This window comes from Marisediminitalea lipolytica, from assembly GCF_001758465.1.
In the GTDB taxonomy this organism is placed as follows: Bacteria; Pseudomonadota; Gammaproteobacteria; order Enterobacterales; family Alteromonadaceae; genus Alteromonas; species Alteromonas lipolytica.
In genome coordinates this window covers 57672-288357 of record NZ_MJIC01000014.1, presented here as the reverse complement: position 1 = coordinate 288357, position 230686 = coordinate 57672, and the positions used below count along the sequence as shown (strand labels likewise).

The 230686-nt window shown below is 49.0% G+C and carries 207 protein-coding genes, 1 other RNA gene and 1 riboswitch (1 of these 209 running past the window's edge); of the genes, 76 read left to right on the top strand and 132 right to left on the bottom strand.

The genetic code is table 11. The features are described from left to right. From BFC17_RS12335 to BFC17_RS12325, 5 genes are all read right to left on the bottom strand, one after another. Entirely contained in the window at positions 1-1404 is a 1404-nt protein-coding gene (locus BFC17_RS12335; protein WP_083271708.1) for an undecaprenyl-phosphate glucose phosphotransferase, read from the bottom strand. 739 nt (positions 1405-2143) lie between these two features. Continuing rightward, positions 2144-3115, bottom strand: coding sequence for a hypothetical protein (locus BFC17_RS12330; RefSeq protein WP_070176783.1), 972 nt, complete (start codon positions 3113-3115; stop codon positions 2144-2146). Positions 3116-3234: 119 nt separating this feature from the next. Next, positions 3235-3384, bottom strand: coding sequence for a lasso RiPP family leader peptide-containing protein (locus BFC17_RS22415; RefSeq protein ID WP_244887050.1), 150 nt, complete (start codon positions 3382-3384; stop codon positions 3235-3237). A gap of 519 nt (positions 3385-3903) precedes the next feature. Further along, on the bottom strand, positions 3904-4053 hold the full coding sequence (locus tag BFC17_RS22410) for a lasso RiPP family leader peptide-containing protein (protein WP_139142068.1): 150 nt from the start codon (positions 4051-4053) through the stop codon (positions 3904-3906). 18 nt (positions 4054-4071) lie between these two features. Beyond that, positions 4072-4683 carry a hypothetical protein gene (locus BFC17_RS12325; protein WP_070176782.1) on the bottom strand — a complete coding sequence of 204 codons (612 nt, stop codon included), beginning with the start codon at positions 4681-4683 and terminating at the stop codon, positions 4072-4074. 1134 nt (positions 4684-5817) lie between these two features. On the opposite strand from BFC17_RS12325, the gene BFC17_RS12320 reads away from it, so the two are divergent. Together BFC17_RS12320 and BFC17_RS22550 are read left to right on the top strand one after the other, a co-directional pair. Further along, positions 5818-7596, top strand: a complete 1779-nt coding sequence (locus BFC17_RS12320; protein ID WP_083271707.1) for a lasso peptide isopeptide bond-forming cyclase — start codon at positions 5818-5820, stop codon at positions 7594-7596. 756 nt (positions 7597-8352) lie between these two features. Then, on the top strand, positions 8353-8508 hold the full coding sequence (locus tag BFC17_RS22550; protein ID WP_175439564.1) for a hypothetical protein: 156 nt from the start codon (positions 8353-8355) through the stop codon (positions 8506-8508). Here the strand turns inward: BFC17_RS22550 and BFC17_RS12315 are convergent. From BFC17_RS12315 to BFC17_RS12305, 3 genes are read right to left on the bottom strand one after another with little or no spacing between them, the layout of a single operon-like run. Further along, positions 8489-8950, bottom strand: coding sequence for a lasso peptide biosynthesis B2 protein (locus tag BFC17_RS12315; RefSeq protein ID WP_070176780.1), 462 nt, complete (start codon positions 8948-8950; stop codon positions 8489-8491). The two genes, BFC17_RS22550 and BFC17_RS12315, sit on opposite strands and share 20 nt — an antisense overlap. After that, on the bottom strand, positions 8943-9212 hold the full coding sequence (locus tag BFC17_RS12310) for a PqqD family protein (protein ID WP_070176779.1): 270 nt from the start codon (positions 9210-9212) through the stop codon (positions 8943-8945). The genes BFC17_RS12315 and BFC17_RS12310 overlap by 8 nt, the downstream gene beginning before the upstream one ends. Before the next feature lie 26 nt (positions 9213-9238). Continuing rightward, the gene (locus tag BFC17_RS12305; protein WP_070176778.1) at positions 9239-10906 is read right to left on the bottom strand and encodes an ABC transporter ATP-binding protein; all 1668 of its coding nucleotides are present in this window, start codon (positions 10904-10906) and stop codon (positions 9239-9241) included. A gap of 1111 nt (positions 10907-12017) precedes the next feature. On the opposite strand from BFC17_RS12305, the gene BFC17_RS12295 reads away from it, so the two are divergent. The 5 genes from BFC17_RS12295 (at position 12018) to BFC17_RS22920 (ending at position 15891) form a co-directional block, all read left to right on the top strand. Then, positions 12018-12926, top strand: coding sequence for a hydrogen peroxide-inducible genes activator (locus BFC17_RS12295; RefSeq protein WP_070176776.1), 909 nt, complete (start codon positions 12018-12020; stop codon positions 12924-12926). Positions 12927-13001: 75 nt separating this feature from the next. Beyond that, positions 13002-13544, top strand: a complete 543-nt coding sequence (locus BFC17_RS12290; protein WP_070176775.1) for an RNA polymerase sigma factor — start codon at positions 13002-13004, stop codon at positions 13542-13544. Further along, positions 13537-14199, top strand: a complete 663-nt coding sequence (locus BFC17_RS12285; RefSeq protein WP_070176774.1) for a hypothetical protein — start codon at positions 13537-13539, stop codon at positions 14197-14199. The genes BFC17_RS12290 and BFC17_RS12285 overlap by 8 nt, the downstream gene beginning before the upstream one ends. A 20-nt stretch (positions 14200-14219) precedes the next feature. Beyond that, positions 14220-15158 carry a hypothetical protein gene (locus BFC17_RS12280; RefSeq protein WP_070176773.1) on the top strand — a complete coding sequence of 313 codons (939 nt, stop codon included), beginning with the start codon at positions 14220-14222 and terminating at the stop codon, positions 15156-15158. 190 nt (positions 15159-15348) lie between these two features. Continuing rightward, a complete protein-coding gene (locus tag BFC17_RS22920) occupies positions 15349-15891 on the top strand; it encodes a type II secretion system protein (RefSeq protein ID WP_083271706.1) in 543 nt (180 codons plus the stop codon). A 1042-nt stretch (positions 15892-16933) separates the two neighbouring features. Here BFC17_RS22920 and BFC17_RS12265 read toward each other — a convergent pair. From BFC17_RS12265 to BFC17_RS12235, 7 genes are all read right to left on the bottom strand, one after another. Next, positions 16934-17230: a GIY-YIG nuclease family protein gene (locus BFC17_RS12265; protein ID WP_070176770.1), complete on the bottom strand. Its 297-nt coding sequence runs from the start codon at positions 17228-17230 to the stop codon at positions 16934-16936. Positions 17231-17293: 63 nt separating this feature from the next. Next, on the bottom strand, positions 17294-18274 hold the full coding sequence (locus BFC17_RS12260) for a universal stress protein (protein WP_070176769.1): 981 nt from the start codon (positions 18272-18274) through the stop codon (positions 17294-17296). Positions 18275-18804: 530 nt separating this feature from the next. After that, entirely contained in the window at positions 18805-20070 is a 1266-nt protein-coding gene (locus BFC17_RS12255; protein ID WP_070176768.1) for an inorganic phosphate transporter, read from the bottom strand. Between the two features lie 305 nt (positions 20071-20375). Next, entirely contained in the window at positions 20376-21098 is a 723-nt protein-coding gene (gene phoU, locus BFC17_RS12250) for a phosphate signaling complex protein PhoU (RefSeq protein ID WP_070176767.1), read from the bottom strand. A 35-nt stretch (positions 21099-21133) separates the two neighbouring features. Beyond that, on the bottom strand, positions 21134-21940 hold the full coding sequence (gene pstB, locus BFC17_RS12245) for a phosphate ABC transporter ATP-binding protein PstB (RefSeq protein WP_070176766.1): 807 nt from the start codon (positions 21938-21940) through the stop codon (positions 21134-21136). 10 nt (positions 21941-21950) lie between these two features. After that, positions 21951-23540: a phosphate ABC transporter permease PstA gene (pstA, locus tag BFC17_RS12240; RefSeq protein WP_083271705.1), complete on the bottom strand. Its 1590-nt coding sequence runs from the start codon at positions 23538-23540 to the stop codon at positions 21951-21953. Continuing rightward, the gene (locus tag BFC17_RS12235) at positions 23533-25683 is read right to left on the bottom strand and encodes an ABC transporter permease subunit (protein ID WP_070176765.1); all 2151 of its coding nucleotides are present in this window, start codon (positions 25681-25683) and stop codon (positions 23533-23535) included. The genes pstA and BFC17_RS12235 overlap by 8 nt, the downstream gene beginning before the upstream one ends. 324 nt (positions 25684-26007) lie before the next feature. On the opposite strand from BFC17_RS12235, the gene BFC17_RS12230 reads away from it, so the two are divergent. The 3 genes from BFC17_RS12230 (at position 26008) to ppx (ending at position 30216) form a co-directional block, all read left to right on the top strand. Beyond that, complete coding sequence (locus BFC17_RS12230) at positions 26008-26514, top strand: glycine cleavage system transcriptional repressor (RefSeq protein WP_070176764.1); 507 nt, start codon at positions 26008-26010, stop codon at positions 26512-26514. A 97-nt stretch (positions 26515-26611) separates the two neighbouring features. Then, positions 26612-28684 carry a polyphosphate kinase 1 gene (ppk1, locus tag BFC17_RS12225; protein ID WP_070176763.1) on the top strand — a complete coding sequence of 691 codons (2073 nt, stop codon included), beginning with the start codon at positions 26612-26614 and terminating at the stop codon, positions 28682-28684. Further along, positions 28681-30216, top strand: a complete 1536-nt coding sequence (gene ppx / locus BFC17_RS12220) for an exopolyphosphatase (RefSeq protein ID WP_070176762.1) — start codon at positions 28681-28683, stop codon at positions 30214-30216. Before ppk1 ends, ppx begins: the two co-directional genes overlap by 4 nt. 1 nt (position 30217) lies before the next feature. Here ppx and BFC17_RS12215 read toward each other — a convergent pair whose 3' ends face one another. The 6 genes from BFC17_RS12215 to BFC17_RS12190 all read right to left on the bottom strand — a co-directional run bounded on the left by BFC17_RS12215 (position 30218) and on the right by BFC17_RS12190 (position 38379). Beyond that, a complete protein-coding gene (locus BFC17_RS12215) occupies positions 30218-31369 on the bottom strand; it encodes a GGDEF domain-containing protein (RefSeq protein WP_070176761.1) in 1152 nt (383 codons plus the stop codon). 1369 nt (positions 31370-32738) lie between these two features. Then, a complete protein-coding gene (locus tag BFC17_RS12210; RefSeq protein ID WP_070176760.1) occupies positions 32739-33635 on the bottom strand; it encodes a fructose bisphosphate aldolase in 897 nt (298 codons plus the stop codon). A gap of 176 nt (positions 33636-33811) precedes the next feature. Continuing rightward, positions 33812-34987 (bottom strand): phosphoglycerate kinase, encoded by a 1176-nt coding sequence (locus BFC17_RS12205; RefSeq protein WP_070176759.1) that lies wholly within the window; start codon positions 34985-34987, stop codon positions 33812-33814. A 36-nt stretch (positions 34988-35023) separates the two neighbouring features. Further along, positions 35024-36040 (bottom strand): erythrose-4-phosphate dehydrogenase, encoded by a 1017-nt coding sequence (gene epd / locus BFC17_RS12200; RefSeq protein ID WP_070176758.1) that lies wholly within the window; start codon positions 36038-36040, stop codon positions 35024-35026. Between the two features lie 30 nt (positions 36041-36070). Then, complete coding sequence (tkt, locus tag BFC17_RS12195; RefSeq protein WP_070176757.1) at positions 36071-38062, bottom strand: transketolase; 1992 nt, start codon at positions 38060-38062, stop codon at positions 36071-36073. A 119-nt stretch (positions 38063-38181) separates the two neighbouring features. Then, positions 38182-38379, bottom strand: coding sequence for a hypothetical protein (locus tag BFC17_RS12190; protein WP_139142067.1), 198 nt, complete (start codon positions 38377-38379; stop codon positions 38182-38184). 242 nt (positions 38380-38621) lie between these two features. On the opposite strand from BFC17_RS12190, the gene metK reads away from it, so the two are divergent. Beyond that, positions 38622-39767, top strand: coding sequence for a methionine adenosyltransferase (gene metK / locus BFC17_RS12185; protein WP_070176755.1), 1146 nt, complete (start codon positions 38622-38624; stop codon positions 39765-39767). Positions 39768-39828: 61 nt separating this feature from the next. Here metK and BFC17_RS12180 read toward each other — a convergent pair whose 3' ends face one another. After that, the gene (locus tag BFC17_RS12180) at positions 39829-40326 is read right to left on the bottom strand and encodes a CYTH domain-containing protein (RefSeq protein ID WP_070176754.1); all 498 of its coding nucleotides are present in this window, start codon (positions 40324-40326) and stop codon (positions 39829-39831) included. 351 nt (positions 40327-40677) lie between these two features. Here BFC17_RS12180 and BFC17_RS12175 point away from each other — a divergent pair, with 351 nt between their 5' ends. Further along, entirely contained in the window at positions 40678-41190 is a 513-nt protein-coding gene (locus tag BFC17_RS12175; protein ID WP_070176753.1) for a hypothetical protein, read from the top strand. 9 nt (positions 41191-41199) lie between these two features. Here BFC17_RS12175 and BFC17_RS12170 read toward each other — a convergent pair whose 3' ends face one another. Together BFC17_RS12170 and BFC17_RS12165 are read right to left on the bottom strand one after the other, a co-directional pair. Beyond that, on the bottom strand, positions 41200-41892 hold the full coding sequence (locus BFC17_RS12170) for an aspartate/glutamate racemase family protein (protein WP_070176752.1): 693 nt from the start codon (positions 41890-41892) through the stop codon (positions 41200-41202). A gap of 50 nt (positions 41893-41942) precedes the next feature. Continuing rightward, on the bottom strand, positions 41943-42467 hold the full coding sequence (locus BFC17_RS12165) for a 3'-5' exonuclease (protein ID WP_070176751.1): 525 nt from the start codon (positions 42465-42467) through the stop codon (positions 41943-41945). Positions 42468-42801: 334 nt separating this feature from the next. On the opposite strand from BFC17_RS12165, the gene BFC17_RS12160 reads away from it, so the two are divergent. Next, positions 42802-43533: a queuosine precursor transporter gene (locus tag BFC17_RS12160; RefSeq protein WP_070176750.1), complete on the top strand. Its 732-nt coding sequence runs from the start codon at positions 42802-42804 to the stop codon at positions 43531-43533. 9 nt (positions 43534-43542) lie between these two features. Here BFC17_RS12160 and BFC17_RS12155 read toward each other — a convergent pair whose 3' ends face one another. From BFC17_RS12155 to BFC17_RS12145, 3 genes are all read right to left on the bottom strand, one after another. Then, the gene (locus BFC17_RS12155; RefSeq protein WP_083271704.1) at positions 43543-45180 is read right to left on the bottom strand and encodes a methyl-accepting chemotaxis protein; all 1638 of its coding nucleotides are present in this window, start codon (positions 45178-45180) and stop codon (positions 43543-43545) included. A gap of 401 nt (positions 45181-45581) precedes the next feature. Next, entirely contained in the window at positions 45582-47927 is a 2346-nt protein-coding gene (locus tag BFC17_RS12150; RefSeq protein ID WP_070176748.1) for a TonB-dependent receptor, read from the bottom strand. Between the two features lie 203 nt (positions 47928-48130). After that, positions 48131-49429 carry an aminotransferase class V-fold PLP-dependent enzyme gene (locus tag BFC17_RS12145; RefSeq protein WP_070176747.1) on the bottom strand — a complete coding sequence of 433 codons (1299 nt, stop codon included), beginning with the start codon at positions 49427-49429 and terminating at the stop codon, positions 48131-48133. 220 nt (positions 49430-49649) lie between these two features. Here BFC17_RS12145 and BFC17_RS12140 point away from each other — a divergent pair, with 220 nt between their 5' ends. After that, on the top strand, positions 49650-50771 hold the full coding sequence (locus BFC17_RS12140; protein WP_229680944.1) for an HD-GYP domain-containing protein: 1122 nt from the start codon (positions 49650-49652) through the stop codon (positions 50769-50771). A 99-nt stretch (positions 50772-50870) separates the two neighbouring features. Beyond that, positions 50871-51614 carry a sulfite exporter TauE/SafE family protein gene (locus BFC17_RS12135; protein ID WP_268235991.1) on the top strand — a complete coding sequence of 248 codons (744 nt, stop codon included), beginning with the start codon at positions 50871-50873 and terminating at the stop codon, positions 51612-51614. A gap of 78 nt (positions 51615-51692) precedes the next feature. Here BFC17_RS12135 and BFC17_RS12130 read toward each other — a convergent pair whose 3' ends face one another. Next, positions 51693-52655, bottom strand: coding sequence for a Kelch repeat-containing protein (locus BFC17_RS12130; RefSeq protein ID WP_070176744.1), 963 nt, complete (start codon positions 52653-52655; stop codon positions 51693-51695). Positions 52656-52961: 306 nt separating this feature from the next. Here BFC17_RS12130 and BFC17_RS12125 point away from each other — a divergent pair, with 306 nt between their 5' ends. After that, positions 52962-53867, top strand: a complete 906-nt coding sequence (locus BFC17_RS12125) for a hypothetical protein (protein ID WP_070176743.1) — start codon at positions 52962-52964, stop codon at positions 53865-53867. An 8-nt stretch (positions 53868-53875) separates the two neighbouring features. On the opposite strand, the gene BFC17_RS12120 is transcribed toward BFC17_RS12125, so the two are convergent. The 3 genes from BFC17_RS12120 to BFC17_RS22810 all read right to left on the bottom strand — a co-directional run bounded on the left by BFC17_RS12120 (position 53876) and on the right by BFC17_RS22810 (position 57369). Further along, positions 53876-56017 (bottom strand): hypothetical protein, encoded by a 2142-nt coding sequence (locus tag BFC17_RS12120; protein ID WP_070176742.1) that lies wholly within the window; start codon positions 56015-56017, stop codon positions 53876-53878. 248 nt (positions 56018-56265) lie between these two features. Then, positions 56266-56624, bottom strand: an RNA gene (gene rnpB / locus BFC17_RS12115) — RNase P RNA component class A. 40 nt (positions 56625-56664) lie between these two features. Beyond that, a complete protein-coding gene (locus BFC17_RS22810; protein WP_083271703.1) occupies positions 56665-57369 on the bottom strand; it encodes a pirin family protein in 705 nt (234 codons plus the stop codon). A 109-nt stretch (positions 57370-57478) separates the two neighbouring features. On the opposite strand from BFC17_RS22810, the gene BFC17_RS12105 reads away from it, so the two are divergent. Further along, positions 57479-58384 (top strand): LysR family transcriptional regulator, encoded by a 906-nt coding sequence (locus BFC17_RS12105; RefSeq protein ID WP_070176740.1) that lies wholly within the window; start codon positions 57479-57481, stop codon positions 58382-58384. A gap of 56 nt (positions 58385-58440) precedes the next feature. Here the strand turns inward: BFC17_RS12105 and BFC17_RS12100 are convergent, their stop codons facing one another. Together BFC17_RS12100 and zapE are read right to left on the bottom strand one after the other, a co-directional pair. Continuing rightward, positions 58441-59163 carry a YebC/PmpR family DNA-binding transcriptional regulator gene (locus BFC17_RS12100; RefSeq protein WP_070176739.1) on the bottom strand — a complete coding sequence of 241 codons (723 nt, stop codon included), beginning with the start codon at positions 59161-59163 and terminating at the stop codon, positions 58441-58443. Between the two features lie 113 nt (positions 59164-59276). Further along, entirely contained in the window at positions 59277-60377 is a 1101-nt protein-coding gene (gene zapE, locus BFC17_RS12095; protein WP_070176738.1) for a cell division protein ZapE, read from the bottom strand. A 425-nt stretch (positions 60378-60802) separates the two neighbouring features. On the opposite strand from zapE, the gene BFC17_RS12090 reads away from it, so the two are divergent. The 4 genes from BFC17_RS12090 (at position 60803) to BFC17_RS12075 (ending at position 65474) form a co-directional block, all read left to right on the top strand. Beyond that, positions 60803-61243: a ZapG family protein gene (locus BFC17_RS12090; RefSeq protein WP_070176737.1), complete on the top strand. Its 441-nt coding sequence runs from the start codon at positions 60803-60805 to the stop codon at positions 61241-61243. 80 nt (positions 61244-61323) lie between these two features. Further along, positions 61324-62691 (top strand): DegQ family serine endoprotease, encoded by a 1368-nt coding sequence (locus BFC17_RS12085; protein WP_070176736.1) that lies wholly within the window; start codon positions 61324-61326, stop codon positions 62689-62691. A 1159-nt stretch (positions 62692-63850) separates the two neighbouring features. Beyond that, positions 63851-64921 (top strand): trypsin-like peptidase domain-containing protein, encoded by a 1071-nt coding sequence (locus BFC17_RS12080; protein ID WP_070176735.1) that lies wholly within the window; start codon positions 63851-63853, stop codon positions 64919-64921. 79 nt (positions 64922-65000) lie between these two features. Then, positions 65001-65474, top strand: a complete 474-nt coding sequence (locus BFC17_RS12075; RefSeq protein ID WP_070176734.1) for a hypothetical protein — start codon at positions 65001-65003, stop codon at positions 65472-65474. 7 nt (positions 65475-65481) lie between these two features. Here BFC17_RS12075 and murA read toward each other — a convergent pair whose 3' ends face one another. The 7 genes from murA to mlaF all read right to left on the bottom strand — a co-directional run bounded on the left by murA (position 65482) and on the right by mlaF (position 70138). Next, entirely contained in the window at positions 65482-66744 is a 1263-nt protein-coding gene (murA, locus tag BFC17_RS12070) for a UDP-N-acetylglucosamine 1-carboxyvinyltransferase (protein WP_070176733.1), read from the bottom strand. 18 nt (positions 66745-66762) lie between these two features. Continuing rightward, positions 66763-67020, bottom strand: coding sequence for a BolA family protein (locus BFC17_RS12065; RefSeq protein WP_070176732.1), 258 nt, complete (start codon positions 67018-67020; stop codon positions 66763-66765). 21 nt (positions 67021-67041) lie between these two features. Continuing rightward, entirely contained in the window at positions 67042-67335 is a 294-nt protein-coding gene (locus tag BFC17_RS12060) for an STAS domain-containing protein (RefSeq protein WP_070176731.1), read from the bottom strand. After that, positions 67332-68018 (bottom strand): MlaC/ttg2D family ABC transporter substrate-binding protein, encoded by a 687-nt coding sequence (locus tag BFC17_RS12055; protein ID WP_229680945.1) that lies wholly within the window; start codon positions 68016-68018, stop codon positions 67332-67334. Before BFC17_RS12055 ends, BFC17_RS12060 begins: the two co-directional genes overlap by 4 nt. Positions 68019-68080: 62 nt before the next feature. After that, on the bottom strand, positions 68081-68551 hold the full coding sequence (gene mlaD, locus BFC17_RS12050) for an outer membrane lipid asymmetry maintenance protein MlaD (RefSeq protein WP_070176730.1): 471 nt from the start codon (positions 68549-68551) through the stop codon (positions 68081-68083). Positions 68552-68564: 13 nt separating this feature from the next. Next, on the bottom strand, positions 68565-69341 hold the full coding sequence (gene mlaE, locus BFC17_RS12045; RefSeq protein ID WP_070176729.1) for a lipid asymmetry maintenance ABC transporter permease subunit MlaE: 777 nt from the start codon (positions 69339-69341) through the stop codon (positions 68565-68567). Further along, complete coding sequence (gene mlaF, locus BFC17_RS12040) at positions 69338-70138, bottom strand: phospholipid ABC transporter ATP-binding protein MlaF (protein ID WP_070176728.1); 801 nt, start codon at positions 70136-70138, stop codon at positions 69338-69340. Before mlaF ends, mlaE begins: the two co-directional genes overlap by 4 nt. A gap of 616 nt (positions 70139-70754) precedes the next feature. On the opposite strand from mlaF, the gene BFC17_RS12035 reads away from it, so the two are divergent. The 11 genes from BFC17_RS12035 to BFC17_RS11985 all read left to right on the top strand — a co-directional run bounded on the left by BFC17_RS12035 (position 70755) and on the right by BFC17_RS11985 (position 78533). Further along, positions 70755-71711: a calcium/sodium antiporter gene (locus BFC17_RS12035; protein WP_070177183.1), complete on the top strand. Its 957-nt coding sequence runs from the start codon at positions 70755-70757 to the stop codon at positions 71709-71711. Then, a complete protein-coding gene (locus BFC17_RS12030; RefSeq protein WP_070176727.1) occupies positions 71711-72697 on the top strand; it encodes a KpsF/GutQ family sugar-phosphate isomerase in 987 nt (328 codons plus the stop codon). The genes BFC17_RS12035 and BFC17_RS12030 overlap by 1 nt, the downstream gene beginning before the upstream one ends. Before the next feature lie 5 nt (positions 72698-72702). Then, positions 72703-73251 carry a 3-deoxy-manno-octulosonate-8-phosphatase KdsC gene (gene kdsC, locus BFC17_RS12025; RefSeq protein ID WP_083271751.1) on the top strand — a complete coding sequence of 183 codons (549 nt, stop codon included), beginning with the start codon at positions 72703-72705 and terminating at the stop codon, positions 73249-73251. Beyond that, complete coding sequence (gene lptC / locus BFC17_RS12020) at positions 73248-73811, top strand: LPS export ABC transporter periplasmic protein LptC (protein ID WP_070176725.1); 564 nt, start codon at positions 73248-73250, stop codon at positions 73809-73811. The genes kdsC and lptC overlap by 4 nt, the downstream gene beginning before the upstream one ends. Beyond that, positions 73780-74340 (top strand): lipopolysaccharide transport periplasmic protein LptA, encoded by a 561-nt coding sequence (gene lptA, locus BFC17_RS12015; protein WP_070176724.1) that lies wholly within the window; start codon positions 73780-73782, stop codon positions 74338-74340. The genes lptC and lptA overlap by 32 nt, the downstream gene beginning before the upstream one ends. After that, positions 74337-75062, top strand: coding sequence for an LPS export ABC transporter ATP-binding protein (gene lptB / locus BFC17_RS12010; protein ID WP_070176723.1), 726 nt, complete (start codon positions 74337-74339; stop codon positions 75060-75062). The genes lptA and lptB overlap by 4 nt, the downstream gene beginning before the upstream one ends. Positions 75063-75129: 67 nt before the next feature. Beyond that, positions 75130-76608: an RNA polymerase factor sigma-54 gene (locus BFC17_RS12005; protein WP_070176722.1), complete on the top strand. Its 1479-nt coding sequence runs from the start codon at positions 75130-75132 to the stop codon at positions 76606-76608. 24 nt (positions 76609-76632) lie between these two features. Next, entirely contained in the window at positions 76633-76920 is a 288-nt protein-coding gene (hpf, locus tag BFC17_RS12000; protein WP_070176721.1) for a ribosome hibernation promoting factor, read from the top strand. A 13-nt stretch (positions 76921-76933) separates the two neighbouring features. After that, positions 76934-77392 (top strand): PTS IIA-like nitrogen regulatory protein PtsN, encoded by a 459-nt coding sequence (ptsN, locus tag BFC17_RS11995; RefSeq protein ID WP_070176720.1) that lies wholly within the window; start codon positions 76934-76936, stop codon positions 77390-77392. Positions 77393-77415: 23 nt separating this feature from the next. Then, positions 77416-78261: an RNase adapter RapZ gene (rapZ, locus tag BFC17_RS11990; protein WP_070176719.1), complete on the top strand. Its 846-nt coding sequence runs from the start codon at positions 77416-77418 to the stop codon at positions 78259-78261. Continuing rightward, the gene (locus BFC17_RS11985) at positions 78261-78533 is read left to right on the top strand and encodes an HPr family phosphocarrier protein (protein WP_070176718.1); all 273 of its coding nucleotides are present in this window, start codon (positions 78261-78263) and stop codon (positions 78531-78533) included. Before rapZ ends, BFC17_RS11985 begins: the two co-directional genes overlap by 1 nt. Positions 78534-78535: 2 nt before the next feature. Here BFC17_RS11985 and BFC17_RS11980 read toward each other — a convergent pair whose 3' ends face one another. The 5 genes from BFC17_RS11980 to BFC17_RS11960 all read right to left on the bottom strand — a co-directional run bounded on the left by BFC17_RS11980 (position 78536) and on the right by BFC17_RS11960 (position 81832). Continuing rightward, positions 78536-79576, bottom strand: coding sequence for a mechanosensitive ion channel family protein (locus tag BFC17_RS11980; RefSeq protein ID WP_229680946.1), 1041 nt, complete (start codon positions 79574-79576; stop codon positions 78536-78538). A gap of 93 nt (positions 79577-79669) precedes the next feature. Next, positions 79670-80122 (bottom strand): hypothetical protein, encoded by a 453-nt coding sequence (locus tag BFC17_RS11975; RefSeq protein ID WP_070176716.1) that lies wholly within the window; start codon positions 80120-80122, stop codon positions 79670-79672. A gap of 74 nt (positions 80123-80196) precedes the next feature. Continuing rightward, complete coding sequence (gene yiaA, locus BFC17_RS11970) at positions 80197-80658, bottom strand: inner membrane protein YiaA (RefSeq protein ID WP_070176715.1); 462 nt, start codon at positions 80656-80658, stop codon at positions 80197-80199. Between the two features lie 14 nt (positions 80659-80672). After that, entirely contained in the window at positions 80673-81464 is a 792-nt protein-coding gene (locus BFC17_RS11965; protein ID WP_070176714.1) for a DUF2145 domain-containing protein, read from the bottom strand. Positions 81465-81490: 26 nt separating this feature from the next. Next, positions 81491-81832, bottom strand: a complete 342-nt coding sequence (locus BFC17_RS11960) for a hypothetical protein (RefSeq protein WP_070176713.1) — start codon at positions 81830-81832, stop codon at positions 81491-81493. Between the two features lie 115 nt (positions 81833-81947). Here BFC17_RS11960 and BFC17_RS11955 point away from each other — a divergent pair, with 115 nt between their 5' ends. Then, positions 81948-82700 carry a helix-turn-helix domain-containing protein gene (locus BFC17_RS11955; RefSeq protein WP_070176712.1) on the top strand — a complete coding sequence of 251 codons (753 nt, stop codon included), beginning with the start codon at positions 81948-81950 and terminating at the stop codon, positions 82698-82700. Here BFC17_RS11955 and BFC17_RS11950 read toward each other — a convergent pair. Then, on the bottom strand, positions 82666-84654 hold the full coding sequence (locus tag BFC17_RS11950) for a cache domain-containing protein (protein WP_070176711.1): 1989 nt from the start codon (positions 84652-84654) through the stop codon (positions 82666-82668). The genes BFC17_RS11955 and BFC17_RS11950 overlap by 35 nt on opposite strands. A 243-nt stretch (positions 84655-84897) precedes the next feature. Between BFC17_RS11950 and mgtE the strand changes: the two genes are divergently transcribed. Both mgtE and BFC17_RS11940 read left to right on the top strand, forming a co-directional pair. Next, positions 84898-86256: a magnesium transporter gene (gene mgtE / locus BFC17_RS11945; RefSeq protein ID WP_070176710.1), complete on the top strand. Its 1359-nt coding sequence runs from the start codon at positions 84898-84900 to the stop codon at positions 86254-86256. A gap of 6 nt (positions 86257-86262) precedes the next feature. Continuing rightward, entirely contained in the window at positions 86263-86565 is a 303-nt protein-coding gene (locus BFC17_RS11940) for a hypothetical protein (RefSeq protein ID WP_070176709.1), read from the top strand. Between the two features lie 159 nt (positions 86566-86724). Here the strand turns inward: BFC17_RS11940 and BFC17_RS11935 are convergent, their stop codons facing one another. From BFC17_RS11935 to BFC17_RS11925, 3 genes are all read right to left on the bottom strand, one after another. After that, positions 86725-87438: a response regulator transcription factor gene (locus BFC17_RS11935; protein WP_070176708.1), complete on the bottom strand. Its 714-nt coding sequence runs from the start codon at positions 87436-87438 to the stop codon at positions 86725-86727. A gap of 96 nt (positions 87439-87534) precedes the next feature. Beyond that, on the bottom strand, positions 87535-88242 hold the full coding sequence (locus tag BFC17_RS11930) for a spondin domain-containing protein (RefSeq protein ID WP_070176707.1): 708 nt from the start codon (positions 88240-88242) through the stop codon (positions 87535-87537). An 8-nt stretch (positions 88243-88250) separates the two neighbouring features. Then, entirely contained in the window at positions 88251-88964 is a 714-nt protein-coding gene (locus BFC17_RS11925) for a spondin domain-containing protein (protein ID WP_070176706.1), read from the bottom strand. A 125-nt stretch (positions 88965-89089) separates the two neighbouring features. Here BFC17_RS11925 and BFC17_RS22545 point away from each other — a divergent pair, with 125 nt between their 5' ends. Further along, entirely contained in the window at positions 89090-89242 is a 153-nt protein-coding gene (locus BFC17_RS22545; protein ID WP_175439563.1) for a hypothetical protein, read from the top strand. Positions 89243-89272: 30 nt separating this feature from the next. Here BFC17_RS22545 and BFC17_RS11920 read toward each other — a convergent pair whose 3' ends face one another. The 8 genes from BFC17_RS11920 to rplM form a co-directional block, all read right to left on the bottom strand. Then, positions 89273-90037, bottom strand: a complete 765-nt coding sequence (locus BFC17_RS11920; RefSeq protein ID WP_070176705.1) for a hypothetical protein — start codon at positions 90035-90037, stop codon at positions 89273-89275. Between the two features lie 223 nt (positions 90038-90260). After that, positions 90261-90704, bottom strand: a complete 444-nt coding sequence (locus BFC17_RS11915) for a ClpXP protease specificity-enhancing factor (protein WP_083271702.1) — start codon at positions 90702-90704, stop codon at positions 90261-90263. Then, on the bottom strand, positions 90701-91333 hold the full coding sequence (gene sspA, locus BFC17_RS11910) for a stringent starvation protein SspA (RefSeq protein ID WP_070176704.1): 633 nt from the start codon (positions 91331-91333) through the stop codon (positions 90701-90703). Before sspA ends, BFC17_RS11915 begins: the two co-directional genes overlap by 4 nt. A gap of 119 nt (positions 91334-91452) precedes the next feature. After that, positions 91453-92187 carry a cytochrome c1 gene (locus BFC17_RS11905; protein WP_070176703.1) on the bottom strand — a complete coding sequence of 245 codons (735 nt, stop codon included), beginning with the start codon at positions 92185-92187 and terminating at the stop codon, positions 91453-91455. After that, on the bottom strand, positions 92184-93449 hold the full coding sequence (locus BFC17_RS11900) for a cytochrome b (RefSeq protein WP_070176702.1): 1266 nt from the start codon (positions 93447-93449) through the stop codon (positions 92184-92186). Before BFC17_RS11900 ends, BFC17_RS11905 begins: the two co-directional genes overlap by 4 nt. Before the next feature lies 1 nt (position 93450). Beyond that, complete coding sequence (gene petA, locus BFC17_RS11895; RefSeq protein ID WP_070176701.1) at positions 93451-94083, bottom strand: ubiquinol-cytochrome c reductase iron-sulfur subunit; 633 nt, start codon at positions 94081-94083, stop codon at positions 93451-93453. 412 nt (positions 94084-94495) lie between these two features. Further along, positions 94496-94888 (bottom strand): 30S ribosomal protein S9, encoded by a 393-nt coding sequence (rpsI, locus tag BFC17_RS11890; RefSeq protein WP_070176700.1) that lies wholly within the window; start codon positions 94886-94888, stop codon positions 94496-94498. 12 nt (positions 94889-94900) lie between these two features. Beyond that, complete coding sequence (gene rplM, locus BFC17_RS11885; RefSeq protein WP_070176699.1) at positions 94901-95329, bottom strand: 50S ribosomal protein L13; 429 nt, start codon at positions 95327-95329, stop codon at positions 94901-94903. 211 nt (positions 95330-95540) lie between these two features. Between rplM and BFC17_RS11880 the strand changes: the two genes are divergently transcribed. Beyond that, the gene (locus tag BFC17_RS11880; protein WP_139142066.1) at positions 95541-96515 is read left to right on the top strand and encodes a type 2 periplasmic-binding domain-containing protein; all 975 of its coding nucleotides are present in this window, start codon (positions 95541-95543) and stop codon (positions 96513-96515) included. Here the strand turns inward: BFC17_RS11880 and mazG are convergent. The 11 genes from mazG to djlA all read right to left on the bottom strand — a co-directional run bounded on the left by mazG (position 96499) and on the right by djlA (position 107473). Further along, positions 96499-97302: a nucleoside triphosphate pyrophosphohydrolase gene (gene mazG, locus BFC17_RS11875; protein ID WP_070176697.1), complete on the bottom strand. Its 804-nt coding sequence runs from the start codon at positions 97300-97302 to the stop codon at positions 96499-96501. The genes BFC17_RS11880 and mazG overlap by 17 nt on opposite strands. Further along, positions 97280-99457, bottom strand: coding sequence for a GTP diphosphokinase (gene relA, locus BFC17_RS11870; protein ID WP_070176696.1), 2178 nt, complete (start codon positions 99455-99457; stop codon positions 97280-97282). Before relA ends, mazG begins: the two co-directional genes overlap by 23 nt. Before the next feature lie 9 nt (positions 99458-99466). Continuing rightward, positions 99467-100825: a 23S rRNA (uracil(1939)-C(5))-methyltransferase RlmD gene (gene rlmD, locus BFC17_RS11865; RefSeq protein WP_083271701.1), complete on the bottom strand. Its 1359-nt coding sequence runs from the start codon at positions 100823-100825 to the stop codon at positions 99467-99469. A gap of 9 nt (positions 100826-100834) precedes the next feature. Next, on the bottom strand, positions 100835-101215 hold the full coding sequence (gene acpS, locus BFC17_RS11860; RefSeq protein ID WP_070176695.1) for a holo-ACP synthase: 381 nt from the start codon (positions 101213-101215) through the stop codon (positions 100835-100837). Positions 101216-101229: 14 nt separating this feature from the next. Continuing rightward, the gene (gene pdxJ / locus BFC17_RS11855; RefSeq protein WP_070176694.1) at positions 101230-101979 is read right to left on the bottom strand and encodes a pyridoxine 5'-phosphate synthase; all 750 of its coding nucleotides are present in this window, start codon (positions 101977-101979) and stop codon (positions 101230-101232) included. A 55-nt stretch (positions 101980-102034) separates the two neighbouring features. Continuing rightward, positions 102035-102733, bottom strand: coding sequence for a DNA repair protein RecO (recO, locus tag BFC17_RS11850; RefSeq protein ID WP_070176693.1), 699 nt, complete (start codon positions 102731-102733; stop codon positions 102035-102037). 8 nt (positions 102734-102741) lie between these two features. After that, on the bottom strand, positions 102742-103011 hold the full coding sequence (locus BFC17_RS11845) for a hypothetical protein (protein ID WP_070176692.1): 270 nt from the start codon (positions 103009-103011) through the stop codon (positions 102742-102744). A 17-nt stretch (positions 103012-103028) separates the two neighbouring features. Continuing rightward, complete coding sequence (gene recJ / locus BFC17_RS11840; protein ID WP_070176691.1) at positions 103029-104753, bottom strand: single-stranded-DNA-specific exonuclease RecJ; 1725 nt, start codon at positions 104751-104753, stop codon at positions 103029-103031. A 90-nt stretch (positions 104754-104843) separates the two neighbouring features. Next, complete coding sequence (dsbC, locus tag BFC17_RS11835) at positions 104844-105575, bottom strand: bifunctional protein-disulfide isomerase/oxidoreductase DsbC (protein ID WP_070176690.1); 732 nt, start codon at positions 105573-105575, stop codon at positions 104844-104846. A gap of 150 nt (positions 105576-105725) precedes the next feature. Further along, positions 105726-106640, bottom strand: a complete 915-nt coding sequence (xerD, locus tag BFC17_RS11830) for a site-specific tyrosine recombinase XerD (RefSeq protein WP_268235992.1) — start codon at positions 106638-106640, stop codon at positions 105726-105728. After that, positions 106637-107473, bottom strand: a complete 837-nt coding sequence (gene djlA / locus BFC17_RS11825) for a co-chaperone DjlA (RefSeq protein WP_083271700.1) — start codon at positions 107471-107473, stop codon at positions 106637-106639. Before djlA ends, xerD begins: the two co-directional genes overlap by 4 nt. A 387-nt stretch (positions 107474-107860) precedes the next feature. Here djlA and BFC17_RS11820 point away from each other — a divergent pair, with 387 nt between their 5' ends. Genes BFC17_RS11820 through BFC17_RS11795 form a run of 6 tightly spaced genes read left to right on the top strand, consistent with a single transcriptional unit; the run spans position 107861 to position 114405 of the window. After that, a complete protein-coding gene (locus BFC17_RS11820; RefSeq protein ID WP_373287164.1) occupies positions 107861-110080 on the top strand; it encodes an LPS-assembly protein LptD in 2220 nt (739 codons plus the stop codon). Positions 110081-110124: 44 nt separating this feature from the next. Continuing rightward, a complete protein-coding gene (gene surA, locus BFC17_RS11815; RefSeq protein WP_070176689.1) occupies positions 110125-111408 on the top strand; it encodes a peptidylprolyl isomerase SurA in 1284 nt (427 codons plus the stop codon). A 16-nt stretch (positions 111409-111424) separates the two neighbouring features. Beyond that, positions 111425-112408, top strand: a complete 984-nt coding sequence (gene pdxA, locus BFC17_RS11810; protein ID WP_070176688.1) for a 4-hydroxythreonine-4-phosphate dehydrogenase PdxA — start codon at positions 111425-111427, stop codon at positions 112406-112408. Beyond that, a complete protein-coding gene (rsmA, locus tag BFC17_RS11805; RefSeq protein WP_070176687.1) occupies positions 112405-113217 on the top strand; it encodes a 16S rRNA (adenine(1518)-N(6)/adenine(1519)-N(6))-dimethyltransferase RsmA in 813 nt (270 codons plus the stop codon). The genes pdxA and rsmA overlap by 4 nt, the downstream gene beginning before the upstream one ends. Next, on the top strand, positions 113198-113596 hold the full coding sequence (gene apaG / locus BFC17_RS11800; RefSeq protein WP_070176686.1) for a Co2+/Mg2+ efflux protein ApaG: 399 nt from the start codon (positions 113198-113200) through the stop codon (positions 113594-113596). The genes rsmA and apaG overlap by 20 nt, the downstream gene beginning before the upstream one ends. 2 nt (positions 113597-113598) lie before the next feature. Further along, a complete protein-coding gene (locus tag BFC17_RS11795) occupies positions 113599-114405 on the top strand; it encodes a symmetrical bis(5'-nucleosyl)-tetraphosphatase (RefSeq protein ID WP_070176685.1) in 807 nt (268 codons plus the stop codon). A gap of 16 nt (positions 114406-114421) precedes the next feature. Here BFC17_RS11795 and BFC17_RS11790 read toward each other — a convergent pair whose 3' ends face one another. Next, complete coding sequence (locus BFC17_RS11790; RefSeq protein WP_070176684.1) at positions 114422-115699, bottom strand: serine hydrolase domain-containing protein; 1278 nt, start codon at positions 115697-115699, stop codon at positions 114422-114424. Between the two features lie 77 nt (positions 115700-115776). Continuing rightward, the gene (locus tag BFC17_RS11785) at positions 115777-116859 is read right to left on the bottom strand and encodes an AraC family transcriptional regulator (protein WP_070176683.1); all 1083 of its coding nucleotides are present in this window, start codon (positions 116857-116859) and stop codon (positions 115777-115779) included. A gap of 394 nt (positions 116860-117253) precedes the next feature. Here BFC17_RS11785 and BFC17_RS11780 point away from each other — a divergent pair, with 394 nt between their 5' ends. Both BFC17_RS11780 and BFC17_RS11775 read left to right on the top strand, forming a co-directional pair. Beyond that, positions 117254-119278 (top strand): HAMP domain-containing methyl-accepting chemotaxis protein, encoded by a 2025-nt coding sequence (locus BFC17_RS11780; RefSeq protein WP_070176682.1) that lies wholly within the window; start codon positions 117254-117256, stop codon positions 119276-119278. A gap of 2304 nt (positions 119279-121582) precedes the next feature. Further along, positions 121583-124009, top strand: coding sequence for a TonB-dependent receptor domain-containing protein (locus BFC17_RS11775; RefSeq protein WP_070176681.1), 2427 nt, complete (start codon positions 121583-121585; stop codon positions 124007-124009). Positions 124010-124038: 29 nt separating this feature from the next. Here the strand turns inward: BFC17_RS11775 and arfB are convergent, their stop codons facing one another. After that, positions 124039-124452: an alternative ribosome rescue aminoacyl-tRNA hydrolase ArfB gene (gene arfB, locus BFC17_RS11770; RefSeq protein WP_070176680.1), complete on the bottom strand. Its 414-nt coding sequence runs from the start codon at positions 124450-124452 to the stop codon at positions 124039-124041. Positions 124453-124675: 223 nt separating this feature from the next. Between arfB and BFC17_RS11765 the strand changes: the two genes are divergently transcribed. Beyond that, positions 124676-126118 (top strand): bifunctional metallophosphatase/5'-nucleotidase, encoded by a 1443-nt coding sequence (locus BFC17_RS11765; RefSeq protein WP_139142064.1) that lies wholly within the window; start codon positions 124676-124678, stop codon positions 126116-126118. A 1-nt stretch (position 126119) separates the two neighbouring features. After that, a complete protein-coding gene (locus BFC17_RS11760; protein WP_070176679.1) occupies positions 126120-127805 on the top strand; it encodes a diguanylate cyclase in 1686 nt (561 codons plus the stop codon). 91 nt (positions 127806-127896) lie between these two features. Here the strand turns inward: BFC17_RS11760 and lysC are convergent, their stop codons facing one another. From lysC to BFC17_RS11740, 4 genes are all read right to left on the bottom strand, one after another. Further along, positions 127897-129246, bottom strand: coding sequence for a lysine-sensitive aspartokinase 3 (gene lysC / locus BFC17_RS11755; protein WP_070176678.1), 1350 nt, complete (start codon positions 129244-129246; stop codon positions 127897-127899). A gap of 33 nt (positions 129247-129279) precedes the next feature. Further along, positions 129280-129732: a DUF192 domain-containing protein gene (locus BFC17_RS11750; RefSeq protein WP_070176677.1), complete on the bottom strand. Its 453-nt coding sequence runs from the start codon at positions 129730-129732 to the stop codon at positions 129280-129282. 84 nt (positions 129733-129816) lie between these two features. Next, complete coding sequence (acnB, locus tag BFC17_RS11745; RefSeq protein ID WP_070176676.1) at positions 129817-132429, bottom strand: bifunctional aconitate hydratase 2/2-methylisocitrate dehydratase; 2613 nt, start codon at positions 132427-132429, stop codon at positions 129817-129819. A gap of 209 nt (positions 132430-132638) precedes the next feature. Continuing rightward, the gene (locus BFC17_RS11740; RefSeq protein ID WP_070176675.1) at positions 132639-133820 is read right to left on the bottom strand and encodes a PQQ-dependent sugar dehydrogenase; all 1182 of its coding nucleotides are present in this window, start codon (positions 133818-133820) and stop codon (positions 132639-132641) included. Between the two features lie 134 nt (positions 133821-133954). Between BFC17_RS11740 and BFC17_RS11735 the strand changes: the two genes are divergently transcribed. Continuing rightward, complete coding sequence (locus BFC17_RS11735) at positions 133955-134470, top strand: hypothetical protein (RefSeq protein WP_070176674.1); 516 nt, start codon at positions 133955-133957, stop codon at positions 134468-134470. A gap of 3 nt (positions 134471-134473) precedes the next feature. Here the strand turns inward: BFC17_RS11735 and BFC17_RS11730 are convergent, their stop codons facing one another. The 4 genes from BFC17_RS11730 to BFC17_RS11715 form a co-directional block, all read right to left on the bottom strand. Further along, a complete protein-coding gene (locus BFC17_RS11730) occupies positions 134474-136123 on the bottom strand; it encodes an alkaline phosphatase D family protein (protein WP_070176673.1) in 1650 nt (549 codons plus the stop codon). 71 nt (positions 136124-136194) lie between these two features. Further along, entirely contained in the window at positions 136195-136992 is a 798-nt protein-coding gene (locus BFC17_RS11725; RefSeq protein WP_070176672.1) for a hypothetical protein, read from the bottom strand. 6 nt (positions 136993-136998) lie between these two features. Next, the gene (locus tag BFC17_RS11720; protein ID WP_070176671.1) at positions 136999-137313 is read right to left on the bottom strand and encodes a hypothetical protein; all 315 of its coding nucleotides are present in this window, start codon (positions 137311-137313) and stop codon (positions 136999-137001) included. Next, the gene (locus BFC17_RS11715; RefSeq protein WP_070176670.1) at positions 137314-138312 is read right to left on the bottom strand and encodes a hypothetical protein; all 999 of its coding nucleotides are present in this window, start codon (positions 138310-138312) and stop codon (positions 137314-137316) included. A 199-nt stretch (positions 138313-138511) separates the two neighbouring features. On the opposite strand from BFC17_RS11715, the gene BFC17_RS11710 reads away from it, so the two are divergent. Next, positions 138512-139834, top strand: a complete 1323-nt coding sequence (locus tag BFC17_RS11710) for a DUF2254 domain-containing protein (RefSeq protein ID WP_070176669.1) — start codon at positions 138512-138514, stop codon at positions 139832-139834. Between the two features lie 72 nt (positions 139835-139906). Here the strand turns inward: BFC17_RS11710 and BFC17_RS11705 are convergent, their stop codons facing one another. The 11 genes from BFC17_RS11705 to phoB form a co-directional block, all read right to left on the bottom strand. After that, positions 139907-141220: a tetratricopeptide repeat protein gene (locus BFC17_RS11705; RefSeq protein WP_070176668.1), complete on the bottom strand. Its 1314-nt coding sequence runs from the start codon at positions 141218-141220 to the stop codon at positions 139907-139909. A 7-nt stretch (positions 141221-141227) separates the two neighbouring features. Then, positions 141228-141839, bottom strand: a complete 612-nt coding sequence (locus BFC17_RS11700; protein WP_070176667.1) for an energy transducer TonB — start codon at positions 141837-141839, stop codon at positions 141228-141230. A 13-nt stretch (positions 141840-141852) separates the two neighbouring features. Further along, a complete protein-coding gene (locus BFC17_RS11695) occupies positions 141853-142260 on the bottom strand; it encodes an ExbD/TolR family protein (protein ID WP_070176666.1) in 408 nt (135 codons plus the stop codon). Between the two features lie 57 nt (positions 142261-142317). After that, a complete protein-coding gene (locus BFC17_RS11690; protein WP_070176665.1) occupies positions 142318-142833 on the bottom strand; it encodes a MotA/TolQ/ExbB proton channel family protein in 516 nt (171 codons plus the stop codon). A gap of 5 nt (positions 142834-142838) precedes the next feature. Continuing rightward, a complete protein-coding gene (locus tag BFC17_RS11685; protein WP_070176664.1) occupies positions 142839-144203 on the bottom strand; it encodes a MotA/TolQ/ExbB proton channel family protein in 1365 nt (454 codons plus the stop codon). Between the two features lie 13 nt (positions 144204-144216). Continuing rightward, positions 144217-144972: a DUF3450 domain-containing protein gene (locus BFC17_RS11680; RefSeq protein ID WP_070176663.1), complete on the bottom strand. Its 756-nt coding sequence runs from the start codon at positions 144970-144972 to the stop codon at positions 144217-144219. A 171-nt stretch (positions 144973-145143) separates the two neighbouring features. Then, entirely contained in the window at positions 145144-147789 is a 2646-nt protein-coding gene (locus BFC17_RS11675; RefSeq protein ID WP_070176662.1) for a TonB-dependent receptor domain-containing protein, read from the bottom strand. A gap of 133 nt (positions 147790-147922) precedes the next feature. Then, positions 147923-150703: a hypothetical protein gene (locus BFC17_RS11670; protein ID WP_070176661.1), complete on the bottom strand. Its 2781-nt coding sequence runs from the start codon at positions 150701-150703 to the stop codon at positions 147923-147925. Positions 150704-150851: 148 nt separating this feature from the next. Further along, the gene (locus tag BFC17_RS11665; RefSeq protein ID WP_070176660.1) at positions 150852-151808 is read right to left on the bottom strand and encodes a PstS family phosphate ABC transporter substrate-binding protein; all 957 of its coding nucleotides are present in this window, start codon (positions 151806-151808) and stop codon (positions 150852-150854) included. A 1-nt stretch (position 151809) separates the two neighbouring features. Further along, positions 151810-153114, bottom strand: coding sequence for a phosphate regulon sensor histidine kinase PhoR (gene phoR / locus BFC17_RS11660; RefSeq protein ID WP_070176659.1), 1305 nt, complete (start codon positions 153112-153114; stop codon positions 151810-151812). A gap of 68 nt (positions 153115-153182) precedes the next feature. Continuing rightward, positions 153183-153872, bottom strand: a complete 690-nt coding sequence (gene phoB, locus BFC17_RS11655; protein WP_070176658.1) for a phosphate regulon transcriptional regulator PhoB — start codon at positions 153870-153872, stop codon at positions 153183-153185. Between the two features lie 319 nt (positions 153873-154191). Between phoB and BFC17_RS11650 the strand changes: the two genes are divergently transcribed. Next, positions 154192-155919 (top strand): sensor histidine kinase, encoded by a 1728-nt coding sequence (locus tag BFC17_RS11650; protein ID WP_070176657.1) that lies wholly within the window; start codon positions 154192-154194, stop codon positions 155917-155919. A gap of 73 nt (positions 155920-155992) precedes the next feature. After that, positions 155993-156901 carry a recombination-associated protein RdgC gene (gene rdgC / locus BFC17_RS11645; RefSeq protein ID WP_070176656.1) on the top strand — a complete coding sequence of 303 codons (909 nt, stop codon included), beginning with the start codon at positions 155993-155995 and terminating at the stop codon, positions 156899-156901. A gap of 78 nt (positions 156902-156979) precedes the next feature. Here rdgC and BFC17_RS11640 read toward each other — a convergent pair whose 3' ends face one another. Next, positions 156980-157534, bottom strand: coding sequence for a helix-turn-helix domain-containing protein (locus tag BFC17_RS11640; RefSeq protein ID WP_070176655.1), 555 nt, complete (start codon positions 157532-157534; stop codon positions 156980-156982). Positions 157535-157670: 136 nt separating this feature from the next. Here BFC17_RS11640 and BFC17_RS11635 point away from each other — a divergent pair, with 136 nt between their 5' ends. Then, positions 157671-158852 carry a benzoate/H(+) symporter BenE family transporter gene (locus tag BFC17_RS11635; protein WP_070177176.1) on the top strand — a complete coding sequence of 394 codons (1182 nt, stop codon included), beginning with the start codon at positions 157671-157673 and terminating at the stop codon, positions 158850-158852. A gap of 44 nt (positions 158853-158896) precedes the next feature. On the opposite strand, the gene BFC17_RS11630 is transcribed toward BFC17_RS11635, so the two are convergent. Further along, a complete protein-coding gene (locus BFC17_RS11630) occupies positions 158897-159733 on the bottom strand; it encodes an HDOD domain-containing protein (protein WP_070176654.1) in 837 nt (278 codons plus the stop codon). Positions 159734-160105: 372 nt separating this feature from the next. Between BFC17_RS11630 and BFC17_RS11625 the strand changes: the two genes are divergently transcribed. After that, entirely contained in the window at positions 160106-161776 is a 1671-nt protein-coding gene (locus BFC17_RS11625) for a dipeptidyl-peptidase 3 family protein (protein WP_070176653.1), read from the top strand. Between the two features lie 1143 nt (positions 161777-162919). Here the strand turns inward: BFC17_RS11625 and BFC17_RS11620 are convergent. The 4 genes from BFC17_RS11620 to folB are packed head-to-tail and all read right to left on the bottom strand — an operon-like array spanning position 162920 to position 164964. Further along, complete coding sequence (locus BFC17_RS11620) at positions 162920-163288, bottom strand: histidine triad nucleotide-binding protein (RefSeq protein ID WP_070176652.1); 369 nt, start codon at positions 163286-163288, stop codon at positions 162920-162922. 21 nt (positions 163289-163309) lie between these two features. Further along, positions 163310-164110, bottom strand: coding sequence for an undecaprenyl-diphosphate phosphatase (locus tag BFC17_RS11615; RefSeq protein ID WP_070176651.1), 801 nt, complete (start codon positions 164108-164110; stop codon positions 163310-163312). Beyond that, positions 164107-164607 carry a 2-amino-4-hydroxy-6-hydroxymethyldihydropteridine diphosphokinase gene (folK, locus tag BFC17_RS11610; protein ID WP_070176650.1) on the bottom strand — a complete coding sequence of 167 codons (501 nt, stop codon included), beginning with the start codon at positions 164605-164607 and terminating at the stop codon, positions 164107-164109. The genes BFC17_RS11615 and folK overlap by 4 nt, the downstream gene beginning before the upstream one ends. Beyond that, positions 164608-164964: a dihydroneopterin aldolase gene (gene folB / locus BFC17_RS11605; protein WP_070177175.1), complete on the bottom strand. Its 357-nt coding sequence runs from the start codon at positions 164962-164964 to the stop codon at positions 164608-164610. Between the two features lie 188 nt (positions 164965-165152). Between folB and plsY the strand changes: the two genes are divergently transcribed. Next, positions 165153-165755, top strand: a complete 603-nt coding sequence (gene plsY, locus BFC17_RS11600) for a glycerol-3-phosphate 1-O-acyltransferase PlsY (RefSeq protein ID WP_070176649.1) — start codon at positions 165153-165155, stop codon at positions 165753-165755. A 17-nt stretch (positions 165756-165772) separates the two neighbouring features. On the opposite strand, the gene BFC17_RS11595 is transcribed toward plsY, so the two are convergent. The 4 genes from BFC17_RS11595 to tsaD are packed head-to-tail and all read right to left on the bottom strand — an operon-like array spanning position 165773 to position 169258. Beyond that, complete coding sequence (locus tag BFC17_RS11595; protein WP_070176648.1) at positions 165773-166582, bottom strand: TlpA disulfide reductase family protein; 810 nt, start codon at positions 166580-166582, stop codon at positions 165773-165775. A 24-nt stretch (positions 166583-166606) separates the two neighbouring features. Then, positions 166607-166960, bottom strand: a complete 354-nt coding sequence (locus BFC17_RS11590) for a carboxymuconolactone decarboxylase family protein (protein ID WP_425304325.1) — start codon at positions 166958-166960, stop codon at positions 166607-166609. Positions 166961-166980: 20 nt separating this feature from the next. After that, positions 166981-168195 carry an alkaline phosphatase family protein gene (locus BFC17_RS11585; RefSeq protein ID WP_070176646.1) on the bottom strand — a complete coding sequence of 405 codons (1215 nt, stop codon included), beginning with the start codon at positions 168193-168195 and terminating at the stop codon, positions 166981-166983. Positions 168196-168244: 49 nt separating this feature from the next. Then, positions 168245-169258 (bottom strand): tRNA (adenosine(37)-N6)-threonylcarbamoyltransferase complex transferase subunit TsaD, encoded by a 1014-nt coding sequence (tsaD, locus tag BFC17_RS11580; RefSeq protein WP_070176645.1) that lies wholly within the window; start codon positions 169256-169258, stop codon positions 168245-168247. A 247-nt stretch (positions 169259-169505) separates the two neighbouring features. On the opposite strand from tsaD, the gene rpsU reads away from it, so the two are divergent. The 4 genes from rpsU (at position 169506) to rpoD (ending at position 174326) form a co-directional block, all read left to right on the top strand. Beyond that, positions 169506-169721 carry a 30S ribosomal protein S21 gene (gene rpsU / locus BFC17_RS11575; RefSeq protein ID WP_012517258.1) on the top strand — a complete coding sequence of 72 codons (216 nt, stop codon included), beginning with the start codon at positions 169506-169508 and terminating at the stop codon, positions 169719-169721. Between the two features lie 78 nt (positions 169722-169799). After that, positions 169800-170243 carry a GatB/YqeY domain-containing protein gene (locus BFC17_RS11570; protein ID WP_070176644.1) on the top strand — a complete coding sequence of 148 codons (444 nt, stop codon included), beginning with the start codon at positions 169800-169802 and terminating at the stop codon, positions 170241-170243. Positions 170244-170352: 109 nt separating this feature from the next. Continuing rightward, a complete protein-coding gene (gene dnaG / locus BFC17_RS11565) occupies positions 170353-172146 on the top strand; it encodes a DNA primase (protein ID WP_070176643.1) in 1794 nt (597 codons plus the stop codon). Between the two features lie 344 nt (positions 172147-172490). Next, the gene (rpoD, locus tag BFC17_RS11560; protein ID WP_070176642.1) at positions 172491-174326 is read left to right on the top strand and encodes an RNA polymerase sigma factor RpoD; all 1836 of its coding nucleotides are present in this window, start codon (positions 172491-172493) and stop codon (positions 174324-174326) included. A gap of 51 nt (positions 174327-174377) precedes the next feature. Here rpoD and BFC17_RS11555 read toward each other — a convergent pair whose 3' ends face one another. Together BFC17_RS11555 and BFC17_RS11550 are read right to left on the bottom strand one after the other, a co-directional pair. Continuing rightward, positions 174378-175205 (bottom strand): aspartyl protease family protein, encoded by an 828-nt coding sequence (locus BFC17_RS11555; RefSeq protein ID WP_070176641.1) that lies wholly within the window; start codon positions 175203-175205, stop codon positions 174378-174380. A 73-nt stretch (positions 175206-175278) separates the two neighbouring features. Beyond that, complete coding sequence (locus BFC17_RS11550) at positions 175279-175812, bottom strand: DUF3750 domain-containing protein (protein WP_070176640.1); 534 nt, start codon at positions 175810-175812, stop codon at positions 175279-175281. 175 nt (positions 175813-175987) lie between these two features. Between BFC17_RS11550 and BFC17_RS11545 the strand changes: the two genes are divergently transcribed. Continuing rightward, entirely contained in the window at positions 175988-177550 is a 1563-nt protein-coding gene (locus BFC17_RS11545; RefSeq protein ID WP_070176639.1) for a sodium:solute symporter family transporter, read from the top strand. A 44-nt stretch (positions 177551-177594) separates the two neighbouring features. On the opposite strand, the gene BFC17_RS11540 is transcribed toward BFC17_RS11545, so the two are convergent. From BFC17_RS11540 to BFC17_RS11530, 3 genes are all read right to left on the bottom strand, one after another. Continuing rightward, positions 177595-179619 (bottom strand): hypothetical protein, encoded by a 2025-nt coding sequence (locus BFC17_RS11540; RefSeq protein ID WP_070176638.1) that lies wholly within the window; start codon positions 179617-179619, stop codon positions 177595-177597. Between the two features lie 200 nt (positions 179620-179819). Further along, positions 179820-182921 carry an efflux RND transporter permease subunit gene (locus tag BFC17_RS11535; protein WP_070176637.1) on the bottom strand — a complete coding sequence of 1034 codons (3102 nt, stop codon included), beginning with the start codon at positions 182919-182921 and terminating at the stop codon, positions 179820-179822. A gap of 3 nt (positions 182922-182924) precedes the next feature. Beyond that, entirely contained in the window at positions 182925-183992 is a 1068-nt protein-coding gene (locus BFC17_RS11530; protein ID WP_070176636.1) for an efflux RND transporter periplasmic adaptor subunit, read from the bottom strand. A 259-nt stretch (positions 183993-184251) separates the two neighbouring features. On the opposite strand from BFC17_RS11530, the gene BFC17_RS11525 reads away from it, so the two are divergent. Both BFC17_RS11525 and BFC17_RS11520 read left to right on the top strand, forming a co-directional pair. Continuing rightward, the gene (locus BFC17_RS11525; RefSeq protein ID WP_229680947.1) at positions 184252-184632 is read left to right on the top strand and encodes an NUDIX hydrolase; all 381 of its coding nucleotides are present in this window, start codon (positions 184252-184254) and stop codon (positions 184630-184632) included. Positions 184633-184757: 125 nt separating this feature from the next. Beyond that, positions 184758-186518 (top strand): acyl-CoA dehydrogenase family protein, encoded by a 1761-nt coding sequence (locus BFC17_RS11520; RefSeq protein WP_070176635.1) that lies wholly within the window; start codon positions 184758-184760, stop codon positions 186516-186518. A 60-nt stretch (positions 186519-186578) separates the two neighbouring features. On the opposite strand, the gene BFC17_RS11515 is transcribed toward BFC17_RS11520, so the two are convergent. Together BFC17_RS11515 and BFC17_RS11510 are read right to left on the bottom strand one after the other, a co-directional pair. Continuing rightward, entirely contained in the window at positions 186579-187133 is a 555-nt protein-coding gene (locus BFC17_RS11515; RefSeq protein WP_083271696.1) for a DUF3016 domain-containing protein, read from the bottom strand. A 160-nt stretch (positions 187134-187293) separates the two neighbouring features. Continuing rightward, positions 187294-187668: a hypothetical protein gene (locus tag BFC17_RS11510; protein WP_070176634.1), complete on the bottom strand. Its 375-nt coding sequence runs from the start codon at positions 187666-187668 to the stop codon at positions 187294-187296. A gap of 282 nt (positions 187669-187950) precedes the next feature. Here BFC17_RS11510 and ccoG point away from each other — a divergent pair, with 282 nt between their 5' ends. The 4 genes from ccoG (at position 187951) to BFC17_RS11490 (ending at position 193690) form a co-directional block, all read left to right on the top strand. Then, positions 187951-189384, top strand: a complete 1434-nt coding sequence (gene ccoG / locus BFC17_RS11505; protein ID WP_070176633.1) for a cytochrome c oxidase accessory protein CcoG — start codon at positions 187951-187953, stop codon at positions 189382-189384. Between the two features lie 12 nt (positions 189385-189396). Continuing rightward, positions 189397-190371 carry a serine/threonine protein kinase gene (locus BFC17_RS11500; RefSeq protein ID WP_070176632.1) on the top strand — a complete coding sequence of 325 codons (975 nt, stop codon included), beginning with the start codon at positions 189397-189399 and terminating at the stop codon, positions 190369-190371. Positions 190372-190787: 416 nt separating this feature from the next. Next, a riboswitch (cobalamin riboswitch) is annotated at positions 190788-190987 on the top strand. A 75-nt stretch (positions 190988-191062) separates the two neighbouring features. After that, positions 191063-192961, top strand: a complete 1899-nt coding sequence (locus tag BFC17_RS11495; protein WP_070176631.1) for a TonB-dependent receptor plug domain-containing protein — start codon at positions 191063-191065, stop codon at positions 192959-192961. A gap of 102 nt (positions 192962-193063) precedes the next feature. Then, entirely contained in the window at positions 193064-193690 is a 627-nt protein-coding gene (locus BFC17_RS11490; protein WP_070176630.1) for a thiol:disulfide interchange protein DsbA/DsbL, read from the top strand. A gap of 69 nt (positions 193691-193759) precedes the next feature. On the opposite strand, the gene BFC17_RS11485 is transcribed toward BFC17_RS11490, so the two are convergent. After that, entirely contained in the window at positions 193760-195325 is a 1566-nt protein-coding gene (locus tag BFC17_RS11485) for a SulP family inorganic anion transporter (protein WP_070176629.1), read from the bottom strand. A gap of 191 nt (positions 195326-195516) precedes the next feature. Here BFC17_RS11485 and BFC17_RS11480 point away from each other — a divergent pair, with 191 nt between their 5' ends. The 3 genes from BFC17_RS11480 to BFC17_RS11470 all read left to right on the top strand — a co-directional run bounded on the left by BFC17_RS11480 (position 195517) and on the right by BFC17_RS11470 (position 197581). Next, positions 195517-196146, top strand: coding sequence for a TetR/AcrR family transcriptional regulator (locus BFC17_RS11480; RefSeq protein WP_070176628.1), 630 nt, complete (start codon positions 195517-195519; stop codon positions 196144-196146). A gap of 63 nt (positions 196147-196209) precedes the next feature. Then, positions 196210-196527, top strand: coding sequence for a MerC domain-containing protein (locus BFC17_RS11475; protein ID WP_070176627.1), 318 nt, complete (start codon positions 196210-196212; stop codon positions 196525-196527). Between the two features lie 67 nt (positions 196528-196594). Further along, on the top strand, positions 196595-197581 hold the full coding sequence (locus tag BFC17_RS11470) for an AEC family transporter (protein ID WP_373287162.1): 987 nt from the start codon (positions 196595-196597) through the stop codon (positions 197579-197581). 10 nt (positions 197582-197591) lie between these two features. Here the strand turns inward: BFC17_RS11470 and BFC17_RS11465 are convergent, their stop codons facing one another. Together BFC17_RS11465 and BFC17_RS11460 are read right to left on the bottom strand one after the other, a co-directional pair. Next, positions 197592-197909, bottom strand: coding sequence for a BolA family protein (locus tag BFC17_RS11465; protein ID WP_070176626.1), 318 nt, complete (start codon positions 197907-197909; stop codon positions 197592-197594). Beyond that, the gene (locus BFC17_RS11460; RefSeq protein ID WP_070176625.1) at positions 197909-198553 is read right to left on the bottom strand and encodes an alpha-ketoglutarate-dependent dioxygenase AlkB family protein; all 645 of its coding nucleotides are present in this window, start codon (positions 198551-198553) and stop codon (positions 197909-197911) included. The genes BFC17_RS11465 and BFC17_RS11460 overlap by 1 nt, the downstream gene beginning before the upstream one ends. A 30-nt stretch (positions 198554-198583) precedes the next feature. On the opposite strand from BFC17_RS11460, the gene BFC17_RS11455 reads away from it, so the two are divergent. Further along, positions 198584-199750, top strand: coding sequence for a methyltransferase (locus tag BFC17_RS11455; protein WP_070176624.1), 1167 nt, complete (start codon positions 198584-198586; stop codon positions 199748-199750). 9 nt (positions 199751-199759) lie between these two features. Further along, positions 199760-200362: a peptidylprolyl isomerase gene (locus BFC17_RS11450; protein ID WP_070176623.1), complete on the top strand. Its 603-nt coding sequence runs from the start codon at positions 199760-199762 to the stop codon at positions 200360-200362. Here the strand turns inward: BFC17_RS11450 and BFC17_RS11445 are convergent. The 7 genes from BFC17_RS11445 to BFC17_RS11415 form a co-directional block, all read right to left on the bottom strand. Then, positions 200359-201894: a diguanylate cyclase domain-containing protein gene (locus BFC17_RS11445; protein WP_070176622.1), complete on the bottom strand. Its 1536-nt coding sequence runs from the start codon at positions 201892-201894 to the stop codon at positions 200359-200361. The two genes, BFC17_RS11450 and BFC17_RS11445, sit on opposite strands and share 4 nt — an antisense overlap. Positions 201895-201984: 90 nt before the next feature. Next, positions 201985-202503, bottom strand: coding sequence for a GNAT family N-acetyltransferase (locus BFC17_RS11440; protein WP_083271695.1), 519 nt, complete (start codon positions 202501-202503; stop codon positions 201985-201987). Beyond that, on the bottom strand, positions 202503-203132 hold the full coding sequence (locus BFC17_RS11435) for a gamma-glutamylcyclotransferase (protein WP_070176620.1): 630 nt from the start codon (positions 203130-203132) through the stop codon (positions 202503-202505). Before BFC17_RS11435 ends, BFC17_RS11440 begins: the two co-directional genes overlap by 1 nt. A 9-nt stretch (positions 203133-203141) precedes the next feature. Beyond that, the gene (gene rlmB / locus BFC17_RS11430; RefSeq protein WP_070176619.1) at positions 203142-203882 is read right to left on the bottom strand and encodes a 23S rRNA (guanosine(2251)-2'-O)-methyltransferase RlmB; all 741 of its coding nucleotides are present in this window, start codon (positions 203880-203882) and stop codon (positions 203142-203144) included. Then, positions 203882-206278 (bottom strand): ribonuclease R, encoded by a 2397-nt coding sequence (rnr, locus tag BFC17_RS11425; protein WP_070176618.1) that lies wholly within the window; start codon positions 206276-206278, stop codon positions 203882-203884. The genes rlmB and rnr overlap by 1 nt, the downstream gene beginning before the upstream one ends. Positions 206279-206436: 158 nt before the next feature. Further along, entirely contained in the window at positions 206437-209307 is a 2871-nt protein-coding gene (locus BFC17_RS11420; RefSeq protein WP_070176617.1) for an insulinase family protein, read from the bottom strand. A 203-nt stretch (positions 209308-209510) separates the two neighbouring features. Beyond that, positions 209511-209888 (bottom strand): VOC family protein, encoded by a 378-nt coding sequence (locus BFC17_RS11415; RefSeq protein WP_070176616.1) that lies wholly within the window; start codon positions 209886-209888, stop codon positions 209511-209513. Between the two features lie 143 nt (positions 209889-210031). On the opposite strand from BFC17_RS11415, the gene BFC17_RS11410 reads away from it, so the two are divergent. Continuing rightward, the gene (locus BFC17_RS11410; RefSeq protein WP_070176615.1) at positions 210032-211711 is read left to right on the top strand and encodes an alkaline phosphatase D family protein; all 1680 of its coding nucleotides are present in this window, start codon (positions 210032-210034) and stop codon (positions 211709-211711) included. A 54-nt stretch (positions 211712-211765) separates the two neighbouring features. On the opposite strand, the gene BFC17_RS11405 is transcribed toward BFC17_RS11410, so the two are convergent. The 3 genes from BFC17_RS11405 to BFC17_RS11395 all read right to left on the bottom strand — a co-directional run bounded on the left by BFC17_RS11405 (position 211766) and on the right by BFC17_RS11395 (position 213956). Further along, positions 211766-212836: a hypothetical protein gene (locus tag BFC17_RS11405; RefSeq protein ID WP_139142063.1), complete on the bottom strand. Its 1071-nt coding sequence runs from the start codon at positions 212834-212836 to the stop codon at positions 211766-211768. Positions 212837-213022: 186 nt separating this feature from the next. Then, on the bottom strand, positions 213023-213589 hold the full coding sequence (locus tag BFC17_RS11400) for a tetratricopeptide repeat protein (protein ID WP_229680955.1): 567 nt from the start codon (positions 213587-213589) through the stop codon (positions 213023-213025). Positions 213590-213713: 124 nt separating this feature from the next. Next, entirely contained in the window at positions 213714-213956 is a 243-nt protein-coding gene (locus tag BFC17_RS11395) for a TIGR02647 family protein (RefSeq protein WP_070176612.1), read from the bottom strand. A gap of 266 nt (positions 213957-214222) precedes the next feature. Between BFC17_RS11395 and ubiD the strand changes: the two genes are divergently transcribed. The 4 genes from ubiD to BFC17_RS11375 are packed head-to-tail and all read left to right on the top strand — an operon-like array spanning position 214223 to position 218856. Next, complete coding sequence (ubiD, locus tag BFC17_RS11390) at positions 214223-215710, top strand: 4-hydroxy-3-polyprenylbenzoate decarboxylase (RefSeq protein ID WP_070176611.1); 1488 nt, start codon at positions 214223-214225, stop codon at positions 215708-215710. 32 nt (positions 215711-215742) lie between these two features. After that, positions 215743-216438: an NAD(P)H-flavin reductase gene (gene fre, locus BFC17_RS11385; RefSeq protein ID WP_070176610.1), complete on the top strand. Its 696-nt coding sequence runs from the start codon at positions 215743-215745 to the stop codon at positions 216436-216438. 24 nt (positions 216439-216462) lie between these two features. Next, positions 216463-217833: a M28 family metallopeptidase gene (locus tag BFC17_RS11380; protein WP_070176609.1), complete on the top strand. Its 1371-nt coding sequence runs from the start codon at positions 216463-216465 to the stop codon at positions 217831-217833. An 18-nt stretch (positions 217834-217851) separates the two neighbouring features. Continuing rightward, complete coding sequence (locus tag BFC17_RS11375; protein WP_070176608.1) at positions 217852-218856, top strand: substrate-binding periplasmic protein; 1005 nt, start codon at positions 217852-217854, stop codon at positions 218854-218856. A gap of 18 nt (positions 218857-218874) precedes the next feature. On the opposite strand, the gene BFC17_RS11370 is transcribed toward BFC17_RS11375, so the two are convergent. Then, positions 218875-220053, bottom strand: a complete 1179-nt coding sequence (locus BFC17_RS11370) for an acyl-CoA dehydrogenase (protein WP_070176607.1) — start codon at positions 220051-220053, stop codon at positions 218875-218877. Positions 220054-220131: 78 nt separating this feature from the next. Further along, positions 220132-220590: an Lrp/AsnC family transcriptional regulator gene (locus tag BFC17_RS11365; RefSeq protein ID WP_070176606.1), complete on the bottom strand. Its 459-nt coding sequence runs from the start codon at positions 220588-220590 to the stop codon at positions 220132-220134. A gap of 138 nt (positions 220591-220728) precedes the next feature. On the opposite strand from BFC17_RS11365, the gene BFC17_RS11360 reads away from it, so the two are divergent. Continuing rightward, a complete protein-coding gene (locus BFC17_RS11360; RefSeq protein WP_070176605.1) occupies positions 220729-221688 on the top strand; it encodes a PLP-dependent cysteine synthase family protein in 960 nt (319 codons plus the stop codon). Between the two features lie 20 nt (positions 221689-221708). On the opposite strand, the gene BFC17_RS11355 is transcribed toward BFC17_RS11360, so the two are convergent. From BFC17_RS11355 to BFC17_RS11310, 10 genes are all read right to left on the bottom strand, one after another. Further along, on the bottom strand, positions 221709-222314 hold the full coding sequence (locus tag BFC17_RS11355) for a hypothetical protein (protein WP_139142062.1): 606 nt from the start codon (positions 222312-222314) through the stop codon (positions 221709-221711). A 137-nt stretch (positions 222315-222451) separates the two neighbouring features. Then, entirely contained in the window at positions 222452-222661 is a 210-nt protein-coding gene (gene cspE / locus BFC17_RS11350; protein WP_070176603.1) for a transcription antiterminator/RNA stability regulator CspE, read from the bottom strand. Positions 222662-222975: 314 nt separating this feature from the next. Beyond that, positions 222976-224607 carry a ubiquinone biosynthesis regulatory protein kinase UbiB gene (ubiB, locus tag BFC17_RS11345; protein WP_070176602.1) on the bottom strand — a complete coding sequence of 544 codons (1632 nt, stop codon included), beginning with the start codon at positions 224605-224607 and terminating at the stop codon, positions 222976-222978. 6 nt (positions 224608-224613) lie between these two features. Then, positions 224614-225237 carry a ubiquinone biosynthesis accessory factor UbiJ gene (locus BFC17_RS11340; protein ID WP_070176601.1) on the bottom strand — a complete coding sequence of 208 codons (624 nt, stop codon included), beginning with the start codon at positions 225235-225237 and terminating at the stop codon, positions 224614-224616. Then, on the bottom strand, positions 225237-226022 hold the full coding sequence (gene ubiE, locus BFC17_RS11335) for a bifunctional demethylmenaquinone methyltransferase/2-methoxy-6-polyprenyl-1,4-benzoquinol methylase UbiE (RefSeq protein WP_070176600.1): 786 nt from the start codon (positions 226020-226022) through the stop codon (positions 225237-225239). Before ubiE ends, BFC17_RS11340 begins: the two co-directional genes overlap by 1 nt. Positions 226023-226162: 140 nt before the next feature. Then, positions 226163-226843, bottom strand: a complete 681-nt coding sequence (locus BFC17_RS11330; protein WP_070176599.1) for a phosphoglycolate phosphatase — start codon at positions 226841-226843, stop codon at positions 226163-226165. Between the two features lie 18 nt (positions 226844-226861). Continuing rightward, on the bottom strand, positions 226862-227548 hold the full coding sequence (locus BFC17_RS11325) for a DNA-3-methyladenine glycosylase I (protein ID WP_070176598.1): 687 nt from the start codon (positions 227546-227548) through the stop codon (positions 226862-226864). Beyond that, complete coding sequence (gene prlC / locus BFC17_RS11320) at positions 227548-229593, bottom strand: oligopeptidase A (RefSeq protein WP_070176597.1); 2046 nt, start codon at positions 229591-229593, stop codon at positions 227548-227550. The genes BFC17_RS11325 and prlC overlap by 1 nt, the downstream gene beginning before the upstream one ends. Before the next feature lie 214 nt (positions 229594-229807). Further along, the gene (locus BFC17_RS11315) at positions 229808-230269 is read right to left on the bottom strand and encodes an Hsp20/alpha crystallin family protein (protein ID WP_070176596.1); all 462 of its coding nucleotides are present in this window, start codon (positions 230267-230269) and stop codon (positions 229808-229810) included. A gap of 179 nt (positions 230270-230448) precedes the next feature. Further along, positions 230449-230686, bottom strand: the final stretch of a protein-coding gene (locus BFC17_RS11310; RefSeq protein WP_070176595.1) for an EAL domain-containing protein. Its footprint extends 1442 nt past the window's final position; only the last 238 of its 1680 coding nucleotides appear in the window; the start codon falls outside the window, past its right edge; its stop codon occupies positions 230449-230451.

Here is a 230686-nt window from a genome sequence, read left to right as displayed (position 1 = left end):
TTAATAAACATTCTTACCCACAAACCCTTTAAATATCGTAAAAATCACAATCTTAAAATCCATCCAGATACTCCAGTTGCGGATATACTCCAGATCGTACTTAATGCGCATTTCCATTTTTTCCACGGTATCAGTTTCGCCGCGCCAACCATTTACTTGTGCCCAGCCTGTTATGCCTGGCTTCATTTTGTGGCGTAGCATGTAATAGGCGACCTTCTTTCTGTATTCTTCGTTGTGGCTTACTGCGTGTGGCCGTGGGCCAACAACTGACATGGTGCCCTGGAGCACGTTAAAGAACTGGGGCAGCTCGTCCAGGCTGGTTTTGCGTAAGAATGCGCCAAAGGGCGTAATTCTTGGATCGCCCTTGGTGGCTTGTTTTACTACTGCCCCGTTATCCATTACTTTCATGGAGCGGAACTTCCACACTTTTATCTTTTTGCCGTCCATACCGTAGCGGTCTTGCTTAAACAGTACCGGGCCTGGTGAGGTAAGTTTTATTCCCAGTGCAATTATTGTCATAGGAATAGCAATTACGGTAAGAATGCTTAGCGCTAAGAATACGTCTTCCATGCGTTTCATAATGGAATAACCACCGCGCATGGGGCTGTCGTAAATACTGATGGTTTGTACTTCGCCTACGTGGCCCATTCTTGAGTGCAGCAGGTTAAAGGTAAATACATCGGGCACTATATGTACATCTACTGTGGTATCGCCCAGGGCTTTCAGAATATTCTCTATGCGTTCTTTATTGGTAAGCGGTAAGGCAATAAACAGGATTTCCAGTTCGCCTTCCTGCGCCATTTTAACGCCCTCGGCAATACCACCAGCCAGTTTAGCCATGTATTTATGATCGAGGCGTTCTGGCGCGCGTTCGTCGAACACGGCTCTTAACTTGTAACCGCTTTCGGGATAAGTGGTAATCTCATGCGCTAAGTCCAGGCCACGCTTAGTTAAGCCAATAATGCCTACCGAACGGGTGTTATAGCCTTTACGGCGAATAGAGATTAAGAACTGGCGGAACAAGGCACGCCAGGCGCACAGCATAATTGCGGTGCTAACCATCCACAGGCCCAACACTACGCGCGAGAAGTATTCGGTTTGTTTGGTGAAGAAGAGAAATACAAACAGAGGAAACAGTGTTAGTGCCCAGCTGCACACCGTGTAAAACACCATTTCTTTATAGGAGCCGTTACGCCAGGAGCGATAGAGCACAAAGAGTTCGGCGAAGAACAAATACGCCATATTGGAGATTAAGCCAAATACGAAGTACTTAAGATCGAATTTGCCCAGATAAGAATATGAGGCAACGATTAGGCAAATTTGAATAATGAAAATATCAATCAGTCGATAAATAAACGCAAACTGATTAAGATTGTTACGGATAAATCCGCCACTTTCGCTCATTGAATCCCATCCTTTGGCAATGACCAATTACTACTAATTTTACTCTGATGAGACTCGATTGTATTTGAATAAAATGACACTTCGGTTACTCACCATAGTGGTGCAACTGCACCAATGATTTACTATACCTAATTTTTTTATAAATCCTAGCTATGTTATTGCTTAACCATGATTTATTAAGGTATCGGCTTTATTTTTAAACACTTTTTTTGATGTGTTGAATTAGTAGAGTACTGCTTTTTATTGTTTGGTTTTAGTGGAGCAAGGCGGGTGCCAGTTTATGTTACATAATTGTAAAGTTTGAACTTTTGTTTAAGCCGGTAAGTTTTGCCTATTTTGCTGAGTAACTGTGGTTTGGTTTTGGTTGTAGTTTGGGTTAGTTATTTTGTTTGGGAGGTCCCGGCTCAAGGCCGGGAAGACGAGATTTGGACGACGGTATTCGTTGTTTTGGGTTAGTTATTCTGTTTTGGAGGTCCCGGCTCGGAGGCCGGGAAGACGAAGAAAATAGGCCGGGACTACGAGATTTGGACGACGGTATTCGTTGTTTTGGGTTAGTTATTCTGTTTTGGGGGTCCCGGCTCAAGGCCGGGAAGACGAGATAAATGGGCCGGGGCGACGAGATTTGGACGACGGTATTCGTTGTTTTGGGTTAGTTATTCTGTTTTGGAGGTCCCGGCTCGGGGGCCGGGACGACGAGATAAATGGGCCGGGATGACGGTGTAGCGTCGGCGTTTTATTTCTAGCTAATCAGGGTATCGATTTGTTTGGCGATGTCGGGTAGCTGTTCCAGGCCGCTTGGGTAGGTTACTTTGTAAAAGGGTACGTTTTGTAATAGTTGCGCCAGCGCGGTTATGCGTTGTTTTTCTATGCCCAGGCTGCGGTAGGCATCGCCCAGCATACTGTTTTGCATCAGGATGATCAGGGCGGCACTGGGGGCTATGGGTGTAATGGTTACGTCTTGTGTTGGCTGATTGTTTGGTTGTTCAACCCTGTTCAGGTAGTACATGGCTTTTACCGGAGTGGCGGTATGGCTGTTTTGTGGCGCAAAGCTTATTTCCTGTTTGGCAAAACGCTGGTGCACTTTTTTTTGTTGTACCGGCTGGGTGGTGAGTTGTGCTTTAAGTAATTGCGCGCTATCTGGCCACAGGCGCACTTTGGCCCAGCTTGGGTACACCTGATATTGGGTTGGCGTTTGCGGGTTTTGGTACAACGCGGCCATATCGTCGGTGGTTAACTGGTAACCCAGTGTGGTTAGTAATGCCGTTAGGGTGGATTTGCCGGTGCGGCTGGGCGCTAAAAACAGGTGAGCCTGATTGTTTTTTACCAGGGTGTTGGCGTGTAAACACAGGTGGCCTTTAAGTTCCAGGTACAGCGATATCCCCATGGTTTGCAGATAATGCGCCGGGCCGGTGCCGCCGGGCTGCCAGTTAATGGTGAGTGTATCCTGATTTAACTCAAAAATGCCCTGCCCTTCGCAGTCTACCGATAACTGCCAGCCTGTTGGTAAGGTGTTTAAGCTTATAACGGAATGATAGCGTTCGCCCTTGTCGGTTAACTGCCAGACCGGTTGATTTTGGGTTGGTGTTACCGCACCAAAGTCTGCATTTAGTTGATAAGGCGTGGTGGCTTGTGTTGGCGTAAAACTCAGCGTTACACCATGCAGTGGTGCGGCGCTTAAAGTGATGAGTTCCTGTTGGGGATCCGTTTCCATGTGCGGGAGATAACTGCCTGTTCAGATAACCTAAGCATGCTTGAGAACACCCGGAGTGTAAAGCGCAGATAAAAAAAAGCCCCGAAAACGGGGCAACAACATACACATGGAGTTACTCTTTAGCCTTGAAACGGATTTCGTTTGGTTTGCCCGCCCTGTTCGTCGGGCACGCTACCAGCAAAGCCCTGGGTTAATACTGCCAGGCTACCTGCGTGCACTAGCTCTGGTTTTTCGTATTGCTTTACTGATTTTGCTGTTTGTTTAGTCATTTTCAACATGGCTCTGCTTGGTTGGTAGAGTAATAGTACATTTATCCGCCGGAGTGTTGGTTATTATGGGCCGCTGCTGCGTATTGGGATAAATACCTTTTATCTGGCTGTATAGTAAGTATGCGGTACCGTTACCCGGCAAAAGCACCTTAGCTTAAAGGTGTTGCGGCCAGGCTGGGGTTTTCTTCTGTTGCCCTGTCGGTTATGTAAATTTGACCGGTACTAGCTGGTTTTTCATTAATTTTGAAACACAGCGCTTTTGTTTAGCGGTAATCCCTGTTTTGTACCGGCCTTATCTCTTTGTGCCTGTCTGGATTTGCAGATAACCAGCAAACATAAGAATTGATTAATGTATACAGTATATTTAACTGTAAAAAATGTTGACGGTGCAAACTAAATCGAAGGGTAATCAGAAGGTTGCGCTTAAAAGCTTAGTGTTATTGCTTTTGTCGGAAGCAGCCGGACATAAAAAAGCCCGGTACAAGCCGGGCTTTTTGGGGGATTTTCTCGAAGGCGCTATTAGCCTTGGAAAGGGTTACGCTTAGTTTGGCCACCCTGTTCGTCTGGTACACTACCAGCGAAACCTTGAGTAAGTTCTGCAAGGCTGCCTGCCTTTTCAAGAACTGGCGCAGCGTATTGCTTTTTGCTTTGCTGTGTATTGGTGTTCATTAATTCGTTCCTTCTCAATTATTTACGACGAGCTAAACGCATGGCTACAAGGCCAAGACCCAGCAGAGCCAAACCAGTTGGCGCTGGTACTTCAGAAGCCATTGCATCGATGTCAGTCAGAAAACCGTATTCTACTAGCGCTAAAAAGTCGCCGGTAATGGTTACTGTTTGAAACAGTTCGTCTTCAACACCGTTGTCGTAAGCTACGTTGTAGTTTACGTTTTGTGGGAAATCAACAACCAACGCACGGCCGGGACCAGAACCATTTCCCGATACATCGAAGAATTCGCTGTCGAATACTAAGTCAGAACCCAGCATGTCCAGTTTGATAGACACTACATCAAACGCAAAAGAGACAAACGTAAACAAACCATAGTAAGTACCGGTAGCCGAATCGTAATCACCAAAAGTGTCACCGTCTTCCACTACAAACCAGTCAGAATCACCCCAAGCACCACCACCAGTGGCAGATGTTGCTTCCCATGTTGCTGATTCGATACCACCGTTCTCAAACTCTACGGTTACCTGGATACCGTCTAATTCAGCACCAGTTACTCCCTGGATGTATGACGCGTTAGCAGAGAAACTTGCTGCCACCGCCATAGCCATTGCTAATAAATATTTCTTCATTTGGAAAATCCCTTGAAGTTATTGAACCATTAAACTGCTACTACGCCCGGTAATATGCAACCTGTATGCCTAAAATAGCAAAGGGTATTAAACCACTGTTTTTATTAGGTATTTAATTTTCACGAAAAATGACGATCGCTTTGATCATTTCTAGTTGTAAAAAATCGCGACACTTAAACTAAAGTTTAATGCCAACGAACATAGCGCTGGTAAACATGTTAGCCTGACATTTTTTGTATATTTTTCAAGCAATAACGCTTCAGCACGGCGCAAAATAGCCAAAGTTAAGTACCCAACGTAAAACAAGCTTTCACTTGTTCATTTTTGGTTGCGTTAGTGCTGTACCTGCAAAAGCACGTTTAAAGGATATCAGATAGTAAATCTATATAAAACAGTAAATTAAACAACAAGCAGTCTTGTTTACACGGCCAAAAAGCGCCGTTATTGCTTGCCTGGTTGGCGTTTTTAACAAGGTTTAAAGCCTGGCTGATTTAAGTTAGCTCCCCGTACTTTAATGTAATCCGTTACATTTTTAGTATCTTATCGCTACCTTCTCGCATAAATAGATCATTAGGCGCAAACCTGATCCAAAGTGCTGGAATTATGCGATCGCATATCGACACTTTGCCAACCTTTGGTTAATTTGGGTGGAGCAACATCTGCACCATTTAAAACATATCACTTCTAAATCAACAATTTACAGATTAACACACTAGATCTGCATGGTTTGGGGTGCGATAAAGTTAAAACCTGTAAAATTATCTGACAAACGCAATAAATCAGGCCTGGATCTTATAATTTGAATGTACAAAACGATTAATTAGCACTGAGATCGCACTTTAATTGTGTGGTATTTGGCTTGTGTTGTTGCTTACACTCACCTGATACGCCATTTTGTATCTAATACCTTGTTTAATATGAATAAATTTTCCATAAGGGTAATATCAACAGTTGCTTCACCTTATTTGTGCAGATCCGCTCCAATGCGGATCATCCCTGCTTATGCTAAAGCCCGGGCAAACTCGCATTGTACGTTGGGCCGTACGTAGCAAATCCCTTGTGCTGACTTGCCTGTAATACCTTTAAAAGGCATAGTGAATAGCATAAATGATGGAATAGAATAGCCGTAAAAATATGACAGCGATGTTTGCCATGGTGGCGTCAGACCACCACTCATTAAGGGAAGTGTTTGAGAAAGCCAGCAAGTTAGTACCACTAAACTTGTTATGGCAACATTCTCGCTGTGTGGTTGGCTGTTATGGTAATAAGGCGCCTGGCGCGGCCCGTGATGTGAGTCAGTTTAGTTTTGCCGCGGCCAATGTGGTAATTAGCAGTTGCCAGCCCCCTGAAAATGCCGCGCTTAGCCAGCAAATCAGCGATAACCCTGCCGCTTTATCCCGCTGTATCAAAGGCGCACATAGCGCGTTTTGCTGGGTAGAAACTACCGGGCAGCTTATTGCCAGTCGCGATCCACTTAACCAGCACTGTTTATATTACGCTACAATTAGCGGTGTTTCGGTAATTAGCTCTGAGGCCAGTTTTATCGCCCGTTTAATGCCGGTACAACCCGAGCTAAACCCGGCGGCGCTTGCATGTTGGCTGGCTGGTACACCAAATCCGGCACTGAGTTTATATCAGCAGATCCAAACCTTACCCCTTGGCTGTTCGCTTACCGTTGAGAGTAATGGTGATACCCGGCTCACTTCGTTTTGGGATATTGATCCCGGCTTTGAGATATCGCTTAACACCGACAATGACTATCGCGAGCAGTTTGCCGAGCTGCTAAACGAAGCGGTAGCCTCGCATATTGCCCCTACCGATGAGGTAGTGGTTAGCCAGATGAGTGGGGGCATGGACTCAACTTCGGTTACGGCACTGGCCCACCGAATGTTAAGCCCTGAGCGCAAGGTTCGGGCGTTATCGCATCTGTACAGTCATTCGGCCAGTTGTGATGAGTCTGACAATATTAAAGCCATGTACCAACACCTTAATTTACCGGATCCTATCCAGGTAACGGTGGATGCCGGCGCTCATCGCGACTTTTTATCGCTGTACCCTACGGATTTTGATTCGCCCGGTACGGTGCTTTCCCCCCGGTATCATCAGGAATGCGAAATGATCCAGGCCGCCGGCAGCCATCGGTTATTAACCGGTAACGGCGGTGACGAGATGTGTTGGGGCCATGCGAGTGCTTACACGCAGCGTTTAAAGCAGGGCGAACTGGCGGTGGTGGCAGAAGTACTAAAAGCCTGTAAGCAAACGCAAATGAAACACTGGCCGGTACTGCGCTCATTGTTTTTAAAGCCGCTGATGCCACAGTGGCTAATTAATTTAGGGCGGCAACTAAAGGGTCACAAACTGGGTGATGAGCCGCATTGGCTGACTGCTCAGGCTACCGAGCTTTGCCGCGCAACCGGTGTGGTAGAAAACCCTTTTCATCCGCGCAGGCAACCGGTTGGCCATGCCCGCTACCAGGCGCTTAAAACTACGTCTACGTTTAATTCGTTGCGCTCTTATCAAAAGGTGGCGTGGCAGTATGGTATTGAAGTGGCTCACCCGTTTTTTGATCACCGTATTGCCGAGTTTAGTTTTGCGATCCCGCCTAAGCAGCTGATCAGGGGCGCTTATCCTAAGTGGCTGTTGCGCAGCGCTATGGACAAGATTTTACCCGACAGTGTGTGCTGGGACGTGCAAAAAGTGATATTTGATAATCACTTTGGCCAACTGGTTAAAGATAATGCCAAGCCCTTACGCGAATTGCTCTGCGATACGCGCCTGCAAGAGATGGGCTTGCTTGATAACGCTAAATTGCTCGACGCTTTTGATAAAACGGTAAGTGGTAGTGTGGCCCATGTGCATGTGGATCTGCTGTACGCCATTCTTACCCAGCGCTGGATCCAGCAACATCATTGAGGTGTTTTGATGTTGTCAGTTTGTTTGGGAGGTCCCGGCTCAAGGCCGGGACGACGGAAGAAATCAGCCTCCTAACTTACCGTCATGCCGGAAGCCGCTTGCGGCTATCCGGTATCTCCTTGGGTTAACTGCTTTGGCTAAATCGCCGTAGTTTTAACGCAGTCAGTCTGTTCAGGAGATACCGGCTCGGAGGCCGGTATGACGGGAAAAAAGTTGTTTAAGAGTAGTCAGCCTGTTTAGGAGGTCCCGGCTCAAGGCCGGGACGACGAGATAAAAGCCAGGATCACCTGGCCAGTACAGCAAACCTAAAACGTCCCCGTCATGCCGGAAGCCGCTTGCGGCTATCCGGTATCTCCTTGGGTTAACTGCTTTGGCTAAATCGCCGTGGTTTTAACGCAGTCAGACTGTTTGGGAGATACCGGCTCGGAGGCCGGTATGACGGAAATAAATGGGCCGGAATGACGGGAAAAAAGTTGTTTAAGAGTAGTCAGCCTGTTTAGGAGGTCCCGGCTCAAGGCCGGGACGACGAGATAAAAGCCAGGATCACCTGGCCAGTACAGCAAACCTAAAACGTCCCCGTCATGCCGGAAGCCGCTTGCGGCTATCCGGTATCTCCTTGGGTTAACTGCTTTGGCTAAATCGCCGTGGTTTTAACGCAGTCAGACTGTTTGGGAGATACCGGCTCGGAGGCCGGTATGACTGAAATAAATGGGCCGGTATGACTGAAATAAATGGGCCGGTATGAAGGGAAAATAGTTGTTTAAGAGTAGTCAGCCTGTTTGGGAGGTCCCGGCTCAAGGCCGGGACGACGAGAATGTGGGCCGGGACGACGAGGGTGTGGGCCGGGACGACGAGAGTGTGGGCCGGGACGAAAATGTGGGTCGGGATTTGGTTACTTTAGCGCGCCGATAATTTGCCTGGTTTGTTGTTCTGCCATGGTGAGTTCAGTGTAGGTAGAGACAACGTCTTCGCTGTCGTTGATTAGCGCGCCGTTATGGGTTAACCAGCAGTGGGCTTTTAATTTGTTGTGCTCTTTGGCTACCCCAAAATGCAGCTGTAATTTAAAGCCATATTGACTGAGGAGTTGTTGTTGTACCAGGCAGCGGCGTAAGCAGTTAATTTTAAAAATGTGATTGCGAGCGGCCATTTCGCTGAGTTGTATGGCTCTGGCAATGCTCAAAGTTAGCGATCGCTCACTTTCTTTATTATCACCACCAAATATATCTTCTTTCCATTTTTGGTAAGGCTGAAAGCGGATTTTTAAATGCCATTTGGCAAACAGCCACCAGCACCGCCAAAACCAGCGTTTTTCGGCTTTGGTTAGGGCGGCAAACTGTTTTAGTGGCTTAATCACTTACCTGTTCGGCCAGGTTGGCCTTAACCAGCTGTTGTAGTAAGTCGTTAAAATCGGTAGCAACCTGCTCGGCGGTTACATCGTAATCTTCGGCAATCTGAGTGGCAATTTCTGCGCCTGATTTACCTTGTTGCATTAGCTCCAGCATGTCAGCGCCAACGCTGTTAAGGGTAAAATATTCACCGGATTCTGGCTCCAGCAACACCATTTCGTCTGCGACTTTTTGCAATAGCAAATCGGGTTTAAGCTGATAATCAGCCATGTATTACTCCTTTTATCTACGGGCCATTATTGCTGGCGCTGTAGTGTACCGTTTTCCAGTTTGTAAACCACATCTGCCACGTCTGAGAGAGTGGGATCGTGCGAGATCATGATAACGGTAAACCGGGCAAACAATCCATGAAATTCCTCTTTAAAGCTCAGCCGCCCCTGATCATCCAGCATCGAGGTTGGCTCATCCAGCAGCAGAATTTTCGGCTCCAGCAAGAGTGCGCGGGCCAGGGCAATACGCTGGCGCTGTCCACCAGAAAGCCTTATCCCGCCCTCGCCTACCTGGGTTTCGTAGCCATTCGGCAAACGCATTATTATGCTGTCCAGCCCTGCCTGGCTGGCGGCTTTATACACTTCGTCGGCTACCGGGTTTACCAGTCCGTAAGTGAGGTTATCGAAAATGCTGCCGTTTAACAGCAGTACATCCTGCGAAACCAACCCGATAGCACCGCGTAATGAGCGGGTTGTAGCCTGTTTTACGTTGTATCCGTCTATTAGAATTTCGCCACCGGCTGGCTCGTAAAAACGCATCAGTAAGTGTAACAACGTGGTTTTACCGCCGCCGTTCTGGCCGTAAATCAGCATGTTCTGACCGGGTTTTAAGTGAAAGCTGATGTCCTGCAAAATAGTGCCGCGCTGAGCAAAACCAAAGGTGACGTTGTTAAACACAATATCACCCTGGCTGATGTGCACAGCTTCGCCGCCGTTATCCCGCGGTTCACTTTCTAAATGATATACGTGCAACAGGCGGGCGGAGGCACCAATCACCTGTTGTAATTGCCCGTATAGGCCGGCCAGCGAGCCCAGCGGCCGGGTAAACACAATGCCATACAGCAACAACGTAATGAGGTCCGGAATACTTAACGAGCCCGCGTTAAATTTAAGCACACTCATAATAACCACCGCCATAATGCACAACGAGGCCAGAAACTGAATAAGCGGCGAAAGCAGCGCCTGTAATTTAAACTGCTTAGCTCTTAAGGCCAGCACTTCGTTAGTGCGATTACGAAACTTGGTCGACTCGTCATCTTCTTTGTTAAAAGCTTTAATGAGCGAGATAGCCCCTATGTTCTCGCTGGCCTGAGCTAAGGTATCGGCCTGGCGCTGCATCAGTTGGCGGGAAATTGGCTGCATACCACGGCTAACCACTTTTAGAATGACGTAAATCAGCGGCACTAAAAAGCAGATCAACAGGGCAATGGTGGGCTCTATCAGGTACATGAGTACCGATGCACCAATTAGCACCAATACGTTAGGGATTAAATTAGTAAGCACGCTGGAAACAAAAAAGCTCACAACCGCCAGGTCGTTAGTGAGCATAGACAGCACGTCACCGCGTTTGTTTTCCTGAAAGTACTGAATAGGCAGTACCTGGATATGATCGTACAGACGGCAGCTAAAATCGGCCATAAGCCGGGCGCCCACCAGGTTAACATTGTAACTGGATAAAAAACGTAACACGGCCTGAGCGGCAAACAGGCCTACCCAAAGGTACAGGTATTTCAGGTGACTGCTGTTGAGGTTGGTGACTTCCTGTAAGAATGCCTGGGATTGCTGACCAATTAAATACGGTAAACTTAAGCCTACTGCGGTTTCGGCCAGCATCAGTGATACCACCAACACAAACGACCACCGGTAAAACTCAAATACTTTTAAACCGTAGTAAAAGCGCAGATTGTTGAACATTCATGCTTCCGCTGTTATTGCCCTTAAATTAAGGCATCGTCCTGTTTTTGTTAACAATGGATACTGTACAACATTACCGGTTAAGACGGTATGGGTAATTGGGTGTCACGCCGCCTGTGCTGTTTGGCCTTCCGTCATGCGGCTATGCGGTATTTCCGCCACCTAAAACACTCAATACAACCCGTCTTCCCGGAATTTGCATAGCAAATATCCGGGATCTCCTTGGATGTACGCCTTAGTTAAAAGGTCCTATTGCCGCAGCCATGTTGTTTAGGAGATACCGGCTCGAGGGCCGGTATGACGGAAGTTTTTGATGCAGCCAGCCTGTTTGGGAGGTCCCGGCTCAAGGCCGGGACGACGAGAATGTGGGCCGGTATGACGGAAGTTTTGATGCAGTCAGCCTGTTTAGGAGGTCCCGGCTCAAGGCCGGGAAGACGTGAGTGTGGGCTGGGACGACGGGATATGGCTACCCGGTATCGCTTTGCCAGTGCAACAAACCTAAAACATCCCCGTCGTACCGGAAGCCGCTTGCGGCTATCCGGTATCTCCTTGGGTTACTTTCTCTGGCTAAATCACCGTGGTTTTAACGTAATCAGTCTATTCAGGAGATACCGGCTCGGAGGCCGGTATGACGGGAAAAAAGTTGTTTAAGAGTAGTCAGCCTGTTTGGGAGGTCCCGGCTCAAGGCCGGGACGACGTGAGTGTGGGCTGGGACGACGGGATATAGCTACCCAGTATCGCTTTGCCAGTGCAACAAACCTAAAACATCCCCGTCGTACCGGAAGCCGCTTGCGGCTATCCGGTATCTCCTTGGGTTACTTTCTCTGGCTAAATCACCGTGGTTTTAACGTAATCAGTCTATTCAGGAGATACCGGCTCGGAGGCCGGTATGACGGGAAAAAAGTTGTTTAAGAGTAGTCAGCCTGTTTGGGAGGTCCCGGCTCAAGGCCGGGACGACGAGAATATGGACCGGGAAGACGAGAGTATGGGCCGGGACGACGTGAACATATCGGGCATGGGCGACGCACAAAAAACTGTACGCATAAAGCTGCAATTTCTCTTTTTATCTATATACTAGATTAAAAACTAAAACAGTAATCGAGTATTCGCTATGAAATGGCCCAACCTGAAACACCTTCATTATTTAGTGACCCTTCATCAGGAACAACATTTTCATCGGGCGGCGCAGCGTTGTAACGTGAGCCAGTCTACGTTAAGTACCGCTATTCAAAACCTGGAAGAGCACTTTGGTAGTCAGTTACTGGAGCGGGAGCACAAAACCTTTGTGTTTACCTCGCTGGGGCTGGACGTGGTTGAGCGCGCCAAAGTTATTTTGCAGGAAGCGGGCGAACTGGTGGAATACGCGCAAAATGCGGGGAACTGGCAACGGGGTAAAGTAAAATTAGGGGTTATTCCCACTATTGCGCCATTTTTATTTGAAGCCATGTTGGGCGCTTTTAATGCATTTTTACCCGAAATTCAGCTGGAACTGCAGGAAGATACCACCGCTAACCTGTTACAACAGTTAACCGACGGTAGCCTGGATTTGCTGGTACTGGCACTGCCTATGGATACGCCGGGATGCAAGCAAATGGTACTGGGTCACGATCCGTTTCATTTAATTGCGCACAAAGAGCTGGCCAGCAAACTGCCTAAACCGCTGGATATTACTAATCTACCGAAAAAGAGCATTTTTTTATTGCAGCAGGAACACTGCATGACAGGCCATGCGGTAAGTGCCTGTAATTTGCAGCACAGTGATCAAATCAGTTCGCTGGCGGCCAGTTCGCTGTATACCCTGGTGCAACTGGCTAACAGCAAGCTGGGTTATACCTTTTTGCCGGAGCTGGCGCTTAATCAGAATCTGCTAAACAATACCAATCTGGTGTCTTTTCCCTCGGAAGATAATGCCTATCGTGAAATCGGTCTGGTGTGGCGCTCTGGCACTACCCGTATGCGCCTGTTCCGCCGGATTGGTGAAATCCTTTCACCGCTGTTACCGGTGCCCACGCTAAATTAATTTTAAAACAGGGCAAACTTTTTTGCCCTGCCCCCCGACTATACCCACAACACAATTTTAAAATGGGAATATCCGGTGTTTGAAAAGCGTGACGAACAACTCATAGAACAGGCTTTAAAAGGCAATAAAAAAGCCTGGTTCGCGCTGATCAAACGCTACGAAACCGGTATTTACCAGTATGGCATCCGCATGACGGGTTCGACTCACGATGCCGCCGATTTAATGCAGGATATTTTTATTGCGGTATTTAAAAGCCTGTCGAACTTTCGTGGTGACGGCAGCTTTAAGGCCTGGCTTTATCGCATTGCGCATTTCAGGTGTATTGAGTTTTACCGGCGCAAGCGGCCAGACACGAATCTGGATGAAGATCAGGAGCTAAGTTGCGAACGGCCCGGGCCAGAGCATACGTTAATTACCGACATAACCAGTCAGTCATTAACCCATGCCATGCAACGTTTGCCCCTCACCCAGCGGGCGGTGATCGAACTGAAATTTTTTGGCCAGTTTACCTTTGATGAAATTGCCGAGCAGCTGGGAATCTCCAGCAATACGGTTAAATCGCGACTGTACAGCGCGCTGTCAAAGCTAAAACTGGATTTGGAGGTAGAACATGGTTAATCAATCCCCTGAATATTTATTAGCGCAGTGGCTCGACAATGCCCTGAGCAATGAAGAGCGCCGAGCCTTTGAGGCCCTGTGCGTAAGCGATGCCGACTTTGCTGCTACGGTGCAAAACGCTACGCAGCTTAATGTGGCGGCCGAACAGTTTAGCGCGCCGCCGATGCCCGCCTGGAACAAAAACGCCAGCTTTATTGCGCCGGATAAACCCAGATGGTGGCAATGGCAGGGCTTACCCGCTGTATCTATGGCCATGTCAGTGGTGGCAATGGTGATGGTGATCAGTGGGTTTTCGGTTCAGGTGGCCGATGGCCGCGTAACGCTGGGATTTGGTTCTGCCGCGCCTGAAGGGCTTTCTGAAACCCAGGTTGCAGCGCTGGTAAACCAACGGATCAGCGATTATCAGCAGTCTAATCAGGCCATGTTTACCCAGTACGTTAATGCGCTTAAGCAACAGCAGCAGGAAAACAGTACGCAACTGGCGCAGTACCTATTAACCTCCAGCCGCCAGGAGCGCCGGGAAGACTTTGCCGAGCTGGTGCAGTTTATTAATCAGCAGCGTGATGACGATCAGCGCTACTACGCGCGCCAGCTTACTCATTTGCAGCGCGAAATTAACGCCATCGACGACGGTTATTCCGCCGTTACCGAATAATCAACTTTTGGAAATTTGTGATGAAACTAACCACTTTGGCCACGCTACTGGGCACATTAATCGGTAGCGCCACATTAAGCCCTGTAGCCAGTGCGCAGGATTTACCCGAACTTAACCGTCAGCTCACCATTATGTCGGGCGTTATCGAAACCGCTTTAGAGCAGGATACGCGCAAAGATGCGGTGAGTTTTCGTAGTATCGATGCCACTTATCTGGCTGGTCAGGGGGTGGTTTTTACCATCCGTACCAGCTCGGGCAAACAGTTCTTTAACTTTGATTTGAGTGAAATATTAAGCAACATTCCGCATATGCCCTCAGCCCCGCCTGCACCCGATGCAGAAGGTGAGCAGATGGAAACCAGATACGAGTTTGTGTACGAAAGCCCGGACTGGGAAGATACCGCCAACGAGGTGATCCGCCGGGTTGAGCACATTGTCAGAGAAACCGATGATCGCCTGCGCGAATTCCGCAGCGATCGCCGTGAACTGCAATGGGAAATTCGCGAGTTGGAACGGCGCAACCGGGATCTGGAATTCGAATTAAGCACCGCCGATAAAGAACGGAAAAAAGAGGTGGAAAAAGAACTTAAGGCCATGCAAAAAGAAAAAGCCGCCTTAGAGCAAAAGCAACAAGCGCTGGCCCTGGAAACCAAAGAACTGGCCGAAGAAAAACGCGCTGAGCTGGCAAAACAAAAACAAGCGCAGGAAGAATCTTACAAGCGTTTTCTGGCTAACTTTGAGGCCAGCATCGCCGATACGCTGTGTAGCTTTGGAGCAGGCCTCAGGGAATTACCTAACGAAGAACACATAACCTTTGTACTGGATGATTTTGCCCGTACCGAAGCTGGCAATAAATCTGACAGGGTCTATATATTTACCAAAAAAGAAATTAAGCGTTGTGTGATTGAAGAGCTTTCGCCCGGCGACATGCTTGCTAATGCCAGGGTTTATTCTTTTTAATTATAAAATTTGCCTGAAAATGCCGGCGTGAGCCGGTATTTTTAGTGACTCAGAGCCATTTAGTATTTGAAAGTATACCTTTTTATACTTTAGGATACGCATCTTTAGTATAAAACATCTGAAATCCCTCACAAAATATCTAAAGTCTTCTACACTTTATACACGAAGTTTTAGTTAAGACTGCTAGCAAATGGATGTTCGAGGCCAAAAAGGATTCACTCTCATAGAGCTTATCACTGTGATGGTTGTGTTAGGTACGCTGTCGGTAACCGCCGCCCCCGTTTTTCTGGATGTTGCGAGTGAAGCCAATATTGCCAAAACTATCAACACCATGACCGCCTTTCAGCGCGGTTTGCATTTGTTGCATATAAAAAAAGTGGTATCAGGTAAAGATACCGTCACCATTGATACTGTAGATATTCAGTTTACCGATGAAGGCTGGCCTGTTGGCAGCGCAAAAAACAGCGCGGGTTGCGCCGAATTATGGAACGCCGCAATGGAAGGTTCCGAAGATATCAATGTGGTTAACAACTTTTCATCTAAGCTACAGCCCGGCTGGAATACCTATTCTCATTTGGATGTTTGTGCTTACATCAATAGCCAGGGTGATGTCGCAGTGGCAGAAAACGAGGCGCCACATTTTGTTTATTTTATAGAGGACACAACCTTTAAGGGTCGGAAATTAAATTATGATGGTAAGGCTGGTGATGTGATCCTCTATGAAGTGGACTAACCGCTTATGTTTGCGGCACATTCTTACTAAGCCTTTGTAACTAAAAAATACCTCCTTTCTATTCCTAAATACAATCCGCCTTTCTAAAGTTTACACCGCAAGTAGCCGGGATCTCCTTGGGATTCTTACCATGTTGATCAAACCGCTGTTTTGCGTAAGCCAGCCTTTTGAGGAGGTCCCGGCTCAAGGCCGGGACGACGGCAGTTTTATATAGCTCAAACAACCCGTCTTCCCGGAATTTGCGCAGCAAATATCCGGGATCTCCCTGGGATTCTTACCATGTTGATAAAACCGCTTTTTTGCGTGCGCCAGCCTTTTGAGGAGGTCCCGGCTCAAGGCCGGGACGACGGGGTAATATGAGCCCAAACATCCTCGTCATGCCGGAAGCTGTGAAGCAGCTATCCGGTATCTCCTTGGGTGTACGCCTTTGTTAAAAGGTCCTATTGCCGGAGCCATGTGATTTAGGAGATACCGGCTCGCAGGCCGGTATGACGGAAGTTTTGATGCAGCCAGCCTGTTTGGGAGGTCCCGGCTCAAGGCCGGGACGACGGGGTAATATGAGCCCAAACATCCTCGTCATGCGGAAGCTGTGAAGCAGCTATCCGGTATCTCCAAAACACTTCAGTGATACCAATACTACTGCTCTTTACTGGTTCTGTTGTTGCGAAGTATTGTGAGCCAAAAAGATCAGGGAAGTCGTGGGCTCGTCATGGACGACGAGCCAGGACAGCGCGGGCAGGACGCCCGCTCTGTTCGTTAGACTTTCCCTTTTTGGCTCACGATACGGCTTTTCGCAACATAGAACTGAGCGGGGTCCAGGGATGGCCTCACTGCCACCCCTGGTCGGTGTCGGCGACCCGACAAAATGCTGTTTATTCCTTTCTGCTGTAACAGGTTGTTTTAAGTGAGCCAGCCTTTTTGGGAGGTCCCGGCTAGCAGGCCGGTATGACGGAAGTTTTGATGCCGCCAGCCTGTTTGGGAGGTCCCGGCTCAAGGCCGGGACGACGGAAATGTGGGCCGGGACCACGGGATTAATCAGCCCCTACCCCAAAATCAAGGGATACAAGTCCCGCCAATTGGGGTTTTGCTGTTCGATGAGTTTTATCTTCCAGCTTCTGCGCCAGCGTTTAAGGCGTTTCTCGCGCTGAATGGCAGCTTCGATTTCTTCGTGCATTTCAAAATACACCAATACCTTAAGGCCGTATTTCTTGCTGAATCCGTCAGCCATCTGCATTTTGTGCTGATAAATACGCTGTAGCAAATTTGTGGTTACGCCGGTGTAAAACACCGTTTTATATTGATTGGTAAGAATATACACCGCCGGGTATTTATCGATCATCACGAGCCTCCCTAAAGAGGCTATTTCAGACCATCGCGTTAAGCATCACAACTGAACCAATGTTTAGTTGTGTGGTGGAATGATGGTTTTAAAACCGCCTGGTTTAAGGGCTAATACCGCGCAATCGAGATTATTAAGAATATCTTCTGCGGTATTGCCCATCAGTAATCCGGGTATGCCAACCCGTGCAACTGTACCCATTACCACTACATCAGCGTTTAATTGCTCTGCGGCGCGGGCTATAGCCGACGCCGGATAACCGGTGAGTAAGTGCACCTGTGGCTTAAGATAGGCCAGGCTTTTGTCGTCAAAACGCTGCGCTAGCGTACTCACCAGTAATTCCAGCTGCTGCTGGCGTTCGTGTTTGATTTCTTCCAGCGCTGAGTCCATGAGCTGTTGATTAACCGGCATCAGGCCGTCGCGAATCATATGCTCTGCCGGTGGCTGATAAACGTGTACGATATGCAATTGCGCATTTTCCAACAGTGCTACCTCGGCAGCGCTGGCAAGAACATCTTCGTTGAGTTGTTTTCTTACCGCGTTTTCTTCGGCTGTGAAATGGTAGTTTACGTCTACCGTGGCCAGCACAGAGGAATAGTTTCGGGCTGTTTGTTGCTGCACCAGCCATACCGGGCACGGGCATTTACGGATAAGGTGCATCGCATCGGCGCCGTACACAAAGCTAGTCATTCCGCTTTGTGCCTGGGTGATTACCAAATCGTACCCGCCGTTTATCACCTGCTGGATTACGTCGTAATAAGGCCGGCCAATGGTTACTTTGGTGCCAACGGGTTGCTGCGGAGACAAGCTGGCAACCATTTCTTCGAGTCGCTGAGTGGCTTCATCTGCGATGCTCTTATGTGATTCGATATAGGCAAATGAGGCCATCACCAGACTGGCATTGGGCGGCAGGCTTTCCAGTGCCAACTGAAAAGTGAGCCTGGCCTGATGGCTGTTGGCAACATGAAGCGCCTGCGCAGCTACTGCCGAAGACTCGTTAATTTGGCTTAATACACACAGAATATTGCTGTAATGACCCAACATAAAAGCACCTCGTTACCGGGTTTGTACTTCAACTATAGATTAAGATTTATCGGTTTTAAGTACCACACTGCGTATTTTTTGGCTTAAAACGGTGGGATTCGCAAAAAAATTAAACTATTAAATATCAATAACTTAAATAGATTTAACTGGCGTTATTTCGCTATTTTATACTCATTGTAAGCAATGGGGCATTGATCACATAACTGTAATATTATAAATTTAAATAGTGAAAAACCGTTATATAAGGGGGGCTTATTATGCCAAAGGCAATCACAAAATTCTTTAAACCCAAGCACCCATTCGCTGTTGCAGCTTATCTGGGTCGTAAAAACACCCAGCGTATTCTGGATTGCAAAATCGAGAAGAAGTCTAAGTTATTAGCACATAACTAATCCGCTCGGCGTAGCCCTTAGTGAGCTACCGGGTGAAGGCTATAGGAATGGCAGGCTGGTGTAAACCAAAACCAAAAAATCCGATGCATGCATCGGATTTTTTTGTACACAAATTTTGCCAGATACTCGCCTGACGCCTTACACACCAAATATGGCTTTAAGACTATAAAAACTGACAATCGATAAAATCGCACCGGCTGGTAAGGTCACAATCCACGAAATAACAATGTTGCGGATAATACCAAAGTTAAGTGCTGACACACCACGCGCCAAACCCACACCTAACACAGCACCCACCAACGTTTGTGTGGTAGAGATAGGCAAACCAGTACCCGAAGCAATTACTACCGTACAGGCAGCGGCCATTTCGGCGGCAAAACCACGGCTTGGCGTTAAATGCGTGATACCTTCACCTATGGTGGCAATAACGCGGTGACCAAACAGAGCCAGACCAGCAACAATACCTAAACCACCCAGCGGCAGGATCCACGGTGCCAGAGTGCTGCTGGCAGTAATTTCGCCGGTAGACACTACACTAACAACCGCCGCTAATGGACCAATCGCATTTGCCACGTCATTAGAACCATGGGCAAAGGCCATACAACAAGCGGTTACAACCATTAACAGAGCAAACACTTTTTCTACGTTGGCGCGCTGTAGCTCGGTATCTTCTGAATGGCTGTAAGCCTGGCGGTTAATCAGCCACTTGCCTGCAAACGCAATAACTACTGCAATACCAACAGCAAGCAAGTAGCCAGTGGTATCAGACAGGTTTAAACCAACGTGCTTAAGGCCTTTTTTAATGGTCACCAGGGCCATCACAAAGCCGGCAAATGCCATATAAACCGGCACGTATCTACGTGCGTTTTCAAAAGGCGTTTCGGTAGCAAAAATGAGTTTTTGCGCACTGATATAAATAAGGTAAGCAATCACACCGGAAATAGCCGGGGTTACAATCCAACTGCCCACGATGCCGCCAACTTTGCTCCAGGCTACGGCATCTACACTTACACCAACCGCAGTGAAGCCAATAATCGCACCGATAATAGAATGGGTAGTAGAGACAGGCCAGCCCAGATAAGAAGCCACGCCCAGCCATATACCAGCGGCAAACAGGGCTGATATCATCCCCAGTACCAGATATTCAGGAATATCAATGAAGTAGGCGGTATCAATAATACCTTTACGAATAGTGGACGTCACTTCGCCGCCCGCCAGGTACGCGCCGGCAAACTCAAAGATCATCGCAATAATAATGGCTTGTTTGATGGTGAGGGCTTTAGAACCTACAGAGGTTCCCATTGCATTAGCCACATCGTTTGCACCAATTCCCCACGCCATCACAAAACCAACCACGGCGGCGAGGATAATAAGGATCATGCCATAACTTTGTAGGATTTCCACAGACTGTTGCTCCGGTTTGTGCCTAGCTATATGCCACGAAAAGTGTAGAAAACGGGGTTTCTTGTAACTGAGCAAATTCTGTCATTTTGCTTAGTACTGGCATTACAAAAATATTATGCATTTTGGTTCGGCTGTTTTTTATACTATAACCTAAACATTCGCGGCGCATTCTAGCGCAAAGTCCCAGCGAGCCATAGGCTAAATTCAAAATTTAATCACAATAAATTTGCGTTCTTTGACTGTTCGGCGATTATTAAGCCAAATATTTCACTTATATTACAAATTTAAGACAAGAATTTTGATGTTTAGCTGTCGCTAAGGTCATCCAGTTTTTGCTGCAGGTTCTCCAATGGCATATGGCGCACGTCCCTGCCCCTGGTTATCGATACAATATATTCACAAATATTTTTGCAACGGTCGCCAATACGCTCCAGTGAGCGCAGAGCCCAGAGGATTTCCAGCCAGTCTTCCATTGGCTCTCCGGAATGCGCCATTTCGCCAGCGGTATAGTTAAGCAAGCGCTTGTACTCACTGTCGATACTATTGTCCTGATCGTACACCTCCAGTGCCGCATCTTCATCGAGGCGGGCAAAGGCATCAAAGGTACCGCGCATCATGGCCGCAGCCTGCTGGCCAATGGACAACATGCTGGCTTTAATGGCCACATCGGCAGGCAGCTTTTGTTTGGTTACCAACTTAGCAATACGCTCTATCTCATCGCCCATACGTTCGATATCGGTAATCGCCTTAGAAATAATCATGATCAGGCGAAGGTCGCTGGCGGTGGGATGACGTTTGGCAATAATACGCAGGCATTCCTCGTCAATCTGACTTTCCATCGAATTAACTTTCAGATCGTTCAGGATAACCTTTTCGGCCAGGCCAGGATGATTGGTGGCAATCGCTTTAAGCGTATCAACCAACTGCTGTTCTACTTCACCGCCCATGGCCATTACCGAATTGCGCAAGTTTTCCAACTCAATGTTAAAACGTCCGGAAATATGGGTATTGAGTGCAAGCTGTCGCATAGTTTGCTCCTAACAGTGAGTACTAAAATTATCGGCTAACCGTAACGGCCGGTAATATAATCTTCGGTTTGTTTTTTGTGCGGCAGCGTAAATAAGGTATCACTGTCGCTGTACTCCACCAGTTCTCCCTGGTGTAAAAAGGCCGTGTAATCAGAGACCCGCGCAGCCTGTTGCATGTTGTGGGTCACTATCACAATGGTACAGTGCTTTTTAAGATCAGCCATTAACTCTTCGATAGTTAGCGTGGTCAGCGGATCCAGTGCCGAAGTGGGTTCGTCCAGCAACAAAATCGACGGTTTTAGTGCCAGTGCTCGGGCAATTACTAAACGTTGTTGCTGACCGCCGGATAACGTGGTGGCAGTTTCAAATAAGCGATCTTTTACTTCATCCCACAACACGGCCTTGATTAACGCCTGCTCTACCGCATCATCCAGCAGACGACGTTGTTTTATGCCCTGTAATCTCAGGCCATAGCACACGTTATCGTAAATGCTCATCGGAAACGGATTAGGCCGCTGAAACACCATACCCACGTTGGAGCGCAGCGTAGAGAGATTTTCTTTTTTGTGGTTTATATTGCGCCCATCAATAATGATCTCGCCCTCGGTCAGGCTGTTATCAATGAGATCGTTCATGCGATTAAAGCAGCTGATCAGGGTCGACTTACCGCATCCCGACTGCCCGATCAGTGCGGTTATGCGGTGCCTGGGTATACGCATGGTAATGTTGTGCAGGACATGCTTGTCGCCAAACCACAGGTTCAGATCCCGTACCTCGATGGCGGTTTGCTCTGCCGGCAATTTGGCTAAATTAAGTTGTTCCCGCTCAAACAGTTTTAGCATAGCAGCGCCCCTAGTAACCTCTTAAATAGCGTTTACGCAAGCGCCGGCGTAAAATAACCGCTAACACATTTAAAACAAAAACCACCAGCAGCAGTAATAAACAGCTGGCAAACATCAGCGATGCGCCGCGCACATCGGTTTGACTATGAAACGCGCCATCGTAAATCAGCACGCCCAGGTGCATAAACTGGCGGTCAAGATGAAGATACGGAAACTCCCCGTCGAAGGGAAGATTTGGCGCAAATTTTACCGCCCCCACCAGCATTAGCGGTGCAACCTCACCGGCCGCCCGGGCGATAGCCAGGATTACGCCAGTCATGATCCCCGGACTGGCCATAGGCAAAATGGTATACCAGATGGTTTCAAACTTGGTTGCCCCCAACGCATAGCTGCCCGACTTTAACCCCGCAGGTACCCGGCGCAAACCTTCTTCGGTGGCAACTATCACCACCGGCAGGGTTAAAATAGCCATGGTCAGCGAGGCCCAGAATACGCCCGGCGTGCCCATGGTTGGCGCTGGCAAGGCATCAGCAAAAAACAGCTCATCAATATTGCCGCCCACCAGATACACAAAAAAGCCCAGTCCAAACACACCATATACAATGGACGGCACGCCCGCCATGTTACTGACGCAAATACGGATCACCGAAGTAAGGTGGTTATCCTGGGCGTATTCGTTAAGATAAACCGCCGCCAGTACGCCAAATGGCGTAACCAGAATCGTCATAACAAAAATCATCAGCACCGTGCCAAACAGCGCTGGGAACACCCCACCAGCCGTGTTGGCCTGCTTGGGTGCATCAGTTAAGAAGTCCCCTACTCCGGCAGCCACCAACGCCAGTTTACCCCACAGGTCAAGCTGACCGGGATAACTGAGGCGGGCGATATCATCCAGCGGAATATCAAACTCAGATCCATCGTTAAAGCGGGTCACTAACTGATAATCAGCCAGCTTCGCTTCTAACAAAGTAACTTCCCGCTGCCAGCGATTAAATTCTTCGTAAAGGCGTAAACGGGCGGGAGCATCGTCTGCTACCTGACGCAGGTCGTAACTGGCCAGCTCGCGGTGCACGCTGGCCAGTCGGTTAGCTCTTACCGCCTCAATTTGCGCGCGGATATCGCTTACTTCACGTTTTATCTGGTCAAACTGGCTGAGCGTGGCGCTGCGTCCGCCCGGCAAAGTCATTGCGACCGGCTCGCTAAATACCCGGGTACCGTCGTTTAACAGAATGTCCGCCGCCTCAGGAGCCGGGGCAACCAGCGTAACCTTATTGCTGTGCAGCAATAACTGGCGGCCATAGGGAAAAGCCTGATTGGAGTACCTGAACACCCATGCAGAAGGTGTGGTTTGATTGCCGCCGCTGTTAATGTGTCGCTCATCGATCTGGGCGTAGACCTGATCCTGTTGCCCGGGAGCGTTAATAAACGAAATACTCTGTACCGGCCTGGGCCAAAAGTAATCCAGCCCTCGCAGGGTAATTAAAAACAACACGCAAGCCAGCGAAACCACCAGAATACTGGCACAAAATGCCCCCAGGCTGATAACGTAAGATTGTTGCTGCCGGTTGTTTAGCAACTGCCGTAAGGAACGTTTAGCCATTACCCGCTACCTTACGCGCCCGATGGCGCAGTAATTCGGCCAGAGTATTCACTATAAAGGTAAAGGTAAACAACACGCACGCGGTTAAAAACAACACCTGATAATGAATAGAATTTACTTCGGCCTCGGGTAGTTCGATAGCCAGGTTAGCGGTTAAAGCCCGCAATCCGGCAAACAGGTCCCAGTCTGCGATGGGGGTATTGCCGGTTACCATCAGCACAATCATGGTTTCGCCAAAGGCACGGCCAAAGCCCAGCATTATTGCCGCCACAATGCCCGGAAACGCCACCTTTAACACCACCCGACGCAAGGTTTGCAGGCGGGTAGCGCCCAGCGCATAAGAGGCTTGTCGCAGGCTATGAGGTACGCCGCTAATGGCATCTTCAGCCAGCGAATAAATACTCGGCGAAATAGCCAGCCCCAGGGCAATAGCCACCAGAATGGTGGTTTTACCCACCGGCACTTCGGTGTTATGGGCTAAAAAGGTAAAGTCTTCGACATCCATTGCGGCCAGCAGCCAGTCCGGTGCCCAAACAATACACACATAACCCAGTAAAACTATGCCAAGTACTGGTAGTACGGTTTCGGCAATGTGTTGTAACCGGTTGCTAACGCTTTCGGCCACCCGGTGTTGTACCAGCGCTATGAGCAGCAAAAACACTGGTAAACTGACAATAAAAACCGCAAAGGAAAACAAAAACCGCTCGGCCAGTGGGGCCAGCCAGATGGCCGCAATAAAGCCAATTAACACCGAAGGTACTGCTTCAAGCATCTCGATAACCGGTTTAACACCGTCGCGCAATTTAGGCCGGGCAAAATAGGCAGTGTAAACAGCGGCACCCAGCGCCAGCGGAATAGCAATCAGCAGCGCCAGAGTAGACGCTTTTAAACTGCCAATCAGCAGCGGTACCAGGCTCATTTTGATTTCCTGATAATCGGAGGCGCTGCTGGTTTGCCAGATCTGGTCGGCGGTGACGTAGCCTTCATATAAATGTGGCTGTAATAAGCTGTTGGCGGTACTGAGGCCGGCCATGTTGTTGACCTGATGCTGAATATACGCCTGCGCCGAATAAACATAAACCCGCGAATCAAACCAGCTTACCCCAACCGGCGCAAAAGGCAGTGCTTTACGCTGCACAACCTCGCCACTGATACGGTTAATTAATAACAGCTGGCGCTTACTGGTAATCAGGGCAATACCGTTAACGCTGGCATGGGCGTACATTTCTACCGGCACTTCCCCCGCTTCCAGCGTAATGCTGTAGGCCGGCTGATAGCGCAGAATACCGGCCTGGTTAAATACACTCAAACGCAGCAGCTGATTGTTGTCGAGAGCTAAAAACAGTGAGCGGTTTTTTACCAGGGTGTCCGCCCAGGTGACGTTTGCGGGTACGGTTAACTGATGCAAACGCTGGTTAGTGTTATCAACAAAGGTAAGTACGGTGTTGTTAATCAGCACAATTTGCCGGGTATCGGGCAGTAGTACAATTTGCTGAGAAGCAGAGTACTGTTGTTTGATAATCTGCTGAGGGTTGTTGCGGTTAACCCATTGCACCAGGGTATCGGTGGCTGTTTTTACCAGTGTAATTATCCACGTTTCACCCATAGCAATTTGCCACTGTTGCTGTTGTTGCCAGGTTGCTTCGGGCAGCGCAAAGGTAATTTCGTTGGCCAGCGGGGTATCGTTAAACTGCGTTTGCCGCAGTGGCTGTGTTACCGTGGGAACGGGCAGCAGGCGAACCTGACCGCTGGCGGAGATATCGGCAATGTAAGGCTGGCCGTAACTGCTGACTACGCCCAGCGAGTGGGAACAGGGCCGACGCAGCGATTGTTTAGCCATGAGGATGTGGTTTTCCAGCCGGGCCAGCGACACCTTGCATCCCGGCCCCTTAATAACCGCGGCTTGCCCGTTTGCGGTATCGCCTACATATAAAAACTGGCCGCCCGGCAATACCGGGATTTCCTGACTGACTTTGATACCCGGCGGAGCGGCAATTTTGACCGCCTGAGAAAACAGGTGCCAGATGATCATGACCATGGTGAGCAACACAATATAACCAAACACCGTAATCACCGAACGGGCCAGGCGGTCGCGGCGCAGGCGTTTTTTCAGGAAAGATGCCTGTTGAGATGCTACATTCATGATGGTTACCCCTGATCCTTCAAACGGGCTGAAGCGTGATTAAATGGTGTTGATATAGCGCCGCTATATCGATACCAATTTGCATTGCCTCACCCATTTTTATCTCCGGCTGGTGTCGAGTAGTTATAAGTATCAAGGGTATAGCACAACCAAATAACGAGAAATTGCACTGCCGAGCAGTGTAAGTTGTGATATTTTAAGATCAAGTGAAAGTTAAAGAAAGCGGCAGATTAACGCCTGTAGTAACAACCCGCTTTTAATGTCACAAATACGAATTGCGAAGCATTGCTATCGCCCGTCAGGACGCTATAAAGGAGTAAGAGGATGAAGCCTGTCATCTTCACGATCATTGGTAACGATAAACCCGGCCTTGTTGATGCAGTGGCCAAAAAAGTCTACGAATACGGCGGCAACTGGCAGGGCAGTAGCTTTGCCCATATGGCCGGGCAGTTTGCCGGTTTTGTGGAAGCCCTGGTTCCGGCCGATAAGCACCAGGCATTAATCGATGCGCTTAACTGCATCAATGGGTTGCAGGTTAACTCTCAGTCGGTCAACGAGTCATTGCAAAACGATACCGACGAACTGACCATTGAAGTAATGGGTAATGACCGTCCGGGTATCGTGCAACAAATCACTAACATACTGAATGGCTTTAACTTAAACATTATTGTGTTTAATTCGACCTGCGAAAGTGCACCTAACTGGGGCAACCAAATGTTTAAGGCCAAAGTACGGGTTGCCATTCCCGCCGATGTGGATCAGGATGACGTAAAAGACGCGCTGGAAGCGGTAGCCAACGATTTAGTAGTTGATATTACTACCACTTTATAAGTTCTTCCGGTTGTACCTGAACGGCCGTCAACAGGCTGTCACACTTTTGTGGCAGCCTGATGCCTATTTTTGATTGTTGAAACTGTGATTTGTAAATATGGAATCCACTGATTTATATTACCCTAAGGAATTGAGCTGGCTGGCGTTTAACGAACGCGTGCTGCAGGAAGCGGCAGATAAAAATAACCCGGCAGTTGAACGTATTCGTTTTTTAGGCATTTATTCGAACAACCTGGATGAGTTTTTCCGGGTCCGCGTGGCCGACGTAAAACGGCAAATTCTGATAGCCTACAACGCCGGTGACGAAGAAGAATCCGAGCGTCAGCGCCTGCTGCTGGTGCAGATCCAGCGTAAAGTACTGGAGCTGTCTAAAAAGTTCGACGGCATCCACAAAGAAGTCGTTAAGGCTCTGGCCCGCTACAATATTTATATTTTACAAAAGCATGAGCTGGATGATTACCAGCGCGAATGGGTACGTAATTACTTTATTAACAAGGTGCTGCGCCATATTGCGCCCATTTTAATTGATAAAAAAACCGACCTGCTCAGCCGTTTAAATGGTACGGCGGTGTACTTGTATGTGGCACTACGCCGTGAAGGCCGTAACCCGCGCTTTGCAGCGGTGCAGGTACCAACCGGCGAAATCTCACGTTTTCACCTGATCCCGCCGCAGCGCAGCCGTAAAAACAAGCATATAATTATGCTCGACGACATGATTCAGCTGTGTATGGACGATATCTTCCGCGGTTTTGTGAAGTTTGACACGCTGGAGTCCTACTCGTTTAAAATGACCCGGGACTCGGAATATTCCATAAACGACGAAATTGACGAAAGTTACGTGGAAAAAATGTCTGAGAGTATGAAGCAGCGTTTAATTGCTGAACCGGTGCGCGTTATCCACGATCAGGATATGCCCACCGACATGGTAGAAGATCTGCAAAAGCGCTTAAAAGTGACCAAGCTCGATACCCTGCATTCTGCTGGGCATTATCGTAACTTTAAAGACTTTATCGGGTTTCCTAACGTGGGCCGTGAGTATCTGGAAAACGCTAAGTTACCGGCTATCGACACCAAGGATTTCTCCAACTACAACACCGTATTCGATGCCATCTCGGCCCACGATATTCTGTTGTACTACCCGTATCATCGCTTTTTACATTTTACCGAATTTGTTCGTCAGGCCGCGTTTGACCCCAGCGTTAAATCTATCCGCCTGAATATTTACCGGGTGGCCAGCCACTCGCGGATCGTCAGCTCGCTGATTGATGCTGTGGATAACGGTAAAAAAGTCACCGTGGTGGTAGAGCTGCGCGCCCGTTTTGACGAAGAAGCTAACATTGAATGGTCGAAACGAATGACCGATGCGGGTATTCGCGTAGTACTGGGGATCCCTTCGCTTAAGATCCACTCCAAGTTATGCATAGTGTCCCGGGAAGAACGCGGCAAGCTGATGCATTACGCTCACTTTGGTACCGGTAACTTTAACGAGAAAACCGCCAAAATTTATACCGACTACAGCCTGTTTACCAAGAATCAGGAAATGGCCGAAGAAGCCAACTCGGTATTTGAACTTATCTCTTACCCTTACCGCCGCTTTAAGTTTCAGCACCTGCAAATATCGCCGCTGAATGCCCGCACTAAGATTCAGTCACTTATCCGCCAGGAAATTCAATTTTTAAAAGAAGGTCACGACGCTCAGATCACCTTTAAAATTAATAACCTGGTAGATAAAGAGCTGATTGACGATTTGTATCGCGCCAGCCAGGCCGGGATTAAAATCAGAGGCATTGTGCGCGGTATGTGTGGTCTGCGTCCGGGTATTAAAGGGCTTAGCGAAAACATTGAGATCATCTCTATTGTCGACCGTTTCCTGGAGCACCCCCGGGTGATGATCTTTAACGGTGGTGGTAACCGTAAGGTGTATATCTCCTCGGCTGACTGGATGACCCGTAACATGGACAACCGGATTGAAGTAGGCGCGCCAATCTACGATGAAAAGCTCCAGCAACGCATTGTAGATATCATGGAAATTCAGTTTAAGGACACCTTAAAAGCGCGTCAGATCGACAAAGACCAGCTTAACCAGTATGTTAAACGGGGCAACCGTAAAAAATTACGGTCGCAGGAAGAGATCTACACTTACTTAAAACAGGTTGAACAAAATACATGACCCCGACTCCCGCCTCTTTCGTCAGCGTAGACAGACGTGAAGCAAGTAAAGTAGCCGCGCTGGATATCGGCTCTAACAGCTTTCACCTGGTGGTGGCCCGAATTGTGGCGGGTTCGGTGCAGATCCTGCACCGGGTAAAACAAAAGGTGCGTCTGGCTGAAGGGCTGGATGAAAACTTTGTGCTGTCTGAGGAGGCAATGGAGCGCGGGCTGGCAACGTTACGAATTGTTGCTGACAGCCTGAAAGGGTTCGAGCCGGATTCGGTGAGGATAGTGGCGACCTACACGCTACGTAAAGCAGTAAACGCCAATACGTTTATCCGCAAAGCGCTGGATATTATGCCCTACCCCATAGAAGTGATTTCCGGCCCGGAAGAGGCTCGGCTGATTTATTCGGGCGTAGCGCATACCAACCACGACAACGGCAAGCGCCTGGTGGTGGATATTGGCGGTGGCTCTACCGAGTTTATAATTGGCGAGGGGCTGACTCCTATGCTGTGCCGCAGCCTGCAAATGGGCTGCGTGAGTTTTACCCAACGTTTTTTTGCCAGCGGTGAATTAAAAGCCAAAGCCTTTGAACGGGCCATTACTGCGGCCGAGCAGGAGATGGAGCCAATTGAAGAGCGCTATCGTCGCCTGGGCTGGCAACGCTGCATCGGCACTTCCGGCACCATTAAAACCCTGTGTAATCTGGTATTCCAGCAGGGGCAGAAAGAGCCTAACGACGAGGCAGAAGTTACCCTTAAAGACCTGAAGCAGATAATGAAACAGTTTATCGAAGCTGGTCATATCGATCAGCTTACCGACCCGGCAATTAGCGAAGATCGCCGCGCGGTGATCCCAGCTGGTCTGTGTGTACTGATTGGCCTGTTTAAGGCGCTTAAAATAGAGTCGCTGCACTACTCGCCAGCCGCGCTGCGCGAAGGCGTGCTCTACCAGATGGAAGATGAACTGCACAATACCGATATTCGCGGTCGCACGGCCTCGAGTCTGGCAACCCGCTACGATGTGGACACTAATCAGGCTAATATGGTACTCAATACCACTAAAACGCTGTACGACGCCTGTCAGAAGAACTGGAAACTACGACACAGTGATTACCGGGCAATTGTGAGCTGGGCAGCCCTGCTACACGAAGTCGGTCTGCAGATTAATACCCGCGGCGTGCAACGCCATTCGGCCTATATTTTACAAAACGTGGATATGCCCGGTTTTACCCAGCCCCAACAAGAGCTGTTGGCAACCCTGGTGCGTTTTCATCGCAAAAAAATCCGCGTGCAGGAAATCAGCGGGTTTACCCAGTATGCCAAAGAGGATATTTACAAACTCATTGCGCTGTTAAGGCTGGCGGTTTTGCTTAACATTAAACGCCAGGACGGCTTTTTACCGGAGTTTGATGTAATAGCCGAAAAACATGGGATCACGCTGATATTTCCGGAAGGCTGGCTGGCGTCCAAGCCGATTATGACGGCAGACCTTGAACGCGAAATTAGCTACCTGCAAACAGTGGATATCACCCTTACTGTGCAGTGAGTTACACCATAATCACCTGATTACGCCCATTTGCCTTGGCATCGTAAAGCGCTTTATCGGCGTGTTTTACGGTGCTGAACAAGTCGGCATCCGGTGACATCTGAATCACCCCAAACGAGGCCGTAAGATTAAGCGTAACTCCACGCGTTGATATTTTAGTGGCTGAAATAGTCTCTCGTAATCGCTCAGCCAGCAGGCATGCCTTAGCGCCATCGCACTGGGGCGATAAAATTAAAAACTCCTCGCCGCCCATGCGAATAAGGGTATCTTCACGGCGCAACTGCGCCTGGATAATTTCGCAAAAGCGTTTCAGGGCAATATCACCAATTACGTGACCATGCTGGTCGTTGATGCTTTTAAAATAATCGATATCACAAGCTACCAGCGATAGCGTTTCGTGATTGCGATGAGCGTGGGCTGCCAGCTTAGGGGCAATCTCGTAAAAGAAATGGCGGTTTTTAGCGCCGGTAAGCGGGTCGGTATGTACCTGGGAGTGCAGTTTGATCAGCAACGATTGCAGAATGTTTACCGCATAAGCCAGCATAAAGGTAAGCATGACAATCAGCGTTAACGCAAAGGTGATAGTAAGATGATAAGGGCTGTCCTTGGCCACCACGGTAAGATAAACCGGCACACCAAACAACACCAGTACCACCAGCAGATTCAGTACCCCAAACAGCAGATAACCGCCCACATGACCCACATCAAGATGCTGTTTGACCCGTTGCCCCGCTAACCACAGCGGAAATGCTACGCTGGTAAGCGCAAGGCCATGGGTAACCCAACCTGCAGCCTGTGTTGCTGTTAGCACCGATGCAATAACAAATACCGCACAGACATGCAGCAGTGCAGCGAATTTTTTAAGTTGTGAAACCTCGACACCAAAACGCATTAACACTGACATCAGCAACATATAGGCACCCACTACCGCCGAGGCATACACCCCGGGTAAACCGATGATGTTGTAACCCAATGCAGTTAAGGACTGACAGGCCAGTACGCACCAGGCGCATAACAAGAACCAGCGGGCATAGCTGGCAGATTTGGCTTTAAGACGGTGACGGGGCTTTGGCAAGGCGAAGGTAAAACTTGCCCCGATGGCTGCAACAATAGCCAGTAAACCTAGCTGAATATACATTTGTGCGTCTGCCATTTGAGCAACAATTCCCGGTTAACGTGTTAAATGTACGTGCAGTAATTTTAAACATTATGTAAAAACCGGCTAAAAATATAGAGTATTATTAATCCAATAGCCAGTGTTAGTTAAAATTAGCTATCTGTGTTTAGCTTAACCACTCTGTTTGGGAGGTCCCGGCTCAGGGCCGGGACGACGGGGGTTGTATTAGCCTAAATATTCCCGTCATGCCGGAAGCTGCGTAGCAGCTATCCGGTATCTCCTGCGATTAACTTCCATTCTTAAAAAAACGCTGTTTTGCGTCAGCCAGCCTGTTTGAGAGGTCCCGGCTCAAGGCCGGGACGACGATAGTGGGGGCAGGGACGACGGGGGTTGTATTAACCTAAATATTCCCGTCATGCCGGAAGCTGCGCAGCAGCTATCCGGTATCTCCTGCAAATAACTTCCATGCGAAAAAGGCTGTTTTAATTGAGACAGCCTGTTCAGGAGGTCCCGGCTCAGGGCCGGGACGACGAGAGGAAATAAGCCTACTCACTTACCGTCTTCCCGGAATTTGCGCAGCAAATATCCGGGATCTCCTGCGAGTAACTTCCATGCTAAAAACCGCTGTTTTAAGTGGGCCAGCCTTTTGAGGAAGTCCCGGCTCAAGGCCGGGACGACGATAGTGGGGGCCGGGACCACGGGGGTTGTATTAGCCTAAATATTCCCGTCATGCCGGAAGCTGTGCAGCAGCTATCCGGGATCTCCTGCGAGTAACTTCCATGCTTAAAAAACGCTGTTTTAAATGAGCCAGCCTGTTGAGGAGGTCCCGGCTCAAGGCCGGGACGACGAGAGTGAGGGCCGGGACGACGATAGTGGGGGCCGGGACGACGGGGGTTGTATTAACCTAAATATTCCCGTCATGCCGGAAGCTGCGTAGCAGCTATCCGGTATCTCCTGCAAATAACTTCCATGCGAAAAAGGCTGTTTTAATTGAGACAGCCTGTTCAGGAGGTCCCGGCTCAAGGCCGGGACGACGAGAGTGAGGGCCGGGACGACGGGGGTTGTATTAGCCTAAATATTCCCGTCATGCCGGAAGCTGCGCAGCAGCTATCCGGTATCTCCTACTAGTAACTTCTATGCGTAAAAAACGCTGTTTTAAGTGAGCCAGCCTTTTGGGGAGGTCCCGGCTCAAGGCCGGGACGACGATAGTGGGGGCCGGGACGACGAAAATGTGCGGCTGGGACGACGATAGTGTGGGTCGGGACCAGGAGAATGGGTCCAGAACAACCTGAGAGTGTGAGTCGTAACGGCGTGAGGGGTATTTATCTGGGGTGGTGAATACGAAGATAAAAAAAGGCCGTCTTAACAGAGACGGCCTTTGGGATAATCGTGCTGGTTTCTGACCTCAGGTCAGTGACGCCTGATAGATGCTTTCGATTGCAGCATCCAGCGCGGCTTCAAATTCTTCGTCGGTTTGTTTAGCCGATACACCTTCGGTTAACGCGCGTGAGAAGCTGGCAATCATACCGTGGTTTTCAGCCAGTTTAGCGTTAGCATCATCTCGTGAGTAACCACCAGACAGCGCGACGACTTTAATCACGTTTTTGTGGTCGACTAATTCTTTGTAGAAATCAGCTTCGGTTGGAATAGTTAGCTTCAGCATAACTTTTTCGTCGCCCAGCAGGTTAAGCTGAGTCAGAATTTCCAGTTTAAGCAGGGCTTCAGCTTCGGCTTTCTCCGGGCTGTTAATGTCTACTTCTGGCTCGATAATCGGAACCAGGCCTGCCGCAATGATTTGTTTACCTACGGCAAACTGCTGCTCAACAACGGCTTTGATACCTTCGTGATTGGCCAGTTTTACCACTGAGCGCATCTTGGTACCAAACACGTCCTTGGCATTCGCTTTGGCCAGCAGGTCATCCAGTTCTGGCATTGGCTTCATCAGCTGCACGCCATTGGCTTCAGCTTCCAGACCTTTGTCTACTTTTAAGAACGGAACAACACGCTTTTTCTGCCACAGATAATGTGAAGAAGCTAAACCTTCAATTTCGCGGTCGAGGGTGTTTTCGAACAGGATTGCGCCTAATACACGCTCACCTGAAAAGGCGTTACAGGTAACAATACGGGTACGCATAGCATGTACCATATCGAACATTTCCTCGTCACCTGAGTACTCTGATTCTTCGATACCGTAAAGTTTAAGTGCTTTTGGGGTACTACCACCGCTCTGGTCAAGAGCTGCAATAAAGCCCTTCTGGGTGATGATTTTATCCAGCATAGCTTGCTGTGCCTGTGATGCCATGAGCAACACTCCTTATTATCATAGCCGTTTTACAACGGTTGTAGGGTTAAGAGAAATCATTTTATAAGGCATGTTACACCCGGGCTTTTATCTGGCCACGGGTATAGCCTGCGAATCCTTATGCAGGTTATGCCGGAATACGGTTATTCCGGCACCGGGTTTTGTATCTTACCGCGTTAGCTGTTTTTTTCTTCTAATATTGCCACGGCTGGTAAGGTTTTACCCTCAAGAAATTCCAGGAAAGCACCACCACCGGTTGAGATGTAAGACACTTTGTCTGCAATTTCGTATTTATCTACGGCTGCTAGCGTATCACCACCGCCGGCAATTGAAAATGCATCACTTGCAGCAATTGCTTCAGACAGCGCTTTTGTGCCCGCTGCAAACTGATCAAATTCAAACACGCCAACCGGACCGTTCCATACAATAGTGCCGGCATTTTTCAGAATTTCTTCCAGCGCCGCTGAGCTATCCGGGCCAATATCAAAAATCATATCGTCATCCGCTACGTCGCTGACTGCTTTTAATTCGGCCGGGGCATCTTCGGCAAAGGCTTTACCGGTAACAACGTCGGTTGGTACCGGAATATCACCGCCACTGGCCTGGGCTTGTTCGATTAGGCGCTTGGCTTCGTCTACCAGGTCCATCTCTACCAGAGATTTACCCACATTGTGGCCCTGGGCCGCAATAAAGGTATTAGCGATACCACCACCAACAATCAGCTGATCTACTTTTTCGGCCAGCGATTTAAGCACGGTCAGCTTAGTTGATACCTTTGAACCACCAACAATGGCCACCATAGGGCGAGCCGGGTTATCCAGCGCTTTAGACAGTGCCGCCAGTTCTCCCGCCAGCAGCGGACCCGCTACCGCCTGTGGGGCAAACTTTGCTACACCATGGGTAGAAGCCTGAGCGCGGTGCGCAGTACCAAAGGCATCCATTACAAATACGTCACACAGGGCAGCGTACTGTTTAGAAAGCGCTTCGTCGTCTTTCTTCTCACCCTTATTAAATCGCACATTTTCGAGGATGATGCATTGACCCGGCTCAATCTCTACGCCATCGAGGTAATCTTTTACCAGTTTAACTTCAACATCCAGCACGTCATTCAGGTAATTTACCACTGGCAGTAATGAAAACTCCTCAGCTGGCTCGCCTTCAGTGGGGCGACCTAAGTGGGACATCACCATAACCGCAGCACCGGCTTCAAGGGCGGCTTTAATGGTAGGCAGAGACGCTTTGATACGCGCATCTGAGGTGACCTTGCCGTCTTTTACCGGCACATTAAGATCCTGACGGATCAATACACGTTTACCTGACAACTCAATATCTGACATGCTAGGGATTGACATAAGGTTTCCTTTTTATCCTGTTGAATTTAAATAATATTATTCACTGCCCGCCTGATACATCGCTAATGCGGTATCCAGCATTCTATGGGCAAAGCCCCATTCGTTGTCGCACCACACCAGGGTTTTCACCAACTGGCGATGGCTTACCCGGGTTTGCGTACCATCTACAATACACGAATGGGGATCATGATTAAAATCTACCGATACCAGGGGCTCTTCGGTGTAATCCAGGATGCCAGCAAGTCGCCCCGTACGTGCGGCGCTGAGCGCCTGATTCACTTTATCGATGGTGACTTCGGTAGCCAGTGTCACACTTAAATCCATGGCACTTACATTGATGGTCGGCACCCGTACCGCGATAGCTTCAAACTTGCCGGCAAATTTAGGCAGTATACGCTCAATACCGCGGGCTAAGCGGGTATCCACCGGTATTATCGACTGGCTGGCGGCCCGGGTACGACGTAAATCCGGATGATAGGCATCGATAACCTGTTGGTCGTGCATAGAGGAGTGAATAGTAGTAATGGTACCGCTCTCCACCCCAAAGGCGTCGTCGAGCACCTGAATCACCGGCACAATGCAGTTGGTGGTGCACGAACCATTTGATACCACTGTGTGTTCAGGTCGCAGGGTTTCCTCGTTACAGCCGTAAATAATGGTGTTATCCATATCCGGCTCGCCGGGCTGGGAAAACAGCACTTTTTTGGCGCCCGCCTTTATGTGTGCGTTGCCGCTGGCTTTGTCGTTATATTTGCCGGTACATTCCAGCACAATATCCACGCCCAGCTCGGCCCAGGGGAGTCCATCAATATCAGACTGATGACACAAACGGATCACATCGCCAGCCACGGTGAGTAAGTTACCCTGGCGCTCAACCAGACAGCCAAACCGGCCATGGGAAGTATCGTATTTAAGCAGATGTGCCATGCCGTCGGGATCCGCAATTTCGTTGATAGCGACGACCTGGATAAATTGATTGCGGCCACTCTCATAGAGTGCCCGCAGTACATTTCGGCCGATGCGGCCAAAGCCATTAATGGCGAGTCTTACCATATTTTTATGCAGCCTTTAAGCCGGGGCAACTTATAGCCCCAGCGCAGCTTCTACAACGGCATCAACGGTAATGTTGAAGTGCTTGAACAGTTCGCCTGCTGGTGCTGATTCACCAAAGGTGTCCATGCCAACAATGGCGCCGTTAAAGCCAACGTACTTGTACCAGCTTTCTTTAGACAGTGCTTCTACCGCAACACGCTTAACCACAGACGATGGCAATACAGCTTCACGGTATGCCGCGTCCTGACGGTCGAACACGTCAGTAGATGGCATAGAAACCACACGCACGGCTTTACCCTGCTCGGTTAACTGCGCTGCCGCATCAACGGCCAGCTGCACTTCTGAGCCGGTCGCAATCAGGATAAGCTCTGGCGTGCCGGCACAATCACTCAGTACATAACCGCCTTTAGCGATATCTGCTACCTGAGCGGCATCACGGGCTTGTTGCGCCAGGTTCTGACGGCTGAAGATTAACGAGGTAGGACCATCAGTACGTAAAATCGCTTCTTTCCAGGCCACAGCTGATTCAACCTGGTCACATGGACGCCAGTTGTCCAGGTTAGGGGTAGCACGCATTGCCACCAGCTGTTCTACTGGTTGGTGAGTCGGGCCGTCTTCACCCAGACCGATAGAATCGTGGGTGTAAACAAAGATAACCGGCTGCTTCATCAGCGCCGCCATACGCACAGCATTACGCGCATATTCCATAAACATCAGGAAGGTTGCGCCATAGGCTTTAAATCCGCCGTGCAGGGCAATACCGTTCATGATGGCAGACATACCAAACTCACGCACACCGTAGTATACGTAGTTGCCGCTGGCATCGTTGGCTTCAACGCCTTTGCAGCCTTTCCAGATGGTCAGGTTAGAGCCGGCCAGGTCAGCAGAACCGCCCAAAAACTCAGGCAGTAACGGACCAAAGGCATTCAGTGCATTTTGCGATGCTTTACGGCTGGCAATGTTTTCCGGGTTAGCTTGTAATGAAGCGATGTATTCGTCGGCTTTGGCCACAAAATCAGCCGGTACGTCACCGCTGATACGGCGCTTAAGCTCAGCTGCCAGCTCAGGATACGCTGCCGCATAGGCGTCGAACTGTTCGTTCCAGGCTTGTTGTGCTGCGCCACCTTTTTGCTTGCCATCCCAACCGGCGTAAATGTCGGCAGGAATTTCAAACGGTGCGTAGCTCCAGCCCAGCGCTTCGCGGGTCAGGGCGATTTCGTCGTCACCTAAAGGTGCGCCGTGGCAGTCTTCTTTACCTTGTTTGTTTGGCGAGCCAAAACCAATCACGGTTTTACAGCAAATCAGTGTAGGCTTGCTGGTTTCAGCCTTAGCCGCTTCGATAGCACTGTTAATCGCTGCTGGATCGTGTCCGTCGATATCAGTAATAACGTGCCAGCCATAAGATTCAAAACGTTTTGGCGTGTCGTCGGTAAACCAGCCTTCTACTTCACCGTCGATAGAGATGCCGTTGTCATCCCAGAAAGCGATAAGCTTGTTAAGGCCCAGTGTCCCCGCCAGTGAGCAGGCTTCATGGGAAATACCTTCCATTAAGCAGCCATCGCCCATAAAGGCGTAGGTGTAATGATTTACTACGTCAAACTGGTCGCGGTTAAACTGCGCGGCCAGCACTTTTTCGGCCAGTGCCATACCTACCGCATTGGTAATACCCTGCCCTAACGGACCGGTAGTGGTTTCTACGCCCGGTGCGTAACCGTATTCAGGGTGGCCAGGCGTTTTAGAGTGCAACTGGCGGAATTGCTTGAGTTCGTCGATAGGTAATTCGTAGCCGGTAAGATGCAGCAGTGAATACAGCAGCATGGAACCGTGACCATTAGACAGTACAAAGCGGTCACGGTTAGACCAGCTTGGATCCGCCGGATTATGTTGCAGATGGTCGCACCACAGTACCTGGGCGATGTCTGCCATGCCCATAGGTGCACCCGGGTGACCTGACTTGGCTTTCTGTACTGCATCCATACTTAATGCTCTGACAGCATTAGCGAGTTCTCGACGAGACGGCATGTTGACTCCTGAATTGTATTATAGGGTGCCAGTAATATGGCAAATTAAAGCTTTAGGTTGGCGCAAAGCGCTAAAATCACGGTTATTTTTATTCTTTATTTCAGGCGCTTTACTTTCTGTCAGTTAAGCCTTTGCGCCAGCACGGTATCCCGCCGCAATACGGCAAATGTAAGGCGCACTGCCAGCACGGATTTTTCCGGCTGCATATTGTTACCCACCGGCCACTGCAGTTCAATGTGTTTTCGGTATTGGCGGCGATTTATCTCAGTAAAACGGCCAATATCTGCTGCCAGCAGGTACTTTTTCAGCAACTTCAAGCGCTCTTAACAGGCTAGCTTGCGGCGTCGCTGTCAAGTAAACGTAACAAATAGACTTTTAGACGTCCAGAAGTAAAGACTGGTATTTACAAAAATGCTTGCTACAATGGGGCAATGTGTATTGATCTACTCTGGCACCCAGGGTCGTAAACAGCGGCTACAGGTGTGTTAAAGAGTTTTCACCGCCAAAGCAGGTGGTTAATACGCCCCGACTAAAAATTTATATAAAAACGGAGCATGTAATGGCAGCCCATTTATTTACTTCCGAATCTGTATCTGAGGGTCATCCGGATAAGATTGCCGATCAAATTTCTGATGCTGTGCTGGATGCAATCCTGCAGCAGGATCCAAAGGCGCGTGTCGCCTGCGAAACCTATGTAAAAACCGGTATGGTACTGGTGGGTGGCGAAATCACTACTTCAGCCTGGGTCGACATTGAAGAACTGACCCGCCAGACCGTTAAAGAGATTGGCTACACTCACTCAGATATGGGTTTTGATGCCGACTCCTGCGCCGTATTAAATGCCATTGGTAAGCAATCGCCAGATATCAACCAGGGTGTGGATCGTGCTCGTCCGGAAGAACAAGGGGCCGGCGACCAGGGTCTGATGTTTGGTTACGCCAGCGATGAAACCGAAGTGCTGATGCCCGCGCCAATTACGTATTCGCACCGACTGGTACAGCGCCAGGCTGAAATGCGTAAATCAGGTAAACTGGACTGGCTGCGTCCGGATGCCAAAAGCCAGGTCACCTTTATTTACGAAGACAACGTGCCAGTGGGTATCGACGCCGTAGTGCTGTCTACCCAGCACTGTGACTCAGTATCTACCGAAACCGTGCGCGAAGCGGTTATGGAAGAAGTCATTAAGCCTGTATTACCGGCCGAGTGGATCACCGCTAATACCAAGTTTCACATTAACCCAACGGGCCGTTTTGTTATTGGTGGCCCAATGGGCGACTGCGGCCTGACTGGTCGTAAGATTATTGTGGATACCTACGGCGGTATGGCTCGCCACGGTGGCGGTGCGTTCTCTGGTAAGGATCCATCCAAGGTAGACCGTTCGGCAGCTTATGCCGGTCGTTACGTAGCGAAAAACATTGTTGCCGCCGGCCTGGCCAAGCGTTGTGAAATTCAGGTTTCTTACGCCATTGGCGTGGCGGAGCCAACGTCTATCAGTATTGACACTTTTGGTACCAGCAAGTACGACGAAGCCACGCTGGTTGCTCTGGTTAAGCAACACTTTGATCTGCGCCCTTACGGCCTGATTAAAATGCTTGATCTGGAACGCCCGATTTATCAGGCTACGGCGGCTTACGGCCACTTTGGTCGCGAAAGCTTCCCGTGGGAAGCAACCGATAAAGCTGAGGCCCTGCGCGCTTCGGTTTAAACATTTACTGTGTTGAAAAACGCCAGACAGCTCCGTGCTTCTGGCGTTTTTTTGTTACCAGCTAATACGCATTTGCCATAGCCAGGGAATCGGGCAAGCCCATTCGCGCCAGATTCACGTTCTGATATTCCCGCCGGTGGGTTACTTCCAGCTCGGCAAAATCCGGTGGTAAAAACTGTCGGCTGTGCACTTCACTGTCAAACTCGACTTCTACCAGGACTAATGGCGCCAGGTGGCCGGTAAATACATCCAGCACCAATCGATGACCGAAAAAGTCGATGCGGTAGCGTTTTTTTTCGACCCGCATATGCTGAGTAAGCGGCCAAAGTTCGTTAAACTGCTCGGCACTGAGCATGATCCGGGTATCCATCCGCTTTAAGCCGAAGCCCTGTTTTATCGTCATGCTGTACTTACCACCTTCATCGCGGATCCGCACATGGCGCTCTCCTTCGGCAGCAATATAGCCCTGTCTTACCGACACCGGGTTACGTGTTTCCAGTAAGCCTTCAGGCAGGTAATTTACTACGAATTTTCGTTCAATTTCCCAGTCTGCTCGCATTATTTGATCCTCACCAGGCGTACTCCTTCGCCCTATTAACTGTAATACCTTATTATTTTGAATCCTGAAGCAATGATGACGTTCTTTGAAAAAAGAAATTATTGATATTATTTATATTTATTGATTTTCGCAGCGCAGTTTACGGTAGCAGTTTGTGTTGCCAACCGCGCTGAAAAATAACGGTCCCGGACTATAAAAGTTAGTCGAGCAACTCTGATTTAGCCAACAAAATTTGCACAAAATTTACTGGCAAAATTTATTTGGTTTCGCCGGGGATTGTGGCTATAGTGTTATTAAAACAGCGCAGATTTTTTGCGTAATAAAACCTTCACACTCATACAGGCTCACTCGATGATCAGGCAAACTTTGCGCTTGACGTTGCTTGGCTTGGTAGTGATGTTTAGTTGTCCGCTGCTGGCTAATCAACCCCCGATGTTACCAGATTCTCCGCTGGTCAGTACGCCTGTGGCAAACACTCAGTATTTTATTGAATATCAAAGCAAACGCCTGCCTGAATGGAACTTCAGTATGGAGATCAATCGCTCTTACGCAGAACGTTTTGGCTACGACAACCGCCGGGTACCGGTAACCCTGATTGGCCTGGAAGCGGTGAGTGTTTCAGCCCGCAGGGCATTACCGGTTGAGTCGACTCAGTGGATCTACGCCACCTTCCGTTCAACCCAGTACTGGTTAACGCCCCAGGCTTCAATGATGCCACTGGCCGGCGATAGTGACCGTGCAGCCAGCGTAGGCTGGCAGTTTGGCGAACTGCGCGGTTTTAATATTGCCGTTGGCTACGAATATCGCGACGTGGGCGAAACCGATTTAAACTCACTGGTGATGGGCGTTCATTACTATTTTTAGTCTGGCTGACTATTCTGCCAGCATAAACGCTGCCACGCTTTGTGCATGTAAAGCGGTCGTGTCCAGCACCGGTAACGGACTCTGGTCAGCGTTTACCAACAAACCAATTTCGGTGCAGCCCAATACTACCGCTTCAGCACCTTGCTGCCTGAGGTTGTCAATAATGGCCAGGTAACGTTGTAACGAATCGTCGGTTATGATGCCACGGCATAATTCTTCGTAGATAACCCGGTGAACCTCCTGCCGTTCTGCCGGTGAAGGCACCAGTACTTCCAACCCGCCCTGAGCCAGATGGTCTTTTAAGAAAGGCTGCTCCATTGTAAATTGTGTACCTAACAAGCCAACGCGTAAAAAACCTTCTTTCTTACAGGCGTTTAGCACGGCATCACCTATATGTAACAAGGGAATTCGCACCACTTTTGCTATTTGCGGTGCCACTTTATGCATTGTATTGGTGCATATTGCCAAAGCGCTGGCTCCGGCGGCCTCCAGCCCTTTAGCGATGTCGGCAAGGTAGTTTCCCAGCTGCTCCCAGTCGTCCGCATGCTGCAAACGGGCAATCTCAGCAAAATCAACGCTGTGTAAAATCAGTGGCGCACTGTGTAAACCACCTTTATGCTGCAGCACCAGACGATTAATTTGCTGATAATACAATACGCTGGACTCCCAGCTCATGCCGCCAATTAAGCCTACCGTTTTCATGGAATTCCTTTTACTTCTACATAGCTTTAAGCACAGTTTAACAGATGTAATTAACCGTTGATCACTGCCTGTATGGGCACCGCCGGATTATTACTGGCGTGGGTACGAATATAGGTTTGCTGAATTATTTCGGCGTCGGTGCTGGCGCGATGGCGATGGCCGTTAAACTGGGATAGCACGTTGTTTTTGGTACTGTTCCATAATTCCATCTGGGCTTCGCTTAATACGTATTCCAGCGCCCTTACGCTAAACGCCATAGTAACACCGGCGCGGGCAAAGAGTCGGATAAGCCAGGGATGATCCACCACCCAGCCGTCGGAATAGGCAGTGTCGTTGGCCAGAAATTCATTGAGGGCAAGGCAGACTTCGTGGCCATCCACGCCCCGTTGGCGCAGATGCTCGCGGGTAATGCCATGGAGTTTTTGTGCATTGTCATCCCAGTGTGTCCAATCCGGATAAGGACGTATCAATCGACAAAAGCGCGCACCATCACGGCGGCTAACGCCCACCTCAATGGGGTAGCTATACGAGCCAAAACCGCTGGCTTCTACATCGATGATTGTGGGTATTTGCATGCCGGAGTATCCTGTTTGTTCTTTAAAGCTAGTTTGTAATTTGTCAGATGCAAATGAAAACCACGCATTATTCACTTTGTTAAGCCAGACGTCGTGCTAACTGTCTGGTAACTTGTTTGTCGTTTTACTCAGCGTAAGACTTAATTTAGCTATTCAATTTATGCGCCAACTTTAGCTGCATTTTGTAGAAACAGGTTAGTGAGTGTGGCGTTAAAATATGACAAGCATATTGAAAATCCGCATCTTTTTAATCAATTGGCCAAATCCTAAGCAGTAGCGCCCAGCGTAAAGCTATGCCAAACTAGCCTTTTACTTTGACCGGCGTACGGCTCTGATGACTTCACATTTAAACAAAGTAACGGATACTTCTACCCGCCATTTTCGGTATTTTGATTTTATGCTCGCCGCCACCTGCGTTTTGATTGTGTGCTCCAATATCATCGGCGCTGGTAAAGTGGCCGAACTGGCCGGTTTTACCTTTGGTGCCGGCGTAATATTTTTTCCGTTGTCCTATGTTCTGGGCGATGTACTGACCGAAGTTTACGGCTATCAGCGCGCCCGGCGGGCAATTTGGGCCGGCTTTTTTGCCGCGGCTTTTGCTGCTTTTATGGCCTGGTTTATCACCGAGATGCCACCAGCGCCCGGCTGGAATGCGCCACTGGCCGAAGGCGTTTCGCGCCAGGATAGTTTTGCCATGAACTTTGGGCAGGCACCACGCATTGTACTGGCCTCGGTGCTGGCTATCTGGCTGGGTGAATTTGCCAACGCCTTTGTGATGGCCAAAATGAAAGTGCTGAGTCAGGGGAAAGCCTTATATCAGCGCACTATTGGCTCGACCATTGTGGGTCAGGCGGTAGACTCTGCGGTATTTTACCCAGTAGCGTTTTGGGGGATTTGGAGCGGTGAACTGATTTTAACCGTAATGGCCACTAACTATGCCCTGAAAGTGCTGTGGGAGGTGCTGTTAACCCCTGTGACCTACAAGGTAGTGAGTACGCTGAAAAAAGCAGAAGGCGTGGATGTGTATGACGAACACACCGATTTCACGCCTTTTTCTATTAAGTAACTGGCCAGGCTACAGCTTAAACTGACTGACCTGGCGTTGTAAGTCGCTGGCCAGCTGACTTAGCTGTTCACTGTTAGCGGCCACCATTTGTGAAGCGCCGCCCGATTGCTCACTGATCACAGTGATATCACCCAGATGCTCTTGGATATCCTTGACCACCATACTTTGTTCTTCGGTAGCCTGGGCACCATCAAGGGCACGTTCGCGAACGTTTTCGACATGGCCCAGGATCTGCTCTAAGTTGTCATTGGCGTGACTGGTGAGCTCCATACTGTCGATGGCGTTTTGTTCGCTTTGCTCCATGCTGCTGACAGACTGAGCAACACTCCCCCGCAAACGTTCGATTACGCCACGAACTTCTTCGGTAGAAGAACGGGTGCGCATAGCCAGCTGCCGCACTTCATCGGCCACCACCGCAAAACCTCGTCCAGAATCACCGGCCCGGGCGGCTTCGATGGCTGCGTTTAGCGCCAGCAGGTTAGTTTGTTCAGAAATACTTTCTATCTCTACCAGTACGTTAGCGATTTCTACCGTGTCGGCTTCCAAAGAGCGCAGTTGTATTGCAGTGTTGGCCACCACTTCAGACATGGTTTTTATACTGATTTCTGACTCAGCAACTTCGGCATAGCTGGCTTTTACCCCAGTTTCAACCAGCTCACTGAGCTGCGCAGTTTGGTTAGCCTGTTCGTTTATCGAATCGATAGTAGCTCCAAGGCTCTCGACTGCATGATACAGCTGCTGTGTGCTGCGCATTTCGGCCTGAACACCTTCGTTGGTTTGTTCCGCTGCCGTAGCGAGTTGTTCAGCACTGGACTGAACCTGGGTAGCAGAGGCCACCAACTGTGTCATCAGAGACTGAAATACGTTAAGGGTTCGGTCGATATTGCGCGACATTTCGCCAAGCTCATCCTGGGCGTGAGAATTAAGCCGGACCGACAAATCGGCATCGGCCACGCGCTGCATAGTTTGGTTAACCTGCCGTAGTGGATTTACAATAGATCCACAGATACGCAGGCCCACCAGCAGCATAACAGCGCCGATAATCACAACAACAGCGCTACTGATGATTAAATTCCGCTGCAGTTGAGCAGTAATATCATCAATAAACACGCCAGTACCCAGCGCCCAGCCCCAGGGTTTGAATACGGCGACATAGCTGATTTTAGGTTCAGGTTTAGCTGCGCCTTCTTTTTTCCACTTATAGCCAAAAAAGTCAGCTTGTTTTGCCCCATTACCAATAAGTCCGGCCATCTGGGCAAAAACAGGTTCACCAGTATCGGTAACCACTTTACTGTAATTTTTACCCCGCACATCGGCGCGATCGCCATGGCCTAACATCACTACGTCACTATCAAGTACAAAGAAATATTCGCCCTGTTGGTAACGTTGCTGATTAAGCTGCTCAAGCGCCATACTTTTAGCCTGTTCGGCGGTTAGCTCGCCTTTGGCGACCAGTAAATGGTAAGCATTTAACTGACTGACCGCAGACTGTACCAAACTTTGCACTTCCCGCTTACGCGCATTAACGGCATCGGTATAGGTGGTGTAAATATTAACGGCCTCAAGCACCAGCAAAGCTAATATTACGCCCGCAATACTCGCATACAGCCGACCACTGATGGTTCTGAACAATCCTCTTGAATACATTGGAAAGACACTTATCGAAGCTAAATTAAATACTATTAAACGACAATAGCATTAATGAAACCAGCGGAAATTTACTCATTAAAATCAATATATAGAGCAAAATAAATAACAAAGACAACAAAATAAACAAAAACCACAAAAACTGGTAAATATTTTGTTAAAAAGCAATACTTTAGGAGTATAAAAGAACAGAAATTAAACTAAAAAGATGCGACACAACAATACTGGTAAGACCAGGCCGAACTGTAAAATAAAGCCCAACATATTTAGCAGGTTAAGTTTAAATAAATGCTTAATTAACCAAGAATAAAAAACGCCGCTCTCTTTTGAGGCGGCGCTTTAAATTTTAATTTTTACAGTTTTAACAGATATCCATCCACTAAGGCCTGTTTATACCACTATTAGAAAGTAGCCTTAAGGTTTAAAGCAGCAGTACGCGGCGCACCAATCCAGGCACCGCCGTTAACCACTGTACCTAAATAGCTGGTGTCAAACAGGTTGTTGATGGTTAAGCGAACATCAATGTTGCTAATACCTTTTACCGGAGAGTCCACCATGGCGCCCAGATAGAAATCTGACACGGTATAAGAATCAACATTAAAAGAACCGGCTGAACGCTCGCCCACGTATTTGGTAGACAGACCCATGTTGTAAATCTCTGCGGTGTAATCCAGGCTCACAACAAACATGTCTTCGGCTGAACCTACTACACGCTGACCATCAGCAAAACCCGTTGAAGCAGCAGGATCCTTATACTCGGAGTTGTTGTGAGTGTAAGAGAAGTACAGACCCAGTTTATCGGTCATGGAATAATCCAATGCCACCTCAACACCGTCTGAAGTCACACCACCCACGTTGATGTAAGTGCCGTCCAGTTCTCCCAGATAGTCAACACCGCCCACATCTTCTGCGCTTTGATAAGTAATACGGTTATCAAAGTCGATGTTGTAGTAAGTCACGCTGGCGTTAATATCCAGGCCAGTGTAACGAATACCCACATCAATGTTATCCGCCGTTTCTGGCTCAACGGATGAAATATCCACTGAGGCGCTTTCCAGCACGCCATCTTTAATTGCTGCGTAGTTTTCGGCATAGCCGGCAAACACTTCAATTTCGTCTGTTAGCGGGGCAACCACACCAGCAGAGAACAATACATCTGAGTCTGACGAAACGGACAGGTTGTTAGACGGTACAAAGATATCTTTCTTGTCGATATCAACGTTGAATTTCTTAGCACCCACACGCAAAGTGGCAACGCCTAAATCGATTTCGTCTTCCACATAATACATCAGCGTTTCTACCGGGAATTTGCTGCTGTACTGCACCCAGTATGGCGTTTCGTCAAACTGGAAACCAACGCGGGAATCGATGATTTTTTGCCAGCTACGGTTTTCTTTACGCTCGTAGTCTTCATACCACAGACCGGCACGCAGGGTGTTTTCCATGTCACCGATTTGCGCGGTCCATACCGCGTCGATGTTGATACCGGTGCGGTCTTTTTTGTAGTTAGTATGGCGGTAAGAACCTACCGGAATGGCATTGGCTGCATAACAGGCTGGATCGTATACCGCTGCGCCACCACCGTAAGGGAAGGTCAGTGAGCTTTCACAGCCTTCAATTGGGGCTAATGAATGGCCGCTGGCATCAACAAAGAAAATTTGCCCCAGGGCAGAACCGCCCTGGTAAGTGTTACCGTGGATAAGCTCTGAATGGCCATTCTCGCCGTCGTTATTTACATCAACGATGTAAGGCGGAACCCAGTCGCCACGACCTTCGTTTTTGTGCATATAGGCGTTAGCTTTAACGTCTACCGGACCAAAGGTCATGTTAGCTTCTAAATAAGCAAACAGGTTTTCACGCAGCGTAGACCAACCACGACGATATGACTGGTCGATGTAAGGAATGCCGGTCCAGTTAGCGGTTAACTGATCCCACTTGGGGCTTTGCTCAAACTGGGCCAGGTTAGTACGCTGATAGTTGTCTTCGTGAGTATCGTCGTAAGAAATATAGCCAGTGATATCCATGTTACCTAAATAGGAAACAAATTTAGCCGCCATGTGGTCGCGCTCTGCTTCGCCGGTTTTGGTCATCCAGTCGGTATTTTCCTGTGATGACATGCTGATCCAGGCGTAGGTATCGGCGGCAATTTCACCGGTTTCATAGCGCATAAAGATTTTTTGCGCACCGTAATCACCAAAGGTAGAGCTAACGGTTAGTTGCTCGTCTTCACCCGGATTGATAGTGGTAAAATTAATAGTCCCACCCAGAGCTTCGTGTGAACGCGATGCAATATCCGCAGTTCCCTGTGACACTTCTACCGCGCGGAGGTTTTCGGTATCGATAAAACGGTTAGCTTTAGCACCACCACCGTAGTTTGAGTTACCGTTGGCAATGCCGTCTACGGTCATACCGATTTGTTGTTGGTCGAGGTCCACAGAGAAACCACGAATAGAGATACTGGTAGACCAGTCGTCTGAACCAAAGGTATCACCTTCGTTAATCAGCACACCTGGCAGGTTGTCGATAGTGGCCAGTACGCTGGTCATGCTGGTTTGTTGCAGCAGCATTGACTCTTCGGTGGCGTTGTTGGCGTAAGATACGCTGCGGCCAACTACCATTACTTCTTCGATTTCGGTTGGTTCAGCCGGCACGGCTGGCGCTTCTTCGGCGAATACCGGCGCACCGCTTATGGCCGCCAGTACAGATAACGCCAGCAGCGAGCGCTGTTTAAGCTTGATTGGGTTCATGGTTGTGTTTCCTCTAGGTTTTATAAGGGTTATTGGCGCGCAAGCTTAGACACGCTCAATGACACTTCCATGAACTTTCCCTGACAGTTGCATGAATAAAAATACTTTTAAAATTCATACATTTGTAACAATTTAAAGAAAATGAAAAAGGTAAAATAAGAGGTTATCTCAGGCCCCGGAAGGGCCTGAGCGAGGGCTTAAATTTACGCCAGTTTACCCAGTGCATCCACCAGCTTATCGATTTCCTGCAAGGTGGTGAAAATTTGCGGTGTTACCCTAATACAACTGCCACTGGCCAGATCGTGACGGCCTACGGTAAACACGCCAAATTCGCTTTCTAATCGTTGCTGCAATTGATTAACTTGCTCGCGTCTGGTCTGCCCGGCCAGACGAAAAGCGCCCATTCCACTGGCACTGGCGTCGTCAGTAGCGCCCAGCACTTCAATATGCGCCATGGTGCGGGCCGGTGTAACCCAGCGTTCGCGCAGGTATTTCAGGCGCGCCATTTTGGCCGCCGGGCCAACCTGCTCGTGAAAACGAATAGCATCCGGCACGGTAAGAAAAGCGGCAAAGTTAGAGGTAGCCATATGAACGCGTTTATGCACCAGGGTATTGTCCGGATCAGACTCGCCCGGGTACGGCGCCACTTTATCCAGCGTGCCCTTGCGCATATACAAGGCCCCAACTCCCACCGGCGAACCGATCCATTTATGTAAATTAAACACCGCCCAGTCGACGTTAAGCGCTGGCAGGGTAAAGTCGATTAATCCCCAGGACTGGGCACAGTCACATATCACATCCACACCATGCTGTTTGGCGTAGGCGGCTATTTCTGCCACAGGCAAAATAAGCCCATGCTGATTGGATGCATGGGTAAGTAGCATGAGTTTAAGATTAGGCGTGGTGCGGATTTTCGCCTTATACAGGTCGATTAGCTGTTGTTTGGATGCTTGCGCGGGCAAGGCGATTTCGATACCCGTTGCTCCGCGCTGCTCTGCCAGCGCAGACATGGTGCGCTGAAACGCCGGATAATCAATATCTGCCCACAGCAGGCTGTCGCCGGGTTTAATACCTTTATACTGAAACAACAGATTGTGCATTGCCTCAGTAGCATTACGAGTGAGAGCGATTTCGTCTGCGGATACCGCCAACGAATTTGCTACAGCCTTCACCGCCGCTTTTGCATCGGCGTACCAGTCTTTACGCGCATAATAGGACAACTGCTGGTTGACCATTTTAGTCAGGTCAATATAAGACTGCTCGACGGGTAAAGACATCTTGCCCCAGTAGCCATGTTCAAGGTTAACTGTGCCAGTGGCTTTTTTATAAAATGTACTGACTGACTCCCAGTAAGCCTCATTATTTGCCAGCGCCGTAGCAGGCAAATCAGGTTGCGATAAGGCCGGCCAGTTATTAGCAAGCGCGCGGCCGCTAGCCAAAGCGCCTGACAATAACAATGACTGCTGTAAGAGCTTACGCCGGGAAAGAGTGTGAGCTGACATGTGCGGTACTCCAGAAAATTTTTATATTTGTATTCTGTATACGATTACACCATCCACATTTTAAAACAATAGCTTAACGGCTGGTTACGTTAAAACACCGGATTTTGTAGATATGTTACAACATAACAATATACTAAAGGCGGTAAAACACTATTGAGATAGCCGGGTTTGTGGTCTAACTTATACAATAGTAGTGTTTTTGCTAATCGAAGGAACGGTGGTGACCACAGTTCACCCTTTACAGACGGTCAATTCTCAATCACTTACGGGGAAACTACAGCGTTTCCACGATGAACTATTGTGTGATTACCCCGATATCTGCCGCCTTGCCTGTGCTATATACGACACTAATTCAGATATTCTAAAAACCTTTATAAACAGCACGCGCGAAGGCCATGCCATTGCCGGTTATGAAGTAAAGCTGCATAACACGCCGTCGTTACTGGAACTGGCCAATCAGCAACAAAGCCGGGTTATTGATGATATCAGCCGGCAAATTCATGCGGGGACGCCCCATTCAGACTGGTTACTCGAGCAGGGTTACCTGAGCTCATTCACAATTCCCATTGTGCGCCAGAGTAAGTTTTTGGGTTTTATTTTTATCGACAGCACGACTAAAGCCTCTTTTACTGAGGGGGTTCAGCGGGATTTAATTATGCGATGCAACGGCATTTGCGATGCCATTGCTAACGAACTTTCATCGGCGCACCTGCTGGTGGCCACTGCCTCAGCGATCCGCAGTATTGCGCATTTACGCGACTTTGAAACCGGCATGCATCTAACCCGAATGGCAGAACTTAGCAAACTCATTGCCCACAACCTGCCGGCTGAAAAAGCCCTTAATGACGAAATTATTGAGCATATCTACCTGTTTTCGCCACTGCATGACATTGGCAAAATCGGCATACCAGACTCAATATTACTTAAACAGGGCAAGCTGACCACAGAAGAACGCAAAATCATTCAGACCCACGTGCAAAAAGGCGTGGATATTATTGATGCCATTCTGGCCGAATTTAATCTTATTGAGCAAAGCGATGCCCGCATTATGCGCAATATTATTGCGTTTCATCACGAGTATCTGGATGGCTCGGGCTATCCCTTTAAACTTAAGGGCGAACAGATCCCCATTGAGGCTCGTGTTGTAACGGTTGCTGATATTTTTGATGCGCTGACTCACGAACGCCCGTACAAAAAGCCCTGGACCACCGCAGAATCCCTGGCGGAACTTGATGATATGGTGCGGCAAGGAAAACTGGACAAGGACTGTGTTTGGGCTCTGAACAAGGTGATTGATCAGGCTGAAAGGATTGTCTCCACCTACCGCGACGTCACTCAGTAGCTTCAATTCGCCTCTATCTTCTTTTTACTAAAATGTGGTTCAATAGCACTACTGCATCCCGCCATCTCCGGCATTTTCATTTTTAAGGTTGTACAGCTTGTGGCAATAGAAGCGCTTTCCGCATTTGATATCGCGTTAGTTTTAACAATTGGTTTTATGGTGGGGCTGGCCAAAGCCGGTATTCATGGCCTGACACTGTTATCCGTGCCGTTACTGGCATTATTGTTTGGCGGCAAACACTCTTCTGGCGTGATGTTACCCATGCTAATAATGGCTGATATATTTGCTGTGCATCACTACCACCGCCACGCCAACTGGCAGTTTCTTATCAAACTGTTCCCTTCGGCGTTTGTGGGCGTGTTAATCGGTACCTGGCTGGGTGAGCACATTAACGACGCGCTGTTCATGCAAATTATGGCAGTGATTATTTTTGCCAGCGTAGGCCTGATGTTATGGCTGGAACGCAACAAAGCCGCCGTGCCGGATTACACCTGGTTTGCCATACTGGCAGGCGTATTGGGCGGTTTCACCACCATGGTTGGCAATCTTGCAGGTTCAGTGATGGCAGTATATTTACTGAGTATGCGTTTGCCGAAGAACGAGTTTATCGGCACCGCTGCGTGGTTCTTTCTGGTAATTAACCTGTTTAAAGTACCTTTTCATGTGTTTATCTGGGAAACCATCAGTTGGCCGAGCTTTACTCTTAACCTGCTTGCGCTACCGGTGATTGTTGCCGGTGTATATATTGGCATCTGGCTGGTAAAACGAATTAACGAAAAATACTACCGCTGGCTGGTAATAGGCATGACTCTGCTGGCTGCTGCGGCGTTATTGCCAGGTTAAGCAGAAAAAGGAACAGCACTCTGAGTGGATCAAAGCGCTGTTCTCAGACATGATGCGCCAATTGCAGACGCTCTGTAACTATAGTTTTGCCGATGTGCCGGTAATACGGCGCAAACAAATAACTAAAAAAGCACAAAGGGTTATGGCTAATGTTCCCGGCGCGCTTATTTCAACACTTGGCTGTTGCGCAGTAGCCGTGTTAGCAAAAGCAATGGTGGTGTGGTTCCCGGTTGGCGCATTAGCCAGTCGAGTCCAGGTTGAACCATCAAAGCTGTAGAAATCCGGATTGACAATATCTACCGCGTACAGCGAACCGCTATTGTAATCTGCCGTAGTCCCCATCCAGCGTAATCCCGCCCCTGGCGTAATCAACGACGGGCCAGCCCCGGGATTAGTCAGGTCCCAGGCCTCCAATTGCGAACCACTGGTTTGTGTATAGAAAATATTGTCAAGAATAGTACCAGCGCGACGCCAGTCCCCTCCCTGACCCGCAGCAGGAAATACCGTTTTACTAAAAGTATTGGTATCAATCAGTATAGGATTTCGGCCAGTAAATTCGCTGACAGCAAAAAGATCGTTAACCGGATCATAACCACCGTTAGCGGCAGTACCAAAGCCCAGATTCACCGAAGACCATGCGCCTCCATCACTGTAGAAAAGCCCTGACGTATTGTTACCACTTAACAGAAAGCGACCACTATTAGTAATTTCCAGATTAAAAAAGTTATACGAGTTTGAACTGTAAGTTCCACCAAGAACAGGCGCACTGAGTATTTGTGACCAGGTATCGGTGAGAGGATCGTATTTATCAATACCAGTACGATTACCATTATAGGCATATACGCCGCCAAGACTATCTACCGCAAAATTGGATCCGGTTTTATAATCGTTCAGCCTGCTCCATTGATCAGTAGCAACATCATACTTCCAAAGCTGATTATGGGAACTACTCAAACTGGTGTGGTAAATAACACTGGAAAGTGCACTGGCGGATGTAACTAAACTTAATGCGAGACACATTATGCGGATTATTTTGTTCATAACTTCTACCTATGACAACAACAACTTCAATAATCCACAGCAATCTCCGCACCAAAAATGTAACCACCTGAATTACCAAAATAAGATTTTATTGAATTTACTGAGAGCGCAAAAATTGTAAATTTTATTGACACAAAATTAACAAAAATAAACCACAGAGCGTCTCAGGATGCAGCGGCAAGCCGCTTCGAAGGGCTGATCAATAATTGTACAGTGGTTGTTACTAGACTAGGATGAGTGAATAAAAACAAAAATATTGCCTGAAAAAGCAATCACAGCACACAGCCTTATTGGCAGGAGTACGCCATGTTGAAGTTTCACACCAGTTTAGTTTTATTTACCGTTTTAGCCGGACTGCTTTATTCCACTATTGCAGAATCAGCCCTGATAAGAGGCGGAGGCAGAGGCTCAAAAACCTCAACCGCTCCGCAAAGTTACTACCTTATAGAGGATGCCAACACCGTTGTTGGGCCCGATGGTATTACACTGTCGGCGAATAACTATCAGTCGGTGTTAGGTAGTTCCCCCAGACACTATTTTACCGATGGTAACCAGCATCTGATACCGGTCCCTGATCAGGATTGTTACGAAGAAATGGACTGGTCAACCTACGAGTCTATCCCGCCAGAATATTTGCCCGACTGGAACGGCTGCAGTTATGAGTTCTACACTGATGAAAGTTTGTTTACCTTCGGCAGCTTTTTTGCCTACCTTCCCGGGGCCGCAAGCTACGACATCCTGTGGACTCTGACTAACCAGAACGGTGATGCCTGGGAATTTACCGGTTCGGACACATTTATCGACCATGAAGGCGGTAATCACCTCATTTATTATAATGACTTTAACAACCCGATTTATTCAAACGCAGGAATGGTTTTTCTGGACGCGGTTATCCCCGTGGATATGCCAATGGGCGACTACACCATTGACCTTTCAGTAACCATGCAGTCTGGCAGTGATAAAACTTTTTTCTATTATCAGGATGAACATAGTCCGTTAAGCGTGGACTGTACCACTGTTGTAGAACCGGATGATTTTTGCTTTGTCAGTAGTGGGCTTTACGCTTCTGACTCACTGACTTTTAATGTGCAAGGGGGCTTTACCGAAACCCTGACAATAAAGGCCAGAGTTCAGGATGTGGCAGCCCCTGCAACATTTAGCCTGTGGGCGTGTCTGGCTTTTCTGGTAGTCAGGCGTCGCCGGTTATCCTGAAGGGCGTTTTACAGATAGGCAGCAAGGTCGATTTTATCGGCCTTGTGTTTTTCTGTTGCCAGTTTCTGGTTGTGCTGCTCAAGTAGCTTGCGGGCTTCACTGCTGCTGGTAAACAGCGTGTTGACCAGCGGATCAAATTCGGTCCACCACTGTAACCACCCCGCAGCCAGCGCTTGATTAAAATGGTTAATAAATCCCTGTTCATCGTTTTTTAACGCACTGAGCCGTGCTGCCAGGTATAATAAATAGCTGTCTTTAAATACCTTGTTCTCGATACGTAATAGTGCCTCACATTGCTTAAACTCAGGACTGTCAGCTGACTTAACAATGGCTAACTGCTGAGCCGCCCAGGCTATTTCCACAGCGGGGGAACAAAACGGCATTTGATACCAGTCGCTCTGATCAATTACCGACTTTAACTCGACAAAGCGCTCTGCGCTTTGTTGAGTCTTGCCCATCCAGCCAAGATAAATCGCCTGCTCCATTTTTGCCCAGTGATCGTCAGGGTCACTGGCAACCTGAAAAGCCAGCAATTCTTCCAGTGCTTCGCTGTTACGCTCACGTGCCAGAATAAACGCCTGATAGGTCACATCATCCTCGGCAACGAGTTGTCTGGCTTTGGCGGTTAAGCCCAGCTCAATTAAGATATTGGCAGCACTGTTACGGTAGTTAAGGTTATCTTTTGATAAGGCATAGGCTTTGAGCCAGTTTTCCAGGCTTTGCGCGTGCTCACCGGCCAGGTAACTGGCATCAGCCATATTAACGTAAGCTTGCGGGTAATCCGGAAAATCGCTAATCAGCAGCGTAAGGTAGGTTTTGGCTTTGTCGTGCTGGCCCCGGCGGGAATACTCAAATCCCAGATTTGCCAGATTAGCTCTGGAAACCGGGTCGAACTCGTAGGCTTGCTGCAGATCCTCAAGAGCCTGCTCGTGGTGATTCAGCGCCTCATGGACAAAATGCCGCCACATAAAAGCCACTGACAAGTTCTTATTTAATGACAGTGCTTTGTTCAAATCGGTTAAAGCCGTATCGTACTGCTCCGTCATGTATTCGACATAGCCTTTCACCGCGAATGCCTCCGCGTTGTCTGGCTGGCGAACAATGGCTTTATCCAGATTCTGCCGGGCAAGTTGCGCCGCAATATGAGTATCAAGAATACCAAAACGGCTTTCGCCCTCGGCGAGCAGGGCAATTGTGTCGGCCAGTGCCACGTACGCCTGAGCATATTCCGGATCCAGTGCAATGGACTGCTCGAAGAGCTTTCTGGCAGATTTCATCGACTCGGCGGTTTGCAGTCGGTACTGGGCTTTGCCTTTTAAGTACATAACGTACGCATCGGTATTTGAAGTGGACGACAACGCCTGAAATGACCCGGCCTCGATGTATTTATCCTGTAATAAATTCACTACCGCCCGACTAATCTCGCTCTCCAGTTTAAATACGTCTGAGAATTCGCGTAAAAAGTTTTCGGTCCATAAAGTGTGGCCATTCTGGGTATTTACCAGTTCCACTCGAATTTTAATTCGATTTCCCTGCGCTCTGACACTGCCGGTTAACACCGTTTGTACCTTGAGTCGCCGACCAATATCCACTGGCGGCAGGCCTTTTTCAGCCAGGATTTGACTGGATTTTGATGCGGCAACCCTGAATCCCTCGGTTCTGCCAAGGATACTGGTAAGCTCTTCAGCCAGGCCAGCAGCCAGATAGTCCTGATCACGCTCCGGACTCTGATCGGTAAAGGGAAGTACAGCGATGGAATCCGCCTGCATAACCTGCTTCTGGCCCTCCTGCCCGGCTTTATACTCCTGGCTAATATTGGTAAAAAAATGCAATCCGATAAAAACGCATAAAACAGCTATACCCGCGAGTCCAAGCCAACTGCCAGGCCCCAGGGGCTTCAGGGATTCACCATCGACTTCGGCGGTACGGTGAATCCCCTCAAGGCTGATGTCAAAGTGCCACGACAAGTAGGCCACAATGGGTAAACCGCAGGTTAAGGTTAAAATTACCGTTGGGCCGACCAGAGGATGCATATCGATTAAACCGGAGAACACCTCGACAACCTGTAGAATAACCCAGGCTATGCCGAGGTATGCCAACATAGATTTAATGACCTTACGGCGCTTAAGTTCGGTTAAAAACACATTCATTGATACAAACTTCCAGGTCGCATGCGGCAGAATTTAATGCAGTCTGTTTATAACTTAACCGCATTCCGACGATTTATCCAGACGGCCGCAGGTTTGCATCGACAACGATAGACGGACTAAACCTGGCTAAGCACGAGGATATGTATTGCAGTAAAGAGAATGACCTTCCAGCAGATGAGCCGTTTTATGGGTAATGATGAGTTAGGAGTTAGCAACACGCTTAACGCGTTGCCAGAAATAGTAGGAAAAGTCGGAGTTGGCCGGTAAGCCGGGTTCTGTGTCTCTTGCGAGCGGCAATCATTCCTCTAGGCCAGCAATCGCTCACTGGCTCAAGCAACCTACCCGCCTCCCGTGCGGGCCGCACGTATAGGAGGCCTATTTGGTCTTGCTCCGGGTGGAGTTTACCGTGCCACAAACTGTTACCAGCTGCGCGGTGCGCTCTTACCGCACCCTTTCACCCTTACCGGCGCCGAAGCGCTTAGGCGGTTTACTCTCTGCTGCACTGGTCGTCGGCTCACGCCGCCCAGACGTTATCTGGCACCCTGCCCTCTGGAGCCCGGACTTTCCTCCCCTTTCTTACGAAAGCGGCGATTGCCTGGCCAACTCCGGCGCGCATTGTAGCTAAGTTCGCTGCTGCGCGCTATGGCTTATTTTGCTGGCATATCGAAATACAGGATATGCAGGTCTTTGCTGCTCGCTACCTGCGCTGCCTCGCCAGCACCAAAGGCCACACCATCACCAGCGCTGACAGTCTCACCGTTAACGGTGGCACTGCCACTAACGACCTGCAACCAACCGATCCGCCCGGCCTGATTGGCATAGTCCCAGGTTGTGTCGTCGGCCAGCTGACCAGCCAGCACATTAACGTCCTGATACACAGGCAACGATTCACCCTCGCCCTGCTCGGAGAAAATCAGCGTTGGTGCCTGAGCTGGCGTAAGTAACGCGGAAAAGTGTTTTTGCACGTAACCGGGAGCAACGTTCATCTTATTAGGCACGACCCAGATTTGTAAAAACTGAACGGTGTTTTGCTTACTGTGGTTAAACTCACTATGGCGAATACCGGTACCCGCGGTCATTTTTTGTACGTCACCGGGGCGGATAACCGACTCATTACCCTCGCTGTCTTTGTGCGCCAGTTCGCCATTTAACACATAAGAAATAATTTCCATGTTGGCGTGCCCATGCTCACTAAAACCACCGGCCGGTTGCACTACGTCCTGATTGATAACACGCAACGGGCCATGACCCATGAAGCGTTCGTCGTAATAATGTCCAAACGAAAATGAATGCTGTGACTGTAGCCAGCCTAAATCTACCTGGCCGCGTTCGGCCGCTTTACGAATATACATAATTGGTTCCTTTGTTCTGTTGAATTGATCTTATCAATCACGTGAAAAAGGACAATAAGCACAATTTCAGATACACTGTCGCATATAATGCAACAATAAAACTGCAATCATGGATAAACTTACGGCCATGCGTGCCTTTGTTGGCGTTGCCCGGTTAGGTAGCTTCGCCGCCGCAGCCCGCCATTCGGGGCTGTCTCGCTCGCAACTTAACCGGCAGGTACTCTGGCTGGAAGACAGTCTTGGGGTGAGCCTGTTTAACCGTACTACCCGTAAGGTGGATCTCACTCACGCCGGGCAGGCATACCTGGAAAACATTCTGCCGGTACTGGAGAGTCTTGACGATGCTGAATCTCAGTTACAACAAGATCAGCAAAGTCTCTCCGGCACCATAAAAATTAATGCCCCAATGTCTTTTGGCTTAACCCATCTTACGCCGGTGGTACTAAGGTTTATGCGTGAGTATCCACAAATTCAGGTGCAGCTGGCTCTATCTGACGAAAAGCGCGATCCCTTGTCTAATCAGTTTGATATGACCTTGCGTATTGGCCCGCCCGATACTAATCCGGCGCTGATTGAGCACGATATCACCTATACCTCGCGTTGCATTTGTGCTGCGCCGTCACTGCTGGAGCGCATTGGCGAACCACTCACTCCGGATGCATTAAAGGACATGCCCTGTCTGCATTATGGCAATCTGGTCCATGGCAATTTCTGGGATTTACAGTTTCAGAATAAAACCCATCGGACACGTATAAACGGTGTTTTAAGTTCTAACAACGGTGATGTGCTTAAGCAGGCTGCAATAGAAGGCATGGGGCTGGCGCTGTTACCCGCGTTTATTGTGGGCGAGGCTATTCGTAACGGCCAGCTTAAGCCGGTATTACTGGCCTGGCAGCCACCACCCTTGCTGATTTCGTTACTCTATGCGCCCAACCGGCACATGGCGATGCGCTTAAGCGTGTTTGTTAAATACATTCAGGCGGCCTTTGAACAAGCCGATTTTATGCTGGAATAATGACAAAAAAGCCCGCATTCGCGGGCTTCAATCTTATTTGGAACTAACTCTACCGATTAGTTTGGCGTGATGGCGTTGTGATAAACGTCCTGCACGTCGTCACAGTCGTTGAGCATTTCCATGAATTTTTCGAACATTGGCATGTCATCTTCACTGATTTCCACCTCGGTTTGTGGAATAAAGCTGATTTCTTCTGCTTCGAACTCCAGTTCCGGCTTGGCGTCGGTGAGTGCTGTTTTCACCTTGTAGAACTCGGTGTGTGGTGCGTAAACAGTAATCTTGCCGTCTTCACATTCTACTTCGGTTACGTCAACGTCTGCTTCCATCAGAATTTCCAGAATTTCGTCTTCATCGTCGCCGGCGAACACAAAAATTGCCTGATGTTCAAACATGTGAGATACCGCACCAGGCGCGCCAATTTTAGCGCCGGTTTTGGTAAAACAGTTACGTACGTCGGTGATAGTACGGTTGTTGTTGTCGGTCAGACAATCAACAATGACCATGCAGTTACCCGGGCCAAACCCTTCGTAACGCGCCGGAACAAAGTCTTCACCAGCACCGCCAGCGGCTTTATCTATGGCTTTTTCGATAACGTGGCTGGGTACCTGATCTTTTTTGGCTTTTTCCATTAGCCGCTTAAGCGACAGGTTAGTATCCGGATCCGGACCACCGTTTTTCGCGCATACGTAAATTTCTTTACCGTATTTTGAGTAAACCTTTGTCTTCGCACCGGCCGTTTTGGCCATGGCGTTTTTTCTTACTTCGAAAGCTCTTCCCATCTTTGGTATCTCTTCTCGTATCTTGCTTGGTCGTTGCGTACATTAACGGCAATAAATGCGGTAATAACGTTGTTCGCAGGGTTTGTGGCCCGAATTTTAACGACTTTTATCTGTTAAGGTAAGTGTTCTCTGCCCAAATATTCGTGAGACTGCATTTCCTGCAACCGGCTCAGGCAACGTTTAAACTCGAAGTTTAGCATGCCTTCGGTGTACAAGGCATCGAGAGCGACCTGTGCTGACATGATCAGCTTAACGTGTCGCTCATAAAACTCGTCCACCATGGCAATAAAGCGTCTGGCCACATCATCATTGCCTTGTCCCATCTGTTTAACATTGGCTAACAGCACAGTATGGTAGCAACGACTGAGTTCGATGTAATCTGACTGACTGCGCGGGCCTTCACAAAGTACTTTGAAGTCGATCATCAGAACGCTGTCTGAATCCCGAATGGTTTGCAAAGTACGGTGGTTGATTTCGATGGTCGCGTCTTTATCGCCTTCGCCATGGGCCAGTTGCACAAAATAATTATGCAGATTAACGGTAGCCTGGTCATCCAGCGGATAGTGGTAAATCTCAGCCTGTTGCAGGGTACGCAGTCGATAATCCACCCCACTGTCTACATTCACCACATTACAGTGCTTATTGATCAGCGCGATGGCCGGTAAAAAACGTGCCCGTTGCAGACCATTACGATAGAGCTCATCAGGCACGATGTTAGAAGTTGCCACCAACACAATTCCCCGGGCAAACAAGGCTTCCATCAGCGTCCCGAGGATCATGGCATCGGTAATATCGGATACAAAAAACTCATCAAAGCAAATAATACGGGTTTCACCGGCCAGCTTGGTGGCGATGATATCCAGCGGATCCTGTTTACCCCCAAGTAATTTGAGTTCTTCGTGGACCCGGTGCATAAAGCGGTGAAAGTGCACTCGCATTTTGTTTTCGAAGGGCAGGCACTGAAAAAACGTATCTACCAGATACGTTTTACCGCGGCCAACACCACCGTAAAAATAAATACCCTGTACTGTTTGTGGCGTGGGTTTGTTGCCAAACAGCGATTTAATTTTACCGGCCAGACCACCTTGTGATTCGGGCTGTTTAAGCAAATCTTCGTACAACCGCTGTAACTCACGGACGGCATTTTCCTGGGCTGGATCGTGTTTAAAATCCTCGCGTGTCAGGTCTTGCTGATATTTTTCCCACGGCGTCATCGCCTGTATTTCTCCTGTCGAGACTCAATCTTTATGTCGGGCTTAAGCAGAGCAACCGCCGGATATCGCATACATAAAAATGGATTTTATAACGTGCCAGCACTACGCAGTGCCTGGCGGCACTGTCTGGTAGGGCAAATTATGCCCTGAATGGCTTAGTATTATGCCTTAAATTTGCACTAACACCAACGCCAGCGCGCCGAAAGGCGCAATCTTTGCCTGGCAAAAAAACATTCCTTCCGGATAACTGGAGAAAAAGGCAACAGATGACACAATTTGCCACAATATGTCAGCGCAAAATACAATAGCTCTTGCTATAGTCTCAGTTATGCATACTATGCACTTACTGTCGATTTCTGGCAGCGGGAGTGAGACGATCCAGCCTGTCGTTTGATTTCCGGTTAACTGTAATATTGGAGAAAATAATGGAAGTGGTTATCCCTTTAGCAATGCTGGCAATCGGTTTGATTATTGGTTTTTTTGTTGCCCGCTATATGTACACCAAAGAAGGGGCCGTTAAAGCCAATCAAGCCGCAGAACAAGCGATTAAAGAACTGCTGGCGCAACAGTCACAACATCACATTTTTCAGGTTAAACAATCCATTGAGGCTATTGAAAAACAGTGTAATGCCCTTAAACAGGGAGTATCTGAATACGAAGAACTACTTGAAGCCACGGATTCAGACGCTGTACCAACCGTACCGTTTTTTGGCGAGCATACGACCGCCTATTTACGTAACAACCTGAAAGGTGCAGAAAAATCTAAACCTAACGCGAATAGTGACACCCAACCCCGGGATTTCGCTAATCAAAGTTCTGGGTTATTTGTCGGCAATACTGAACCATCTGCCGCAGAGAAAAAATAACTCACGGAACTTTTAAGGCAAACATATAGTCTGTGGGAAGGTAGTTGCGAAACGCAATGAGACTAGGAGTGTATGTGTCTATGAATAAGTCTTTTCGAAAGCTTGTGTTGGTATCAGCCATTGTTACCAGTACCCTTGGTATGTCGGTATCAACGCAGGCGGCTCTTCCTTTTTTTGGTGACAGTAAAAAAGAAGTGCCCACACTGGCCCCCATGCTTGAAGAAGCCATGCCAGCCGTTGTGAGTATTGCCGTGGAGGGAACCCAAACCTCGCGTCAGCAAGTCCCCGAGATGTTCCGTTATTTCTTTGGTGGTCCATCAGAGCAAATGCAGGAGCGCCCTTTCCGCGGTTTAGGCTCTGGTGTCATTATTGATGCTGATAAGGGCTATGTGGTAACCAATGCTCACGTGGTTGCTAACGCAGATGAGATTACCGTAAAACTCACCGATGGCCGCGAATTTACCGCGAAGAAACTCGGTGAAGACGAGCAAAGTGACGTTGCGTTACTTAAAATCGAACCTGACGACCTCACTGCCCTGCCCCTGGCAGACTCTGATAAAGCCCGGGTGGGGGATTTTGTGGTAGCCATTGGTAACCCCTTTGGTTTATCGCAAACCGTGACTTCGGGTATCGTTAGTGCCCTTGGCCGCTCTGGCTTAAACATCGGTGGGTACGAAGATTTTATTCAGACTGATGCGGCGATTAACCGCGGTAACTCCGGTGGCGCACTGGTTAACCTGCATGGTGAACTGGTAGGTATTAACACCGCTATCTTCGGCCCGAATGGCGGTAACGTGGGCATTGGCTTTGCCATTCCATCTAACATGATGAAAAACCTGGTTGATCAAATTGCCGAATTCGGTGAGGTACGCCGTGGTTTACTGGGTATTCTGGGCAACAATGTAGACCAGGGCCTGGCCGAGGCGATGAATTCCGAGTTTAACAAAGGCGCCTTTGTTAGCGAGGTTCAACCTGACTCAGCTGCGGCTAAAGGTGGTATTCAGGCAGGCGACATCATTATTGCCATTAACAATAAAGAGCTGCACAGCTTTGCCGAGTTACGTGCCAAGATAGCCAGTATGGGCGCGGGTGCCGAAGTTGAGCTGACCGTTATCCGTAAGGGTGAAAAGCTGAACCTTGACGTGGTACTGGATGATGCAACCAAGAACGAAGTCGTCGCTGAACAAATCCATGCCGCACTGCAGGGTGCAACGTTGATCAACGGCGCAGATGCCGACGGTAACGATGGTGTGCTGGTAAGCGAAGTGGCCGAAGGTTCGCCCGCAGCCCGCATTGGTTTGCGTGAAGAAGACGTTATCCTTGGCGTCGGTCGTCAGCGTGTAACCAACGTAATGGAGTTCCGCACTGCTATCGAAAACACCAAAGGTGTTATTGCTATGAACGTACGTCGTGGAAACGCTTCCCTGTACGTGGTGATTCGTCAGTAATGCGTTACAAGCTTTAAGCAAAGGCGACCAGTTGGTCGCCTTTTTTGTAGTACCGCTATCAGGCAAATAATTCACAACAGACTCAAACAAGACCGTCATTGCCGCCTCGCCTGCCATGTTAAAAGTTGTTTTGCCTGAGCCATACTGTTCTGGAGATACCGGATAGCTGCGATAGCAGCTTCCGGTAAGACGGAATAAAATACGGCTGTTTTCTGTGAAAATTCAGGCAAGACAGGTTTTATTAACAGCCCTCAAACAACACCGTCATACCGGCCTCCGAGCCGGTATCTCCTGAAAAGGCTACCCAGCCAAAAATAAACATTCACGTAAGCCATTCTGTTCTGGAGATACCGGACAGCTGCAAAAGCAGCTTCCGGCATGACGAGATAAATAAGCCAGCTATTTCCTGCGAACATGTGGCGAAGACAGAGATATCATCAGCCTTCAAACAACACCGTCATACCGGCCTCCGAGCCGGTATCTCCTGAAAAGGTTATCCAACTCCCAAAGGATACTTACGGAAGCTACGCTGTTCGGGAGATACCGGACAGCTGCAAAAGCAGCTTCCGGCATGACGAGATAAATAAGCCAGCTATTTCCTGCGAACATTCGGCGAAGACAGAGATATCATCAGCCTTCAAACAACACCGTCATACCGGCCTCCGAGCCGGTATCTCCTGAAAAGGCTACCTAGCCAAAAATAAACATTCACGTAAGCCATGCTGTTCTGGAGATACCGGATAGCTGCAAAAGCAGCTTCCGGCATGACGAGATAAATAAGCCAGCTATTTCCTGCGAACATTCGGCGAAGACAGAGATATCATCAGCCTTCAAACGACACCGTCATACCGGCCTCCGAGCCGGTATCTCCTTAAAAGGCTATCCAACTCCCAAAGGATACTTACGGAAGCTACGCTGTTCGGGAGATACCGGACAGCTGCAAAAGCAGCTTCCGGCATGACGAAATAAATAAGCCAGCTGTTCAGAAGATACCGGATAGCTGCAATAACAGCATCCGGTGTGACGGAATAAAAAATGTGGTTTTCCCGCTTGTTTAGCAAAACTACTTATATCCGCCATGGTGAAAATGGTATGCTTAACAAAATTGCAATGATAACTGGGTTGTGGCAGGCCCAACGTTAAATAAAATAGAATCAACGTGGCGAGCAGACAACTCTTTTCATTTCTTTTCCGTTCGATAATTTTAGGACTGGTAGTTGCGCTACTGATCCTGTTTTTGGTGCCTGATCTTCGTCAGGGAACCGGCTTTGGCGCCACCTGGTTTGCCGAAACGCCGCAAAGTGCAAAGCGGGAAACCTATTATCCCGCACTCAGCCGTTCTGCCCCGGCTGTCGTAAACATCTACAGTGTAAGCATCGAAAACAGTCCCAGTTATTACAACAATCAGGCCAGACAGCGCACAAGTCTTGGCTCTGGCGTTATCATGACCAAGTCGGGCTATATCCTGACATGCCATCACGTTATTAAGGATGCCAACAGTATTTTTGTGGCCCTGCAGGATAACCGCGTTGCCGAAGCGCAAATTGTTGGTACCGACAAACTGACTGATCTGGCGGTGTTAAAAGTGAACGAAGATAACCTGCATGTCATCCCCCAGCTTGATGAGCCGGATTTACGTGTAGGTGATGTCGTTATGGCAATTGGCAACCCATACAACCTGGGGCAAACAGTTACTCAGGGGATTGTCAGCCGCGCTGGCCGTAATGGTTTATCCAATAGTTATGTTGATTTTATCCAGACTGACGCTGTACTAAACCAGGGTAATTCAGGTGGTGCTTTGGTTGATAGCAACGGCTATCTGGTGGGGATCACCAATGCCAATTTTCAGGTCCGCGACGAGCGTCGTGGCGTTTATATTGTTGACGGTATTAACTTTGCCGTGCCTTACGAACTGGCTGTCAGAGTTATGGAAGACATTATTACCAACGGTAAGGTTACCCGCGGTCAGCTTGGTTTTATCGGCGAAGAAAAACGCAGTGGCCCTGGCATTGAGGTTAAGGCTGTAACGCCTAATTCGCCGGCCGCACAATCAGGGTTACGCCCCGGTGATATCATTATGTCTATCGACGGCATCCGCCTTGAAAGCGCCTCCAAAGCACTGGATATGATTGCCGAAACCGAACCTGGCACCGTACTTGAGTTGGAAGTCAGTCGCAATGCAAGCTTGTTTACCATGCAGGTAACGGTAGCAGAACTCCACCTTCAGTAAATATTTTAAAATAGTTGCGCTAATTTACGATTTGTCGCCTATCATAAAAAATACGGAAAAGCAGTTCTGGAGCGTTAACTTGGAAGACATTATCAGCAAGGTAGATTCCAGCCCGACCCTTAAATATGGTAGCTACACCATTCATCTCAGCGGCTCGCTGCTGCTATTATTTTTTCGCGGTACCTGGTCAGAAAAATGCGCCACTGATTACGCGCGGGATGTCTCGCGTTTTCGTAATGAGCATGGTTTGGAAAAGTTTGCGTCTATCGCGGTTATTTCTGACTGGCAGCTTGGCACACCCGGCGCAATCGAGACGGTATCTGAGGTAATTCGACGAGGCGGCGAAACCGGTATGGTGGCGCAGTTTTTACTGGCCGATGGCAGTAACAATTTATCGCTGCATATTGCCAGGCAAAATGTGGAAAAAGCGTTTCCCGGCACGATTACCGGTCAGCATCTGGCGGAGTTTATTCCCGAGCTCACTAAACACAATATTGAATTTAATGAGCAACGGGTTTTAGCGATTTTGCAAAGTAACGGATATTGCGGCTAAACCGGGCTTATTCGCTGACCCGGGCGACAACTGCACCTAAGCCACCCAGCTTATGCTCAATGGATTCATAGCCTCTGTCGAGATGGTAGATACGGCTGATATGGGTTTCGCCCTCGGCAACCAAACCGGCAATAATCAGACTCGCTGATGCTCTCAGATCAGTTGCCATTACCGGCGCCCCTTTGAGCACAGATTCGCCTTTGCTGACCGCACTGTTAGTCTCCAGCGCAATTTCAGCGCCCATTCTTTGCAATTCCGGCACATGCATAAAGCGATTTTCGAAAATAGTTTCGGTGATCACGCCGGTTCCTTTGGCTACCGCATTAAGTGCCACAAACTGGGCCTGCATATCGGTAGGAAATCCCGGATGTGGTGCGGTTTTCACCTTCACTGCCTGCAGCGGCGTGTTACGGCGATCCAATTCAATCCAGTCTTTACCTGTGGTGATTTCTGCCCCGGCTTGTTGCAGCTTGGATAACACCGCATCAAGTGTTTCTGGTGCTGCATTTACACACTTTATATGGCCACCAGTGACCGCGGCTGCAACCAGGTAAGTGCCGGTTTCGATGCGATCGGGTAAGACCGCATAATCGCAGCCATTCAGTGCCTCGACACCGTGGATACGAATTTTGTCGGTACCAGCGCCGGAAATTCGTGCTCCCATGCTATTAAGACAATTCGCCAGGTCGACGATCTCAGGTTCGCGGGCGGCATTTTCTATAATGGTTTCGCCTTCAGCCAGGGCTGCGGCCATCATCAGGTTTTCGGTTGCCCCGACACTAACGATATCCATAAAAATGCGAGCGCCTTGCAAACGGCCATCTACGCTGGCGCGCACATAACCTTCGTCTACGCTGATCACCGCGCCCATTTTTTCCAGCCCTTCAAGGTGAAGGTTGACCGGGCGGGCACCAATGGCGCAACCACCGGGTAAAGAGACATTGGCTTTGCCAAGCCTGGCCAGTAAGGGCCCCAAAACAAGGATAGAAGCACGCATGGTGCGCACTAAATCATAAGTTGCGGTGTCGCTGGTTAACTCGGCGGCATGCAACAATACGGTATTGATATCCTGCTGCTCTACGCCTACCCCTAAATCTTTTAACAAAGCTTTGGTGGTACTGATATCCTTTAAATTAGGTACATTGCTGTAGCGACATGGCTGCGCCGTAAGCAAGCTGGTCATCAATAGTGGCAGAGCGGCATTTTTGGCACCAGAAATAACCACCTCGCCACTCAGCGGCGGACTTTTTTTAATAATGAGTTTATCCACTGATGAATCCTGCGTGGTTTATTGCGGCAGATTAAACTGACGTTCGCGCTGCCAGTCTTTTTCAGTAAAAGTTTTAATAGAAACCGCGTGCATAGAACCATCGGCAATAAACGCATTCAGGGGAGCATAAACGGCTTGCTGACGCTTAACCCGGCTCATTTCGGCAAAGGCATCACTGACAGCAATAACCGTAAAGTGCGAACCTTCGCCCTTTACGTAAACTTCGGCAAGATCGAGCTTTTCTTTTAATAAACTTTCTATTTCTTTAGTGTCCATGACTCTCCAGCACTAAGGTGGTTAAGCGACGGGCAAAACGTCGTCGAGTTCGCTGATATTGGCCAATTTAAGCATTTTTTCCGGCAGGTTGCACAAGGTAATTTTAACCCCTTGCGCATTTGCATCGCGAATCGCATTTAAGGTCCAGGCAAGACCCGCGCTATCTACCCGCTCTACCGCCTTAAAATCGAACTCACAGTGACCTGTAGCACGCAGTCGCTGCTGTTGTTCAGCAGCCAGCGAGGCCCACCACTCCTGACTCAGGGTGTGGCGGTCCAGTGCACCAGTCAGTTCGATTGCTTGCTTGTCACTCACTCTTCACTACCTTGTTGTTTGGACTTACCATCCAGCGATTGCAACTGAATAGGCTTGGCAATGCGGTCGCGCATAATTTCAATCACTTTATCAATCCCCTCGGTACGCATTACCGGCTCATACTGCTTAATCTCGTTTTGCAGCATACTGATACCTTCTGCCACCATGTCATAGGCTTTCCAGTCGTCAGCTTTACCGCTCTTGCGTACTTTAAAGGCAACATCGATGTCCGGGCGTTCACCGTCACGAATCAGCGCTCGCACCGTAACATTTTTATCCCCCTCAAAATCCTTGGGCGGTGAAAAAATCACTTCCTGATCATCGTAGTAGCTTAGCGCCGCTGCATAAGTGGTCACCAGATACTGGCGAAACACACGGATATACTCAATCAGTGTTTCCTTACTGGTTTTCTTCATATCAAAGTGCTTACCCAGCACTTTAAAGGCGCTGTACTGATAATCAATGTAAGGCAGTAATTCCTGCTCCATAATTTCACGCAAAATTTCCGGATTCTTAGCGATGTCATCTTTCGCGGCCTTAATTCTTGCGAAGGTGTGATTACCCACCTGTTCCACCATTTTATAAGGATCCTGAGTGTTTACCTCGGGCAGTGATTCCTGTGCACTTACTGGCATCACGGCCATTAACAGTACGGTAAAAAATGCGGCTAATTTTGCTTTCAACTTCTATCTCCTAACCTGACAATTCACTGCGGTGTTTAACAACTAAGACCGGCAGACTGCCATTATTCTTCACTATTGCGGCTGAACAGAAACTGACCAATCAGTTCTTCCAGCACTAACGCTGAGCTGGTGTCTTCCACGTAGTCACCGTCAGCCAGGTTTTCAACCCCATCGATGGTAAATCCGGGTTCAAATCCGATATATTGCTCACCCAGTAAGCCAGAAGTCAGTATCGACGCCGAACTGGTTTCCGGGAATTCGTTGTACTCGCTCTGGATAGTTAACTCCACCACCGGGCTGTAATCATCCTTATCCAGTTTAATGCTGCTAACGCGACCTATGGTTACGCCACCCACTTTAACCGGCGAACGTACTTTTAAACCGCCAATGTTTTCAAATTTGGCATATAAGGTATAGGTGTCGCCGTCTGTCACCACGGTTTGATTCGCCACTTTAAGTGCCAGTAGCAACAGTGCTGCAACTGTCATCAGGACAAATACACCTACCATTAATTCCGTTTTATACCGATTCATCTCTCCTGCCCCCTTATTCAATACCAAACATCAGGGCGGTGAGCACGAAGTCCAACCCTAATACAGCCAATGACGAAAACACCACGGTTTGCGTGGTTGCCTGACTGATGCCTTCTGAGGTTGGCATCGAATCATAACCTTTAAATATGGCAATCCAGGTGACAACCAGGGCAAAAACAAGGCTTTTTATTACGCCATTCACTACGTCTTTGTCCCAATCTACCGTTGCCTGCATAATTGACCAGTAACTGCCGGCGTCTACGCCTAACCAGTCAACACCCACTAAATGTCCGCCTAAAATACCCACGGCAGAAAAAATCAGCGCCAGCATGGGCATGGCCATCATGCCAGCCCAAAAGCGCGGCGCTACTACCCGGCGCAGTGGATCCACCGCCATCATTTCCAGGCTGCTGAGCTGCTCTGTGGCTTTCATCAGACCGATTTCGGCAGTCAGTGCCGAACCAGCGCGACCGGCGAACAGTAATGCCGTAACCACCGGCCCTAATTCTCGCAGCAGGGATAAAGCCACCATCGGCCCCAGACTGCCTTCTGCACCGTAATCCGTCAGTATGGTATAGCCTTGCAACGCCATTACCATACCTATAAACAAGCCAGACACGATGATAATGGCCAGCGACTGCACACCTACCACATAAAGCTGGCGAATTGTCAGCGGAATGTTTTTCACACTCGGTGCGGCAACCAGCGCGCCAAATAACATTAATCCTGCGCGGCCTCCGGCTGCTACCCATTCCAGCGTATGGCGACCGGTTTGTTGTATCCAGTTCAATCGCTTTCTCCTAAAAATGCTGAGCGCAGATCTTCTGCCGGGTAATGAAATGGTACCGGACCATCGGCTTTCCCCTGCAGGAACTGTTGAACCAGTTCTGAGTCACTGTTTTTAATTTGTTCCGAGGTTCCTTCACCAATAACGCGCTGATCGGCAAGAATATAAATATAGTCGGCAATGGTCAGCACTTCGGTAACATCATGGGTAACCACAATGCTGGTAAGGTCTAACGCATCATTCAGTTCGCGGATCAGTTTTACCAGTACGCCCATGGATATAGGATCCTGTCCGGCAAAAGGTTCATCGTACATGATCAGGTCCGGATCCAGAGCAATTGCCCGGGCCAGTGCCGCACGGCGGGCCATACCACCAGACAGCTCACTGGGCATAAGGTGCGCAGCACCGCGTAATCCCACCGCCTGTAACTTAAGCGCAACAATGGTAGCGATAATGGACTCTGATAATTTGGTGTGTTCACGCAGCGGGAATGCCACGTTGTCAAACACACTCATATCGGTAAATAGTGCGCCACTCTGAAACAACATGCTCATGCGACGGCGGGTATGATAAAGGGATTTACGACTCATCGACGGAATCGACTCACCAGCAAAGGTAATGTCACCGCTGTCGGGGAGCAACTGGCCCCCGATTAATCTGAGCAGCGTGGTTTTACCTATGCCGCTGGGGCCCATAACCGCAGTAATTTTGCCTTTCGGTACACGCAGAGAAATCCCGTCATAAATAACGCGTTCCCCACGGGAAAAAGTCATATTTTTTACGTTGACTAAATAGTCCATATTACTTTGCATTTCCTGTGCTGGTCTGCCCTGTGCGGCAGGCCTGCTGAGTTGTCACCGGTTTATCTCTAACGGTCTCATTGTAAGCTGATTATCGTAAACCACCTAAACCGAAAAGGTTACAATTTATAACACAAGTGAAGTATATTAGTTTTTTATTATCCCGTTTTATATACCAATAATCCGTTATAATTACCTAATCGGATTATTCGATATTGTCGAATTAACCTCGTCAGGTAAATGCTTTGGCTGGCACCAATCACTAAATTGAAATACTACCATAGTATAAGAAAATAACATACATTCATGTAGGTATATTTAATAACCAGAACATCCCTAAATAATTAATAAAATAATCAAAAGGTTATTAAATCCGCTTTAAATTTTAACGTTATAAACTCCGACACTCTACACAAGCAATTGTTCCCTGACGATAGGACTTCAGCACACCTGCTTTACTCAATTGAGAGGTTTTCAACATCCATTCAGAGCACTAATCCGATTCATCATCAGTTGGTATTCCTGCTTTAATTGCTGCTGATTTCTAACATGCAAAACATAGGCATAGCATGCTTTTTTTGCGAGAATAAACCTTTACATGGATACAGGTTTTGCAGTGATATTACAGCTTGCTATTTTTCTGGCCGGACTCGCGGTACTTAGCTGGAGTGCAGACAAATTTGTTTATGGCGCCTCTGCTCTGGCCAAAAACGTGGGAATTTCTCCCATGATGATAGGGCTGACTATTGTGGCTATGGGCTCCTCTGCACCAGAAATAGTGGTATCCGCTATCGCTTCGTATAATGGTAATCCCAATACCGCAGTGGGCAATGCGTTGGGTTCCAACATCACCAACATTGCTCTGGTTCTTGGTATCACCGCACTGATTAAACCGTTATTGGTATCCTCTTCTACGTTAAAACGCGAATTCCCGCTGTTAGTCACTATTAATCTTGTGGCGGTGTATTTTTTGTTCGATGGTGAGCTATCGTTTGCCGAAGGGGTTGTTTTAGGCGTGTTATTTGTAGTCGTGCTGGCCGGCATGGCCTGGATGTCGTTACAAGTGGACAAAAGCGATCCGCTGATAGATGAGACCAACGACGAGATCCCCTCCTCCGTCCCCACAAGCCATGCCGCGTTTTGGATTATTACCGGCCTGGTACTATTGCCGGTAAGTGCCCAGTTTATGGTAGACTCCGCCGTTAATATCGCCCGGTACCTGGGAATGAGCGATCTGGTTATTGGTTTAACCATTATTGCGCTTGGCACCAGCCTGCCGGAATTAGCCGCCAGCGTTGCCGGTGTGCTTAAAGGTGAGGATGATCTGGCGCTGGGCAATGTGATTGGGTCAAACATCTTCAATTTGCTGGCCGTGTTAGGTATGCCCGGCTTAATTGCGCCAGGATTACTGGACGAAAATGCCGCCCATCGGGACGCACTGGTGATGCTGGGCCTGACCTTGCTATTATTAGTGTTTAGTTTTAATTTCCGCGGTACCCGACGTATCAACCGTGGTGAGGCAGCCGTGCTGCTTTGTTGCTATCTGGTTTATCTGTATTGGTTATTTGCCTAATGTCAAAGTCATCACAACAACAAGAATCTTACATCGAGTCAGCTCAGCGGGTTGTCCGCATCGAACAAGCCGCCATCGCCGCTCTGAGCGATCGCTTTGACGCGCAATTTATCCAGGCCTGTGAGCTGCTGAAAAACTGCCAGGGTAAAGTGGTGGTAAGCGGGATGGGCAAATCGGGCCATATTGGCAATAAAATTGCGGCAACCTTTGCTAGCACCGGTACTCCCGCCTTTTTTATGCATCCAGGCGAAGCCAACCACGGCGACCTGGGCATGCTCGGTAGCAACGATATATTGCTGGCCATTTCTAATTCGGGCGAAACCGGCGAATTAATTAATTTATTACCCGTGGTAAAACGGCTGAATGTGCCGGTGATTGCCATGACCAATCGTCCCGACAGTACGCTGGGCAAATACGCTGACGTCACTCTGGATATTGGTGTTGAGCAGGAAGCCTGCACCCTGGGACTAGCCCCGACCACCAGCACCACCGTAACCCTGGTTATGGGAGATGCGCTGGCGGTAGCGTTACTGGATGCCAACGGTTTTACCTCAGACGATTTTGCCCTGTCCCACCCCGGTGGCAGCCTGGGTCGCAAACTGTTACTTACAGTGGCCGATATCATGTTGAGCGGCGATGATATTCCACTGGTATCCAAACAGGCTACGGTGTCTGACGCCTTGCTGGAAGTCTCCCGCAAAGGGCTGGGATTAACCGGTATTGTTGATGACGAGCAAAAGCTGCTGGGCGTTTTCACCGATGGCGACCTGAGACGCCTGCTGGATGAACGGCTGGATATCCACAACACCCGCGTCGAACAGGTAATGACCAGAAACTGTAAAACTTCCCGTAGCGGAGAACTGGCGGTCGAAGCGCTTAATTTAATGGAACGATATAAAATTACTGCCCTGCTGGTAGTAGATGATAACCAGCGTCCTGTTGGCGCGTTTAATATGCATATGTTGCTCAAAGCCGGAGTGCTGTAATGACTATGGTTGCCACTTTATACACTGAACTCCCCTCTTCATTTTATGTTCAGCTAAAGCACATTAAACTGCTGGTCTGTGACGTGGATGGGGTGTTTTCTGATGGCCGTATTTATCTGGGTAATCAGGGCGAAGAGTTAAAAGCTTTTCATACCCGCGATGGTTATGGTGTAAAAGCACTCGTTAACGCCGGGATTCAGGTTGCCGTAATCACCGGCCGACGCTCAAAAATTGTGGCCGACAGAATGACCTCTTTACAGGTATCGCATATTATTCAGGGTGAAGAAAACAAAGCCGATGCGCTGCAAGCGCTAATGAGCGAGCTTGATCTGACGGCAGATCAGGTTGCCGCTGTGGGCGACGACATGCCGGATACCGGGATGTATCGTCACTGCGGGATAAAGATTGCAGTAAAAGATGCCCATCCTCAGGTGCTGCAGCAGGCTGACTGGATCACCACCTTACCCGGTGGTTTTGGTGCCGTGCGCGAAATTTGTGATACCTTGCTGCAAGCGAATAACGCTTTAAGTGGCATTTTAGGAGCCAGTGTATGAATAAAGTCGGCCTAAGTATTGCCAGCTTATTTATTCTTGCATCCTTGCTGTACATACCCACATTTATGTCTGAAGAGCCTTTGATCACACCCGACGAAGACATTCTGGCCATTACGCCATCATATAAAGCACGCAATCTTACCACCACATTGTACAATGAGTCCGGTCAGCGGGTGCACCAGGTGTTTTCGTCGACCATGGAAAACTATGAGCAACTGGGCTTTGTGTTATTTTCGGCCCCGCAGTACACCATTTACCAGGAATCCGGCGAACCGCCGTGGCAGGTGGTGGCCGATGAAGGCACGCTGTATGATAACAATATGATACAGTTAGAAAACAACGTTATTATTGTGAGTGAAAATCAGGCTGATTTTGTGCAGCGGGTAACCACCGATTACCTGGAAATTGATTTAGACGAACAAACCATGGTGTCTGACGCCAATGTGGAAATCTCGGGGCCTGACTTCCTAATTTTAAGTAACGGACTTCGCGCCAACCTACTGAATAAAACTTATGAGTTAAATCAACATGTACAAACGACTTATTCCCCTGCTAACTAGCCTTACCCTGGCAGTTTCGCCGGCGTTGGTATTGGCGGCCAAGTCAGACTTTAAAAAAGATATCGAAGTATTTTCTGAATCGCAGTTTCTGGATGGCAAAAATAAAAAGTCTATTCTGATTGATAACGTGCAGGTCACCCAGGGCACGCTAAGTATTCAGGCCGACCGCGTAGAAGTCGAAGCAGGCGGAGGTAAAGGCAAAGAAGTCTTTATTGCTACCGGCAAGCCGGCAGTTTACAGCCAGACGCTGGACGATGGCCGGGTAGTTGAAGCCCGCGCTTTTGAAATTCGTTACGAAGTGGCAAACCGTACTATTTCACTCAGTGGCGACGCCGAGCTTAATCAGAATACCAGTGTGGTTAAGGGCGAAACCATTGTTTACGACATGGATAAAGAACAGCTTAAAGCCACCGGCGATGGCAGTGGCGAAGGCCGCGTGCGCACCGTGTTTAGTTTTGAGGATATCGAATCAGTCCGCGAAGAAGCTGAGGAAAATCAGGACGACCAACAGGATAACGACAACGAATGACCACCCTGACTGCCAAACACTTAGCGAAGTCTTATAAGTCCCGGCAGGTTGTCAGGGATGTCAGCGTAGAAGTTTCTGCCGGTCAGATCGTAGGCCTGCTGGGTCCTAACGGTGCGGGCAAAACCACTACGTTTTACATGATTGTTGGCTTAGTTAGCCTGGATAAGGGGGATATTCGTATCGACGATATGGATTTAACCCGCCAGCCGATGCATGAGCGCGCGCGCAACGGTATCGGCTATTTACCCCAGGAAGCCTCTATTTTCAGAAAGTTAAGCGTTTTTGATAATATCATGGCAATATTACAAACTCGTAAAGACCTGACTGCGACGCAACGGCAAAATGAAGCCGATGCACTACTTGACGAATTTAATATTAACCATATACGTAATAGTACAGGGATGAGTTTATCGGGTGGTGAGCGCCGGCGGGTAGAAATTGCCCGGGCACTGGCCGCTAACCCTAAATTTATTTTGCTCGATGAACCCTTTGCAGGAGTTGACCCGATTTCGGTTAATGATATAAAGAAGATCATACAACACCTGCGCGATCGTGGTATTGGCATTCTGATTACAGACCACAACGTCAGAGAAACACTGGACGTGTGCGAAAAAGCCTATATTGTCAGCCAGGGCGAACTGATTGCCCAGGGCACCGCGGAACAGGTTTTAAGTAATCAAAAAGTGAAGGATGTATACCTGGGTGAGCAATTCAGGCTATAGTTAAGAACATCAGACAAACCTGTATTGTCTTTATTAACAATAAGCAAGGCGTTTAGAACAGAAGTAGATGAAACCATCTTTACAGCTCAAATTTAGTCAACAACTCACAATGACGCCACAATTGCAGCAGGCGATTAAACTGCTGCAACTTTCTACCCTGGATTTACAGCAGGAAATCCAGGAAGCGCTCGACTCTAATCCGCTGCTTGAAGTAGATGACTCAGGCGATCACGACGCCATTGAAAAAAGCAATCTGGACGCAGAAGCCGATGCGGCAGCCACTGCCAGCAGTGATACCCAGATGGACACCAACGAGGCGCTGGAAAAAAACGAGCTGCCTGACGAACTGCCTATCGACAGTACCTGGGATGAATATTACTCGGCCTCATCTGCCCCCGCACCGGGCCCGTCTTCCTCTGAAGATGAGCAGGTTTTCCAGGGCGAAACCACCGATAACATTCAGGACCATCTGTTGTGGCAAATGCGTCTGACTCCCTTCAGTGACATTGACCGGGCGATTGCTATTGCCATTATCGATTCTATCGACGAGTCAGGATATTTAACGGTTACAGTTGAAGATATCCTGCAGAGCGTCAATACTGAAGATATGGAAGAGCCGGTTGAGGTTGACGAAGTAGAATGCGTACTTAAACGCATTCAGATGTTCGACCCGATTGGTTCAGGCTCACGCACACCGCAGGAGTGCCTTCTGGTTCAGCTTAAACAATTTGCTCCGGATACCCCATGGTTAAACGAAGCGAAAATCCTGATTGAGGAATATGCCGATCTGCTGGGTAGCAAAGACTACCGAACGCTGATGCGTAAATCTCGTCTGAAAGAAGACGATTTGCGTGAAGCCATGCGGTTATTGCAAACCCTTAATCCTCGTCCGGGCAGTGCGCTGATCACGCAGGAGCCAGAGTATGTTATTCCGGATGTGTCGGTAACTAAGAAGAAAGGCCGTTGGATAGTAGAACTGAATCCCGACAGCCTGCCAAAATTAAGCGTAAATCAGCAATATGCTGCAATGAGCCGTCAGGCCCGTAACAGTTCTGATTCGCAATTTATCCGTTCGCATATGCAGGAAGCCAAATGGTTTATTAAGAGCCTGGAATCACGCAATGAAACACTGCTGAAAGTGGCTAACTGTATTGTGCAACAACAGATGGGCTTTTTTGAACACGGCCCGGAAATGATGAAACCAATGGTCCTCAATGACGTTGCCGAGATGGTGGATATGCATGAATCCACGATTTCGCGGGTGACCACACAAAAATACATGCATACCCCGCGCGGTATTTTTGAACTGAAGTATTTCTTCTCCAGTCACGTGGCCACTGAGTCAGGCGGAGAGTGTTCTTCTACAGCGATCCGCGCCTTAATAAAAAAACTGGTTGCCGCAGAGAAGCCCAGTAAACCACTAAGCGACAGCAAAATTGCTCAATTGTTGGCTGACCAAGGCATAAAAGTTGCCCGGCGAACAATAGCAAAATACCGGGAATCACTGTCGATTCCACCGTCTAACCAACGCAAGAGCCTGATTTAGGCCGAATTATAAGGAAGACGAACTATGCAAATTAATCTTACAGGTCATCACATCGAGATAACCGATTCTTTGCGTAATTATGTTGATACCAAGTTTAGTAAACTGGAACGTCATTTTGATCACATCTCAAATGTGCATGTGATCCTTAACGTGGAAAAACTCTCGCAGAAAGCAGAGGCCACGATGCACTTAAGCGGTGCCGAGGTTTTTGCCTCATCAGAAAACGAAGATATGTATGCCGCCATCGATAGCATGGTAGATAAATTGGATCGTCAGGTAATCAAGCATAAGGAAAAGCTCAAAAAACATTAGGCCACTAAACCTTATGAATATTGAAGCCTTAGTTAGCCTGGATCGCACTCAGTGTGCGGTCCAGTGCAACAGCAAAAAACGAATTTTAGAGATTATCAGCGACATTGCTGCGGACACTAATCCTGAAATTCAAAAAGAAGATGCGCTCAACGCGCTGCTAACCCGTGAAAAAATGGGCAGTACCGGTATTGGTAATGGTATTGCTTTACCCCACGGTCGACTGGCCAATTTGTCAAAAGTAACCGCCGTAGTGGTCACTACCACACCCGCAATTGCCTTTGACGCAATAGATGACAAACCCGTGGATATCTTTTTTGCTATTCTGGTGCCGGAAAATCAAACCGAGGGGCACTTACAAACCCTCGCCACAATCGCCGGCAAGCTCAGTCAAAAAGCCATTGTAAAAACTATTCGAGCCGCAACCACCAAGGAGCAGGTTATCGCCGCGTTATGCGACGAAGCCGCAAAATAGCCTGACAGGGAGTCTTAAAACCTATGAAGCTCATTATTATCAGCGGACGTTCTGGTTCGGGAAAATCTGTTGCCCTCAGGGCACTGGAAGATTTGGGCTATTATTGCGTTGATAATATCCCGGTAAACCTGCTCCCCACCCTGACCCACACCGTAGTTGATGAATACGATCAGGTGGCGGTGAGCATTGATGTGCGTAATTTACCCAAGGATCCTGACGAACTGGTTGAGATCCTGGATTATTTACCCTCATCCTGGTCAATGACCATTGTCTATTTAGACGCCAGCGACGATATGCTGGTAAAACGCTTTAGCGAAACCCGACGCCTGCATCCTTTAGCCAGACTGAATATTTCACTGGCCGACGCCATTCAGGCAGAAAAAGACCTGCTGGCGCCCATTGCCGAACGGGCTGATTTGTATATCGATACCGATCGCTTGTCTATCCATCAACTGGCAGAGCTGATTAGAGAGCGAATTTTAGGTAAAAAGAGTTCGCGCCTGGTGCTGGTGTTTGAGTCTTTTGGCTTTAAACACGGTATCCCGAAAGACGCCGATTACGTTTTTGACGTACGCTTTTTACCCAATCCCCACTGGGAGCCAGACTTAAAGCATTTAACCGGGCTGGACTCACCGGTAGAAGCCTTTTTAGGTTCGCAACCCATTGTCACCAAATTTATCTGGCAGATCCAAAATCTGCTGGATACCTGGATGCCACACCTGGAACGAAATAACCGCAGTTATGTGACCATTGCGATTGGTTGTACCGGTGGTCAGCACCGCTCGGTGTTTGTAGCACAGTCACTGGCTAAACTGTTTGCCGATAAACATCCGGATGTTCAAATTCGCCACCGTGAGTTGAATCGATAATGCGCGTAGAAAAAACCCTGACCATTGTTAATAAACTGGGCTTACACGCCCGGGCTGCCACCCAGCTGGTGCAATTAGCTAATCAGTTTGATGCCGAAATCACCCTGGTAAAAGGTGAAAAACAAGCCAACGCTAACAGTGTACTGGGATTAATGCTGATGGAAAGTCATCAGGGTGAGCAGGTTGATGTCATAAGCGAAGGCCCGGATGCCGAAGCGGCGATGGATGCGGTAGAGCAACTCATCGCCGGACGCTTTAACGAGACCGAGTAAATCTACGACAAGATATTGGTTCCGGACTCTGGTGCCCTTGCCTCTTCAGCCTGTTTGCGGATATCGTCATTTTCGCTGGAGACATCATCGTGAACGGTTGCACGCTTAATGCGAACACCGTCGTCTCCCGGTTTAACTGTGTTGCTGACTGTTTCTGGCGTTTGCTGCGGCTTAATCTCATTCCCTGACTGGCTGATGATTGGTACGCCCTGAGGGAAAATCACTTCCCTGGCGTCGTCAGGCATACTGATCCCCTCACGGGTAAACAGTACCACCATATCGCGCATGAGCACCGAGGCCATTTTTACCACACTGGTACTTTCCACATTAATCCAAAAATACACTTTCAGATTGATGGTAGCTGAACCCAGTTCATCCACCAGCACCAATGGCTCCGGGTCGGTTAACACGTTAGGGTGAGCGGCAATCAGCTCCATAGCCAGCTGTTGCGCATGCAGGCAATCGGCATCGTAACCAATACCTAAGGTAAACTGACCACGCATCTTTGGGTTGGCGGTCAGGTTTTTGATGGTGCCCTTATAAATGACCGCGTTAGGGATTTGAATATGATTGCCATCAAAATCTACCAGGGTGGTTGCTCGGGTAGTGACTTTCTGAACAACGCCGGTGTAGTTATTAATTTGCACCACATCATCGATGCGAAAAGGCCGCTGAACGGTGAGCAGTAAACTGGCAATCATATTCTCGGCGATATCCCGAAAGGCAAAGCCGAGAATGAGTCCCAGCACACCGGTACCACTCATTATTGCCACCGCAAACTCGGTGAGCCCGGATAGCTTTAAAAAGATATACAGCGCGAACAGTATCAGCACAAGGCTTATTGCTCGCTGGCTAACCGAACGCAGCAGCGGGCTTGAAGAAAGATAGCCTATGGGTCGGATAAGGGCTGCTGATATACGCCCAGCAAGCCACAGTGTCATTACCAGAATAAGCAGGCCCAGGGCAATCGCCGGGAGCTTAACAACAAAAGCCTGCCAATAGGCGTTTAATGAGATAACCAGTTCACTGGTGGATGATTGCATGGCGGTATTCCTTTGCCCGGGAGTGGTTTCCATTAACTAATAATCTGATACGCCCTGAAAGGATCAGAAGCACACTTAAGCCAGTTGGTGGATTTACCGCTTAAACATCAACAGACCCGCTTTTACCAGCACAAAAGCCAGCAGTCCTGCCAGAGCGCCCATCCAGACAGAATGGATGGGTACAAAAACTATCGCCAGGGCAGCAGTAGAGGAAGCATGTTCGGCGGTGTATAACGGCTCTAACATATCCCAGTAACCCCAAAAATGAATACCAGCTACAGCAACCAGGGCTGACCATAAGGCTGATTTTCCCTGAACGGTGTAATGTAAACCGCTGATAACAGCTACCGGCACCAGTATGAGGTAAGGAAGCGCACGGAACGCCGCAGAAAATAAAAAGCTCCCCAAGGCAAAATAACGGCCGGCTACTGCATAGCCATCATCCACATTGTAATGACCAACCAGCACGGCTACCAGCCAATGAACTGTGACTTCATTAATTAGCACCAGCGCAACACTTATGACCAGCCAATATCCTTTGTGCATAACCCACTCCGGTTTAATGTTGATTCTGCGTTAACTAAAAAAGCGGGCCCACAACTACCCGGACCCGCTGTTTTTTATTCGCCACCCGACTGCCCGGCAACGGCCTTATCAGCAGGCACCAAAGCATGATATTCGGCGCAATCACGTACGTTCTTTTGCACGGTGATCGCCGCAAACAGGCTCAGCACATAGGCCATGGCGAAAAAGCCCTTTTCACTGAGTGCCAGTTCTGCGTTATATAAGCCCACAGCCAGTAGCGCTGTTGCAGCAATAGTGGCAACACCACAGGCAATAACATAAGGACGGGTTACCGCCATGCCGGCCATTTTGTCGCGGATAGTTTTTTGCAATGATACCACCGCAAACAACCCAAATAGCATGACGGTGAGGTAATAGCCTTTTTCGTTTAACTGCATGTAAGCGTTAAACAGGCCAATCAGGTAACTTGCGGCACCAGTAATTAATGCAGCTACAGCGGCGATTCGAAAAGCCTTGGTAGGCACCTGACTAACCGGTTGTTGAATAGACGTATCCATGGTGTTCTCCTTAATTAAATAGCCTGAGTATGGCCATCGGCGTAAAGCACCACGCTATGCTCCGCCAGATTAAATTGCGCTAAAAAACGGGCAATGGTGGTAAAAGTTGCGGTTTGCACCCGGCCCTTGTGATCCGAGGTAGTAATACCGTCGCTGACCATGCTGCCAACCGCGAGTTTAATTGGATTAATACTGACTTTTTGCGGGCTGAAATAAGCCGCATTATTGGCTTTGATTCGTTGTGTATCCGCAGTGTGGTAGATAGCGGCCTGCAGTATATCCAGGGTAAATTCGGTACAGTTCTGACGCTGGCTGTTAAACGGATTAGCCACCACCGAATAACGGGGATTATGCAACCTCAGGTGCTTTTGTTCACTGATGAGATTTATCAGTTGCTGCTGAACCGCGGGGCTTGGAATAACTATTCCGGCCTTAAGCGTTTGTGCGCCCCAAAAGAAGTCCACCGGATAGTCCACGATAATATCACTACGACCCGGATCATCCGCGCGCTGATATAAATTGTGAATGGCATAACCAAATTCGGTTGTGCCATCATCCAGCGTAATCTGGGAATACACGGCGACCGCCGTATGCGTAAAGTGAATGCCTTTGGGCAATTCCTTTTCGGGGCGTCCAACGCGGCCAATAACAAATGCATAGGCCTGATGTTCGGCGGCATAACGTTCTACCTCTTTAGCGAAGCTTATAATCTCTTCGGGCGCAAAAACCGATTTTGATGGTGCCTGACTCCCCGCCTGGGCACCTCCTATCAGACAAAAACACAACAGGCTAATTATCACTCGCATGTTCAGCTCCTTTCGGCAATGGCCAGTTATTGATTGACGGTTTGTTCGATCACGACTTCAGAAGGAGGCGGATCGCGGGTGATAACGCGGGTTGTTATAGTCAGTGGTTTGGTGTTTTCAACATGTTTAGCGTGCAGCGCTTTAACCGACTTATGACTCGCTTCAGCAGCAGAAACAACACTCAGGCCGGTAACAATAACAGGCGCTGCTACCACCGCACTGGCAACGGCGGCAGTAGTTGAAACGCCTTCGACACTGGCCAGCACACTGTGTTTACTGGCTTGTCCGCTGTGGTCTACCGAATCGGCAGCCATAGCACTGTGTGACATCACTAAACTGGCAATTAACGTACAGATAAATTTGTTCATAGCAATATTCCTTCATTGGTTGGTTCCTCATCAAATTAATCCCAGGTACAAAATATGTAAACTCGATTTAATTTTGTAGTATATTTCAACACCAAAGGTATCGGAATTTAATACTATGAGCCAAATTAAGCAGGTTACGCAGCGACTAAAGCAGTTACTTAAAGAACAAGGAATGACCTATAAAAGCCTGTCGGCACAACTGGGTCTGAGCGAGGCCAGCGTGAAACGCTGTTTCTCTCAGCAAAGCTTCACATTGGAACGACTGGAACAGGTGTGTGAAGCCCTGGGTATAACACTGAGCGATGTGTTTATTCAGGTGGCACAGACCCAACCTAAAGTGTCGCAGCTCTCAGAATCCCAGGAGCGGGAATTACTGGAAAACCCAAGATTGTTGCTGGCGGCCGTATGTGTTCGGGATGGTTGGCAGTTTAATGAAATTATCGGCCATTATGATATCAGCGAGACCGAAGCGGTACGTTTGATGGTAAAACTAGACCGCTTAAAGCTCATTGAGTTTTTGCCGGGTAACCGTTACCGCCTGCTCATAGCACAGGATTTTCGCTGGATCCCTGGCGGTCCGCTGGAACGCTTTATGGAACAGGAAGTGATGGTGAAATTTATGGCGCCAAAGAAAAACGAACCCTGGACTTTCCGCTTTTACCTCAGGGGCCGTTATTCACAAAGTTCGGTGGAAATCATTCAGCGGCGACTTAATCAGCTGACCCGTGAAGCCGCCGAACTTAACGAAGAAGATGCCAGGCTGCCCATCAGCGAGCGGACCCATATGGGCCTGCTTATGGCTATGCGCCCCTGGGAACCCTCACTGTTTGAAGCTATGCGACGTTCTTCTCCAGGATCAGCGCGATAACGTCATTGCTGTAACCGTCATCGGTTTTATATTCGCGATAGCCTTTTGATACGGCATAACCTATGACGTACTCCTGATCCTGCAAAACATAAATCCCAGCCCCCTGATTGCCTTTTTCCTGCTGCAACAGGCTGGCTGGTAATGCCAGTTGATCGCCCGCTTGCCAAAGCGAATTGTCACTACCGGAAATGACTTTGCCATGGCGATCGATAAATAACCCCATCCGTTTAGCGCCATGAGGTTTAAGCACATCGTTAAGCATATGCTGAAATTCCGGCTCGCTATCGAAAACCAGCCCAATACCTCCTACAGCCCGGCCATTATCGAGCACCGCCGCATTATAAATATAGGTGGGGCGCTGCTCATAGTATTCGGCGTTATTAAATCCGGACACCACGTATTGCTGTGTACTGTTCAACCCCAGCACACCGCGCCAATTGGTTTCTTCGGGAACCGTAGTTCCTACATAAGCCTGTAAAGCGGGCTGCGATACCGCGACCACTGTGCCGTGGCTGTTGTAGACATAAATCCCCGTGTACACGGTATACAGGCCGTTAATATAAGCAAGGATCGCCGTTAACTGATTGGTTTCACTATCGTGACATTCGCCTGCACTTAACAAACGGACTATATGCTCGGTAAGTGCCCACCAGCGGCAGTCATTGGCGCGCTCATATAAATTACGATCCATAATATCAATGGCCAGCGTTGCCTGTGATCCCAGGGTGTTGTAATGAGTGTTAAGGGCCGTCGACATCAGTTGGCTGACAGAACGGCTAAAGATAGACTGCATTTTACGGCCAATTTGCCGGATTTCTTCCAGAATGGGGATAAATTCATCAGCATCGCTTCGAGCCGCCGCGATGCGCCCATTAAGCACAACCAGATCCAAATCGTCAGTAACGATTTTAGCCCGGCGCTGAATGCCACTCAGCGTGGCCGAAAAGCCCTGCCAGCGATTGACATCGTCGTCATTAGTCTGGCTTTGCGAAACCGGCTGTTCAATGGTTTTGGAAAAAGGGATCAGCACACATCCCTGCCAGTTCAAACCGGTGTATCCCTGGTAACCACGGGTTGGCGCAACCGTACAAAAATACTGGTGGTTAGCGAAAGAGACCAGCTGTAACTGCTCCTTGGCGCGGATGCGAATATCACTACCGGCTAAACTGCTATCGGTAGACACTAACACATTACCCTTTTCGTCTAGCAGCGACATGATGGTGCCGCTGTAATCGTTGAGCTCGGCAAAAAGTGTGGCCATCTCGTCTTCAAGTTTGAAACTTAAACACAACACGCCCAATCTCTCGCCGCTTTCGGGATCTTTAACCGCAGCCAGAAATAAAGAAGACAAGCGTTTTTGCGGGCAGATAGACGAATAACGACAAATTTCGACATATTCCTGCTCACCATTGAGGACGTCAAACACCACCGGATCAATACCCAACTGTGCTGCTACAGCAGTATTCATACGCGCTTTAACAGACCCGTTATTGTCGAACAGGATGACATCATCATAAACCGAATATTTCGCAGCGTATTCCAGCAAATGCTGCTGCATTGATTCGGTATCAGCAGGATGAATCTGAGCAGACTGTAAAAATGCAATAATGTTAGCGTCTGTGGCCAGAAACCCCACATCGGCGGTACGTTCAAACAGGTTACGGTTGGGAATATCAATCAGTGTCTGGGCCATCGCCAGATACTTATCCCCTACCTGCTGAATTTGCTCGGATAACAGGTTGTCGATTAACAGTTCCTGCAACTCTGCGAATTCCGCTTTGGTTTCCAGCATATTTGATAACAGACTCTGCGGCACATTCAGGCTGTTGATCTTGCCCACCAGCGCTACTTTGTCCCACCAGCGGTTCAGATTGGTCAAATTGTTCTGATGCTCGGTGAGCGTTGGAAAAACGGCGCGTAAGTGAGTACTGTTTCGAGTATTGAGGATATCCATTGCCTACCGCCTACAACTTTAGTATAAGTTATTGTTTCTTAGTAAAATACAGCACGTCTTTTATACCAAATCGCGGCAACATATATTGTATAACTTATGTAAAACAATATATCTTTTTGCTATAGCTATTAGCTATCAGCAGCTCAGTTTGCATAAAAATGAGTTTTGCTGCTGTTTTAGACCATGACAGAAATTCGCCCCTGAGTTACCCTACACCCAATGTGATAGTGGAAAGGAATGTGAGTGGCTGAAGCGATTGAGTCGAATTACGCACGGGGGCAACTGCGCGAAATAAATCAGGCCTTGTCTGAGGGCCGTTTTGTCTCGGTACGTAAGCATTTGCACGAGCTGCCGCCCAGCGACGTCGCGCACATTCTGGAATCCAGCCCCACCAAAACCCGTGACGACCTGTGGGAATTACTCGACAGTGATTTTCACGGTGATGTTATTGAAGAACTCTCCGAAGAAGTCCGTAACGGTATTATTGCTAAAATGATGCCTGCAAAGGTCGTTGATGCCCTGGAAGACATGGACACCGACGATTTGGCCGAAACCTTATCGAGCCTGCCGGAAGAAGTGCTACAGGATGTATTACAGTCGATGGATGCCCAGGATCGTCACCGGGCAGAACAAGCGATGTCCTACGGCGAGGAAACCGCCGGGTTCATCATGAACACCGATACCATCACCCTGCGCCCGGAAGTCTCCATTGATGTGGTATTAAGATATCTGCGCTTAAAAGGTGATCTGCCGGAAAATACCGATACCTTCTACGTGGTCAGTCGCTCCGACAACCTGGTGGGAATTGTCCCGGTAGCCCGCCTGTTAACCACGGATCCTGATGCTACCGTTGCGGATGTCATGGACGAAGAGCCCGAAGCAATTCCGGTTAATATGCCCGATGATGAAGTGGCCAGCATGTTCGAACGTTATAACTGGTTATCTGCCCCGGTTGTCGATGATAAACATCGCCTGGTGGGTCGGATAACCATTGATGACGTGGTAGATATTATTCGTGAAGATGCTGAGCACTCCATGATGAGTATGGCCGGTTTGGATGACGAAGAAGATACCTTTGCCCCGGTCTGGCAAAGTACCCGTCGTCGCTCGGTGTGGCTGGGCGTGAATTTGTTAACCGCACTGATGGCGGCGGCGGTCAGCGATTTGTTTGAAGCCACTTTAAGTCAGTTAGCCGTGCTGGCAATCTTAAATACTATCGTCCCCAGTATGGGTGGCGTAGCCGGTAACCAAACACTGACACTGGTTATCCGTGGTATGGCGCTGGGCCATGTGAACCCATCTAACGCCCGCTGGCTGATTTCAAAAGAGTTAGCTATCGGCTTGCTGAACGGGGTAATCTGGGCCGTACTCATCGCCACGGTCATTGCCACCTGGAAACAGGATTTCATGCTCGGTGTTATTATCGCGTTTGCGATGCTGATGAACATGATTGCCGCGGCCTTATCTGGTGCCACGCTGCCAATCGTCATGAAGAAACTGCGGATTGATCCGGCACTGGCCGGCAGTGTAATTCTAACCACCATCACCGATGTAGTAGGGATCTTTGCCTTTTTGGGCACCGCAACACTGTTTTTGGTGTAAATCGCAGTGCTTCAAAAAACGCTTTACACCCAAGATAACATGCAAGGGGCTCGCCGATATTTGCTACGCAAATTCGGGGATGGCCTTTGGTTAAAAGAAAAGATTAAATACATTGTCTGCGATGAAAGGTCGTTGTTAAAACAACCTGCTTTTGTTTTTGGTTCTTTATATCGCGAAATACTGGTGTCTGGCAGATTAAGTAAAAGCGAAGAGGCGTCATGGATGACGGCTCCGGCCAGCGCGGGCAGGATGCTCGCTCTGGACGATAGATTTTACCTGCCCGACACCAGTATGCTTCTTCGCGGTTAAAGAACTGGAGGTGTCCAGAGGGGAGCCACCTCCCCTCTGGGTGTCGTCGGCACCCCGACAAAAAGCAGAGAAAAGCACTTATATTGAACTTTATCGTGGACTTAAAAACTCATTTTCAGCCCGCGACAACATCCTTAGAAACTCCCGGGCTGACAATCGTTATGCGCTTTGCGCTAACAGCAAACAAGCACTGTTAAACTTATACCCAACGCCCCAGACTGTTTCCACCAGATTCACCCCGGCTGCCGTTTTACCCAGCTTGGAACGCAGGCGGTTAACGTGACTGGCGACAGTGTGTTCAAAACCGCCGTAGTGATAACCCCAGACACAGGTTAACAGCTGCTCCCGGGAAAATACCTGATCAGGATGGCTGGCCAGAAAATGCAGCAACGAAAATTCTTTAGCAGTAAGGGGCAAGCACTTTCCGTCAAGCTCAGCCCGATGATAGCTGTTGTCGATAGAAAACGAGCCAATCCGAATTGGCTTTTGACCGTTATTATCTTGCTGCAGGCGATGCTCAACACGTCGCAACTGCACCCGAATCCGGGCCTGTACCTCGGCCGGGTTAAACGGATATTCAATATAATCCTGCGCACCCAGCTCAAGACCCATAATGCGTTCTGCATCGCAACCGTTATGGGCCATAAGAATTATCGCGCTGTCGGGAAGATTCAGCTGGAGCTGACGAATTAATTCAACATGCTCTGACAACGGTAAGGAAGCATCGATGAGCACCACAGGATAACGCTTTTGCAAACATCGCTGAATGACACCGGCTGAAGCACATACTATGTCACAGTCTTCACTGACTCGTTTTATGCACATCAATAACTGGGCACTGCGTTGACGATTATCGCTGACAATTAAAATCATTCCCTCTCCCGGCTTACTTTTTACAGGCTGTATCGATAGCCCGCTTACCTGTTATTACTTCAACAGACCGGCAGAGGGAGTATTTTATTCCACGTTTTATTCAATCCGGGTAATGGTGACTTTTACCGCCGGATTATCAAAACGATGTTCGCTTTTCAGTACCGATATTGACAGTCCATCATCTTCCGTTACAACGCCGGGATGGAAACTAACGACATCAGCGTCATCACGTTCACTGTTAAACCCTTCCCCACCGTCAGCCGGACCGGGGATCGTCCCCTGCATTTCTGAGTTAGCTTCGGTACCGGCATCAAGCACAGGAAGCATCATGGTCACCGAATCCTGAACTGCCAAAGCCGCTAAGGAATAACCGGTAATACCAACAAATGCGTCATTGGTATTTACCAACATAGTCGCAATACTCAAATACGCATCTGCCTCATTTTGAACTGTCACCGTGATGCTTTCGTCATTACCAGGAAGAATGGGCGCAGCACCGCTAGCGGAGGCCAGGACGCCAGCTGTAGCCAGAAATTCACTGTTGTCACCGCCTTCTGCCAGCAACTCCAACGAATCCGAGGCGGGCATGCCTACCTCCCACATCACGGCGTCAGCGTGCAAAGTAACGCCAACAGGCGAAAGTGGTTGCCCCTGGGTAATATTTTGCACTGTCAGCTCATAGCTGTAAGAAATGTCAGGGGGTGGCACAGGCGCCGGGTCGTTGTCATCATTGTGATCACAAGCCGCTAATGTCAGACAGCTTAACGCGACTAAGGATAGTCCGAATCGTTGTTGTAAAGCCATGGGACCTCCTATTCAGACACTGTTACAGTTACCATGGCAACAGGATTTAGCCAGCGCTGTACCGTATTATTAATATCAGAGTGCCCCCCTGCTGCATCGTCATCGCCGAGGCTACCAGGGTGAATATGCACAAACCCACTGTTAATAACATTAGTCACACCACTACCTCCGGTGCCAACCAGATCCTCAAGAGGAGGAGGAACAGGCATACCCGGAACACCTGGTGCGCCACCGCCACGAATTTCGTCATTGGCTTCAGTTCCGGCATCATAAGCGTTAAGGTAAATAGTATAGGTGCCGGGTTCCTGGGGGATAGGCCAGGCATCCAGGCCAATAAATCCATCATTAGTGGGTAACATCATCGCAACCACTGACAACGCCGTATTGCCATCGCTGGTTGATAACATGGTTGTGGTAGAGGCCGCAGGCATCAGTAAACCTGCCGCCGGGTTTTCTGCATTGTCTGCGTTCATCGCCATTGCTGAAGCAGCTAAACCAGAAATATCTCCGCCCTCTGCCATTGCCTGAATGTCACTGCCAGGAAGCTGTCCTACCGAGAACAGGTGATGTTCCGGAACATGAGCCGAAACCAGAATAGGCGTAAAATAAATACCTCTTGTCAGGTTTTGTACCGTAATTTCAAGCTCAGCGGCCTGAGCATAACTGCCGACCGCAGCAAAACCGCTGGCAACCAATAGTGATGTTAATTGCTTAAGTTTCATAAATTTCCTCGCACATTGTTGGTCTTCGGCTACACCAGGCAGGCACGAAAACAAGCTGTAATAGTCTTTGAGTAAATTGGATGAGACAGCTGGCGCAGCGTTAACTCATCCGAACAGGACTAAGCATGGCGGAAAAATCTCGCAAAACTTTCACGGAAAGATCACAAAATCACGTCAGGTTTTGGGACAAGGATTTAATCAGCGAAAACGCTGATGCGGGATGTCAGAGCGGTATTGAAGTGATACAAAAGAAAAAAGTAACGCCTACCTGGTGGTAAACGTTACTTTTATAATAAAACAATACTAGCTTACGCTTTTTTGCGACGGAATCCCGCCATGCCCAGAAGACCCAGACCCATTAAGCTCAGTGCAGCAGGTGCAGACACTTCACTAGGCTGTACTGTAGGTCCCTGACCAACATCAATTAGTTCCTGGTCAATACCCTGAGTAAAGTCAAAGAAGTTATCATATGGGTCATCATCCATTAGCTGGAAAACCATTTCTTCAGTGCTTTCTAAACTGGTTAACAGTTCGTCTAACAGTGCAGTATCTGTGCTGGTAAACCAACCGGTATCCAGGGTATCATCGCGGAAACCACCACCGCTTTGCGCACCCAGAACTGCACCCGCCCCATTAGTCCATTCTGCGTTTACATCGCTCCATGAACCAAAGCTTAAACCATTTATCAGCAGCAGGTTATCGTCTTCGTCAAAATCACCAGTTGCAGTATCACCATCCCAGAGTGTGAAACGGAACGAGGCACCAGCAAGACCACCACCAAGTGCTGCGGTTACTGCCGCATCGAAACCGGTCTGTATACCCACAGTTCCCGGGTTACCCTGGTAAGGGGCCGGAGATCCAGTATCATAAAAACCCACAAAAAGGTTGCTTGCAGCTAACTGGCTTATAATGTGAGTACCATTGGTACCCAATAAATCTACTACCACGCCACCAATGGTAGACGCGCCAACTGTTGTTACATCAAAGCCTAAGCCTGATGTATCAGTAAGTAATGTGGCATTGCTAGAGCCAGCAAATAATGCTGCGCTCAAAAATATTGCCTTTTTCAACATGGTTTTGTTCCTTGTACAATTAATACTATCGTAGCACCTGTAACAAATGCACAGTGTTGTAGCAGATATCATACCAAAAAACAAAAGCCTATAAAAATCAAAACTTTAAAAACATCCAAAGATCAAAAAAAAGACAAATTGTATAAAAATCTGACAATAAAAAAGCGTTAATCGCTATGCAATTAACGCTTTTTTCAGGTAACTGAAATAGCAGTAAAACCGACTATTTGATGATTTTCAGATTAGGTTTACCGCGTGGTTTGGGTGGCGTTTGTGGTGGTACTTCCGCATCCGTTTTCGCTTCTTCAAGCACCGGAGCTTCGCTACCTGCGCTGTCATCTGCCGGCATCCCTTCCGGAGCAAACACAGTTCCGGCACCGTTTTCCCTGGCATATATCGCGAGTACCGCTTCACAGGGCATGCTCAGACTACGGGGTTGTCCGCTAAAACGGGCCTGAAAGGACAAACCGTCCTTATCCAGATAAAAGTTTACGCAGGCAGACGGTGAGATATTCAGTACTATCTGACCGTCCTGCACAAATTCCTGCGGTACATCAACCAGGCTATTTGTCGCGTCTACAACAATGTAGGGAGTCAGATCGTTATCAACAATCCAGTCGAAAAACGCTCTTAACAAATAAGGTTGGTTGGAGGTCATTTGACTCATAGCGGGTTATGAATTTCCCGTTCCTGATCGGTCAGTGACGCTTTAAACGAACTTCTTGAGAAGATGCGATTCATATAAGCATGAATGTCTTTAGCGCCAGCGCCGGACAGTTCGATACCCAGTGCAGGTAAACGCCATAACAGCGGTGCCAGGTAGCAATCAACCAAACTGAATTCTTCGCTCATAAAATAAGGCATTTCGGCAAACACAGGTGCCAGGCTTAACAATGCTTCGCGTAAATCATTTCGGGCAGTGGCAACGTCACCTTCGCCACGGAAGATTTGCGCAGCCAGGCTATACCAGTCCTGCTCGATGCGATGCATCATCAGGCGGCTTTGGCCTCGGGAAACCGGGTAAACAGGCATTAATGGCGGATGAGGAAAACGTTCATCAAGGTATTCCATGATGATATGCGACTTATACAGCACTAATTCACGATCAACCAGCGTGGGGACCGTACCATAGGGGTTCAGCTCCATCAGGTCTTCTGGCAGTTTGGTGGGATCAGTGTAGCTGATTTCAACGCCAACGCCTTTTTCGGCCAAAACAATACGAACCTGATGACTATAGATGTCAATCGTGTCTGAGAACAACGTCATTATTGAACGCTTATTCGCGGCTACGGCCATTCATTCTCCTCCGAGATACATTAAATCGAGTATTGCTGCACGTTTTTTACACGCAGCAGAAAGTAAAAAAAGGGGGCGAGACGCCCCCTGTCATTTAGTATACTATAAAACGCTGGCGATTAGTGAACGTCACGCCAGAATTCTTTCTTCAGCATGAAGACGAATACAAACAGCACCAGAATAAAGATCAGCACCCATTTACCTATAGACTCTGACTCTAAACGGAAGGGCTCGCCGGTGTATTCCAGGTAGTTAACCAGGTCTAGTACCGCTTGATCGTATTCTTCGGTACTCAGTGCACCGTCACCATCGGTTTTGATACCAGCATGACGAGTCACTTTTTCACCATCAACCATGGCTTCTTCTTCGGCCATGCGAGGCGTACCTTGCAGTGGTTGCAGCACATGCGGCATACCTACTTCAGGGAATACCGTGTTGTTAACACCAAATGGACGTGACTCATCTACGTAAAATGAACGCAGGTAAGTGTAAATCCAGTCAGCGCCACGTACACGAGCTACCAGGGTTAAATCCGGCGGTGCCGCACCAAACCACTGAGCAGCAGATTCGGCTGGCATAGAGCGCTCGATGTAATCAGAGATTTTCTCGCCAGTGAACTGTAAGTTTTCCTGCGCCAGATCTTCAGGAATACCTAAATCGTTAAAGGTACGCTGATAACGCTGGTACTGCTGGCCGTGACAGCCAAGACAGTAGTTCATGAATAATTTAGCACCACGCTGTAACGATGCTTTATCGCTCAGATCATAGTTAGCTTTGTCCAGATGAACGTTTCCGCCAGCGGCCAGTGCCATCCCAGGCAGCAGCAACGCCAGTGCAAATATTAGTTTTCTCATTTAGGGATCCTCGCTGGTACAGGCTTAGTTGTTTCATTTTTACTGTAGATAAACAGCAGGATGAAGAAACCGAAATACATAACCGTTAAGATTTGCGATGCAGTAATCTTCCAGTTTTCCTGTGGTGTACCACCTAAGTAACCTAAGAAGATAAACACAATGGCAAACACAATCAGGTTCAGCTTGTGCAGACCACTGCGATAACGCCACGACTTAACTGTACCGCGGTCGAACCAAGGCAGCAGGAACAGGAAGATGATCGCACCAAACATGGCGATTACACCAAACAGCTTATCCGGTACCGCTTTCAGAATCGCGTAGAACGGCGTGAAGTACCAAACCGGGAAGATATGCTCAGGCGTTTTCAGCGGGTTAGCAATTTCAAAGTTTGGATGCTCAAGGAACTTACCGCCCATTTCCGGCGCGAAGAACATAATGTAAGTAAACGCCGCCAGGAAGATACAGAAAGCCACTAAGTCTTTCAGTACGATGTGCGGGAAGAAAGGTACGATATCATCAGCAATGTCGTACTTACTGGTGTAGTACTCGTGAATTTCGAATTTGGTTTTTTCGTCTTCTGACAGGCTGCCTTTCTTGTGCTTGATAGCCACGCCGTCAGGGTTGTTAGAACCCACTTCGTGCAGCGCAATAATGTGCAGGAATACCAGAATTACGATAACCAGCGGCAGTGCAATAACGTGCAGTGCAAAGAAGCGGTTAAGTGTGGCACCAGAGATTACGTAGTCACCCTGAATCCACTGAACTAAGTCAGGACCAATCACCGGAATCGCACTGAACAGTGATACGATTACCTGAGCACCCCAGTAAGACATCTGACCCCATGGCAGTACGTAACCCATAAAGGCTTCAGCCATCAGTGCCAGGTAAATCAACATACCGAAGATCCACAGTAATTCACGTGGTTTCTGGTAAGAACCGTAAATCATACCGCGGAACATATGCATGTAAACCACGATAAAGAACGCAGAAGCACCGGTACTGTGCATGTAACGGATAATCCATCCGTAGTCGATTTCACGCATGATATATTCAACTGACGCGAAGGCACCTTCTGACGTCGGGTTGAAGTTCATGGTTAACCAGATACCGGTTACGATTTGGTTAACTAATACGATGGTGGCCAGAAATCCGAATACGTACCAGAAGTTCATGTTACGTGGGGCCGGATACTGGATAGCGTGCATGTTGGCTACACGCATCATTGGGATACGTGCTTCAATCCAGGCTAGAAATGCTTGCATGTTACGCAACCTCCGCTTCTGAACCAATGATCACTGTTGTGTCATCAACAAACTGATACGGTGGAACAACCAGGTTTAATGGTGCAGGCACGTTTTCAAAAACGCGACCAGCCATATCGAACTTAGAACCGTGACACGGACAGAAGAAACCATCCGGAACACCTTCTACGTATTCTTCAAAAGCACCATCTTTCATATGTTGTGGAGAGCAACCAAGGTGCGTACAAATACCTACCAGGATGAGGTATTCCTCTTTCATTGAGCGCCACTGGTTTTTCGCAAACGCAGGTTGCTGCTCGTTTTCAGAGGCTGGGTCACGTAACTTGTCTTCGTGTGTAGCAAGTTCAGCCAGGATTTCTGGCGTACGACGTACGATCCATACCGGCTTGCTTCGCCACATTACACGAATCAGCTGGCCAGGTTCGATTGCGCTGATATCAACCTCAACGTCAGCACCGGCCGCTTTCGCTTTTGCACTCGGATTCCAGGACGCAACGAAAGGTACAGCTGCACCTACTACACCCACACCGCCTACAACCGATGTCGCAACGGTCAGGAACCGACGACGCGGATTGTCTTGCGGTTTGTCATCACTCAGCGCAGACTCTTTTGCATCTACAGATACATTGCTCATCCACTTTTCTCCAGGTTTTGGATAATATGAAAACCCGTAACCCTGCGCCACAGGCGGGATTAACAGGCTTTCATTAAACTTGTCGTGTCCAGTTTACTTCATCATTTGCATAATGCTGCTTTCCGGCACGAAAGATTGTCATAATTTTCGACCGAAAATGATAAAAGAAAACCCCCTCAAAACACAAGGAATTACTGGTATTAACTGGATAAATATTTGCGCCAAATCAGCTTGGATAACCGGCTTGAGACGAAAGTCGTAGTAAGGTTGGCGGGCGCATACAAATTATTTACATTTATTTATCACAAACCAGCAAGCCTGCCTGAGGTGATTTTTTAATAAACGAAATCAGACGCAATTACAGGCATAAAAAAACCCGGTATAAACCGGGTTTTTGCAATCCAAAAACGTATTAACGTTTTGAGAATTGTGGTTTCTTACGTGCTTTATGAAGACCCACTTTCTTACGTTCAACGCGACGAGCGTCACGGGTAACGAAGCCAGCTTTACGCAGTGCTGGACGCAGTGTTTCGTCATATTCCATCAGTGCACGGGTAATACCGTGACGGATAGCACCAGCCTGACCGTTAGAACCACCACCTTTAACAGTGATGTACAGGTCAAACTTTTCAGTCATTTCTACCAGTTCCAGTGGCTGACGAACAACCATGCACTCGGTTTCACGACCAAAGTACTCGTCAAGAGCACGTGAGTTTACTGTGATGTTTCCTGAGCCTGGACGCAGGAATACACGAGCAGTAGAACTTTTGCGACGGCCAGTGCCGTAATATTGAGTATCTGCCATGTGATAAGCTCCTTAAATGTCCAAAACTTGAGGTTGTTGTGCAGTGTGCTTGTGCTCGGTACCCGCGTAAACTTTCAGTTTGCGGAACATAGCGCGGCCCAGAGGACCTTTAGGAAGCATACCTTTAACCGCTTTTTCAAGCACCATTTCTGGCTTGTGAGCGATTAATTTCTCAAAGTTAGTTTCTTTCAGACCACCTGGGTAACCAGTGTGAGCGTAGTACATTTTGTCCTTCGCTTTGTTACCAGTTACAGCGATCTTTTCCGCGTTGATTACTACGATGTAGTCACCAGCATCAACGTGCGGAGTGTACTCAGGCTTATGCTTACCACGTAAACGCAGTGCGATTTCTGAAGCCAAGCGACCAAGAGTTTTGTCTGTGGCGTCTACCACATACCAGTCACGTACAACCGTTTCTGGCTTTGCAACAAAAGTTTTCATTTTTAAAATTCACCCGAAAAATATTCGTCGTTACTTGGTTAAAAGTCTCAAATGAGGCCTTTAAACCACCTAAAATCAATCTTGTGACCCCTTCGAGTCCATTGATTCTTCCACCTTCCCACAGGTGGGTGTAACTGGGCAGGGCGCGAATTATACAGCATTTGCACAAAAAGCATACCCCTAAATTGGCAAAAAAATAAATTGGCTGAAAGTGAATTCATCAACTAACTTTAACAACGAAATTGTCCTTATTTTGTTGTATATGAAAGCATTTTCTATTTTGTTTTGGCTCATTCCGAGCATTTTCACCAGCTTATCTGCACAGGCCGTCCCTGAACAGGTTATTTTTACCCGCGCCTTTGCAGACGAGCACTACGATTATTATCACGCGCAAATTTTACAGCGTGCGCTGCAGCTCACCCCCGAATTTGGAGAGGCCGAGGCCATGCCCCATCCCCACCCCATGTCTCAGGCCCGGCAAATCATGAAGTTAAAAAGTGGTGAGGGGCAAGTGATGTGGAGTGCCACCTCCGACGAACGGGAAAAACAACTGTTGCCGGTGCGTTTTCCGCTCCTACAAGGGCTTGCGGGGTACCGGGTGCTGGTAATCCACAAATACAAACAGGCTAACTATCCCCGGGAAATCAGTCTTGAACAGTTGCAGTCTTTTCTTGGCGTGCAAGGGGCAGACTGGCCCGATTTAAACGTGCTCCAATACAACGGATTTAAAGTGGAGGGCGAGCCCTGGAGCCTTTGGTTTACCAGTATGTTTATTGCCGTTCAGCGGGGTTTGGTTGATTATTTCCCGAGAAATGTCATTGAAGTCACCAAAGACCTGGAACGCCATGCAGATAAGAACATCCGGCTGGAAGATAACCTTATGCTGCATTATCCCAACTACGAATACTTTTTTGTTTCACCTGAGTACCCACAATTGGTCCGGCGTATTGAGACCGGCTTGCTCCGCATGCTGCAAAACGGTGAGTTAAAAGAGTATTTTTACAAACACGAAAATCACCGCAGGGCGATGTCACTGGTCACCGACAAATCCCGAAAAGTGTTTGAGCTGGACAACCCGGCTCTCACCATCACCTTTGCTGAGCCATTATGGGCCATTGACCCGGGGCCTATGGAGAAATATCTCATCGACAAGCTTGGCAAAGAGGCCGTTACTCCTGGCTCTTAACCTGTTGCCAGAGTTGCTCCAGTTCATCCAGTGAATGCCCGGTTAAGCTGCCCTTTTGGCCAATGGCCATGGCTTCTACCGTTGCAAAGCGGCGGGCAAACTTCTGGCTGGCGCGTCGTAGTGCGGCGTCTGCGTCAACGTTACAATGACGAGCCAGATTAACCATGGCAAACAGCGCATCGCCTATCTCGGCTTCCAGCGCCTGCTGGTCGCGTTCCGGCGCATCCAGTTCGGCCTGAATTTCAGCCACTTCCTCACGTACTTTATCCGCCACCGGTGTTACCGACGGCCAGTCGAAGCCTACCGTGGCGCACTTTTTCTGTATTTTCTGAGCATACATTAACGCGGGCAAACCCCGCGGCACGCTATCGAGTAATGCGTTTGACTGGGCTGTTTTTTCAGTGGCTTTAATCGCTTCCCACTGCGTTGATAACTGGCTTTCGTCGGTTTGCCTGTCGGCAAAAACATGGGGATGACGCCGCACCATTTTGTCACTGATAGCGTTGGCGATATCAGTAAAGTCAAAACTGTCCTGCTCTTTACCGACTTGCGCATAAAACACAATCTGAAACAGCAAATCGCCCAGCTCATCCTTAATTTCTTCAGGAGCGCCCCGCTCAATAGCATCCACCGCCTCGTAGGCTTCTTCTATGGTGTAGCGGGTCAGCGACTGCATGGTTTGCTTTACGTCCCAGGGACAACCTTTTTCAGGGTCCCGCAGTCGCGCCATCACCACCAACAAACGTTCCAGCGCGGCTGCCGGATTAGTGGGCTTTGCGGCGAACATCAATCACGTCCTTTAACTGACGTAAACGGGTAGTCAGTCTGTTCAGAGCTTCAAGGTCCAGCACTTCTACCGAAACAGAAATTAACGCCGTGTGATTTTTCTTATCACTTAAACTATTCACACCCAGCAGGGCGACGCCTTCATTAGCCAGTACAGTGGTGATATCACGCAACAATCCGGTGCGGTCATTACATTCGATATCCAGATTGGCTTCGTAGCCAACACTGAGATCTTCTGACCAGTTAACCTCAATTTGTCGCTCCGGATGCTGGTTAAGCAGGTTTTGTAACTGCTCACAGCTTTCCTTGTGCACACTAACGCCGCGCCCCTGCGTGATATAACCAAGAATGTGATCGCCCGGTACCGGGTGACAACAATTGGCCAGCTGACTCATCAGATTACCCACGCCCTGTACCACAACGCTGTCAGGCTTGTTCTTGCCACGGGCAGCCTTGCGGGTTTTCAGTTTGGGGCTGAGTTCTTCTTGCGGCGGCGGTGCCAGCAATTGTTGCAGGTGATTGACCACCGACATGACGCGGATGTCACCAGCACCAATGGCTGAATGCAGTTCATCTATGCCGTTAACATTAAAGCGTGCACAGGCATCGCTGGCCATTTTGGGCGGAATACCAGCCCGATGCAGTTCTCTTTCCAACAGTTCTTTACCGGCCTGCTGGTTCTTTTCTTTATCCTGCTTTTTAAAGAAACTGTGAATCGTTGCCCGGGCACGGGAAGAATGAACATAACCTAAGCCAGGGTGCATCCAGTCCCGGGAAGGATTAGGCTCTTTACCGGTGAGAATATCTACCTGATCGCCACTTTGCAGCTGGTAGGTAAAAGGCACTATCCGGCCGTTAATTTTAGCGCCGATACAGCGATGCCCCACATTACTGTGAATGTAATAGGCAAAATCCACCGGCGTGGACCCTTGGGGTAAGTCGATAACATCGCCGCGCGGGGTGAACACATATACCCGATCATCAAACACCTGACTGCGTAATTCTTCTACCAGATCGCCGGATTCGGCCACCTCTTCCTGCCACTGCAGAATTTTACGTAACCAGTTAATGCGCTCATCGTAACCCGAGACCTTACCCGTACTACCCTCTTTGTATTTCCAGTGCGCCGCCACACCAAGCTCGGCATCCTGATGCATCTTTTGTGTACGAATTTGAATTTCGACCGGTTTACCCTCTGGCCCCACTATCACTGTGTGAATAGACTGATATCCGTTAGGTTTGGGTGTGGCAATATAATCGTCAAACTCTTTGGGGATATGTTTGAAGTGCGCATGCACAGTCCCCAGCGCCGCATAACAGTCCTGCAAACGTTCGGCGATAATTCGTACAGCCCTGATATCAAACAGCTGCTCAAAAGTCAGGCGTTTTTTCTGCATCTTTTTCCAGATGCTGTAAATATGCTTGGGACGACCGTAGACCTCTGCCTTGATATGTTCGTTATTTAATAAATCCTGCAAATCGTTAACGATATTATCGATGTATTCCGCCCGCTCACGACGCTTACCGTCCAGCTGTTTGGCAATTTGCTTGTAGGTCACCGGGTGCAAGTAACGAAATGCGAGGTCTTCAAGCTCCCACTTTAACTGACCTATGCCCAACCGGTTAGCCAGCGGCGCATAAATGGTGGCGCATTCGCGGGCGACCATAACCCGGGTTTCTTCGTCGGCTTTTTTCACCTGCTGCAGAGCACAAATGCGCTCGGCCATTTTGATCACCACGGCGCGAACATCTTCCACCATCGCCAGCAGCATCCGGCGAATGCTGTCAATGTGCTGCTCATCGGGCGCTGAGAGCTTACTTTGCGATTGTTTGCGGTTGTGCAGCATGCGAATGGCTTCCATTCGCCGCACGCCGCTGATGAGCTGTTCAATTTCTCCGCCAAACTGCTCCAGCACCTCTTCGTCGGTGAGTTCGTGTTGCTGGCAATAGGGGTACACCAACGCCGCCTGCAAAGTGGCATCATCCATGTTGAGCTGATGAAGAATTTCCACCATCTCCTGTCCTACCAGTAATTTGTCCGGCATGTGCGAAATATCACGCAACTTCTGTGCGGTATGCTCAGACAAATTTAAACTGGCCAGCCACTCCTCAAACGGAGGGCGTTGCGCTTCGTGCACTGTGCGGGTCGAAACCATAAGAACCTCTTACCCTTTGCCGGCGCGTTCCATGAGCGCCATCAATTCTATATGCTGGGTATATGGAAACATTTCCATTAAACCGATTTTCGAAATTTGCCACCCATCTTTAAGTAGTGGACCCAAATCCCGGATAAAAGTTGCCGGATTGCAAGATACATACACGACTGACGTAACTTTACTGGTGGCAATTTGCTGGCAAACCGCAAAAGCCCCTTCCCGCGAGGGATCAAGGAGAATTTTGTCATACTTTTTAACCGCCAGCTTATTGAGTTCCTGGCTGTTACTCAGGTCAGCAGTACGCCAGTGAATGTTGTTAATGCCTTGTTGGTGAGCATTTTTCTCTCCCCGTTGCACCATCGTGGAGACCCCTTCAACGGCCGTGACTTCACTCACCCGTTTGGCCAGCGGCAGGGAAAAGTTACCCAGGCCGCTGAACAAATCCAGCACTTTATCTGCGTCAGAAGGTGCCAGCCATTGTATGGCCTGGTCAATCATCGCCAGGTTTACCGCACCATTAACCTGAACAAAATCTTCGGTGGTCACCGCCAGCGAGAGTCCATCGGCGGTTTGGCACCTCAACTCGGAAACCGGCGCGTGCAAGCTCTCGCTGTGTTCACCAAAATCCAACCGTAAGTTAAGCTTATGCTCACGCGCGAAGTCAGTTAACAAGGCCCGGTCTTCGCTGCTTGCCGGTTGAGTAAACCTCAAGGTTACTCCCAGACCATTATCGGCCTTCAGCAAGCTGACATGACCAATAGCAGTGCGCCCCTTAAGCGCAGGTAACACTGCATGTAAAGCGGGCAACAGCTGGTTAAGTTCCGGCTCCAGCACCGGACACTGACTGATATTTACCACGCTGTCACTTCTGGCACTACGGAAGCCCAGACTGAATGGCTTACCTTTGCGGGCATCAATAGCCAGGCGGGTCTTGCGCCGGTACTGTTCTTCAGGGCTAAAAACAGGCGGTTGCCAGGGCAGCGTATCGAGCCCATATTGGTGTCGAATCTGACTATCCAGCGCCTGCTGACGCCAGCTTACAGCCGCTTCACGTTGCACATACTGCAACTGACATCCGCCACACTGGGAAAAAACCGGACAAAAAGGCTGCTGGCGCTGAGGTGCTGCCTCGAGTACTTTTGTCACCTTGCCCTCACAGAGCTGCTTTTTACTGGCGGTGACCGTGACCTGACAGGTTTCGCCGGGCAATGCGCCGTCGACAAATAAGACAGGCTGATGCTGACGGCTGATCCCCCGGCCCCGTGGGTCCCAACTGTCGATAGTGATACTCGCAATACTACTGGGGCGGGATTGTCTGGACTTTGTGCCCGCGCGTTTTTTTCCGCCGCCCTGATAAATACTAACCATTAGCCTCGCTCACAAGGTTTCTAAAATGACTGTGGCAACCGCATAATGTTGCTCATCCGACAAACTAACGTGAGCACTTACTATCCCTCTAACCTTGCACTGCTCAGCAAATTCACCACTGAAATTTAAAACAGGCGCACCGGCTTCGGTATGGCTTACATGGATATGCTGCCAGCTGATCCCCCGCCCGATCCCCGTACCCAGGGCTTTAACAGCGGCTTCTTTAGCCGCAAACCGTTTGGCCAGATAGCGTTCGGGTTGGTTGTGCTCGCAGTACAACTGCCACTCGCCGGGCGTCAGTACGCGCCGCGCCAGACGATCTCGCACGGCTTTATCAGTATCAAAACGGGCAATTTCGACAATGTCGGTACCCAACCCAGCAATCGCCATAATGAATTCCGGTGTTAGTTACCGAGGTAAGCCTGCATACGGGCTTCCTGCATCAGGCTACGCATATCCGCAACCGCTTTATGCAAACCGTCAAAGGCTGCGCGGGCAATAATGGCATGGCCAATGTTCAGCTCAATCAGCTGTGGGATAGCCGCAATAGGTTTTACGTTATGATAATGCAGACCGTGTCCGGCGTTTACCTTTAGCCCCAGGCTATCCGCGTACTCAACGCCATGGCGAATTTGCGCCAGGTGTTGCAGTTGTTCGGCTTCACTGCTGGCATCGGCATAATGACCGGTATGAATTTCGATAAAAGGTGCGCCCGTGGCTTTTGCTGCATCCAACTGACGCTCATCACCATCAATAAACAACGAAACCAGGATATTGGCCTCGGCCAGACGCTGACAGGCATCGGTAATCCGGCTCAGGTTCCCGGCTACATCCAGCCCGCCTTCAGTGGTCAGTTCTTCGCGTTTTTCCGGCACCAGACAGCAAAAAACCGGCTTAACCTGTTCGGCAATCGCCAGCATTTCATCGGTAACGGCCATTTCCAGATTCAACCGGGTATTGATGGTTTGCGCCAGCAGGGTTACGTCACGGTCTTTGATATGACGGCGGTCCTCGCGCAGATGCACCGTAATGCCATCGGCACCAGCGCGCTCTGCGATATCTGCCGCATGCACTGGATCGGGGTAAGAGGTGCCCCGAGCGTTACGTAAAGTGGCAATGTGGTCAATATTAACGCCAAGTAGAATATCTTTCATTCCCAGGGTCCTGGATTGCAATACAAAATGAAGTGGCGCGTATTGTAGCAGTGATTCAGCGGGAGGCCAAAAACAGCTCACGACTTTTCAGGGGTTTGTCGCCAACAAACGGGTGCAATGCCAGTCGGCACAGGCGCTTGGCCGCTTTGAGTGCAGTTTCATCCAGTTCGCCCTGAGCCAGACGATGCAGCTCTTCGCCACTAAAAGTGAACCGGGTTGGCAGCTTTACAGCACAAAATCCCAGTTCCGGTACCAGTTCATAATGACTGTGCATTGCAATAGCATCGCCACTGGCGGCATCACAGGTAAAATCAGGCATTACACCAAGCTCCTGCAATAAGGCCATTTCGTACTGCCGTAAGGTAAATTCAGCACCCTGGACTTGTTGCTGCAATGCGGTAATCGCTGAGGCATAAGACGTATAAAGATCGGTAGCTTCAAGCCCGGCGGGCAACACCCGGTTGGTCAGTTCATTCACGTACAGCGCACAATATAATGCGTCGCCGCTGAGCATGGTTAATCCGCCATTGCTTTCTAATTGAGTCAGGTTTTTTAAATCGCCTTTGCCGCTAAGCTGAACCCGCAGTGCCTGAAAAGGTTGCAGCAAACTTCGCCGGTCTGACTTCGCACTTCTCACTCCACGGGCAACTGCACTAACCCGCCCCAGTTCCAGAGTAAAAAAATCCACTATAAAACTGGTCTCTCGGTACGGGCGCCGATGCAGTACAAACGCGTTAAGCCAGTTATTTTGCATGGGCAGACTCAGGACCGTTTTATCCGCACAACTTTCATTTGTTCAAATTCCATCCCAGCGACACTTTCCACCGTGCGGTAGTAGGTCATGTTGACCCTCGCGCCTACCAGCGATTGATACGCCTGAGTACGCTTAAACACAAAAGGAGCGTCGATGTTTTCTATCATTATGGTATGTCTGACCCAGTCGCCATCCTGACGCTGCACGTGGGAGACCACCCTGAGGTTCTCACTGTGGGTTAACGCTTCATGACGCTTTAACAGTTTATCCACGCTCATTGGGTGCTCCAGTCATGTTAGTCGGCGGGTGCCAGTGCTTCCACCAGCAATTGCAACGACTCGCGGCCACGAAAGTAATTCACATCCAGCTGATAGGCCAGTTGAACCTGTTTTACCCGATTGTCTGGCCAGACTTCCGGGTCAATGTTAAAGGCGATGGCATCAAATTCTTCACCGCTTTGTGGGTGTGCCAGCACCATTTTCAGGTGACGCTCACCCACAATACGCTGCTGCACAAGATTAAAAGTGCCGTCAAACAACGGCGGCTGAAAACCTTGTCCGAACGGCCCGGCCTGGCGCAACGTTTGTGCCAGCGGCAGGTCCAGCACTTCGGCGGCCAGCTCACCGTCACTGAGAATAACGTTAGGGTCGTCGATATCTGCCAGCGCGGCTTTAACATTACGGGTGAATTGTTCGGTAAACGCCGGTAAATTTTCCGCCCGCAGGGATAAGCCGGCGGCAGCCGCATGGCCGCCAAATTTTTCAATTAAATCCGGATTAGCGGTGCTGACAGCTTCTAATATATCGCGGATGTGCACGCCGCTGATTGAGCGCGCTGAGCCTTTGATAATAGCCTCATCCTGACGGGCAAACACGATGGTCGGTCGCTTGTATTCGTCCTTTAACCGGCCCGCTACAATTCCGATAACCCCCTGATGAAACTGCTCGTCAAACAAAACAATGGCATCGGGGGGAGCGCTGCTGTCCAGTTGTACAGACGCCAGAGTTTCCTGCGCCTGCTGTTTCATTTCCTGCTCTATGGTACGGCGCTGCTGATTAAGCCGATCCAGCTCAGTAGCCCTTGCTCTGGCTTCCATGGGGTCATTACACACCAAACATTCGATACCTGCTGCCATATCATCAAGCCGGCCAGCCGCATTAAGACGTGGCCCGATAACAAAGCCTAAATCAGCGGCGGTAAGTCGGGAAGCATGGCGCTGAGCGACTTCCAGTAATGCTGTTATACCAGGGCGGCAGCGACCGGCACGGATGCGCTGTAACCCCTGATGCACTAAGATTCGGTTATTCTGATCCAGCACCACCACATCAGCGACGGTGCCTACCGCAACGATGTCCAGCAGGTTGGCCAGATTGGGCGCGCCGACACCGCGTTCGGTAAACCAGCCGCGACTTTCGAGCTCTGCTCGCAAGGCCAGCATCAGGTAAAAGGCCACGCCAACGCCTGCCAGGTTTTTAGACGCAAAAGTGCACGCTGGCTGATTAGGGTTAACAATGGCGGCCGCCGGTGGGAGTTTGTCGCCCGGCAAATGGTGATCGGTAACAATAACTTCCATACCCAAAGCGTTAGCGCGTTCCACCCCCGCATGACAGGAAATACCGTTGTCGACGGTAATAATTAACGGCGTGCCGCGCTCAGCCGCCACTTCAACAATTTCGGGCGATAAGCCATAACCGAAATCAAATCGGTTAGGCACCAGATAGTCAACTTCGTCGGCCCCCATCTCGCGCAGCGCCAATAAACAAAGTGCTGTGCTGGTTGCACCATCGGCATCAAAATCACCAATAATGGTAATTGGCTGATGCGCAATAATTGCTGTGGCTATGCGCATAGCCGCCTGCTCACAGCCAAGCAAATCCCGATAATGGAGAAGATCTCTCGCGCCAATACTTAATTGCGCCGCAGACTGAATATGCCGCCCACGGTAAACCCGTTCAAGAACCGGGTGCATTGCAGTGTCGAAAGTGTCGCTGAGTGGCCGGCGCCTGATGTGTAAACCCATAGAAAAGCTATTGTTCGTTGCAGTAAAAAAGGAAGAGTATGAGGGACAATGGTAACGGGCTACCAATGGCAACCCGTTTATCCTGAAAACTTAACCAGCGATTTGCTTAAGCGCAGCCAGTAGTTGCTCTGGCGGCTGATAGCCAGGGATCACGCTGCCGTCGCTCAGGACGATATTGGGGGTACCATTTACGCCAATTTTGCGACCAAATTTAAACTGCTCTGCTACGTCATTGGCACAGCTTGCCGGCGTAACATTGCTGCCCGCTTTAGCGCTGGTCATGGCTTTTTTCGGGTCATCAGAACACCACACGGCAACCATCTGACGGTATACCGGGCTGTTTAAGCCAGCGCGAGGATAAGCAAGATAACGTACGGTGATGCCATCTTCGTTGTACTGCGCGATTTGTTCGTGCAGTTTTCGGCAATAACCACAGGTGGTGTCGGTAAAGACAGTTACCACGTACTGTTCATTCTCGGCTTTAAATTCGATGTATGAATCGTCAAACTGCTTGAGCCCGTCAATACGTACCTGCGCCAGCGCACTTTCTGTTTCGTTGCGCATCTGCTCGTCCAGATTATAAATTCTGGCCTGCAGCAGGTAAGTACCGTCGTTGCTTACATAAAACAATCCGTTTTCGGTATTGATTTGCAATAAACCGTCTACCGGAGAGTCAGCGATGGCGTCTATTTTCCACTGCAATGTGTTTTCGATTTTAGACTTTACACTCTCTTTATCGGCGGCATCTGCCAGTACATTTGCTGTGGCAGTTACCGTCACCAAACCTAACATAACCGCTAAACTGCGAAGAAAAAATTTCATTTACTCACTCCTGAAAACCGCCTTTATGGCCTTTGAGGCCCGATAAGCGCTCACTCTGTAACACCCTGTCACGTGTAAGACCGGAATTTAATCATTAAATTCCATGCTAGTGTATCAAAAAAAACGCAACAGGCGATGCCTGCTGCTAAATTATCCCCTGGGATGGTGTTCTGCAATAAGGTTTTGCAGTCTCTCTGTAGCAACATGGGTATAAATTTGCGTGGTTGAGAGGTCGCTGTGGCCCAATAACATTTGCACCACCCGTAAATCCGCACCGTGATTGAGTAAGTGTGTAGCAAAAGCGTGTCTTAGGGTATGCGGCGACAGATGGCAATTAATGCCCGCTTTCACGGCATAATACTTAATCCGGTGCCAAAACGTCTGGCGGGTCATCTGGACGCCCCGGTTGCTAACAAACACCACATCGGTCTGATGTTTTAATAATTGTGGCCTGGCCCCTTGCAGATAATCCTGCAACGCATCCAGCGCGTTTTCACCCAGCGGCACCAGGCGTTCTTTGTTACCTTTACCCATCACCCGCACCAGGCCCTGCTGTATACTCACCTCAGAGAGCCTTAAACCGGTCAGCTCACTAACCCGTAAACCAGTGGCGTATAAGACTTCCAGCATACTTTTGTCACGGCATTCAATAGGGTCTTCGCAATCAGGGGCATCCAGCAAGGCTTCCACATCCGCTTCGCTTAGGGTATCGGGCAGCTTTTTTGCCGCCTTCGGTATCGCCAGCTGGCTCACCGGGTTATCCTCGCGGCGCTGCTGAATCAGTAAATAGCGAAAAAACTGGCGCATCGCGCTGATATTTCGCTGCGTACTGCGCGCCGATAAACCCGCCTGCTCGCGCCACATCAGGTAATCCTGCATGTCAGTGAGACTGGCTCGCAGTAAATCCACCTTACGATTGCGCAGAAACCCGGCCACGTGACACAAATCACGACGATAGCCCTGCTGGGTATTATCGCTCAGGCCTTTCTCGAGCCATAACATCTCGATAAAGGTTTCAATTAAATCTAAATCATTCTCGCCTGGCTGGGGTAATGGCGTACTCACTTAAAGCCGCGCCTTTCTTTAATTAACTCATAGGCAGCCTGAATGTCCTGCGCTTTGTTTTTAGCAATTTCCATCGCCTGTTCGGGTAAGCCCTTAGACGCGAGCTTGTCAGGATGATGTTCTGACATCCGCTTACGGTAGGCCCGTTTAATGGTTTTTTCGTCATCGCTGGCAGACACACCGATAACGGCATAAGCATCTTCCAGTGAAGGCCCCTGCGACTGCCCTCCTTGTTGCTGGTAGTTGCCGCGTCTCTGCTGACCACGAAACCTGACTTCCGCCTCAAAAAGGGCTATCAGGTAATCCAAATCACGGCGCACAAAACCCAGCGCTTTAGCGACTTTTTCGAGTACCCGGTATTCTTCACTCGCCAGACGTCCATCAGCAAAAGCAGCCTGAATCAGGATCTCAAGAAACACTTGTAATATATCCCTGCGCCCATGGCAGGACTCGTGAAGTTGTTTAAGGATATCGGCAATCGGAAAATCTCTGGCTTTACCCTCCCGAAACGCTTGCTGGGCTTCCTGGCGCGCCTGCCCCTGAAGCTGCATTTCATCCATCAGGTTGGTGGCAACTTTGATTTCAGATTCAGTCACTTTACCGTCAGATTTGGCCAGATGACCGAGGGCGGCAAACAGGCTGTGAAAGAAAACGGCTTGCTGTTGTAAGGCATCCTGACTGGAAAAAAAGCGGCCAAAGCCCCCCATCCGGCCAAAATCCTGACTGTATCCCTTGTCGAACATATAGCCGACCAACAAACCGAGAATCGCGCCCGGCAGTTTTAAAAACATCAGCCCAAAAATAAAACCCAGTAATCTGCCCCAAATCGGCATGAATTCCCCCTGTTTAGCTTGATGTAACCTGACTTTACTCTGCAAAACAACCGATTAAAGCAGCCATCAAATAGTTAACGTATCGCACTATAGCGAATGCGCATTCGCTTGAGAAGCCGTCGCTCTCTGGTGCTCAGCGCAAATAAATGGGGATAAGTTATGAATTTTTCGTTTTTTTTCAGGTCTGCTGTTGGTAATTGGCGGCGAAGTGCATAGAATTAGCGCCTGATCAGAATAGCGCTGGCAGCATCGACCAGCCAGCGAACCCTTAGAAGCACCGAGAACAATAATTTGCTGTCAAAAAATACACAACCTGCTAAGGCGCATCAACAATGCGAATATCAGGTACAGCATAGGATACTGGCGACACGCCGATTGCCACAACGTATTGCCTTATCTTGCCTGATTGCGGCGGGGACTTGCGGCCTGTCTGCCCCGGCTTTTGCCCAGGCAGCGGCCAGTGATGCCCTGTGTGTCGCTGCACCTGCGCCATTTGACAGCAACCAGCTATTGCAAAAAAAACAGGTCCAGGTGACCGCAGATTCTGCTGAAATTGTTGAAAATCAGTTTGCCAGCTTTAAAGGCAATGTCGATATCGTGACCGACAGCGCCGTGATTCACGCGAAAAGCGCTGAGGTAACTGATAACGGCCGGGCGATGTCTGCCAGTGGTGGCGTACGCTATGACAGCCCTGCCCTGAGCGTTAGCAGCGACCTGCTGTCGGTGGACTCCCAGCAACAAATCCTTAAACTGCAAAACACCCAGTATCAGTTAACCGGTTTTGTCGGCCACGGTGCCGCCGGTGAAATTGATATTGGTGCCGAACAGGGTATTTCGTTAAAAGACGTTAGCTTTACTACCTGTCCGCTGGATCAGCAGGACTGGCGACTGGTCGCCTCTGAAATCAGTATTGAACCAGGCGATACCCTGGGTGAAGCGCGCAATACACGGTTTTACGTAGGTGGCGTGCCGGTTTTGTATTTACCTTATTTTGCTTTCCCGGTGAGTAATCAGCGCCAGACCGGTTTGCTGTTTCCGGTTATCGGCAGTTCCAGTTCTACCGGGGTAGATTACGAACAACCGTTTTACTGGAACATGGCACCTAACTACGATATGACCATTTCACCCCGCCTGATGACCAATCGTGGTTTACAGTTAAAGACCGAATTTCGCTATCTGACCCAAAGCTCTAACGGTCAGGTAAATGTGGAATATCTGGACAAAGATACCCGTCTTTCAGACGATGAAAACCGCTACTTTTATCGCTATCAGCATCACGGCAGACTGTCTGAAAACTGGCAGCTAAACATCGATTTAAATGGTATCAGCGACAACAACTATATCGTGGATTTGGGTTCCGATTATTACAACCGCTCCGATACCACCATTAACCGCACTATCGGCATGGACTACTTTAGTCCGTCGCTGGATATGAGCCTGTATCTGCGAGATTTTGATACGCTGGGCGACTTTGACGCCATTTACCGTGCCCTGCCAGAGGCAAAGTTGCAGTGGCGTAGCGATTTAGCAAGTTACCTGTCAGTAATGATTGACTCGGAACTGGCTTATTTTGATAACGCCCAGGACAATAATCCTGAAGCTTTACGCTGGCACCTGGCCCCTACAATCGCGATTCCTTATCAACGCTACTGGGGCGAGGTCACCGCCGAGCTGACGGCAATGAATACTTATTACAAGCAAACCAACGTTGTGGGAACTGAGCTGGAAGAAGAGGTAAACCGGACGCTTTATCAGGGCCGGTTGTTCAGCACCCTGTATTTTGAGAAAAACGATCAGTTGCTGGGTAATGATGTCACCATTACTTTTGAACCCAAAGTGCAGTATCTGTATACCTCTTATGAGGATCAGTCCAGCATTGGGTTATACGATACCACCGCACTGCTTAACGATGTAAACGGGCTGTTTCGCGGTCAGGAATTCACCGGATTGGATCGCATCAGTGATAACGACCAGATTACCCTTGGTGTGACCTCGCGCATAATTGATAGTGCCAACCGGGAACAATTTGTCGTGAGTCTGGGTCAGATATTCTACTTGTCAGACTCCAAAGTGACGACTTCGGTTGACGATCGCAATCGCTCGGCCCTGGCCGGTGAACTGGACTGGCGCTTTGACGACAGTTGGTTTGTGCACTCAGCTATTCAGATTGCCACCGATAACGACAAGGTCGAACGCAGTGGTCTGGCTCTTGAATACCGTTTGGATGCAAAGAGTCTGGTGCAGCTGAGCCATCGCTTTGTCAGGGATTTATCGGGCGAAACCATTGATCAGATTGGTTTATCTGCCAGCTGGCCGATTTCACAGAACTGGCAGGTGGTCGGCCGCTCTTACCGTGATTTGGAGCGCGACAGAAGCATCGAAAACTATTTTGGGGTACAGTATGAATCCTGTTGTTGGGCAATAAGAGTGGTAGCCCAACGGAACCTGACCAACCGTTACGATGTCACAGGTCAGCAAAATACTGATGAGTTTGACTCCAGTATTGGTCTGACATTTATCTTTAAGGGGATCGGTTCATCCCGGTCGAATCGGGCAATGCTCGAAGAAGGTATGTTCGGTTACCGACAACCTTACGTGTTAAATTAAATGCGCCGCTAATCTGGCAGTATTAACAACAAGCAAGAGAGTTTATGAAGTATTTTATTCGGGGTTTGTTTTTAAGTCTGGTAATGAGTTTACCCGTCCTGGCCCAAACTGAGCTACTCGATAAAGTGGCTGTTATTGTCGATCAGGGGGTAGTTCTGGAAAGTGAAGTCCGGACCCTGGTAGATGAGGTTAAAGCCGACGCTGCCGCCAAAAACCAGCGTTTGCCGTCTGACGAAGCCTTACGCACCCAGGCTATCGAGCGACTGATCCTGAAAAGTCTGCAACTACAAATGGCCGAAAAAATGGGTATCCGGGTCAGCGATCCACAGCTTGATCAAACGATTGCAAATATTGCCGCCGGTGAAAATGCCACGGTTGAGCAACTGCGAACTGAGCTGGCTGGTCAGGGCATTGCCTATAACGATTACCGTGAGCAGGTGCGCGAAGAAATCATCATGGGCGAGGTACGTCGTGCCAATGTTCGCCGCCGTATTTATATCACCCAACAGGAAATCGATAACCTGATGGATCTTATCGAACAACAGGGTTCTGCTCAGGCTGAATATGAACTGGGCCACATTCTGATTGGTTTTCCGCCAGAAACAACCGATACCGATGTTGCCGATGCCCGTGAGCGTGCCGATAAGGTTATGAAGCTGCTTGACGAAGGCTCTGAGTTTTCACGCATTGCGATTGCAGCGTCATCCGGTTCTGAAGCACTGGACGGCGGTAACATGGGTTGGATGAACATTAACGCCATGCCAACCCTGTTTGCCGAAGCGGTTCAGGGCAAGCGTAAGGGAGATATTATCGGTCCAATCCGCAGTGGTGCGGGTTTCCACATCCTGAAAATTCTCGATACCCGCGGCATTGAAGTGGTAGAAGTAGAAGAAGTTCACGCCCGCCATATTCTGATTCAGCCGTCGATTATTTTAAGTGAAGATCGCGCCAGAAAGATGCTCGAAGAATTTAAAGCGCAGGTGATTGCCGGCGAGGCAGACTTTGCCGAACTTGCGAAAGAACACTCTGCGGATCCCGGTTCGGCCTTGCGTGGCGGCGATCTGGGCTGGGCAGACCCGAACATTTACGTTCCTGAATTTAAACAAGCACTGGCTAATTTAGAGCCCGGGGAGTACAGTGATCCTGTTCGCACCCAACACGGTTGGCATTTAATGCAACTGCTTGAGCGACGTATCGACGACGCAACGGAACAACGCAAGGAAGATAAAGCCTACCAGCTTCTGTTTAACCGTAAATTTACCGAAGAAAGCGAGAACTGGTTACGCGAAATGCGCGATTCGGCTTATATCGAAGTCCTGAGCAAATAATCTTAAGGTCTTACCCATGACACCGCTTAAAATTGCTGTAACGCCCGGCGAACCCGCCGGCATTGGCCCGGATCTGGTCATCGAACTGGCCCAGCAGGAGTGGCCGGCGCAGCTGGTTATTTTTGCTGACGAAACCATGATGCTGGATCGTGCCGCAGCGCTGAACATGCCATTGACATTAATCCCCTACACCCCGGGGGAAAACCGCCTGTTAGCAAAAGGCGAGTTGTACATTCAGGCCATTCCCACCGCTGTGCCGGTGGAAGCGGGCGTACTTAACAGTGATAATGGCCACTATGTAGTAGAAACTCTGCGTCAGGCCTGTCAGGCCAACATAGAAGGCGATTTTGATGCGGTAGTAACCGGTCCGGTAAATAAAGGCATTATTAACAAAGCCGGTATTTCATTCAGCGGTCATACCGAATTCTTTGCTCATCAGTCGAACACTATAGACGTGGTAATGTTACTGGCGACCGAAGGCCTTAATGTGGCGCTGGCAACCACCCATATTCCACTGGAGTATGTGTCCAGAGCGATTACCCGTGAGCGTCTGCACAAAGTTATCCATATTATTCATACCGACCTGAAGCTTAAATTCAATATTTCTCAACCGCATATCTACGTTTGCGGCCTGAATCCTCATGCCGGTGAAGATGGCCACATTGGCCGTGAAGAAATCGAAACCATTACACCCGCCCTGGAAGAGCTCAGGGCCGAAGGTATTCACCTGACGGGTCCCCTGCCTGCCGATACCATATTTCAGCCTAAATACCTGGAAGACGCTGATGTGGTGCTGGCAATGTACCACGATCAGGGATTACCCGTGCTAAAATACAAAGGATTTGGTGCGTCGGTAAATATCACCCTTGGTCTGCCGTTTATTCGCACCTCAGTTGACCACGGTACGGCTCTGGATCTGGCCGGTAAAGGCCAGGCAGACAGCGGGAGTTTTACCAAAGCAATGAATAAAGCAATAGAACTGGCACACCATCAACAATGAATAAAACCCATTTAGGCCACACCGCCCGTAAGCGGTTTGGCCAAAACTTTTTAAACGATACTTTTGTTATTGAGCAGATCGTTGATGCGATCAATCCGCAGGACGGCGAAAACCTGGTGGAAATCGGTCCGGGACTGGGTGCCCTTACCGATCCCGTTTGTGAACGGGTTAATGCTCTGACAGTTGTTGAGCTGGACCGGGATCTGGCCAAACGCCTGCGTCACCACCCTTTCCACGGCAGTAAACTTACGATTATTGAACAGGACGCACTCACGGTCGACTTTAATGAGTTGGCCAAACCCGGCGCACCGTTAAGGGTTTTTGGTAACCTTCCTTATAATATTTCCACCCCGATTATGTTTCACTTGTTCAGTCATGCAGGCAGCATTGCTGACATGCACTTTATGTTACAAAAAGAGGTGGTTAACCGCCTTGCTGCCGCGCCCGGGAATAAAAACTACGGCCGTTTATCAGTAATGGCGCAGTACTACTGTAAGGTTCAACCCGTACTCAATGTGCCACCGGGCGCTTTCGTTCCGCCGCCAAAGGTTGAATCGGCAGTCGTTCGTCTGACACCTCACCCTGCCCCTGTGGTTGAAGTTACTGATGTAAAAATGCTTGAACGTGTCTGCACAATGGCGTTTAATCAACGCAGAAAGACGATTCGTAACAGTCTTAAAGACTGCATTGACGAGACGCAGTTAGAAGCACTGGGGCTGGACGCAACCCGTCGGGCCGAGACACTGTCGCTTGAAGATTTTGCCACTATAGCAAATTGGGTGAGTAAGCATGACAGCACCGAAGACTGAACACAATCCGGCCGATTTGGTTACCGTAAGAGTAGTCACCCGGCATTTACCAGAACACTTACCTTCTGACAGTGATAAGTTTGCCTTCGCTTATCAGATTACCGTGATTAATCACAACACTTTTGCCGTTAAGCTAACCCACCGTTACTGGTTGGTTACTGATGCTAATGGCAAGCAAACAGAAGTCAGCGGTGAAGGTGTGGTAGGCAAACAACCTACTATCGAACCCGGCGAAAGCTTTCAGTACACCAGTGGGTCGGTGATTGATACGGAAGTTGGCACCATGCAAGGCTACTATGATATGAAAACAGCTGATGGTGACGTGTTCCGGGTGCCCATTGACCCCTTTCGTCTGGCCTTACCCAACATTATCAACTGATCATGTCTACCTACGTAATCGGCGACATTCAGGGATGTTACGCCGGGCTTCGAAGCTTACTCGAGAAAGTAGGCTTTGAACCCGGACGGGATACTTTATATGCCGTGGGAGATTTAATTGCCCGCGGCGAGGACTCTCTGAGTACCATCCGCTATCTTCGTAGTTTGGGCAGCAGCTTTTACAGCGTGCTGGGCAATCATGATTTGCATTTTTTGGCGGTATCACAAGGTATTAAAAAAGCCAAGCGCAACGATAACCTGCAACCCCTGCTGGATGCTCCTGAGCTACCCGAAATAGTAGACTGGCTGCGCCAGTGGCCACTGGCACATGCCATAGACGAAAAGCATATTATGGTGCATGCAGGGCTTTACCCCGACTGGTCGACTCAGCAGTTGCTAACTTATAGCAATGAAATCAATCAGGCTTTAACCGGTTTAAGATGGCGTCAGGTGCTGGAGAACATGTACGACGATGGCCCGCCAAAATGGAACGACAAATTAAAAAATGTCCGCCGCCAGCGCTTTATTATTAATGCCACAACCAGAATGCGTTATGTTCGCTCTTCCATGGCACTCAACCTGACTATAAAGTGTGCACCTTCTGAAGCGCCCAATTCATTGCGCCCGTGGTTTGCTATAAGCAATAAAAAGCTTCAGGCCGATGAGAGAATATTGTTTGGTCATTGGGCCGCATTGCTGGGTAAAACCGGCTCGTCACAGTTTGTTGCGTTAGACACCGGTTACGTTTGGGGTAATGCGCTGACACTGTGGCATAAAGAGTCCGATCTGCGAATAGCCATTAACGCCTGATAGCAGGCGCTCTGGTTCACATCATCTGGCGCTGCCGGATAAACTCACTGGCAATAGGGATTGCGACTTCAGCAAAATCCCAGAAAGCCGCTGTTTTAGCATTGATGTTAACGGCTACTGCCATGTTATAGCCCGGTATAACCATTAACCAGCTCTGCGCGCCCCGCGATACGCCGCCATGATGGGCATATTTCAACTCGCCAATGTCCTCACCAAAATCATAGTTATGCACGCGCCAGCCAAGTGCGTAGTTCTGCTCGTTGACAGAGCCGTCGTTAAGCCGCTGAGGCGTCCAGAATTCTGACCTAATTGCAGCGCTGAGAAATTGCTCATCCAGCACCCCGGCGCCCAGCCTGACCAGATCCTCAGAGGTCGAAATAAATCCGCCCCCCGCCAGACGATGACTGAGATCAACGGTTCTCCAGGGCCTGACCACTGGCCTGGTTTCATCCTCGCGCCAGTAAAATGTAGCCAGACTGGCACTGTGTTGTTCGTAATGGGCCTGCACCGAAGAAGGACTGGTATGCGTAAGACCCAGCGGTTGCAATACCTTTTGCGCCATCAATGTTTGAAATGGCTGCTTGCCGACCTGTTGCAACGCTGCACTCAGCGCGACCGTACCCAGGCTCGAATAGCTAAAATCCGTCCCCGGTGCAAACAATAAATCAGAGTCATCAAACAGGGCGTAGGCATCCATGACATCGGTGTAACTGCTGTTAAGCGCCATACTTTTATACAATCCCTGGCGCTCGGTATTGTCTTTATAATGGGGCATTCCCGAAGTATGTGATGCCAGCTGTCTGAGCGTTATTTGTGACCATAGGGCTTTGTCCTTGCTGTTGCCCAACGGTAGCTCAAGCTCGGTTAAGGTGTTATCTACACTAACCAGGTTTTCCTGCACCATGCGGGCAAGCAGCGTGGCTGTCAGTATTTTTGAAGTACTGCCAATTCTGAACTGAGTGTGTTCGGTTACCGGTTGGCGGGTTTTAATATCCGCCCAGCCAGCACTTCCGCTCCAGACAACCTCACCATCCACCGCCACCGCAGCGGAAATGCCTGGTGTATTAATAGCCTGACGATGAGCAGACAACAGGGCCAGTGAGCCCTCTCCGGCCAATTGGTAATGGGTATTATAGACCTGTTGGCGCTGGGGAATATCATCAGGAATGGTGACAAATCCCCACCACGGCATAGGTGCGTTACCCGTATGGGCTAAAAACTGATAGGCCGGTGTGAGCAGATAACCCAGCAGCCACACAATGGCCGCCAGCAAGATAAGCAGGTATTTTTTCATGGCTTTTCCAACAATTAAATTTTCTTAACGTTATGAAAAAGCGTGAGAAAACTCTTCTCAAAAACAAAAAAAGCTGCTCAGTTTTGAAATTGAGCACGATAATCTGACGGCGTAACGCCCTTGGCTCGTTTAAAGATCCGGTTAAAAGAAGCAACGGAGTTAAACCCTGACTCCAACGCCAGCGTTAATATAGGTATCTGCCTTAACGCCGGGTCCTGCAGTTTTTCGCAAACGGCATCCAGCCGATAACTACTGACAAAATGAGAAAAGTTATCAAACCCCAACTCCTGATTAATAAGTCCCCGCAACTGGTGCTCAGGTAACTTGAGGGCTTTGGCCAGCTTACCAATATTCAAATCATTCTGGGTGTAGAGCCCCGCAGCCATTACTGTTTTTAGCTCGTTAACAGCGGGGGACAGCGTGGTTTGCGCAACATTATCAGTGGGTTTTGATTGGACCAACGGGTTTTGCTTATCACCGACTGTTGAAGAGGTTAAAGCAAGCTGACGTTCTTGCTTTATCAACATGAAAAACGCCGCAGCGGCCAGCAAAAATAACAGCGCCGCATTGCAAAAGCTGAACAACCAGTGATCCCGCAAACCACTGTCGGTGACTTCCAGCAAGGTTAAAAATAGCATGTCGCTAAGGAGTACCGTAATGGTGAGTGCCCGGGTGGACCGGCGTTTTTCGACCAAATCATCCCGGTAGCCCATGGCGGCGTCTGCCAGTATCACCAGAATAATTAAAAACGTGATGACATGATGGATATCATGAAATGGCCCATGCCCTTTTAAGCCGAGAAAAAACACGCTCAACCAGGCAAACCAGCCGATGGCCAAAAATTTAGCCGGTGCAATTAGCTTGTGCCACAAATTAACCCCGTGGACGGCCTGCCAGTACAGCAGAAGCAGCGCATAAGAAGTTAAATCGGTCAGCAATAGCAGCGGTGGGCGAAACCAGCCAAACGCCGCATCCTGAATGGGCGCCGTTAACAACACATAAGCCGCCAGACACACCACCAGTGCCGCTTTGCCGCGGGCAAACCTGATCCTTGCCGATGCAAACATAAAAACGGCCATTATCAGTAACTGACCGGCTGCCGCAAAGCGAAAGAACAAATCCAGCAGCTGGATACCTGAGAGTTGAATCATAAAATCCATTTTGCGCTATTTTCGGTCCTGTACCTTTAACTGTGTCGTGATTAGTGTCTCTGAGTTTTGCGAAAAAACAAAACTAGCAGAGTGTTGCGCCGCTTCACTTCGTTTACCGCCTCTGGCGGGCAAGCAACGGACTTTTTGCCCTTTATCAAATTTGCCTACAAAAACAGCAAAAACAAGACTAATACTTTTGTACCATAATCAAAAGATTGGTATAACTACAGGCGCAGTTAACAACTGCTAAACATCTAACCGGTTGCCTTGCTTATTTCGGGGGACGCGAAAGAGCATACAGCACAAGCAAGATAAAGGTAACCAGTTAAAACCAGACTTCTAAACCACCGCAGTTCACCTGGGTTTGGAACAGCAAAATTATAATAAAGCTCTGGGAGCAATAATGAATTTAACGGTAAAGGCACGAATCATCCTTGGTTTCGTGACCATCAGCGTATTGCTGGTGATCATCAGTTTAGTTTCTCTCTTTAACCTGCGCTCGCTGCAAAACGATGTGGGCGAAGTCAATACTGTTGCAGTACCTACTGTTATTGGCAGTAACACCCTTAAGGCGTCATTTTTAAACATGGGCCGCCTGGTGTTTGAAGCCTATGTGTCCGATGAACTCAGCACGGTTCAGGAAAAACAAAACCAGTTTAACGAGGCAAGTCAGAAGTTTGCAGATACTTATAAAAGCCTGGCAGCCACCGTTCAAAACGATCCGGAATTGAGCTCAGCACTGCAAAACGTCAATGGCATTTCCAAAGAGTACCAAGCTACGGTAAATGGTTTGTATAGCAGTCATAACCAGTATCTGACCCGCCGCAATAACGTGCAGGACAGACTCGCCGATGTAGAAGATAATGCCGACGACGCGTCTATGCTGTTGCTGGACTTCAGTGACTTAAGCGAGGTTCAAAGTAACGCCAGTCTGCGCCGTGCCTCTGAGCTTGGCGGTGAGTTAGAGACCCGTCTGCTAACGCTTATTACCGTTACCTCAGATTACATAAAAACCCAGACGCTGGTGCGCGCCGACACCCTGGGTAATGAGGTGCAGTTTGCCGTTGATGCCATTAAAGAACAACTCAACGCCATGTTAAGCGCCGCCAAAGGACAGGATACCTCCGGCACGCTGGAAGAAGTAGAAACCTTGGTGGCTGATGCCATCGACGCTGTAACCGGCAGTGATGGCGTGGTGCAGTTACATGTGTCCCGCCTGGAATTACGTAATCAGACTGAACAAGCGCTTGGTCAGTCTGAAACGCTCGCAGCTAACGCTGTCGCGGATTTAGAAAAACTGCTGAACCTGACCAATACCAAAGTAAAATCCTTGGAAAATCAGGTAAACAGTAACGTTAGCTTTGGCACCACCCTGGTTGTGGTGATTGTAGCAGGTTCGCTACTGCTGGCATTTTTCACCGGTTTCAGAACCGTTAATGCCATCACCATACCGCTGAAAAAAGTTAACGATTTGCTCAATATCGCCTCATCAGGTGACCTGACCCACAATCTGGATGATTCCAGTCAGGATGAGTTTGGCCAGTTAGCGGCTAACTGTAATAAGCTTATCTCGAGCCTGAAAGAGCTCATCCGCGGTATTAACATTCGCGCCGAGCAGCTCGCTGCGGCTTCTGAACAAACCTCTGCTGTCACCACTCAGACCACCCGTTCTATTGAAGATCAGAAAACCCAGATTGGTCTGGTGGCAACCGCTACTACCCAGATGCATTCTACATCACAGATGGTTTCGCAAAATGCCGAAGATACGCTGCTGGAAATTCGTCACGCTGATGAAGAGTCACATAAAGTGCGCGATATCTCCTTAGAAAATAAAGCCACTATCGAAGTACTGGCCCGCGACGTTGAAGATGCCGCGCAAGTGATTCATAAACTGCATCAGGACAGCGCCAGCATTGGCAGCATCCTTGACGTAATTCGCGGTATTGCCGATCAAACCAACCTGCTGGCACTGAACGCCGCCATCGAGGCAGCCCGCGCCGGTGAGCAAGGCCGCGGCTTTGCGGTAGTGGCAGATGAAGTAAGAACACTTGCCAGTCGCACCCAGGAATCGACTCAGGAAATAAACGCCATGATTGCGGTTTTACAGGAAGGGGCAGAACGGGCCGTTGCGGTAATGGATCAGGGTAAGCAACAGACGGCGAAATGTGTGGAACAAACCGAGCTAGCTACCCAGGCCCTGGATATTATTTCACAAGCGGTAAAACGCGCTCATGATGTAAGCAGTCAGATTGAACAATCTGCCCGCGAACAGAATCTGGTATCCCAGGATATCAGCGAGAAGCTGGAAACCATTGTAGGTATCGCCGAAGAAACGACTGTCGGCGCACAGCAAACGTCTGATTCCAGTGAAGAGGTAGCAAGGCTGGCAGAAGAACTGCAAAGCTCAATCCGCCAGTTTAAGGTATAAAAACGCCAAAGCGTTTTTATATCCCGGAAACACCAAAGGTGTTATCCGGGATCTCCTTAACAGCCTGACTACTCCAAACACCTTCGTGTTTTTTATATCCCGGAAGGTTCGTAGAACCTGTCCGGGATCTCTCTAAAAGGCTAACTCCCCCTAACGCCAAAGCGTTTTTATATCCCGGAAACACCAAAGGTGTTATCCGGGATCTCCTTAACAGCCTGACTAATCCAAACACCTTCGTGTTTTTTACATCCCGGAAGGTTCGTAGAACCTGTCCGGGATTTCCTTGTATGATTTCGAAGGCTTAAAATAACACCCAGCTTGCTTAGGTGATCCCCGCTTAAAGCATGCGGGGATGACGGTATATTTTTGATTGCAGGAATGATGGATTAAGGTTGTTTTGCCGCTTTAGTGTGGACATCAAATTATACCCGTTTACTTCACATCTTGTCGGGGTGCCGACTGCACCCAGAGGGGAGATGGCTCCCCTCTGGACTCCTGCCAGTTCTTTAATCGCAAAGGAGCATACTGAGGCCGGACAGGTATAACCTATCGGCCAGAGCGGGCGTCCTGCCCGCGCTGGCCGGAGCCGTCTTCCGTGACGCCTCTACGCTTTTACTTAATCTGCCCGGCCCCAGTATTTCGCGATACAAAGAACCAAATAAAAAGCAGGTTGTTTAGACATCACCTGATAAATCAACTAACTCACTACGGATTGGGGTTGTATTCTTGGTATGTCTGAATAAGTAGGAATCGCTAATAAGTTCTCGCCATCCCGGTTTCGCTCTGCGAAGACCGGGACCCCCTTGCATTATATCTTGGGCTTAAAATAACAACCCGCCAACCTGTTCAGGCGATCCCCGCTTAAAGCGTGCGGGGATGACGGTATATTTTTGATTGCAGGAATGATGGATTGAGGTTGTTTTGCCGCTTTGGTGTGGACATCAAATTATACCCGTTTACTTCACATCTTGTCGGGGTGCCGACTGCACCCAGAGGGGAGATGGCTCCCCTCTGGACTCCTGCCAGTTCTTTAATCGCGAAGGAACATACTGAGGCCGGACAGGTAAAACCTATCGGCCAGAGCGGGCGTCCTGCCCGCGCTGGCCGGAGCCGTCGTCCGTGACGCCTCTACGCTTTTACTTAATCTGCCCGGTCTCAGTATTTCGCGATACAAAGAACCAAATAAAAAGCCGGTTGTTTAGACATCACCTGATAAATCAACTAACTCACTACGGAATGAGGTTGTATTCTCGGTATGTCTGAATAAGTAGGAATCGCTAATAATTTCTCGCCATCCCGGTTTCGCTCTGCGAAGACCGGGACCTCCTTGCATGATTTCGTGGGTATAAAATAACATCCCGCCAGCCTGTTCAGGAGATCCCCGCTTAAAGCATGCGGGGATGACGGATTGAGGTTGTTTTGCCGCTTTGGTGTGGACATCAAATTATACCCGTTTACTTCACATCTTGTCGGGGTGCCGACTGCACCCAGAGGGGAGATGGCTCCCCTCTGGACTCCTGCCAGTTCTTTAATCGCGAAGAAGCATACTGAGGCCGGACAGGTATAACCTATCGGCCAGAGCGGGCATCCTGCCCGCGCTGGCCGGAGCCGTCTTCCGTGACGCCTCTACGCTTTTACTTAATCTGCCCGGCCCCAGTATTTCGCGATACAAAGAACCAAATAAAAAGCAGGTTGTTTAGACATCACCTGATAAATCAACTAACTCACTACGGATTGGGGTTGTATTCTTGGTATGTCTGAATAAGTAGGAATCGCTAATAAGTTCTCGCCATCCCGGTTTCGCTCTGCGAAGACCGGAACCCCCTTGCATGATATCGTGGGCTTAAAATAACAACCCGCCAGCCTGTTCAGGCGATCCCCGCTTAGAGCATGCGGGGATGACGGTATATTTTGATTCCGGGGATGACTGTATATTTCTGATTGTGGCGGTGACGGTATATTTTTGTTAGCGGGAATCACGAACAGACCTTATACGATCGTATAATTTACACAATCCCCCTCTCCGTTGAACGCTATTCATGGTCTTCTGGTCCTATTCGGCTCGTGTTAAACGGTATTTATAGCTACCTTTACGCCGCTAACAAGTGCCGTGGCAAGAGCGCTATAACAATAAAAAAGCTGCCACGAATCGTCTTTTAATCTGCCATATTTATACAAGAGCAGAATAAGACCAGCCGGTGACAAATAATGACTATCAACCACCGGCCACATGACTTGTTAAGTACCTATTGCCTGAAAATCACCGTTAATTTTTTATTGTTATTCTTCGTTGAAGGGAATTAGATGTTTAGTGATATCCGGAAAGACCAAACCGGTCTTAAGGCAGTCGGTACATCGCAAAGTTTACTGCGACTCTCTGTTACACTCGCCACAGTTATGTTTACCGCACCTTGTATGGTGAATGCACAAACCACCACTGCGCCCACCGCCAAAGCAGCAGATGATGCTACCAATCAAAGCGCCAGAGAGCGGGATCGGATCCTGTTAAAACGCAACCCGATTGCGTCTGAATATCAGGGCAACACTTCTCCGGGCAGTTTCTTTGGTGCGCTGTCAGATGCTGAAGGCGTCGATTTTCGTGGTCAATTCCGTCTTCCATTGGGTAAAGAAGGTGCTGCCGATGCTTCAATCGAGGCTAATCTAAGTTATCAGGATGTCGCCGAAGTTTATCGTCCCGGCGGCAGTATTAAACTGGCTAAAAGTTTTGATGCACTGCGTCTGCAATTAAGAGCCCAGAAAAATACGCTGGAGCGCAAAGTCGATTTTTACGAGGCTCGCTGGGTTGCTTTTAACGCCCCTGAAGTTTCCGACCAGCCGGCTCTGTTGCTGGGCTTTCCGCGCTATAGTCAAGATCATTTCGACACCACCAGCTTTAACATGCAGTGGCGTGCCGATTACATTATTTCAGGCAATAGCTATATAAGTTATGAAGGCTTACTCACCAACTACGATGATATCGCCACCCGCAACCGGCTTGAGTATCAGATTGGTGCCGGTACCCTGAATAGCGCGACGCTGGATGATGATGGCTCTACCCTGCGTGATGTCAGCATGGTTGATAGTCGTATCCGCCGTTATTTCCATCGTATGGAAACAGCCCGGGATATAAACCGTCACCGGCTGGAGTTCAATTTTGAAGATGCCGATACCGCCCTTGAACTAGGCTTATATTACAGTCGGTGGGTCAATGAACGCCTGTGGCTGCCCTGGAACTTTGTCGATCAGGGTATCGATGCTCAGTACGATATTGCCAATCCCTATCTGCCTCAAACTACGGTGAATAATGCGGATGTGTTTGATATCAGCCAGTCATGGTTTGCCAACTACCGGCCAACCCTCACCACCACGACCGACACGGATTACGCGTTTGTCACAGACTGGAGCCAGAAGTTAACCTTCAGTGCACACCCGGTGTGGCTGGGCAGCGGCATTATCTGGCGTAACAAAGAACGGAATAACGAAAACTACCGTAGTGTTTATACGTCAACGGAGGATCGTTTTAATCTGACAGAGGTGGTTGGCGGCAATCAGAATGTCACCATAATGGATGGCCGCACCACTATTCCTGCGGGTATGGACTTGCTGCTTGGCGAACCTTACCTGGCTTCGAATGCCTCGCAATTTTATTTTAACCCTGCACAGTCGTTTCTGGAGTCAATTCAGGATATTTATACCAGTGAAGAAACGGTAAGCTCGGCCTATATCGATGCTTACCAGCAACGGGAGTCCTGGTTCTGGCGTGTAGGTTTGCGCTTTGAGCATACCGAAACCGCAACCCGTGGCGCGGTAAGTGGCCCGGTAGAAGCCGGGATTACTGAACTGGGTGATGCCATTACCGCCGTTAACATTGCCGGACAAACCATCGAAGAAGACTTTAGCCATTTCGATGCCGCCTTTGTGGAAGGAGGGAATAGTTATCATCACTTTATGCCTGCTGTGGAATTACGCTATCAGTTAACCCCATCAACCCGTTTGAAATTTACCTATTTTGAACAGTTAATGCGTCCACAATACTTTGACACCGTTCGCTATCGCCGGATAAATCCGCCTACCCGCACCATTACTGAAGGCTCGCCGGATCTGGAACCTACCACCATCCAAAACTTCTACGCGGGAGTGGAATATCAGCGCGATTCGGTTGGTAAGCTTTATGCGGGTGTTTACTACAATGACATTGAAAATTTCTTCTACGACTCACGGGTGACCGAAGAACTCGAAGGTATCCTTTATGATGTTACCCGGGTAGAAAACGGTAAAGATGGTTATATCCAGGGGCTTCAGAGTTATTGGGCACAGCGGTTCTCTAACACAGGGCTGGATCTTATCGATATTAAAGCGTCCTACACTTACTCTGATACTGAAGCCAACTTGCTGGATCGCACCATTGCCATGCCAGAAAGGGCCCGTCACCGTGTTATGGTTAACTTACTACTGAAAAATAACCAGTGGCAGTACACCACGGCGTTCGCCTGGCAGAGTGAAGCGCTGGACGATGTTGGCCCGGATGTTCGTCAGGACACGATCCGCGAAAAAGTACTGATGTGGAACCAATCATTCAGCTGGCGCTTTAATCCACACCTGAGTGCCAAATTTAGCCTCAACAATGTGCTGGACTACCCGGACCGTGCGCATTTGCGTGAACAAAAACGGGTGGTCAACAACTTATACAGTGGCACAACGGCAAAGCTTGGTATCAGCTATAGCTTTTAAGCCGTTTTATTCAGGCCGGCGTCAGCCGCTTACCAGCGAATTTTTTGCCGGTCCTGTTTACGCTGACTCTGCGCCTGTTTAGCGTCTTTACGGCGCGCTTTAACAGCTTTGCTGACTCGGGTCGCGCGGCGCTTTTTCAGTACTTTGGTGTTCTCTTTGATCCATTCCACCAGCCGGGCAATGGCATCTTCACGATTTTGCTCCTGGGTACGAAACTGCTGCGCTTTAATAATCATGATGCCGTCGCTGTTAACCCGGCTGTCATTGCACCTGAGCAGCTTTTCTTTAACGTTGTCGGGTAACGAAGACGCAGAGATATCAAAGCGTAAATGAATAGCACTACTGACTTTATTAACATTTTGGCCGCCACTGCCTTGTGCACGAATGGCCTGAAGGTCAACTTCAGTATCGGCAATAAACAGGTTAGGTGAAATTTCAATCATATTGAGTGATATATCCGCATCAGGGTCAGAATTGTTATTGTTCGCTCAGATTTTACCAAGAGTTTTTAGCGTATTTCGCATTTTAACTCCCGCCGTAAATATAACAATGGTAGGATAATAATTGCTAATCGGAGTAGCCACACGAGGTAAGCTTAAGGTGTTGCGAAGCTTAAAAATTTTAGGCGGTTTATGCGTCATAATTACACTGCTGTTTACAGGGACGGTGCAATCAAAACAGCTTACCCTGCTGTATACGGCGGAACTGCCGCTCATCAAGAATCCTCCCTACGGCAGTTATGCTAATCTGGCCACACTGGTGTCCGAAATCAGGGCTGAACAACAGCCATCATTGTTTCTGTTTGGTGGCGGCAGTCTGGCCCCGAGCATGTTGTCGTCTTTTGATCGCGGCGCTCATGTTATCGACATTCTCAACAGCATTGAACCCGACGCCATGGGAGTAGCAAAACGGGAATTCAGTTATTTCGAGGATGAGCTTTCTTTACGCGCCTATGAGGCTGCATTCCCACTCATTTTAAGTAACGCCATCGATCCCCTCACCGGCCATGGACTCGATGGCACCGAGCAGCAACTCTTGCTCTCAAAAGGCAATACCCGCGTGGGTATTCTAACGGTTATAGATAACGCCGCCTCCGAAGAATATCTGTTGCAAAGACTCCGTATAGAGCCGCCGTACGAAGACATCATCAATCAGGCGCGGGCGCTGCGAGAACAAGGCGCAGAATTGGTCATTCTGATGATTTCTGACGAGCTGACCTTTGTCAATAAGCTGTTAAAGGACGGCGTTGTGGATTTGGTGCTACGTAATGATCCGCATTACGAACGCCCCATTGCTTCCGATGAGCAACCAGTGAGCAATTATGTGATCGTTACCGAAGATGCAACCGCTGCCCGGATAACGATTCAGTGGCCACAAAACCAGCCGCAACAGGCAGCTTTTAACATCACCATGGTGCCACTCAGCGACTATCCGGAAGACGACGACATTGCTGCCCAGGTAACGGCTTATGATACCCGTATTAAAGCTTTGTTAAGCGAGCAGGTAACGTTACTCACAACCCCCATGGATACCACCAGAAGCGCCGTGCGTACTGGCGAAAACGGCTTTGGTAATTTGGTCAGTGATGCCCTGCGAGAGGCCAGCCACACCGATGTCGCTCTGTTCAACGGTGGCGGCATACGCGGCGACCGGACTTATGAAAAGGGCCATATACTGACCCGTGAGGATATTTCCAGCGAAATCCCTTTTCGCAATCATATTCGGGTAATGAAAATCACCGGGGCTGATTTAAAAGCCGCTTTAGAAAATGGTGTCAGCCGTGTTGAAGATGCGTCCGGACGCTTTCCGCACATATCAGGTATGACTTGTGAAGTATTGCTCTCAGCGCCTCCGGGCCAACGCATTGAAAAGCTGCTGATAAATGGCCAGCCTGTGCAGCCCGGTCGTTATTACACCCTGGCAACAACAGACTATCTGGCCAGCGGTGGCGACGGCTACGAGAGCCTCAAGCGGGGCATTGAAGTGCCTTTCAGCCAGCAGGTCACGCCATTAATTGCTGACATCGTAATCAGCGTATTACGCCGGCATACATCGCTTGCGGCCAGTACCAGTGGCCGCCTGATGTTCATTTCAGGCAAGGGCAACTGATATGAATTCTGCCGCAGAACACCTTACCAGTAAAAAGCGCTTTTTTTCACAGCAGCTATATTCTCTGGCGGGCATCGTCAATATGAGCCTGGTGGCGTTAATCATCGTTGTCACCATACTGGCCTATTCTACCTATTCAAAACTAACCGCCTTCGAAAAATCCCTCGACTCAATGATGGACGAATCGCTGCCCAGTGTTATTCAGTCAGGAAAGCTTTATTCCCAGATGAATTTACTGCTTAGCATTACCGAGCAGTTGTCCATGGCCGATTCTGAGGCGATGCGCAGGATTGCCACCAACGCCATTGCCAACCAGCTGGAAGGTTTACAAAAGACCTCCATGGCGTACCAGCACACCCAGTATGTGATTTCACAAATCAGTTCGGTTGAGCGCGAGCTATCGGCGCTGAATCGCCTGGTACAGCAAAAAATTGCCACTAACACCCAGATAGAGCAGCAGCATAAAATGCTGTATCAGTTACAACGCCAGATTAATCTGGACATGGCAGCGCCTCTCAATAGTCAGGTATCCAAAGACTGGTTGCTATTATTTTCCCGTATGCTGTTTATGTCGTCTGAGCTCATCACTATCGATCGCTTAAGCCAGATCCGCGACAAACAAGCAGAGTTAAACCGTTCCTTTGAAACCCTGTCGCTTCTGTCTGACAACTTACCGGCAAACCAGCAGGAGGCAGCACAATTAGCGATTGCCGCTTTGTCTGATACCGTATTACATCCCGGACATGGTTTGATAAATCAACGTCAGTTGCAGTTAAAAATTCAGGGCCGGGTTCAGGGACGAAGTAATTTTGTCCGCAATCTGATTGCCGATTACGCCCGCTTAAATGAGTTTGAATCTCACCAGTTAAACCAGTCTGTCCTGAGCAGGGCAACACAAACGTCTCAGGAAGTCGAGCAACAGGTGCGACAAGCCAGCTTCCTGTTTGTGATGGTGTTGTTAGTTTATATTGGGTTTGCCATCTTTATTCAGCGGGTCATCGTTAGCCGTCTTAAATCACTCAAGAATCAGGTACTCCAACGCTCAACGGGTAATGCCAATCAAATCAGCATCAGTGGTAAAGATGAAATTGCCGAACTGGCACTGAGCTTTGAGCGCTTTGCTCACACCATCGAATTACAAAAAGCATCGCTACAGGAAATGAGCCTGCGTGATGCCTTAACCGGCGTAGCCAATCGCCGGGCCTTTGATGACTACTACAAGCAGGCACTTAACGTGGCGACACGCCAGCGATGGCCGCTGTCGATACTATTAATCGATGTGGATTTCTTTAAGCAATACAACGATAACTATGGGCACAGTCAGGGGGACATCTGCCTGAAAAAAGTGGCTAACCTCATTAAAAGTCAGCTGCCACGCAAAACCGATGTGCTGGCCCGCTACGGTGGTGAGGAATTTGCGGTGCTACTGCCCGACACGGATGAACAAGGCGCCATCACGGTATCCAATGCTATTTTGATGTGTTTTAAAAATGCCCAGCTTCCCCATGATTTCAGCGGCGTGGCTGACCACGTTACCGTCAGTGTAGGCATATCTGTGGGTTATATTCAGCAGGACTATCTTGCCCTGCCTTCAATAGAAGAAGCCGACAAAGCCCTGTATAAAGCCAAACGCACCGGTCGGAATCGTTGGTATAAGTATAATGCTGAAGAGGATATGGACGAGTAGCGAGCCGCTTCTCACAGCACAACACACAAAAGAAAACGGCTCCTGACAGGAGCCGTTTTAGCAGGGTTCATCAAACTATCCCGGGAGGTAGTTATTCAAATAATTCTTTGTGTAGAATTGTGACGATTTCGGTACTGTCTGATTCATTCACCAGGAATGAAATATTGTGCGGGTTAGCACCAAAACAAATCATGCGCAGGTTGAAGTCAGAGACCGCGGCAAATATCCGGCTGGAAACACCTTTGCTGGTTTGCATGTGATTGCCCACCACGGTAACCAAATCAAAACCATGCTCTACTTTCACATCACAAATAGTTTCAAGGTCAGCAATGGTTTCACGGTTCAGGCGCTGCGCTACCGAGTTAGCCGGGTTATCGAGGGTAAACGACACCGAGATTTCTGAGGTCGTCACCAGATCCACGCTTAATTTGTGCTTGGCAATAATACCGAACACCTGTTGCAGGAAACCCTGAGCGTACATCATTTTAGGGGTTTTAACCGTTACCATCACCTGCTCTTTACGGCGTGTCAGGGCGCGGAATGGCGGCTCATTTTCGCAGTCTTTTACAATCCAGGTGCCGCCTTTTTCAGGCTCTTTACTGGAGCCAACAAACACCTTGATGTCTTTGCGCACTGCTGGTTCCATGGTAGCCGGGTGTAGTACCTTAGCGCCAAAAGTGGCCATTTCAGCAGCTTCTTCAAAGCTCAGTTCTGGCAGCGGGTGCGCCGCAGCAGTAATACGCGGGTCGGTGGTATACACGCCGGTAACATCAGTCCAGATTTCACACACGTCTGCATCAATGGCTTCGGCCAGTAGCGCTGCGGTGAAATCTGAGCCACCACGACCTAATGTAGTGGTGCGGCCTTCATCGTCGGCACCCACAAAGCCCTGGGTAACTACAATGGCGTTATCAATTTCTGGCTTTAACAGAGCCTGGGCATTTTCACGAATGGCTTCAAGCTGAGGCGCAGCACAACCAAACTCACTGTCGGTACGCAATACCTTCCGCACGTCAAAGTTCATGGTAGTCACGTTCTGCTCAGCCAGTACGGCACTGAACATCAGTGAGGACATACGCTCACCCATCGACAGCAGATTGTCTTTCAGATCGTTGCGATGCAGGATCTCTTCGTGAAAGGCCAGCTTTTTTACTTCATCGAGTAAATCATTAAGCTTGGACTCTACGCTGTCTTTGTCTTTCAGTTCGTTCAGAATGCGGTATTCAATATCCGTAATCGCCTGACAGACTTCACTGATTTGATCCTGGGTCATGGCTTTATGCGCCAGATCCACCAGATGATTGGTAATACCGGCTGCGGCGCTTACCACAACAATACGGGTGCCTGGGTTGCCAGCAACAATGCGGGCACAATTTTGCATAGCAGCATAATTAGCAACACTGGTGCCGCCAAATTTTGCAATGGTTAACGGGTTACTCACGGTGTTCTCCGTTTGTACGCTGTTCTTTCAGCGTTATGGATTGACAATCAGTTGGTCGCCAACATGAATATCATGTTTGGCAAACCAGCCCTGGTTCATTTCTAGTGCATACTTAATCACTTTAGACGCCCCCACCGAGGTTAAATCGTGTGGTTGTAATGGCTTGATATCAGTTATGACACCGTTTCTGTCGATAAATGCCACGTCCAGTGGAATAAAAGTATTCTTCATCCACATGCTCGCCTGCTTTTCGGGTCTGAAAACAAACAACATGCCGCAATCGTCACACAGTGTTTTACGAAACATCAGGCCCTGAGCCCGCTGATCGAAAGTCTGCGCATACTCAACGTGCAGCGTCAGGTCGTTTACTTTAACTCGCGCTGTTTCAAAATCTACTGCGTTTACATTGCAGGCAGAAAGCATCAGGCCAGCGAGCAATGCAGTTGTCGCCAGTAGTTTTGATTTTATTGTGGTGCGCGTTCCCATTAACATTCCTTTTGATTACCTTGTATACAGACATAAAAAAAGCCGGGCCCTTACGGTGCCCGGCTTTCTAGTTTATACGTCAAGTCAGGCAACATTCAACGTTGGAATGATCTTAGCCTTAGCTTCTTCTTCTGCTTTCTTGAAGCTTTCCATCTTGTCGAAGTTCAGGTAGCGGTATACATCGGCTGCCATTGAGTCGATCTTACCAGCGTATTCCATGTACTCCGCCGCAGTTGGCAGACGACCAACGATTGCACCAACCGCTGCAAGTTCTGCAGAAGTCAGGTATACGTTAGCGCCATCACCTAAACGGTTAGGGAAGTTACGGGTAGAAGTAGACAGTACAGTAGTACCGGCATCAACACGTGCCTGGTTACCCATACACAGTGAACAGCCTGGCATTTCAGTACGTACACCTACGCGACCGTAGATGTTGTAGTAACCTTCTTCCATCAGCTGGGCTTTATCCATCTTAGTCGGAGGAGAAATCCACAGGCGGGTCGGCAGTGTTTTACCGTAGTTATCCAGCAGTTTACCTGCCGCACGGAAGTGACCGATGTTAGTCATACAAGAACCGATGAAGACTTCATCAACCTTGTCGCCAGCAACGTCAGACAGCGTTTTCGCATCATCCGGGTCGTTCGGGCAGCAAACGATAGGCTCTTTGATTTCAGACAGGTCGATTTCAATCACTTCTGCGTATTCAGCATCGGCATCAGCACGCATCAGGCTTGGGTTCGCCAGCCATTCTTCCATCTTCTGAGCACGACGCTCAAGCGTACGTGGATCACCGTAACCTTCGTTGATCATCCAGCGTAGCATGGTGATGTTAGAACGCAGGTACTCAGCAATTGACTCTTCTGACAGGTTGATAGTACAACCCGCAGCAGAACGCTCTGCAGACGCATCAGACAGTTCGAACGCTTGCTCAACAGTTAAGTCTTCCAGACCTTCGATTTCAAGGATACGACCAGAGAAAGCATTGATCTTACCTTTCTTCTCTACAGTCAGCAGGCCTTGCTTGATGCCGTACAGCGGAATCGCGTGTACCAGGTCACGCAGGGTGATACCAGGCTGACGCTCGCCTTTAAAGCGAACCAGAATTGATTCAGGCATATCCAGAGGCATAACACCAGTGGCCGCAGCAAAGGCAACCAGACCAGAACCGGCTGGGAATGAAATACCCAGAGGGAAACGGGTGTGTGAGTCACCACCAGTACCTACTGTATCAGGCAGCAACATACGGTTTAACCAGCTGTGGATGATACCGTCACCAGGACGCAGTGAAACACCGCCACGGTTCATGATGAAGTCAGGCAGGGTGTGCTGAGTATCGATATCAACCGGCTTAGGATAAGCGGCAGTGTGACAGAAAGACTGCATGGTCAGGTCGGCAGTGAAGCCAAGACACGCCAGGTCTTTCAGTTCGTCACGGGTCATAGGACCAGTAGTATCCTGAGAACCTACGGTAGTCATCTTAGGTTCGCAATATGTACCAGGGCGGATACCTTCTACGCCACAGGCTTTACCAACCATTTTCTGGGCCAGTGAGAAGCCTTTGCCAGAATCAGCAGGTTGCTCAGGCTTACGGAACAGATCAGACGGACCTAAGCCTAATGCTTCACGGGCTTTTTCAGTCAGGCCACGACCGATGATCAGGTTGATACGGCCACCAGCACGTACTTCGTCCAGGATTACCTTAGACTTGTAGCTGTACTCAGCCAGTACTTCGCCAGTTTCACTGTTAGTGATTTTGCCTTCCAGCGGATAGATGTCGATAACATCACCCATGTTCATTTTTTCGACGTCAGCTTCAAATACTAACGCACCGGCATCTTCCATGGTGTTAAAGAAGATTGGCGCTACTTTAGAACCAATACATACACCGCCGCCGCGCTTGTTAGGCACGCCTGGCAGGTCTTCACCGAAGAACCACAGAACAGAGTTAGTCGCAGACTTACGAGAAGAACCGGTACCTACTACGTCACCCACGAAAGCAACCGGATGGCCTTTAGCCTTCACTTCTTCGATTTGCTTCATTGGGCCTTTAACGCCGTGCTCTTCCGGCTCAAGACCGTCACGGGTCATTTTGTAAGCCGCTAAGGCGTGCAGAGGGATATCAGGGCGTGACCATGCATCTGGTGCTGGTGATAAGTCATCGGTGTTAGTTTCACCGGTCACTTTAAATACTGAGTAAGTCATCTTGTCAGCCATTTGCGGACGAGAAGTGAACCACTCACCTTCGGCCCATGACTTGATTACGTCAGTTGCGAACTCGTTGCCTGCTTTGTGCTTTTCTTCTACGTCGTGGAACGCATCAAACATCAGCAGCGTGTGCTTCAGTTCTTTGGCAGCCAGTGGTGCCAGTGCTGCGTCATCCAGTAACTCAACCAGAGTTGCGATGTTGTAACCACCGTGCATGTTACCCAGTAATTCAACCGCTTTTTCTTTGCTGATCAGGTCGCAGCTTGCTTCGCCTTTTACGATGGCACTTAAGAAGCCTGCTTTTACATAAGCGGCTTCGTCAACACCAGGAGGTACACGCTCAGAAATCAGTTCCAGCAGAAACTCTTCTTCGCCTGCAGGTGGATTTTTCAGTAATTCAACTAATCCTGCCACTTGTTCCGCATTGAGCGGTTTTGGTGGGATTCCTTCAGCAGCACGCTCATCTACGTGTTTGCGATATTCTTCTAACACGATGTTTTCCTCATGGTTATTCCTGCCAATTCGAACGGTCCCGGAGCAGGAAGTGACTATTTAAACGCCGGAATTATAACGGCATATATAACGAATTTGAATTTTTATGCAGTTTCGCAGACTTATAGCCGATATTCAGCCAGACTATTGTTGTCACCAGCGGGGTGACAGCGTCGCTTTCGTCAGTGTCGACAAGCTCATAGTTCGGGTTAGCGCAAACTGTGTTCCGGCACGTTTTCCTGCCGTAGCGGGGAAAAACGCATTAACCGGGCGCGCTCGCCATCTGTCAGTACGTAGATAGAACCATCCCGACCAACAACCACATCTCGTAAACGCTCATTTATAGTAGCAAAGATTTGCTCGGTGGACATGGGATTTTGGTCTAATGCCACTGCAAACAACGCTTTGTTTTTCAGGCTGCTTACTAACAGGTGACCAGCAAGTTCAGGAAACGCCGTATCCCGGTAAACCACCATTGACGACGGTGCAATTGAAGGGGTCCAGTTTAACTGCGGATCCGCCATGCCGTCGTAATGAGTAAAGGGCGTAATTTTCGCGCCGGAATAATCTTCTCCCAGTGTCACCACCGGCCAGCCATAGTTTTTTCCCGCACTGAGCAAATTAATTTCATCACCGCCATCGGGGCCGTGTTCATGTAACCAGATTTGGCCGGTAGCCGGATCCTGAGTCAGCCCCTGGGGATTACGATGCCCTAACGTAAAAACATAGCTTTGCACTGCGTCTGGCGTAGTGTAAAAAGGGTTATCCGCAGGCGCACTGCCGTCTTCGTTAAAGCGTAAAACCTTGCCCAGAAGACTGCTTTTTTGCTGGGCATGCTCACGATAATCAAAGCCATCGCCGCTGGTCATCAGCCAGGTACCATCGGCCAGTTTAAGCAGGCGGCCGCCAAAGTGTACCGGTGTATCCTTAGGGGTGGTCACCGTAAACAACCGCGTTACTTTGGGCTTTTCGCCCTCCAGGCGGGCCGTACCAAAGGCCAGGTAGTTTTCGTCATCGCTGCCCACGGAAAAGCTTAAAAAGACCCGTCGTGATTCGGTAAAATCATCGGCCAGCACGATATCCAGCAGCCCCCCCTGCCCGCTAACATACAGGTCGGGAATATCCAGGTAGATTTCCAGTCGCTGGCCAGCGTTAGTATATTCAACAATAGTGCCGCCACGCTCAGTAATAAACCAGCCACCAAGCGGGTTTTCTACCGCGGCCCAGGGTGACGATAAATACCCGGCGATTTGAGTCTGGTGAAAGTTGCCGGTTACGGGAGGAGGCTCATCGGCGTTTACTGGTCTTCCCCACAACAGCGTACCGGCCCAAAATATCAGGGGCAGTAACACTTTATTATGCAGATGTAACGCTTTGCTCATACCTTTCATACTATCAACAACTTGTTCCTGGCAGCTTAGCATGAAATTATACGATTTGTGTTGCGCTTTGTTGTAAGCAGTGTTGTGATCTGTGCAAGAAAGCAAGTCAGGTTTAACCCTTGGTGTGAAAGAGCATTCCGTTGATGGATGAAAAAGAAGTCGTTTACGAAGTACAGTCCGATATCAGCCCGGTCACTAAAGTCGGCGCCTTACTGGTAGCCTGGTTAGTCACCTATACCATCGCCAGCGTTTCGCAGTCACAGTTTGTGCTCGCTAATCTGGAATCTCTGGGCGTTGTTATCAGCGGCAACCAATGGTTAGAACATACCGTCCTGGATTGGTGGGGGCTCTTGCCAAAATACGGTTCTGCGGTATTTGTTGCGCTGGCGCTGGCCTTGTTTATCAGTGGTAAAGTGGGGCGATTGTTTAATCTCAAAAGCAACTGGTTACATCCATTAGCCGGCGGCCTGGTTATGCTGCTTGTCATGCTGTTGATGCAGCCCATTCTTAACGTCACGCTAATTGCAGGCACACGTTCTTTTGAAGGTCAGCTCTGGCAGGTCATCGCCGGACTGGCGGGTGGTTTTACCTACAAATTCCTGCGCCAGGACGTGGCACGCTGGATTATTCAGCGGCCACGACAAAATGCGCTGTTATAAGTACTAACGCTGAGTCATCGACAGCGACTGAGCAGACTTGGTAATGCGATATTCGCGCAGTGTTTTTGCACTGTAGTGCTCAGACGTGATATTCGACACCGCCACAAAACTTGCCAGCGCCTGTGATGGTGTCAGGTCGAGTTTAATGTATCCGCGGTGCTGACAGTCAGTCCACAGGATTTCGCGGTTGTGATTAGCCACCCGGCGGTCAAACTCAGTAGCCAGCTGTGGCCCGAAAGTTTCAAAATCGCCTGGTGAAGTAATCCCTGCCGTACCTAACTCAACGCCCATCGCCTTGCCATCTGCGGCAAACAACTGGTTTGCCCAGAATGCGTGGCTGTCGCCGGTTAGCACAATCAGGTCAGTCGCCTTCACTGACTGACACAGCTGATAAAACTTCTCTCTGGCCACCGGATAACCATCCCAGGTATCCAGATAAATGGGTAAGTCATACTTACCTAGCGCCATAAAATAACCAAAGTGCTGGGCGATGGCTTTATTGGCAGCCAGATCAGCAGGCAGGCTTAAATCATCGCCAACGGGCACATTGGTGCGAGCCATGGGGATCTGATTGCCAATTAATCGCCACTGCGTTCCCTGCGCTACCGACGAAGCCAGTTTTTCCTCCAGAAAGTTTTCCATGGCGACACTGAGCATACTGCGGCCAGGCGCACCCAGTACTTCTTTTACAAAAGTATCCGCACTTTGCTTAGCCATTATGCCGGGCAGTTCCTTAGCATAATCAATTTGCTTACTACGACCGGTATGCCGGGTTTCGATGGTAGTTAAGGAGGCCAGATCGCCAAATTCAAAATGACGCCATAACTCGGCTTTACTGGCATTTTTGCCAGGTTCCCTTAGTGGCATCCATTCGTAATACGCCTGAATGGAGGCTGCTCGTCGCGCCGCCCAGTCACCTTCGTCAGCCTGATGGTTCTGCGCTCCATCCATGTACGGGTTATTGGCCGACTCATGGTCATCCCAGGTGGGAATAAGCGGATGGGAGGCATGCATCAAACGCGACCCGTTATCGGTTTTGTACTGGCGATGCCGGGTGCGGTAGTCAGCCAGCGTAATAATTTCATTGGCAGGCAGATGACGGCGATTGATCTTACGGGCTTCTTCATCGCCCCAGCCATCCTGACCATACTCATAAATGTAGTCACCAAGGTGCAGAACAAAATCTACCGACTCATCGGATGCAATATGATGATAAGCATTAAAATAGCCAAAGGGATAGTTGGAGCATGAGGCAACTGCAACGCTTAATGATGCTAATTCACCTTTAGGCAGGGTTTTAGTGCGGCCGGGCTCACTCTGTCCATTCGCGGTGATAAAGCGGTAATAGTAGGTGGTACCGGGTTGTAATCCGGTGACATCAACTTTAAAAGTGCAGTCCTGCTCAATCGTGGTTTGTCCCTGGCCGCTTAGTAACACTGTTTTAAAGGCCATATCCTGAGCGACTTCCCAGCGGATGGCGACCGGTTCGCGAGTATGGGTCCACAGGATCACACTGGTATGGGTCGGGTCGCCACTGGCAACACCGCAATCAAACAAAGGGTTAACCGGTGCTGCCGCGACCTGGGCAACAAAAGGCGTTAAGATTCCGGTAGTAAGCGTAGTCTTTAAAAACTGACGACGTGAAAAGATCATAATAAAGTCCAGCAAGCTATATTGCCGAGACTATGACTAAACTCCGTGACATTGAGATGAAAGGATTATGACTATTTCTTGTTACTCTGGCGGATAGCGTAACCATCGGTAACCAGAAAACCGAGCGCCGACTGACTCCCCTGCAGACGCATTTTCTGCCCTGGGCTTAGTCCTTCCCAGGAAGTTCTGCTCACCACCTGACACACATAATCAAAAAGCTGTTGCTCATACTCTTTTAAGTAAATTTTACCGTTACAGTGCTTTTTGCGATAGCGGCGGTTTAGTTTAGCCACCGTGATAACCATTGAAGACGGTTTAGCGTCCATAACATACAGGTGAAGGGCAACCGGAAGACCGCGAAATACAGCAAAACCAGCCAACAGCGCAATGGCCAAAGCACCAATAAATATGCCCGCAGCGCGCCGTTTAGAATCCTTTCGCATGGGTTTCTTACCTTTGGCGAGTAACCTGGCATTCGCCTTTCTGAGCTCAGAAGGATGACCTAAATACTTCATACTCACCAGAAATACGATAGTAACCGCCGTCCACGCCACCCATTTAAACGGTGTAACCCATTCATCAGCTAACAAAAAGGAGTGGAAATAGGCAGGCGCTAACATGGCGCCGATGACAAGGCCAACCGAGATCATTCCGAACAGTGCCAGCACATTGCGTTGCTGTTGCTCCGACGTTTCGGGCTCTGGCAGCAGATACGCTTCTTTATCGGTTTCGTCTGTGGCTGCAGATTCAGATAGCTGTTTCAGCGCTTTTTCTATCTGGGCCACCCGTTCTGGAAAACGTGATTTATCGATAGAATCGAGGGCCTCTTCTAATTGCTCTTTTGAATACGTACGGTAATCTGGTGCCATATTTAGTTACCACTGTGCCATGTCTTTTTGCTGTCTGGCAATCTCTTCGGTTAGATGTTGTTGATCCGGCTGCCTTAGCAGGAAGTCATCAGCCTTCGCCTGACTGTGTTTTTCGTAATTAATGTATATCTGAGCGCTGAGCCCCAGGCGAGCAGTTTCATCTTCAATGAGATGCAGTTGATTATCAGCAAACTGCGGGTTAACCATGACTGACTGCGCCAGCAATTGTTGAGTTAATGCATGAGTATCCGTGTCTGTTTGCTCGTTGATCCAGGTTAATGTTTGTTGCGGATCCCGAAACCCCATTACATCCACAATCATCTAAGCGCGGGACTGGCGCTCGGCAGGTGGCGCACTCTCCATATAGGCCACGGAAGCCTCAGCAGGACTGTCATACATCCATTGGCGATATACCGTTTCTTTAATATGCTCTCGACTTTCAGAATTTGTTTGACTGGCCAGTCGGTTCAATGCGCTGTGTGGATCTATGGAGGCCCATGACAGATAAACGCGACTAAGTGCTTTTTCGTTATCCAGTTCTGCCAGGTTAGCTAACACGAACTCAAAATCAGCCGTGGTTTTAAGGCTCGAGGCAATACCACTAAAAGCCATTTCAATGGCGGCATAGTCAGTTTTACTAAAGCGATTTGCCACACTGCTAACCGCCTGTTCTATATTTTTTTCGGCATAGCTGAAATACAATGTCATTAATCCATAGTGACTGAGAGAGCCGCTGTTCGCTTCATCTGGGTCACTCAGATACCAGTCAAGTGCGGCTTCAGGCTGAGCTTCTGCCCACGCCCGCAGTACCGTAAAGCTGGCCATTTCCTTTTGCCGCGCGCTGTGCAGATTGGTAGCGACAAAATCCATAGCCTCAAGCGGTGACAAACTCGCCAAGTGCTCTAAGAACATATGCACCAATCGCATACTTTCCGGATCGTCGTATAAATCAAGTAAATTCAACGCTTCCAGTGTTTGCTCTGCGTTGAGGGCGGACACCATTTGGTATCCCCGTGCCACGGCGGCCATGGAAGAGCCAAACTGTGCAGACGCCAGTAAGCGCTTTGTTTCTGCCACCAGTTCAGCCCCTGTAAGGGCGGTCTCTGTTGGTTCCTGACAGGTTGTTTCAAGCTGCAAAGCGCTCTGCTTTGTCAGCTCGAATTTATTGTTGCTCTCTTTATGGGGATGTTGTGCCGCGCTGAATGGGATGGGTGTCTGACTGCCGGAGGCGATAGAATACGCGTTGTCGACGGATGTTCCCCCCAACCAATATGCCAGCATAACCGTGAGCAACCAAAAACTACCAACAACATACTTCATATCAAATCCCTTGAATATTGTATTTAGCAGGAAATCATTTAGACCATAACACATTGAAATTTAGAAGTATTGAATATTCCGGAAAGCAAAATACAGATGTTCTCTGCCTGCACGATAAACATTGACTGACGAAAATAACCAATCCAAATCAACAGCTTCGGCCGTATCAACTGGGTTTACGCTGTTAAAAGGTTAAGGGATGACGCTTCGACTTATCATTACCCGTGTGCGGGTACTCTGGGAATCGCTTTCTACCAGTTACTGGTTTATTCCGGTACTGATGATGAGCATCGGCGTAGCGCTGTGTTATTTATGCCTCGCGGTTATCGGGCGCGCCATGCTTCCTGACTGGCTGCGACCTCTCATTCCACTGGTTACGCAAAACAATGTCCAGCAACTGCTGTCAACCGTGGCGGGAGCCATGATAACGGTAACCAGTATTGCCTTTTCTATGACTCTGGTTTCCCTTACGCTGGCGTCAAATCAGTTTGGGCCGCGGCTCATTCGCAATTTTATGCACGACCGCAATACCCAGTGGGTACTGGGACTGCTGGTGACCACATTTCTGTTTTGTCTGATTTCACTGCATCACCTCTCGTCAATCAGCAGTAATCAGGATGCCATCTCTGTGCTGGCTGGCGTCACGGTATTTTTAGCGCTTATCGACTGTGTGACCATTATCTTTTTTATCCATCATGTATCGCGTTCAATCCAGGCCGACCAGGTCATCGCAGACTGTGTTTTTCAATTTGAAAACAATCTGGATTCATTGCTGCCGCTGCCAGAAAATCATAGCGCCTATCAGGCTATCGCTGAACAATGGACATCCCCGGAAAGTAGTTTCAGAGTTAACGTTTACGCCACCACCAGCGGTTATATTCAAACCATCAACTATGCCAGCTTTTTATCCCAACCAGCGGCGCAAATAGCCGGTACCGAGGTATTCGTGCGCAGCGGCGATCATGTCTTATGTGGCGAGCCACTGTTCAGCGCCTGTTGTCACCAACCTTTAAACGAAGAGGATTTTGCCACACTAAGACAAGCCATTGTGTTTGGTGCTAATCGCACACCTATTCAGGACCCTGAGTTTGCCATTACCCAGTTAGTCGAAATTGCTCTGCGCGCACTGTCTCCGGGAATCAACGATCCGCATACGGCAATTACCTGTGTCGACAAACTCACCGCCCTGTGTGTAAAGGTATCTACGCGGGAATTTCCGGCCCAACCCCTGGTTAATACAACAACCGAGGTGTGGTTAAAACGTCGCACTTTCACCTTTGCCGGGATTATTGATAAAGCCTACAGCCAGATTATTCAGGCTGCGGTGGGGCAAAGTGCCGTATTAAGACACTTACTGTTCAATCTGGGAAAATTACACGAAAAGTGTGAACACTCCGTGCGTGCCGCCATCACTCAGCATGCAAAAAGTATTTATATCCTTAAAGAACAAATGTCGTTGAGCGAAGCAGACGAAAGAAAACTCGAAGAAGCTTACCAGCCATTTAAGAACAGTCTTATATGATCCGAAACTGACAGGCATAAAAAAGCCGGTGATTTCACCGGCTTGTTAATCAGGACTGGTAAACGCTTTGAATTACGAACCCAGTTCAGCTTGTAGCTGCTCACTGCTGGCTTTCTCAGAGGCCACAAATTTAGACCACTGTTGCGCCATCCCTTTGCTTGAGTTGAACTTTTCTGCTTCTGCAAGGGTATCCAGTGCGGCCGCGTACTGCTTTTTGTTGTACAGCGCCATGCCTTTAATCAGATAGGGAATACCCGGGTTACGCAACTCACCTTTATTAAGGGCGCTGTCCGCTGACTTAATGGCATTATCCCAGTTTTCCATATTGAGATAAATTTGCGCCAGCTGCGCATCCAGTTCACCGTCGTCAGACAACTCAGCCGCCTGTGCCATCACAGGTACTGCTTTATCGTTCTCTTTGGCCAGCGTCCAGGTTTGGCCCAAGAATTTCAGGTTACGCAGGTTTTTCTCCAGTACGCCATCATTCATCGCCTGTTCCATCAGACGCGCACCTTTATAAGGGGCTTTATGATAATAATACAGCTGTGCCAGGTTAAAGATATCGCCACCAGAAGTTACATAACCCTGCTGGTAAGCCGCTTCCATAATGGCCAGCTGCTTTTTCTCTTCACCCAACTCACCATACATGCCTGCCAGCTGGATCCAGTACTTAGGTTCGTTGAACAACTTCACCATTTTTACCAGCACATCTTTAACCTTTTCAGGCTGTTTTAGCTCGTAATAAATAGCCCGTTGTAAAATCAACCAGCCTTCATCCGGGATCATACCGTCTTCTTCATGACCTTTAATGGCCTGAGTGATGAATTCGGAGGCTTCTTCGTACTGCTTATTCTGATAATAAGCCTGCGCCTTAATCACCAGATTCTTCGGTGGGATCTTGCCAGTGTTAAGTGCTTCCCACCGTTCCAGGTATTCAATACTTGTCGCGTAATTGCCTTGCATCAGGTTAAGCTGTGCCAGACTGAACAAGGTACTCAGTTCAAAGCTTTCCGGAATTGGCTGCTGCTCAACCACCTGAGCAAAGTTTTCCAGCGCTTTGTCATACTGCTCTTCGTTGTAATAGATAAAACCGTAAAAGTTGTACATCATGGCCAGCTCATAGCTATTCATGGAGTCTGATTTATCTTTTACAACGTCAAGAATTCCAATCGCTTCCGCCAGATTACCCGCGTCGGCTTCTGCCTGAGCGCGAGACAGCTGGTCGTAAACCTTGGACCGCAGTGCCGGTGTGCGTCGGGTAGGACGCTCACTGGCTTTGGTTTCTTCCTGCGCCACCGCAGATGAGGCTACCAATGACGTACCGCCAGTTAGTAACAACCCCGCGATAGCGACTGATAACAGGGATTTAGAAAGTGCTTGCTTCATACTCGCCTTACCCGTCTATCTGGAAAGTAATACGGTTTTGTACGCCGGATACTTCCGCCGCCTCACCATTTACTACCCGTGGTTTATATTTAAACTTGAGTGCAGCATCCATAGCGGCTTGCTCAAAAATACCTTCAGGATTTGCTTCCACTACGTAAACGTCTTTCACAGCCCCTTGTTTGGTTACCGTAAACTCAACGATAACGAAACCTTCGATACCACGCTGCAACGCCCGACGCGGATAGACCGGGGCAACTTTAACGATGGGCAGATATTCACCATCGCCGCCTTCCAGGGCTAAGCCACCACCATCAAGGGCCATACTGTCACCCACATCAGCAGCAAATGACATGCCTTCGCTGTTCGCATCCGGACTTGGAGAGTCCATTTGCGGGGTATCCATTTGCGGCGGCTGTTCTTCCGGCTTGGGTGGCTTACGTGGCTTACGATCTTTCTTCTGCACCTGCTCTTCAGGCTTAACGCGAACGAAATCGAGCACGCTGCCTTTTGGAGGCTCGGTTAATGCACTGCCGCCCATTTTAATTAGCGACTGCATCAGAAAGAACAATCCCAACGTAATCGCCAGTGATACAACAAATGCGATTAAAAATCGTGACATGGTCTATGCTCGCTTATGGCTCTTGCGCTGCAATCGACACATCGTAAACACCAGCGGCCCGGGATGCATCCATCACTTTAATCAACGTTTCTGTAGTAGCCAGTTTGTCAGCCTGAATAACTACAGTCCCCTGTGGGTTTTCGGCATGCAGACGTTCAATGTTAGCCTGCACAGCACGCACATCCACGCGACGCTTATTAATCCAGATTTCACCTTTATCGGAGATAGCAACCAGGATATTAGCGCGGTCTTTTTTCACCGCAGTAGCGGCTTCAGGACGGTTAACATCAATACCCGCCTCTTTTACAAAAGACGCAGTTACGATAAAGAAGATCAGCATGATAAATACCACGTCCAGCATGGGCGTCATGTCGATTGTGGCTTCTTCTTCATCTACCAGGTTTTGAAAATGTTGTCTCATAATTTTTCTTACCTTTCTAGCGGGTGGTTTATACAACCACCCTCTCGGAATAATGTATTAGCGCTTAATCAGGGCTTCTTCTAAGTGCGCACGTTCGGTTTTTACTTTGCGGTTTAACCAGCTTGAAGCAAAAACACCTGACAGTGCGCCAACCATCCCCGCCATTGTCGGGATAGTGGCCTTAGAAACACCTGATGCCATCGAGCGGGCATTACCTGAACCTGAAATGGCCATCACATCAAAAACTTCAATCATTCCGGTAACGGTACCCATCAGACCCAGCAGTGGACAAAGTGCCACCAAAGCCTGAATAACCGGGATGCTGCCATTTAATTTAATGGTCAGCGACGAAATGACTTTAGAGCGCACCTGCTCAGCGTACCAGGAAGAACGATCTTCACGGGCTTTCCACTGAGCAATAGCGGCTTTACTTAGGTTTTTGTGCGATACCAGCAGATACAATGCACGTTCGAGGATCAAGAGCCACATCACGAATATCAGCAAACCGATGACCAGGAGTACCTGGCCTCCGGTTTCTGTAAAATCACGAATTGCTTCCAGAAACTCAATCATGATGATTAGCCTTTCTCAGCGCGCTCAGCGATTACTCCGGCAGCTTGTTCCTGCAGAATGTAAACAATGTTCTTACTACGCGTGTTCAGCATTGCGTACAGTAAGGTAGTCGGGATAGCCACAACCAGACCCAGTACGGTAGTTACCAGGGCAGTAGAGATACCACCAGCCATCAGTTTAGGGTCACCGGTACCAAACAGAGTGATTGCCTGGAAGGTGTTGATCATACCGGTTACGGTACCTAACAGACCCATCAGAGGTGCAACTACAGAGATAATCTTAATGATACCCAGATTACGTCCAAGCTTAGGTACTTCAGCCAGAATAGCTTCGGTTAAATGCAGCTCCAGTGCCTCAGTATCCGCATTAGGATGCTCTTCACGCACTTTCAGAACGCGACCCAGTGGGTTGTTGGTTTTGATTTCTTTCGATTTCAGCTGGCTGTTAACCTTGGTACGAATAATCGTCAGGGTAAACAGTCGCTCAATTGCCAGTAACAGACCAAAGGCACCCACGATAAGGATGATGTAACCAACCACACCGCCCTGCTCTACACGTTCTTTCAGGTTAGGAGCCTGAACCAGCAGACCAAGGATAGAGCCGCCTGTTGGGTCAATACCAAACTTAACCAGTTCACCATTAGAGGCTTGCAGCTCGGCCGCAGAATCACCATAGCGTGCAGGTGGCTGACGGATAAGCTCTGCAACAGTGCCGGTTACACCGTTGAAGTCCAGGTATTTGCCATCGGCAACCAGTGCAAACGGGCCAACACGAACCACTTCTTTTGTTACCTTAGCACCGCCCGCTTCAACAACGTCGGTAGTAAATTTAGTAACTTTGCCTGACTGGGTCATTTCACGCTGAATTTCGTACCAAACACGCTCGATTTCATCGATAGACGCCAGCTTGGAGCTTGAACCCATGTCTTGTGCCAATTGGTCAAGGAACTGAGCACGACCAGGGATTTCAGCAGAAATTACTGAGTTATAGAATTTGTTTTTGGTATCGCCAGCAACTTGTTGCAGTGCACCAAACAATTCTTTTAATGAACCCAGACGGGTAGTTAACGCTTCGTTCAGGTCAGCCAGTTTAAACTCGTTTTCTTCGAACTGAGTTTCCAGCTGTTCTGAGTTAGCCAGAGTACGGTCACGCAGCTTGCCAGTTTCGCGTAAAATGCGATCCTGTTCAGCACGTTGCGCCATAAACTCTTGCTCACGTTGTTTGTTTTGCTGAGATTGGGCAAATTTGCCTTCTTCCAATTGCTTAAGTAAAGCATCCAGATCCAGTGCGCGCTCGTTTTCAGCCATAGCACTTACGCTAATGCAGGCAGCAACCAGACCAACTGCGATTGTTTTTAACGACTTTAACATCACTTTCGTCCTCTTAGTCGGTAAGTGCTACAGGCAGCATTAACAGATCAGGCGCAAGTTGTTTCTTGGCCATACGGAGTGCTTTGGTTACCTGGGTACGGTAAGAACTGTCCAGCTCTTCCCATTGACGGGTTTGTTTGTTCCAAACACCTTGTGAGCTTGCATCACGGGTTTGATAAATCAATGCGGTACGACCAAGACGTAAAAACTCAACGTCACGTTCCTGACCATCAATATCGTGAATCCCGGTGTACGCTTCCATAGTGCGACCGTAGTCCATTTCTACCTGGTACGCTTCCATTACACGACGGAATTTCTCAGACGCCGCAACGTCCGCACGGTCCATCATGCTTTTCAGGCCAGCAATACGCTCAGCACGCTCTTTGGGTAAGAACGGAACGTCCAGTTGTACAAACTGCTCCAAGCCATCAATCATGCGGATCATCAATGGCGTAATTTGGCGTTCGATAACCGATACTTCATCAATTGCCGCGTTCAGGTCAGCCATTTCCTGTTCCTGATTGGCGATTTGCTTACGCAACTGATTGTTGTAAATCTCCAGACCTTCGATCTCTTTGTTCAGCGTTTTAAACTGTTGCAGTTTGCTGTCAATCTGATCGGTGATGCCATCAATCTTTTGCTGCGAGCGGGCAGCAGATTCATTTATTTCCTTAGCGGCATCAATTGCAGGTTTTAACTCCTGCTCCTGAGCGAATGCTGACACCGACAATAATGCGGTACTAATCAGCAAAGTATTAAAAAGCTTCATACATTCAAACCTTTTTGTTACAAGAAATCGGAACAACCGACCACTAAAAACTGCGGGTAGGATAGGGGGTTTATGTGACAGTTTTATTACTAATCTGTCATAAAAAAATTTTCCCCTTCCTATAACAAAAAAAGCCGCAGAAGCGGCTTTCTCTTCACAGGAAAAGTCTCATTAGAAATCGTAACGATAAGTCAGACTAAGACTGGTTCCTTTTGTTTCGGAGCGCAGAAGTACTTCCTCGAATTCCAACTCTTTCTTTTGATCGAAGATATTCTGAACCTTCAATGTGACAGTGGTATTAAAGTCCGGATAGTACTTGTAAACCACGTCAAAAGAATGGAACGGTTGCTCGAAGCTGTCATCAAAGCCATCGATACCCGGGATCAGGATACGCTCACCAAACACGTTATAAACCACAGACGCTGAGTGTTCACCGTTGTCTGAGTCATAACCCAGTTGCGTGTTAACTACGTACTTGGAGTGACCGGTTAAACGACGTGTTGTATGCGTAATGGCCGCAGATACGCCCGTTTGTTCAACGATGTTCTGACGATCCAGCACAATCTCTGAATCACTGATAGTCACGTTACCTGAGACAAACAGATTATCCCAGATACCACCACCAAATACTTCCAGGCCTTGCAGGAATTCGACTTCCACACCATAGACTTCACCGCTTTCAGCGTTAGCGATACGGATTAACGGCGGACCATCCTGAGCAGGTGACTGAACTGATTCAATTGGCGATTCCATGTCTTTATAGAATAAACCTATTGAAAGGTTATTACCTGCTTCACGATACCACTCCCAACGCAGGTCGTAGTTGGTAATCGAGGTTGTTTCCAGACCAGGAGTACCGGCAATCGGGAAGTCAGTTAACGGGTCGATATAGGTCGACGACGACACTTCACGCAAGTCAGGACGAACAACGGTTAAACCAACACTGGCCCGTAACTGCATGTCTTCTTCCAGGAAGTAAGTCACCGCTACGGCAGGATAGAAATCGGCTTCTTCAAACGCTAACTGCGAACGGTCAGCTTCGTCAGATAAGTCAAACTGGTTAGTGCGCGGATCAAGCGGCGCAACCACCTGACGGAAATCTTCCCAACGTACACCACCGGTAAAACGCCACTTATTGTTAAAGAAGAAATCAGCTTCAAAATAATAAGCGTCGATTAACTGAGCAGCCACGTAATCGTCACCCGCGATGGTCGTGTCACGGATCAGCGGACGACTGTTAAACGAAGAGTTCGCCAAAACATCATCAGTAAGGATATCGCCGAAGTTGTTTCCAACTAAGATAGAACGGTCTTCAAAGGCCAGGGTATTTACGTCGAAACGGCGGTTTTCGGCCTGACGGGTTTTATTAATGAAGTCCGCACCGGCTTTAAATTCCATTTCCCAGCGCCCAACTGTCAGCGGGAATGTGAAGTTATAGCCGTAGTTTTCAACGCGGTCATGCAGGTTCTGGAAAGTATAACGACCCGCAGTCTGCGCATCCAGTAAGCGGCTTTCGTTGTCGTAATCAAATACGCCGTCTTCGTTGGCATCAGAAATTACAAAACGGCCTTCCATATTGCCCGGTGCATAACGAACCGAGCGTCCAAGTGAATATTTCCAGTCAAAACCGATAAAATTCCACTCAGGGAAAGTATGCATCCCTTTAATCTGATTGGTATACAGGGTACGTTCTTCGTATTCCACGTCAATGTCACGGATACGTACGCCTTCAGCCACGCTCAGGTTTTCGGTGTTACCGGTTTTAAGACGAATCTCATCGCGGGTATCGTTAAGTACGATCAGGCTGTAATCAACCCGATGGTTACGTTTGTAATCCAGGCCCAGGGTTAGCAGCGTAGACCACTTCGCAGTAGTTTCTGTACTTTGAATATCATCAAAGAAGCGAACCAGCGTGATGCTGTCACCTACCCGGTCCTGCTGTTGCAGCTCATACTGCTCAGAAACACGAGTCTGGTGATCATAACCTAAGGTAAACAGATAACCAGTACGCCAATCGTCGTTAAGATCGTAGCTGTTACCGGCAGTCAGGTTAAAACCGGTGTCGGGCGCAACACTATCGTATTCAGGACCATAGTTACGGTTAACCTGAGAGAACAAATCGACTGCGGTCTGCGGGTCCAGATTATCCAAAAAGTCTTTACTATCCCAGCGTTCCTGTATGGCAGCCGGTACTGCACGGGTACCATCATCACTACCGTACCAGTCGTTACTTCCGCCATCGTAAGCAAGTGCGTCACCGGAATTTTCGGTGTTATAGCCCAGCTTAGCAGACAGATTAAAAATTGATTGAGCAGGAATAGACCGTAAACGCACATCTACGTTACCACCACCAAATGAGGCTGGCATAGAAGGCGAATAGGATTTTTGTACCGACAGACTTTCAATAATGCCCGATGGGAATAAGTCTAACGGAATAACGTTACGCGTTGGATCCGGGCTGGGTACTGTAGTGCCATTCAACTGGGTTGATGAATAACGTTCACCCAAACCACGTACATAAATAAACTTACCGTCAACCAGAGTCAGACCGGTTACACGACGCAGCGCTGAGGCAGCGTCACTGTCACCAGTTCGCGAGATTTGCTCAGCACCCATAATATCCGCAACGAAAGCCTGGTTTTTACGCTCTTGCATTACTGCAGTGGCGGTGCCTTTTAAGCGGGTTCCGGTGGCTACAACTTCTTCAATGGCTTCCTCTTCTGACTGGGCAAATGCCGTAGACAGGGGAGCACATAATGCAGCAACAACGGCCAGGCTGAGTGGTTTTACAAAAAAACCTTTCGCCGGTGTGTTCATGATAAAAAACCTCATTGCAAGCTAATTTTACTTCGACGCAAAAAAAAAGACGTCTTATACAAGCTTAAAAGCAAGCACGCCACTAAAATGTAACGCGCTTGCCCATTTTTTTACTTAAAGATGTCCTGAGTGATTACTCAAGACCAACTGTCCAGCCCGCAGTCCAGTCGTTATCGGCATCTTTAACTGCACCGATAAAGTCAACTGACAGGAAGAAGCTATCCATGGCAGCAACATCGGCAGGTGCTGTAGCATCTACAGTGTAGATACCGTCCAGAACAGTCGCCGTGTTATCCAGCAGGCTGTTACCCGCTTGCGCAGTGAACCATGCAGTCTGGTCGAAAGTACCGGTGTCTCTGATGTTTTCTGAACATGCCAGTACTGAGTTACTGAAGGTCAGCTGTGGCGTGTTAGTTCCATCCATGTTGGCTTCAAGCGTGGTGTCACCATCGCTTAAGTCAGCTTCGAAACACTCACCCATTTCAGCAGGGCCAGTAACAATGATGTTGAACAGCTGAGCGTTAGTCTGGTCACGCAGTAAGATACCTTCTGAATCAGCATCAGCAGTATCGAAAGTGTTACCAATAACGGTCATGTTAGCTACCATTGGGTTAGAGAACTCAGTGCCGCTACCGCCGTCACCGTCACCTTCAATTGCGCGGTTAGCATCTGAGTTATCATCAGCGTGCTTAACCAGTACGAATTGCAGTTTACCCTGGAAACCGTTATCCCAGTCTACTGAGTCATCCTGTACGCCAGTGAAAGCTAAGTACTTAGCGTTAACTGCACCACCGAAGAACTCAACACCGTCATCCGCGTTTTTGTGTACCTGTACGTACTCAACCGTGGTACCAGAACCGACACCACCAAAAGTAATACCGTTTAATTCGTTATCCGGGGCGATTTCGTAACCGCCGTGCATCACACGTACATAACGCAGCGTACCTGAGTTATCTTCGTTGTCGTTACCACCGAATACAGCACCTTCCTGAGCACCTTCAACTTGCAGTGCACACTCAGAACCGTCTTGTGGACACTTGGTAGAGTAAGCGTTACCCAGAATAATCATACCGCCCCACTGACCAGCAGAACCAGCATCCAGGCCACCAAGAACGTGGTCACGTGAAGTGAAAGTGATTGGGTCAGCAGCTGTACCGCTGGCCATGATTTGCGAACCACGGCTTACTACCAGGTAATCGTTACCAGAGTTGCCGTAAACAGTTACACCCGGCTCAACAGTCAGCACTGCACTGTCTTCATTGTCGCCACCGACGAATACTGCACCAGACAGTGCGTAGTAGTTACCCGCAGTCAGAGTCAGATCAGAAGTGATGGTGCCAGAAATTTCACACGTAGTTGTTGAACCATCAATGTCAGTGATAGTGGTGGTACCAGTTGGGCAGCCAGAACGGGTTTGTGCCAGTTCGATGTTACCGCCACCAAAACCAAAGGCCCAACCCTGACGCCAATCGTCAGCACCAACAGCGCCAATGAAGGTCGTTGCGTCGAAGAACGTATCAACCTGGCTAGCGTCAGTACCCGCAGTCAGCATGGCGCTTTCAGACGTTAAGCTACCGTCGATGTTCAGACCCAGGTTAGCGCGGTCTTCAAAGGCGATAAGCTGGTTGCCTTCCTGACCTGTGAACCAGGCTTCCAGGTCAACATCACCGTCAGCCATTTTGAAAGGCTCGCTACAAGCAATTGCAGAGTAAGTGATAGTCAGGTCGCCGTCGCTCAGGTTGCCCTGAACAGTTTCGTCAGAATCCATTTCCAGACACTCGCCCATTGCTTCAGGACCAGTTACCAGCAGGTTCATGATGTGAGCGCCGGTTTGGTCACGCAGTAACAGACCTTCAGAGTCAGCATCTTCGGTGTCGAAAGTGTTACCAACAACAGTCATGTTAGAGATAGTAGGTAAAGAGAATGCAGTGCCGTCACCGCCGTCACCGTCACCTTCGATACCACGGTTGGCATCACTGTTATCTGCAGCGTGAGCAACATAAACATATTGCAGACGACCATTGTAGCCGTTATCCCAGTCTACAGAGTCATCCTGGTTGCCAGTTAACACTAAGTGCTTAACGTCAACTGAACCACCGAAGAATTCAACACCATCGTCAGCGTTAGCGTGAACCTGAACGTAGTCGATTTCAGTACCAGAACCTACACCACCAAAAGTGATACCGTTTAATTCGTTATCCGGAGCAACTTCGTAACCCGCGTACTTAACTACTAAGTAGTTGATAGTACCTGAACTGTCAGCAGCGTCTGTACCACCGAAAACTGCACCTTCTTCTGCACCTTCAACCTGAAGTGCGCAGTCAGAGCCGTCTTGTGGACATTTAGTAGAAGGTGCGTTACCTAACAGTACAACACCACCCCATTGACCAGCGCCCACTTCATCACCAACAACGTCGTTGTAAGAAGTCATGATTACTGGTGCAGAAGCAGTACCGTTCACTTCGATTTGTGAATCACGGCTAACTACCAGGTAATCAGCGCCGCGGCTACCGAAGATGATAGTACCTTCTTCGATTTCCAGAGTTACGCTGTTTTCTTTATCGCCACCAACGAATACCGGACCATCAAGCGCCCATACAGTATCGTTAGTCAGTACAACATTACCGTTGTCACCGGCGTCAGCGTCAGTTAAACGGCCAGAAAGAACACGTACAGAAACATCAGTTCCGAAAGCAGCTGTCAGAGCACTACTTAAAGAAGCACTTGCTTCACCAGGCAGTTCTTCGGCTGGCGTTTCTGTACCGCCGCCAGTAGAACCAGAATCACCGTAGTTATTGGTTACAGATGAGCTGTTGTCGATGTCGCCTTCAGAAATGTTGATGTCACCGCCACAGCCGGCCAGGGCGAGTGCGGCAGCAATTGCAGAAGCTTGAAATAACTGCTTAAGTTCCATGCGTGTCTCCAGATGAGCATTTTATAATATGGATTAAAAACGCGAGCAGGTTACCTAAGCTAAATGACAGATTTGTTACATTACAGGACCGTAACAAAACTTTAATAAAACTTTACTGGTGAATACTAGACTAAATGATAAGTTGCGACTATAGCATGGTTGTTTTTTCACCAACCAGGCGTAACTGGAGCTTCAACATATCTTGTCGAATCGGAAAATACCCGTCACGCTCCACCTGTTGTTGCCCTCTGGCAGACAACACATAGCGCAGAAATTCGCGCTCAAGTTTGGGCAATGGCTCACCCGGCGCTTTATTGACTACCAGATACAAAAACCGCGAAAACGGATAGCTTTCGTTTTGCACCGTTTCACTGGTAAGGGGGATTAGGGTGTTCGCTGTATTGCCCAACGGCAGCGCTCTGACGCCGGCAGTTCGGTAACCGTAGGCCGCGTAGCCCATCCCCCCTTTGCTGGACGCCACCGACAGTACCACCGAAGCAGAACCCGGTTGTTCGTTGACAGACTTGGTAAAATCACCATCGCACAGGGCCATAATTTTAAACAACCCGTAAGTACCTGATACCGAATTGCGGCTAAACAAACGGATGGGGGCGGTTTGCCCGTAATAACCTATGCCCAGTTGCGACCAGCGGGTTATACGTTCCTCTCCACCGCAGTAGCGGGTAGCCGAAAATATCGAGTCTACCTGTTTTAAGGTCAGTCCTGGTAACGGGTTACTGCGCTCAACAAAAATGGCAATGGCATCGATAGCCACTTTAATAACAGTTGGCGGATAACCGTGGGCCTGAATAAAGGCGCGTCGTTCGCTGGGTTTTAAATCCCGGCTCATCGGGCCAATAGTAGCGGTGCCTTCGGTGAGCGCAGGTGGCGCAGTAGAAGAACCCGACGCCTGAATTTGAAAGGTCACATCCGGATAAAGTGTCTTAAATTCCTGCGACCATAAGGTCATCAGATTAGCCAGCGTGTCTGAGCCTACCGAAGTAATGTTGCCTGCCACACCGGGTTTACGTTCAAAGCCTTCATCATTGGCATACGCGTTGATGCTAACGCCGACAAACAGCAAAAAAATGAATAACCTTTGCATCTTACTCCTGGCTGGCAATCATCTCGGCGTCAAACTCAAAGAAGAACTGACTGCCCTCGCCTACCTGACTGGTGATTTGTAGTTTTGAATTATGATGACTGAGCACGTGTTTTACAATGGACAAACCTAATCCCGACCCGCCTGTTTTACGGGAACGCGCTTTATCAACTCGGTAAAAACGTTCGGTCAGGCGCGACAAGTGCCGCTGTTCAATACCATCACCATTATCTTTTACTGCAAAGCGAACACCTGTTTTGGTTAATTCCCAGTAGACATCAATGCAGCCATGATCAGGGGTATAGTTGATGGCATTAAAAATAAGATTGGAGCAGGCACTGCGTAATTCGGTTTCGATACCGTAAATACGAATCCCCGGAGTTAGGTGAAACTCGATAGTATGGTGCTTGTCTTTATTCAGCGCGTCCGCTTCAATTTTTACCTGGGTCAGCATGGCAGCCATGTCCACGGTATTTTCGTAGACCCGTTCTGAGCTGGCCTCAATGCGCGACAACACCAGCAAATCTTCAATCAGACTCTGCATCCGCTGGGTCTGGGTACTCATTTCCATGTATGCTTTTTTCACAAACGGATTAAGCTGGTCATCGGCATCCGGCAAAATTTCCAGGTAACCATTGATGACCGTCAGCGGTGTACGCAGCTCGTGGGAAACGTTGGCCACAAAATCCTTTCGCATTTCTTCTAATTGGGATAAGCGCGTAACATCGCGGGCAATCAGCAGTAAATGTTCTTCGCCGTAGGGCATAATCCGGTATTCAAAGGATTTAAGCGGATTGAGCGGCGAGGGAACTTCTATAGGATAGTGGTACTTCCCTGCATGAAAGTACTCAATAAATTCGGGATGACGTATCAGATTATCCAGTCGTCTGCCTGCATCGGAAGGCCAGCGTAACCCCAGTTCCAGCCGGGCCAGACGGTTACACCAGATAATACAGGCTTTGGAATCGACCACCACAGCAGCATCGGGAAGCGCTTCAGCCCCTTCGCGAAACCGCTTTACCAGGGCACCAAGCTCCTTGCGTTTATTGCGGTTGCGCCGCTGCAGGTAATATATCCCTTCGTAAATGTGCTCCCACAAACCACTTACGGAAGGCGGCGACATTTTACGACTATGCCATAACCAGCGGTTAAGCTTAAACAGCTGCCAGTAATTAGCCAGCAGCAAGCCCATGGCGCCCAGGGCCACTGCCAGCAACATATCTTCCAGATACCAGCCGACCAGAGCAAAGACAATTAAAAATAAAATGAGTCGCGCGACTGACTTGATCCACGAAAAGGGGTAGTACATCCAGGTTGTTCCTTTATTGCGCGCTGACTAATGGGGCAGATGATACCTACCCCATTATGAAAGTAAAATTAAAGCTTAGTGGAAAAGCGATAACCTGCGCCTCTGACGGTTTGGATCATGGCGTCATGTCCCTGACCGCCAATTGCTTTACGCAAACGTCGAATGTGCACATCAACCGTGCGGTCTTCAACATACACGTTGGTGCCCCACACGTTATCGAGTAACTGTTCACGGCTGTATACACGCTCTGGGTGAGTCATAAAGAAGTGCAACAGTTTGTATTCTGTCGGCCCCATATCCAGTGCTTCGTCATTAGCCATAACGCGATGGGAAATTGGCTCAAGTTTCAGACCGTTAAATTCGATAGGCTGTTCATTTGATGTAGGCGTTACCCGACGCATTACTGCTTTAATGCGGGCTACCAACTCTTTCGGTGAGAATGGCTTGGTGATGTAATCATCTGCACCGGCATCCAGACCACGAATCTTGTCGTCTTCTTCGCCACGGGCGGTTAACATAATTACCGGGATATCCCGGGTAAATTCGTGCTGCTTCAGACTTTTGGCCAGCTGCACACCGCTGCCGCCTGGCAACATCCAGTCCAGCAATATTAAATCAGGATAAGGCTCAACCAGCTTTTGTTGCGCAATATCGTAATCTTCTGCTTCAATAGTCTCGAATCCGGACTGTTCCAGCACAAAGGTTAGCATGTCGCGAATTGGCGCTTCATCTTCTACCAACAAGACTCTTCTAGACATTGATTTCTTCCAGCTCATAACAAAACGCCGCTATTATTATCAGGGTGTGTGACAATTTTATTAAACGATTACATTATTATGTCAAGTTTATGAAACTGTTATCCGATATATACGTTATTAACCAGGCTAAATTGCCAGAAAAGCAGCGTTAAAAGCAATGCAGCGCTAAAAAAGCCAAATTTTCAACTTATTGCATTATGAACTTTTTGTGAATCGCGTATATGCTTAAGAACTCGTGCTAAGAACTTGTCTATTCAGCGATTAACACATATTCTTGAAAGAGTGTAAAAACTCATCAGTATTATTATATAGGTATCAGATGGCGTCGGTTCAGACAGGATTGTCGAGAAAACTGCTCACAAGGGTGTTATCAGTCTATTTTTTTCTGACATTCATTGTGACGATTGGCCAGATTTTTACTGAATACCTCAGCACCAAAAGCCACATTGAATCTGAACTACAAACCCTGAAAAATACCTTTTCAACCAGTCTGACCCGCGCGATCTGGGAAGTAAACCTGCCGCAGGCACAGTCTATTGCCGAAGGCCTGATGGAACTGCCCATTGTGACAGGCGTTCAGATTCGTGATGAAAACGGCGATTACATTGCCGATTTGGGTGTAACGATTGCGCAGATTCGCGCCCCGATTACCAGTGGCGAACTGGAAGATCACGATGGCGGCTTATTCAGTTACAGCTTTCCGCTGGTGTTTGAGTTTTCTAACCGAGCCTCAACCGTTGGCGATGTCACCCTGTACTCCAATTTTGACATTATCTTTGGTCGAATCGAAGTGGGTATTTTCTTTTTGGTGGGTAATGCCATTGTTAAAACTGCATTTTTAGTCTTTCTGTTTATGACCGCGTTCAGAAGAATGTTGTCGGATCCGTTAATGGAAGTGACTCAGAAAATGAGCGCGTTTAATCCGGACAACCCCGAAAAGTCTAAGATTTACCTTCATCTGGAGGAAGAAAATGAATTACGTTTGCTGCAATACTCTTACAACCAGGTTATCGACGACCTGATTGTTTCCCAACAACAGCTACGCAACACCCAGAGCGAACTGCAGCGGGTAAATAAAAAACTGGATGACCAAAACCTGTTACTAGAGCAGGAAGTAGCCAAGAAAACCGCCTCATTAAGCCAGATTATGCTTGATCTTGAGCGTCAGAAAGACGAACTGATTGCTAATCAGCGCGAGCTGCGTCAGGAAAACGAAAACCGCCAGTACATCGAAAACGTGTTACGGGAAAAGAATAGCGAACTGGCGCAATCTATGGAAAACCTCAAGCTGGCGCAGGACCAACTGCTGGAATCTGAACGAATGGCCTCTCTTGGTGGTCTGGTTGCCGGTATTGCCCATGACGTAAATACCCCGCTGGGCGTTGGTGTTACCGCAGCCAGCTTTTTAAATGAACGTCTGGTGGAAATCAGAAAAGACTATGACAACAAGTCGCTAACAAATAACACCATGGCCTCGTTTTTAGATGAAGCCGAACAGACCACCAGCTTATTATTAACCAATTTGCACCGTGCCTCTGATCTGATTACCAGCTTTAAGCAGGTAGCGGTAGACCAAACCAGCGAAGCAGAGCGGGTGTTTAATTTAAACAACTATCTGCGCGAAATTTTGCAGTCGCTGGGGCCAACGTTTAAGCATACTAAACACGAAGTCAGCATTAGTTGTCCCGAAGATCTGTTTATTTGCTCTGCACCAGGCATTATTGCACAAATCATTACCAACATGATTATGAATTCCATTATCCATGGATTTGAAAATAAAAGTGATGGTCACATTGTTATCGAAGTGAAGCGGGATAAGGAAGATGTTCTGTTGAACTATCAGGACGACGGTGCGGGTATGACCGCCGATCAGCTCAGCCAGTTATTTGATGCTTTCTTTACCACCAAACGCGGAGAAGGCGGTAGCGGACTGGGTACACACATTATGTATAACCTGGTTACCCAGGCGCTGGATGGCAATATCGAAGCCTTTAGTGAGCCGGGTAAAGGCTTGCGCTACGAAATCCGCTTCCCGGCCCGGACTTAATCACCCACAGCAGTTGCGCGCTTATTAATGCGCTGTTACCCTTTTCGCCCTTTTTTACAGACAGATCTTCACTATGTGGTTTAAAAATATAAAGGCCTATCGGCTAACCCAACCGCTATCGTTAAATGATGACGATTTGCAAACCGCGCTGAACGAAGTGGCTTTTCGCCCTTGCGGCAGCCAGGAAAGTGCCACCATGGGTTTTGTTTCCCCATTACATGACGCTGGCCAGCATTCACTGCTGTTTCATCAGTCTCAGCTTCGTTACTGGATCACGTTAAAAAAACAGGAACGCCTATTGCCGTCTTCTGTGGTGAACTCAGAGCTGGCGGATAAAGTTGCGCATATCGAGGCGGAAACCGGTTCACCGGTAGGCAAAAAAGCGCAGTCGGATCTTAAGCAGGAAATTATCACCCGCTTATTGCCACAGGCGTTTCTTAAAAATACCTATACCAACGGTTATATTTCTATTCCGGATAATCTGGTGATCGTTGATGCCAGCGCGGATGGTAAAGCCGAAGCGTTTTTGGCCATGGTACGCAAAGCACTGGGGTCATTACCGGTAGTACCGCTGGTCAGACACAGCCTGCAAAGCGAACTGACCCACTGGTTAACCGATAAGCCACCAGCCAAAATCGAGTTGCTCGAAGAAGCCGAGTTTAAATCCACCGATGAAACGGCCAGTGTTATCCGTTGTAAAAACCAGCCATTAGACAGTGAAGAAATTCAACTGCATCTGGATGCCGGCAAACTGGTGCAGAAAGTTGCATTTGAGTTTGATGAAACTCTCGAAGCAATTATTCAGGAAGACGGCTCGATAAAACGGATGAAGTTTACCGACCGTATTAAAGAAGAAACTCAGGATATCCCGAAAGATCAGGTCGCGGCCCGCCTTGACGCGGAATTTAGCCTGATGTCTGCCGAGTTATGCGCGTTTGTGAATTTCCTCAGCGAAGCATTAAATCTCGACAAAGACGCATAAGCCTTTGCTGCCGGTACCGCCAGCTCTGTTTTACAGACCAGGGCATACCGGCTTTATTTCCCCCGGCTCCTTTACCTTTTATGACTCTGTAAGCGGATAATAAATGACATCGATAAAGCGTGTTTCGCCACTACAGTCTTCGTATGCATGAGGCTGATCGGCGTAAAACCGGCAGCTATCGCCACCTTTAAGCTCATGCCAACGCCCATCAAAATAAAGTCTGAGTGCCCCGCTCTGCACCACAATGTGCTCCTGAACGCCAACGCTATGTGGTTCTGACCATTGGCAATGATGCTGACTAATGGTGAGTTCGAACATCTCCAGGCGGGTGTGGGGATCAAACCGGAACAAGGTTTTGACTTTAAAAAAATCATCCCCTTTTACTGGTTTTTCACTTTGTTTAACACTTACCGGACTATCACTGTCTTCAATCAAATCAGAGAAAGAGCACGAAAGGCCGGTTGCGATTTTCCAGAGGGTTGCCACCGTTGGACTGGACTCCTGCCTTTCGATCTGTCCCAGCATTGCCTTAGAGACCCCGGATGCGGCAGATAATCGGTCTAAACTCCACCCCAATAACGCTCGGCGTTGTTTAATTTGTCCGGCAATCTGCTGACTCACGTTTTCGTTCATGATGCTGTATCTGTATGGCCTGGCTGACTTAATCCGCACGGTTTTCGTTGCGGTGGATTTTATCATTGTACGCTATAACGCACAGTGTTACACTCCCGTACGTTATAACGCACAAACATCCATAAGGCAATTCATCATGAGCAAGGCCCTGCCCCTTCAGCTAAGTCATATCGCCGCGGGCTTTACCGCCGTTGTTGTTGGTTACAGCAGCTCGGTTGTTATTGTCATTGAAGCCGCCAGGCAGTCCGGAGCCTCAGAATCACAGTTAATCAGCTGGTTACTTATACTCGGCCTGATTATGGGCCTGAGTTGTGCGTTTTTTTCGTGGAAATTTAAAATGCCCATTATTACCGCTTGGTCAACTCCGGGCGCGGTATTTTTAATTTCTACCGCCGGAGACTTTTCCCTGGCCGAGGTAACCGGCGCATTTTTGTTTGCCGGCTTGCTGAGCCTGGCAGCAGCTCGAAGTCGTTTGTTAATGCGTGGTATCGAACGTATTCCACCCGCACTGGCAGCGGCAATGCTGGCCGGTATTCTGTTGCCCTACTGTCTTGGCGTATTTAGCAGTGCTCAGCAAAACCCGCTGCTAAGCGTGTGTTTTATCGCGATCTATTTATTAGGCAGTCGCTGGTTTCCCCGCTATTTAATGCTGGTGTTACTGGTAGTGGCTGCCATCGCCGCGATGGCACTGGCTGGAGACGCACGGGAGCCGTTGCGTTTTTCACTCCCCAGCCTGGAATGGGTTATGCCAGCCGTTAATCTTCAAGCCATGCTAAGCATTGGTTTTCCGTTATTCCTTATCACAACCCTTTCACAAAACCTGCCGGGAATAAGCATTCAGCACAGTCATAACTACCAGCCGGACAATCGTTTTATATTAACGGGCATTGCACTGCTGCAATTACTTAGCGCCCCCTTTGGCGGTTTTATGATTAACCTTGCCGCCATTACGGCGGCGATATGCATGGCGGACAATGTTGATGAGGACCCGGCGAAGCGGTATCTTGCGGGTATTGCCGCCGGTGTCGGTTATTTGTTGGCGGGGTTATTTGCCGTTACTATTGCGCTTATATTCACCCAGATGCCTGCGGTAGTGACCAGCCTGCTGGCCGGCATAGCGCTGCTCTCCACGTTACAAAACAGTTTACTTCGTAGTCTGGCCGATGAGCCTTTCCGACAAGGCGCGTTGCTCACTTTGTTGTGCAGCGCATCCGGCCTGAGTCTGGCTGGCATTAGTGCGCCGGTCTGGGGATTACTGGCAGGCCTGGTAACGCTATGGTTACATCCGCATTGGAAGCAATTAGCGAAAGCCGGATAAAAAAAAGCCGGTGTGTTCACCGGCATTTCAAATTTCAGTAAAAATCAGGCAAACACCTGTTTTGCTGCCGCACACATTTCAGCAAACTCATCCGACAACAGTGAATTAATATCTGCCACCACACCACGCTGAATAGCCAGGTTTAAGATAGCGTCTTTCTGACCGTCAATCTGACCCGCCAAAGCGGCGCCAATACGCACAAAATCAATGTAGCCAATCTTTTGTGGCAAGTACGACAAATCATGCCAACGCTCAGCCACGGTAACGAAATCTTCGCCAAACTCCCAGCTGCGCATAATGCTGCCGCCTACGCGCGGTGCCAGTTTATCAATCGCATCATCCAGAAACGTCGGACTGGCAAACACTTCTACGTGGCGCTCGGCTTCCGTTAGAATAGGCAACACACCAATGCTGTGGATAAGGGCCATCAGCGTCATGGTATCAATACTGAGTTCCCGCTTTCTGGTTTCGGTTATGTAGAGTTGCAAGGCGGCCATGGAGTTAGCAACCACATTAATGGTGTTTGCCCACTCTTTTTTCATGTACTCGCCGACCAGATCGTTTTTCGACACGAACAGCTGCTCCATGGCCAACGCCGTGGCAATATTTTTAATCTGACGTAAACCAATTCGCGTAACCGCTTGCCCAATAGAGTTGACCTTTACCGCTCGCCCCATGTAAGCACTGTTAGATATTTTAATCATTCGCGCGCTGAGAGAGGGATCCTGGCCGATAACTTCTCCCATATCCTGCAGGTTGATGTCCGGATCATCAGCCGCTTTTCTGACTTTTAGCGCTACCGCAGGCAGCGTTGGCAACACCAGTGTGTCGTTTTTAATCTTTTCAACCAGAATGGTAAGTAGCGCATTTTGTGTGGACATATTCCTACCTTTGTCGATGACCCGTATATAATCGCAGCGGTTGTGATACCAGTAAAGAGCACGCTGCCAGATAAATTAAGAGAACCTATTTGTTGCAGATAGCGTTAAATTTTATATCAGTACACCAATAACATAGCTCAACTTTTGGTGTTTCGACCACTCCACCCCAAAAAAATACAAAAATAATTTTTCGGACCGCGGCAACAAGGCTCTATGCCATTAAATTGAGTATAGCATCTGCTACCACGCTTGGTTATGCTTACTGTTGTTATTCACTTGGTTGGATCAATACGCAGGTATCAACTTCTCAGTTTTGACCCTTCGATCAGGCTTATAAAACAATAATTTTCAATAAACGACGGACAACTCATAATGCGCAAAGTTTTACGCCATACATTTGCCTTTTCGGCACTGGCCACCGCACTATTACTTACCGGTTGCAGCGAAGCTCCAACTTCCTCAGCCAAAAGCGAAGACACGTCACCAGCACTGCTGACCGAGCAAAGCCGCTTGCACATTTACCATAAGGTTCCGCTAACTGCCGATTTAACCCAGTTAAGCGAAAACCAAAAGCAAATGCTAAGTAAACTTATCGACGCGGCGAAAATCATGGATGACCTGTTTTGGCAGCAGGCATTTTTTGAAGACAAATTAAGTTTTCTGGCCCGCTTTAAGGATCCTGCAGTGCGGGACTTTGCCAACATTAACTATGGCCCCTGGGACCGTCTGAATGGTGACAAACCCTTTTTAAGCGGCTACAGCGAAAAAGCACCGGGTGCTGAATTTTATCCCCACGATATAACCAAAGCCGAATTTGCCAGCGCCGACTTTGCCGATAAAGACGGGCTGTATTCGGTTGTTGAACGCAATGATAAAGGCGAATTAACCGCCATTCCCTATTCGCAAAAGTATCAGGCTGAACTGTCAGCCGCCGCCAGTTTGCTGACCGAAGCCGCGGCACTGGCCGATAACGCAACTTTTGCTGAGTATTTAAAACTGCGCGCCAGTGCCTTGTTAAGCAATGATTATTACCCCTCGGACATGGCCTGGATGGACATGAAAACCAATCCGGTAGAACTGGTCATTGGCCCAATCGAAACCTATGAAGACCAGCTGTTTGGTTATCGGGCTGCGTTTGAAGCCTACGTGCTGATTAAAGACATGGCCTGGAGTGAGCGCCTGGCCAAATATGCGCAATTCTTACCTGAGCTACAACGCGGTTTACCGGTAGACGATGCCTATAAACAGGAAACTCCGGGGTCGGATGCAGATTTAAATGCCTATGATGTGATTTATTACGCCGGGCATTCAAATGCCGGCAGTAAAACCATTGCTATTAACCTGCCTAATGATGAACGGGTGCAACTGGCTAAAGGTACCCGCCGCCTGCAGCTTAAAAATGCCATGCAGGCCAAGTTTGAGCATATCTTACAACCTATAGCTGAAGTACTCATTGCACCACAGCAGCGTGAGCACATTACTTTTAACGCGTTTTTTGCCAACACAATGTTTCACGAAGTGGCGCACGGCTTAGGCATTAAAAATACCATTACCGATAATGGTACCGTTCGCGGCGCACTTAAAGAACATGCCTCCGCGCTGGAAGAAGGCAAAGCGGATATCCTCGGCTTATATATGGTGCAGAGCCTGCTGGAAAAAGGCGAAATTACCGAAGGTACCCTGCAAGACTACTACGTGACCTTTATGGCTGGCATTTTCCGCTCAGTTCGTTTTGGCGCCAGCTCCGCTCACGGCAAAGCTAATATGATTCGGTTTAACTACTTTGCCACCATGGGCGCATTCGACCGCAATAAAGACGGCTTGTACAGCGTTAATATGGATAAAATGTCGGCAGCGGTAGCGTCCTTATCTGAACTTATTCTGACGCTGCAAGGCGATGGCGACTACAACGGTGTGGCTAAACTGGTTGCCGATATGGGTGTTATCAAACCGCAGTTAGAAGCGGATCTAGCGCGCCTCAAGGCCGCCAGCATTCCTGTTGATATTGAGTTTGAACAGGGAAAAGCGCAACTGGGCTTGTAAGAAAAAGTACCAGCGAAATTCCCCTCATTCCGTCATCCGCGCAAACTCTGAGCGGGGATCTCCTGAACAGGCTGGCTGATGGTTATTTTAAGCCCACGATACCATGCAAGGGGGTCCCGGATAATTGCTGTGCAATTTCCGGGAAGACAGGTAGTGATGAGCGAACCTTACTCAGGCTGAAATAGCAACGATGCCGCCTCACTCCGTCATCCCCGCATGCTTCTGGCGGGGATCTCCTGAACAGGTTGGCTGATGGTTATTTTAAGCCCACGATATCATGCAAGGGGATCCCGGATAATTGCTGTGCAATTTCCGGGAAGACAGGTAGTGATGAGCGAACCTTACTCAGGCTGAAATAGCAACGATGCCGCCTCACTCCGTCATCCCCGCATGCTTCTGGCGGGGATCTCCTGAACAGGCTGGCGGGTTGTTATTTTAAGCCCACGATATCATGCAAGGGGATCCCGGATAATTGCTGTGCAATTTCCGGGAAGACAGGTAGTGATGAGCGAACCCTACTCAGGCCGAATTACCATCGATGCCGCCCCAATCCGTTGCGAGTTAGTTGATTTATCAGGTGATGTCTAAACAACCTGCTTTTTTATTTAGTTCTTTGTATCGCGAAGTTCCCTCACTCCGTCATCCCCGCATGCTTCTGGCGGGGATCTCCTGAACAGGCTGGCGGGTTGTTATTTTAAGCCCACGATATCCTGCAAGGGGATCCCGGATAATTGCTGTGCAATTTCCGGGAAGACAGGTAGTGATAAGCGAACCCTACTCAGGCCGAATTACCGTCGATACCGCCCCAATCCGTTGCGAGTTAGTTGATTTATCCGGTGATGTCTAAACAACCTGCTTTTTATTTGGTTCTTTGTATCGCGAAGTTCCCTCACTCCGTCATCCCCGCATGCTTCTGGCGGGGATCTCCTGAACAGGCTGGCCGGTTGTCAATTTAAGCCCTCGATACCATGCAAGGAGGTCCTGGTCTTCGCGCAGCGAAACGGGATGACACTATGACCCAGGACAGGCCCGATGGGTCTTCCGGGGATAAAATAAATGATGATTTTGAGCAGAAAAACTGTTCAGGGGATCCCGGATAGCGCCTGTGGCGCTTCCGGGATAACAAAAAGCGTAAGCTTTTTGTTATTCCAGATGTTTTGGTTTATCTGTGTATGGCGGCCAACCCATTAACTTGCCTGCCAGTACATGCAGATGGATGTGATACACCGTTTGCCCACCAAACTCGTTACAGTTCATCACTGCACGATACCCTTCATGAGCAAAACCCAGCTCACTGGCCAGTTTGGCCGCCACGGTATATAAGTGGCCCACCAGGGCTTCATCTTCTTCGGTTATATCATTGATGGTAGCAATTTGCTTTTTAGGGATAACCAAAAAGTGAATCGGTGCCTGTGGATTAATGTCCTTAAACGCTAACGCTTTGTCGTCTTCGTAAAGAATTTCGGCGGGGATCGACTTATCGATAATTTTGTCAAAAATGGTTTCGGCCATTACAAATCTCCAATAGTTCGCTTACCAAAGCAGAAAGGCAACCAATACAGCGCCCAGCAATAAACGATAGATAACAAAAGGCAACATGCCAATCCGGCTTATCCAGCTAAGAAACAGATAAATGCACAAATAAGCACTGACAAAAGAGAATCCGGCGCCATATATCAGGGCAGACCAATCCACTGCTGTTTCGGCTTCCAGTAAATCCTTAGTGGCAAAGAGTCCGGCACCCAAAATGGTAGGTATGGATAATAAAAACGAGAAGCGCGCCGCGCTCTCCCGGTTTAACCCCAGCATTAAGCCGGCGGTCATGGTAATACCACTACGCGAGGTGCCCGGAATAATCGCTAACATCTGGGCCAGACCAATAATGATCGACTGACGCAGGTTTAACTGTTCGAGGGTTTTCTGCAATTTTGCCGTTGCATCGGCGTACCACAGCAATAAACCAAATACGATAGTGGTTACGGCAATAACCGCCGCACTTCGCGCATCGGTTTCGATGTAACTTTTCAGGAAAAAACCGGCTATCACAACGGGAATAGTCCCAACTACAACAAACCAGGCCAGCTTACTGTCAGCGGTTTGATTCTTGCTGAATCCCCGGGTTAAAAACGCCGTAGTCATTTGCAGGATATCCTGACGAAAATAAATCATAACAGCCATCAGACTGCCCACATGCACGGCAACATCAAATGCCAGGCCCTGATTTTCCCACCCTAATACGGCAGCGGGCAAAATCAAATGCGCTGAACTACTAATAGGTAAAAATTCGGTAAGCCCCTGAATAATGGCTAAGGCAATAATTTCGAAAAGCGTCATCCCTGCGGTGAACTCCAATTAAAATCTATAGGCGTGGTTAGCTGCTTGCTTTGATCAAAGGCCTGCCATAGTTGCAAAAACGTCTTTCCCGCTACCGGATGGCACACATCTGGAGCTATCTCGGCCAGGGGGCGCAGAACAAAAGCCCGCTTTAAAATTTCCGGGCGCGGTAGCGCCACCGGCGACTCGCAAATACATTGATCAAAGCACAATAAATCGAGATCCATTGTGCGTGAACAGTTTTGCTTATGCCAGTCTTTTCGCCCGTATTCCGCTTCTAATTGTTTGAATAACTGATGGATAGCGGAAAGCGATAACGTGGTGTCCACGCGGGCTACCCAGTTATAAAAACCCGGCCCTTCAAATCCAACCGCCGGGCACTCATAAACCGATGACACCACGACATTATTAAACTGCTGGTGCAATAAGCGATAGGCTTCCCGGGTATGAAATTCCCGGTCGATATTAGAACCAACCCCAATAAAAACCTGCGACACTTAGGCGGTAACCTCGTGGGTAATCCGGATCCCCACTTTACGCGCGTCGGGCAGGATCCCCGGCTTTTCGATGGTCAGAACCAGTTTTTGGATTGGAAAAGTTTCACACAGCGCCGTAATAACGGCATTGGCAAAAGCTTCAAGCAGTTCAAACTGCGAGTCTTTGCCAACCTGTTTTACGGTTTCGGCCATAGCAGCATAGTCGATGGTATCTGCCACTTCGTCAGATCCCATAGCGGCAGACAGATTGGCATCAACCAGTAAATCAATAATCAGTGTGGTATTGCGCGTTCGTTCCCAGTCATAGACCCCAATCAGAGTTGGCACTTCAAGCCCTTCAATAAAAATCTGCTGCATTGTTACGCCGCCTTTTTGCGTGAATATATCATTGGCGCAGAAGCTTACTCGATACGCCTGAGTATCACCAGTCCAATAACGACCAACAACAATATGATCCAGCGCTTGAGGCAGCAGCAATCGCTGGCTTTACAGGCAATATTCTAGTAGTGTGTGCACACTTAGCGTACGTTAAATGGAGTACGGCCTTGATTGCTCTTAGTCTGTTAATGATTGGTGTAGCCTACCTGATAGGTTCGATTAGCAGTGCGGTATTAATCAGTCAGGCTTTTCGTATTCCCGACCCTCGCCGCCATGGCTCTGGAAATCCCGGGGCTACCAATGTTTATCGTCTAGGCGGCCGGGTTCCAGCCCTGCTGGTGTTACTCAGTGACGTGCTAAAAGGCACTATTCCGGTTTATTCTGCTTATTTTATGGGTATTCCCCCTGTGACACTGGGATTTATTGCCATAGCGGCCTGCCTCGGGCATATCTATCCTCTGTACTTCAACTTCAGCGGTGGTAAAGGTGTGGCAACGGCGCTTGGTGCCATGCTACCGATAGGTCCTTCACTGGCAGGATTATTAATCGCCAGTTGGGCAGTGGTGGTATTTATCTGGGGTTACTCTTCGCTGGGCGCTATCGTTACTGTCGCCCTGGCCCCTGTTTTTACCTGGTTTATCAAACCCATGTATACCGTTCCGGTTGCCATGCTGTCGGTGTTGATAATCTTTCGTCACCGGGAAAATATTCAACGCCTGTTAAAAGGCGAAGAAAGCAAAGTCTGGGACAAAGGTAAGGCTAACGAGTAAGCCATTGGGGCTCAGGATTATTCGCGCAACTTTTGCAAGGCATAGTCCAGACTGGCGGTAGAGACCCCCCCCACGTGACGATACAATAATCGGCCTTCCGGTGAGTAAAATAAAGTTGTAGGTAACACCGCCACGCCAAATTCTGTACTGACCCCGGTATCAGGATCAAGCAATACATTAGCCAGCGTGAGATGCTGGGAAGCCAGAAACTCATTAACTACCGCTGCTGACTCCCCCTGATTCAGAAATATAAAATGAATATCCGGGTTTTGCTGTTGTGCCTGCGCGAGCACCGGCATTTCCCGCCGACAGGGCGGGCACCAGGTAGCCCACACATTCAGCACAATAGGTTTGCCGCTAAAGTTTGCCATGGGTACCGACTGATACAACGTATTCTGTACTACCGGCAACGGCATTAGTTCGGCACGGCTAGCCAGCGAATTCCACACATACAGCGGCACAATGCAACAGGTAGTCAGGATAATCACCTTTAATACAGGGCGGCACGTATGGGGGGAACGGGCTACGCGGTAGATTAATACCGCCAGTGAGGCCAGGACGCCAGCCTGGGGGGAAAATCCACCATCGCGAATATCCAGAATTCCTGGCCAGTCTGATTGATATTGTGGCCACATGTACCAGACAAACCCTGCCCGGGAACCAACCAGCCCGGCGAGAAACAAAGCAAACAGCGTATTTTCCGCGTGCTGACGCAGCGTTTTGGATTTTTCGAGAAGTCGTAGCAAGATCAGGGAGAGTAGCAAGGCTCCCCACAACAGTACGTAGTTAATGTCGAGGCCTATGGGGCCAATCGACAGGCTATGCACGGGTGCACAGCCCGGTACAGAACATTAATCCTTGCCTTCGCTAAACTGGTCAAACGCCAGCATGGCGTCTGCCGCATACATTAACGAAGGGCCGCCGCCCATGTACACAGCCATGCCAAGGGTTTCTTCGACTTCCTGTTTGGTGGCGCCCAGCTCAACTAATGCTTTTACATGAAAACCAATGCAGCCATCACAACGGGTTGAGACACCAATGGCCAGCGCAATCAGCTCTTTGGTTTTTTTATCCAGCACGCCGTCTTTGGTGGCCGCCTGAGCCATGGCCGAAAAGCCTTGCATGGTATCGCTGATATCACTGCGCAGCGCCTTGAGGTTACTGGAAATACGCTGGGTTATTTCGGGGTATGACTTACTCATCATTTATACCTCTTACGTTGTTGTTACTGTTCTGCCAATGCCTGCTTAAGCACATCCAGCTTACCGTCAATCGGGCGAATAATCTCAAGACCAAGCACCCTAGCCAGCGCCGGGTACACTTCCAGATTGCTAAACCGCGGGACTGTCACTCCTTGCTTAAAAGCCGGGCCGGCGGCAACAAACGTCGCGCCCATATCAGGATGTTCAGGCAGGTAACCGTGACCTCCGGGCCCGATCCGGCTTTGTTTGTTTTTAGCAAATCGCGCAGGCGCATCAATCGTTATAATAATATCACCAGTACGCTGATTTCGCGGCATGTGATAATGTTTTCGTTGACCCTCGTCAAACACCCGCACACCAGGTAAATTCTGCGCTTTCAGACGCTCATACTGGGCTTTTACCGCCGCTTCGCTTACGCCATCTTTTGCGTACAACAGGATTTGTTCGCCTTCGTTAAGCAGCAGAAAATCATCACTGATATCCAGTTCGTCCTCGAAGGTGACCTGGGTTTTGTCCACCGCAATCATGCCATGATCAGAAACAATGACCAGATTAACCTTAATAGGTAAAGTTTGCAGGCGGTCGTACAACTGACCAATTAATTTATCAACAAGCTGTACGGCCTCATAAGTTTGTTCAGCGTCCGGTCCAAAATTATGTCCCTCGGTGTCTATCAGCGAAAAATAGCCGGCAATAAAGAGCGGACGGGTGGCTTCGGGATAAGACAGCCATTCCATAATCTGATCGACCCGCTGTTTATAATCCGAGTACTTGGAATAATGAAAATGGTAGGTCGGTAGTTGTCCGCCAATACGCGAATCGGACTCCGGCCAGAAATACGTTGCCGCCGGGTAACCGTGGGTCTCAACCAGATTCCAGAACGGCATGGCGGTTATCCAGGTACTGTCTTTATAAGCTTCGCCCATAGAATAATACGCATGCCGGCTTTTATCGTAAAAACGGTTATTTACAATGCCATGATTAACCGGCAGCAAACCGGTTAACAACGAGATATGATTGGGAAAGGTATTGGCCGGATATACCGGCTGCATGCTTTCTGCACGCACACCTTCCCGGGCAATACGCGCCAGCGCAGAGGCGTTGTGTTTTTCGATATAATCATGGCGAAAGCCATCAATCGAGATAAGTACCACATGTTGTTCAGGGCGCTCCGCCCGGGCTGTCAGGCTGGTGAGCAGCAGGCAGCACAACAGGCTGCCCAGAGATAGTCCTTTCATAAGAGTCTAACGCTTTGGAATAAAAGAAGAAGATTAGACTCCAGTATTATTACAATGGTGTTAACGAATCAAGTGGCCAGCGAGGAACGACCGATTCCGAAAGAGGAGTGGTTTGTCCGGCCTTTAAACGCTGCAATCCCGCGTAGGCGATCATTGCGCCGTTATCGGTACAAAAACTCAAGCCGGGATAAAACACTTCGCCTTTTATGCTGTCCATCAGCTCGGTCATTGCGCTTCTGAGCGACGTATTGGCACTTACCCCACCGGCAATAACCAGGCGCTTAAGCCCCGTTTGCTTAAGTGCCCGTCGACACTTAATGATCAGTGTATCAATAACGGCTTCCTGAAAGGCAAACGCAATATTTGCTTTAGTTTGCGGCGCATCATCTGCGTCTCGGATAGTATTCGCCGCAAAGGTCTTAAGGCCGCTAAAGCTAAAGTCGAGGCCGGGGCGGTCGGTCATCGGTCGTGGAAAACTGTAATGACCACCCTCACCTTGTTCTGCCAGTTTGGCTAACAACGGGCCCCCGGGGTAATCAAGCCCGAGTAACTTAGCGGTTTTGTCAAATGCTTCACCGGCGGCATCATCAATAGATTCGCCAAGCAGTTCGTAGCGTCCGATGCCATCGACCCGTACCAGCATGGAATGACCGCCGGAAACCAACAACGCCACAAAAGGAAATGCCGGGGCGCTCTCTTCCAGCATCGGCGCAAGCAGGTGTCCTTCCATATGATGTACGCCGATGGTAGGAACGTTCCAGGCATAGGCCAGAGAGCGGCCCACAGAAGCACCAACCAACAGCGCGCCGACCAGACCGGGGCCGCGGGTATAGGCTATGCCTTCGATATCGGCCGCACTGGAGTTCGCGTCCTGCAGCGCTTTTTGAATTAAGGGTACTATTTTACGCACATGGTCACGGGAGGCCAGTTCGGGTACCACACCACCATAGTCTGCATGCAGTTTTACCTGACTGTAGAGTGTGTGAGACAATAAACCCCGTTCATCATCGTATACGGCGATGCCGGTTTCGTCACAGGATGTCTCGATACCTAATACACGCATAATTGCTTACTAGCCTCATTAACAGGTTAAACCAGGGAGAGTGGCGGCAAAGTTTACCCGAATTGGTAAAATCAGGCCACTATCGGGCACAAGGCAAATTCCATAGCGGAAATTTGACTACTTTTTTAACACTAAGACTTTACATCTGCGGCGTGAATGATTAGAATTTCGCACCATTTTTAACCCGGGTGGTTTAAAAGTACCTGTTGAATCCCGGATATCTGTTAAGTTTTGAGGTGAATTTTTAATGCCTATCGTTAAAGTTAGAGAAAACGAGCCATTTGACGTAGCACTGCGTCGTTTTAAGCGTTCTTGTGAAAAAGCCGGTGTTCTGTCAGAAGTTCGTCGTCGTGAATTTTTCGAAAAGCCAACCTGGGAACGTAAGCGCAAGAAAGCAGCTGCTAAAAAACGTCACCTGAAAAAGCTGGCTCGCGAAAACGCACGTCGCGTTAAACTGTACTAATCATTTTACCTGATAGTACAGTTCGACAGCCGTAGCAATGCGGCAAAAACCTGTTAGCAATCATTTACTGAGTAACTTATGGCGCTAATCGACGATTTAAAGAATGCACAAAAAGATGCAATGCGAGCTAAAAACAAAGTTCGTCTTGGCACTATTCGCATGGCGTTAGCAGCAATCAAGCAAAAAGAAATCGATGAACAGGTAACTTTAGGCGATTCTGACATCCTGGCAGTTCTGACCAAAATGGTTAAGCAGCGCCAGGATGCCGCTTCTCAGTATGATGCTGCGGGTCGTGAAGATCTGTCTGCGACTGAGCGCGCGGAAATCGTCGAACTCGAGTCCTTCTTACCCCAACCTCTCACCGCAGAGGAAATTGCCGCACTGATCGACGAAGCAATGGCTTCTACAGGTGCCAGCGGCATGCAAGATATGGGTAAGGTAATGGGTGTATTAAAACCCCAGGTACAGGGCCGGGCAGATATGGGTGCGCTGAGCGCCCTAATTAAACAGCGCCTGGGCTAAACGTCCCGCTTCTTTGCTGTTGTTCTGGTTATAGCGCATATCATTGCGCTAGCCACATATCCTGATAAAGTAATCGCAACCAATCACTTAACGGCAGCGTAAATAGTTTATGGCAGGAAAAATCCCTCGCGAATTTATTGATGACCTGCTGGCACGTACTGATATTGTCGAAATTGTCGACAGCCGGGTACGGCTAAAAAAGGCGGGAAAAAACTATTCTGCCTGTTGTCCGTTTCATGACGAAAAAACGCCCTCTTTTACGGTAAGTCAGGATAAACAGTTTTATCATTGCTTTGGCTGTGGCGAGCACGGTAATGCGATTTCATTTTTGATGGAATATGACCGCCTGGAATTTGTCGAAGCCATTGAAGAGCTGGCTAAATTGCACGGACTGGAAGTACCAAGAGAGCAAGGCAGCCGCTTTAGCAGCGATAAAAACAAACAGCAAAGTGAGTCTGATTATCAGTTGATGGAAAAAGTCACGCGCTTTTTTCAGCATCAGCTAAAACATCACGCCCAGGGGCAGAAAGCCGTTGATTACCTCAAACAACGGGGGCTTTCCGGCGAAATCGTAAAGCAATGGGAAATTGGCTACGCCCCCCCGGACTGGGATGCCGTGCTCAAGACCTTCGGCAATGAACCCGCAGTCAGAAAGCAACTGCTGGACCTGAAACTAATCAATCAAAACGATAACGGCAAGCAGTACGATTTTTTCCGTGACCGTATTATGTTTCCGATTCGGGACAAACGGGGCCGGGTTATTGGCTTTGGTGGCCGGATAATGGAGGGTAACGGCCCAAAATATTTAAACTCGCCGGAAACCCGTATTTTTCATAAAGGTTATGAACTGTTTGGTTACTACCACACCCGTCAGCAGCGCAATTTACAGCGGATAATGGTGGTTGAAGGGTATATGGATGTGGTGGCATTAAGCCAGTTTGGTATTCAGTATGCTACTGCCGCACTGGGTACGGCCACTACTCAGGATCACATGGCCATGTTAATGCGTGGCACCCAGGAAATTGTTTGCTGTTACGACGGTGACAGAGCGGGTCGCGACGCAGCCTGGCGGGCTGTTGAGAATGCCTTACCAGTTTTGAAAGATGGTATTCAGCTAAAGTTTTTATTTCTGCCCGACGGGGAAGATCCCGATACCATGGTGCGTAAAATTGGTCAGCAAGCCTTTGAAGAGATGGTGGCCAGCGCAGCGCCACTCTCGACGTTCTTTTTTGAAGCCTTGCTCAAGCAGCATTCAGTAGGTACACCAGAAGGTAAAATTGCCCTTAAATCGGCAGCCCAGCCAATGATTGATCAGGTCATTGGTGAACAGCAAAAACTCATGCTCAGCGAACAGCTGAGTAAGCATGTGGGCGAATACGACCGCTTTAAGCTGGACCGGGATATCCGCGCCGCCAATAGTGGTCCGGGTGGTGCTGCGCCACAACGCAAGCAGCCCAAAGAACCCGTCAGTACGCTCAATAAAACCCGCTTATCGCCAATCAGTGTGATGATTCGTTTATTGTTGGAACATCCTGTTCTGGCAGCAGATTGCGCGGATTCGGTACAACCGGAATTTTTAGCAGGTTCAGGAATTGCCGGACTCAATGTTTTACAGGACGTGTTCACTTTTTGTGCCACCCATCCACAGGCAAACACTGCCCAGGTGGTTGAAAACTTCCGTACGCATCCCTATTCAAAGAATCTGGGCCGGCTGTTAATGCAAGAGCATTTTATTGATGAAGCTGATGCCCATAAAGTTTTTCGCGATTGCTTTGCCCGCTTATTAGACTGGCATTTCGATAGCCGCATTGACCAATTGTTGTCAAAATCACGAATACAAGCGCTAAGCAGCGACGAAAAACAGGAATTAAATTTGCTCATGCGTGAGCGACAAAACAGCTGAATAAGCAAAAAACACCGTGACATTGACCACGTTGCTGGAGGTAGCCAGCATACACAGGCGCACGGTATAACGTTAACCAAAGAACAGTTTTGACCAGCTTTTAAGCAAAATTAGATGTGGTAAAAATAACCGCTATGGTAGTCAAAATAACAGCGTTTCTGTTATACTGTGTAATTCGCTGCCGTCGTCGCAATGGGCAGGCAATTAAACGTAAACCAACAAAAAGCAATCAAGGCAGTATCAGATTAGTTCACCAATAAACTAATTGGGCTGCGTGACTCCTAACAGAATTACATTTGTGCGGGTCATATTGCAATGGTTAATTTTTGAAAAGTGTAGGGTATATGGCGCAAAGCAAGCAGTCTCAGATCAAACTTCTGATTGCGAAAGGTAAAGAACAAGGTTATTTGACATTTTCTGAAGTCAACGACCATCTGCCTCAAGACATTGTCGATTCGGATCAGATAGAAGATATCATCCGCATGATCAATGACATGGGTATCCAGGTAGCAGAGTCTGCACCGGATTCCGATGAACTGTTAATGCAGGAAACCACCACCGACGAAGAAGTTGCAGAAGCGGCAGCGCAAGCGCTGGCAACAGTAGAGAGCGAAATCGGACGCACCACAGACCCGGTACGCATGTACATGCGTGAAATGGGTACTGTTGAACTTCTTACCCGCGAAGGCGAAATCGAAATCGCCAAGCGAATCGAAGACGGTATCAACCAGGTACAGTGCTCCGTTGCAGAATATCCGGAAGCTATTACATACCTGTTAGACCAATGGGATCTGTACGAGGCCGAAGAAATTCGCCTAAGCGATATTATTTCTGGCTTTGTTGATCCTAACAAAGAAGAAGATCTGGCCCCAACCGCAACTCACGTGGGCTCAGAGCTGTCTCAGGAAGAACTGGACGACGAAGACGACGACGAAGATGAAGACGACGAAGAGGAAGAGGACGATACCGGTGTTGATCCGGAAGAAGCCCGCCAAAAGTTTGCCGAACTTCGCGCTCAGTATCAGATTGCCCGTGACGTAATCGAAAGCAAAGGCCGTACTCACGATGCCGCGCGTAAAGAAATTAACGCGCTGAGCGAAATCTTTAAAGAGTTCCGTCTGGTACCTAAGCAGTTCGATCGCCTGGTACGCAACATGCGTGAAATGATGGATAGAGTACGGATCCAGGAACGCCTGGTAATGAAGTACTGCGTCATGCACGCCAAAATGCCGAAGAAAGATTTTATCAAGGCATTTGCTGGTAACGAGACTTCTACCGCATGGTTAACTGAGATCCTGGCTGGCAATGCGCCTTATGCAGATGTATTGCAGGGATATAAAGAAGAGATCGAGCGTAGTGTTGGTAAGATTTCTCAGGTTGAGCAAGAAACCGGTCTGGTTATTGCCGACATCAAGGATATCAACCGCCGTATGTCTATCGGTGAAGCAAAAGCCCGCCGAGCCAAGAAAGAGATGGTTGAAGCCAACTTACGTCTGGTTATCTCCATTGCGAAAAAATACACTAACCGTGGTTTACAATTCCTGGACTTAATTCAGGAAGGTAACATTGGTCTGATGAAAGCGGTAGACAAGTTTGAATACCGTCGTGGTTATAAGTTCTCGACCTATGCAACCTGGTGGATCCGTCAGGCGATCACACGTTCAATTGCAGACCAGGCACGGACCATCCGTATCCCGGTACACATGATTGAAACCATTAACAAGCTGAACCGTATCTCTCGTCAGATGCTGCAGGAAATGGGTCGTGAACCAACGCCTGAAGAACTGTCTGAGCGTATGCTGATGCCAGAAGATAAGATTCGTAAAGTGCTTAAAATTGCGAAGGAACCTATCTCAATGGAAACCCCCATTGGTGATGACGAAGATTCGCATCTGGGTGACTTTATCGAGGACAGCACGATTATTCAGCCCCTCGATTCAGCCACTGGTGGTAGCTTAAAAGATGCCACCCAGGAAGTACTTGCCGGTCTTACCGCTCGTGAAGCAAAAGTACTGCGTATGCGGTTTGGTATCGATATGAACACTGACCATACCCTGGAAGAAGTAGGTAAGCAGTTTGACGTTACCCGTGAACGTATCCGTCAGATTGAAGCGAAAGCGTTACGTAAATTACGTCACCCAAGCCGCTCTGAGCAGCTGCGTAGCTTCCTGGACGAGTAATCGCCAACGCGCAAACTAACAAAAGCCAGTCTCACGACTGGCTTTTTTGTTTCACTCGTCATACGCAAGAAAATGCATCTTATGACTCTTAGGATTAATAACGACTTTATACTGATTCAGGAAATCGCTACCCAAAATCCCCACTATTCCCAGATCAGAAAGTACCGATAAATCCATTTCGTAACCGGTTAAACTAAGCAACCGGCCATTAAGGGCAAATTCAATCGGATTGTCCTCGTTCATTTCTACCTGTTTAGGGTCAAATACGGATACTGTCGCCCCGGTATTAAGCATTACCCGTTGTACCTCACCGTTAATCAAAACTGGTAATATAAGCGGCCCTGATGTATCGCTGTATGCTTCGCTCATGGTGGGTTTAAACGTGGCGGGCAAGTCATTGTGCAAACGAATAACGCTATTAACGTAGTCCAGTTCGACAATGTAGTCCTTTAAATATCCCCAGCCGATAACGGCCGAAAAGTCGGTAGCAATTTGCTCTGCCACCGCTTCGATATCGCCGGGAGAGGTAGTAAATGGCATATCAGTAATGGTGTTGGTACCCAGCGAAAGTGAGGCTACTTTTCCCTGATAGACATCCATGATATCGCCGTTTATATTTGTCGCCTGATAGCCTGTTTTATTTAGTGGCAAACCCAGTTTACCGGCAACCGCTGTGGCAAGCTGAAAAGTCTGTTGGTCGCCTATATCAATCATCGCCAGCAGTGGTGTGCCATTTACGCCGATATCAGTAAATATGAGCCCGTAAGGAATTTGTTGAAAGGCAATGACATTAACGGGCGCTGTCAGCCCCTCTGCACGACCGCTAATGGCAAAGACTATCCCGGTAAAAAGCAACAACGGCAGGTAAACCTTTTTCACTAATTACCCATCCCTGATAATTCGTTTTTGTCACCATAACATTAATCATTGCCGTTCATTTTTTCAACAAACTTCACTCTGCATAGCCTGCCCCAATGGCATTAAACGGCATATCCAGCTCCAGCTCAGGAACCTGTAAGCCAACCCAGGCCGGAAAAGTATTGCTGTTCGGTCCCGGAAAAACCGTGTATTCGTTTGCCCAAGGATAGCGCGCTATCGCAGCTTCGATATCCGGGATTAACCGACGGGCTTTTTCGCCCTGAATCGACAGTACCTTTTCGGGGCGCGCACCATACCAATAACGGTCCGGATTAGCCGTTTTATAATTTCGCAATGCGGGATAACCACTTTTTACCCGCCAGCCAACAACTTCGTACACATCATACTCATCCGCTCCCTGCTCTTTAAACGCTATCCAGGTATGCACAGCAAACCAGCCTCGCCAACTAAAGGCATCGGCAGCGTAAACTTCTATAACAGCGTCTTTGACCACCGCCGGTGAAGGCGCAATACCAGCGGGCTCACGGCTGGCAGTGCGCCAGTCGCTGTTACTGCAGCCGGTTATCGCGAAAATGAAAAAAAGCATGATGGCCAGTCGCTTTTGCATGTAGGTCCCCTCGCTGATTCGAATTACCTGTGAATTTATCTAACCAATCCTTTATACGTTATGCAAGCAAACGCCGACCAACGACCTGGAGGGCGGGCTAAACTTTAACCAGCTTCACTGGAAATATCATTTTGAAATCAGCATACTGGATAAAAAACGCATCAGGGAGAGCATATTGAACTGGATTGACTACGCCATTATCGGGATATACCTGATTGGTCTGCTGGCGATGGGCATGGCCTTTCGTCATCAACCTAATAGTAAAGAATACTTCCTGGGTGGCCGCAGTATTCCCTGGCCCGCACTGGCGTTATCGGTGATGGCCACCCAACTCTCTGCCATCAGTTTTATTTCAGCCCCCGCCTTCGTTGGTTTGCGTGAGGGCGGCGGGCTGATCTGGTTATCCTACGAACTGGCGTTGCCAATTGCCGTACTCCTGATGATGTGGCGGCTTCTGCCCACGTTACATCAAAGTGGCGTGGTGAGCGTTTATGATTTTTTAGAGCGACGTTTTGAACGCTCTACCCGACTGCTGATTAGCTTTGTCTTTCAACTCAGTCGCTCCTTTGCTACGGCAATCATGATTTACGCCATTTCCCTTATTTTGCAAGGCACCATGGGCCTGGAACAATGGCACAGCATTGCCTTAATCGGAGTCATTACGCTCATTTATTCTGCTGTGGGCGGAATGAAAGCAGTGGTATTTGGCGACGCCGTACAAATGATCATTATTCTGGCTGGCGCGCTCACTTGCCTGTGGGTCGCCCTAGACGCCATTGGTGGCATGGATACCGCCTTATCGCTTATCGATAGCAGCCGAATGAAGGCCATCAATACAGATTCAGCCGGTTTAAACGGCAATGACTTCGGCTTACTGCCCATGCTGTTTGGCGGTATTGTTCTCTACGCATCCTACTATGGCTGTGACCAGTCGGAAGCTCAGCGCTCTCTCTCAGCCCACAGTGTTTCGGACTTGCGCAAAGTAATGTACACCGTGGCTTTAAGTCGTTTTCCCATTACTGTTATCTACTGTACAACAGGCTTGGTTATCGGCGCGTTAGTGATTAATACGCCTTCTTTACAAGCGCAGATCCCTGCCGACCAACCCGACTGGATGATGCCCATCTTTATCGTTAACTATTTACCGCCTGGTGTTATTGGCCTGTTAGTCGTAGCAATCATGGCAGCCGCCATGTCGTCGCTTAGCTCGGCAATTAACAGCCTGGCGGCGGTTACCACCGAGGACTTGTGTCGATACAAAGGCCATACCCCTTCAGATGAAGAATATATGCGTTTTGCCCGCCTGGCCGGAATTGGCTGGGGCGTTGTTACACTGATACTGAGCCTGTTTGCCGGGGATATTGCGCCAACCATTATTGAAGCCATCAATAAAATAGGCTCCGTATTTTATGGCCCGGTACTGGCTGTATTCTTACTGGGGATCCACAGTAAAACCGTTACTGCCAGGGCGGCCAACGTGGGCTTGCTGTTGGGCGTATTCAGTAATACTTTTTTATGGCTGAGCGATAACCCAATCTTCTGGTTCTGGTGGAATGCCATTGGCTTTGTGGTCACAGTAGTCAGTGGAATTCTGGCTAACCGGTTAATCCCAGCCAGCAATACAGCAACACCACAGGCCAGTTACACCGGCGTAAACAGTAAAATGATCGTGGTGTTAGCAAGCTGGAGTGCCATACTGATTTTGGTCTGTCTCAATTTATCCGCCTGGTTAAGCTAAAAAAAGCCCGCAGATGCGGGCTTTGATTTTAATTGATCAACCGTTTAGCGTACCGGTAACTCCATAACACCTGAAGCAGTTACCCCTTCATTAGTTTGGTATTCATAGTTAAATCTAACCGTATTCACGCTCTCAGGCTTGTTATCGCCCAGATAAAAAGAAGAACTGACACGATAAACCAGATCGCCGGTGTCCAGCGTGGCCCCTCTGATAAATCGGTAGTTAGTGTAGTTAGCATCAAGGATTTCGTTGCTGGCGATGTTCAGCCCAACGTAACGGGAATAATTAACATCACCATCCATAACCACTTCTATGGTGCGGTTTTCCTGATATTCATAACCGTCGTCGGTGTAGCTTACCAGGTTCAAAATCAGGTAATTCAGCGTCTCGATACTGGTTGGCAGGTAAAAATACACGGAATCGCGATATTCATACTGCTCGCTTGACACGCCTGCGCTGTTCTCACTGACTATTAACGAGCCATTGGTGTAATAGTTTTCGTTATCGGCAATGATATCGTTGATATCAAACACCGCGGTTGCAGAAACCGGGGTAGTAAACGAAATTTCATCCTCGTATAGTTCAAATTGCTGGCCGCTCGATACATCCGTTAACATCCCAATCGTATACTGGTGCTCAGTATTTGCAGGTAGTGCCGAATCTGGGGTTAAAATCAGCTGAGTATTGTTCAGCCCCGTTGTTAATGACAACGCAACTTCCGCTTCGGTAGTTCTGACCCGGGTATAACCTGCCGGAACCGCATCGGTATCACTTTCATTACCGACAATAATTTCGACCGACTCATAAGTTAATGAAACATTAGCTTCATCGACCTGTACTGGTGATGAGTAATAAACTGTATAGGAAAAATCATCTTGCGATAAAAATGACGCAACAGTTTCAATGTCGATATCCACAGTTGGGTCGATACTTTGGGCAACAAGAACCAGTGACAGTTCTGCATTATCAGCAACTTCATAATAACTGTTTGACGAAAACCCGTTGGTCGACACTCTTAACCATGTTTGGCCTGTTATGCTATCGGTTGACCGGTTAATCGACACACTGCCAGTACGATAATAAGTTTCACCAGAGGTAAAACCGGGCATAGTCAGGGATAAGTGACCATCAAATGGCGTATCTACACTGTACTGCTCACTACTGTCATCATAGGCAGGCTGTTGATTGTTTTCAAAAATGGTAAATGCGGCATCCGGGATCAACTCGCCGTCTTCATTCACCAATGTAATACGAATTGTTTTTTCTTCAGGAACCAAATCAGCCAATTGCACGAGCCTTAAAGCGGTGCCTTCAAGCTCCTGTGGCGAACTCACGTATAATACTTCATTGTTAAAATAAGCATTACCTGTTCCATCCGCAATATCGAAGTCTGGCTCGCCATCATTATCTAAGTCGGCAATAGCGCGAAGCGATAAGCCAAAATCTCTTGGAAGTGTGATCGAATAAGTCTGAGTCGTATCATCAAAGCTTGAAACGTGGGCATAATTTGCTGCTGTGCTGAATCGATTGCCATAATAGGAGTGAGCAACAAACTCGAGGCCAGAAATGGCATCACCGGTATCGTTATTTAACACGCTAAAAGTGACTTCAACCGGTTTAGATACCGCCATGGTACCCAGGTCAAAATAGGCTTCGCCTTCGGCGCTCGGAGTGGTAATGAAAAATGCACGGTTAACAAAACTACCATCAGCAAAGGTCACATACACAGTTAAGTCACTTTGCGTTGGCAGGTCCTCAATGGTAAATAAGCCGTCAGAGGTTTCGATACCATCTGTTAATACTGTCTCACCTTGCAATACCGTAATGATTGCAGAGCCATCCGCTACAGCTTCATCCTGATTAGTGTCTATGATTACGCCGGAAATAGTTACCGAATGTTGTTCCTCTTCCTGCTGGGAAAGCAGTTGATTTTGCTCGGTCAGGATCTGATTTTGCTGACGAAGAGACTCGGCTACTTCTTTATTACCGTCGTCATCTACTTCTAAACAGCCAGAAAGCGACAACGTTGAAATAATGGATAAAGAGAGCAGTTTAAGTGGGAATTTCATACACCTACATCCTTGATATATTTTAATTAAACCAAGGATGACAAACTTGCGCGGTAAGCCAGCGGGCGTTAAAAACGGCAATGGGGACTACAGCTTCATCCTTGAAAGTCAGTCCCATACTAAACGAATAACATTTTGAACTGCAATAGTTTTATCCTACCAACGGGTGGGAATAAAACTATTGCAGAGAAGCCTTCCGTCTACTCACCTTTTACGTAAGGAATTTCTTCTTCCAGCTCTTCGAGTTTGTGGGTACGTTTGAGTGGCGAACCGGTATTGCGGGCCATCCAGTAGTAAGCTGTGGGCACGATATACAGGGTTAAAAACGCTGACACCAGAACACCGGCAAAGATAACCATACCAATAGCCATCCGACTCTCAGCGCCGGCGCCGCTCGCGATAACCAGCGGAATACTACTAAATACCGTAGTAAAACCGGTCATCACAATCGGCCGCAATCGCATCGCCGATGCTTTTCGCAGGGCAGATTCAAATTCTTCACCAGCATCACGCAACTGGTTGGCAAACTCAACAATCAAAATACCGTTTTTCGCCGCCAGACCAATCAACATTACCAAACCAATCTGGCTGTAGATGTTAAGTGTCATATTCGCAAAATAAAGGCCAATAAAAGCCCCAAGTAGCGCCAGTGGTACCGTCATCATGATGACTAACGGATGTACCCAGCTCTCAAACTGTGCTGCCAGTATCAGGTAAGTAATCGACAGTGCTAACAGAAAAACAAATACAAAAGAGTTACCGGATTCCTGATACAGCTGTGACTCGCCTTTGTAGTCTATAGACACTTCATCCGGTAATTCGGTTTCAACGATATTTTCCAGATAAGCCAGCGCCTCTCCCAGTGAATAGTCATTCGCAAGGTTGGCAGAAATTGTCACCGAGCGCATGCGGTTATAACGGTTTAGCTGTGCCGACGTGGCTTGTTCTTTAAACGTCAGCAGGTTATCCAGCGGGATGAGCTTGCCGGTATAACCCGAGCGAACATACAGGTTTTCGATGCTGTTAGGGCTACGAAATTCTGACTCAACCCCTTCAAGGATAACGTCGTATTCCTCACCTCTGTCGAGGAAGGTGGAAACCCGACGTTGCCCCAGCATCGTCTCCAGTGTTCGGCCCACATCGCTGATAGATACCCCCAGATCAGCGGCCCGATCCCTGTCTATCTCAATCAGCAGTTGCGGAGAGGTCGATTTATAATCTGAGTCAATGCGAACCAGTTTAGGATTTTCAGAGGCTTTTTCGATGAGAATATCGCGCCATTCTGCCAGATTTTCATAGGTATCGCCCTGCAGTACAAATTGTACCGGACGACTAAAACCACCACCGCCGATGCCTGCACGCATAATTGTAAATGCCCGTACATCAGGGATGACACTTAATCTTTCACTAATTTCATCCATGATTTCAAAGGAAGAACGATCTCTTTGCTCCCATGGAACAACCCCCACGACAACAATCCCCGCACGTCCGCCCCAGCCAGGCGCTCTTACCAACACCCGGTCGAGTTCGCCAGCCTCCCGATATTCCATCACAATATCTTCAATTTGCTTTAAATTGCGGGAGTTACTTTCAAAACTGGCTCCCTCCTGAGATTGCATGATGACATAGAAGTTACTGCGGTCTTCCTTCGGCGTAAATTCTGCCGGAATGCGTTGTTGCAACTGGTAGATAACGGCCACAGCCACCGCCAGCAACAACATCATCATAATCGGTTGATGAATGGTTTTACCCAGACTGTTGAAATAACCATCTTCGAGCTTTTTAAAGTTGTTATCCAACCAGTTACCAAAGCCTTTACGCTCGCTTTTCTTTAGCAGGATAGAGCCAAGCATAGGCGAAAGTGTCAGTGCGGTTACACTGGAAAAGGCCACCGCCGCAGCAATCGCCAGCGCAAACTCAGTAAATAACCGCCCCACGTTCCCTTCCAGAAACACCAGTGGCACAAACACCGCTATCAGTACTAACGTAGTGGCCACAACGGCAAACCCCACTTCACGTGTTCCCCGATAGGCCGCCAGGATTGCCGGCTCACCCATTTCGATACGGCGGTGAATGTTTTCTAATACCACAATGGCGTCATCAACTACCAGACCAATAGCCAGTACCATCGCCAGCAGCGTTAACAGGTTAATTGAGAAACCCAGTGCCAGCATTACCATAAAGGCCGCAATCAGAGAGACTGGCACCGTTATCGCCGGGATCAGCGTCGCACTGACATTTCCCAGGAATAAGTAAATAACAATCACCACCAGCAGCATGGCGATGCCCAGGGTGTTGTACACCTCAGAAATAGACTGTTCAATAAACACCGACGAGTCATAGCTGGGGACAATAAAGATGTTGTCCGGCAGGCTTTGCTCGATTCGGGCTATTTGTTCCCGGGCGGCCCGGGCGACCTCCAGGGTATTGGCTTTTGACTGCTTGATAATACCCAGTCCAATCATATTCACGCCATCGCCACGAAACTCGGTTTCATCTTCTACCGCCGCCAGTTCAACCCTGGCAATATCGCCAAGACGCACCAGATAGCCATCATCACCAATAGCAACGGTGAGCGCAGTAAAGTCTTCCGGGGTCAGGAAGCTGCGGGCCACACGCACTTCAAAGTCACGGTTTAATGACTCGACCTGACCGGCGGGCAGTTCAACGTTTTCAGAACGGATCACCGACTCAACGTCAGCAACGGTAACATTGCGGGCTGCCATCGCCGTTCGGTCGAGCCACACTTTCATAGCGTAGGTTCGGCCGCCGCCAATTCGTACACGGGCAACCCCGTTTACAATGGATAAGCGGTCGACCAGATAACGCTCGGCGTAATCAGTCAGCTCCATGGTGTTTAAATTAGTACTTCTGAGGTTAAACCACATGACCGGCTGTTCGTCTGAGTTGGACTTTGATACTTCCGGCGGATCGGCCTGATCCGGCAGGTTATTCAGTGCCCGACTCACCCGCTCCCGTACGTCGTTAGACGCCGCATCAATATCCCGCGACAGCTCGAATTCAATAGTAATATCCGAGCGACCATTACGGCTGGTAGAAGTAATGTTTTTAATCCCTTCAATACCACTGATACGGTCTTCCAGTAACTGCGTAATTCGGGTTTCAACGATATTGGCCGAGGCACCAGGGTAAGTGGTATTAATGCTGACAATGGGCGGATCAATATCCGGATATTCCCGTAGCGACAACATGGAAAAAGACACAATGCCAAAGATAATCAGCAGCAAGTTAACGACCGAGGCAAAGACCGGTCGCTTTACCGATACATCAGATAACCACATAGTTTAGCTCTCCAACGTATCGCGATTCAGCACTCTCACCTCGGAGCCATCACGCACCCGCAGTGTGCCTTCCACAATAATTTGCTCGCCGCGATTAAGGCCTTTTACTATCTGAACCCAGCCAGGACGACGCTCACCCACGATAACTTCGCGCTCAGAAACCACGTTATTTTCTGCTACCACATACACAAATTGCTTGTCTGCATTGGGCACCAGCGCTTCTTCTGGCACCACCAACGTATCAAGCACCTGCTTTTCGATAGTCACCTGCATAAGCATACCGGGACGCAGTGCTGAGTCAGGATTGTTAATTACAGCCCGGGACAGCATGGACCGGGTAACCGGATCGATACGAGAATCCATAGCCGCTATTTCGCCGCTGAACTCACGACCAGGATATGCCACAGAGGTCGCCGTCACTTTCTGGCCAATGGCCATACTCGCCAGATGGTTTTCTGCCACGTTAAAATCAACTTTTACCACACTGATATCATCCAGCGTGGTAATTTCGTCAGCCGGACGCACCAGAGAACCCACGCTGATACGACGAATACCCAAACGACCGCTAAAAGGGGCCTTTATCTGTAAATCGTCCAATTGTGCATTGGCTACAGCAATTTGCGCTTCCAGCGATTTCACCAACGCCTGCTGTTCGTCCAGCAATTGCTCCGAGGCGGCGCTGGATTTAGCGAGGTTGTTAATCCGGCTTAACTGACGTTTGGCCTCTTCCAGGCTAACCTGTAACTGCGCCACTCTGGCAATTTCTTCTTTATTGTTTAACTGCACCAGCAATTGACCGGCTTTTACCTTGTCACCATCGTCAAACAATACACGGGTAACGGTATCTGCCACCTGGGCGGTTAGCGTTACGGATTCATTGGCTTTAGCCGTGCCCAGGGCATCAATGGTTATCGGAAAAAGTTGATTGGTGACCTGATACACCTTAACCGGCGTCAGTTTTTTCGCCGGACGCTGCCCGGTCTGCTCCTGCGGCCAGTTGAGAAAAGCCAGTAAACCAATAAGTAACACCAAACCAAGCAACAGCGGCGATAGCTTTTTACCCAATGCCATAATGAATCCTGCTATACTAGCGCCCGCAGATTGTACAAATATGCAGGCACTGGAAATTAAAAATAAATGTTAACGAATGGCCTAATTTTACCCGATAACCTGCTCAAAAGAGCGCGTTTAACAGCAATATTCTGTGTTTTAACGTTTTTCGGTTGCCAACCAGTGCCTCCCTCTGCACCCAGTTGCAGATAAAGATAGTACCCAAACGCCTGTAACTGAAGCTGACGCCGCCGCTTGTCTTATCCGTCTCAACCACACCGTGTTGCTGGTAAAACACCGTTTATCCGGCAAACTGGATTTTCCCGCTGGTGGCGTACAATCAGGCGAAAGTCCCCGGTGCGCCGCCCATCGCGAAACCTGGGAAGAAACCGGCTTTAATGTCGAGGTGGGTCGACTTCTCACCTACACTGCTTCTGGCATGCCGGTTTTTGAGTGCACCGGTGAACCAACAATGACAGCGCTGGCCACCGAGGCCGCGGCCCCGGACTGGGCACAAATCGAAGTGGCGGGATTAATTCGGGTAAATCCCTTTACCATTGACGACGACGCACTACGCTTTAAAGATGATTTATTGCCTTTACGCGATGCCTTCGTTGGCGCGGGTCAATCTGCCGAATCAAACAGCATCATTGTCGAATAAAAAGCCATAACGCTGTTTTTTTGCGCTGGCGCAAGATTATTGAGCAATGTCATTTTGCTATTCTTATAAGCAATGTATGGTTAGGTCATCAAGCAATCAGACTCGATTGAACAAAGGAGAATGTTATGCCGGCATACACACCGCCGCTCGCTGATTTTACGTTTTTAGTCAAAGACTGGCTCAAGATCGACGAGTTATATCAGTCGTTAGGACTCGATGAGTTCGACGCCGATTTGGCGTTGGAAGTTATTGAGCAAGGTGGCAGGTTTGCTACGGATGTAGTCGCGCCATTAAACCGTGAAGGTGACGAACAGGGTTGTAAACTCAACAATGGTCAGGTGGTTACCCCTGACGGCTTTGCCGCCGCGTACCAAAGTTATGTAGAAAATGGCTGGAATGCCATGCTTGGCGATATCGAATACGGTGGTCAGGGCCTGCCTTACTCTATGGCCGTGCCGGTGCATGAAATGCTGAATTCGGCCAGTCTTAGCTGGCGCTTAACCTCCATGCTCACCGAGAGTGCCGTACTGGCAGTAACCAAACACGCCAGTGATGAACTCAAGGCTATTTATCTGGAAAAACTGGTCAGCGGTGAATGGACCGGTACCATGAACCTTACCGAGCCACAGGCCGGCAGCGACTTAAGCCTGCTCGCCACCAAAGCCGAGCCCAATGACGATGGCAGTTACTGCATCACCGGGAGCAAAATCTTCATTACCGCCGGTGACCATGACTGGACCGATAATATCATTCATATGGTACTGGCCCGTTTACCTGACGCTCCCCCCGGTGTAAAAGGCATCAGCCTTTTCCTGGTACCCAAGTTTCTGGTCAATGAAGCGGGTGAACCCGGCGAAAGAAATGCCGCGGTGCCCAGTGCACTGGAAAAGAAAATGGGTATTAAGGCCAGTCCTACCTGCGTAATGAATTTTGACGGCGCAAAAGGCTGGCTAGTGGGCGAACCACACTGCGGTCTGGCTTGTATGTTTACCATGATGAATGATGCCAGGTTTCAGGTTGGTCTTGAAGGCTTAGGTGCCGCAGAGGCCTCTTTTCAGGGCGCTTTAACTTACGCCCGTGAACGCCTGCAATCCCGCGCCCCTCAAGGCGTGCAACAGCCTGAAGCCAAGGCTGATGCCATCGTCTATCAGCCCGACATTGCCCGTATGCTGCTTACCCAAAAAGCCCTCACAGAAGGTAACCGGGCACTGGCAATGCTTTACGCTAAATATATGGATATTGCCCACAATAGTTCGGGCGACGCCCACGACAACGCCGAAGGTGTGTTGCAGTTCTTAACGCCCATTTGTAAAGCCTTTATGACCGATGCAGGTTTGGAAACCACCAGTCTTGGCATTCAGGTGTTTGGTGGTCACGGCTATATTCGCGAATGGGGAATGGAACAGCTTATGCGGGATGTGCGCATTGCAATGCTGTACGAAGGCACCAATGGTATCCAGTCCCTCGACTTGATTGGCCGTAAGCTCACCCGTGACCGCGGCGATTTGCTTGGCTTGACCCGCACCGCGTTTGCTGAGCTGACCGATAAGATGACAGACCTTAAAACCAAAGCAGAGGCGGCGGAATTACTCGAGCAGTGGTATCAAACTTCACTTGAAGTCAAAGGCTATTCTGCGGTTGAAGCCGCTGGCGGTGCCTGTGATTACCTGGCCTACAGCGGCTACTGCCTGTTAGGCGTTTTGTGGTATTCCATGGCCGATGCAGCGGCGACTGCTGATAATCCGGTGGTTGCAGCGGGTAAGCAAAAAACCCGTGATTTCTATGTGCAACGTATTCTGCCCAGAGCACAGGCTCACAAATCCGCATTGCAACAGTCAGCAGAAACCTTACTGGCTCCTCAGGGCGGTGAATACGACTATCTGTAAGCACCAATCAATCGAACCATAACGCAACAAGGCCGCTAAACGCGGCCTTGTTTTTAAGCTTTAATTTTTAGCCAGGGTATCCTGGAATTCTTCATCGAACCACCGTTTTAGCATGTCTTTCTCGTAACGGAGCGCGTCGTTACTCCGGGCCCGGCTAATACGGTTCATGAAAGCCATTTCTTTTAAATCAACCTGAGCGGATTTTACTACCTTGTCACCCTGCTTAAGTTCATAACTGAATTCCATGCGCGGAAAGTACAGTGTATCGACCACCCGAATATCAGCCGCACCACCCCGCATAGTCGGCCATACTTCACCGGCCAGATCCAGATCGGTCACGGTTAAGCTAAGGGTTTCGTTTTGCGGCAACGCTTCAGCCAGTTCGTTGAGATACTTACTCAGGGATTTAAACACTCTGTTACGAAAACCTTTGCGAGACTCATTACTGGGGCGAATATCCCGATAAGCCGCCGGATCCTGCCAGGTCACTTTAACTTTTGACAACTCGTTAGTCGGGTTTTCGACAGGCTTGTCCGTGGCCGCATTAGCGTACCCGCCAGACAAACAAACCGCCACCAGGCAAGCCAACCATTGGGTTTTGAACTTGTTTCTCATTGTGGAAACCTCCATACGATTCAGTTTATCACATTAATAGATACGGCTTTTTTCTGGTTTTAGCGCACCCGTTACCAAAAGGATGTCGTCGACCAGGTCTTATACTATCCTATAACGTACCGTATCACAGTTAAACTGAACAGCTTCTGAACAGGTGTCCTTAAGAGTCCCTCTCCGGCACATGAATTACCGGCGAACTGCGGAGTTCTGAACAAAAGGAGTGGAGTGTCACACCGAATATGTAAGGATTCCGATCGGAGTTTTCACAATACGCATCATAAAACTGAATAGTGCGCGCTCGTGAAGAAAGCACAGCATCAAAGTACTCTTGCTGAGACGGACGCATAGCAGAATATTGTACTTCCAGTTTACCTTTTATTTCGGCAAGTTGTTGTCGCTCTTCCCTGGTCGCAATTTCTTCCATCCAATGACTCAACGAATTTTGCACGTCAGAAAATAAATACTGAACAAAGGGTAGCTGCAATACCACTACCAAAATAGCGATTTCAATGATGACAGCGAACGAACGAAACATTTTTACCTCTCCCAAACTAGTGAGATCAGTTTAACCAATTCTTCTGTGATGTTAAGTGATGACTTTTATACTTAGTTATTAAGAGTAATAGCCTGTGAAAAATCTGCCATTTTTGACCTAAACCAATAATCCTTAACATGGCACCATGTGTGTACACAGGTAAAATACGTTACACTACCGCCCGCGGCGAATCAGACTGCGATTGATCTATATTAAATAAAATTAATATACGATTGCTATACTGCTGCCGTAATCATAATCAGCACAGATAAAGGTAGCGCAATGAACGACCAGATCCCGGTGAAAAATGTTACCCCGGTAAAAGTTCACAAACCCGAAAAGCTCGATGAATCCAAACGCTATAACGCTCGCAGTCGCATTTATGTGCGCTCGGTAAAAGGCCCGCTGGAAAACTTTCGTCGTTTCTTCGGATTCTTTTTTATAGCGCTGTTTGTGGCAATTCCGTGGATTCAATACGACGGCCACCAGGCAGTACTGCTCAACATCGTCGACCAGCGATTTACCATTTTTTCGTTAACGCTGTGGCCGCAGGATCTCACGATGCTGGCGTATATCTTTATTGTGTCAGCCTTTGCACTGTTCTTTGTGACCACTTTTGCAGGGCGGGTATGGTGTGGATTCATGTGCCCGCAAACAACCTGGACGTATATTTACGTCTGGTTTGAAGAATTTTTCGAGGGCAACCGTAACAAGCGGATCAAACTCGATGAACGCCCTATGGATTTTGATAAATTCTGGCGTAAGGCAGCTAAACATACCGCATGGGTGTTAGTAGCACTGTTAACCGCGCTGACTTTTGTCGGTTATTTTACGCCGGTTACTCAGCTGTATGCTGATTTCTTCACCTTTAATACCAGCTTCTGGGCGACCTTTGCGATTATCTTTTTTACCGTTTGTACCTATGGTAACGCCGGTTGGATGCGCGAAATCATGTGTACTCACATGTGTCCTTATGCCCGTTTTCAGTCTGCGATGTTCGACAAAGATACTTTTACGGTGTCTTACGACGCTAGCCGTGGCGAACAACGTGGCCCGCGTTCACGGAAACTGGCCCACGCTGATTTGGCAGACAAAGGCTTAGGCGAATGTATCGACTGTAACCTTTGCGTACAGGTATGCCCAACCGGTATCGATATTCGCAACGGTTTGCAATACGAGTGCATCAACTGTGGTGCTTGTGTTGATGCCTGTAATGGCGTGATGGAAAAAATGGAATACCCTAAAGGCCTTATCAGCTTTACTTCCGAACATGAGCTGGCTGGCGGTACAACGCATATCGTACGTCCGAAACTGGTTGGCTACCTGGTTGTATTAATGGTGATGTGTGGTCTGCTTATCGCTGACATCGTCACCCGTGTGCCGCTGGAAGTAGATATTATCCGCGACCGCAATTCGCTGTATCGTGAAAATATGGATGGCCAGATTGAGAATGTTTATACCTTAAAAGTCCTCAATAAATCACAAACCGAACACACTTATACAATAAAAGTAGAAGGTTTACCGGAATACAAGTACATTGGTGAGCAAGTTGTTACCGTTGGTGGCGGCGAAGTGTACAGCCTGCCTGTCTCTGTCGCGACTGATCCCTATAACCTGTCTGAAAGGGTAACCGAAATTTACTTTAATGTTTCGACCACCGAAAAAGACGGTACTGTTGTTGAGGTCAGCGAGCCATCGAAATTCCTCTACCGATAAACAGGCCTTAATGTGAGTGACTTTACTTTTGCCGAACTGTCACCCGATATGATCCTTGCCGCACTCGAACAGTGCGGCATTTTTCCACAATCAGGACTACTGGCGTTAAACAGTTACGAAAACCGGGTATACCAGTTTTTAAGTGATGAACAAAAACGCTATGTGGTGAAATTCTATCGTCCACAACGCTGGACTAACGAACAAATTCTGGAAGAACACGCCTTTAGCCAGGCGTTGGCCGACGCCGAGATTCCGGTAGTTGCTCCACTGTCTCATAATGGTGAAACGTTGCATTTTGCCCAGCAATATCGCTTTGCCCTGTTCAACTCCGTGGGCGGCAGGCAGTTTGAGCTGGACAATCTGGACCACCTTGAATGGATGGGCCGTTTTATCGGCCGCATGCATAAGGTGGCCAGCAGCCAACCATTCAGCTATCGCCCTACCATGGATACTGAAAGTTTTCTGATAAAGCCCCGGCAAACACTGGCAACCAGTTCGCTGCTGCCTGAGAATCTGCACACGGCGTTTTTCACGATTCTTGATCAGGTTATTGAGTTAACCATGAAGCTATATCAACCCGGAGAATTAATCCGTCTGCATGGCGATTGTCACGCCGGGAATATTCTATGGCGGGACGGCCCTATGTTCGTCGATCTGGACGATAGCCGCATGGGACCCGCCGTACAGGATTTGTGGATGATGCTAAATGGTGATCGCGCACAGCAACAAATGCAGCTGGAAACCTTAATTGAGGCCTACGAAGAGTTTTGTGAGTTCGATACCAGGGAACTCGCTCTTATCGAACCACTGCGGGCCATGCGAATGGTGCACTACATGGCCTGGTTATCCGATCGCTGGCAGGATCCGGCCTTTCCGCGCGCTTTCCCGTGGTTTGCCGAACAGCGTTACTGGGAACAGCAAATCCTGGCATTGAAGGAGCAGTTTGCTGCATTGCAAGAACCGCCGCTGTCTCTAATTCCCTATTAAGCTTGCAGGCTTTACTGCAAAGTCAACGTTGCTGTTAAGTTTTTGAGCATAGTCAGCGCCGGCTTTCAGCTAAGTGGTTATCTTTACATCTTGTCGGGGTGCCGACGACACCCAGAGGGGAGATGGCTCCCCTCTGGACTCCCCCAGTTCTTACATCGCGAAAAAGCAGACGGTAAGCAGGCAGGTAAAACCTATCGGCCAGAGAGGGCTCCCTGCCCTCGCTGGCCGGAGGCGTCATCCATGACGCCTCTACGCTTTTACATAATCTGCCCGCTTACCGTCATTCGCGATAACAAGAACCAAAATTAAAAGCAGGCGTCTTTACGTCCTAACGAGGTTCGCACGTTAATGCTAAATTGAAAAATGTCTTCCTTAATAAATTCGACTTCAGGGTATTTATCCTTTCTTCTTCCCGTTATAATCCCGCCCGCTCAGGTGCCCATAGCAAAAGCAATGGGATAATCGGGAAGTGAGTGAAACTCTCACGCTGCCCCCGCAACGGTAATCACGCAGACCACTGGTCAGCGATTCCCTCATGCCACCGATATTCGGGAAGGCGGGAATACATGCACGTCATGATGAAAGCCCGGAGACCGGCCTGCGCCGCGACACCAGTTACCGGTGAAACGGACTGGCTGTCATTTCTTATTCATCTTGGCACTCGGCGGGAGTGCTATCAAAAGAGCCTTTTATGACAATTCGATCCCTTTCTTATGCAGTAGCACTGGCCTGTGCTGCTAACATTGCCTGTGCACAGGAGAATTCGGTAGAAACCATTACCGTTACCGGTTCACGTTTACCCATCAGCCTCGACAAACTGGCCGCATCGGTATCTGTGCTGTCACAAGAAGATATTGAGGCGGCAGGCGCAACACAACTGACCGACTTACTTCGCGGTTTACCAGGCGTGAGCCTGAGCCAGTCCGGCAGTCCGGGGGCACTAACCGAACTGCGTTTACGCGGCAGTGAAACTAACCATCTGCTGGTTATTATTGATGGCGTTATTGTCAACGATTTGAGCCAGGGTGGCCTGGTTGACTTTGCTCACCTTACTGCTGGCAATATTGCCCGGGTTGAGTTATTTCGCGGTGCGCAAAGTGCGCTCTGGGGTAGTGGTGCAGTAGCAGGCGTTCTCAGTATCACAACTAAAGCCGGCACAACAGCCGATAATTCCACCTCACTGAGCGCAGGCCTCGGTGATGCAAGTACTTATCGTGCTTCGGTAGCTACGCAACAGTCTCTGGATTCAGCCAGCGTATCCTTGTATGCCAATCATTTTGATACCGATGGCGACAACGTATCACGTACTGGCGGTGAAGATGACGGCTATCGTAACACTACGGCGGGTGCTGGCGTTAACTGGCAAATTAATGATAACAACGCGTTGTCTGGCGGCATTCGACTGGTTGATTATCGCAATGAGTATGATGGCACAGACTACAACACCGGTTTACCGGCTGATGCCGACAACCTGACCGACGGCGATCAGTTAACCTCATACCTGCAGTGGAACTATTCTCGCGCCGAACTGGGCTATACCAGTCAATTAAAGGCCCAGTACCATAAAGATGACAATGATAATTACACCTCAGGTGCTGACGCCGGTGGAACCACTGGCGAGCGTAAGCAGTTAACCTGGACCCATTTTATTGAAACCGAGGTAGCTCAGTTTGCTGTAGGTAGCGAAATATTGCGCCGTGAGTTTGAACAGCGTGGGCCGGTAAGCTGGGGCAACCCTAACTACCGTGGCAACGACAGCACCAGCAGTATTTTTGCCGAGCTGTCTGGCCTTGGCACCGATTCGCTGACGACTCAGTTCAGCGTGCGCTACGATGATAACGAACGTTTCGAGAAAGCCTGGAGTTACCGCGCGGGCGCTCACTATGCGCTGATGCAAAACATCAATGTGTTTGCCAGTGTCAGCCAGGCGGTTAAAACGCCTAATTTCACCGAGCTGTACGGCTATTATCCCGCTCAGTTTATGGGTAATCCAAACCTTAAGCCAGAGCAGAGCCGGGAATTTGAAGTGGGTGTTCAAACCACGCCTTATAAGCAACTCAGTGCTGATTTTAGTGTTTACACCACCCGTCTCGAAAACGAAATCAGCAGTATCTGGGACAGTGCCAGTGGGCTGAGTTCAGTGGCTAACGCAACCGAAGACTCTCGTCGGGATGGCTTTGAGGCTACGCTACAGTGGACTGCCGACACCTGGCAGGTAACAGCCAATTACAGCTATCTTGACGCCACCAGTGGTGACGGTGATAACCAGCTTACCGAACTGCGCCGCCCTAATCACACCGGCTCAGTGACCTATCGTCATTCATTGCCGGTTCAGGGTCTGTCGGTTTATATTAAGGCCGATTACACCGGTACGCGTCTGGACACCTTTTATCCGCCAACCTCTTTTAGTGGCGAAACGCTTAAACTGGATCCTTATTGGTTAACCAGCGTCAATGTAAATTATGACCTGAACCAACACTGGCAGTTTGGTGTCCGAGTGGATAATGCGCTCTCTGAGGACTATGAAGATATCATTGGTTATCAGGGCGCAGAAAGACGTTACCTGGCTCATGCCAGCTATCGCTTTTAACCGTTAAACGCCGTTATTGTCGTCTGGTCTCCACAGACTAGGCGAGCAATTCTGGCTATGATAGTCTCGTTGTTTATTTGAAATAGAAAGGAAAAGACTCGAATGAAGAAGTTTGCTTTATGGGTTGTACTAGCATTACTTATCCCTTTACAAGCCTCTGCGGCCAGTAAGTGGCAGGAAGGTAAACATTATGAAGAACTCGACAAACCATTAAGTGATTCACCACAAGTCGTCGAGTTTTTCTCCTACTGGTGCCCCCACTGCTACCGCACAGAGCCATTCGTTGCCGACCTCAAAAAGTCGCTGGATAAAGGCGTAAAATTTGAAAAAGTGCACGTTAACTTTATGGCCTATGCCAGTCAGCAGGTACAGGATGAAGTCACTACCGGCATGCTGATTGCCAAAGCACTGAAACAGGAAGATAAACTGGGCGGGGCAATTTTTAATTACATCCACAAACAGCGCGCTACCATTACCGGCCTCAAAGATGTCCGCAACATCTTTATTATTAACGGTGTGGAGCCTGAGCAGTTTGATAAATTAGCCAAAAGCTTTGGGGTTAAATCCATGCTGCGCAAAAACAATAAAACGGTTGAAGACTATCGTCGTGAGGTTCGTTCAGTGCCTACCTTTATTGTAAATGGCAAGTACAAGGTGCAATTTACCCGCGATACTACGCCAACTGAGCGTCTGGAACTGATTAACTACCTGGCCGCTAAGCGCGATTAAACCGCACCAGCGTTGCACTATTACAGACACAAAAAAAGGGCTTCACAGCCCTTTTTTTGTGTCTGACGGTTAACCTAGTTTATCGGTTGCTACCCGGTAACGAGGATCTTCGTTAACATTGATCTCAACAAACTTACCCGCTTTATTAAGCAGTCCACGACACTCCTGACTGATATGGCGAATGTGCAGCTTCTTACCAGCCTGCTCATATTTATCCGCCAGACCATCAAGCGCATCAATACCAGATGAATCCCAGATACGACTGTTTTTAAAGTCGATAACCACATCATTGGGATCGTTTGCCACATCAAATAAGTCTTTAAAATGACTCACCGAGCCAAAGAATACCGGCCCACGCAGTTCGTAAACTTTCCAGCCATCATCATCGATATGCGATTTAGACTCAACATAGCGTGCCGCTTTCCAGGCAAACACCAGTGCCGATACAATCACACCCACCACAACGGCAATGGCCAGATCGGCAATCACGGTTACCGCTGTCACCAAAAACAACACAAAAGCATCTTCTTTGTTTACGCCACGAATGATGCGGAACGACGCCCACTCAAAGGTACCAATAACCACCACAAACATAACGCCAACCAGCGCTGCCAGCGGGATCATTTCAATCAGCGGAGCAGCAAACAAGATAAAGCCCAGGAGTACAATAGCGGCAGTGATACCTGACAAGCGTCCGCGACCACCGGAGTTAATGTTGATCATACTCTGGCCAATCATGGCACAGCCGCCCATACCACCAAAGAAACCGTTAACGGTATTCGCAACGCCCTGACCGATACATTCTTTGTTACCGCGACCACGCGTATCGGTCATTTCATCAATCAGCGTCAGGGTCAGCAGGGATTCAATTAAGCCCACCAGACACAAGATCACAGAGGTAGGTAAAATAATCATCAGCGTATCCCAGTTGAACGGCACCACAGGAATAGCAAAAGACGGTAATTCGCCAGCCAGCGTGGCGCTGTCGCGCTGCTCAGCAGGTAACATATCACGGACAAAGTCGATAACCGTGCGAGCATCCAAATCCAGTCCGTGCACAATCAGCGTAATGGTGATAATTGCAGCCAGCGAAGCCGGGACCGCTTTGGTCAGCCTGGGCAGCAGATAGATAATCGCCATTGTCAGGGCGACCAGACCGAGCATAATGTAGAGCATAGAGCCGCTCATCCACTGCTGTTCACCTAACGGGCCGAGGATTTTAAACTGACCCAGCTGCGCCAGAAATATCACGATCGCCAGACCATTCACAAAGCCCAGCATTACCGGGTACGGTACCAGCCGGATAAATTTACCCAGCCTGAACACACCACACAAAATTTGCAGTAAGCCAGCCAGCACTACGGCAGCAAACAGATATTGCACGCCATGCTGTGCCACCAGGGCAACCATGACCACAGCCATTGCGCCGGTCGCGCCGGAAATCATACCAGGGCGTCCGCCAATCGCGGAAGTAATCAGCCCCATCATAAAGGCTGCATACAGCCCAATCATCGGCTCGACGCCGGCCACAAACGCAAAAGCAACCGCTTCCGGTACCAATGCCAGGGCAACGGTAATACCGGAAAGCACGTCATTTTTTACATTACTTTCTTTACTCGTGATGATATCAAACATACTTACTCAGCACTGAGGTGGTTAAAAAACGGTCGGCGATCCTATCATTCCCAGCGTCATTTGTCCTTTAACAGTTTGTTAAAATATGCCAATAACTGCGATAAACGCCGCTAAACCTGCTCCGTACTGCATTGCTTGGTAACGCCAGGTCGTTAACATGAAACTTACTCTGATGCTCATAGCTAATCACCATGCCCCTCAACAAAAAACAGCAAAAAACCCAGGCAATTATTAAAGCCGCCACTCAGTATTTCTTACGTTTTGGTTATAACGGTGCCACCACCGATCTCATTCAAAAAGAAGCGGGCGTTTCCAAAGCCACGCTATATAACCACTTTCCCACCAAAGAAAGTTTGTTCGCTTCGGTGGTCACCAGCCAGTGCAATTTTTTTGTTACCCGGGTAAAAACCATCGGCCTGCCGGATGAGGATTTTCGCGGTTCATTAAACCGCATAGGCACAGCTTACCTGACGTTACTGCTGGAAGCGGATAACCTCGCTTTGTTTCGGGCGGTGGTTGCCGAGGCAGAGCGTTTTCCTGGTCTGGCAAAAACCTTTTACGATGCAGGCCCCCAGAGCGTAAAAGACGTTATCGCCGAAGCCATTAATCGGGCCATGACCCAACATGAAATTAGCCTTAACAAGCGTACGCCTGCTCAGTTGGCCGGCGACTTTATTACCGTTCTGCGCGGACAGTCGCAAATGTATTGCCTGTTGCACGCTGACTTTACTGCCGGACAGCAGGACATTGCGAGCTGGGTGGAACAAGCCGTCGATATTATCTTTGAGCAGTTAGCTACCACTACCACCCATAGTCATTAAGGTATTGAATTGTAAAATAGCTGCGCCTACACTTGGGCAAATTGAAAAAAATGACGCATTACCTTGGATATTAAAGAGTATATTGATTGTTTTCCGGAAATTGCCGACCGTGAGCGCAGTGAACAATTTACCTTGCTGGAACAGGCGCGTGATCGCGTCTTTACTAAACCGGCAAAACGCATGTTCCAACTCTATTGCTGGTTGCTGCCGGTATTTATGATTTTTGGTCTGGGCGGTGTCTTATATTCGTTTTTCGGGTACAGCAGTTGGTTACCTGTTGTCGCGCTGTTGCTGGGGTTAGTGATTTCCCGCCAAATGATCAATCAGCGCAGAGGCGCACTTATCCAGCGTGGTTTACAGCAAGTGCTCAACACTCAGTGATACCATAACGGCTAAGCCGTTCAAATAGTAAGTTTTTACGCCAAATAGGATTATTTGTGCAGCGAAAATGGTAAGCTGGGGTTTTACAGCCCCAATCCATTTCATCACCATGCAATCCTCAACTTTCGACTTTGCCATCACCGTAATAGGCCCGGTATTACTGCTGCTGATAATGGGCAATCTGTTGTTACGCGCAAAACTGATCAACGACGAATTTGTTGCCACAGGGTCCAGACTGGTATTTACCATCGCCCTGCCGGCGTTGCTATTTATCTCAATCAGTCAGGCCAATTTTAGTCAGGCCGCCAATCCGACAATGATCATGACAGGCCTGGCCGGCACACTCGGTTATTTTGTTTTACTGATGGTTACCAGTCATTATCTTATTACAGATCGGCAGGCTACCGGAGTGGTCACTCAGGGCGGATTTCGGGCCAATATGGGCATTATTGGCTTAGCCTATTGTGCGCAAACTTACGGCAATGACGGCCTCGCAGCGGCCTCGGTGTATCTTGGACTGGTCACTATTCTGTTTAACGTGTTATCGGTTTTTGTCCTCAACTACTACCAACAAGGCAAGCGCTCACTTACCTCTCAGGTAAAAGGAATTGCAAAGAATCCGCTGATCATTGCCATTTTACTGGCTTTGCCTTTTTCCTATTACAACTGGCAGTTGCCACTGCTGATAACCACCACGGGTGAATACTTCGCACAGCTCACCTTGCCGCTGGCATTACTGTGTACCGGGGCATCGCTGCAATTTCGTTCTTTTAGCTCAGACTGGTTTAATATTAGTGTCAGCGCGTTAAGTAAGTGCGTTCTTTATCCGCTGTTAATGGTTGCCCTGGCTTATTTTGCCGGATTGCGCGGCATGCCTTTGGGTATTGTTTTGCTAATGACAATAGCGCCAACGGCAGCGGCCAGCTATGTTATGGTCCGAACCCTCGGCGGCGACTTTCGGCTGGCGGCGAGTATTATCGCGGTAACCACACTGCTGTCGCTGCCACTAACTATTCTGGCTTTCGATCTGCTATCGGCGCACCGGCTGCTTTGAGCCCATCGGTTTAACCGGCTTGACTGCCGCCCCGACAGGCCGGGGAGTCCACCGACACCTGATTACGTTGCTGCCATTCTGCGGGCGTGTAGGTATGCATAGCCAGCGCATGGACAGGCCCGGCAAGCGCATCGGCAAGCAAGGTGTTAACCTGACGATGACGAGCAATCAAACGCTGTCCTTCAAAGGCAGAGCTCACCACTGTCACCTTAAAATGACTTTGTCCGTCGTCAGGCCCACTGTGCATATAACTTTCATCAACGACTTCCAGATACTCTGGCGTCAGCTCAGTATTTAGCTGTTGTTCAATAAATGGTTTTACCCGCATTATTCGTTGCCCTCTAAGGCCGGCGTCGTAGAGGCCGGAATATATCGAAAAGTAAGATTAATTCTACCACCTGTAGGTTTACGCGTCTTGCTCAGACCATGATGATAATGCCGCTGGGTGTCTCCTGCCATGACCAGCAAACTACCCGACTCCAGCAGCAAATCTGTACGCTGACCATTGCCAAGGTGTTTAAAACTAAAGCGCCGGGGATACCCCAGCGACACCGAAGCAATCACCGGTTTTGTGCCGAGTTCCGGTTCGTCATCTGCATGCATCCCCATTCCGTCGTTGCCGTCGCGGTACCAGTTAGCCAGCACGCAATTAAAGGGGGCGCCCAGTTCGCTACTCAGCCGCTGTTGCAGCTTTACTAAAATGGGTGACATCGGCGCAGGCGACATACACAGGTTAGAATAGGTATACTCACAATGCGGGGCACCATGCCATGACTGTAAACGCGGAATATTTACCTCTCGGCCGTACAATTTGATAGTATCCTGCCGCCAGGGTAATTCCTGCTGTAACCGCTCAAACAGCTGAATCGCTTCGGCGGGAGCGATCCAGTCAGACTGATAACGTACATCGGCATCGGGCAAACTGACGGGCACTAATGCACTAACCTGACTGGCAAATAAATTTAACTGCATTTTTTAAAAACACCGGGCAAAGAACCACTCATGACCACTAAGTTTACCTCATTTGATCGCGAATTAACGCTAATCCGTTATCCGGCACAGCATCAGCATAAAAGCCTGCAAGCCTGGGACAGCGCCGATGAACTGCTTATCGAACAGGTAATAACTGAACTGTCAGATTTGCCATCTGACCACCAGCGCTGGTTAATTTTTAACGATGACTTTGGCACACTGGGGTGTATGTTTGCCGACCGGCAGCCGCTGTGGATTTCAGACTCCAAAATTGCCTGGTTATCCTTTGCCGAAAACCTCGCAGCCAATGCATTGCCTGATGTGGCAATGCAGGATTGTCTGGCGCCACTACCGCCATCGCCGGCATTGGTCCTGATTAAAATTCCGCGTACCCTGGCTTTACTCGAAAGTCAGTTACTGGCTTTACGCAAAGTCGTTAGTCCGGATACAGTAATAGTGGCCGGTGCAAAAGTAAAAACCGTAACGCGTTCGGTACTGGCCATGTTTGAGCGCCTTATTGGTCCGACCCGCACCTCACTGGCCAGGAAAAAATCCAGGCTGATTTTTTGTCAGCCCGACCAACAAACGCTGAACAGTCAGGTTAAAGATCCTTTTCCCACTACCTGGCCCTGTCACCTGCCCAACGGACACACGGTAAAAGTCGCCAATCATGCTAACGTTTTCTCACGTCAGTCGCTGGACATTGGCGCCCGTTTTTTACTCGAACATATGCAGGTGAGCGATCATGATAATCTGGTCGACCTTGGATGTGGCAACGGCGTGCTCGGTCTTAATGCCCTTAATCTGGCCCCGTCGTGTAAAGTGACTTTTGTTGATGAGTCCTATATGGCGATCGCCTCAGCCCGGCAGAATGTCGCTGACAACTTCCCCGGGCAGCTGGAGCAGTGTCAGTTTGTTGCCAGTAATTGCCTGGAGTCTTTGCTCTGTCAGCCCGCTCGCCCGGTATTTACCAAGGTTTTCTGTAATCCGCCCTTTCACCAGCAGAATACCATCACCGATCACATTGCCTGGCAGATGTTTCACGATGCCTTCGAGCTGCTCGGTAAAGGCGGTCATCTGATAGTGGTAGCCAATCGTCACCTGGATTATTACCATACACTTAAACGATTGTTTGGCGGCGTTACTACCCTCGCCAGCCAAAATAAGTTTGTCATTTTTAGTGCTGCAAAACGATAAGGATAACTCATGCTCAGGGCGTTACTTCTCTCTCTGCTTTTATTTTCGGTCTCAACCATGGCGGCGAAACCAGCCGACGATGGCTCACAAATTCAACCGGATAATTATTATCCGCGGGTAAAAATGGAGACATCCATGGGCGATATCGTACTGGAACTCGATCGCCGCAGAGCGCCTATCACGGTTAACAACTTCCTGCGTTATGTTGATAAGCGCAGCTATGAAGGGACTATTTTTCAGCGCATTATTCCCGGTTATATTGTTCAGGGCGGTGGGTATACGGTGGACTACGAGGAAAAATCCTCATTCCCCGCAATTTTTAATGAGTCTGGTAATGGCCTGAAAAACACCCTGTATTCCGTCGCCATGGCGCGCCAGAACGATCCCCATACCGCCACCCGGCAATTCTTTTTTAATCTGGATGACAATGACAATCTGGATCCTGGTAAAACCTGGGGCTACACCGTGTTTGGTGCGGTTGTGGAAGGTTACGAAGTGGTGGATGCGATGGGTGAGGTAGCAACAGAATACAAAGCCACCCTGGGGTTCGCTGATGCGCCGGTTGAGCCAATTATTATCAATAAAGTGTCCGTTCTGCCAGCCCAGTTTTAAGCTTTATCCGCAGGCGTCGCAGTCTCTCTGGATTGCCAGTCACTGGCAAAGGTAATGTTACTTTTGCCAGTGGCCTTGGACATGTACATGGCTTTATCAGCCAGACTCAACAACTCAGGCTCGGTGCCCGCATCATCGGGATAACAGGCCACGCCGATACTGGCGCCAATTTCAACCAGCGAGTCCTGAATAAGATACGGTTTGCAGATAGCTTCCATAATCTTATCCACCAGCGACTTACACATAGCGTAAGAGCTGACATCGGTTAATAACAAGGTAAACTCATCGCCCCCTAACCGGGCAACAGTATCAGATTCCCTGACGGTTTGTTTCATTCTCACTGCAACCCGCCCCAGCAGCAAATCGCCAAATTTGTGCCCATAGCGGTCATTAATTCCTTTAAAGCCATTCAAATCAATAAACAGTAAAGCGAGTTTTTCGTTACGACGCTGGGCATGGCGTATCTCTACAGCCAGGCGATCGTTAAACAGGTGGCGGTTTGGCAGATCAGTCAGTTGATCGTGATAAGCCAGCATTGTCAGCTCTTGTTCCTGAGCTTTCTGCTGGCTGTCATCTATTACCGTGTAAACCGTAGCCGGATTTCGACCAATCGTGACCTTGCTCACCTCTACCTGACAATGGTACTGGCCACCCATTTTACGCATGCCATACATTTCGCCTTCGTGTTCGTATAATAAGGTATCGAGCTTACAGCCAATCAGATCGTCCATTTCATAGCCACTCATTTGCGCCATGAGTTTATTTGCCCGCATCACTCTGTCCTGGTCGTCGGCAACCAGAATACCCGTAGCTACCCGGTTCATAATGGTGTCGACCAGATCCACCGAATGATTGGCTTTTCTTACCCGCAGCCGGTACATCACAATAGCCACGGAAAAGTTAATGATTGCCAAAAAGAATGCCAGGCCCTGATAAAAACGAATAGATACCGCTTCCGCCTGAGTTTCGTGTTCCAGTTCAATGGTCAGCTGATTCATGAGGTCAAGCAGCAACAGGTTTTTGCGCTGGGCCACATCAATGGCCTGGGACAATAACAGACGGTCGTACTCCCGCCCGATAAGCTGGCGAACTTTTTGTCGCAGCGGTGCCCATTCCAGCAGGGCTTTACGAACAATTTGCGTCGTAGCGGCACTGGTTAATGGCGACACCTGAATAACATTGGTATCCGCCGCCAGTGTGCGGCCACCACGATGAAAACTATCCAGGGTTTGATCAAATCGTTGGAACGTCGCCTTTAATTCATTGAGTGCATCGCTGTAAGCTTCCTCGTCGGTATAAGCGTTTTCCATCATCAGCAGGCTTTTAACCAAACGCTGGCTTAACATACGCTGGCGGCCGGAAAGGTTGATATTAATGGCTGCATTTTCAATGCGATAAGACAACCAGACATTCAGTGACAGAGCCACAAAATCGAACGTCAAAAACAACACCACTGCCATTACCGTCAGGGTGCTGCCATAGCGCTGACTCACCGCAGTAAGCGTGGTTTTGAATTTGGCCAGTAAACTCAAGGCGTCCGTGCTCCGGTAAAGGAAAGTTTAACAATCAGGATTAATCCTAAAGTATAGCATAGTCATCCTGACAGGCCTGGGCAAGGTTTGTCAGCGTAATTCGGAAAGACTTTTTAAATACAGGTTATGGCGCGGCTGGTCATGATTAAATAGCTGACCAATATAACAAAAGCCACTTCGCTCAAGGACTTTTAACGACGCCCGATTATCCGGCCGGCAGATGGCACTAACCTGACCTTCCCGGGTATGTCTCGCGGCCCAATGTAAAACCAGACTGACCGCTTCAGTGGCATAGCCCTGCCCACGACCTTGAGGTAAAAAGGCATAACCCACATCTGGGCAACTTAAAAAAGGCCGTTTAATTAAGCCGCATAACCCTATTCGGCGCTCGCCATCACCCTGTTTAGTTTCAACCAGCCATAAGCCGTAGCCGGCCGTGGTAAAACTGTCGCTGGTAACATTGATATACCGGGAGGCGCTTTGGCTACTGTTGATACCGCGATCGCCCATGTAAGTCATCCACTGGGGATCATTGGTCACCGCGAGGACAAAATCGATATCATCGCGATTGAGTTTTCTCAGGCGCAAACGCTCAGAGGAAAATACCATCAGGTATTTTCCAGTAGCGCATCAATCTCGTTAACGTGAGCCTGGCTAACCACTGCCGCCCGGGGATAGCGAGGTTGGCTGCGATCATTCACCCGGTGATGCTGCCACCCGGTTGTCGAAGCAATAAAGCGATTTGCGGCAGCGCTGCCGCCTAACTCCAGACAGCCGCCGAGACAGGTATCAATATAAGTTTGATGAACCGGATAGGCGGCAGAGGCGGGTTCTATCTTAAGGGTTTCACAAATCCAGATGTCGCGCTGTAAAAGCCAGTCGGTAAGACGAGCTGTCAGCTCAGCACTCAGTTCAAAATGCAACTGTTCAAGGGTAACCGGTGTAAATCGATAGTCCTGCTCTCGCTGTTGTAACGCCGGGTCCAGATGCGTAGGCACCAGCTGCGCATTAAGCCAGGCACCGTCTTTTTTATAAGCGCCAACATAAGTCTGCTGTTCAGGCTCTGAGCGGGTTACCCAGCCCCGCTCAAATCCATAAACCTCGACCTCGATACCATCATGGGGGATCCCCGAATGGCGACTGCGGGAGTCACCACTCATCAGGCTGCCATAGCCCAGCACAATATGGGGTTCAGATATGGCCTGCATCCATTGCTGTAGCTGCGCCAGGGTTTTCATCAAACCTGCCTACAGGCCACGTTGACGTACTATTTCGTACAGACAGATACCGGTTGCTACCGACACGTTGAGGCTTGATACACTCCCTGCCATCGGCAGTTTAACCAGTTCGTCACAGGTTTCGCGGGTTAAGCGGCGCATACCTTTGCCTTCGGCACCCATCACCAGCGCCATTGGGCCGGTCAGCTTGCAGTCGTAAATAAGCTGCTCGGCTTCACCAGCAGTGCCCACTACCCACACGCCCTGTTCCTGCAGTTGCTTTAATGTTCTGGCCAGATTGGTTACCTGGATAAACGGCACTACTTCTGCCGCACCACAGGCTACTTTGCGCGCGGTCCCGGTTAACCCACCGGATTTGTCTTTGGGCACAATCAGGGCATGAGCACCGGCCGCATCTGCAGTACGTAAACAAGCGCCAATATTATGGGGATCGGTGACACCATCCAGGACCAGCAACAGCGGCATGTCGGTGTTGGCCAACAAGGCATCCAAATCGCTTTCGTCCAGGGTTTTGGCTGGCTTTGCGCGAGCAACTATGCCCTGATGCTGTTCGCCTTTCACCTTGTCATCAAGTACTTTACGGTGACAAAACTGCACCGCCACGCCAAAACGACGAGCCTGATTAACGATGTTGACCAGTCGTTCATCATCTCTGCCTTTAAGTACCCAAATTTCTATCAGTCGCTCAGGTTCGTTATCAACTACTGCCTGCAACGCATGCAGACCATATAACCATTCTTGCTGTGCCATTAACGTTTTTTACCTTTTGCCGGCCGGCCATTACTGGCACTGCCGCGCTTACTAGCTGATCCACCTGACTTTGCAGCCGGTTTGCGTTTTGTTTTACTGGTATTTTTACCTGTGGGTTTGCCCGTGGGCTTGCTGCCACGACGCTCGCGGCGACTCGTGCCCGCGTCATCCTTTTCTGCGTCGCGCTTAGTGACAACCTTTACTTTTTTACCCGTTCGTGAACGTAACCACTTGTTATCCAGTACTAAATCAATTTTTCGCTCGTCCAGATTAACCGCAGCTACTTTCACTTCAAGCTGGTCACCAAGGCGGTACTGACGGGCACCGCTGTCACCGCTCAGGCATTGCTTGACTTCATCGAAGCGATAATAGTCGTCATCCAGGGAGGTAATGTGCACCAGACCATCAATATGGTATTCGGTTATCCGCACAAACAGACCAAATCCGGTTACCGAGGCCACAACGCCAGCAAAGGTTTCGCCAACGTGGTCGAGCATAAATTCGCACTTCAGCCAGTCGCTCACATCACGAGTAGCATCATCGGCCCGGCGTTCGGTCATCGAACATTGCTCGCCGAGCTGCTCAATTTCTTCTGCACTGTAAGATTTAGCGCCGTGCACTTCCTGCCCGTGCTTTTTGAGTATGGCTTTAATCGTGCGATGAACCACCAGGTCAGGATAGCGGCGAATGGGCGAGGTGAAATGCGCGTAGGCTTCCAGGGCCAGACCAAAGTGGCCGATATTTTCGCCATCATAAATAGCCTGCTTCATAGAGCGCAGCAACATCGTCTGGATCAGCTCCTGATCCGGCCGCCCCTGGGTTTTGCTTACCACCGCGGTAAAGTCGGCCGGGGCAGAACCTTCCACTATGTGATGAGGTACGCCAATTTCACCCAGATAGGAAGTCAGTGTGGTTAACCGATCAGCATCGGGTTTATCATGCACCCGGAACAACGAATGTGCCTTATTCGCTTCAATGTAAAGCGCCGCACTCACGTTGGCCATAATCATACATTCTTCAATCAGCTTATGGGCATCGTTGCGCTCTATCGGCACAATATTTTCTATTTTACGCTGAGCATTAAAAACAAACTTGCTTTCCTGGGTTTCAAACTCTATCGCGCCGCGCTGAGCCCGCGCCTTTTTCAGGGCGCGATACAGATCATGCAAGTGACGTAAGTGAGGAACAAACTCAGCATATCGCTGATGCAACTCTTTGTTACCTTCCAGTATCTGCCACACCTTGGTATAGGTAAAACGGGCATGAGAATTCATCACCGCTTCGTAAAACTGGTACTTGTCCAGTTTACCCGCCGCAGAGATGGTCATTTCACAGACCATACACAGTCGGTCAACCTCTGGGTTTAACGAACATAAACCGTTCGATAACACCTTAGGCAGCATGGGTATAACCTGCTCAGGAAAATACACCGAGTTACCGCGCTCTATGGCTTCGGCATCCAGCGCACTGCCGGGTCTGACATACTGGCTCACATCGGCAATCGCAACCCATAGTTGCCAGCCACCATCATCCAGTGGCTCACAGAACACCGCATCATCAAAGTCCCGGGCATCTTCGCCGTCAATCGTTACCAGTGGCAGCTGACGTAAATCGACCCGGCCTTCTTTATCTTCTTCTTTAACTTCCTCAGTCAGCCCTTCGATTTGCCGCGTCACGCCCTTGGGCCACTGGTGCGGTATGTCAAAGGTGCGTAACGCCATTTCGATTTCCATGCCGGGAGCCATATGTTCACCCAGCACCTCGATAATCCGGCCAACCGGGCTTACCCGGCGACGGGGGCGCTGGGTAATTTCTACCACAACCACATTACCCTGACGGGCACCGTGAGAATGCTCTGGCGGAATAACAATTTCGTGATTTATGCGGCTATCGTCCGGAATAACGATACCCATACCATGTTCGGTAAAGTAACGGCCAACAATGGGCTCTTTGCGCGGTTCCAGTACCTGGTTAATGTAAGCTTCCCGGCGGCCTTTTCGGTCTGTGCCGCTTTCTCTGGCTTCGACCCGGTCATCGTGCATAAACAACTGCATTTGACCGGCACCGATAAACAAATCGCCGGAATTATCATCCGGGCGTAAAAATCCGAAGCCATCGCGGTGACCAATAATCCGGCCCCGGATTAACTTGTCCTGTTGCTGCACGGCATAGCGTTTTTGTTTGGTGAACTGGATTTGACCTTCACGCTCCATGGCGCGTAAGCGACGTTGGATGCCGATACGGCTGTCTTCGTCCTGAGCATTCACGCTATAGCAAATGTCCATAAAGGTCATGGGTTTACCATGGGCCTTAAGGGTATCCAGCAAATGTTCGCGGCTGGCAACAGGATTTTCGTATTTGGCTTTTTCCCGCTCGTAGTGCGGATCGTCTGTCATAGTAACTCTGTGATTTGATGTATTGCTGCCAGTATAATACTAATCTGGTGATATAAGCACTCACTGTAAGTGAGAATTGTAGTTGCATTAGTATACCGCATATAAAAACGGTGGCCACTGCCACCGTTCTATTATTGCCCACAACTCATCGCGGCGACTTATTGTTTTGTCATATTCTGATGAAAGCGGGCTAAGTCTGCCACTTTTTCAGCTCCGGCAATTTCGGCAAAAGGCTGGTCAGCAAAGCTGGTACCGCGCAACTGTACCGACACCCGCGCAGCATTATCATTCAGCATAGTTTGCTGATAGAACGCCTTAACGTCGTCAATAGTGACGTTTTCCACCGCAGCGATTAACCGTTGCTTGCTGTCAAAATCAAATTTCTCGCGATACCAGTCAGCAATAAAAGGGACAACCTCATCACGCATATTTTTAGGCGCTTCTTTCAGCGTTACCAGCACGCTGGCCTTTAACTGCGCAAATTCGTCAGGTGTCAATGCATCCAGCGCCGTTTTGTATTCTGTCTTAAACTGGTCAAAACGTGCCTGCATGGCTGCAACATCTTTGACTGGTGTCTGAATGTACATCGCAAAACCGGTGTAATCGCCAATGTTAGTGGCAGTGCCGCCTACTGCATACGCGAGCTGCTCTTCGGTGCGCAGTTTATCAAACGCCACATTACTGAAGTGACCACGCAAAACCGCACCAGCAGCTTTGGTTTTGTAACCCGGCTGTGGATGCACCATCACGTCAATCACCGCTACATCAGCAACGGTCAGATCCTGTTGCCATACCAGCTTTTGCGCTGGCTGTGGTTGCCAGAATTCGCGCATGTCGTAGTCAACACTCTTGCGCTCTGCTGGCAAGGCGGCATTTACCCGCTCAACAGCCTTGGCTAAATCGGCTTTGTCATAGTTACCAAAAGCAAAGATCCGCAGTTGGTTTTCACCCAGCAGTTGCGGCATAAAGGCCTGCATATCAGCCACCGTTAGCGACTGTGCGGCGGCAATTAACGCATCAGTGTTAAAATTGCCTTCACGGACAACATCATTGTAGGCATCAAACGCCTGATAAAACGGGAATTTTTTGCCCGCATTTTGTAAGCCTCGGACATAACGGTCGACCGCCTGGGCAAAATTCTGGTCATTCACCTCAACCGTTAACCCATCTAACGCCTGGCTCAGTAGTTGCGGCTGTTTATCAGTAAAACCACCAATGGCCAGACTGATACCATTACCGTTATCAAAGCGTAGTGACATCCCGGCTATACCCGCCTCGGTCATCAGTGCGCTTTGTTGCAAGGTATATAAATCCTTCCACAACGCGGTCATTACCGTGGCCTTAATATCAGACTCCGGCAAGCCCGAGTTAATATACACAGTCATTTCGCCGCGTGGTTGCTCGGTAAACGCCTGACTGGGGAATGACCAGACTTTGATCTTATCGTTATCAATAACCAGTTCGGGCTTGCTTTGCGGTGTCTGTTGTTTAAGTGCAAAATGCTCAGGCAGCAGTCGGTTAACCGCAGGCAGGTTTAACGCAATGCCCGCAGGCTGTTGCCAACTGGCAATTTCGTCATTGCTGATAGATTCAATTTTATACTTGCCATCGTAAAAATGGAGCTGGCTGTCCGACGGTTCATCTTTACTGATATACCATACGCGAACACGTTGAGGCGTTAACTGGGCGAGCACATCTTTTATGACCTCAGCGTTAAACGACTCATAGTAATAAGGCGATGACACGGCAAATTTCGCCGGTACTTCCTGCATGGCAGCGGCCAGATTAGACACATAGCCAAAAGCATCGGTTTTTTGCAGGAAACGGAAACGGTTATTCAGACTGGTTTGAATTTCACTGAAGTACTTCTCATCAACGCCCTGCTGGCGAATCAAATCAATATATTGCATAACGACAGCGACAATGGCTTCGCGATTTTGCATACCCGCATCGGTTAAATCGATATTGATGCTGAAAGAACCGTAGTTACCGTACATGGCCGGTGACGCAGAAGCCGACAGATTAGAAATCAGCCCCATGGCTTTTAACTGGTATGCGGGCGTGCCGGGCATTTCCGAACCAATCAGGTAAGTCAGAAACTGATTAGGCTTATAGGCAAACTCATCGCTGTTGTTACGGATAGTGAAATCGATATTGAGCTTTTTCACATCTTCATTTGGTACGTAGTGAATACGCTTGCCACCCACCTGAGAAAAATCCAGCTTCTCATCTACTGTAGGATTGTCGATATTCTTGTTTTTGATGTCGCCAAAATACTGGGTCGCCAGTGCTTTCATTTCTGCCAGCGGGCGGTTACTGATCATCGCCAGCTTCATAATATTGGCCGAGTAATAACGCTGGTAAAAATTAACAGTCTCGCTGTGCAGCTTACTGCCCTCCTTATCCCCTAAGGTTTCCAGATTACCAATCAAAAAGCGATTCGCCGGGTGTTCGCCCATCATACTGCGAGCAAGCTTAAACTGCCCGAAATAGTCCATTTCGCGACGCATGGACCACTCGGCGTTCACGGCGTTTTTTTCTTTTTCGGTGTATTCAGGATAAAGCTTCGGCGCTTTAAAAAAGTCAGAAAAACGATCCAGCGCTTCGCCATAAGCATCGTTGTTAATCTTGAACATGTAGTTGGTGATATCCAGCCAGGTATACGCATTGTGCTGGCCACCATTAGCGGTCATAAATTCGGTATAGCCTTTGGTATCGGGATACCGCTCGGTGCCCAAAAACAGCATATGCTCAAGATAGTGAGCCATGCCTTGCTGTGACATGGGGTCATGCAACAGGCCCACGCTGACACTTAGCGAGGCGGCCGACTTTTCTGCCGTTGGGTCGGAAACCAGTATGACTTCTAACTGGTTTGGCAGGGTAAAGGTTTCGTATTGTCGATCGTCGTTAGGCGAAACCATTACGCTCTCTGGCGAGGCAGTGGCAGTTTCAGGCGGCTGCGCTTTGTCGGTGGCGCAACCAGCCAGCAATGCAGAAGAAACCATCGCCGCGAGGAAAAGCTTTTTCATTTATTATTACCTTATACAGCACAAGAACTTAAAGAGGGGCTGCCCGACACTGCGACATGTCCGGCGTTGCTTGCCCGCATCATACCGGTATCAGGTATTCAAGATACTAAAAAAGCGCTAAAAGGTACCAGATTCACCACAAGTGGATTGTAAATAAATATGTCAGTACAAGGCTGGCGCTGGGTGACAGAGAATTGCGCTGGTTACTCCCCCGGGGCGTGCTGGTCGATAAGGATCGCATTGCCATCAGGGTCAACCATGGCAATGCTGTCCGGACCAGAGTTGGTTGTGGTCTTTTTAGTCAGCACTACGCCGGCGTCGGTCAGTTGCGATTCAATCGCCTGCACAGAGGTATAGGCTGGCAGCGTATTACCGTCCTGATCCCAGCCTGGATTAAAGGTCAGCACATTGCCTTCAAACATGCCCTGAAAAAGGCCGATAACGGTGTGACCATTTTTTAGAATCAGCCAGTTTTGCTCAATGTCACCGCCATATTCTGTAAAGCCGAGCTTTTCGTAAAAAGCTTTTGATACTCGAATATCCTTTACCGACAAACTAACAGAAAATGCCCCAAGTTCCATGTTTAATCCCCGACGTTCGGCTCACAATGCCTTAAACTATCGTTGATCACAGGACAAAACGCAAAGAGCACCGCAGGTAAGGTAGGCAATCGGGCCGAGTTAAGCTACAGTGAAGTTTCAAACTTACTAATCTTTAAAGTGCTATGGACAGACGACGATTTATCAAGCTTTCCTCTTTATTTGGCGGCAGCCTTACCCTTTCCACACAGTTAACCGGCTGCGGCTCAACACCTGATGAAAAAACGTTTTATCCTGCAGTCACCTTTTCCCATGGTGTGGCCAGCGGCGATCCCACCACCAGTGCGGTTATTCTGTGGACGCGAGCGGTCCCCCAGGGTAACGATGACAGCGCTTATGTCCGTTGGCAAATTGCCACCAGCGCTGATTTTTCTTCGCCGCTTCGGGATGAAATTGCTAAAACGTCACGCAGTAACGATTTTACCGTTAAAGTTGACGTGCAGGATTTACCGGCGGGTACACAGTTTTATTATCGTTTTTTTACCAGCAAGAACAGCTCAGTAACCGGCACCACCCGCACTATTGCCAGAGGCATTATCGATAAACTTAAATTTGCTGTGTTCTCCTGCGCCAATTACCCTGCCGGTTACTTTAATGCCTACGCCGCTGCCGCACAGGATAAAGAAATTGATGTGGTGCTGCACTTAGGTGACTACATCTATGAATATGCTAAAGGTGGTTATGCCACCGAAAATGCAGACTCTATTGGCCGCCCATTTATGCCCGGCAATGAGGGGGAACTGTTAACCCTGAAGGACTACCGGTTACGCTACGCCACCTACCGTCAGGATAAAGGGCTGCTGAGTCTGCACCAGCGCAAGCCTTTTATTGCCGTTTGGGACGACCACGAAATTGCTAACGATACCTATATGTCAGGCGCTAAAAATCATACGCCCGATGAAGGTGACTTTTTTGCCCGCCGCACTGCCGCTATTCAGGCTTATTATGAATGGTTGCCTATCCGTCCGCCCATGGGCAACGAGAATCCACGGATATACCGGTCCTTTGAATTCGGCAACCTGGTTAACCTTTACATGCTCGACACCCGCGTAATTGGCCGTCAGAAACAGTTAGACATGGCTGATTTTAAACAAGCGGACGGACAGGTTGATACTGCCGCCTTTGCCAGCGCGATTAACGATCCAAACCGCACCTTACTGGGCAAAGCGCAATTTAACTGGCTGGCCAGTGAGGTTAAACAAAGCCGGGCACGCTGGCAGGTGCTGGGTCAGCAGATCCTGATGGGTAAAATGCACTATCCGGCAGAAATCCTCACCAGCAAACGAACAGAAATAGCGCCAAAAATTGCAGAACTTACCGCTCTGGTTAAAAAACAGCAGGCCGGCGCCCGCCTGACCCGGCAGGAGCAAGCCCGCCTTGCTACCAAAATACCCTATAATCTGGATGCCTGGGACGGCTACGCGGCCGAGCGTCAAAAAGTCCTGAAGCTGTTTAGTGATGCCCGTAAATCGTTGGTGGTGATTGCCGGTGACACACACAATGGCTGGGTTAACAATCTGACTGATGAAACCGGTCAGACTGTTGCCGTAGAATATGCTACGCCAAGTGTGTCTTCCCCGGGCATGGAAGCTTATGTCGGTTTAAAAGGCAATCAGGCGAAACAGCTGGCCGATGCGCTGCCCCTTTTAATCGACGATTTGGCTTACTGCAATCTGCATGAGCGCGGTTATATGACCATGCACTTTACCCTTGGCATGATTACCACAGAGTGGCACTACATGAGCAACGTCAGCAGCGAAGCCTACACCGTGTATACCCGCCACACCGAGCGTTTTGTGGATTAACAAACTCAGCCAGCTATTTGCCCTGCCGGGGAAATACCCGGCATTTAGCTGGCTTCAGGGTAAATACATTTGCGCAAAATCAGGCGCACTGAACTCTTCACAAACCTGCTCAAACCCGGACTGCAAAATCGAGTAAATTTCATTTAGCGCCGGTTTTTCAGCTGTAGTTTTAGCCAGCATGTTAAGCAACCTCGTCGCCTGCTCGGTATTGCCATAACAACCAAACTCGGTTGCCAGCATAATTTTGGCAAAAATGTCACCGTCGTCTGCTGCCTGTTTTATCAATGTTGCGCCCCCCTCCGGATAAGTTAACCATCCCAACACAAATTTGGCCCGGGCCTCCCCTCTTTGCTCGGCCAAAAACGATAAAATCCGTTTGGCTTTGTACTCAGACTGTGGGTAGCGCTCATAACGATTACCCTTTTTCGCTGGCAGCTGACCATGATAATAAGCAAAAGCAAAGCGCATGGCATCTTCGGTTGAAAGCGTAGCCAGATTTGCTGAAGTCACGTCGATGGCTTTAGCCGCAAAGGCTTGCCGTTGCTCGACAACCTGACTCTGCTGCGAAGCCGTCTGGCGAAAAATTTCTACTCCGGTCAGGGCAAATAAGGTTCCGCCCAGGGTTAAACCGCTCAAAATGACAGTGACTGGCACAAGCAAAAACCAGCGATTTCTCAGCCGCTGCGTGCTGACATGGCGGGACTGCTCGCACAGCAAATAAAATGCCCGGTGCTGAGCAAAGGGAATACGACGTCGGCCCAGATAAACCGCAGACCACACGCCAATTGCGTAAAGCCCGACCAAAATAAAAGCGCGTACAGATTGCCCCTCACCAAGACTCAGACCAAAAACAAAAGCCGCCGCCACTACAGCGGTATGGGAAATAACCGCAATGACGCCAAAAACCGGCATAAAACCGCGGCCATAGTAGCGCACCGTAAGACCAATTAGTGCGCCGCTGACAGCCAGCATTAAAGGAGCAAAGCGATCATCCTGAAGATACAACCAGTACCAGAGAATCAACATGGGCACCGCCCACAGTGCCGCCGCGATTGCCGCAGCTAAGCCATTCTGACGATTGAGTTTCGCCTCGACGGCCTCAATTTCCTGTTGTTGCACCTGCACAGCCATTTCCTTGTTTAACAGATTCCTCACGGGGTTCGGGCAACCTGATTGCCGATGGTCACACCTTATCAAGGGATCCTAAACATGTCAGCTAATTGCATGATATTCAGGAATAAATCAGCAGTTATTACACCACATGGGGCGCAATTTTTACCGTCTGTATTTAACCGGGGAAAGGACTAACAGCTACGAATTAAGCGGGGTTCTGGCTGCCCTTACGGCTTTAGGATGCATCAGCTTTTCCAGCGCTTTTAAATAGTTAGCAATAGTCTGGTGGGTTTGCTTATCGGCCGTAACCGCGTTATACAACCAGTGATAAGCATCCTGATAATCATAGGGCGAACCGTAACCATCAATAAACAATTCAGCCAGCTGCATTTGGGCTTTCAGATTACCCAGGGCGGAAGCTTCGCGTAAGAAAATAACCGCTCGTTTACGGTCTTGCTGAACTAACGTGCCCTTACTGTAGTAACGACCCAATTGTTCAAGAGCGGCGGGTAACCCCTGATCAGCAGCCTGACGCATGAAATCGATACCACGCTCGGGGTCAGCCTCTATGCATACGCCCCAGGCCAGCATATCACCCCATAAAAACTGATAAGCCGGCACCTTTAATACTTCGGCTCGGGCTTCGATATCCTGATTTAACTGACAGCGGTCCATCACTACTCTGTCGAGATGCTCATTGCGGTTAATCAGATTAATTAACTCATCCTGACTGTATAACTGTACGGCTTTGATTTCCTGAGCCATCGCCGGACTCGTAATGGTTAACCAGAGTCCGCCAAGGAGTAGTAACAAACCACTTTTACTTTGCATGTGTGATGTTCCCGCTGTTTATCCGCCTCTCGGTTATATCGGCCAACGAGACAAAAACCTAATTAAATTTAATGTTCATCGCACTGTTAATACGACGGGTGTGCTCAACAACATCGATACCTAAATCTGTCAGGTATCCCCCGTCCACCTGGGTAATTAAGCCTTTCGAATAAAGCCTGGCAGCGGCTTCAACAATGGACTGGGTAGCATCATGGTGAATCTTTAACCCCTGCATCAGACTTTCAGCAGGAAATTTTAATAACAAGTTAAGCTCTTCAATAACATCTTGAGAAAAAGCCATAGTGACTCCAGGCAACAATTATATTTAATTATATAGCCAGTATGCGCTTGTTTCGCCAACAAGTCATGACGATATTTGAACCACTGGCCGTTTCGAAAAACCGTTCACTCATCCCTATATAATACTCTTTGCCCGTAAAACACAACCAGCCGTTAAGAATATGTTAAATCAACCAGTCCGAGTGATCGGCTCCGTTGCTTTAATGGTATACTCCTGCAAATCATCCTGTTTTGATGAACATCATACAATTAGGGTAGCCACGCGGTATGAAATACAAAGATTTACGTGACTTTATCGGTCAGTTAGAAAAAAACGGCGATTTAGTCCGCATTACACAACCGGTCAGTACCAAGCTGGAGATGACCGAAATTGCCGACCGCACATTGCGTGCCGGCGGCCCGGCCTTACTCTTTGAAAATCCCGTTGACTTTGACATCCCGGTGTTAATGAATCTGTTTGGTACGCCAGAGCGCGTGGCGCTGGGCATGGGGCAAAGTTCTGTCAGTGCCCTGCGCGAAGTAGGTAAATTGCTGGCTTACCTTAAAGAGCCTGAGCCTCCAAAAGGCCTGAAAGACCTGTGGGAAAAACTCCCGGTATTTAAACAAGTGTTAAATATGCCCGCTAAAGAAGTGCGTAAAGCGCCCTGTCAGGAAGTGGTATTAAGCGGTGACCAGGTAGACCTGACCCGTTTACCTGTTCAGCACTGCTGGCCTGGTGATGCTGCGCCACTGATTACCTGGGGCCTCACCGTTACCAGAGGGCCGCATAAAAAGCGGCAGAATCTGGGTATATACCGGCAACAGGTGCTGGGCAAAAATAAACTGATCATGCGCTGGTTGTCTCACCGCGGCGGTGCGCTGGATTTTCGTGAATGGTGCCAGACCCATCCCGGCGAACCCTACCCGGTTTCGGTTGCCCTGGGAGCAGACCCTGCAACCATTCTCGGTGCTGTAACCCCGGTACCGGATACCCTTTCTGAATATGCCTTTGCCGGCCTATTACGGGGCGACAAAACCGAAGTGGTAAAATCCATAAGCAACGATTTACAAGTGCCAGCCAGCGCCGAGTTTGTGCTGGAAGGTTATATCGCCCAGGATGAAACCGCACCGGAAGGCCCCTATGGCGATCACACCGGCTACTACAACGAAGTCGATGAGTTCCCGGTATTTACGGTCACCCACATTACCCACCGCAAGGATCCCATCTATCATTCAACCTACACTGGCCGGCCGCCGGATGAACCAGCCGTGTTAGGTGTGGCGCTTAATGAAGTTTTTGTGCCGATTCTGCAAAAGCAGTTTCCTGAGATTGTCGACTTTTATCTGCCGCCGGAAGGCTGTTCTTACCGAATGGCCGTAGTCACTATGAAGAAGCAGTACCCGGGACACGCCAAACGGGTAATGATGGGGGTCTGGTCTTTTTTACGCCAGTTTATGTATACCAAGTTTGTCGTGGTGTGCGATGACGACGTTAACGCCCGCGACTGGAAGGATGTAATTTGGGCAATCACTACCCGAATGGATCCCGCCCGTGATACAGTAATGATTGAAAATACGCCCATTGATTATCTTGATTTCGCCTCGCCGGTATCGGGATTAGGCTCCAAGATGGGACTGGATGCCACCAATAAAATGCCCGGAGAAACCGACCGTGAATGGGGTGAGCCCATAGTAATGGATCAGGCGGTTAAAGACCGGGTTGATGCAATCTGGGATGAACTCGGTATTCCAACCAGTTCCGTCACCAGTAAATAAGTAACCAACAAACATTAAGAGATTCTTTATACATGTCACAAATTAGATGCCAGGTTGAAGGTATTGCTCCCTTAACTAAGACGGTTTATCGGGTAGATTTAACCCCGGATGTTTCACTCGACTTCGAATCTGGCCAGTATGTACTGGTGCATATGGGCGAAGATGATCAGCGCCCGTTCTCCATTGCCAATGCGGCTTATGATAACAACCGTCTGGAACTGCATATTGGTGCCGATCCGGGCAACAGCTATGCTACTGAAGTGCTTGAACGCATGCGTCAGGAAAAAGCCATTTACGTTTCCGGCGGTCACGGTCAGGCGACCTTACAGGCGGGTGATAAACCTATGATCCTGGTAGCTGGCGGTACCGGTTTTTCTTACACCTACTCTATTTTAATGCAGTCGCTGAAAGTGAATCCAAATCGCCAAGTCACGCTCTACTGGGGAGGCAAACACCTGGACGATCTTTACTACCATAAAGAACTGATTTCTCTGGCAGAACACCACCCACACATGACCTACATTCCGGTGGTAGAAAATGCCGATGAAGACTGGGAAGGCCGCAAAGGCTGGGTGCATCATGCAGTACTGGCAGACTTTGCCGACTTATCCGCCATGCAGGTGTATATCGCAGGACGTTTTGACATGGCCAAGGTTGCCCGCGACGATTTTTTTGAGCGCGGCTTAACCAAAGAAAACCTGTTCGGCGACGCTTACGCGTTTATTTAATCTGACAATACCACGGTGGTTATAATGAAAATAATACGTCCACTCACTTTACTTGCTTTTGCGGGCAGTCTGTCGGTACAGGCTGACCAGCTTGATTACGTTGACCAACCTCAGTTACACGATATTGCCAGTGCGATCTCTGCTGAGCGCATTGAGCAGGATATTACCAAACTGGTAGGCTTTGGTACCCGGCACACTCTGTCTGAGACAGCGTCTGACACCCGGGGGATTGGCGCGGCAAGACGTTGGGTGAAAGCAGAGTTTGAACGTATTTCTGCCGCCTGTGGAAACTGTCTGGAAGTCTTTTACAGCGCCGCCACCATTAGCGGTGAGAAGCGGATACCCGATGCCACCGAAGTGGTTAGTGTGATTGCCATTCAACGGGGCGTTACCGATCCGAACCGCTATGTACTGATGTCCGGTGATATTGATTCACGGGTGTCTGATGTCATGGATGCCACCTCAGACTCTCCCGGGGCCAACGACAATGCCTCTGGCGTAGCTGGTACACTGGAAGCCGCCCGGGTACTCAGCCAGTACCGCTTTAACGGCAGCATTGTGTATGCCGCGCTTTCCGGCGAAGAGCAGGGATTATTCGGCGGTAAAATTCTGGCCGGGCAGGCTCAAAAAGAGGGCTGGCGTTTAAAAGCCGTTTTAAATAACGACATGATTGGCAATATCGAAGGCATTAATGGGGTGATAAACAATACCACCGCGCGTATTTTTGCTGAAGGTACCCGCCAGACCGAAACTGAACGGGAAGCCATCAAGCGGCGCTTTACCGGCGGCGAAGTGGACTCCCCGAGCCGTAACCTGGCCCGCTATATCGACTTAATTGCCGACCGTTATATTCCTAATCTGGATACCATGGTGGTTTATCGCCTGGATCGCTTTGGACGAGGCGGTCATCACCGTCCGTTTAATGATTTAGGCTTTCCTGGCGTACGCATTATGGAAACCAACGAAAACTATCATCGCCAGCACCAGGACATTCGCGAAGAAAACGGCATTCGCTATGGCGACACCATAGAGGGTGTTAACTTTGACTATGCCGCCAAACTTACCGCGTTAAATGCAACCAGCCTGGCCAGCATGGCATGGGCCCCTAACCCACCTGTAGAAGTTGCTATTAAAGGTGCCGTTCAGCCCTCAACAACGCTGAGCTGGAAGGCCCTGGACAAGACCCAGAATCCACAGCTGGCCGGCTATAAAATTTACTGGCGGTACACCGATGCACCGCAATGGCAATTTAGTCGTTTTGTTGGCGATGTGACCGAATTTACGCTGGAAAACGTAGTGATTGATAACTACTTTTTTGGAGTTGCCAGTGTCAGCAAAGACGGCTTTGAAAGTCCGGTTGTCTTTCCCGGCGCAGCGGGAGCGTTTGGCGAATAAACGGTTAAGGTGTAAAACATGCGACGGTATAGCAGTCTGGTAAAGGTTTTAGTGTCAGCAGCGCTCATTTGCCCGGTGACACCTGTGAGCGCCCAGACTCCCGTTAAACTGGTCGCTAACCCCTTACCAACACTGGTTAGCGAAGAGACTGAACCTGCTCGCTTAAACCAATTGATCAGCAAAGCGTTGGAACAGATAGGCGTTGATGCCGAACTGGTAGTAGACCGGCCTGCCTTTTCTGGCAGCGGTTTACTAACGGGTAAATACGATGGTGAATTTGCTCATCTGACGCTGGACTCACCCCGTGACAATCTGCTTTACAGCAAGCCTTATTTACCCGCTTTACTTTATGTTGCCAGTCGCAAGTATCCGCTTGATGAGGTGACTCAGTTTTCTCATCTTCCTTCAGCGCGGGTAGCCACAACCAACCGGATTGCGAATACCCCTTCCATGCGGGAGGTACGCGCGGTTTCCTGGGTGCGCAACCCAACGTTATTCGATATGTTCAGTCAGTTGTCGCAACAACGCGCCGACTACGTATTTGAGGACGCTCTGGTACTTGCCGAATTTAACCGTCTGCTGGTCGATGATGGGGAGTTACCCTTACAGGTCTCACCACAGCCCCTGGTGAAATCAGCACTCACAATCAGCCTGCGTAAGGACTATCCGGGTGCAGCAGGGATTTTGCGTGAATTTGATAACTATATCAGCCGTATTCAACAAAACGGTGAGTATAACGAGGCGCTGGCAATTAGCTGGACGCTCAGGGATATTAACGATGATGGCATAGCAGACTGGATAACCAGTAGCAACATCTACCACGATGACACGCCTCCCATGTCGCAGAAAGGTGTGTTACCGCTGGATAAATTCAAACCCGGCGACAAATCCCTGTTTGTGGTAGACGGAGAGACTTATACCCAGTGGGAACAGGCACAGGCCGTTCTGCAGAAAAATACGTCACTGCCACGACCTTCACTCCTCGATCACGAAGTCTATAAAAGGATGCTACGCCGCTGGTAGCCGAATTCCTGTTTAGTGCTACACAAACGCCTGCAAGCCGGTTTGTGCCCGACCTAAAATTAAACCATGAATATCATAGGTGCCTTCATAAGTATTCACGGTTTCCAGATTAAGCATGTGACGCATAATATGGAATTCATCAGAAATACCGTTGCCGCCGTGCATGTCCCGGGATTTGCGCGCAATATCCAGCGCTTTACCGCAGTTATTCCGCTTGATCAGGGAAATCATGGCCGGATCAAATTGTCCGCTGTCGATAAGTTGGCCCACTCGCAGCGCCCCCTGTAAACCAAGTGTAATCTCGGTTTGCATATCAGCCAGTTTGGTTTGAAACAACTGGGTTTGCGCCAGCGGTTTGCCAAACTGTTTGCGGTCCAGTCCATACTGCCTGGCCGCATGCCAGCAAAACTCCGCTGCGCCCATGGCACCCCAGGCAATTCCATAGCGCGCCATATTCAGGCAGCTAAAGGGGCCCTTTAACCCAGTCACACCAGGTAACATACTGGCTTCTGGCACAAACACGTCATCCATAACAATTTCGCCAGTAATCGACGCTTTTAGCGACAATTTACCGGTAATTTCCGGGGTGGAAAGCCCTTCCATTCCGCGCTCTAAAATAAAGCCACAAATGGCATCATCCAATGCTGCATTCTTTGCCCACACCACACAGATATCCGCCAATGGCGAATTAGTGATCCACATTTTACTGCCGCTAAGGCGATAACCACCAGCCACCGGTTTAGCGCGGGTTTCCATACCAGCGGGATCAGAACCGGCATTCGGCTCGGTCAAACCAAAACACCCAATGTACTCACCGGTGGCCAGTTTCGGTAGGTATTTATCTTTTTGTTGCTGGCTGCCAAACTGATATATCGGGTGCATCACCAGTGACGACTGCACACTCATCGCACTGCGATAGCTGCTGTCCACGCGCTCTACTTCACGGGCAATCAGGCCATAAGCCACGTAACTCACACCAGCGCAGCCGTAGCCTTTAATGGTGGCGCCCAACAAACCCATTTCACCAAACTGGCGCATAATAGCCGGATCGAAATAGCCCTGGCGATTAGCCTGTAAAATACCAGGTTGCAGAACATCCTGACAAAACTGATGGGCCGAGTCCCGCAACATGCGTTCCTCTTCACTCAGTTGATTGTCCAGCATAAATAGGTCCTGCCAATAGGGATTAACCGACATCCGAAAGCTCCTGCCTGAAAGTGATAAAAGAGAAAGTGTTTATTGCGCAATTATACACCCTCGCCTGCAACACCGATGCTAAATGCCGGTTAAAGGTAACGCGGTTGTGTACTTTATTTGTTCCATCGCAAAGCTTGAGGTTACATCACCCATGGGCATGTTTTTTATCAGCCTTTTGTAAAAATGATCAAAGCGCTGCATATCAGCCACCATTACCTTAAGCAGATAGTCGTATTCACCGGACATACGGTAAAACTCAACCACCTCTTCAAACGCACTGCAATGATGAGCAAAGGCGGTTAACCATTGCTCGTCATGACGGCCGGCCTTAACCTGGACAAACACCGTGAGTTTTAAACCCAGGGCTGCGGCGTCCAGTAACGCTACCTTGCGCGTAATTAACCCCTGTTGTTGCAGGCGCTGTATTCTTCGCCAGCAAGGCGTAGTGGTTAACCCAACGGTTTCGGCAATATCCTGCACCGCAATTTCGGCATCCTGCTGCAATAAGGTCAGAATTTTTTTATCTGTCGCATCCATAGCAATATTTTCTACCTGATAATAAAAAATTAGAGTATTACTGCAAGGATAATGTCATTTATCGAAAATCTTAGCAAATCATTGCCAGTATCCGGGCGCATAATATGTTTTATCATCCTTAATCAACAGGCCAGGACAATGCTGGATAACGCACTCAACGCCCTTCAGGCTAACCCGGTTTTTAATTGTATAACCCAGACCATCGGTCAAACGCCGTTGGTCAGACTCAATCGGTTACCCAATCTACAAGGTGTAGAAGCCACCATTCTGGCCAAACTGGAATATTTTAATCCGGCCGGTTCAATTAAGGATCGTGCTGCGCTATCCATGTTGCAGGATTTACTCAGTCGACACGGCAACAAGGTAAAACATATTGTCGAGGCTACTTCGGGCAACAGCGGTGTGGCCTGTGCCTGGCTGGGGGCTATCTATGATATCCCGGTGACTATCGTTATGCCTGAGCACATGTCTGCAGAACGTCAGAAACTCATTCGCCACTATGGGGCTACTCTCATCACTACTGCCAGAGCTGAGGGCATGCCTGGCGCTATTTGCCATGCAGAGCAATTACTCCATCATATTGAAGGCAGCGTATCGATGGATCAGTTTGCTAATCCGGCCAATGCGGCAGCCCATGAAAAAGCCACTGCCGAAGAACTTTGGCAAAGCACCCAGGGCCAGATTGATGCACTGGTTGCCTGCATGGGCACAGGCGGCACGCTCACGGGCCTGGCCCGTACGCTCAAAGCGCGTAATCCGGCAATCCATATAGTAGCGGCCGAACCCAGTGCGTGCCCGCTGCTGAGTCAGGGCAAAGCAGGTGAACATGCTATTCAGGGAATTAACCCCGGCCACATTCCTAAAGGGCTGGATCGTAGTTTGTTAGATGAAGTCATTACCGTGGACTGTGAGCAGGCTATTGAAATGGCCCGACTGCTGGCCTGTAAAGAAGGCATGGCGGCCGGCATTTCTTCTGGTGCAGCCACGTTTGCCGCCTTGCAGTTGGGGCGCAGGGATGCATTTAAGGGTAAGCATATCGTTACCCTGTTAGCGGACGGTGCCGAACGGTATTTCTCGACGGCGCTGTTTAGTGCTTAATTCGGGGAGGACTGACTTAGCTAGTCGAGCTTATGCCACCAGGGAACCGAAAACTCGACTTGTTCGGCGGGTACTTCAATAGCATTCACCCGGGCAAAACTGAGCCACCATAAGCGTTCGGTTTCTGCATCGGTAAACACCAGACGCTGGCTATTGGCGTAGGCTTTATAAGCATTAAAATACGCTTCAATCGGCAACATAGGATGACTCTGATCAAAGATTACCTTGCCACCCTCGCGCTGATATAAAAAGGCATCGACGGCAAATTCCAGCGCTGAAAATTGTGCCAGCGTCTCCAGCTTGTCCCCTTTAAGCGTGTCACTGGCAAACGCCTTTTTGAATGACGCCACGAACTCAGGGCTGGCAGTCAGGGCGTTATTTTTAGCAAAGTCGAGAATAAAAGCGTGATGGATAAACTCTGCCACTTTAGAAAAAGTAAACATTCCCCGCTGCGCCTGACCACTGGGAGCTTCGCGCCAGGTTTTAAGCTGTTTCGGGGTAAACTTAATGTCCGCTTTAGAAAATGACTGACCGGCAATGGTGACCAAAGGAGCAGATTCGGCCATCGCACTACCCACAGGCAGCAGACAAAAAACAATTAGAAAAGAAAGAAGAAATCGTCTCATTAACATAACATCCATATCAGATTGCGCCATGTCAGACGTAGACGTACCACTCACACAAGGCGTGATACAAAAACCACCAGGGCGGCAGTTCAGAATAGATAAGGCCCCTACCAGATGGCAGGGGCCTCACAAATTATTTAGATGGCTTGTACGTTAGCCGCCTGCAGACCTTTTTGTCCTTGTTCAACTTCAAATTGAACTTTCTGACCTTCTACCAGGGTTTTGTACCCATCAGACATGATCGCACGAAAATGAACAAATACGTCTTTACCGCCGTCGTCCTGCGTTAAAAAGCCATAACCTTTTTCAGCATTAAACCACTTAACGGTACCAGTTACTTTAGACATGAAAACCTCAAAAAACTCTCTGTAAACCTGTGTGCCATGTGACACGGACTCGCTTCTTTAACTAGGGGTGACTCACGGTAAAACTATCAAACAGGTCATACAGCGCTAACTCGCATTAGCGTTTTATAACTGCGCGACGTTAGTAACCAACGAAAGCACAACTATTTAAAGAACAATACCACTATAACCACACCCTGAGGAAATTGATACTAAAATCACGAAAACTCTTATGATTTCATTAAAAATTAATTTTAGAGTCACATTCAGAACAATGATTTAGCAGCAAAAATCCGTTAAAAAACCGGGGCGGAAATTTAGCGCCGGCCCTTCCACCAGGCGACAAACCAGCAGCCTGTCCCCAGTAAAGTAAGTGCGCCCGAAAAGCCCCAGTGGGCCGGATACAAGGGCAGAATAGCGGCCACAATGATCAGCGTGGCACCAACAATACTAAAGTGCAGCGCCTTTTGTGCACGCTTTTGCTGATGCAGTAACGCCATGTTGGCCTGCTGTTGCTTCTCAGGGAAATGCTTAACCTGCTTGAGCGTGTCGTACAACAGATCCGGCATATCCGGCAGCTTTTCGCTCCAGTAAGGCAGGTTGGATTTTACCTTGCTGAACATAGCCCGGATGCCAATTTGCTCGCGCATCCAGTTTTCCAGAAAAGGCTTGGCGGTTTGCCACAGATCTAACTGGGGGTACAGCTGACGCCCCAGTCCTTCTATGTACAGCAAGGTTTTTTGCAGTAAAACCAACTGTGGTTGCACTACCATGTTAAAGCGACGGGCCGTATTAAACAGCTGCACCAGTACATTACCAAACGATATTTCAGCCAGTGGCTTTTGAAAAATGGGTTCGCACACGGTACGAATGGCCACCTCAAATTCATCGATATTAGTATCTGACGGCACCCAGCCAGAATCGGCATGTAACTGTGCAACCTTGCGGTAATCGCGGTTAAAGAAGGCAATAAAGTTCTCTGCCAGATACCGCTTGTCTTCCTGATTAAGTGTACCGACAATGCCAAAATCTATGGCGATGTACTGCGGATTTTGCGGGTTTTCGCGGGACACAAAAATATTGCCCGGATGCATATCGGCATGGAAAAAGCTGTCGCGGAATACCTGCGTAAAGAAGACCTCAACCCCTCGCTCGGCCAGAATACGCAGGTTGGTATCCTGCTCTATCAGCGCGTCGATATTGGAAATAGGAATACCGTAAATGCGCTCCATAACCAGCACATTAGTACTACAATAATCACTGTAGATTTTGGGTACATACAATGCTTCTGAGCCTTCAAAGTTACGCCCCAGCTGCATACCATTAGCCGCTTCGCGAGTCAGATCCAACTCATCAACAATGGTCTTTTCATATTCTTTAACCACTTCTACCGGACGCAAACGCTTGCCATCCGGTAACCACTGCTGGATCACTTTGGCAAACGTCAGCATCAGCTGAGTATCGGCTTTAATGGTTTTACGAATATCCGGGCGCAGTACTTTCACCACCACATCGGTGTTGCCGTCTTTTAGTTTAGCGGCATGTACCTGAGCAATACTGGCTGATGCCAGCGGTATTTCGCTAAACTCACTGAACACAGAGTCTAATGCAGACACATTAAGCGCTGTTAAAATAATTTGCTGGGCGCGCTGGGTGTCGAAAGGTTTTACCCGGTCTTGCAGCATGGCCAGTTCATTGGCAATTTCTGGCGGGAGTAAGTCACGACGGGTTGACAGCATCTGGCCGAATTTAATAAACACCGGTCCCAGCGCCTGCAGCGCCAGTGTTAACCGGGCGCCGGCATTCTTCTCTTTATGTTTGTTACGGATCCAAAAAATACTCATCCGCATCAGGCGCACATACCAGGGCAGCCATTTCGCCGGAATCAGCTCATCGAGTCCATGCTCAAGCATGACCCGGTTTATGTGGTAAATCCTTAGTAACTGCATGGGCCTCTACTGCTTATTGCGTTCCAGTCTGGCCAGCCGCGTTTCAAAACGCTCCACGTCGTCGCGCAGGCTGCTGACCTGATCAGAAAAATGTAATACCGCCAGTTTATGCGCTGCCAGTTGCTTTTCGTCGGTCAGGGTACTGCCCAGAATCGCCCCGGCTTTTATGCTCAGCGTCTTAAGCTGGGCCTGCGCCCTGGCAGCCAGAGAAAAAACCTCGTGAGCAATCACGTCGTTGGTTTTTAACGCCAGTTGCTCTTCCAAATCAATATTCAGACTTTGTAGTAGTCCGGAAAAGCCCTGGGCAATAGCCAGCTCACCAACCACCTCCAGCTCACCACTTTTAATTAATTGGGTGAGCTGACTGGTATCCCGTAACTGCGGTAGCACGCTGAGCCGGGTTTTAATTACGCATTCCTCTGGCGTTATCGCTGTCACCGGTTCAGGTAATGCAAGTACGTCAATCTTGCTGGAGAAAGCCAGGGCAAACCGCTGCTTTACATCAGTGAGCTCAACCACCAGCCGCTTGCCTTGCAAAGTGCTTAATTTGTTCAGCGCATCAGGATCAAGCGCCAGCACCTTATTTAGTGCGGTTTCTACCGAGGCAGTAAGTAATGGAACTGCGGGCATTAAAATTTATAACCCCGGTGCAACGCCACAATACCGCCCGTGAGGTTCTGATAATCGCAGTGCTCGAAACCAGCATTCTCGAACATTCCCTTTAGCGTTTCCTGATCCGGGTGCATGCGAATCGACTCAGCAAGATACTGGTAGCTTTCGCGATCGTTAGCCACCAGTTGCCCCATGGTTGGCAATACGTTAAAGGAATACCAGTCATAGGTTTTCGACAATATTTCGTTGGTCGGCTTAGAAAACTCCAGCACCAATAAACGGCCGCCGGGCTTCAGAATACGGAAAATCGATGCCAGGGCTTTATCTTTGTCGGTAACGTTACGCAGGCCAAAAGCCATGGTGACCAAATCAAAATGGTTATCCGGAAATGGCAGTGCTTCTGCATTCGCCTGCACATAATCAACATTGCCAACCACCCCCATATCACGCAGCTTATCGCGTCCTACCGACAGCATCGAATGATTAATATCAGCCAGCACCACCTGGCCGGTGGGGCCAACCAGACGGGAAAACTTCGCCGCCAGATCACCGGTACCGCCGGCTAAATCCAGCACTTTCTGACCACTTTTGATGCCGCTGCAATCAATCGTGTAACGTTTCCACAGACGGTGAATACCCATTGACATAAAGTCATTCATCACGTCGTATTTTGCCGCTACCGAGTCAAAGACACCGGCTACCATTGAGGCCTTTTTGGCCCGTTCAACGGTTTTAAAACCAAAGTGCGTCGACTGTTCCGAGTCACTGCTTTTGTCGATATTCGGGGTTTGCTGTTCTGACATGGGGTAATTCTTCTTTTTAGCGTCCGGCGACTGCTTATTCGCGGTTAAGAGAGCAGATATACGGACCCGATAATATAATGGGGCAAGTGTAACTAAAAGCGTTGGCGCTTACCATCCTGTTCGCGACCACCCGACCAATGTTATTGATGGGGCGCAAGTATCGAGGGTAAGTCTGCAAGCGTGTTTAGCACCTTATCCGGTTGATAGGCATGAATATCTTCACCGTGATTGTAGCCATAGGGTACGGCAAAAACCGCACAACCAGCGGCTCTGGCGGCATTGATATCGGATTTGGAATCACCGATCATCAGCGCTTCTTCTACCTTTCCGCCCAAGGCCTCAAGGGCGAATAATATCGGCTCAGGGTTTGGCTTTTTGTGCTCACAGGTATCGCCGCTGACAATCACAGAAAAATACTGGTCGAGCTTTTTCTCCTGCAATAGCGGTAGCGTGAACGCCTCTGCCTTGTTAGTAACGCAGCCCAGTTGGTAACCGTGATTCTTAAGCCAGTCGAGGGCGGGGATCACACCGTCATAGACCTGACTGCGTTTGGCGTGATTCTCTTTATACGCCTGCAGAAACGCCTGATACGCGGGCGCAAACAACTGCTCGTCAGGCTCATCATCCATTGCATTGGCCACCGCCCGCTTCATCAGCTTTTCTATACCGTTCCCCACCCAGCATCGAACAGCCGCTTCGCCTCGTGCAGGCAGGCCAACCTGCTGCATCGCAACGTCAACGCACCAGGCAAGGTCGGGCACGCTGTCTACCAGCGTACCGTCCAGATCAAAGAGGATATATCGCGGTGATTGCTGTTCCATGCAGATTCAATGTTCCCTTTAAACGCGGTTATCGCCGCAACTGTAAGCCAGTATCTGGCTGAGTTCCTGTAAACTACGACCGCTTTGTTGTTGCCAGTCGGCAAAGGTATTAGCGATGGTGGTAAGGCTTTGTTTTGAAGTGAGTCCACCACTGATAAGGTCGTAAGCGCGGAAATAACCTTCGACATCACGGCTCAGCAAAAAGGTATCAATCCCCAGCGCTCGTAAGGCATAAGGACCGGTGTTGCCACCTAAACGCGCACCATGTTTTTTAAGGTGCGCCCATAAATCGATAATAGCTGCTCCGGTAAACTGACTGGCAAACTCACCAAAACTGCCGTGGGATAAACGAATGTCATTTAGCATCAGGGCGTTATCACGAATGGTCATCACCTTTTTGAGGTTTCTGACTATTCGCTTATCGCTCGCCCGTTGTTCCAGCATTTCATCAGACATCAGCAGCACTTTCTCAACCTCAAAGTTGAAAAACAGCGCTTCGAACTCAGGCCATTTTTGCTCAATAACCCGCCAGACAAAGCCTGACTGAAAGACTTTTTTGGTAAACGCCGAAAGTACCCTGTCATCTTTCAGCGCCGTTACCGCAGGGAGCGGTAACGGTTGACTGACAATAGCTTCAAGGCCATGTTCGCCGCCTTTACGCTCGGCAGCGCGAGCGTAAATAGCCGCAAAGGATTCGGCCGCCATTATGCACCTGTCGCCACAATACCATTGTGACGCAGCAAGGCATCCACCTGAGGTTCGCGACCACGGAACGCCACGAACAGATCCATAGGCTCACGGCTTCCGCCCATTTCCAGAATGTTATGCAGGAAGTCAGCGCCCGTCTGCGGGTTAAAAATCCCTTCATCCTCAAAGCGGCTGAAGGCATCGGCAGACAATACCTCGGCCCATTTGTAACTGTAATAACCTGCGGCATAGCCGCCCGCAAAGATGTGTCCAAAGCTATGCTGGAAGCGGTTAAATGACGGCGGCTGCACGACCGACACTTCATTACGTACCTGTGAAAGCACCTGCTGTACATCCACATGCTCGCCTTCTTCCATGTGCAGCTGGAAGTCAAATAAGCTGAACTCCAACTGACGAATCATTTGCATGGCCGCCTGGTAATCCCGGGCTGCCAGCATTTTATCGAGTAGTTCTTTAGGCAACGGTTCGCCAGTTTCGTAATGGCCGGAAATAAAGCCCAGCGCTTCTTCCTGCCAGCACCAGTTTTCTAAGAACTGACTGGGCAGCTCAACGGCATCCCATGGCACACCGTTAATACCTGATACGCCCGGCACCGACATTTGCGTAAGCATATGGTGAATACCGTGGCCAAACTCATGGAATAGCGTTACCACTTCGTCATGAGTAAACAGCGCCGGTTTGTTGCCGACCGGCCCGTTGAAGTTACAGGTAAGGTACGCCACCGGCGTTTGTAGTTCACCCGAGGTGCGGAAGCGACGAACGCGACACTCATCCATCCAGGCGCCGCCACGTTTTTTCGGACGGGCGTAAAGATCCAGATAAAACTGACCACGCAGGGTACCCTCGCGATCGGTGATGCTGAACAGACGCACATCTTTATGCCAGGTATCGGCATTTTCGACTTCGGTGATGTTAAGCCCGTACAGCTTTTCGACCACGGTAAATAAGCCGGACAGCGCTTTATGCTCAGGGAAGTAAGGCCGCAGAATTTCGTCTGAAATACTGTAACGCTCTTGTTTCAGCTTTTCGCTGTAATATGGAATATCCCAGGCCTGGAGTTCATCCATCTGGTGCTTTTCAGCTGCGAAGGCGCGTACTTCTGCCAGTTCTTTTTCTGCCTGTGGTTTGGACTTTGCCGCCAGGTCACGTAAAAAGCCGACTACCTGCTCGGTTGAGGTAGCCATTTTGGTTGCCAGCGAGCGTTCGGCATAGCTGGCAAAACCCAGTAAAGACGCTATTTCTGAGCGTAATGCCAGGGTTTCATTAATAATTGCGGTGTTATCCCACTCACCTGCATTCGGCCCTTGTTCAGACGCCCGGGTGGCGTAAGCGCGGTACATTTCCTCGCGTAGTTCGCGGTTATCAGCATACAACATAACCGGCAGATAGCTGGGGATATCCAGGGTGAATAACCAGCCTTGTAAATCTTTTTGATGCGCCGCTTGCTTCGCTGCATCAAGGGCTGATTCCGGCAATCCCGCAAGTTCAGCCTCATCGGTAACATGCCTGGTCCATCCCATGGTGGCATCCATCACGTTATTACTGAACGTTGAGGAAAGCTCAGACAAACGCGCCTGAATCTCGGCAAAGCGCAGTTTCTTTTCCTCTGGTAACGCTACACCCGACAAAGTGAAGTCGCGCAAGGTGTTATCAATCACTTTACGCTGAGCTTCATCGAGCTGTTCGTACTCTTCACTATCGCGCAGGGCTTTGTAGGCCTGAAACAACCCTTCGTGCTGACCTACCCAGGTGCCGTATTCCGATAACAGCGGCAGGCAGGCATCGTGGGCTTCGCGCAGTTCATCGCTGCTTACGACCGAGTTCATATGAGAGACCGGCGACCAGATTTTACCGAGAATATCGTCGGCTTCATCAATTTTGCTGACCACATTGGCGTAGGAGTAATCGTCACTGGCCACAACGGCCTCAATGGTTTGTTTACATTCTTCGATCGCTTTTGTGACGGCAGGTTTAACCTGGTCAGGCGTAATTTTAGAAAACAGTGGCAGGCCATCAACCTGTTCGAGTGCAAGTGTAGTCATAGTCGCTTTAGGATCCGTTGCCAAAATGGGTTGCATTAGTGATGGGGATTGTCCGTAAAAAAAACAAGCCCCGCTACTTGCGGGGCGTGTACTTAATACGTGAATTGTTCAATTTGGTTTACCTGCAAACAGCACCTCAGTTCACCTCGATTATAGCGCTTACGTTCGCGCGGGAGTTAGGTGGCCGGTTTACCTGTTTGCCTGCTCACTTCTTTTAATTGATAGTTACACGTTGCGTATTATCTGCCGGATTTGCCGGACGTGGGATAAGAACCCGTAACACACCGTTGTCATACCTTGCTACCACGTTAGCAGTGTCACCGACAGCAAATGGTAAGGCGACGACCCGCCTGAAGCTGCCTGTGCGACGTTCTTTAACATGATAGCCTTCGTCTGTTGTGGACTCTTGTTCCTGATTACGCATGCCTGAAAGCATTAAACGGTCTTGCTGAATTTCCAGATGAATATCATCTCTCTTCATGTCTGGTAAGTCTGCTGTTAACTCAAGGCCTTCTTTGGTTTCTTTCAGATCCAGCGCGGGCTGATTGCCTGTGGCATTTGCAGACCAGCCGGACATGGCGGGAAAACCAGCAAAGAAGTCATCAAAAACACGATCTATCTCGCCTTTCAATGCACCAGGGTGATTACGTCCAAACACACTTGGGAACCTGTTCATAAACCCTCCTTAATCGTTACCGATAGTCGCTAACTTTTCCTCCGCTACTTTCTTGCTTCCTGCACAATAAATATGGATGGCCGGGGGCTCACTTTCAAGAGGGCTGCTGTATAAATATTGCGCTGGATCAACCTTTTCACCCTGTTACATTTTCACCCTGTTACATTTTCACACCACACTCAAGCCTTTAACGCCGTATAAAAAGGCTGACGAATCAATAGTTTTTCAAAATCCTGACGGGACACAGCCTTGCTGTAAATAAATCCCTGAATCTTGTCGCATCCCATGGTTTGCAAACACAGCAAATCGGCCTCTTCTTCTACTCCTTCTGCCACTACTTCAATGCCTAACTTTTTACAACTGGCGATCAGGTTCTGAATAAACTCCTGACGCAGACTGTCCTGGTGTAAGTTATCA

Excerpts from the sequence above, each read along its gene's own strand:
- cspE (WP_070176603.1), bottom strand. The coding sequence starts at position 222,661 with ATGTCTAAAGTAACTGGTACCGTTAAGTGGTTTAATGCTGAAAAAGGT.
- BFC17_RS11925 (WP_070176706.1), bottom strand. The coding sequence starts at position 88,964 with ATGAAACTTAAGCAATTAACATCACTATTGGTTGCCAGCGGTTTTGCT.
- petA (WP_070176701.1), bottom strand. The coding sequence starts at position 94,083 with ATGAGCAATGTATCTGTAGATGCAAAAGAGTCTGCGCTGAGTGATGAC.
- lptC (WP_070176725.1), top strand. The coding sequence starts at position 73,248 with ATGAATAAAGTCGGCCTAAGTATTGCCAGCTTATTTATTCTTGCATCC.
- BFC17_RS11740 (WP_070176675.1), bottom strand. The coding sequence starts at position 133,820 with ATGAAAGGTATGAGCAAAGCGTTACATCTGCATAATAAAGTGTTACTG.
- ppx (WP_070176762.1), top strand. The coding sequence starts at position 28,681 with ATGACCCCGACTCCCGCCTCTTTCGTCAGCGTAGACAGACGTGAAGCA.
- BFC17_RS11720 (WP_070176671.1), bottom strand. The coding sequence starts at position 137,313 with ATGATTGTGGATGTAATGGGGTTTCGGGATCCGCAACAAACATTAACC.
- BFC17_RS11955 (WP_070176712.1), top strand. The coding sequence starts at position 81,948 with ATGAGCCAAATTAAGCAGGTTACGCAGCGACTAAAGCAGTTACTTAAA.
- BFC17_RS11455 (WP_070176624.1), top strand. The coding sequence starts at position 198,584 with ATGACCACTAAGTTTACCTCATTTGATCGCGAATTAACGCTAATCCGT.
- BFC17_RS11845 (WP_070176692.1), bottom strand. The coding sequence starts at position 103,011 with ATGAGCGTGGATAAACTGTTAAAGCGTCATGAAGCGTTAACCCACAGT.
- BFC17_RS12280 (WP_070176773.1), top strand. The coding sequence starts at position 14,220 with ATGAAACTAACCACTTTGGCCACGCTACTGGGCACATTAATCGGTAGC.
- BFC17_RS11365 (WP_070176606.1), bottom strand. The coding sequence starts at position 220,590 with ATGGATGCGACAGATAAAAAAATTCTGACCTTATTGCAGCAGGATGCC.
- BFC17_RS11540 (WP_070176638.1), bottom strand. The coding sequence starts at position 179,619 with ATGAAATTCCCACTTAAACTGCTCTCTTTATCCATTATTTCAACGTTG.
- BFC17_RS11900 (WP_070176702.1), bottom strand. The coding sequence starts at position 93,449 with ATGCAAGCATTTCTAGCCTGGATTGAAGCACGTATCCCAATGATGCGT.
- rlmD (WP_083271701.1), bottom strand. The coding sequence starts at position 100,825 with ATGGTTAGTATTTATCAGGGCGGCGGAAAAAAACGCGCGGGCACAAAG.
- lptA (WP_070176724.1), top strand. The coding sequence starts at position 73,780 with ATGTACAAACGACTTATTCCCCTGCTAACTAGCCTTACCCTGGCAGTT.
- BFC17_RS12230 (WP_070176764.1), top strand. The coding sequence starts at position 26,008 with ATGAAGCCTGTCATCTTCACGATCATTGGTAACGATAAACCCGGCCTT.
- fre (WP_070176610.1), top strand. The coding sequence starts at position 215,743 with ATGTCACAAATTAGATGCCAGGTTGAAGGTATTGCTCCCTTAACTAAG.
- BFC17_RS11750 (WP_070176677.1), bottom strand. The coding sequence starts at position 129,732 with ATGGGAACGCGCACCACAATAAAATCAAAACTACTGGCGACAACTGCA.
- BFC17_RS12150 (WP_070176748.1), bottom strand. The coding sequence starts at position 47,927 with ATGAACCCAATCAAGCTTAAACAGCGCTCGCTGCTGGCGTTATCTGTA.
- BFC17_RS11715 (WP_070176670.1), bottom strand. The coding sequence starts at position 138,312 with ATGAAGTATGTTGTTGGTAGTTTTTGGTTGCTCACGGTTATGCTGGCA.
- BFC17_RS12065 (WP_070176732.1), bottom strand. The coding sequence starts at position 67,020 with ATGGACACTAAAGAAATAGAAAGTTTATTAAAAGAAAAGCTCGATCTT.
- BFC17_RS11975 (WP_070176716.1), bottom strand. The coding sequence starts at position 80,122 with ATGCACAAAGGATATTGGCTGGTCATAAGTGTTGCGCTGGTGCTAATT.
- BFC17_RS12005 (WP_070176722.1), top strand. The coding sequence starts at position 75,130 with ATGAAACCATCTTTACAGCTCAAATTTAGTCAACAACTCACAATGACG.
- BFC17_RS11725 (WP_070176672.1), bottom strand. The coding sequence starts at position 136,992 with ATGGCACCAGATTACCGTACGTATTCAAAAGAGCAATTAGAAGAGGCC.
- BFC17_RS11460 (WP_070176625.1), bottom strand. The coding sequence starts at position 198,553 with ATGCAGTTAAATTTATTTGCCAGTCAGGTTAGTGCATTAGTGCCCGTC.
- BFC17_RS11515 (WP_083271696.1), bottom strand. The coding sequence starts at position 187,133 with ATGAGAAACAAGTTCAAAACCCAATGGTTGGCTTGCCTGGTGGCGGTT.
- mlaD (WP_070176730.1), bottom strand. The coding sequence starts at position 68,551 with ATGAATCGGTATAAAACGGAATTAATGGTAGGTGTATTTGTCCTGATG.
- BFC17_RS11325 (WP_070176598.1), bottom strand. The coding sequence starts at position 227,548 with ATGGCGGCCGAATCCTTTGCGGCTATTTACGCTCGCGCTGCCGAGCGT.
- phoR (WP_070176659.1), bottom strand. The coding sequence starts at position 153,114 with ATGTACTACCCCTTTTCGTGGATCAAGTCAGTCGCGCGACTCATTTTA.
- BFC17_RS12295 (WP_070176776.1), top strand. The coding sequence starts at position 12,018 with ATGAAATGGCCCAACCTGAAACACCTTCATTATTTAGTGACCCTTCAT.
- BFC17_RS11370 (WP_070176607.1), bottom strand. The coding sequence starts at position 220,053 with ATGTCGGTTAATCCCTATTGGCAGGACCTATTTATGCTGGACAATCAA.
- apaG (WP_070176686.1), top strand. The coding sequence starts at position 113,198 with ATGACAGCACCGAAGACTGAACACAATCCGGCCGATTTGGTTACCGTA.
- rnr (WP_070176618.1), bottom strand. The coding sequence starts at position 206,278 with ATGACAGACGATCCGCACTACGAGCGGGAAAAAGCCAAATACGAAAAT.
- BFC17_RS12215 (WP_070176761.1), bottom strand. The coding sequence starts at position 31,369 with ATGGCAGACGCACAAATGTATATTCAGCTAGGTTTACTGGCTATTGTT.
- BFC17_RS11960 (WP_070176713.1), bottom strand. The coding sequence starts at position 81,832 with ATGAACAAATTTATCTGTACGTTAATTGCCAGTTTAGTGATGTCACAC.
- BFC17_RS11585 (WP_070176646.1), bottom strand. The coding sequence starts at position 168,195 with ATGAAAGGACTATCTCTGGGCAGCCTGTTGTGCTGCCTGCTGCTCACC.
- BFC17_RS12235 (WP_070176765.1), bottom strand. The coding sequence starts at position 25,683 with ATGAATGTAGCATCTCAACAGGCATCTTTCCTGAAAAAACGCCTGCGC.
- rapZ (WP_070176719.1), top strand. The coding sequence starts at position 77,416 with ATGAAGCTCATTATTATCAGCGGACGTTCTGGTTCGGGAAAATCTGTT.
- dnaG (WP_070176643.1), top strand. The coding sequence starts at position 170,353 with ATGGCAGGAAAAATCCCTCGCGAATTTATTGATGACCTGCTGGCACGT.
- djlA (WP_083271700.1), bottom strand. The coding sequence starts at position 107,473 with ATGCCGATTTGGGGCAGATTACTGGGTTTTATTTTTGGGCTGATGTTT.
- BFC17_RS11980 (WP_229680946.1), bottom strand. The coding sequence starts at position 79,576 with ATGCAATCATCCACCAGTGAACTGGTTATCTCATTAAACGCCTATTGG.
- BFC17_RS12170 (WP_070176752.1), bottom strand. The coding sequence starts at position 41,892 with ATGAAAACGGTAGGCTTAATTGGCGGCATGAGCTGGGAGTCCAGCGTA.
- ptsN (WP_070176720.1), top strand. The coding sequence starts at position 76,934 with ATGAATATTGAAGCCTTAGTTAGCCTGGATCGCACTCAGTGTGCGGTC.
- BFC17_RS22810 (WP_083271703.1), bottom strand. The coding sequence starts at position 57,369 with ATGTATATTCGTAAAGCGGCCGAACGCGGCCAGGTAGATTTAGGCTGG.
- BFC17_RS12165 (WP_070176751.1), bottom strand. The coding sequence starts at position 42,467 with ATGCAAATACCCACAATCATCGATGTAGAAGCCAGCGGTTTTGGCTCG.
- pdxJ (WP_070176694.1), bottom strand. The coding sequence starts at position 101,979 with ATGAAAGATATTCTACTTGGCGTTAATATTGACCACATTGCCACTTTA.
- BFC17_RS12320 (WP_083271707.1), top strand. The coding sequence starts at position 5,818 with ATGACAGCGATGTTTGCCATGGTGGCGTCAGACCACCACTCATTAAGG.
- BFC17_RS11705 (WP_070176668.1), bottom strand. The coding sequence starts at position 141,220 with ATGAAGCAAGCACTTTCTAAATCCCTGTTATCAGTCGCTATCGCGGGG.
- BFC17_RS11360 (WP_070176605.1), top strand. The coding sequence starts at position 220,729 with ATGCTGGATAACGCACTCAACGCCCTTCAGGCTAACCCGGTTTTTAAT.
- BFC17_RS22410 (WP_139142068.1), bottom strand. The coding sequence starts at position 4,053 with ATGAACACCAATACACAGCAAAGCAAAAAGCAATACGCTGCGCCAGTT.
- metK (WP_070176755.1), top strand. The coding sequence starts at position 38,622 with ATGGCAGCCCATTTATTTACTTCCGAATCTGTATCTGAGGGTCATCCG.
- tkt (WP_070176757.1), bottom strand. The coding sequence starts at position 38,062 with ATGCCGTCTCGTCGAGAACTCGCTAATGCTGTCAGAGCATTAAGTATG.
- BFC17_RS11410 (WP_070176615.1), top strand. The coding sequence starts at position 210,032 with ATGGACAGACGACGATTTATCAAGCTTTCCTCTTTATTTGGCGGCAGC.
- BFC17_RS11795 (WP_070176685.1), top strand. The coding sequence starts at position 113,599 with ATGTCTACCTACGTAATCGGCGACATTCAGGGATGTTACGCCGGGCTT.
- yiaA (WP_070176715.1), bottom strand. The coding sequence starts at position 80,658 with ATGGATACGTCTATTCAACAACCGGTTAGTCAGGTGCCTACCAAGGCT.
- phoB (WP_070176658.1), bottom strand. The coding sequence starts at position 153,872 with ATGTCTAGAAGAGTCTTGTTGGTAGAAGATGAAGCGCCAATTCGCGAC.
- BFC17_RS22415 (WP_244887050.1), bottom strand. The coding sequence starts at position 3,384 with ATGACTAAACAAACAGCAAAATCAGTAAAGCAATACGAAAAACCAGAG.
- BFC17_RS11315 (WP_070176596.1), bottom strand. The coding sequence starts at position 230,269 with ATGAACAGGTTCCCAAGTGTGTTTGGACGTAATCACCCTGGTGCATTG.
- BFC17_RS11480 (WP_070176628.1), top strand. The coding sequence starts at position 195,517 with ATGCCCCTCAACAAAAAACAGCAAAAAACCCAGGCAATTATTAAAGCC.
- BFC17_RS11440 (WP_083271695.1), bottom strand. The coding sequence starts at position 202,503 with ATGGTATTTTCCTCTGAGCGTTTGCGCCTGAGAAAACTCAATCGCGAT.
- ppk1 (WP_070176763.1), top strand. The coding sequence starts at position 26,612 with ATGGAATCCACTGATTTATATTACCCTAAGGAATTGAGCTGGCTGGCG.
- folB (WP_070177175.1), bottom strand. The coding sequence starts at position 164,964 with ATGCAGCAGATTTTTATTGAAGGGCTTGAAGTGCCAACTCTGATTGGG.
- BFC17_RS11395 (WP_070176612.1), bottom strand. The coding sequence starts at position 213,956 with ATGGCTTTTTCTCAAGATGTTATTGAAGAGCTTAACTTGTTATTAAAA.
- pdxA (WP_070176688.1), top strand. The coding sequence starts at position 111,425 with ATGACACCGCTTAAAATTGCTGTAACGCCCGGCGAACCCGCCGGCATT.
- ubiD (WP_070176611.1), top strand. The coding sequence starts at position 214,223 with ATGAAATACAAAGATTTACGTGACTTTATCGGTCAGTTAGAAAAAAAC.
- BFC17_RS12120 (WP_070176742.1), bottom strand. The coding sequence starts at position 56,017 with ATGAATGTGTTTTTAACCGAACTTAAGCGCCGTAAGGTCATTAAATCT.
- BFC17_RS12030 (WP_070176727.1), top strand. The coding sequence starts at position 71,711 with ATGTCAAAGTCATCACAACAACAAGAATCTTACATCGAGTCAGCTCAG.
- BFC17_RS12210 (WP_070176760.1), bottom strand. The coding sequence starts at position 33,635 with ATGGCATCACAGGCACAGCAAGCTATGCTGGATAAAATCATCACCCAG.
- BFC17_RS22920 (WP_083271706.1), top strand. The coding sequence starts at position 15,349 with ATGGATGTTCGAGGCCAAAAAGGATTCACTCTCATAGAGCTTATCACT.
- BFC17_RS12160 (WP_070176750.1), top strand. The coding sequence starts at position 42,802 with ATGACTTCACATTTAAACAAAGTAACGGATACTTCTACCCGCCATTTT.
- BFC17_RS11950 (WP_070176711.1), bottom strand. The coding sequence starts at position 84,654 with ATGGATATCCTCAATACTCGAAACAGTACTCACTTACGCGCCGTTTTT.
- BFC17_RS11550 (WP_070176640.1), bottom strand. The coding sequence starts at position 175,812 with ATGCAAAAGCGACTGGCCATCATGCTTTTTTTCATTTTCGCGATAACC.
- recO (WP_070176693.1), bottom strand. The coding sequence starts at position 102,733 with ATGCAAAATAACTGGCTTAACGCGTTTGTACTGCATCGGCGCCCGTAC.
- BFC17_RS12125 (WP_070176743.1), top strand. The coding sequence starts at position 52,962 with ATGTTGAAGTTTCACACCAGTTTAGTTTTATTTACCGTTTTAGCCGGA.
- BFC17_RS11340 (WP_070176601.1), bottom strand. The coding sequence starts at position 225,237 with ATGCCCGCAGTTCCATTACTTACTGCCTCGGTAGAAACCGCACTAAAT.
- BFC17_RS11935 (WP_070176708.1), bottom strand. The coding sequence starts at position 87,438 with ATGATTTTAATTGTCAGCGATAATCGTCAACGCAGTGCCCAGTTATTG.
- arfB (WP_070176680.1), bottom strand. The coding sequence starts at position 124,452 with ATGATTGAAATTTCACCTAACCTGTTTATTGCCGATACTGAAGTTGAC.
- BFC17_RS11510 (WP_070176634.1), bottom strand. The coding sequence starts at position 187,668 with ATGTTTCGTTCGTTCGCTGTCATCATTGAAATCGCTATTTTGGTAGTG.
- BFC17_RS12305 (WP_070176778.1), bottom strand. The coding sequence starts at position 10,906 with ATGTTCAACAATCTGCGCTTTTACTACGGTTTAAAAGTATTTGAGTTT.
- phoU (WP_070176767.1), bottom strand. The coding sequence starts at position 21,098 with ATGCGACAGCTTGCACTCAATACCCATATTTCCGGACGTTTTAACATT.
- BFC17_RS12325 (WP_070176782.1), bottom strand. The coding sequence starts at position 4,683 with ATGAAGAAATATTTATTAGCAATGGCTATGGCGGTGGCAGCAAGTTTC.
- BFC17_RS11685 (WP_070176664.1), bottom strand. The coding sequence starts at position 144,203 with ATGTTAAAGTCGTTAAAAACAATCGCAGTTGGTCTGGTTGCTGCCTGC.
- BFC17_RS11790 (WP_070176684.1), bottom strand. The coding sequence starts at position 115,699 with ATGAAAAAATACCTGCTTATCTTGCTGGCGGCCATTGTGTGGCTGCTG.
- BFC17_RS12330 (WP_070176783.1), bottom strand. The coding sequence starts at position 3,115 with ATGGAAACGGATCCCCAACAGGAACTCATCACTTTAAGCGCCGCACCA.
- pstA (WP_083271705.1), bottom strand. The coding sequence starts at position 23,540 with ATGGCTAAACGTTCCTTACGGCAGTTGCTAAACAACCGGCAGCAACAA.
- BFC17_RS11780 (WP_070176682.1), top strand. The coding sequence starts at position 117,254 with ATGAATTTAACGGTAAAGGCACGAATCATCCTTGGTTTCGTGACCATC.
- BFC17_RS11590 (WP_425304325.1), bottom strand. The coding sequence starts at position 166,960 with ATGATGAGTAAGTCATACCCCGAAATAACCCAGCGTATTTCCAGTAAC.
- mlaF (WP_070176728.1), bottom strand. The coding sequence starts at position 70,138 with ATGGACTATTTAGTCAACGTAAAAAATATGACTTTTTCCCGTGGGGAA.
- BFC17_RS11920 (WP_070176705.1), bottom strand. The coding sequence starts at position 90,037 with ATGTTGAAAAAGGCAATATTTTTGAGCGCAGCATTATTTGCTGGCTCT.
- kdsC (WP_083271751.1), top strand. The coding sequence starts at position 72,703 with ATGGTTGCCACTTTATACACTGAACTCCCCTCTTCATTTTATGTTCAG.
- BFC17_RS11930 (WP_070176707.1), bottom strand. The coding sequence starts at position 88,242 with ATGGCTTTACAACAACGATTCGGACTATCCTTAGTCGCGTTAAGCTGT.
- tsaD (WP_070176645.1), bottom strand. The coding sequence starts at position 169,258 with ATGCGTGTATTAGGTATCGAGACATCCTGTGACGAAACCGGCATCGCC.
- ccoG (WP_070176633.1), top strand. The coding sequence starts at position 187,951 with ATGAACGACCAGATCCCGGTGAAAAATGTTACCCCGGTAAAAGTTCAC.
- BFC17_RS11620 (WP_070176652.1), bottom strand. The coding sequence starts at position 163,288 with ATGGCCGAAACCATTTTTGACAAAATTATCGATAAGTCGATCCCCGCC.
- ubiB (WP_070176602.1), bottom strand. The coding sequence starts at position 224,607 with ATGCAGTTACTAAGGATTTACCACATAAACCGGGTCATGCTTGAGCAT.
- BFC17_RS11465 (WP_070176626.1), bottom strand. The coding sequence starts at position 197,909 with ATGCGGGTAAAACCATTTATTGAACAACAGCTAAATACTGAGCTGACG.
- BFC17_RS11420 (WP_070176617.1), bottom strand. The coding sequence starts at position 209,307 with ATGAAAAAGCTTTTCCTCGCGGCGATGGTTTCTTCTGCATTGCTGGCT.
- BFC17_RS12335 (WP_083271708.1), bottom strand. The coding sequence starts at position 1,404 with ATGAGCGAAAGTGGCGGATTTATCCGTAACAATCTTAATCAGTTTGCG.
- sspA (WP_070176704.1), bottom strand. The coding sequence starts at position 91,333 with ATGGCCGTAGCCGCGAATAAGCGTTCAATAATGACGTTGTTCTCAGAC.
- BFC17_RS11615 (WP_070176651.1), bottom strand. The coding sequence starts at position 164,110 with ATGACGCTTTTCGAAATTATTGCCTTAGCCATTATTCAGGGGCTTACC.
- BFC17_RS11695 (WP_070176666.1), bottom strand. The coding sequence starts at position 142,260 with ATGAGACAACATTTTCAAAACCTGGTAGATGAAGAAGAAGCCACAATC.
- BFC17_RS11775 (WP_070176681.1), top strand. The coding sequence starts at position 121,583 with ATGTTTAGTGATATCCGGAAAGACCAAACCGGTCTTAAGGCAGTCGGT.
- surA (WP_070176689.1), top strand. The coding sequence starts at position 110,125 with ATGAAGTATTTTATTCGGGGTTTGTTTTTAAGTCTGGTAATGAGTTTA.
- BFC17_RS11380 (WP_070176609.1), top strand. The coding sequence starts at position 216,463 with ATGAAAATAATACGTCCACTCACTTTACTTGCTTTTGCGGGCAGTCTG.
- BFC17_RS11625 (WP_070176653.1), top strand. The coding sequence starts at position 160,106 with ATGCGCAAAGTTTTACGCCATACATTTGCCTTTTCGGCACTGGCCACC.
- BFC17_RS11570 (WP_070176644.1), top strand. The coding sequence starts at position 169,800 with ATGGCGCTAATCGACGATTTAAAGAATGCACAAAAAGATGCAATGCGA.
- BFC17_RS11680 (WP_070176663.1), bottom strand. The coding sequence starts at position 144,972 with ATGAAGCTTTTTAATACTTTGCTGATTAGTACCGCATTATTGTCGGTG.
- BFC17_RS11450 (WP_070176623.1), top strand. The coding sequence starts at position 199,760 with ATGCTCAGGGCGTTACTTCTCTCTCTGCTTTTATTTTCGGTCTCAACC.
- BFC17_RS12285 (WP_070176774.1), top strand. The coding sequence starts at position 13,537 with ATGGTTAATCAATCCCCTGAATATTTATTAGCGCAGTGGCTCGACAAT.
- prlC (WP_070176597.1), bottom strand. The coding sequence starts at position 229,593 with ATGACTACACTTGCACTCGAACAGGTTGATGGCCTGCCACTGTTTTCT.
- BFC17_RS11760 (WP_070176679.1), top strand. The coding sequence starts at position 126,120 with ATGAATTCTGCCGCAGAACACCTTACCAGTAAAAAGCGCTTTTTTTCA.
- BFC17_RS11415 (WP_070176616.1), bottom strand. The coding sequence starts at position 209,888 with ATGGAACTTGGGGCATTTTCTGTTAGTTTGTCGGTAAAGGATATTCGA.
- BFC17_RS22545 (WP_175439563.1), top strand. The coding sequence starts at position 89,090 with ATGGCGGAAAAATCTCGCAAAACTTTCACGGAAAGATCACAAAATCAC.
- BFC17_RS11470 (WP_373287162.1), top strand. The coding sequence starts at position 196,595 with ATGGTAAGCTGGGGTTTTACAGCCCCAATCCATTTCATCACCATGCAA.
- BFC17_RS12265 (WP_070176770.1), bottom strand. The coding sequence starts at position 17,230 with ATGATCGATAAATACCCGGCGGTGTATATTCTTACCAATCAATATAAA.
- lptB (WP_070176723.1), top strand. The coding sequence starts at position 74,337 with ATGACCACCCTGACTGCCAAACACTTAGCGAAGTCTTATAAGTCCCGG.
- BFC17_RS11650 (WP_070176657.1), top strand. The coding sequence starts at position 154,192 with ATGGCGTCGGTTCAGACAGGATTGTCGAGAAAACTGCTCACAAGGGTG.
- BFC17_RS11905 (WP_070176703.1), bottom strand. The coding sequence starts at position 92,187 with ATGAGAAAACTAATATTTGCACTGGCGTTGCTGCTGCCTGGGATGGCA.
- ubiE (WP_070176600.1), bottom strand. The coding sequence starts at position 226,022 with ATGTCAGAACAGCAAACCCCGAATATCGACAAAAGCAGTGACTCGGAA.
- BFC17_RS12105 (WP_070176740.1), top strand. The coding sequence starts at position 57,479 with ATGGATAAACTTACGGCCATGCGTGCCTTTGTTGGCGTTGCCCGGTTA.
- rpoD (WP_070176642.1), top strand. The coding sequence starts at position 172,491 with ATGGCGCAAAGCAAGCAGTCTCAGATCAAACTTCTGATTGCGAAAGGT.
- BFC17_RS12130 (WP_070176744.1), bottom strand. The coding sequence starts at position 52,655 with ATGAACAAAATAATCCGCATAATGTGTCTCGCATTAAGTTTAGTTACA.
- BFC17_RS11495 (WP_070176631.1), top strand. The coding sequence starts at position 191,063 with ATGACAATTCGATCCCTTTCTTATGCAGTAGCACTGGCCTGTGCTGCT.
- rpsU (WP_012517258.1), top strand. The coding sequence starts at position 169,506 with ATGCCTATCGTTAAAGTTAGAGAAAACGAGCCATTTGACGTAGCACTG.
- BFC17_RS12205 (WP_070176759.1), bottom strand. The coding sequence starts at position 34,987 with ATGTCAATCCCTAGCATGTCAGATATTGAGTTGTCAGGTAAACGTGTA.
- hpf (WP_070176721.1), top strand. The coding sequence starts at position 76,633 with ATGCAAATTAATCTTACAGGTCATCACATCGAGATAACCGATTCTTTG.
- BFC17_RS11640 (WP_070176655.1), bottom strand. The coding sequence starts at position 157,534 with ATGAACGAAAACGTGAGTCAGCAGATTGCCGGACAAATTAAACAACGC.
- rplM (WP_070176699.1), bottom strand. The coding sequence starts at position 95,329 with ATGAAAACTTTTGTTGCAAAGCCAGAAACGGTTGTACGTGACTGGTAT.
- relA (WP_070176696.1), bottom strand. The coding sequence starts at position 99,457 with ATGGTTTCGACCCGCACAGTGCACGAAGCGCAACGCCCTCCGTTTGAG.
- BFC17_RS11710 (WP_070176669.1), top strand. The coding sequence starts at position 138,512 with ATGACGCTTCGACTTATCATTACCCGTGTGCGGGTACTCTGGGAATCG.
- recJ (WP_070176691.1), bottom strand. The coding sequence starts at position 104,753 with ATGGGTTTACACATCAGGCGCCGGCCACTCAGCGACACTTTCGACACT.
- BFC17_RS11700 (WP_070176667.1), bottom strand. The coding sequence starts at position 141,839 with ATGTCACGATTTTTAATCGCATTTGTTGTATCACTGGCGATTACGTTG.
- BFC17_RS11730 (WP_070176673.1), bottom strand. The coding sequence starts at position 136,123 with ATGATCTTTTCACGTCGTCAGTTTTTAAAGACTACGCTTACTACCGGA.
- rdgC (WP_070176656.1), top strand. The coding sequence starts at position 155,993 with ATGTGGTTTAAAAATATAAAGGCCTATCGGCTAACCCAACCGCTATCG.
- BFC17_RS11670 (WP_070176661.1), bottom strand. The coding sequence starts at position 150,703 with ATGGAACTTAAGCAGTTATTTCAAGCTTCTGCAATTGCTGCCGCACTC.
- pstB (WP_070176766.1), bottom strand. The coding sequence starts at position 21,940 with ATGCTAAAACTGTTTGAGCGGGAACAACTTAATTTAGCCAAATTGCCG.
- BFC17_RS11400 (WP_229680955.1), bottom strand. The coding sequence starts at position 213,589 with ATGGCTCAGGAAATCAAAGCCGTACAGTTATACAGTCAGGATGAGTTA.
- BFC17_RS12085 (WP_070176736.1), top strand. The coding sequence starts at position 61,324 with ATGAATAAGTCTTTTCGAAAGCTTGTGTTGGTATCAGCCATTGTTACC.
- BFC17_RS11530 (WP_070176636.1), bottom strand. The coding sequence starts at position 183,992 with ATGGCATTGGGTAAAAAGCTATCGCCGCTGTTGCTTGGTTTGGTGTTA.
- BFC17_RS12100 (WP_070176739.1), bottom strand. The coding sequence starts at position 59,163 with ATGGGAAGAGCTTTCGAAGTAAGAAAAAACGCCATGGCCAAAACGGCC.
- BFC17_RS11535 (WP_070176637.1), bottom strand. The coding sequence starts at position 182,921 with ATGTGGTTATCTGATGTATCGGTAAAGCGACCGGTCTTTGCCTCGGTC.
- rpsI (WP_070176700.1), bottom strand. The coding sequence starts at position 94,888 with ATGGCAGATACTCAATATTACGGCACTGGCCGTCGCAAAAGTTCTACT.
- BFC17_RS12310 (WP_070176779.1), bottom strand. The coding sequence starts at position 9,212 with ATGGCTGATTATCAGCTTAAACCCGATTTGCTATTGCAAAAAGTCGCA.
- rsmA (WP_070176687.1), top strand. The coding sequence starts at position 112,405 with ATGAATAAAACCCATTTAGGCCACACCGCCCGTAAGCGGTTTGGCCAA.
- BFC17_RS11690 (WP_070176665.1), bottom strand. The coding sequence starts at position 142,833 with ATGATTGAGTTTCTGGAAGCAATTCGTGATTTTACAGAAACCGGAGGC.
- BFC17_RS12090 (WP_070176737.1), top strand. The coding sequence starts at position 60,803 with ATGGAAGTGGTTATCCCTTTAGCAATGCTGGCAATCGGTTTGATTATT.
- zapE (WP_070176738.1), bottom strand. The coding sequence starts at position 60,377 with ATGACGCCGTGGGAAAAATATCAGCAAGACCTGACACGCGAGGATTTT.
- BFC17_RS11520 (WP_070176635.1), top strand. The coding sequence starts at position 184,758 with ATGCCGGCATACACACCGCCGCTCGCTGATTTTACGTTTTTAGTCAAA.
- BFC17_RS11735 (WP_070176674.1), top strand. The coding sequence starts at position 133,955 with ATGGATGAAAAAGAAGTCGTTTACGAAGTACAGTCCGATATCAGCCCG.
- BFC17_RS11665 (WP_070176660.1), bottom strand. The coding sequence starts at position 151,808 with ATGCAAAGGTTATTCATTTTTTTGCTGTTTGTCGGCGTTAGCATCAAC.
- BFC17_RS11915 (WP_083271702.1), bottom strand. The coding sequence starts at position 90,704 with ATGAGTCAAATGACCTCCAACCAACCTTATTTGTTAAGAGCGTTTTTC.
- BFC17_RS12260 (WP_070176769.1), bottom strand. The coding sequence starts at position 18,274 with ATGTTGGGTCATTACAGCAATATTCTGTGTGTATTAAGCCAAATTAAC.
- rlmB (WP_070176619.1), bottom strand. The coding sequence starts at position 203,882 with ATGGCACAGCAAGAATGGTTATATGGTCTGCATGCGTTGCAGGCAGTA.
- BFC17_RS11675 (WP_070176662.1), bottom strand. The coding sequence starts at position 147,789 with ATGAACACACCGGCGAAAGGTTTTTTTGTAAAACCACTCAGCCTGGCC.
- BFC17_RS11490 (WP_070176630.1), top strand. The coding sequence starts at position 193,064 with ATGAAGAAGTTTGCTTTATGGGTTGTACTAGCATTACTTATCCCTTTA.
- BFC17_RS12145 (WP_070176747.1), bottom strand. The coding sequence starts at position 49,429 with ATGTCAGCTCACACTCTTTCCCGGCGTAAGCTCTTACAGCAGTCATTG.
- BFC17_RS11635 (WP_070177176.1), top strand. The coding sequence starts at position 157,671 with ATGAGCAAGGCCCTGCCCCTTCAGCTAAGTCATATCGCCGCGGGCTTT.
- dsbC (WP_070176690.1), bottom strand. The coding sequence starts at position 105,575 with ATGAAATTTTTTCTTCGCAGTTTAGCGGTTATGTTAGGTTTGGTGACG.
- BFC17_RS11965 (WP_070176714.1), bottom strand. The coding sequence starts at position 81,464 with ATGCGAGTGATAATTAGCCTGTTGTGTTTTTGTCTGATAGGAGGTGCC.
- BFC17_RS11485 (WP_070176629.1), bottom strand. The coding sequence starts at position 195,325 with ATGTTTGATATCATCACGAGTAAAGAAAGTAATGTAAAAAATGACGTG.
- BFC17_RS11985 (WP_070176718.1), top strand. The coding sequence starts at position 78,261 with ATGCGCGTAGAAAAAACCCTGACCATTGTTAATAAACTGGGCTTACAC.
- BFC17_RS12175 (WP_070176753.1), top strand. The coding sequence starts at position 40,678 with ATGATCAGGCAAACTTTGCGCTTGACGTTGCTTGGCTTGGTAGTGATG.
- BFC17_RS11785 (WP_070176683.1), bottom strand. The coding sequence starts at position 116,859 with ATGGATTTTATGATTCAACTCTCAGGTATCCAGCTGCTGGATTTGTTC.
- BFC17_RS12155 (WP_083271704.1), bottom strand. The coding sequence starts at position 45,180 with ATGTATTCAAGAGGATTGTTCAGAACCATCAGTGGTCGGCTGTATGCG.
- acpS (WP_070176695.1), bottom strand. The coding sequence starts at position 101,215 with ATGGCGATTGCTGGGTTGGGTACCGACATTGTCGAAATTGCCCGTTTT.
- BFC17_RS11630 (WP_070176654.1), bottom strand. The coding sequence starts at position 159,733 with ATGTCCACACAAAATGCGCTACTTACCATTCTGGTTGAAAAGATTAAA.
- BFC17_RS11330 (WP_070176599.1), bottom strand. The coding sequence starts at position 226,843 with ATGGAACAGCAATCACCGCGATATATCCTCTTTGATCTGGACGGTACG.
- BFC17_RS11355 (WP_139142062.1), bottom strand. The coding sequence starts at position 222,314 with ATGAGACGATTTCTTCTTTCTTTTCTAATTGTTTTTTGTCTGCTGCCT.
- BFC17_RS12180 (WP_070176754.1), bottom strand. The coding sequence starts at position 40,326 with ATGCGAGCAGACTGGGAAATTGAACGAAAATTCGTAGTAAATTACCTG.
- mazG (WP_070176697.1), bottom strand. The coding sequence starts at position 97,302 with ATGTTCGCCGCAAAGCCCACTAATCCGGCAGCCGCGCTGGAACGTTTG.
- epd (WP_070176758.1), bottom strand. The coding sequence starts at position 36,040 with ATGGTAAGACTCGCCATTAATGGCTTTGGCCGCATCGGCCGAAATGTA.
- BFC17_RS11435 (WP_070176620.1), bottom strand. The coding sequence starts at position 203,132 with ATGAAAACCCTGGCGCAGCTACAGCAATGGATGCAGGCCATATCTGAA.
- BFC17_RS11375 (WP_070176608.1), top strand. The coding sequence starts at position 217,852 with ATGCGACGGTATAGCAGTCTGGTAAAGGTTTTAGTGTCAGCAGCGCTC.